Source organism: Rhodococcus sp. 05-2255-1e (genome assembly GCF_002259025.1).
Classification (GTDB): Bacteria; Actinomycetota; Actinomycetes; order Mycobacteriales; family Mycobacteriaceae; genus Rhodococcoides; species Rhodococcoides fascians.
Genome location: NZ_NOZE01000013.1, coordinates 403,290 through 633,566, shown reverse-complemented (window position 1 = coordinate 633,566; position 230,277 = coordinate 403,290). Strand labels below are relative to the sequence as shown.

The 230,277-nt window shown below is 64.0% G+C and carries 211 protein-coding genes, 2 pseudogenes and 1 riboswitch (1 of these 214 cut by a window edge); of the genes and pseudogenes, 136 read left to right on the top strand and 77 right to left on the bottom strand.

The genetic code is table 11. From position 1 onward, the window contains the following. Nucleotides 1-44: 44 nt before the first annotated feature. Nucleotides 45-1,688: a type VII secretion protein EccE gene (eccE, locus tag CH262_RS13110; protein ID WP_179274981.1), complete on the bottom strand. Its 1,644-nt coding sequence runs from the start codon at nt 1,686-1,688 to the stop codon at nt 45-47. Nucleotides 1,689-1,867: 179 nt separating this feature from the next. Here eccE and eccB point away from each other — a divergent pair, with 179 nt between their 5' ends. Continuing rightward, nucleotides 1,868-3,322 carry a type VII secretion protein EccB gene (gene eccB / locus CH262_RS13105; RefSeq protein ID WP_094717718.1) on the top strand — a complete coding sequence of 485 codons (1,455 nt, stop codon included), beginning with the start codon at nt 1,868-1,870 and terminating at the stop codon, nt 3,320-3,322. A 22-nt stretch (nt 3,323-3,344) separates the two neighbouring features. On the opposite strand, the gene mycP is transcribed toward eccB, so the two are convergent. The 3 genes from mycP to CH262_RS13090 form a co-directional block, all read right to left on the bottom strand. Continuing rightward, the gene (gene mycP, locus CH262_RS13100; protein WP_179274980.1) at nt 3,345-4,763 is read right to left on the bottom strand and encodes a type VII secretion-associated serine protease mycosin; all 1,419 of its coding nucleotides are present in this window, start codon (nt 4,761-4,763) and stop codon (nt 3,345-3,347) included. Further along, complete coding sequence (gene eccD / locus CH262_RS13095) at nt 4,724-6,280, bottom strand: type VII secretion integral membrane protein EccD (protein WP_094717717.1); 1,557 nt, start codon at nt 6,278-6,280, stop codon at nt 4,724-4,726. The genes mycP and eccD overlap by 40 nt, the downstream gene beginning before the upstream one ends. Before the next feature lie 127 nt (nt 6,281-6,407). Next, entirely contained in the window at nt 6,408-7,397 is a 990-nt protein-coding gene (locus CH262_RS13090) for an LLM class flavin-dependent oxidoreductase (protein ID WP_032388205.1), read from the bottom strand. Nucleotides 7,398-7,607: 210 nt separating this feature from the next. Here CH262_RS13090 and eccCa point away from each other — a divergent pair, with 210 nt between their 5' ends. The 8 genes from eccCa (at nt 7,608) to glmM (ending at nt 17,032) form a co-directional block, all read left to right on the top strand. After that, a complete protein-coding gene (gene eccCa / locus CH262_RS13085) occupies nt 7,608-11,594 on the top strand; it encodes a type VII secretion protein EccCa (protein WP_094717716.1) in 3,987 nt (1,328 codons plus the stop codon). A gap of 32 nt (nt 11,595-11,626) precedes the next feature. Next, nucleotides 11,627-13,105 carry a type VII secretion-associated protein gene (locus tag CH262_RS13080; RefSeq protein WP_179274979.1) on the top strand — a complete coding sequence of 493 codons (1,479 nt, stop codon included), beginning with the start codon at nt 11,627-11,629 and terminating at the stop codon, nt 13,103-13,105. A gap of 160 nt (nt 13,106-13,265) precedes the next feature. Next, nucleotides 13,266-13,631 carry a WXG100 family type VII secretion target gene (locus tag CH262_RS13075; protein ID WP_027496342.1) on the top strand — a complete coding sequence of 122 codons (366 nt, stop codon included), beginning with the start codon at nt 13,266-13,268 and terminating at the stop codon, nt 13,629-13,631. Between the two features lie 64 nt (nt 13,632-13,695). Beyond that, on the top strand, nt 13,696-13,977 hold the full coding sequence (locus CH262_RS13070; RefSeq protein ID WP_032365622.1) for a WXG100 family type VII secretion target: 282 nt from the start codon (nt 13,696-13,698) through the stop codon (nt 13,975-13,977). Nucleotides 13,978-14,088: 111 nt separating this feature from the next. After that, nucleotides 14,089-14,430, top strand: a complete 342-nt coding sequence (locus CH262_RS13065; protein ID WP_027496343.1) for a TraR/DksA family transcriptional regulator — start codon at nt 14,089-14,091, stop codon at nt 14,428-14,430. Between the two features lie 184 nt (nt 14,431-14,614). After that, nucleotides 14,615-15,058: a 50S ribosomal protein L13 gene (gene rplM / locus CH262_RS13060; protein WP_027496344.1), complete on the top strand. Its 444-nt coding sequence runs from the start codon at nt 14,615-14,617 to the stop codon at nt 15,056-15,058. After that, nucleotides 15,055-15,579, top strand: coding sequence for a 30S ribosomal protein S9 (gene rpsI, locus CH262_RS13055; RefSeq protein WP_027496345.1), 525 nt, complete (start codon nt 15,055-15,057; stop codon nt 15,577-15,579). Before rplM ends, rpsI begins: the two co-directional genes overlap by 4 nt. A gap of 106 nt (nt 15,580-15,685) precedes the next feature. After that, nucleotides 15,686-17,032 carry a phosphoglucosamine mutase gene (gene glmM, locus CH262_RS13050; protein WP_094717714.1) on the top strand — a complete coding sequence of 449 codons (1,347 nt, stop codon included), beginning with the start codon at nt 15,686-15,688 and terminating at the stop codon, nt 17,030-17,032. A gap of 21 nt (nt 17,033-17,053) precedes the next feature. Here glmM and CH262_RS13045 read toward each other — a convergent pair whose 3' ends face one another. Then, nucleotides 17,054-18,094, bottom strand: coding sequence for an LLM class F420-dependent oxidoreductase (locus CH262_RS13045; RefSeq protein ID WP_027496347.1), 1,041 nt, complete (start codon nt 18,092-18,094; stop codon nt 17,054-17,056). 150 nt (nt 18,095-18,244) lie between these two features. On the opposite strand from CH262_RS13045, the gene CH262_RS13040 reads away from it, so the two are divergent. Both CH262_RS13040 and CH262_RS27565 read left to right on the top strand, forming a co-directional pair. After that, on the top strand, nt 18,245-18,550 hold the full coding sequence (locus CH262_RS13040; protein ID WP_032388209.1) for a type VII secretion target: 306 nt from the start codon (nt 18,245-18,247) through the stop codon (nt 18,548-18,550). Continuing rightward, nucleotides 18,547-20,445: a hypothetical protein gene (locus CH262_RS27565; protein WP_094717713.1), complete on the top strand. Its 1,899-nt coding sequence runs from the start codon at nt 18,547-18,549 to the stop codon at nt 20,443-20,445. The genes CH262_RS13040 and CH262_RS27565 overlap by 4 nt, the downstream gene beginning before the upstream one ends. Nucleotides 20,446-20,727: 282 nt before the next feature. Here CH262_RS27565 and CH262_RS13030 read toward each other — a convergent pair whose 3' ends face one another. Next, nucleotides 20,728-21,588, bottom strand: a complete 861-nt coding sequence (locus tag CH262_RS13030) for a dienelactone hydrolase family protein (RefSeq protein ID WP_027496351.1) — start codon at nt 21,586-21,588, stop codon at nt 20,728-20,730. Between the two features lie 99 nt (nt 21,589-21,687). Between CH262_RS13030 and glmS the strand changes: the two genes are divergently transcribed. The 8 genes from glmS to tsaD all read left to right on the top strand — a co-directional run bounded on the left by glmS (nt 21,688) and on the right by tsaD (nt 30,170). Then, a complete protein-coding gene (gene glmS / locus CH262_RS13025) occupies nt 21,688-23,550 on the top strand; it encodes a glutamine--fructose-6-phosphate transaminase (isomerizing) (RefSeq protein WP_094650141.1) in 1,863 nt (620 codons plus the stop codon). 52 nt (nt 23,551-23,602) lie between these two features. After that, nucleotides 23,603-25,036 (top strand): NAD(P)H-hydrate dehydratase, encoded by a 1,434-nt coding sequence (locus tag CH262_RS13020; RefSeq protein WP_094717712.1) that lies wholly within the window; start codon nt 23,603-23,605, stop codon nt 25,034-25,036. Between the two features lie 76 nt (nt 25,037-25,112). Beyond that, a complete protein-coding gene (gene alr, locus CH262_RS13015; protein WP_179274978.1) occupies nt 25,113-26,315 on the top strand; it encodes an alanine racemase in 1,203 nt (400 codons plus the stop codon). 3 nt (nt 26,316-26,318) lie between these two features. Further along, complete coding sequence (locus tag CH262_RS13010; protein ID WP_027496355.1) at nt 26,319-27,332, top strand: alpha/beta fold hydrolase; 1,014 nt, start codon at nt 26,319-26,321, stop codon at nt 27,330-27,332. Then, the gene (gene tsaE, locus CH262_RS13005; protein WP_032383655.1) at nt 27,325-27,852 is read left to right on the top strand and encodes a tRNA (adenosine(37)-N6)-threonylcarbamoyltransferase complex ATPase subunit type 1 TsaE; all 528 of its coding nucleotides are present in this window, start codon (nt 27,325-27,327) and stop codon (nt 27,850-27,852) included. The genes CH262_RS13010 and tsaE overlap by 8 nt, the downstream gene beginning before the upstream one ends. 124 nt (nt 27,853-27,976) lie before the next feature. Further along, entirely contained in the window at nt 27,977-28,651 is a 675-nt protein-coding gene (tsaB, locus tag CH262_RS13000) for a tRNA (adenosine(37)-N6)-threonylcarbamoyltransferase complex dimerization subunit type 1 TsaB (protein ID WP_032365683.1), read from the top strand. Continuing rightward, nucleotides 28,648-29,136: a ribosomal protein S18-alanine N-acetyltransferase gene (rimI, locus tag CH262_RS12995; protein ID WP_027496358.1), complete on the top strand. Its 489-nt coding sequence runs from the start codon at nt 28,648-28,650 to the stop codon at nt 29,134-29,136. The genes tsaB and rimI overlap by 4 nt, the downstream gene beginning before the upstream one ends. Next, complete coding sequence (tsaD, locus tag CH262_RS12990; RefSeq protein WP_032387018.1) at nt 29,133-30,170, top strand: tRNA (adenosine(37)-N6)-threonylcarbamoyltransferase complex transferase subunit TsaD; 1,038 nt, start codon at nt 29,133-29,135, stop codon at nt 30,168-30,170. The genes rimI and tsaD overlap by 4 nt, the downstream gene beginning before the upstream one ends. Here the strand turns inward: tsaD and CH262_RS12985 are convergent. After that, nucleotides 30,155-31,840: an Hsp70 family protein gene (locus CH262_RS12985; protein WP_080732015.1), complete on the bottom strand. Its 1,686-nt coding sequence runs from the start codon at nt 31,838-31,840 to the stop codon at nt 30,155-30,157. The genes tsaD and CH262_RS12985 overlap by 16 nt on opposite strands. 521 nt (nt 31,841-32,361) lie before the next feature. Here CH262_RS12985 and groES point away from each other — a divergent pair. Further along, complete coding sequence (groES, locus tag CH262_RS12980; protein ID WP_008718149.1) at nt 32,362-32,661, top strand: co-chaperone GroES; 300 nt, start codon at nt 32,362-32,364, stop codon at nt 32,659-32,661. A gap of 98 nt (nt 32,662-32,759) precedes the next feature. Continuing rightward, nucleotides 32,760-34,373 (top strand): chaperonin GroEL, encoded by a 1,614-nt coding sequence (gene groL, locus CH262_RS12975; RefSeq protein ID WP_027496360.1) that lies wholly within the window; start codon nt 32,760-32,762, stop codon nt 34,371-34,373. Nucleotides 34,374-34,452: 79 nt separating this feature from the next. Here groL and CH262_RS12970 read toward each other — a convergent pair whose 3' ends face one another. Then, nucleotides 34,453-34,746 (bottom strand): WhiB family transcriptional regulator, encoded by a 294-nt coding sequence (locus tag CH262_RS12970; protein ID WP_027496361.1) that lies wholly within the window; start codon nt 34,744-34,746, stop codon nt 34,453-34,455. A 686-nt stretch (nt 34,747-35,432) separates the two neighbouring features. On the opposite strand from CH262_RS12970, the gene CH262_RS12960 reads away from it, so the two are divergent. From CH262_RS12960 to CH262_RS12950, 3 genes are all read left to right on the top strand, one after another. Continuing rightward, nucleotides 35,433-36,275, top strand: coding sequence for a hypothetical protein (locus CH262_RS12960; RefSeq protein WP_230591186.1), 843 nt, complete (start codon nt 35,433-35,435; stop codon nt 36,273-36,275). A 135-nt stretch (nt 36,276-36,410) separates the two neighbouring features. Continuing rightward, complete coding sequence (locus tag CH262_RS12955) at nt 36,411-36,989, top strand: sigma-70 family RNA polymerase sigma factor (protein WP_027496363.1); 579 nt, start codon at nt 36,411-36,413, stop codon at nt 36,987-36,989. Further along, nucleotides 36,982-37,998 carry an anti-sigma-D factor RsdA gene (locus CH262_RS12950; RefSeq protein WP_052057197.1) on the top strand — a complete coding sequence of 339 codons (1,017 nt, stop codon included), beginning with the start codon at nt 36,982-36,984 and terminating at the stop codon, nt 37,996-37,998. Before CH262_RS12955 ends, CH262_RS12950 begins: the two co-directional genes overlap by 8 nt. Before the next feature lie 89 nt (nt 37,999-38,087). On the opposite strand, the gene CH262_RS12945 is transcribed toward CH262_RS12950, so the two are convergent. Next, nucleotides 38,088-38,492, bottom strand: a complete 405-nt coding sequence (locus CH262_RS12945; protein WP_027496364.1) for a DUF5319 domain-containing protein — start codon at nt 38,490-38,492, stop codon at nt 38,088-38,090. Between the two features lie 300 nt (nt 38,493-38,792). Between CH262_RS12945 and guaB the strand changes: the two genes are divergently transcribed. The 4 genes from guaB (at nt 38,793) to guaA (ending at nt 45,093) form a co-directional block, all read left to right on the top strand. Beyond that, nucleotides 38,793-40,316 (top strand): IMP dehydrogenase, encoded by a 1,524-nt coding sequence (gene guaB / locus CH262_RS12935; RefSeq protein WP_032365609.1) that lies wholly within the window; start codon nt 38,793-38,795, stop codon nt 40,314-40,316. A 54-nt stretch (nt 40,317-40,370) separates the two neighbouring features. After that, a complete protein-coding gene (locus CH262_RS12930; protein WP_027496367.1) occupies nt 40,371-41,510 on the top strand; it encodes a GuaB3 family IMP dehydrogenase-related protein in 1,140 nt (379 codons plus the stop codon). A gap of 188 nt (nt 41,511-41,698) precedes the next feature. Continuing rightward, entirely contained in the window at nt 41,699-43,453 is a 1,755-nt protein-coding gene (locus CH262_RS12925; RefSeq protein WP_032365607.1) for an FAD-dependent oxidoreductase, read from the top strand. 50 nt (nt 43,454-43,503) lie between these two features. Further along, nucleotides 43,504-45,093 (top strand): glutamine-hydrolyzing GMP synthase, encoded by a 1,590-nt coding sequence (gene guaA / locus CH262_RS12920; protein ID WP_032365606.1) that lies wholly within the window; start codon nt 43,504-43,506, stop codon nt 45,091-45,093. Nucleotides 45,094-45,098: 5 nt separating this feature from the next. On the opposite strand, the gene CH262_RS12915 is transcribed toward guaA, so the two are convergent. Both CH262_RS12915 and CH262_RS12910 read right to left on the bottom strand, forming a co-directional pair. Further along, nucleotides 45,099-45,356, bottom strand: a complete 258-nt coding sequence (locus tag CH262_RS12915; protein ID WP_032387020.1) for a hypothetical protein — start codon at nt 45,354-45,356, stop codon at nt 45,099-45,101. Further along, nucleotides 45,353-46,744, bottom strand: a complete 1,392-nt coding sequence (locus tag CH262_RS12910) for a PspC domain-containing protein (protein WP_032387127.1) — start codon at nt 46,742-46,744, stop codon at nt 45,353-45,355. The genes CH262_RS12915 and CH262_RS12910 overlap by 4 nt, the downstream gene beginning before the upstream one ends. A 278-nt stretch (nt 46,745-47,022) precedes the next feature. Here CH262_RS12910 and CH262_RS12905 point away from each other — a divergent pair, with 278 nt between their 5' ends. The 6 genes from CH262_RS12905 (at nt 47,023) to CH262_RS12880 (ending at nt 52,583) form a co-directional block, all read left to right on the top strand. Further along, nucleotides 47,023-48,270, top strand: a complete 1,248-nt coding sequence (locus CH262_RS12905) for a sensor histidine kinase (protein WP_052057218.1) — start codon at nt 47,023-47,025, stop codon at nt 48,268-48,270. Then, nucleotides 48,267-48,914, top strand: a complete 648-nt coding sequence (locus tag CH262_RS12900; RefSeq protein WP_027496373.1) for a response regulator — start codon at nt 48,267-48,269, stop codon at nt 48,912-48,914. The genes CH262_RS12905 and CH262_RS12900 overlap by 4 nt, the downstream gene beginning before the upstream one ends. Before the next feature lie 53 nt (nt 48,915-48,967). Then, entirely contained in the window at nt 48,968-49,975 is a 1,008-nt protein-coding gene (locus CH262_RS12895; protein ID WP_032387021.1) for a MerR family transcriptional regulator, read from the top strand. A gap of 85 nt (nt 49,976-50,060) precedes the next feature. Beyond that, the gene (locus CH262_RS12890; RefSeq protein WP_052057198.1) at nt 50,061-50,762 is read left to right on the top strand and encodes a YqeB family protein; all 702 of its coding nucleotides are present in this window, start codon (nt 50,061-50,063) and stop codon (nt 50,760-50,762) included. Between the two features lie 10 nt (nt 50,763-50,772). Further along, nucleotides 50,773-51,906: a sensor histidine kinase gene (locus CH262_RS12885; RefSeq protein ID WP_032387022.1), complete on the top strand. Its 1,134-nt coding sequence runs from the start codon at nt 50,773-50,775 to the stop codon at nt 51,904-51,906. Continuing rightward, nucleotides 51,885-52,583: a response regulator transcription factor gene (locus CH262_RS12880; RefSeq protein ID WP_256988772.1), complete on the top strand. Its 699-nt coding sequence runs from the start codon at nt 51,885-51,887 to the stop codon at nt 52,581-52,583. Before CH262_RS12885 ends, CH262_RS12880 begins: the two co-directional genes overlap by 22 nt. Before the next feature lie 18 nt (nt 52,584-52,601). On the opposite strand, the gene CH262_RS12875 is transcribed toward CH262_RS12880, so the two are convergent. After that, complete coding sequence (locus CH262_RS12875) at nt 52,602-53,822, bottom strand: serine/threonine-protein kinase (protein ID WP_230591187.1); 1,221 nt, start codon at nt 53,820-53,822, stop codon at nt 52,602-52,604. 205 nt (nt 53,823-54,027) lie between these two features. Here CH262_RS12875 and CH262_RS12870 point away from each other — a divergent pair, with 205 nt between their 5' ends. From CH262_RS12870 to CH262_RS12855, 4 genes are read left to right on the top strand one after another with little or no spacing between them, the layout of a single operon-like run. Further along, nucleotides 54,028-54,891 (top strand): hypothetical protein, encoded by an 864-nt coding sequence (locus tag CH262_RS12870; protein WP_094717710.1) that lies wholly within the window; start codon nt 54,028-54,030, stop codon nt 54,889-54,891. Next, nucleotides 54,888-56,462 carry a DNA polymerase Y family protein gene (locus CH262_RS12865; protein ID WP_027496378.1) on the top strand — a complete coding sequence of 525 codons (1,575 nt, stop codon included), beginning with the start codon at nt 54,888-54,890 and terminating at the stop codon, nt 56,460-56,462. Before CH262_RS12870 ends, CH262_RS12865 begins: the two co-directional genes overlap by 4 nt. A gap of 20 nt (nt 56,463-56,482) precedes the next feature. Next, nucleotides 56,483-57,241, top strand: a complete 759-nt coding sequence (locus CH262_RS12860; protein ID WP_032393324.1) for an alpha/beta fold hydrolase — start codon at nt 56,483-56,485, stop codon at nt 57,239-57,241. A 9-nt stretch (nt 57,242-57,250) separates the two neighbouring features. Then, on the top strand, nt 57,251-57,760 hold the full coding sequence (locus CH262_RS12855) for a hypothetical protein (RefSeq protein WP_094717709.1): 510 nt from the start codon (nt 57,251-57,253) through the stop codon (nt 57,758-57,760). A 12-nt stretch (nt 57,761-57,772) separates the two neighbouring features. Here CH262_RS12855 and CH262_RS12850 read toward each other — a convergent pair whose 3' ends face one another. Together CH262_RS12850 and CH262_RS12845 are read right to left on the bottom strand one after the other, a co-directional pair. Next, nucleotides 57,773-58,372, bottom strand: a complete 600-nt coding sequence (locus CH262_RS12850; protein WP_256988771.1) for a methyltransferase family protein — start codon at nt 58,370-58,372, stop codon at nt 57,773-57,775. 120 nt (nt 58,373-58,492) lie between these two features. Further along, the gene (locus CH262_RS12845; protein ID WP_032371033.1) at nt 58,493-59,452 is read right to left on the bottom strand and encodes an ArsR/SmtB family transcription factor; all 960 of its coding nucleotides are present in this window, start codon (nt 59,450-59,452) and stop codon (nt 58,493-58,495) included. A gap of 55 nt (nt 59,453-59,507) precedes the next feature. Between CH262_RS12845 and CH262_RS12840 the strand changes: the two genes are divergently transcribed. Further along, nucleotides 59,508-60,272: a class I SAM-dependent methyltransferase gene (locus CH262_RS12840; protein ID WP_032371032.1), complete on the top strand. Its 765-nt coding sequence runs from the start codon at nt 59,508-59,510 to the stop codon at nt 60,270-60,272. Between the two features lie 8 nt (nt 60,273-60,280). Here CH262_RS12840 and CH262_RS12835 read toward each other — a convergent pair whose 3' ends face one another. Together CH262_RS12835 and CH262_RS12830 are read right to left on the bottom strand one after the other, a co-directional pair. After that, complete coding sequence (locus CH262_RS12835) at nt 60,281-62,281, bottom strand: SDR family oxidoreductase (RefSeq protein ID WP_094717707.1); 2,001 nt, start codon at nt 62,279-62,281, stop codon at nt 60,281-60,283. A 34-nt stretch (nt 62,282-62,315) separates the two neighbouring features. Continuing rightward, nucleotides 62,316-64,445, bottom strand: coding sequence for an MMPL family transporter (locus tag CH262_RS12830; protein WP_032387027.1), 2,130 nt, complete (start codon nt 64,443-64,445; stop codon nt 62,316-62,318). 127 nt (nt 64,446-64,572) lie between these two features. Here CH262_RS12830 and CH262_RS12825 point away from each other — a divergent pair, with 127 nt between their 5' ends. Together CH262_RS12825 and CH262_RS12820 are read left to right on the top strand one after the other, a co-directional pair. Further along, nucleotides 64,573-67,848, top strand: coding sequence for an error-prone DNA polymerase (locus CH262_RS12825; RefSeq protein ID WP_094717760.1), 3,276 nt, complete (start codon nt 64,573-64,575; stop codon nt 67,846-67,848). A gap of 56 nt (nt 67,849-67,904) precedes the next feature. Next, nucleotides 67,905-68,405: a metallophosphoesterase family protein gene (locus CH262_RS12820; protein WP_027496386.1), complete on the top strand. Its 501-nt coding sequence runs from the start codon at nt 67,905-67,907 to the stop codon at nt 68,403-68,405. A 19-nt stretch (nt 68,406-68,424) separates the two neighbouring features. On the opposite strand, the gene CH262_RS12815 is transcribed toward CH262_RS12820, so the two are convergent. Then, on the bottom strand, nt 68,425-69,150 hold the full coding sequence (locus tag CH262_RS12815; RefSeq protein WP_094717706.1) for an SDR family NAD(P)-dependent oxidoreductase: 726 nt from the start codon (nt 69,148-69,150) through the stop codon (nt 68,425-68,427). Nucleotides 69,151-69,215: 65 nt separating this feature from the next. Between CH262_RS12815 and CH262_RS12810 the strand changes: the two genes are divergently transcribed. Together CH262_RS12810 and CH262_RS12805 are read left to right on the top strand one after the other, a co-directional pair. After that, entirely contained in the window at nt 69,216-70,055 is an 840-nt protein-coding gene (locus CH262_RS12810; protein WP_094717759.1) for a helix-turn-helix transcriptional regulator, read from the top strand. Between the two features lie 111 nt (nt 70,056-70,166). Beyond that, a complete protein-coding gene (locus CH262_RS12805; protein ID WP_094717705.1) occupies nt 70,167-71,096 on the top strand; it encodes an SDR family oxidoreductase in 930 nt (309 codons plus the stop codon). A gap of 35 nt (nt 71,097-71,131) precedes the next feature. Here the strand turns inward: CH262_RS12805 and CH262_RS12800 are convergent, their stop codons facing one another. Next, nucleotides 71,132-72,085, bottom strand: coding sequence for a methyl-accepting chemotaxis protein (locus CH262_RS12800; RefSeq protein WP_032365671.1), 954 nt, complete (start codon nt 72,083-72,085; stop codon nt 71,132-71,134). Between the two features lie 76 nt (nt 72,086-72,161). After that, nucleotides 72,162-72,383: a hypothetical protein gene (locus CH262_RS27320; RefSeq protein ID WP_143547108.1), complete on the bottom strand. Its 222-nt coding sequence runs from the start codon at nt 72,381-72,383 to the stop codon at nt 72,162-72,164. Between the two features lie 88 nt (nt 72,384-72,471). Between CH262_RS27320 and CH262_RS12790 the strand changes: the two genes are divergently transcribed. After that, nucleotides 72,472-73,230, top strand: coding sequence for an SDR family oxidoreductase (locus CH262_RS12790; protein WP_094717703.1), 759 nt, complete (start codon nt 72,472-72,474; stop codon nt 73,228-73,230). A 26-nt stretch (nt 73,231-73,256) separates the two neighbouring features. Here CH262_RS12790 and CH262_RS12785 read toward each other — a convergent pair whose 3' ends face one another. Further along, a complete protein-coding gene (locus tag CH262_RS12785) occupies nt 73,257-73,811 on the bottom strand; it encodes a DUF6764 family protein (protein WP_174557274.1) in 555 nt (184 codons plus the stop codon). Between the two features lie 563 nt (nt 73,812-74,374). Continuing rightward, on the bottom strand, nt 74,375-74,839 hold the full coding sequence (locus tag CH262_RS12780) for a tRNA (cytidine(34)-2'-O)-methyltransferase (protein ID WP_179274977.1): 465 nt from the start codon (nt 74,837-74,839) through the stop codon (nt 74,375-74,377). A gap of 33 nt (nt 74,840-74,872) precedes the next feature. Between CH262_RS12780 and CH262_RS12775 the strand changes: the two genes are divergently transcribed. From CH262_RS12775 to CH262_RS12765, 3 genes are all read left to right on the top strand, one after another. Beyond that, on the top strand, nt 74,873-75,481 hold the full coding sequence (locus CH262_RS12775; RefSeq protein ID WP_094717701.1) for a pentapeptide repeat-containing protein: 609 nt from the start codon (nt 74,873-74,875) through the stop codon (nt 75,479-75,481). A 56-nt stretch (nt 75,482-75,537) separates the two neighbouring features. Next, entirely contained in the window at nt 75,538-76,395 is an 858-nt protein-coding gene (locus CH262_RS12770) for a bifunctional methylenetetrahydrofolate dehydrogenase/methenyltetrahydrofolate cyclohydrolase (protein WP_094717700.1), read from the top strand. Between the two features lie 82 nt (nt 76,396-76,477). Next, the gene (locus CH262_RS12765) at nt 76,478-76,723 is read left to right on the top strand and encodes a DUF3017 domain-containing protein (protein ID WP_048319895.1); all 246 of its coding nucleotides are present in this window, start codon (nt 76,478-76,480) and stop codon (nt 76,721-76,723) included. A 20-nt stretch (nt 76,724-76,743) separates the two neighbouring features. Here CH262_RS12765 and metX read toward each other — a convergent pair whose 3' ends face one another. Together metX and CH262_RS12755 are read right to left on the bottom strand one after the other, a co-directional pair. After that, nucleotides 76,744-77,877 carry a homoserine O-acetyltransferase MetX gene (gene metX / locus CH262_RS12760; RefSeq protein WP_094717758.1) on the bottom strand — a complete coding sequence of 378 codons (1,134 nt, stop codon included), beginning with the start codon at nt 77,875-77,877 and terminating at the stop codon, nt 76,744-76,746. 8 nt (nt 77,878-77,885) lie between these two features. Next, nucleotides 77,886-79,235, bottom strand: coding sequence for a bifunctional o-acetylhomoserine/o-acetylserine sulfhydrylase (locus tag CH262_RS12755; RefSeq protein ID WP_080729313.1), 1,350 nt, complete (start codon nt 79,233-79,235; stop codon nt 77,886-77,888). 154 nt (nt 79,236-79,389) lie between these two features. Then, a riboswitch (SAM riboswitch) is annotated at nt 79,390-79,512 on the bottom strand. Nucleotides 79,513-79,883: 371 nt separating this feature from the next. On the opposite strand from CH262_RS12755, the gene CH262_RS12750 reads away from it, so the two are divergent. Beyond that, complete coding sequence (locus tag CH262_RS12750; protein ID WP_032367243.1) at nt 79,884-81,023, top strand: MFS transporter; 1,140 nt, start codon at nt 79,884-79,886, stop codon at nt 81,021-81,023. A gap of 1 nt (nt 81,024) precedes the next feature. On the opposite strand, the gene CH262_RS12745 is transcribed toward CH262_RS12750, so the two are convergent. Continuing rightward, nucleotides 81,025-82,074 (bottom strand): ABC transporter substrate-binding protein, encoded by a 1,050-nt coding sequence (locus tag CH262_RS12745; protein WP_094717699.1) that lies wholly within the window; start codon nt 82,072-82,074, stop codon nt 81,025-81,027. A 135-nt stretch (nt 82,075-82,209) separates the two neighbouring features. Between CH262_RS12745 and CH262_RS12740 the strand changes: the two genes are divergently transcribed. The 9 genes from CH262_RS12740 to yhjD all read left to right on the top strand — a co-directional run bounded on the left by CH262_RS12740 (nt 82,210) and on the right by yhjD (nt 90,240). Continuing rightward, nucleotides 82,210-82,884, top strand: a complete 675-nt coding sequence (locus CH262_RS12740) for a response regulator transcription factor (RefSeq protein ID WP_027496404.1) — start codon at nt 82,210-82,212, stop codon at nt 82,882-82,884. Further along, the gene (locus CH262_RS12735) at nt 82,881-83,855 is read left to right on the top strand and encodes a HAMP domain-containing sensor histidine kinase (RefSeq protein WP_094717698.1); all 975 of its coding nucleotides are present in this window, start codon (nt 82,881-82,883) and stop codon (nt 83,853-83,855) included. Before CH262_RS12740 ends, CH262_RS12735 begins: the two co-directional genes overlap by 4 nt. Nucleotides 83,856-83,953: 98 nt before the next feature. After that, nucleotides 83,954-85,384, top strand: a complete 1,431-nt coding sequence (locus CH262_RS12730; RefSeq protein WP_094717697.1) for a DUF4153 domain-containing protein — start codon at nt 83,954-83,956, stop codon at nt 85,382-85,384. A 42-nt stretch (nt 85,385-85,426) separates the two neighbouring features. Then, nucleotides 85,427-85,711 (top strand): DUF6412 domain-containing protein, encoded by a 285-nt coding sequence (locus CH262_RS12725; protein ID WP_032366681.1) that lies wholly within the window; start codon nt 85,427-85,429, stop codon nt 85,709-85,711. Between the two features lie 61 nt (nt 85,712-85,772). After that, a complete protein-coding gene (locus tag CH262_RS12720; RefSeq protein ID WP_052053778.1) occupies nt 85,773-86,162 on the top strand; it encodes a DUF6412 domain-containing protein in 390 nt (129 codons plus the stop codon). A gap of 63 nt (nt 86,163-86,225) precedes the next feature. Beyond that, nucleotides 86,226-87,128 carry a membrane protein insertase YidC gene (gene yidC, locus CH262_RS12715; RefSeq protein WP_094694630.1) on the top strand — a complete coding sequence of 301 codons (903 nt, stop codon included), beginning with the start codon at nt 86,226-86,228 and terminating at the stop codon, nt 87,126-87,128. A gap of 52 nt (nt 87,129-87,180) precedes the next feature. Next, nucleotides 87,181-87,987, top strand: coding sequence for an exodeoxyribonuclease III (locus tag CH262_RS12710; protein WP_027496409.1), 807 nt, complete (start codon nt 87,181-87,183; stop codon nt 87,985-87,987). 106 nt (nt 87,988-88,093) lie between these two features. Further along, a complete protein-coding gene (gene trpS / locus CH262_RS12705) occupies nt 88,094-89,134 on the top strand; it encodes a tryptophan--tRNA ligase (RefSeq protein WP_094717696.1) in 1,041 nt (346 codons plus the stop codon). Nucleotides 89,135-89,220: 86 nt separating this feature from the next. Then, nucleotides 89,221-90,240 carry an inner membrane protein YhjD gene (gene yhjD / locus CH262_RS12700; RefSeq protein WP_179274976.1) on the top strand — a complete coding sequence of 340 codons (1,020 nt, stop codon included), beginning with the start codon at nt 89,221-89,223 and terminating at the stop codon, nt 90,238-90,240. A 43-nt stretch (nt 90,241-90,283) separates the two neighbouring features. Here the strand turns inward: yhjD and CH262_RS12695 are convergent, their stop codons facing one another. Next, nucleotides 90,284-91,600 (bottom strand): D-alanyl-D-alanine carboxypeptidase family protein, encoded by a 1,317-nt coding sequence (locus CH262_RS12695; protein ID WP_094717694.1) that lies wholly within the window; start codon nt 91,598-91,600, stop codon nt 90,284-90,286. A gap of 260 nt (nt 91,601-91,860) precedes the next feature. Here CH262_RS12695 and CH262_RS12690 point away from each other — a divergent pair, with 260 nt between their 5' ends. From CH262_RS12690 to CH262_RS12675, 4 genes are all read left to right on the top strand, one after another. After that, complete coding sequence (locus CH262_RS12690; protein WP_032367238.1) at nt 91,861-92,811, top strand: substrate-binding domain-containing protein; 951 nt, start codon at nt 91,861-91,863, stop codon at nt 92,809-92,811. Nucleotides 92,812-92,838: 27 nt separating this feature from the next. Then, complete coding sequence (locus CH262_RS12685; protein ID WP_032366677.1) at nt 92,839-93,897, top strand: ABC transporter permease; 1,059 nt, start codon at nt 92,839-92,841, stop codon at nt 93,895-93,897. 2 nt (nt 93,898-93,899) lie between these two features. Beyond that, nucleotides 93,900-94,703: an ATP-binding cassette domain-containing protein gene (locus CH262_RS12680; RefSeq protein WP_032371015.1), complete on the top strand. Its 804-nt coding sequence runs from the start codon at nt 93,900-93,902 to the stop codon at nt 94,701-94,703. Nucleotides 94,704-94,787: 84 nt separating this feature from the next. Next, nucleotides 94,788-95,993 (top strand): acyl-CoA dehydrogenase family protein, encoded by a 1,206-nt coding sequence (locus CH262_RS12675; RefSeq protein ID WP_094717693.1) that lies wholly within the window; start codon nt 94,788-94,790, stop codon nt 95,991-95,993. 61 nt (nt 95,994-96,054) lie between these two features. Here CH262_RS12675 and CH262_RS12670 read toward each other — a convergent pair whose 3' ends face one another. The 4 genes from CH262_RS12670 to sdhC are packed head-to-tail and all read right to left on the bottom strand — an operon-like array spanning nt 96,055 to nt 99,400. Then, complete coding sequence (locus CH262_RS12670) at nt 96,055-96,837, bottom strand: succinate dehydrogenase iron-sulfur subunit (protein WP_027496417.1); 783 nt, start codon at nt 96,835-96,837, stop codon at nt 96,055-96,057. A gap of 1 nt (nt 96,838) precedes the next feature. Then, complete coding sequence (gene sdhA / locus CH262_RS12665; RefSeq protein ID WP_027496418.1) at nt 96,839-98,590, bottom strand: succinate dehydrogenase flavoprotein subunit; 1,752 nt, start codon at nt 98,588-98,590, stop codon at nt 96,839-96,841. Nucleotides 98,591-98,606: 16 nt separating this feature from the next. Continuing rightward, complete coding sequence (locus CH262_RS12660) at nt 98,607-99,059, bottom strand: succinate dehydrogenase hydrophobic membrane anchor subunit (RefSeq protein WP_027496419.1); 453 nt, start codon at nt 99,057-99,059, stop codon at nt 98,607-98,609. Then, entirely contained in the window at nt 99,059-99,400 is a 342-nt protein-coding gene (gene sdhC / locus CH262_RS12655; protein ID WP_027496420.1) for a succinate dehydrogenase, cytochrome b556 subunit, read from the bottom strand. Before sdhC ends, CH262_RS12660 begins: the two co-directional genes overlap by 1 nt. A 334-nt stretch (nt 99,401-99,734) precedes the next feature. Here sdhC and CH262_RS12650 point away from each other — a divergent pair, with 334 nt between their 5' ends. Both CH262_RS12650 and CH262_RS12645 read left to right on the top strand, forming a co-directional pair. Further along, nucleotides 99,735-100,148 (top strand): cytidine deaminase, encoded by a 414-nt coding sequence (locus CH262_RS12650; RefSeq protein ID WP_027496421.1) that lies wholly within the window; start codon nt 99,735-99,737, stop codon nt 100,146-100,148. Further along, nucleotides 100,141-101,424: a thymidine phosphorylase gene (locus CH262_RS12645; protein ID WP_032387037.1), complete on the top strand. Its 1,284-nt coding sequence runs from the start codon at nt 100,141-100,143 to the stop codon at nt 101,422-101,424. The genes CH262_RS12650 and CH262_RS12645 overlap by 8 nt, the downstream gene beginning before the upstream one ends. Before the next feature lie 9 nt (nt 101,425-101,433). Here CH262_RS12645 and CH262_RS12640 read toward each other — a convergent pair whose 3' ends face one another. Both CH262_RS12640 and CH262_RS12635 read right to left on the bottom strand, forming a co-directional pair. Further along, a complete protein-coding gene (locus CH262_RS12640; RefSeq protein WP_094717692.1) occupies nt 101,434-102,801 on the bottom strand; it encodes an aspartate aminotransferase family protein in 1,368 nt (455 codons plus the stop codon). Next, a complete protein-coding gene (locus tag CH262_RS12635) occupies nt 102,798-103,262 on the bottom strand; it encodes an Lrp/AsnC family transcriptional regulator (protein WP_027496424.1) in 465 nt (154 codons plus the stop codon). The genes CH262_RS12640 and CH262_RS12635 overlap by 4 nt, the downstream gene beginning before the upstream one ends. Before the next feature lie 142 nt (nt 103,263-103,404). Between CH262_RS12635 and CH262_RS12630 the strand changes: the two genes are divergently transcribed. Together CH262_RS12630 and CH262_RS12625 are read left to right on the top strand one after the other, a co-directional pair. Then, nucleotides 103,405-104,907 carry a gamma-aminobutyraldehyde dehydrogenase gene (locus CH262_RS12630; protein ID WP_094717691.1) on the top strand — a complete coding sequence of 501 codons (1,503 nt, stop codon included), beginning with the start codon at nt 103,405-103,407 and terminating at the stop codon, nt 104,905-104,907. Beyond that, entirely contained in the window at nt 104,904-106,325 is a 1,422-nt protein-coding gene (locus CH262_RS12625; protein WP_032387040.1) for an NAD(P)/FAD-dependent oxidoreductase, read from the top strand. The genes CH262_RS12630 and CH262_RS12625 overlap by 4 nt, the downstream gene beginning before the upstream one ends. Before the next feature lie 65 nt (nt 106,326-106,390). On the opposite strand, the gene CH262_RS12620 is transcribed toward CH262_RS12625, so the two are convergent. Beyond that, nucleotides 106,391-107,245: a universal stress protein gene (locus CH262_RS12620; RefSeq protein WP_032387041.1), complete on the bottom strand. Its 855-nt coding sequence runs from the start codon at nt 107,243-107,245 to the stop codon at nt 106,391-106,393. A gap of 19 nt (nt 107,246-107,264) precedes the next feature. Next, on the bottom strand, nt 107,265-108,767 hold the full coding sequence (locus CH262_RS12615; RefSeq protein ID WP_032371009.1) for an APC family permease: 1,503 nt from the start codon (nt 108,765-108,767) through the stop codon (nt 107,265-107,267). Between the two features lie 244 nt (nt 108,768-109,011). On the opposite strand from CH262_RS12615, the gene CH262_RS12610 reads away from it, so the two are divergent. Next, on the top strand, nt 109,012-110,136 hold the full coding sequence (locus tag CH262_RS12610) for an adenosine deaminase (protein ID WP_045841980.1): 1,125 nt from the start codon (nt 109,012-109,014) through the stop codon (nt 110,134-110,136). A gap of 30 nt (nt 110,137-110,166) precedes the next feature. On the opposite strand, the gene CH262_RS12605 is transcribed toward CH262_RS12610, so the two are convergent. From CH262_RS12605 to CH262_RS12590, 5 genes are read right to left on the bottom strand one after another with little or no spacing between them, the layout of a single operon-like run. Further along, complete coding sequence (locus tag CH262_RS12605) at nt 110,167-111,447, bottom strand: hypothetical protein (protein ID WP_032371008.1); 1,281 nt, start codon at nt 111,445-111,447, stop codon at nt 110,167-110,169. Nucleotides 111,448-111,462: 15 nt separating this feature from the next. Beyond that, complete coding sequence (locus tag CH262_RS27560; protein WP_052057205.1) at nt 111,463-111,777, bottom strand: YbaB/EbfC family nucleoid-associated protein; 315 nt, start codon at nt 111,775-111,777, stop codon at nt 111,463-111,465. Further along, the gene (locus CH262_RS12600) at nt 111,774-112,112 is read right to left on the bottom strand and encodes a hypothetical protein (protein ID WP_032371007.1); all 339 of its coding nucleotides are present in this window, start codon (nt 112,110-112,112) and stop codon (nt 111,774-111,776) included. The genes CH262_RS27560 and CH262_RS12600 overlap by 4 nt, the downstream gene beginning before the upstream one ends. Nucleotides 112,113-112,154: 42 nt before the next feature. After that, the gene (locus CH262_RS12595) at nt 112,155-113,276 is read right to left on the bottom strand and encodes a C40 family peptidase (protein WP_032387042.1); all 1,122 of its coding nucleotides are present in this window, start codon (nt 113,274-113,276) and stop codon (nt 112,155-112,157) included. A gap of 6 nt (nt 113,277-113,282) precedes the next feature. Then, on the bottom strand, nt 113,283-113,615 hold the full coding sequence (locus tag CH262_RS12590) for a type VII secretion target (RefSeq protein ID WP_032370666.1): 333 nt from the start codon (nt 113,613-113,615) through the stop codon (nt 113,283-113,285). A 177-nt stretch (nt 113,616-113,792) separates the two neighbouring features. Here CH262_RS12590 and upp point away from each other — a divergent pair, with 177 nt between their 5' ends. Both upp and CH262_RS12580 read left to right on the top strand, forming a co-directional pair. After that, nucleotides 113,793-114,416 carry a uracil phosphoribosyltransferase gene (upp, locus tag CH262_RS12585; RefSeq protein WP_032370667.1) on the top strand — a complete coding sequence of 208 codons (624 nt, stop codon included), beginning with the start codon at nt 113,793-113,795 and terminating at the stop codon, nt 114,414-114,416. Between the two features lie 32 nt (nt 114,417-114,448). Next, nucleotides 114,449-115,339, top strand: coding sequence for a DUF2797 domain-containing protein (locus CH262_RS12580; protein ID WP_230591189.1), 891 nt, complete (start codon nt 114,449-114,451; stop codon nt 115,337-115,339). Between the two features lies 1 nt (nt 115,340). Here the strand turns inward: CH262_RS12580 and CH262_RS12575 are convergent, their stop codons facing one another. Both CH262_RS12575 and CH262_RS12570 read right to left on the bottom strand, forming a co-directional pair. Further along, on the bottom strand, nt 115,341-116,942 hold the full coding sequence (locus CH262_RS12575) for a phospho-sugar mutase (RefSeq protein ID WP_032387043.1): 1,602 nt from the start codon (nt 116,940-116,942) through the stop codon (nt 115,341-115,343). Further along, nucleotides 116,939-117,766, bottom strand: coding sequence for a purine-nucleoside phosphorylase (locus CH262_RS12570; RefSeq protein ID WP_048319886.1), 828 nt, complete (start codon nt 117,764-117,766; stop codon nt 116,939-116,941). Before CH262_RS12570 ends, CH262_RS12575 begins: the two co-directional genes overlap by 4 nt. 85 nt (nt 117,767-117,851) lie before the next feature. Here CH262_RS12570 and CH262_RS12565 point away from each other — a divergent pair, with 85 nt between their 5' ends. The 5 genes and pseudogenes from CH262_RS12565 to CH262_RS28425 form a co-directional block, all read left to right on the top strand. After that, a complete protein-coding gene (locus CH262_RS12565) occupies nt 117,852-118,556 on the top strand; it encodes an enoyl-CoA hydratase-related protein (protein WP_032366665.1) in 705 nt (234 codons plus the stop codon). A gap of 117 nt (nt 118,557-118,673) precedes the next feature. Continuing rightward, on the top strand, nt 118,674-119,837 hold the full coding sequence (locus tag CH262_RS12560) for a M20 family metallopeptidase (RefSeq protein WP_032387140.1): 1,164 nt from the start codon (nt 118,674-118,676) through the stop codon (nt 119,835-119,837). An 86-nt stretch (nt 119,838-119,923) separates the two neighbouring features. After that, nucleotides 119,924-121,087, top strand: coding sequence for a M20 family metallopeptidase (locus tag CH262_RS12555; RefSeq protein WP_032387141.1), 1,164 nt, complete (start codon nt 119,924-119,926; stop codon nt 121,085-121,087). Nucleotides 121,088-121,100: 13 nt separating this feature from the next. Then, nucleotides 121,101-121,565: a TrmO family methyltransferase domain-containing protein gene (locus CH262_RS12550; protein WP_032387044.1), complete on the top strand. Its 465-nt coding sequence runs from the start codon at nt 121,101-121,103 to the stop codon at nt 121,563-121,565. A gap of 1 nt (nt 121,566) precedes the next feature. Continuing rightward, nucleotides 121,567-121,668 (top strand): annotated as a pseudogene (locus CH262_RS28425) (hypothetical protein); the annotation flags it as partial. Here the strand turns inward: CH262_RS28425 and CH262_RS12545 are convergent. Beyond that, a pseudogene (locus tag CH262_RS12545) lies at nt 121,636-122,082 on the bottom strand (gamma-glutamylcyclotransferase); the annotation flags it as partial. The pseudogenes CH262_RS28425 and CH262_RS12545 sit on opposite strands and share 33 nt — an antisense overlap. 46 nt (nt 122,083-122,128) lie before the next feature. Between CH262_RS12545 and CH262_RS12540 the strand changes: the two are divergent. From CH262_RS12540 to CH262_RS12480, 18 genes are all read left to right on the top strand, one after another. Then, complete coding sequence (locus CH262_RS12540; protein ID WP_094717690.1) at nt 122,129-122,872, top strand: tyrosine-type recombinase/integrase; 744 nt, start codon at nt 122,129-122,131, stop codon at nt 122,870-122,872. A 413-nt stretch (nt 122,873-123,285) separates the two neighbouring features. Then, a complete protein-coding gene (locus CH262_RS28130; RefSeq protein ID WP_256988768.1) occupies nt 123,286-123,417 on the top strand; it encodes a hypothetical protein in 132 nt (43 codons plus the stop codon). 107 nt (nt 123,418-123,524) lie between these two features. Continuing rightward, nucleotides 123,525-123,845 carry a hypothetical protein gene (locus CH262_RS12535; RefSeq protein WP_094717689.1) on the top strand — a complete coding sequence of 107 codons (321 nt, stop codon included), beginning with the start codon at nt 123,525-123,527 and terminating at the stop codon, nt 123,843-123,845. Between the two features lie 5 nt (nt 123,846-123,850). Next, on the top strand, nt 123,851-125,095 hold the full coding sequence (locus CH262_RS27315; protein ID WP_143547107.1) for a hypothetical protein: 1,245 nt from the start codon (nt 123,851-123,853) through the stop codon (nt 125,093-125,095). 674 nt (nt 125,096-125,769) lie between these two features. Further along, complete coding sequence (locus CH262_RS12520; RefSeq protein ID WP_094717686.1) at nt 125,770-126,600, top strand: phage upper tail fiber protein; 831 nt, start codon at nt 125,770-125,772, stop codon at nt 126,598-126,600. Further along, the gene (locus tag CH262_RS27310) at nt 126,597-127,076 is read left to right on the top strand and encodes a hypothetical protein (protein WP_143547106.1); all 480 of its coding nucleotides are present in this window, start codon (nt 126,597-126,599) and stop codon (nt 127,074-127,076) included. Before CH262_RS12520 ends, CH262_RS27310 begins: the two co-directional genes overlap by 4 nt. After that, complete coding sequence (locus tag CH262_RS28420; protein ID WP_094717685.1) at nt 127,073-127,366, top strand: HNH endonuclease; 294 nt, start codon at nt 127,073-127,075, stop codon at nt 127,364-127,366. The genes CH262_RS27310 and CH262_RS28420 overlap by 4 nt, the downstream gene beginning before the upstream one ends. Before the next feature lie 560 nt (nt 127,367-127,926). Next, nucleotides 127,927-128,268, top strand: coding sequence for a hypothetical protein (locus tag CH262_RS12510; protein ID WP_094717684.1), 342 nt, complete (start codon nt 127,927-127,929; stop codon nt 128,266-128,268). Beyond that, the gene (locus tag CH262_RS12505; protein WP_094717683.1) at nt 128,269-129,744 is read left to right on the top strand and encodes a hypothetical protein; all 1,476 of its coding nucleotides are present in this window, start codon (nt 128,269-128,271) and stop codon (nt 129,742-129,744) included. 24 nt (nt 129,745-129,768) lie between these two features. Next, on the top strand, nt 129,769-130,941 hold the full coding sequence (locus tag CH262_RS12500) for a phage portal protein (RefSeq protein WP_094717682.1): 1,173 nt from the start codon (nt 129,769-129,771) through the stop codon (nt 130,939-130,941). Further along, on the top strand, nt 130,931-132,472 hold the full coding sequence (locus CH262_RS12495; RefSeq protein ID WP_094717681.1) for a phage major capsid protein: 1,542 nt from the start codon (nt 130,931-130,933) through the stop codon (nt 132,470-132,472). The genes CH262_RS12500 and CH262_RS12495 overlap by 11 nt, the downstream gene beginning before the upstream one ends. After that, on the top strand, nt 132,472-132,798 hold the full coding sequence (locus tag CH262_RS27305; RefSeq protein WP_143547105.1) for a hypothetical protein: 327 nt from the start codon (nt 132,472-132,474) through the stop codon (nt 132,796-132,798). The genes CH262_RS12495 and CH262_RS27305 overlap by 1 nt, the downstream gene beginning before the upstream one ends. Beyond that, entirely contained in the window at nt 132,799-133,191 is a 393-nt protein-coding gene (locus CH262_RS27300) for a hypothetical protein (RefSeq protein ID WP_143547104.1), read from the top strand. It abuts the gene before it with no gap. Continuing rightward, nucleotides 133,191-133,613, top strand: a complete 423-nt coding sequence (locus CH262_RS27295; protein WP_143547103.1) for a hypothetical protein — start codon at nt 133,191-133,193, stop codon at nt 133,611-133,613. The genes CH262_RS27300 and CH262_RS27295 overlap by 1 nt, the downstream gene beginning before the upstream one ends. After that, a complete protein-coding gene (locus CH262_RS27290) occupies nt 133,614-134,027 on the top strand; it encodes a hypothetical protein (protein ID WP_143547102.1) in 414 nt (137 codons plus the stop codon). A 21-nt stretch (nt 134,028-134,048) separates the two neighbouring features. Beyond that, a complete protein-coding gene (locus tag CH262_RS12490; protein ID WP_143547101.1) occupies nt 134,049-134,330 on the top strand; it encodes a hypothetical protein in 282 nt (93 codons plus the stop codon). Nucleotides 134,331-134,506: 176 nt separating this feature from the next. Then, on the top strand, nt 134,507-136,807 hold the full coding sequence (locus CH262_RS12485; RefSeq protein ID WP_179274975.1) for a hypothetical protein: 2,301 nt from the start codon (nt 134,507-134,509) through the stop codon (nt 136,805-136,807). Then, nucleotides 136,807-139,662: a hypothetical protein gene (locus tag CH262_RS12480; protein WP_143547099.1), complete on the top strand. Its 2,856-nt coding sequence runs from the start codon at nt 136,807-136,809 to the stop codon at nt 139,660-139,662. The genes CH262_RS12485 and CH262_RS12480 overlap by 1 nt, the downstream gene beginning before the upstream one ends. Before the next feature lie 46 nt (nt 139,663-139,708). On the opposite strand, the gene CH262_RS27285 is transcribed toward CH262_RS12480, so the two are convergent. Beyond that, on the bottom strand, nt 139,709-140,371 hold the full coding sequence (locus tag CH262_RS27285; RefSeq protein WP_143547098.1) for a hypothetical protein: 663 nt from the start codon (nt 140,369-140,371) through the stop codon (nt 139,709-139,711). A gap of 1,000 nt (nt 140,372-141,371) precedes the next feature. Here CH262_RS27285 and CH262_RS12475 point away from each other — a divergent pair. From CH262_RS12475 to CH262_RS12465, 3 genes are all read left to right on the top strand, one after another. Further along, on the top strand, nt 141,372-142,775 hold the full coding sequence (locus CH262_RS12475) for an NAD(P)H-quinone dehydrogenase (protein ID WP_027496441.1): 1,404 nt from the start codon (nt 141,372-141,374) through the stop codon (nt 142,773-142,775). 140 nt (nt 142,776-142,915) lie between these two features. Further along, nucleotides 142,916-144,148 (top strand): aminotransferase-like domain-containing protein, encoded by a 1,233-nt coding sequence (locus CH262_RS12470; protein WP_094642959.1) that lies wholly within the window; start codon nt 142,916-142,918, stop codon nt 144,146-144,148. 100 nt (nt 144,149-144,248) lie between these two features. Continuing rightward, complete coding sequence (locus CH262_RS12465) at nt 144,249-145,979, top strand: glycerol-3-phosphate dehydrogenase/oxidase (RefSeq protein ID WP_027496443.1); 1,731 nt, start codon at nt 144,249-144,251, stop codon at nt 145,977-145,979. Between the two features lie 153 nt (nt 145,980-146,132). On the opposite strand, the gene CH262_RS12460 is transcribed toward CH262_RS12465, so the two are convergent. From CH262_RS12460 to CH262_RS12445, 4 genes are all read right to left on the bottom strand, one after another. After that, nucleotides 146,133-147,389, bottom strand: a complete 1,257-nt coding sequence (locus CH262_RS12460) for an RNA polymerase sigma factor (protein ID WP_032387048.1) — start codon at nt 147,387-147,389, stop codon at nt 146,133-146,135. Continuing rightward, a complete protein-coding gene (locus CH262_RS12455; protein ID WP_032387049.1) occupies nt 147,386-147,736 on the bottom strand; it encodes a YciI family protein in 351 nt (116 codons plus the stop codon). Before CH262_RS12455 ends, CH262_RS12460 begins: the two co-directional genes overlap by 4 nt. Nucleotides 147,737-147,831: 95 nt before the next feature. After that, entirely contained in the window at nt 147,832-148,620 is a 789-nt protein-coding gene (locus CH262_RS12450; protein ID WP_094717677.1) for a DNA-formamidopyrimidine glycosylase family protein, read from the bottom strand. 51 nt (nt 148,621-148,671) lie between these two features. Further along, the gene (locus tag CH262_RS12445; RefSeq protein ID WP_032387050.1) at nt 148,672-153,216 is read right to left on the bottom strand and encodes an ATP-dependent helicase; all 4,545 of its coding nucleotides are present in this window, start codon (nt 153,214-153,216) and stop codon (nt 148,672-148,674) included. 95 nt (nt 153,217-153,311) lie between these two features. Here CH262_RS12445 and CH262_RS12440 point away from each other — a divergent pair, with 95 nt between their 5' ends. Beyond that, the gene (locus tag CH262_RS12440) at nt 153,312-153,563 is read left to right on the top strand and encodes a hypothetical protein (protein WP_027496446.1); all 252 of its coding nucleotides are present in this window, start codon (nt 153,312-153,314) and stop codon (nt 153,561-153,563) included. A 101-nt stretch (nt 153,564-153,664) separates the two neighbouring features. Further along, a complete protein-coding gene (locus CH262_RS12435; protein WP_032387051.1) occupies nt 153,665-154,192 on the top strand; it encodes a J-domain-containing protein in 528 nt (175 codons plus the stop codon). Here CH262_RS12435 and CH262_RS12430 read toward each other — a convergent pair. Next, nucleotides 154,176-155,741 (bottom strand): NAD-dependent epimerase/dehydratase family protein, encoded by a 1,566-nt coding sequence (locus CH262_RS12430; RefSeq protein WP_032387052.1) that lies wholly within the window; start codon nt 155,739-155,741, stop codon nt 154,176-154,178. The genes CH262_RS12435 and CH262_RS12430 overlap by 17 nt on opposite strands. Continuing rightward, on the bottom strand, nt 155,738-156,967 hold the full coding sequence (locus tag CH262_RS12425; protein WP_027496449.1) for an aminotransferase class I/II-fold pyridoxal phosphate-dependent enzyme: 1,230 nt from the start codon (nt 156,965-156,967) through the stop codon (nt 155,738-155,740). The genes CH262_RS12430 and CH262_RS12425 overlap by 4 nt, the downstream gene beginning before the upstream one ends. A gap of 377 nt (nt 156,968-157,344) precedes the next feature. Here CH262_RS12425 and CH262_RS12420 point away from each other — a divergent pair, with 377 nt between their 5' ends. Continuing rightward, nucleotides 157,345-158,463: an acyl-CoA dehydrogenase family protein gene (locus CH262_RS12420; RefSeq protein ID WP_032383952.1), complete on the top strand. Its 1,119-nt coding sequence runs from the start codon at nt 157,345-157,347 to the stop codon at nt 158,461-158,463. Between the two features lie 3 nt (nt 158,464-158,466). Here CH262_RS12420 and CH262_RS12415 read toward each other — a convergent pair whose 3' ends face one another. Next, entirely contained in the window at nt 158,467-159,072 is a 606-nt protein-coding gene (locus tag CH262_RS12415) for a hypothetical protein (protein WP_032383951.1), read from the bottom strand. Between the two features lie 54 nt (nt 159,073-159,126). Between CH262_RS12415 and CH262_RS12410 the strand changes: the two genes are divergently transcribed. The 3 genes from CH262_RS12410 (at nt 159,127) to CH262_RS12400 (ending at nt 161,522) form a co-directional block, all read left to right on the top strand. After that, entirely contained in the window at nt 159,127-160,311 is a 1,185-nt protein-coding gene (locus CH262_RS12410; RefSeq protein WP_027496452.1) for an NAD(P)H-binding protein, read from the top strand. Continuing rightward, nucleotides 160,311-161,021 (top strand): CPBP family intramembrane glutamic endopeptidase, encoded by a 711-nt coding sequence (locus CH262_RS12405; RefSeq protein ID WP_027496453.1) that lies wholly within the window; start codon nt 160,311-160,313, stop codon nt 161,019-161,021. Before CH262_RS12410 ends, CH262_RS12405 begins: the two co-directional genes overlap by 1 nt. 63 nt (nt 161,022-161,084) lie before the next feature. Further along, complete coding sequence (locus CH262_RS12400; protein ID WP_027496454.1) at nt 161,085-161,522, top strand: Lrp/AsnC family transcriptional regulator; 438 nt, start codon at nt 161,085-161,087, stop codon at nt 161,520-161,522. Here the strand turns inward: CH262_RS12400 and CH262_RS12395 are convergent. After that, complete coding sequence (locus tag CH262_RS12395) at nt 161,494-164,208, bottom strand: molybdopterin-dependent oxidoreductase (protein WP_094717676.1); 2,715 nt, start codon at nt 164,206-164,208, stop codon at nt 161,494-161,496. The genes CH262_RS12400 and CH262_RS12395 overlap by 29 nt on opposite strands. Continuing rightward, nucleotides 164,205-165,017 carry an FAD binding domain-containing protein gene (locus CH262_RS12390; protein WP_094717675.1) on the bottom strand — a complete coding sequence of 271 codons (813 nt, stop codon included), beginning with the start codon at nt 165,015-165,017 and terminating at the stop codon, nt 164,205-164,207. Before CH262_RS12390 ends, CH262_RS12395 begins: the two co-directional genes overlap by 4 nt. A 179-nt stretch (nt 165,018-165,196) precedes the next feature. On the opposite strand from CH262_RS12390, the gene CH262_RS12385 reads away from it, so the two are divergent. Further along, nucleotides 165,197-166,765 (top strand): PucR family transcriptional regulator, encoded by a 1,569-nt coding sequence (locus CH262_RS12385; protein ID WP_094717674.1) that lies wholly within the window; start codon nt 165,197-165,199, stop codon nt 166,763-166,765. A gap of 7 nt (nt 166,766-166,772) precedes the next feature. Beyond that, nucleotides 166,773-167,408 carry a DUF2461 domain-containing protein gene (locus tag CH262_RS12380; RefSeq protein WP_094717673.1) on the top strand — a complete coding sequence of 212 codons (636 nt, stop codon included), beginning with the start codon at nt 166,773-166,775 and terminating at the stop codon, nt 167,406-167,408. 10 nt (nt 167,409-167,418) lie between these two features. On the opposite strand, the gene pucL is transcribed toward CH262_RS12380, so the two are convergent. The 4 genes from pucL to uraD (CH262_RS12360) are packed head-to-tail and all read right to left on the bottom strand — an operon-like array spanning nt 167,419 to nt 171,082. Further along, entirely contained in the window at nt 167,419-168,339 is a 921-nt protein-coding gene (pucL, locus tag CH262_RS12375) for a factor-independent urate hydroxylase (RefSeq protein WP_027496459.1), read from the bottom strand. 1 nt (nt 168,340) lies between these two features. Further along, nucleotides 168,341-168,667, bottom strand: coding sequence for a hydroxyisourate hydrolase (gene uraH / locus CH262_RS12370; RefSeq protein ID WP_032372721.1), 327 nt, complete (start codon nt 168,665-168,667; stop codon nt 168,341-168,343). Then, nucleotides 168,664-169,167 carry a 2-oxo-4-hydroxy-4-carboxy-5-ureidoimidazoline decarboxylase gene (uraD, locus tag CH262_RS12365; protein WP_032387057.1) on the bottom strand — a complete coding sequence of 168 codons (504 nt, stop codon included), beginning with the start codon at nt 169,165-169,167 and terminating at the stop codon, nt 168,664-168,666. Before uraD (CH262_RS12365) ends, uraH begins: the two co-directional genes overlap by 4 nt. A gap of 10 nt (nt 169,168-169,177) precedes the next feature. Then, nucleotides 169,178-171,082, bottom strand: a complete 1,905-nt coding sequence (gene uraD, locus CH262_RS12360) for a 2-oxo-4-hydroxy-4-carboxy-5-ureidoimidazoline decarboxylase (protein ID WP_032366654.1) — start codon at nt 171,080-171,082, stop codon at nt 169,178-169,180. Nucleotides 171,083-171,259: 177 nt separating this feature from the next. Here uraD (CH262_RS12360) and CH262_RS12355 point away from each other — a divergent pair, with 177 nt between their 5' ends. Then, on the top strand, nt 171,260-171,793 hold the full coding sequence (locus CH262_RS12355) for a nucleotidyltransferase family protein (protein WP_032387142.1): 534 nt from the start codon (nt 171,260-171,262) through the stop codon (nt 171,791-171,793). On the opposite strand, the gene CH262_RS12350 is transcribed toward CH262_RS12355, so the two are convergent. Next, the gene (locus CH262_RS12350) at nt 171,794-172,297 is read right to left on the bottom strand and encodes an alpha/beta fold hydrolase (RefSeq protein WP_032387059.1); all 504 of its coding nucleotides are present in this window, start codon (nt 172,295-172,297) and stop codon (nt 171,794-171,796) included. It abuts the gene before it with no gap. Nucleotides 172,298-172,465: 168 nt separating this feature from the next. On the opposite strand from CH262_RS12350, the gene CH262_RS12345 reads away from it, so the two are divergent. The 4 genes from CH262_RS12345 (at nt 172,466) to CH262_RS12330 (ending at nt 175,014) form a co-directional block, all read left to right on the top strand. Beyond that, nucleotides 172,466-172,867 (top strand): VOC family protein, encoded by a 402-nt coding sequence (locus tag CH262_RS12345; RefSeq protein ID WP_032387060.1) that lies wholly within the window; start codon nt 172,466-172,468, stop codon nt 172,865-172,867. A 5-nt stretch (nt 172,868-172,872) separates the two neighbouring features. Beyond that, nucleotides 172,873-173,514 carry a class I SAM-dependent DNA methyltransferase gene (locus CH262_RS12340; RefSeq protein WP_027496465.1) on the top strand — a complete coding sequence of 214 codons (642 nt, stop codon included), beginning with the start codon at nt 172,873-172,875 and terminating at the stop codon, nt 173,512-173,514. A gap of 86 nt (nt 173,515-173,600) precedes the next feature. Further along, entirely contained in the window at nt 173,601-174,428 is an 828-nt protein-coding gene (locus CH262_RS12335) for a hypothetical protein (protein WP_094717672.1), read from the top strand. 16 nt (nt 174,429-174,444) lie between these two features. Continuing rightward, nucleotides 174,445-175,014, top strand: coding sequence for an AAA family ATPase (locus tag CH262_RS12330; RefSeq protein ID WP_373453782.1), 570 nt, complete (start codon nt 174,445-174,447; stop codon nt 175,012-175,014). 10 nt (nt 175,015-175,024) lie between these two features. Here the strand turns inward: CH262_RS12330 and CH262_RS12325 are convergent, their stop codons facing one another. The 9 genes from CH262_RS12325 to CH262_RS12285 form a co-directional block, all read right to left on the bottom strand. Continuing rightward, nucleotides 175,025-175,711, bottom strand: coding sequence for a haloacid dehalogenase type II (locus CH262_RS12325; protein ID WP_032387063.1), 687 nt, complete (start codon nt 175,709-175,711; stop codon nt 175,025-175,027). Continuing rightward, entirely contained in the window at nt 175,708-176,124 is a 417-nt protein-coding gene (locus CH262_RS12320; RefSeq protein ID WP_027496469.1) for a DUF1707 SHOCT-like domain-containing protein, read from the bottom strand. The genes CH262_RS12325 and CH262_RS12320 overlap by 4 nt, the downstream gene beginning before the upstream one ends. A gap of 83 nt (nt 176,125-176,207) precedes the next feature. Then, nucleotides 176,208-178,001: an acetyl/propionyl/methylcrotonyl-CoA carboxylase subunit alpha gene (locus CH262_RS12315; protein WP_094717671.1), complete on the bottom strand. Its 1,794-nt coding sequence runs from the start codon at nt 177,999-178,001 to the stop codon at nt 176,208-176,210. Between the two features lie 127 nt (nt 178,002-178,128). After that, complete coding sequence (locus tag CH262_RS12310; protein WP_094717670.1) at nt 178,129-179,598, bottom strand: condensation domain-containing protein; 1,470 nt, start codon at nt 179,596-179,598, stop codon at nt 178,129-178,131. Between the two features lie 134 nt (nt 179,599-179,732). Beyond that, nucleotides 179,733-180,146: a SufE family protein gene (locus CH262_RS12305; protein ID WP_027496472.1), complete on the bottom strand. Its 414-nt coding sequence runs from the start codon at nt 180,144-180,146 to the stop codon at nt 179,733-179,735. Beyond that, nucleotides 180,143-181,012 (bottom strand): sulfurtransferase, encoded by an 870-nt coding sequence (locus tag CH262_RS12300; RefSeq protein ID WP_373453783.1) that lies wholly within the window; start codon nt 181,010-181,012, stop codon nt 180,143-180,145. Before CH262_RS12300 ends, CH262_RS12305 begins: the two co-directional genes overlap by 4 nt. 157 nt (nt 181,013-181,169) lie before the next feature. Beyond that, on the bottom strand, nt 181,170-182,543 hold the full coding sequence (locus CH262_RS12295) for a condensation domain-containing protein (RefSeq protein ID WP_179274974.1): 1,374 nt from the start codon (nt 182,541-182,543) through the stop codon (nt 181,170-181,172). After that, nucleotides 182,521-183,975 carry a condensation domain-containing protein gene (locus CH262_RS12290; RefSeq protein WP_094717667.1) on the bottom strand — a complete coding sequence of 485 codons (1,455 nt, stop codon included), beginning with the start codon at nt 183,973-183,975 and terminating at the stop codon, nt 182,521-182,523. Before CH262_RS12290 ends, CH262_RS12295 begins: the two co-directional genes overlap by 23 nt. 118 nt (nt 183,976-184,093) lie before the next feature. Then, the gene (locus CH262_RS12285; protein ID WP_094717666.1) at nt 184,094-185,542 is read right to left on the bottom strand and encodes a condensation domain-containing protein; all 1,449 of its coding nucleotides are present in this window, start codon (nt 185,540-185,542) and stop codon (nt 184,094-184,096) included. A 550-nt stretch (nt 185,543-186,092) separates the two neighbouring features. Between CH262_RS12285 and CH262_RS12280 the strand changes: the two genes are divergently transcribed. Beyond that, entirely contained in the window at nt 186,093-187,439 is a 1,347-nt protein-coding gene (locus tag CH262_RS12280) for a hypothetical protein (protein WP_143547097.1), read from the top strand. A 5-nt stretch (nt 187,440-187,444) separates the two neighbouring features. Here CH262_RS12280 and CH262_RS12275 read toward each other — a convergent pair whose 3' ends face one another. Next, the gene (locus tag CH262_RS12275) at nt 187,445-188,722 is read right to left on the bottom strand and encodes a glycosyltransferase (RefSeq protein ID WP_094717665.1); all 1,278 of its coding nucleotides are present in this window, start codon (nt 188,720-188,722) and stop codon (nt 187,445-187,447) included. A gap of 142 nt (nt 188,723-188,864) precedes the next feature. Between CH262_RS12275 and CH262_RS12270 the strand changes: the two genes are divergently transcribed. Together CH262_RS12270 and CH262_RS12265 are read left to right on the top strand one after the other, a co-directional pair. Continuing rightward, complete coding sequence (locus CH262_RS12270; protein WP_032387159.1) at nt 188,865-190,238, top strand: hypothetical protein; 1,374 nt, start codon at nt 188,865-188,867, stop codon at nt 190,236-190,238. A gap of 115 nt (nt 190,239-190,353) precedes the next feature. Beyond that, nucleotides 190,354-190,797 carry a flavodoxin domain-containing protein gene (locus CH262_RS12265; protein WP_027496480.1) on the top strand — a complete coding sequence of 148 codons (444 nt, stop codon included), beginning with the start codon at nt 190,354-190,356 and terminating at the stop codon, nt 190,795-190,797. A gap of 15 nt (nt 190,798-190,812) precedes the next feature. On the opposite strand, the gene CH262_RS12260 is transcribed toward CH262_RS12265, so the two are convergent. Genes CH262_RS12260 through CH262_RS12250 form a run of 3 tightly spaced genes read right to left on the bottom strand, consistent with a single transcriptional unit; the run spans nt 190,813 to nt 193,447 of the window. Next, complete coding sequence (locus tag CH262_RS12260; protein WP_032387160.1) at nt 190,813-191,481, bottom strand: Maf family protein; 669 nt, start codon at nt 191,479-191,481, stop codon at nt 190,813-190,815. 11 nt (nt 191,482-191,492) lie between these two features. Then, on the bottom strand, nt 191,493-191,783 hold the full coding sequence (locus CH262_RS12255) for an acyl-CoA carboxylase epsilon subunit (protein WP_052057223.1): 291 nt from the start codon (nt 191,781-191,783) through the stop codon (nt 191,493-191,495). A gap of 23 nt (nt 191,784-191,806) precedes the next feature. Then, nucleotides 191,807-193,447 carry an acyl-CoA carboxylase subunit beta gene (locus CH262_RS12250; protein WP_048320237.1) on the bottom strand — a complete coding sequence of 547 codons (1,641 nt, stop codon included), beginning with the start codon at nt 193,445-193,447 and terminating at the stop codon, nt 191,807-191,809. A gap of 95 nt (nt 193,448-193,542) precedes the next feature. Here CH262_RS12250 and CH262_RS12245 point away from each other — a divergent pair, with 95 nt between their 5' ends. Genes CH262_RS12245 through CH262_RS12230 form a run of 4 tightly spaced genes read left to right on the top strand, consistent with a single transcriptional unit; the run spans nt 193,543 to nt 197,072 of the window. Beyond that, nucleotides 193,543-194,379 carry a biotin--[acetyl-CoA-carboxylase] ligase gene (locus CH262_RS12245; RefSeq protein WP_032372888.1) on the top strand — a complete coding sequence of 279 codons (837 nt, stop codon included), beginning with the start codon at nt 193,543-193,545 and terminating at the stop codon, nt 194,377-194,379. A gap of 47 nt (nt 194,380-194,426) precedes the next feature. Then, nucleotides 194,427-195,026 (top strand): PH domain-containing protein, encoded by a 600-nt coding sequence (locus CH262_RS12240; RefSeq protein ID WP_094717756.1) that lies wholly within the window; start codon nt 194,427-194,429, stop codon nt 195,024-195,026. 39 nt (nt 195,027-195,065) lie between these two features. Beyond that, complete coding sequence (locus tag CH262_RS12235; RefSeq protein ID WP_027496484.1) at nt 195,066-195,746, top strand: response regulator transcription factor; 681 nt, start codon at nt 195,066-195,068, stop codon at nt 195,744-195,746. A gap of 6 nt (nt 195,747-195,752) precedes the next feature. Then, entirely contained in the window at nt 195,753-197,072 is a 1,320-nt protein-coding gene (locus CH262_RS12230; protein ID WP_027496485.1) for a sensor histidine kinase, read from the top strand. A 12-nt stretch (nt 197,073-197,084) separates the two neighbouring features. On the opposite strand, the gene CH262_RS12225 is transcribed toward CH262_RS12230, so the two are convergent. Beyond that, nucleotides 197,085-197,639 (bottom strand): GtrA family protein, encoded by a 555-nt coding sequence (locus CH262_RS12225; protein ID WP_032366285.1) that lies wholly within the window; start codon nt 197,637-197,639, stop codon nt 197,085-197,087. A gap of 167 nt (nt 197,640-197,806) precedes the next feature. Between CH262_RS12225 and CH262_RS12220 the strand changes: the two genes are divergently transcribed. Genes CH262_RS12220 through CH262_RS12210 form a run of 3 tightly spaced genes read left to right on the top strand, consistent with a single transcriptional unit; the run spans nt 197,807 to nt 199,951 of the window. Further along, nucleotides 197,807-199,060, top strand: a complete 1,254-nt coding sequence (locus tag CH262_RS12220) for a 5-(carboxyamino)imidazole ribonucleotide synthase (RefSeq protein ID WP_027496486.1) — start codon at nt 197,807-197,809, stop codon at nt 199,058-199,060. Next, on the top strand, nt 199,053-199,565 hold the full coding sequence (purE, locus tag CH262_RS12215) for a 5-(carboxyamino)imidazole ribonucleotide mutase (RefSeq protein ID WP_094717664.1): 513 nt from the start codon (nt 199,053-199,055) through the stop codon (nt 199,563-199,565). Before CH262_RS12220 ends, purE begins: the two co-directional genes overlap by 8 nt. Continuing rightward, on the top strand, nt 199,562-199,951 hold the full coding sequence (locus CH262_RS12210) for a hypothetical protein (protein WP_032372702.1): 390 nt from the start codon (nt 199,562-199,564) through the stop codon (nt 199,949-199,951). Before purE ends, CH262_RS12210 begins: the two co-directional genes overlap by 4 nt. A 9-nt stretch (nt 199,952-199,960) precedes the next feature. On the opposite strand, the gene CH262_RS12205 is transcribed toward CH262_RS12210, so the two are convergent. Together CH262_RS12205 and CH262_RS12200 are read right to left on the bottom strand one after the other, a co-directional pair. Next, nucleotides 199,961-200,671, bottom strand: a complete 711-nt coding sequence (locus CH262_RS12205; protein WP_094717663.1) for a TIGR03089 family protein — start codon at nt 200,669-200,671, stop codon at nt 199,961-199,963. A 55-nt stretch (nt 200,672-200,726) separates the two neighbouring features. Continuing rightward, nucleotides 200,727-202,157, bottom strand: coding sequence for an LCP family protein (locus CH262_RS12200; RefSeq protein WP_048320270.1), 1,431 nt, complete (start codon nt 202,155-202,157; stop codon nt 200,727-200,729). A 479-nt stretch (nt 202,158-202,636) separates the two neighbouring features. On the opposite strand from CH262_RS12200, the gene rfbD reads away from it, so the two are divergent. Genes rfbD through CH262_RS12180 form a run of 3 tightly spaced genes read left to right on the top strand, consistent with a single transcriptional unit; the run spans nt 202,637 to nt 205,522 of the window. Then, nucleotides 202,637-203,488, top strand: a complete 852-nt coding sequence (rfbD, locus tag CH262_RS12190) for a dTDP-4-dehydrorhamnose reductase (RefSeq protein WP_094643096.1) — start codon at nt 202,637-202,639, stop codon at nt 203,486-203,488. Nucleotides 203,489-203,526: 38 nt separating this feature from the next. Then, nucleotides 203,527-204,438 (top strand): glycosyltransferase family 2 protein, encoded by a 912-nt coding sequence (locus CH262_RS12185; RefSeq protein ID WP_027496493.1) that lies wholly within the window; start codon nt 203,527-203,529, stop codon nt 204,436-204,438. Then, the gene (locus CH262_RS12180) at nt 204,428-205,522 is read left to right on the top strand and encodes a sugar phosphate nucleotidyltransferase (protein ID WP_027496494.1); all 1,095 of its coding nucleotides are present in this window, start codon (nt 204,428-204,430) and stop codon (nt 205,520-205,522) included. Before CH262_RS12185 ends, CH262_RS12180 begins: the two co-directional genes overlap by 11 nt. Before the next feature lie 40 nt (nt 205,523-205,562). Here CH262_RS12180 and CH262_RS12175 read toward each other — a convergent pair whose 3' ends face one another. From CH262_RS12175 to cofD, 3 genes are read right to left on the bottom strand one after another with little or no spacing between them, the layout of a single operon-like run. Then, nucleotides 205,563-206,111: an NUDIX hydrolase gene (locus CH262_RS12175; protein ID WP_094717662.1), complete on the bottom strand. Its 549-nt coding sequence runs from the start codon at nt 206,109-206,111 to the stop codon at nt 205,563-205,565. A 6-nt stretch (nt 206,112-206,117) separates the two neighbouring features. Continuing rightward, a complete protein-coding gene (locus CH262_RS12170) occupies nt 206,118-207,470 on the bottom strand; it encodes a coenzyme F420-0:L-glutamate ligase (protein WP_032408195.1) in 1,353 nt (450 codons plus the stop codon). 23 nt (nt 207,471-207,493) lie between these two features. Beyond that, nucleotides 207,494-208,483 (bottom strand): 2-phospho-L-lactate transferase, encoded by a 990-nt coding sequence (gene cofD, locus CH262_RS12165; RefSeq protein WP_094717661.1) that lies wholly within the window; start codon nt 208,481-208,483, stop codon nt 207,494-207,496. Nucleotides 208,484-209,261: 778 nt separating this feature from the next. Between cofD and CH262_RS12160 the strand changes: the two genes are divergently transcribed. Further along, nucleotides 209,262-209,495, top strand: a complete 234-nt coding sequence (locus CH262_RS12160; RefSeq protein ID WP_027496498.1) for a WhiB family transcriptional regulator — start codon at nt 209,262-209,264, stop codon at nt 209,493-209,495. Between the two features lie 43 nt (nt 209,496-209,538). Here CH262_RS12160 and CH262_RS12155 read toward each other — a convergent pair whose 3' ends face one another. Beyond that, on the bottom strand, nt 209,539-210,024 hold the full coding sequence (locus CH262_RS12155) for a metallopeptidase family protein (RefSeq protein WP_027496499.1): 486 nt from the start codon (nt 210,022-210,024) through the stop codon (nt 209,539-209,541). 72 nt (nt 210,025-210,096) lie between these two features. Here CH262_RS12155 and CH262_RS12150 point away from each other — a divergent pair, with 72 nt between their 5' ends. The 14 genes from CH262_RS12150 to secA all read left to right on the top strand — a co-directional run bounded on the left by CH262_RS12150 (nt 210,097) and on the right by secA (nt 228,875). Continuing rightward, on the top strand, nt 210,097-210,507 hold the full coding sequence (locus tag CH262_RS12150) for a DUF3499 domain-containing protein (RefSeq protein ID WP_174557261.1): 411 nt from the start codon (nt 210,097-210,099) through the stop codon (nt 210,505-210,507). A gap of 205 nt (nt 210,508-210,712) precedes the next feature. Further along, nucleotides 210,713-212,095 (top strand): phosphomannomutase/phosphoglucomutase, encoded by a 1,383-nt coding sequence (locus CH262_RS12145; protein ID WP_094717755.1) that lies wholly within the window; start codon nt 210,713-210,715, stop codon nt 212,093-212,095. A gap of 71 nt (nt 212,096-212,166) precedes the next feature. Continuing rightward, complete coding sequence (locus CH262_RS12140) at nt 212,167-213,309, top strand: tobH protein (protein WP_094717660.1); 1,143 nt, start codon at nt 212,167-212,169, stop codon at nt 213,307-213,309. Beyond that, the gene (gene manA, locus CH262_RS12135) at nt 213,309-214,544 is read left to right on the top strand and encodes a mannose-6-phosphate isomerase, class I (protein ID WP_094717659.1); all 1,236 of its coding nucleotides are present in this window, start codon (nt 213,309-213,311) and stop codon (nt 214,542-214,544) included. Before CH262_RS12140 ends, manA begins: the two co-directional genes overlap by 1 nt. A gap of 137 nt (nt 214,545-214,681) precedes the next feature. After that, nucleotides 214,682-216,193, top strand: coding sequence for an amino acid permease (locus CH262_RS12130; RefSeq protein WP_048320229.1), 1,512 nt, complete (start codon nt 214,682-214,684; stop codon nt 216,191-216,193). Nucleotides 216,194-216,492: 299 nt separating this feature from the next. Then, complete coding sequence (locus CH262_RS12125; RefSeq protein WP_080729302.1) at nt 216,493-217,596, top strand: alkane 1-monooxygenase; 1,104 nt, start codon at nt 216,493-216,495, stop codon at nt 217,594-217,596. Nucleotides 217,597-217,716: 120 nt separating this feature from the next. Further along, a complete protein-coding gene (gene ahcY / locus CH262_RS12120) occupies nt 217,717-219,201 on the top strand; it encodes an adenosylhomocysteinase (protein WP_027496506.1) in 1,485 nt (494 codons plus the stop codon). A 17-nt stretch (nt 219,202-219,218) separates the two neighbouring features. Beyond that, nucleotides 219,219-219,884 carry a dTMP kinase gene (locus CH262_RS12115; RefSeq protein ID WP_032383485.1) on the top strand — a complete coding sequence of 222 codons (666 nt, stop codon included), beginning with the start codon at nt 219,219-219,221 and terminating at the stop codon, nt 219,882-219,884. 4 nt (nt 219,885-219,888) lie between these two features. Continuing rightward, nucleotides 219,889-220,566, top strand: coding sequence for an MtrAB system response regulator MtrA (mtrA, locus tag CH262_RS12110; protein ID WP_027496508.1), 678 nt, complete (start codon nt 219,889-219,891; stop codon nt 220,564-220,566). Then, on the top strand, nt 220,563-222,245 hold the full coding sequence (gene mtrB / locus CH262_RS12105) for an MtrAB system histidine kinase MtrB (protein ID WP_032366296.1): 1,683 nt from the start codon (nt 220,563-220,565) through the stop codon (nt 222,243-222,245). Before mtrA ends, mtrB begins: the two co-directional genes overlap by 4 nt. Beyond that, nucleotides 222,242-224,023 carry an MtrAB system accessory lipoprotein LpqB gene (gene lpqB / locus CH262_RS12100; RefSeq protein ID WP_371827939.1) on the top strand — a complete coding sequence of 594 codons (1,782 nt, stop codon included), beginning with the start codon at nt 222,242-222,244 and terminating at the stop codon, nt 224,021-224,023. Before mtrB ends, lpqB begins: the two co-directional genes overlap by 4 nt. A 41-nt stretch (nt 224,024-224,064) precedes the next feature. Further along, complete coding sequence (locus tag CH262_RS12095; RefSeq protein WP_179274973.1) at nt 224,065-224,748, top strand: ComF family protein; 684 nt, start codon at nt 224,065-224,067, stop codon at nt 224,746-224,748. A 233-nt stretch (nt 224,749-224,981) separates the two neighbouring features. Then, complete coding sequence (gene hpf, locus CH262_RS12090; protein WP_027496511.1) at nt 224,982-225,650, top strand: ribosome hibernation-promoting factor, HPF/YfiA family; 669 nt, start codon at nt 224,982-224,984, stop codon at nt 225,648-225,650. A 321-nt stretch (nt 225,651-225,971) separates the two neighbouring features. Next, nucleotides 225,972-228,875, top strand: coding sequence for a preprotein translocase subunit SecA (secA, locus tag CH262_RS12085; protein WP_094717657.1), 2,904 nt, complete (start codon nt 225,972-225,974; stop codon nt 228,873-228,875). 45 nt (nt 228,876-228,920) lie between these two features. Here the strand turns inward: secA and CH262_RS12080 are convergent, their stop codons facing one another. Beyond that, nucleotides 228,921-229,517, bottom strand: a complete 597-nt coding sequence (locus CH262_RS12080) for an Rv3235 family protein (RefSeq protein ID WP_143547096.1) — start codon at nt 229,515-229,517, stop codon at nt 228,921-228,923. A 174-nt stretch (nt 229,518-229,691) separates the two neighbouring features. Here CH262_RS12080 and CH262_RS12075 point away from each other — a divergent pair, with 174 nt between their 5' ends. Then, on the top strand, nt 229,692-230,277 hold the 5' end (the start) of the coding sequence (locus CH262_RS12075; protein ID WP_027496513.1) for a WS/DGAT/MGAT family O-acyltransferase. Its footprint extends 860 nt past the window's final position; 586 of the gene's 1,446 nt are visible here — the first part of the coding sequence; its start codon is at nt 229,692-229,694; the stop codon falls past the right edge of the window.

Below are 230,277 nucleotides of genomic sequence, written 5' to 3'. Positions count from 1 at the left end.
GTGTCGAGCGCGCGGGCGCGCGTCCCGTACCCCGGCTGACACTGTCAGACTCGGACGGCGGGTCGAAGACTTCTCGGTCGACCGATGAACGCCGTTTCCTGCGGAATGGTGACCAGCGTCAGTTCGATGTCGATGGGACCCGAACGCACCCGAATACGGTCACCCGACGCACGCGGCTGAACGATCGACAGTGTCGCGGCGAATCTCTGTCGGGACGGCCCGGGTGCCGCCGGATCATGCGGCGGTTCGTGCTCGGTCAGCAAGATCACAGTGACGCCGGGGACAGATTGGTGATCGAGCGAGATGGAGCCGTCTGCGAAGTCGACCACGACGACGTCGTACGAGGGCCGCACCCGAGTGTGGTCGCTGTCGACCAGAAACCGCTCGGGCTCCCCGATGGCGTCGCGGAGGGCTCCCCAGGCGTGCGGTCTGTCCGTTCTGACGACAACTCGCGCTCCGATCGCCACGGCTCGGAACAGAAGTTGTTGGGCGAGGTAGAGCTCGCCCACGATGCTGACCCGCGGCAGGTTCGCCCCGAAGATCCGCACTGCCACACCGTTTCCGTTCGTATCCGATCCCAGTAGTTGGCCGCAACCACTCACCGGGAACGCCCAGGCCTGCAGTGCGGAGGTCGAGAGGGTTCCGACCGGCATCACTGCCGAGTGTGTTGCCACAGCCAGTGGCAATTGGGCGAGAATGCCGTCTCGTTGACGTCCGGCCATCGAGGTCAGTGAAGCAACATCGGGCCTCGAGATTGCCTCTCGCGCAGCGAATCTGCACGACGCACGAACGCGGACGCGGCTCGGCTCGTCGGTGGGGCGCATGTGAACGGACATGGTCGTACCCAGCGACGGTGTCGCCCACAAGGCCGAAAGATCGTCGACAGTGATTGTGCTGCAATCGATTCCGTAACCCGTACTCGCGACGCCGGGCAATGGAGCGTAGGACCACACCTGAGTCAGGTCGTCGGTGTCGACACCCCGGCTCAGGTGCAATGCCGCGGCTCGGAGTTCCGTGGCCGTCGACAGCCGTGTGGACAGTCCATGAGATTCCAAGGCGCGTGCAATGCGGAGGGCTGCAACGACCGCGGTTCGGGCCGCCCCCGTCCGGCCCGTGCCCCTCGCTGCCATCGCCCGGGCGTTGGCCCGTACGTCCAGAGTGACGGACACCCACACCGTCCGTTGCGCGACGGCGGGCAACGGGCCGATGAGGCCCTCGTACACGTCGGTGGCCACCGAACCGTCGGCGGTTCGAAACCCGAGCGCGACGATGTCGATTGCGGCAACCTCGACGTCGTGCTGCCGAAAGCACGACGTCAACGCCTCGATGGGCAGCGTGTGTCGTGTGTCGGCTCGCGTTCGCGCCAGCACCGTCGTGTCGTGTTCCGGTGCAATGATCTCCACGGTGCACGTGACGGTATCGCGCTGCCAGTGCACACCGACGGGCCGGCCGTCGGGGTCGACATCTTCTGTTGTCACCCCGACGGCAGGGACTCGGCCGGATCCGAAGCGTAGAGCGACGACCAGCCAGCCGGCGATCGACGTTCGCCGAAAGGCGACGAACGGTACGAGCGACACCGTCGCTGCGGCGGTGAGCGTCCACTCGACGGGCACGTCGGCCGCGAGTAGTGCGAGAGTTGTTGTTAAAGTAGCTATTTCGGCCGCGAGCAACCCTCGAACAGTTGGCACGGCGAACGACACGACCGACGTGCGCCGTCGTCTCCTCGAACGCGTCATCACATACCCTCCCCCCGAAGGTTGCAGCCCGATCGATCGTCGCCGACGCGGTCGCCGATGGGTGCGGACGAACTGTACTGTGTCGCGTGACCCGATGGGGGATCGGGTCGGCACAATCCTGGGGAGGAATCGTGGCATCTACTCCGACGACGAAATGGCAGGTCGGCGGATACCGCTTTCTCGTCCGACGAATGGAACATGCCCTCATCAGGCGCGACGCGCGGATGCTGCACGACCCGATGAAGTCGCAGTCGCGCGCGCTCATGGTGGGTGTCGTCGTCGCATGCGTGGGTCTGGCGGGCTGCGCTGCACTGGCGCTGTTTCGGCCTCAGGACAAGATCGGCGACGCGTCGATCGTGGTCGGTAAGGAGTCGGCCGCCATGTTCGTCAGCGTCGACGGCGTGTTCCATCCGGTGCTGAACCTTGCTTCGGCGCGTTTGATCGTGGGAAGGCCCGACAACCCTGTGACGGTGAAGGAGTCGGAACTGGCGTCGCGACCTCGCGGTGCGCTGGTCGGAATTCCCGGTGCCCCGTCGGCGCTGCCGCACGACCCGGACGGCGAGGCCGAGTCGTGGACCGTGTGCGACACCGTCGATCCGATCGCCGGCGTCACGTCCACGACAGTGATCGTGGGGGAGCCCCGCTACGGCGAGAACGCGGCTGCGCTCGGCCCATCCGAGGCATTCCTGTGGACTTCGGGCGGTGCGGCGTATCTCGTCCACGACGGCACCAAGTCGCCGGTCGATCTGGCGGACAGAGCTGTCGTTCGTGCGCTGGGCCTCGAGGATGCGACGCCGACGCCGGTCAGTGCCGGTCTGCTCAACGCGGTACCGCAGTCGCCTGCGGTGACGGCTCCGTTCATAGCGCGAGCGGGTGAGATCCCCGCCTACCCGTTCGACAACCGGCCTATCGGCTCCGTGGTCAAGGTTGCCGGCCGCGACGTTCGGTACTACGTCGTGCTCGAGGACGGCATCCAAGCCATCAGCGAAACCGCAGCCCTACTCGTCAAGTTCGCCGACTCGCAGGGCAGCCCCGACATCGCGGCCGTCAATCCCGACATCCTGGCCGACGCTCCCAAGACGATGTCCGGGCTCGACGTATCGACCTTTCCACCGACGACTCCCGACATCGTCGACTCGGGTCAGAGGCCCGTCGGGTGTCTGACCTGGTCACCACTCGATGTCGCCGACGGTGGTCCGACTGCGCAGCTGGTCGAATCCGCAGGACGGTCGTTGCCACTCGATACCACCGCTTCACCGGTGGAACTGGCTCAGGCGGACGGCGGCGGTGATGCGGTCGACCAGGTCCATCTGTCGCCGGGTAGCGGCGGATTCGTTCGAAGCACCGGTATCTCGACGGCCAGTACCCGTCAGGACAGCGTCTTCTTCGTCGCCGACACGGGAGTTCGCTACGGAGTCGAGGGTGCGGATGCAGCGTCGGCATTGGGCTTCGGACTTCCGGCTCCTGCACCGTGGCAGATTCTGCAGTTGCTGGGCAGCGGGCCGACTCTGGGGCGTGGTCAGGCGCTGACCATGCACGACGGGGTCGCGGCGGACCCGCAGGCAGCCGCGCTTCCGTCCAAGTAGTCCCGGTGAGTGGGCGAGCCGATCACAGTCGTCGGCGCAGGGGAATGGAGACTGCCGTTCCGAGGCCCAGAATCACCGCGACCACTACCGACCCGGCCACCGCCGCATCGCGGGGCCGATGATCGACGGCGAGCGGTGGGAGCGGCGCACCGATCGCGACCGCATCTGCGGGGACGGTTCGCTGCGTCGGTGTCACGACGTCGGTTACTGCAGCGAGTGGATCGACGACACCGTGGCCGACCGACGGATTCCATCCGTCGGCCGGCGCATGAGCTGTTCGCTCGATGCGGTCGATCACTTGGAGAGCGGACAGATCGGGCCTGTACGCCCGCACCAGTGCCGCTGTCGCAGCGACGAGCGGTGCGGCGAAACTGGTTCCGGTCATCGGTACTACGCCGTCGGTGCCCCGAATGCCGTTGGCCAGGCCGTTGCCCGCCGGCGACAGCGACGTCATGTTGGAGCCCGGAGCAGCCACGTCCACCCATGGTCCGGCCAGGCTGAACGACGACGGCGAACCGTCCGACTCGACCGAACCGACGGTCAACACGTCGTCGAACCAGGCAGGTGTCGCGATGGTCGCAAACCCTTCCCACGGGTCCGCCTCGGGCCGGACCGGGTCGGGCATGGGGTTCTGTGCCCTGCACGCGTCGCTCCCGAAGTTGCCCGCCGCGGCGACGACGACGACGTTTCTCTCGCGAACGGCGTACTGCACTGCTGCGCCGAGTGGGCCGTCGGCGACGCCTGCGCCGGCCGGTACGCACGCCACTTCGGAGATGTTGATGACCGATGCGCCTGCGTCGGCGGCCGTCCGGATTGCCATGGCCATCGTCCGTACGTTTCCGTACCCGGCAGCGTTCTCGGGTTCGGTCGACTTCTCCTGGTCGGTCCTGTTGTCCACGACTTGAAACACGTTGCTGGACTGACGGATCGACAGGATGCGGGCGTCCGGAGCGCCGCCGGCGAAACCGCTGCCCGAGGCCGTCTGCGCGGCGATGAGACCGGCCACCATCGTGCCGTGCGCGTCACAGTCGAACAATCCGTCGGCGGTGCCGACGTAGTCGCCCCCAGGAATCAGACCCGGCAGACGTGGGTGAGGCGTGACGCCCGTATCGATGACGGCAATCAGTTGACCGGCTCCGCGAGTGATCGGCCACACGGACGCGAAGTCGAGTGCCTGTTGCGCCGTCGGAATTTCCTGGGCGTCGATCGTTTCGGAGGGGACGGCGCACGCGTTCTTCTGCTCGGTCGGTTCCAAAGGCGCGGGAGGGCTGGGCGGTGGCAGTTGCACCGGATCGATGAGCGGGCGTTCGGCGTGCGCGAAGGACGGTCCCATCAGTGCTTCGTAGGTGAGGGTCAGGACGGTGAGCGCGGCAACGGTGTGCGCACGACGCCGGCGCGCGGTCACAGTCCGCGGACGACGCTGTACAGACCGCACACCCATACTGCGATCGGAATGACGAGGGCGATCGCGGCGTATTCCACCAGTTCGGCCGATCGCCGCATCACCGGCGAATAGTTGCGGGTCGGAACCAGGGCTCCGAACACGGATGCGACGACGGCGGCGGCCAACGCCGCGCCGAACAACTCGAGTGCACGGTCCGGAAATGTGATCACTGCCCCGACCGAGAGCGAGAACAGGACGACCGCACCACCACCGACGAGTGGGACGGCATGTGTCACAACGGCATACGTGCGTCCGCGCAGAAGTAGCACCAGCGCGCACAGTGCGGCGAGGGCGATGCCGGGCCACCCGGAACCGGTCGCGGTGTCGCTCGCCGCCGCAGCGAGTACTCCCATCACCACCACGATCGTGAACGCCGTGAGCAATCCCGTCAGGTAGCTCCGTGCGCGCGTGGCTGCCACCTGCAGATCTGCGAACGACATCGAATCGAGCTCCGCCTCCTGGGGGGTGTCCAGTGGGGCACCGGCGGTGGGAACCGGAGGCAACGGAAGCCGCGCCTGCATCATCGACAGTCGGGCCGACACGGCGATTCCGGTCAGACCTACCAGTGCTGCGACGGTACCGATGGCCGCCGGCGTCATCACGGTGAACAACGCGCAGACCGCCGCGGCGAACGCCGACACTGCCAGCACGATCGACCCGGTGAACACGGCGAGCCCGGCACCGCCGATTCGCAGAGACAACAGCGCGATCGAGCCTGCCATGGCCGAACCCAACATCACGTGAGCTGCCCCGAACTGGCCGGGCACGAACAGAGTTCCACCGGTGAACATCAGCGCCGACGCGCATCCCCCGAAAAGCACCGCGACGGCCACCTGCTCGTACAGCCGGCCGAGGATCATCCCCGCAACGGCGAACAGGACCGCGGCCGTGACCGCGGCGACTGCCTCGACCGGGCTGCTCGTGTTCTCGGCACCGGATCGAACCGGGTCACTCAGAACGATTCCGCAGGCGAGCAGCACCGTCGAGCCCGTGATGATCGAACCGACCGTGCGTGCAGTACGCGCGGTCCACTGAGCAACGTCGTCGGTGCCGGAACGGGCCACGGCATCCATGAGATCGTCGAACAACGGAGTCGGTGCCGGACGCTCGGCGACACCCAACACGAGCAGGTCGCCGTCACGTACGCCCAGTTCCGACAGTGTGGACGTCGACGGTAGCGGCGGGCGTCCGATACGGGACAGCGTCCAGGCCCCCGACAACCCGTCGGATCCGGAGTCCGCGGTCCGGCTCCCGACCGGACCCGGTCCTTCCGCAGGCTCCGCTCGTGACGCGATCATGTCGACGATCCCCGGAATCAACAGCGACACCGGAACGTCCACGGGCAGTGCCATATCAACCTGGGTCGACCTCGCCGACACCGTCAGCCGGCACACGTCCTGGGCGAAGACGGCACGCAGCCCCTGCGCACGTCGGGCCGGGTCCGATGCGATGGTCGGTTCGGCTGCGTCGGACGGTGTGTTCGTCGTTGCGGGACGGCTGTCGGCGCGTGTCATGGATATCCCCCCGGATGCGTGCAGTGCACTGTCGATGCCCGCCCCCCGGGCATCGTGCGTCCACACCCTACGACATCACGCCGACACTCGACCGCTCGTCGCCTCCGCCGAGACCTGCTCGCAGCAGTCAGGCAGGAACCAGCTCGCTCACCTGGGCCAGCAGCTCGAACGACCTGAGCCAGGATCGACGATCGGAGACGCCCGAGGCGACGATCAACTCGTCTGCTCCCGTGCGTTCGGCGAATCGGTCGAGGTACTCCCTGACCATGTCGGGCGTCCCGACGGCCGAGTACTTCGTCATCTTCGAGATCTGTTGCCCCGCGGGTGCTTCCAGCACCATGTCGGCTTCCTCGTCGGTGAAGGTGCGACCCCGTCCGAGCAGCAGGCTCACGCGGCTTCTCTTGGTGCGGAGGAACTGGGCCTGAGCCTCGGCGACGGTGTCCGCGGCGATCACGTTGACGCCCACGATGAGGTGAGGTTCGGACAGCTGCGCCGACGGACGGAAGTCGCGGCGATAGATCTCCACGGCCTGTTCGAGTGCGTCGGGTGCGAAATGCGACGCGAATGCATACGGCAGGCCGAGGGCTGCCGCGAGCTGTGCGCCGAAGAGCGACGATCCGAGGATGTACAGCGGCACCTCGGTGCCGGCACCCGGCGTGGCACTGACCCCGGGGACGAGGGACTGGTGAGACAAGTACCCCTGCAGCTCCTGGACGTCCTGGGGGAATCTGTCCGAGGACGCGGGGTCGCGGCGCATGGCGCGCATGGTCACCTGGTCGCTGCCGGGGGCGCGGCCCAGTCCGAGATCGATCCTGTCCGGGAACAACGTGGCCAACGTGCCGAATTGCTCGGCGATGGTGAGCGGCGCGTGGTTGGGAAGCATGATCCCGCCGGAGCCGAGTCGAATTCGCTTCGTGTGTGCGGCCACGTGCCCGATCAACACCGACGTCGCCGACGATGCGATCGTCTTCATGTTGTGATGTTCGGCGTACCAGATGCGCTGGTAACCCCAGTTCTCGGCATGCTGGGCGAGCGTCACGCTGGCGTCGAAACTGTCTCGGATTGTTTCGCCCTCGCCCACGTGTGCGAGATCGAGGATGGACAGGGGTACGGACACGGAAGCCGACCTTTCGTTCGTCGAACATGTGCGGCCTTGGAGCCGCATTCTTCGTTCAACCGAATGCGGTGCCGTTCTATTTCTGTATCCCGATGCTTCGACGCAACGGTGGACCCTCCGGTTGTGCATGCGTTAGCCTGTCGTCCACGCGGCCTCGGGGGGAGGTCGCCGCGAATGCAGTTGTGGGGGCGCGGCCGTGGGGGCTGATCGATGAGTACCGTGCGCTTCGTTCGCAGCGCGCGCCGGGAAGTACCTCGGTCACCGGGCGGCGAGGTCGTACTTCAACCGCCGCCTCCCGTGCCGCGCGCGGTACCCGGCAATCTCCTGATGAAGCTGATGCCGCTGGTGATGGTCGCCGCCATGGTCGGAATGGTTGCGCTCATGTTCACTTCCGGTGCGGCAGCGAACCCGATGATGTTGATGTTCCCAGCCATGATGCTGATGTCGATGGTGGGCATGTTGGCCGGCGGGGGCAAGTCCGGGGGAGCCCGTACCGCCGAGGCGAACGAGGACCGTAAGGACTACCTGCGGTATCTCGACCAGCTTCGACGAGACGTCGCCGACACCGAGCGAGATCAGCGCAGGGCACTCGAGTGGAGCCACCCGGATCCGGGCACTCTGTGGTCGACGGCCGGAACGCAGCGTATGTGGGAACGTCGGCCTCAGGACGCCGACTTCGCCCACGTGCGGGTCGGGCTCGGCGATCAGCGTTTGGCGACCCGACTCGTGCCTCCCGAGACCGGACCTGTGGAAGAGCTGGAACCGGTGTCCGCGGTGTCGCTGCGTCGATTCGTGCGAGCACACTCGGTGGTGGCCGAGTTGCCGATTGCCGTGTCGCTGAGGGGATTCGCCGCTCTGTCGATAGCCGGGGATCGCGATGCCGCTCGTGCGATGGTGCGCTCGATGGTCGCCTATCTCTGTACCTTTCACGGACCGGACCACCTCGCGGTTGCCGTCGTCTGCGGCCCCGACACCGTGGAGCAGTGGGAATGGACCAAGTGGCTGCCGCACACACAACACGACGTGTTGCGAGACGGTGCCGGTTCTGCGCGAATGATCTTCGGCAGTGTCCTCGAGCTCGAGAGCGCGCTGGGGGACGTCCTGTCGATGCGGAATCGCTTCGCACGTGGGGCGGTGAACAGTGGGGTCACGCAGTTGGTGATCGTGGTGGACGGCGGACTGGTTGCCAACCGTTCGACCGACCTCACCGACACCGGCCTCGATTCCGTCACCATCGTCGACCTGTCCGGGTTGTGCACGCGACTGGCGGCAAGTCGCGGGCTTCAGCTGGTGGTCGAGAACGGCTCGATCGGTGCGGTCAGCGGCACGGCAGTCGAGGTCTTCGCTGTGGCGGACGCGATGAGTACCACCGAGGCACACGCCGTTGCTCGACGCCTTTCTCCGTATCGCGCGCCGTCGTCGCCCTCCGCTGTCGATACCGTCACCGACGACGGGGCCGCAGTGTCGGGATGGAACAGCCTCGTCGGAATAGCCGACGTCGGTGCGCTCGATACGGATCGAGCGTGGACAGTGCGTCGCGGTCGAGACCGGTTGCGGGTACCCATCGGCGTCGCACCCGACGGCAGCGCGGTCGAGATCGATTTGAAGGAGTCTGCCGAGAACGGCATGGGTCCACACGGATTGTGCATCGGCGCAACGGGTTCGGGTAAATCGGAGTTTCTGCGTACCCTCGTTCTCGGGTTGGTGTCCACCCACGCCCCGCAGCAGTTGAACCTGGTACTGGTCGACTTCAAGGGCGGGGCGACCTTCGCAGGGCTCGAGGCCGCGCCGCACGTTGCGGCCGTGATCACCAACCTGTCCGAGGACCTGGCTCTGGTCGACCGGATGCGTGATGCCCTCGCCGGCGAGATGAACCGTCGGCAGGAGTTGCTGCGCTCGGCCGGAAACTTCGCCAATGTGTCCGACTACGAGAAGGCGCGCGCAGCGGGAGCTGCTCTGGCACCGTTGCCCGCTCTGTTCGTGGTGGTCGACGAGTTCTCGGAATTGCTCAGTCAGCAACCGGAATTCGCGGAATTGTTCGTGGCTATCGGGCGGCTCGGACGTTCGTTGCACATGCATCTGTTGTTGGCCAGTCAGCGTCTGGAAGAAGGCAAGCTGCGCGGACTCGACAGTCATCTGTCCTATCGAATCGGTCTGAAAACGTTCTCGGCCAACGAGTCACGTTCCGTTCTCGGTGTTCCCGACGCGTACCACCTGCCTGCCCAGCCCGGTGCCGGCTATCTCAAGTGCGATTCGGCCGAGATCGTCCGCTTCGCTGCGGCCTACGTGTCCGGACCGTACGTTCCGCCACGTTCGAGTGCGGGGGCACCCGCCGCGCAGGGCGTCGATATCCGTCCGAGGCCGTTCACCGCATATCCGGTCATGGTCGATCCCGTCGAGAACGACGTCCGTGTCGAGCCGGTGGTCGAACCGGATCCGGTCGAGAACGACGACACCGGCGCGACCGTTCTCGACGTCGTCGTCGGCCGAATCGCAGGCCGCGGTATGCCGGCCCACGAGGTATGGCTACCGCCGTTGGACAAGGCACCGACACTGACCCGCTTACTGCCTCGGTCGGTACTGAGCGGCGGCGTCGATGCGCTGAGCACACTTCGTGCTCCGATCGGCATCATCGACAGGCCGTTCGATCAGCGGCGGGATCTGCTCACCGTCGACCTGTCCGGTGCAGCCGGGCACGTCGCGATCGTGGGGGCTCCGCAGTCGGGGAAATCGACGGCCCTTCGGTCGCTGATCATGGCTCTGGCGATGACGCACACACCCGCTCAGGTTCAGTTCTACTGCTTGGACTTCGGGGGTGGAACGCTGGCCGGGTTGGCCGAACTACCGCACGTCGGATCGGTGGCCAACAGATTGGACGTCGACCGAGTGCGCCGGACCGTGGCCGAGGTCGCGGCTGTCGTTCGTCAGCGGGAGAAGACCTTTCGAGATCGCGGCATCGATTCCATGGTCGAGTTCCGGCGGCTGCGGGCGATGCAACCGGTCGATGCGAACGACCGGTTCGGCGACGTCTTCCTGGTGATCGACGGATGGCAGTCCATCAGATCCGACTTCGAGAGTCTCGAACAACGGATCGCGACGCTGACGACCCAGGGACTGGCATTCGGTCTGCACCTCGTTCTGACGGCCTCTCGCTGGGCAGAAGTGAGGCCCGCGACGAAGGATCTGATCGGGACCCGGCTCGAGCTGCGACTCGGAGATCCGTCGGACTCGGACATCGGCCGAACGAAAGCCGCCAGTGTGCCGCAGGGCCGACCGGGCCGGGGCATGACCAAGGACGGTCTGCACCTGCAGATCGCACTGCCCCGGGTGGACGACCGTCGATCGGTGGCCGACCTGTCCCGAGCTGTGGCAGAGTCCGTCACCGCGATCGCCGCAGCGTCCACGGGGCCGCCTGCCCCGCCGGTCCGCATGTTGCCGGAGATGCTCGAACGGTCGGAGGTGCTCGATCGACTCGGTGGCACCTGGCCTCGCGACCGCGGTACCGTTGCAGAACTGAGAGTTCCGATCGGCATCGACGAGGCCGAGCTGGCTCCGGTGACGGTCGACTTCGCCGAGAACCCACATTTCGTCGTCTTCGGCGACAGCGAATGCGGGAAGACGTCCCTGTTGCGGGGGATCTGTCGATCGTTGGTCGATGCGAACCCACCCGATCGGGTGAAACTGATCGTGGCGGACTACCGTCGAACTCTCTTGGGCACAGTCGATTCCGAGCATCTGGCCGGTTACGCGGCCGCGCAGGCGACGTTGACGGCGATGATCGTCGATCTCGCAGACAGAATGAGCAGGCGCATGCCGGGATCGGACGTGACCCAGCAGCAACTTCGCGAGCGGTCGTGGTGGGACGGGCCCGAGGTGTTCGTCGTCGTCGACGATTACGACCTGGTGGCCACGGCGTCCGGAAACCCGTTGTCTCCCTTGGTCGAGCATCTGCCACACGCCCGGGACATCGGACTGCACCTCATCGTGGCGCGTCGCTCGGGCGGGGCGGGGCGGGCACTGTTCGACCCGGTGATCGGGCGGCTACGCGACCTGGTGACTCCGGGATTGGTCATGAGCGGGAGCCGAGACGAGGGGAGCTTGATCGGCACCGTGCGTCCGAGCCCGATGCCGCCCGGACGTGGAGTGTTCGTCGATCGGTCCGGCCCCGCGCTCGTGCAGCTCGGACACTCGAGTTGACGAGGCCGCAGTGGCGTTACGCGGCTGTGCATTTGAGTCATTCGGAGATTTCTGTCGTCGCGTCCGGTGCGACGCTGCAGGGTCCACGCGAACACGTCGGATCCGCATACGCGGTATCGGAGGGTGGTCGTCTCGTCTTCGGGCGGGCGGGCGCGGACACCGAGGTCCCTCCGCTGCTGTGTCTCGACGATCGATCGATCCTCGTGGGCGGCGCAGTGTGGGATCGCGGCGAAGTCCTGCACGGGATCGTGTGGTCGGCGCTGCAGGGAGCCGGGATACACGACCGACTCGATCTGCTCGAGATCGCGTATCCCTCGACGTGGGGCGACGAGCGTCGAGAGCTCCTCCGAGCCGTGTTCGCCACGTCGGCGAGCGAGGTCGTCGTCGTGGAGACGGCGATCGCCGCGGTCGCGTCGGCGGGAGAACGCGCACCGGCTGCTGCGGTGGTGATCGAAGTGGGCACTCTCGACACGACGGTCGTTCTGGTGGACGAGGCAGGAACTCACGGCGGCGACATCGGTGCAGTACTTGCTGTCGGAGAACGAGACGACAGCTGGCGACGACGAGCCGACGACTACCTTCGATCGTCGGTGTCGCAATGTCCCGAGGACATTTTCATCGTGACGGAGTCGGGTTCGAGCTCGAGCCCCGCTGCGGAAGATCCGGCACGATGGCTGACCGGTCTCGACGTGGCCAGGTCTCTGTATCGACGTGCGGGAGCGGAGGTGGAGACTGCCCCGCCAGGTCGAGCCGCGGCAGGGCGCTCGGCGGCATGGCTCGACGAAGTGACCGTCGCGGTGCCACCTCCGCGAAGAAGCGGATTGCCGGTTCGAGTGTTCGGTGCGGTGGCCGCATCGGTCATCGTTGCCGGTGGTGTCGTTGCACTGACGTTCGTCCTTCGGTCTCCGGAAGAGGTGGCCGTCGCGACCTCGCCGCCGTTCGCGGTGCCTGCCACCCAGGCGGCATCGGCGACCGAAGCCACCTCCGCGACCGAAGCCGCCCCCACGACCGAAACGACCCCCACGACCGAAACGACCTCGGCGACAGCAGTATCGGCGACGAGCGAGTCACCGTCGGTGATCCCGTCGGCGACGTTCGTCTCGGGCCGGGCGTCGCTGCGACTACCGGCGACCTGGACCAGGATGGAGGACCCGGCCCGGATGGTGTTGATTCCGCCGACAGCACCCGAGCGTCGCATCGTCGTCACAGTGCAGGAACTAGTGCCCGGCGCGACGCTCGAACAGGTTGCGTCCGAGCTCGGTGCGGCAGTCGACGCGCGTGGACCCGACTCCCCGATCGGATCGCTGGAGCCTGCCCGTGATTTCGGAGGTCGGGTGGGGATCTCGTACGTCGAGCGGCCGGCCGATGCGTCCACTGTGTTGTGGCGTGTGCTCGTCGAATCGGCAGTGCAGGTGAGCATCGGTTGTCAGTTCGAGGGACCGGACTCGTCCGCGATCGACACCGAATGTGATCTGGCCACCCAGACTCTGGAGATCGTGCCGATGCGTTGAGGCCGCCGCGCAGATTTTCACCGTATGCCGGAACCGAACCGAGGGGTGGCTGCGTCCAAGGAGATGTAGGGGAGTGAGCGGGCCGCACGCGGTCCCTCGGTCGAGCGTCATGTGCGCCGCGGGCGTACGTGAATACGAAAATCGAAGCAGAGGAGTCGAAGTGGGATATCCAGGGGGACCGGAATCTACGGGTTCGTCGAACGGCGTCACCGTCACACCGCAGGAGCTCGTTGCTGCCGGGGCGACGATCGAGGGCCTGAGCGTGTCGATCGATGCGTCCAACTCGGCCGTGCGTTCCATCGTCGAGCAGACCGCCGAGGCGTGGGTGGGCAAGGCCGGCAAGTCGTTTCAGGATGTCATGTCGCAGTGGGACACCAGTGCCCAGAAGATGCGCAGCGCGCTCGAGCAGATCTCGGCGGACATCAAGACCAACGGCCACGGCTACTCCGATGCGGACGACGACAACGTGGCGGCTGTGAACCAGGTGGCGGGATCGCTCGGTTCGGGACTGACCACGTTCAACTGACGGCACGACCGGCCACCGAACGACCGACCACACGACCGAGCTCTATTTAGGAGACTGATTCGACATGAAGTACGACTTCGCTCAGATCGCGGCGTTGACCGAGGCGATGAACAAGCAGGCGAACGTGACCAAAGACCTTCTCGCCGACGTGGACGGCACTGCGAAGAGACTCTACGAATCGTGGGAGGGCGACGCGATGACGTCCTACTACGAACTCCAGCGTCAGTGGAACTCCGCATCCGACGAGCTCAATCTCATTCTGTCGAGCCTCGTCGCGGCCGCCCGCACCGGCGGCGAGGCCATGCACGGGGTGGAGATGGCGAACAAGGCGCGCATGGCGCGCTGACCGTCGACCACGAGCGTCGTATGCCCCGATCGGCACTTGTCGGTCGGGGCGTACGACTGTCGAGGGGCGCGGCACCTGGCGCGGGTTGTGGTGGCGGTGTGTACTGGACGGATGACGGATTTCGGGACGGCGATCGATGCCGAGCGTTCTCGCGCCGAACACCGCCTGCACTCCCTTCGCGACGAGCTCGCGTCGGTCATCGAAGGCAGCCGGTGGACCACCGACGACGACGAACACGACCCGGAGGGTTCCACCATCGCCTTCGAGCGTGCCAAGATCGCAGCCCTGATCTCCGACACCGAGTCCGAGATGCGCGAGCTCGACGCTGCGTCCACGCGGTGGGATCTCGGTACGTACGGCACGTGTGAGCGGTGCGGTGAGTCGATACCGGCCATCAGGCTCGAGGCATTACCGGCGGCCCGCCGCTGTGTGCGGTGCGTTCGCCTGTCTTGAGTCGGTCTTCTGCGTCGGAGGCGTTTTGACCTGGGCACCGGCTCCCGGTATCGTCTCCCGTTGGCGTGTATGGGCTCGCCGCATTTCTTCGATGCGCAGAGCTCTTGTCCTCGGGTCTCAACTGGCCGCCGAGGGCATCCACACGTCTTGGCCAGCAGCGACATCATGAAGACAGGAATTTTCTGTGTCTACTTACGCCCCGAAGGCCGGGGACACCACCCGGACGTGGCATGTGATCGACGCCACGGACGTCGTGCTCGGACGCCTCGCCGTCCAGGCCGCGACACTGCTCCGCGGTAAGCACAAGCCCACCTACGCACCCAACGTCGACGGTGGCGACTTCGTCGTCATCATCAACGCCGAGAAAGTTGCCATCAGTGGCAACAAGCTCGATGGCAAGTTTCACCACCACCACTCCGGCCATCCGGGCGGTCTGAAGTCGCGCTCGACGCGTCAGGTGCTCGAGAACAACCCCGACCGTCTCGTGGAGAAGGCCGTTGTCGGCATGATCCCGAAGAACAAGCTCGGAAATGCCATCGCGAGCAAGCTGAAGGTCTACGCGGGACCGAACCACCCGCATGCCGCTCAGCAGCCCGTTCCGTTCGAGATCAAGCAGGTGTCCCAGTGACGGCGCCGGAGGGAAATGACGTGACGTCGCAGGAGAACATCGAAGAGATCGCCGCCGACGAGTTCGTGGCAGTGGAAGATCCCGAGGTGGCCACGGAAATCGAAGCTGCCGCAGCTCCGGCCCCCATCGTGTTCGATCGCCCGATCCAGACCGTCGGCCGCCGCAAGGAAGCCGTCGCTCGTGTTCGGTTGTCCTCGGGCACCGGTGGATTCAAGCTCAACGGCCGCACCCTCGAGGATTACTTCCCGAACAAGGTGCACCAGCAGCTGATCAAGGCTCCTCTGGTGCTGGTCGACCGCGCAGAGTCCTTCGACATCGTGGCACTGCTGCACGGTGGCGGACCGTCGGGACAGGCAGGCGCGCTGCGTCTGGCCATCTCGCGTGCGCTGATCGAGCTCACCCCGGACGATCGCCCGGCTCTCAAGGCCGCCGGCTACCTCACGCGTGACGCGCGTGCGGTCGAGCGCAAGAAGTACGGCCTGAAGAAGGCCCGTAAGGCGTCGCAGTACTCCAAGCGCTGACGCGTCTTACCCGTTCCATCCTCGAGGGCAGGCTCCAGCAAGATCGGATGCCTGCCCTCGAGGCATTTTCCGACGATGTTCTCTCTGTTCGAAGGGGTCTTCATTCATGGCGCGATTGTTCGGCACCGACGGAGTGAGGGGACTCGCAGGCGGGGTCCTGACGGCAGAGCTCGCCATGACCATCGCCCGGGCTGCCGCCGCCGTGCTGGCACCGGATGACGACGGTGGTCGACGGACAGCGGTCGTCGGCCGTGACCCCAGAATCAGCGGTTCGATGCTCGGTGCCGCAGTGTCGGCCGGGCTCACTGCCTCGGGTGTCGACGTGATCGACGTGGGCGTGCTGCCGACCCCCGCGGTCGCCTACCTCACCGGCGAATACGGCGCGGCGCTGGGCGTGATGATCTCCGCCTCGCACAATGCGATGCCCGACAACGGAATCAAGATCTTCGCCGCAGGCGGGCACAAGCTCGACGACGACATGGAAGATCGCATCGAGGCGTTGCTCGGGGTGGACGGCCGCACCGAGAAGCCGGTCGATGTGACCGGCGCTGCCATCGGTCGCATCGACGTCGCTCCCGACGCTGCCGAGCTCTATGCCGGGCACCTCGTCGCACCGCTCTCGCACCGACTCGACGGTGTCACCGTCGTGGTGGATTGCTCGCACGGTGCAGCCTCGACGGTCGGACCGGAGATCTACCGCCGGGCCGGTGCGACGGTCGTGGCGATCAACGCCGAGCCCGACGGGCTGAACATCAACGACGGGTGTGGTTCGACGCACCTGGAAGGGCTGCAGAAGGCTGTCGTCGAGCACGGGGCCGACCTCGGGATCGCGCACGACGGCGACGCCGACCGCTGCCTCGCGGTCGATGCCTCCGGTGCGGTGGTGGACGGGGACGCGATCATGGCTGTGCTGGCCATCGCGATGAGTGAGAACGGCACGCTGACCGACAACACGTTGGTCGCCACCGTCATGAGCAACCTCGGGCTCCACATCGCGATGCGCGAAGCGGGAATCACGTTGCGTACCACCGCAGTCGGTGATCGATACGTCCTCGAGGAGTTGCGCCGCGGAGGGTACGCACTCGGTGGTGAGCAGAGCGGACACGTCGTACTCCCCGCGATCGGGACGACCGGCGACGGGATCGCGACCGCGCTGCGTGTGATGGAGCGGATGGCCCGGACCGGACGCACCCTGGCGGATCTGGCGTCGCCGATGCGCACGCTGCCCCAGGTGTTGATCAACGTACGTGTCTCGGACAAAGCTGCGGTGGCGTCGGCACCGTCGGTGTCGGACGCCGTGGCCGTCGCCGAGCTCGAGCTCGGCCAATCGGGGCGAGTTCTGTTGCGTCCCAGCGGGACCGAACAGCTCGTGCGAGTGATGGTGGAAGCGTCGGAACTCGACGTCGCGACCCGGCTCGCCGAGGAGTTGGCGGGCCGGGTCGCGGCGGTCTGATCGTCAGGCGGTGTCCGATCGTCAGGCGGTGAGTTCTCGCAACGCGGTGAGCTGCGCGACGCGTCCTGCGGTGTCCTCGGCCAACGGTGCGACGTTGAGTGTCGTCACGCCGGCTTCGGCGAAGGCTGCCACGCGCTCCTTGACGTAGCTCTCCGGTCCGATGAGATTCACCGAACGTGCGAGCTCGTCCGGAACCGCCGCCGCTGCTTCCTCTTTCTTGCCGGCGAGGTACAGATCCTGAATCTTCTCGGCCTCGGCTTCGTAGCCGTAGCGCTGAGCAAGGGAGTTGTAGAAGTTCTTACCCTTGGCCCCCATGCCGCCGATGTAGAGCGCCAGGTGCGGCTTGACCCAGGGGAGGTACTTGTCGGCGTCCTCGCCGATGGCCAGGGTGGGACTGGCGAACACCTCGAGTTCGCCGAGTGACGGATCGCGTTTGGCCTTGCCTGCGGCCAGCGATTCGCCCCACACGTCTGCTGCCTTCTCCGGGAAGTAGAAGATGGGCTGCCAGCCCTCTGCGATCTCTGCGGTGAGCTCGACGTTCTTCGGTCCGAGAGCGGCGATGACGACCGGAATGCGTTCGCGCACAGGGTGATTGATCAGCTTGAGTGGCTTGCCCAAGCCGGTTCCCTTGTCCGCCGGCAACGGGATCTGGTAGTGCTTGCCCTGATACTGCACTTTCTCTCGACGCCACACCTGGCGGCAGATCTCGATGACCTCACGGGTTCTGGCGATGGGTGCGTCGTACTTGACGCCGTGGAAACCCTCGACGACCTGTGGCCCGGATGCGCCGAGTCCGAGAACGAAGCGCCCGTCGGAAACGTAGTCGAGGCCGGCGGCCGTCATGGCCGTCAGCGACGGCGTTCTCGTGTAGATCTGGAAGATGCCCGACGCGATCTTGATCGTGCTCGTCTTGGCCGCAAGGAACCCGAGTTGACTGACGGCGTCGAAAGAATAGGCCTCGGGCACGAAGATGATGTCGAGGCCCGCCTTCTCGAGTTCGGCTACCTCGGCAACGGTCTCGGTGAAACCACCGCTGTAGTTCAGCATCGTTCCGATGTGCATGGGACTCCTCGTTCTCGAGTAGCTGGTGGAGCTGCTCGGTTGTCTGTTACCGACGTTTCGTATCGGGACGTTACCGCTCGCCGGGGAACCGATGGGAGTCGGCGCACGTCATAGAGGGAAAGGGGCACTTCGAGCGGGAACGGGCGGGCGATGAGCGACGGATTCTGGGTGGACGCGGTCCGCGTGCGCGAGGTGGCGAACTCGATGACGGCGTCGGCGGAGGCCCTGGGCACGGCAGCCGATTCGATCGCATCACCGGGATTCGGTACCGCCGCCGCAGGACGGAACTACGGCGACCTGGGCGCGGCCTATCTCGACGCCCACTCCGGGCTCGGGCGAGCCGTCGGGGTGTGGCGATCGTCGGTCGACGACATCGCGGATGCCCTCGTCGCCGCGATGAGCGCGTACGACATACAGGACGACGCCGGTGCCCACGCGATCGACTCGTTGCGGTGACTGTTTCTTCCACCTCGCCCGCCGAGGCAGCATCGGTCGACGAGATTCTCGACGCCAATGCCGTCGGGCTGCTGTACTTCGAGCGTTTCCTGCCGTTGGCCGAGCGCGTGCCCGGCAGCGTAGTCCCGCGCTACGACGAGGTGTGTGCACGGTACGACGAGCAGCGCGGCCTCAACCTGGATGCTTTGACGTCCGACGCAGATGCGGTCGGGGCGATGGCTGCGGCGCTGAGCGAAGAATTGGACGAGCAGGCGCAGCTCCTGATCGTTCTTCGACTGCGGTGGCACGGTGACGCCGGTGAGACGGCCCAGCGATATGTGGCCACCGAGCAGGAGAGAGCAGGAGTGCTTCTCGACTCGGTCGAGGATGCGCTGCAGACGATGTACGCGGCTGTGGACGTACTGCGTGAGGCTGTGACCGACAAGGCCGAGCTCGTCGGAAGCCTCGATACCGACACCGTAGAAGGACACGATCCCGACCGAATCGATGCGCTTCTGCTGGCCTCGGGCGTCGAGTGCGTTCCGGTCGACCGGGCAACCGTGTTCGCCCGCCTGGCACCGGCGTTTCCGGAATGGGCCGAGCAATTCGCGCGAGGAGACGTATCGGACGAGTTCGCAGCCGAGGTCGCCGACCGGTCTCGAGAATGGATCGAGGGCGAGTTCGTGCCACATGTGCAACGCACGTGTGCCGCAATGTCGTCTGCCTGCACGGCCACGGACACGGCCGTTCGAGAGTGCTTGGCCCTGGTGGTGAAGGTCATCGAGGAAGTCGTCCACCCCGTGTTCGACGAGCTCGACGAGCGCAGCTGGGTGCCGCTGGTTGTTTCCGAGCACTCGAGCGAGCGGTCGTCGCCCGAGAACTCCCCAGCGGCGGTCACGGCCGGAGCCGGGGGAGAGGCAGCCGTCACCGGACCCACATCGACAGCCCAACCTCCGTCCGAGGTGCCGGCCTCGGCTCCGCCGGCGCAACCGGCACCTGCTCCGGATGCACGTGCCACCGGTCCCACGGCGTGGGGCGAAACCGAGAACGACAATGGTCGTGAAGACAGTCGGGTCGATGCAGTCGCCGGCATTGTCGACGGCATTGTGGACGACATCGTGGACCGGGTTGTCGAGGCGCTCGGTGACACGACCGGCGACGGGAGTGTCAGCGACGAGACCGATGCCGACCCCACCGCAGAATCCGGCCCCACCGCAGAACCCAACCCCGCCTCAGAACCCGACCCCACCGCAGAACCCAATCCGACTGCAACGCTCGATGATCCGCCCGCTTCGATCCCGTCGCCGGAATTCGGTGATGCATCGAAGGTCGTCGGCGAGCGCGGCCATCTCGAGGCCGAACTCGACGGCCATCGTGCCCGTATCGCGCTCGAACACGATGGGGCCGTATCGCTTCGACTCGAGACACCGGGCCTCGGGGTGCGCACGTTCGAGTTGCGCGTCGGTCCCTTCGGATTGCCGGAGATCGTCGAAGTTCCCGGGACCGTCGATCCGAGCGGTGTCGGGGTGTCGAACCGGTCTTCGGCGACCGTGGAACCGCCGGAGCCCGCCGCGGGGGATCGAACCACACCCGATGCAGAACCCGAGATCGAACCGGCACCTCCTTCTGCCGAGTCCGGCGCTCCCGAGCCGAACACAGCGACCTCACCGCCGGTGGATGTCGCACCGGCCGACGAGCCGCAGGTGGGTAGTGAACCGACGGACTTGCAGCCCGCATCGACCGCGGACACCCTGGAGGTATGCGTTCCTGAAGCTTCGGGCGAGGAGCGCTCCGTCCGGCAGGGCTCGAACGAGACTCATGAGGTACCTGCAGCTCCCGTGGCCCCTCCGGTCACCGAACCTCAGCCCAGCTCGGCGGGGTCCGGCGCGGGCTTGAGCGAGGCGGGTGCACTGTGAATCCGGACCCCGCGTGGCGTCGTGAATTGCACCGTATTCGCGACGCGCATCGGTCGGCGATGGCGGATGCCGCCGAACGGCTACGAAATCCAAGAGAACCGGTGAGAACCCATGTGGGACAGGGGGTTTCGAACCCATTGAGCGGAAGCGACACTCGGTCGGCGGCGGGCTCGGTCTTGCGCCCGGCTCACCTGGATCGGCGGCACGGCGCACCACACGTCGAACCGGACCCCGACGAGCAACCCCGATCGTGGCTGGTGTGACGACGCCGAGCCCGGTGGGTCAGCCGCGACCCAGCAATGCCTTGATCGACGCGGTCGCCTTCGGCTTGGGCTGCTCGGTCAGCGGCGCGTGAGGATCGACAGCACGGGTGCCGGCGATGTCGCCGTTCGTTCCGGCCAATTCCTCGTAGTCGGAGTCACCGGTCAGGTGGTAGAGCAGAAATGCGGTCAGTACAGCGCGGGTGCGTTGCTGGGTCTTGCGGTCGGAGCTGTTGACTCCCAGTGCGCGGAGCATTCGCCGGCCTTCGACGAATCCGTCTGCCGTCGAGCCGTCGATCCGTCGGAGGACGGATGGTCCGTGCCAGGCCTGGGCGAGAGCCAGTGAATTGTCGTTGAGCGAATCTGCGTTCGAGCTGTCGCCGACGACCAGTCCGGGCACGTCGAGGCCTGCGGCGGCGTCCTCGGACGACGGTGCCGTCGGTGCCGGAAACAGGGCGGCGACCGCTTTGACATCCGGTCGTCGGGAGGCAGCGAGTACGGCGGTCCCGGCGCCCATCGCGTGACCGACTGTGGCCAAATTCTCGGGATGCACGCTGATGTTGCCCGAACCCAGGCGAACGCCGGTCATGATGTCGAGCACAGTGCCCAGGTCGGTGGCGAGTCCGCGGTGCGAGGGCACGAGGCCACGCTCGGTGTCGGGTGCTGCCACGACGAACCCCCACGACGCCAGGTGCTTCAGGGTGTCGGTGTAACTGCCGGGGCGCAGCATCCAACCGTGCGCGAACGCCACACCGGGCAGGCCGAAGCCTTCGGCCGGGGTGTAGACGACGCCAGGTTGCCCGGCCAGGGCCAGGTTCCCTCTGAGTACCTTGTGCGGGCCACGCTTGGAGAGAGCAGATGCCAGCTTCTTCGGTTTCGCCACGAGAGATGACGCTACCGAATGTGCTCGGGTATGGGGACGCCGGACACGGCGACCTGAGCGAATGGGTCGTGCGCGTCGTGCCGAGTACCCTGATGCACCATGTGCGGAATCGTTGGATATGTCGGCCACCGCCCAGCTTTGGGTGTGGTGGTCGAGGCGCTTCGGCGTATGGAATATCGGGGCTACGACTCCGCAGGAATCGCGATACTGGACGGCGCGGGCTCTACCGCGGTGGAGCGCAAGGCCGGGCGGCTGGCAAACCTCGAGGCCGAATTGGACGACATCGGCACCGATACGTTCGTCGGGACCACCGGCATGGGACACACGCGGTGGGCGACGCACGGGCGTCCGACCGACCGCAACGCTCACCCACATCGCGACGCGTCCGGAACGGTGGCGGTGGTGCACAACGGCATCATCGAGAACTTCGGTCCGCTGCGTGCCGAACTCGAAACGGCGGGTGTGGAGTTCCTGTCCGACACCGATACCGAGGTCGCTGTCCACCTCGTCGCTCGGGCATACGCGGACGGGCCTACCGCGGGCGATTTCGTCGCCAGTGCGAAGGCGGTGCTGCGTCGCCTCGAAGGTGCGTTCACGCTGGTCTTCACTCATTCCGATCACGCGGACACGATCGTCGCGGCTCGTCGTTCCACGCCTCTGGTGCTCGGAGTCGGCGACGGCGAGATGTTCCTCGGGTCCGATGTCGCAGCATTCATCGAGCACACGCGCGACGCCGTCGAACTCGGGCAGGACCAGGTCGTCGTCATCACGGCCGATGGCTACGACATCAGCGATTTCGACGGCAACGAGGCGCAGGGGCGTCCGTTCCGGATCGATTGGGACCTCGCGGCCGCCGAGAAGGGCGGCCACGACTACTTCATGCTGAAGGAAATCCAGGAGCAGCCCGCCGCCGTGGCCGACACGTTGCTCGGCCACTTCGACAATGGCCGGATCGTGCTCGACGAGCAGCGTCTCTCCGATCAGGAACTGCGTGACGTCGACAAGGTGTTCGTCGTCGCCTGTGGCAGTGCCTACCACTCCGGTCTGCTCGCCAAGTACGCCATCGAGCACTGGACGCGGCTGCCGGTGGAAGTGGAACTGGCCAGCGAGTTCCGCTATCGCGACCCGGTACTGGATCGGTCGACCCTGGTCGTTGCGATCTCGCAGTCCGGCGAGACCGCCGACACCCTCGAAGCAGTGCGGCATGCCAAGGACCAGAAGGCGCGCGTTCTTGCGGTGTGCAACACCAACGGCTCGCAGATTCCCCGCGAGGCCGACGCAGTTCTGTACACGCGTGCAGGTCCGGAGATCGGCGTCGCGTCGACCAAGGCGTTTCTCGCCCAGGTGACCGCGAACTATCTCGTCGGCTTGGCTCTGGCGCAGGCGCGCGGTACCAAGTACCCGGACGAGGTGGCGCGCGAGTTCGCCGAGCTCGAAGCGATGCCGGAGTTGGTGCAGCGGGTGCTCGAGACGGTCGAGCCGGTGCGTGCGCTCGCGCGCGAGCTGTCGACGTCGTCGACGATCCTGTTTCTCGGTCGACACGTCGGTTACCCCGTCGCTCTCGAAGGCGCGCTCAAGCTCAAGGAGCTCGCCTACATGCACGCGGAGGGATTCGCCGCCGGTGAGCTCAAGCACGGTCCGATCGCGCTGATCGAGGACGGCGTTCCGGTCATCATCGTCATGCCGTCGCCGAAGGGCCGTGCGGTGCTGCACTCGAAGATGCTCAGCAACATCCGCGAGATCCAGGCCCGCGGCGCTCGGACGGTCGTCATCGCGGAGGAGGGCGACGAAGCGGTCCGGCCTTTCGCGGACAGCCTCATCGAGATCCCGGCGGCGTCGACACTGCTGCAGCCGTTGCTCTCGACGATTCCGCTGCAGGTCTTTGCAGCCGAGGTCGCTCAGGCACGCGGCTACGACGTGGACAAGCCGCGAAATCTGGCCAAGTCTGTCACGGTCGAGTAGTAGGACCGGCGGGGCTCGACACACACGACGGCACGAGTGGGAGGACCTCGGCATGCGCGGCTACTACACACCCGAGCAGATCAGGAACGCCGAGGCTCCGCTGCTGCAATCGTTGCCCGACGGCACGTTGATGCGCCGCGCTGCGTACGGCTTGGCCTCGGTGGTGGCGCGCGAGCTCTTCTCGCGAACCGGCGGCGTCGCGGGGCGACGAGTACTGATACTGGTCGGATCGGGAGACAACGGCGGAGACGGTCTGTGGGCAGGTGCGTTCCTGCGCAGGCGTGGCGTCGCGGTGTCCGCGCTGCTGCTCGATCCGGACCGTGCGCACACCGAAGGTCTTGCGGCCCTGCGAGCCTCGGGGGGACGGGTCGTCACGGAGCCGGACGATCCGGACCTCGTCATCGACGCCATCGTCGGGATATCAGGGAAGGGTCCGCTACGTCCCCACGCTGCCGGGATGGTCGACCGGATCACCGCGCCCATCGTCTCCGTGGACATCCCCAGTGGCGTCGATGCAGAAACCGGTGAGGTGTCGGGACCGGCGGTGACCGCCGATGTCACCGTCACGTTCGGCGCTCGCAAACCGGTGCACGTGTTGGCCGTACCTCGTTGTGGCCGAATCGACGTGATCGACATCGGGCTGACCCTGCCGTCGCCCGAGATCGAGTCCTTCGAACCGGCCGACGTAGGCCGAATCTGGCCGATTCCCACCGCGTCGGACGACAAGTACTCGCAGGGAGTCGTCGGCGTGTTGGCCGGCAGCGCCACGTATCCCGGGGCCGCGTTGCTGTGTGTCGGCGCAGCCGTCGCCGCCACGTCCGGGATGGTTCGGTACGTGGGAAGTGCCGGCGCAGAAGTGGTCTCGCACCACCCGGAGGTCGTCGTCGCACCGGATCTGGATGCAGCGGGGAGGGTGCAGTCGTGGGTCGTCGGCCCCGGCTTCGGCACGGACGAATCCTCGGCGGACATCGTGCGTCGAGTTCTCGAATCGAATCTGCCGGTGGTCGTCGACGCCGATGCATTGACGATCCTCGCGGACAACGAGCAGTGGGCCGTCGATCGCACTGCACCGACGCTGTTGACCCCGCACGCCGGGGAGTTCGCCCGCCTGACCGGATCGGAACCCGGTCCCGACCGCGTAGCGGCCGTACGAGGCCTCGCCGCTCGGTGGGGCGTCACCGTGCTGCTCAAGGGCCGCGCGACGGTCGTCGCCGACTCGGACGGCACCGCGTTCGTCAGTGACGCGGGCGGATCCGCCGCGTCCACCGCCGGATCCGGGGACGTGCTGTCCGGCGTCCTCGGTGCCCTGCTCGCAACCGGAATGGCACCGTCGACCGCGGCCGCGTGCGGGGCCAAGGTGCACGCACTGGCCGCAGCCCATGCCGCGCACGGAGCCGATGGCGAATTCGCCGCCCCGATCTCGGCGACACCGTTGTCGAACAGCCTGCGAGAAGCCATCCGGACGGTCCGCTCGGTCGCTGTCTGAGCTGCACCGGGCTCGCCGGCCGACCTGACGGTGTGTCATGAGTTGTGCCACCTGATCCGTGGTGTGTGCGGCAGGGATGGCACTATCGAATGTTGTGACTATCGGTAACGGCGACGTGGAGACCGATCCGCGGACGGATTCGGGTGCTCTGGCAACCGTCGATCTCGATGCCGTGGCCCACAATGTCCGGGTTCTGCAGAAATTCGCAGGCAACGCCGCCGTGATGGCCGTCCTGAAATCCGACGCCTACAACCATGGGGCAGGCCCCGTGGCACACGCTGCCGTCGCGGCCGGCGTGCACGAATTCGGGGTCACGACCATCGGCGAGGCCCTCGAATTGCGCGCAGCCGGAATCACCGTGCCGGTGCTGGCGTGGCTGCACCGGGCCGATTCGGACTTCGGTGCTGCGATCGCCGAGGAAATCGGAGTCGGGGTGTCCACGGCCGGCCAGCTCAATTCGGTGATCGCCGCAGCCAGGCAGACCGGTCTCACCGCCGACCTCTCGCTCAAGATCGATACCGGCCTCAATCGCAACGGCGTTGCGCGGGCGGACCTCGATGTCGTCCTGGACGCCACCGCGTCGGCGGTCGCCGAGGGGTCCGTGCGATTGACGGGGATGTTCTCGCATCTCGCCTGTGCCGACGAACCGAATCACCCGGCCAACGACGCCCAGGCAGAGCGGCTCCGCGACGCTGTTGCCCGCGCCGGCCGGCGCGGTATCTCGCCGGCCGTCGTGCATCTGTCCAACTCGGCGGCAACGCTGACCAGGCCGGACCTCGGTTTCGACATGGTGCGTCCGGGTATTGCGCTGTACGGCCTGTCGCCGGTGCCCGATATGGGAGATTTCGGCTTGCGTCCGGTCATGACATTGTCCGCGCAGGTGGCCCACATCAAGAAGGTGAACCGAGGTGAATCGGTGTCGTACGGATACACCTGGACAGCTCCGACCGACACGGTGGTCGCACTGGTGGCGCTGGGTTACGCCGACGGGGTCGTGCGCCGACTCAGCGGTCGTTTCGAGGTGACCATCGACGGCCGTCGTTACCCGTCGGTGGGGCGCGTGTGCATGGACCAATTCGTCGTGGATCTCGGCGGCGACAGCTCGGGTGTCGCCATCGGCGACGAGGCGATACTGTTCGGGCCGGGGGACAGTGGAGAGCCGCACGCTCAGGATTGGGCGGATGCGCTCGACACCATCGGCTACGAGGTCGTCACCGGCGTTCGTGGACGTGTTCGACGTCGTTTCGTCGGCACGCGCTCAGGGGAGGCGACGAAGTAGGCCATGCTGGGATTGCTGGAGAGTCTTGCGATAGTGGTGCGGGAGACGGCGTTTCGATCCAACAAGGATCCGCTGGCGACCGAGAATCTCGACCTGATGGACGCCGATCGAGGCAGTATCGTCACGGCGGACGACGGTGTTCCGCTGGCGGTCCGTGAGGTGGGGCCGGCGGATGCACAACTGACCGTCGTGTTCGTGCACGGATACTGCCTGCGCATGTCGTCGTGGCATTTTCAACGACGTGCGCTCGAACAGCAGTGGGGTTCGAGCGTGCGCATGGTGTTCTACGACCAGCGCGGCCACGGCCGCTCCGGGGTGCCCAGTGCAAGCAGTTGCACCATCGGTCAGCTCGGCCTCGACCTCGACGCGGTCATCCGTTCGGTCGTGCCCAAGGGGCGCATCGTTCTGGTCGGGCACTCGATGGGCGGCATGTCGATTCTTTCCATGGCGCGACAGCGGTCGTCCGTCGTCCGGCAGCGAGTGATCGGTGCCGTGCTGATCTCCACTACGGCTGCCGGCCTCGCACAGACGGGAGTCGGCCGCAGCCTGCAGAATCCGGCAGTCGATGCTTTTCGACTGGCTGTACGCACGTCACCCGGCCTGGTGCAATTCGGGCGAGGAGCGGTGCGCGCCATCATTTCACCGGTGCTGCGCGCGGCCTCGTACGGAACGCGGGTGTCTCCTCGGCTGGTGGCATTCTCGCAGTCGATGATCGACGACACCTCCGTTGTCACTATCGTGAATTTTCTCGAGACGCTCGAACTGCACGACGAGTCGGCGGCTCTGGCGGAATTCGAGAACATTCCGGTGTCGGTGGTGTGCGGCGACGAAGACTGGATCATTCCCTTCGCGAGTTCGGAAGCACTCACCGACGCCCTGCCGAAATCGGAGATGGTGCGGGTGCGTCAAGGTGGGCACCTGGTGCAGTTGGAGTTCCCCGAACAGGTCAACGGTGCGATCCTTCGCCTGGTGGCGCGAGCATCGGAGCCCAAGAAGAAGCGGTGGGGCGTTGTCTGATTCCGAGAGTCCACCGAACTCGCGGCTCGACCTGCCCGTCGAGGCCGAACTGGCGACGGCGACGGACACTGCCGAGTTCGGTGCTCGGCTCGCGGACATTCTGGTCGCCGGCGATCTCGTCGTACTCGACGGTCCGCTCGGTGCGGGGAAGACCGCGATGACCAAGGGGATCGCGGCGGGTCTCGGGGTGCACGGTCGCGTCACCTCACCGACGTTCGTCATCGCCCGCGAGCATCGACCAGGCTTGCGCCCCAACGGTTTACCGCCTGTCGCTCTCGTGCACGTCGACGCCTACCGTCTGGGTATGACGGGACAGTCCGCGTTCGACGAGCTGGACGCGTTGGACCTCGATACCGATCTCGAGCACGCCGTCGTCGTCGTCGAGTGGGGCGAGGGCGTGGTGGAGACCCTGACGGATCAGCATGTCTCCGTGCGCTTGTCACGCGATCCGGAATCGGACGTCCGAAGGGTGAGTGCTCGACGGGTGAATGGCGATGCGCTCGGCCGCCCACCCGAGTGAGCACCGAAGCCCGGCGCGCCCGTAACGGCACTCGACGAAGCGTGCGATGCGGGTATCCCGGGTTCGTGGTGCCGCGGCGACGGGAGTGCTGGGTGCGGCCACCGGGCGGGTAGCCTTGATCCTCGTGCTCGTACTTGCCGTGGACACCTCGACCCCTGCCGTCACCGCAGGTGTGGTGCGGTTGTCCGACTCCGCTGCCGACGGGGCCGATGTCACCACCGTCGCCACCCGCATCAAGGTCGACGCGCGATCGCACGCCGAGGTTCTGACTCCCCACATCCTCGAGTGCCTGGCCGAGGCCGGCATCGTGGCTGCCGATCTGGCGGCCGTCGTCGTGGGAGTGGGCCCCGGTCCGTACACCGGCCTGCGGGTGGGGATGGCGACCGCGGCCGCATTCGGTGATGCGCTCGGACTGCCGGTCCACGGTGTCTGCAGTCTCGACGCGATCGCGGCTGACGTCGACGAATCCGGATCGCTGTTGGTGGTCACGGACGCACGTCGTCGTGAAATCTATTGGGCACGTTACGAAGCCGGGGTTCGGGTAGCGGGCCCCGACGTGATCGCTCCGGCCGAACTGGAGCACGGAGGTGTCGACGCTGTTGCCGGTTCCGCGCCGCATGCCGCACTGTTCGGGTTGCCGGTGCGTGACGTGCAGGCCCCGTCGCCGGCAGGGTTGGTTCGGGTCGCTGCCACCGACATCGGCAGCGGGGTGCCACCGGGACCGCTCGTTCCGCTCTATCTGCGGCGCCCGGACGCGAAGACACTCGCCGAACGGGCTGCGGAGAAGGCCGCTCGATGACGGTGACGATCGAACCGATGACGGTGCACGACTGCGCACGATGCGCGTATCTCGAGACGGTGCTCTTCGAGGGTGACGACCCGTGGTCGGCAGACGCGTTCGTCGCGGAACTGGCTGCGCCGCACAATCATTACGTCACGGCGAAGGAGGCCGGCGAGATCGTCGGTTATGCGGGAATCTCTCTGCTGGGGCAACCGAGCCGCGGCGCATTCGTCGCCGGTGAGGCCGAGGTGCACACCATCGGTGTCGATCCCGCGCACCATCGCCGGGGGATCGGCGGACGACTGTTGAGCGAATTGTTGCGCGTCGCCGACGATCACGGTGGGCCGGTGTTTCTCGAGGTGCGCACCGACAACGACCCGGCCATCGAGTTGTACCGACGTGAAGGGTTCGAGATCGTGGGTACCAGGGCGAAGTACTACCAGCCCAGCGGAGCCGATGCGTTCACCATGCGTCGGCCGGAGAAGACGGAGGCTGCCCGATGATCGTCATGGGTATCGAAAGCTCCTGCGACGAAACAGGAGTCGGCATCGTTCGCTGGCGCGACTCGGGTGTGTGCGAGTTGCTGGCCGACGAGGTGGCATCCAGTGTCGACGAGCACGCCCGGTACGGCGGGGTGGTGCCCGAGGTGGCGTCGAGGGCCCACCTCGAGGCCATGGTTCCGACGATGCGCCGCGCTCTCGCCGCCGCCGACATCGATCGTCCCGACGCGGTCGCAGTGACCATCGGACCGGGACTGGCCGGTGCTTTGCTGGTCGGTGTTGCCGCTGCCAAGGCCTACGCAGCGGCGTGGGACGTTCCCTTCTACGCCGTCAATCATCTGGGCGGCCACGTCGCGGTCGACACCCTCGAACACGGTCCGATGCCGTCGTGCGTGGCACTTCTGGTTTCCGGTGGCCATACTCATCTGTTGCACGTCGACGATCTGTCCAAGCCCATCGCGGAACTGGGTACCACCGTCGACGACGCGGCCGGTGAGGCGTTCGACAAGGTGGCCCGCCTGCTCGGTCTGGGCTACCCGGGCGGTCCGGCGCTCGACGATGCCGCGCGCGAAGGCGATCCGACTGCGATTGCTTTTCCCCGCGGAATGACCGGCCCACGGGACGCCCGCTACGACTTCTCGTTCTCGGGGGTCAAGACGGCCGTCGCCCGCTTCGTCGAGGCACGTCACCGGGCCGGAGATCCGATTCCGGTCGCCGACATCGCGGCGTCGTTCCAGGAGTCCGTCGCGGACGTGTTGACGATGAAGGCGGTTCGGGCGGCGACAGACGTGAACGTCGATACCGTCGTTCTCGGTGGAGGTGCAACGGCCAACTCGCGGATCCGCTCGTTGATCGAATCACGGTGCGCCGACAACGGTTTGACGCTGAGAATTCCGAAGCCGCGGCTGTGTACCGACAACGGTGTCATGATTGCCGCCCTCGGTGCTCACCTGGTTGCCGGGGGCGCGGCACCGTCGGCTCTGACAGCGGTGACGGACCCCGGCCTGTCGGTCGCGACCAGTCAGGTTCCCGGCTGAGCGTCCTGAGGGGGCTCGGAGGTTCGCGGCGCTGCCGTGTCCGGTGACGTCCGGGGTTCGACGCTCTGACCGGATACAGCAGGTGGTGGTGACCAGACCGTCGGCGGAGCGGTCAATTCCGGAGTGGGATCCGAGCCACGGACGACCGTCGTGGGAACGGTGATCGATCCGGTCGGGACTTCCGAGCTTTCCGGAACCGACCCTGCCGAGGGCCGAGGTGTCGGTCCTGGGCTGAGCTCGATCGGGCCGGACGGCGTGGTGGGTTCGGAAGTCTCACCCGGGGCCGGGGTCGGCTCGACGGGCGAGCTGGTGGTCGGCGCGGGCGTCGTCGTGGGCTCGGGCGAGACCGGCGTCGACGGCTCGACGGTGACGCTGGTGCCCGCGTCGGGCGACGACGACTCCGGTGCCGGATCCATGGGCCAGTCGATCCGCGGGAGGTCGGGAGCCGGTCGCAGCGTCGGCGTGGTGGTCGGTGCCGAGGACGCGGGGAGTCGGGACGTCGGACGCGAGGAATCGGCTGTGGTCGCCGCGGGGCCGATCGGGTCAGCCGTGTAACGGGTCGAAGTCGGCGTATCGCTCGGCGAGTAGCCCTCGGCTGCGGGTCGTCCTGCGTCCCCGGCTGCGACGGGTTCGGTGGCGCTACCGGCAGGGGACACGCTGGGGTCGTCTGCCGGGGTCATCGTCTGCAGCCCGTAGGCGAGGACCAGCCCGCCTGCGACGACGGCCGCCGCGATCGCACCCGAGTAGCGACCCATCCGGCCCGCAGTCCGGCGTGCGGCCGAGACAAGGGGGTAATCGTTGTCGGTCACCGATGCGGCGACGACGGCCGCGCCCACGGCGAGCACGGCATCCGGCTCGGGGAGGCGAACGATGCGTGCATGGAACGTGTCGGTCAGAGACGTGGCCAGCAGCGGGATGTGGGCACCGCCGCCGATCAGCACGATGGCCTCGGGTTCATGGGTGCTTTCGTCGAACACGCTGCGCACGAACTGCGCTGCCTCGTCGAAGAGGGGCGACGCAGCGGTCTCGAATGCAGCGCGGCTCACGGTCAGCGGTACACCGCTGTATCGCTCGATGCGTGCTTCGTTCTCGTGTGAGAGCAGTTCTTTGATCGCCCGGTACCGCGCCGATCCGATTCCGCGGTCGTCGCGAATGTCGTCTCGCAGATTGTCGAGCGTCATGTTCTGAACGAGGTCCTTGACCAGTGCGTCGAGAACCACGCCGCCGATGGCCTCGGATCGGCCGTAGGACAGAACGACACCGTCGGTCCGGCGGGCCACGGTCACCGACAGTCCACTGGCTCCCAGGTCCACCAGGGCGATGGTGTCGTACCCGTCGACCAGACCGGTGGTGGCCAGATGTGCCGACGCGGCGGCGGCTTCCGGAACGAGCCGAACGTCTCGCGTGGTGTGTGCAAGTGCAGCGCGGATGCGCGCCGCATGTTCTTCGGTTCGGAAGGTGACGGCGATGGAATCGGGCTGCCGGTCGCCGGGAACGAGGGACGCCATCAGCTCGACCGCGGACGTCACGAGATCACCGACATCGATCTTCGCCTGGCGATCCGCCGAGACGGTGCGGTACTCGACTGCATGGCTGCCGTCGGATTCGACGGTGACCAGGGCTGCGCACACGCCCTCGGATCCGGTCGATACACCGACTCCTACCCGCATGGTGTACCTCCGCCCCGTTGTCCGTGTGTGGGAACCGTTCGGTTCCGCCGATGTCGTGCAGTGCCTCTCGTCTGTCGAGTCGTGGCACGGCTGTCGATCGTTATCGTTCGGACAGCTCCGTTATCGTAACGTTACCGATCCCGTTGCGCGACCGTAATAATCTGCTCGGTCGGTTACTTCGCAGGCTCGGGTGCGGCCTCACCTGCACCTTCGGCAGTGTCGCGGCGTCGAGAAAAAAGTGTGGAAATCCCCGTGTCGCGTGCCGAGGCGACCGGTGCGGGTCGGGTGGAAGTGCGATCCGGCCGAGTCGGTCGCCCTAACGCAAGCCTGGCGAACCCAGCCCTTGAGTGCTGGCACTCTCGTGTATAGAGTGCTAGTTGGCACCGAGCGAAGTCCCGGCACCCGCGACGACGGGACCGAGTTTCGTGCCGAGTTTGTCAGGACCGCACGAGAAGTACTTACACACAGCTGTCCGGGGATCCGACCCCGGACGCGTACCCCATAACTTTGGAGGGCTCAACGTGGCGAGCGTGAAAATCAAGCCGCTCGAGGACAAGATCCTCGTCCAGGCCAACGAGGCCGAGACGACGACCGCCTCCGGTCTGGTCATCCCCGACACAGCCAAGGAGAAGCCCCAGGAGGGCACCGTCGTCGCCGTTGGCGAAGGCCGTGTCACCGAGAAGGGCAACCGAATCCCGGTCGACGTCAAAGAAGGTGACACCGTCATCTACAGCAAGTACGGCGGCACCGAGATCAAGTACGCCGGCGAGGAGTACCTGATTCTGTCGGCACGCGACGTGCTGGCAGTCATCGCCAAGTAGGCCACAACGCATCCCGCCCCGGAATCCGATTTCAGTGTCGGTCCCGGGGCGGAGTGCGTTCGATCGAGTTTCTTTACTCGAAGGAGTAACACCGAAACATGGCAAAGCAAATCCAATTCAACGAGGAAGCACGCCGCTCTCTCGAGCGCGGCGTCGACAAGCTCGCCGACGCAGTCAAGGTCACTCTCGGACCGCGTGGTCGCCACGTCGTCCTCTCCAAGGCCTTCGGTGGCCCCACGGTCACCAACGACGGTGTGTCGATCGCTCGTGAAATCGACCTGGAAGATCCGTTCGAGAACCTCGGCGCCCAGTTGGTCAAGAGCGTCGCCACCAAGACGAACGACGTCGCAGGCGACGGCACCACCACGGCGACCGTTCTCGCACAGGCTCTCGTCCGCGGCGGACTGAAGAACATCGCCGCCGGAGCCAACCCCATCGCGCTGGGCACCGGCATCTCCAAGGCAGCCGACAAGGTTGCCGAGGCACTGCTCGCCGCCGCCACCCCGGTCGAGGGCAAGCAGGCCATCGCTCAGGTTGCGACCGTGTCCTCGCGGGACCCCGAGATCGGCGAGCTCGTCGGTGAGGCGCTCACCCGCGTCGGTGCAGACGGCGTCGTCACCGTCGAGGAGTCCTCGACGCTGCTCACCGAGCTGTCGGTCACCGAGGGCGTCCAGTTCGACAAGGGCTACCTCTCGCCGTACTTCGTCACCGACGTCGACACGCAGGAAGCTGTGCTCGAGGATGCCTACGTCCTGCTGTACCGCGAGAAGATCACCTCGCTTCCCGACTTCCTTCCGCTGTTGGAGAAGGTTGCCGAGAGCGGCAAGCCGTTGCTGATCATCGCCGAGGACACCGAGGGTGAGGTTCTGTCGACTCTGGTCGTGAACTCCATCCGCAAGACGATCAAGGCCGTTGCCGTCAAGGCTCCGTTCTTCGGCGACCGTCGCAAGGCGTTCCTCGACGACCTCGCAGTCGTCACCGCGGGCCAGGTCATCACTGCAGATGTCGGCCTGAGCCTGAAGGAAGCCGGCCTCGAGCTGCTCGGCCGCGCGCGTCGCGTCGTCGTCACCAAGGACGAGACGACCATCGTCGACGGTGCCGGCTCGCAGGACGACATCGATGCCCGCGTCGGCCAGCTCCGTCGCGAGATCGAGAACACCGACTCCGAGTGGGATCGTGAAAAGCTCGAAGAGCGGCTCGCGAAGCTCTCCGGAGGCATCGCCGTCATCAAGGTCGGTGCCGCAACCGAGACTGAGCTCAAGGAACGCAAGTTCCGCGTCGACGATGCAGTTGCAGCGGCCAAGGCTGCAGTGGAAGAAGGCATCGTTCCCGGCGGTGGCTCCGCTCTGACTCAGGCCGCGTTGTCGCTTGCCGACGATCTCGGCCTCACCGGTGACGAAGCCACCGGCGTCGCAGTGGTGCGCACTGCACTGAACGCACCGCTGTTCTGGATCGCCACCAACGCCGGCATCGACGGTTCCGTCGTCGTCAGCAAGGTGGCCGAGTTGCCGAAGGGCCACGGTTTCAACGCTGCGACTCTGACGTACGGCGACCTGCTGGCCGACGGTGTGGTGGATCCGGTGAAGGTGACCCGATCTGCCGTGGTGAACGCCGCATCCGTCGCGCGCATGATCCTGACGACGGAGAGCTCCATCGTCGAGAAGCCCGAAGAAGAGTCCGAGGCCGCAACCGGCCACGGACACGCTCACTGATTTTCGGGTAGTACGACGAAGCCCCCAACCCGAACGGGTTGGGGGCTTCGTCGTGTGTGCAGCTGTGAATGTCGTGTGCTCAGACCGCGATGCGGCGGCGGTTGTGCCGGGCGTGCAATTCGCGCTCCGTCTCGGACATCCCTCCCCAGATGCCGTACGGCTCGCTGACGTTGAGTGCGTGGGTGCGGCACTGAGCGAGTACCGGACAGCTGCGGCACATCTCTTTGGCGCGCATCTCTCGCTGTGCTCGCGCCCGACCCCGCTCGCCGTCGGGGTGGAAGAACATGGACGAGTCGACGCCACGGCACAGGCCGTGCATCTGCCAATCCCAAATATCGGCGTTCGGCCCAGGGAGGTGATTCGGCTGCGGCATGGAAACTCCTAGGGTGGTGTGGCTTCGACGGATTCGTGATCCGAACAGCGACAACGTTATGTGGGTCGACGAAATCGAGTCAATAGAGCTCGATCGTGGGCAAATGCATAGCGGGAGGGCGAAGAATTAACACGCTCGATATTTACTTCGAACCGCTCGCATGTGTGCGCTTCCGGTTGAGAAATCGGCCGAGTCGGGAGACGATGCTCATGGCACGACGCGGCGCAGGATCGACGGTGACGTGTCGGCGCGAGCCGGTGTCGCTCCGCATCCCACCGCGCGTTTCTCGAAGACCTGCAGCTCGAAGGTGTTGTCGCAGAGCGTCGAGCAGTGGCGGGCCGGGTTCGGCCTCGCTGCACGAGCGGCCGAGCGGATCGAGCGAGGAGTCGGTCGTTGCTGCCGAACGATTCCGATCGGCGGTGTCGAATGTGCCCGACGCATTCTTCTCCGACTCCGATAAACGACCCGCCGTTTAACCCATTCGCCACACAGCGTTCAGACAACTGTTTCCGAAACAACACCTATTCACATTGTTAATTCTGTGAAAACTGCAGCGGCGTCCTGAAAGGTCGTCGTGAATGCGACAGCCGTCCGGCGCGACATTCGCATTCGTGCGTTGCGTGTCCGTCGTTCTCGGTCGGCCGACTCGCGTGCCTGCAGTCCGTCCGTGGCCATACCCTGACGTCGTGCACAGTGTTTCGAAGTCCTCGCGCGTCACCGGAGAGCCCGATTGCATCGGGCTCGAGCTGAAAAAGGCGGCGTTCGGAGCAGACCCCGGTCGAACCGACCTTCCGGCGGCCACCGATGCGCGGCAGAGTTGGTACCGCGGCGTCGCGTTGGCCGGCCAGGGTCGGTACAACGCTGCCCGGGTCGAGCTTCGGCGGTTCCGGCCGACGTCGCCGGCGCTCGAGTCCCTGTACGAGTCGACCAGGGCGTCATGGCTACGCCAGATCGGTCGGCACCGGCTCGCCCGCGGGTTCGACGGGAGGGCGGTGTTCCTGATCGGGCTCACCGGCGAGGCGAGAACCACCGACGCGGTGGAGGCGCGCAGTGATGCACTGGTCGGATTGGCGGCGGATGCACTGGGGACCGGCCGATTCGGGTTCGCGGACGCGTTTCTGGCGCGCAACGCAGAGCTGCTCTCGGTGCGTGGCGGGTCGGATCTGTGGCGTCCGGCGCTGCGCGCGCACTGGGTGGCAGCCGAGCTGGCAATGATGCGTGGGGACGGCTCGGGAGCGCTCCGACACGCCGAGTCTGCTCGCGCACTTGCCGACGACACCGATTCGTTACGGCATCGCATCAAAACCGATCTGGTGATGGCCGCTGCCCTGAGCTGCGCCGGTGCGACCGAGCGCGCACGTGCAGGAGCCGTCGACGTGGCCTGCGCTGCGGCGATGCACGGTTTACTGCCCTTGCACTGGGCCGCGACGATGCTGTGCGAAGGAACCGGGGGAGCGGATTCGGACATGGTGTCGGCACGCGAGCTGGGAGCCGCACTCCAACGACTGGGCGGATCCGCGGTCGGTTGACCTGGACCGGAGCCGGGCACGGACCGAGCGGTTCGATTGCAGGCCGTCGGTGTCGCTATCCTTGGTTCGTTCCACCACCACGTGGAAGCGCTCCCAGGCGGGTGCGTACCTGTAACGCGGGGAAATTTGTCGACGATGAACAGTGCGGGTGAGGAGTTGGACTCTTTCGTCGTTGCCGCAGCGCAAGGCGATCGACTGGCTCTGTCCCGGGTCTTGGAATTCATCCGACCACTCGTCGTCCGGTATTGCCGGGCTCGAGTCGGTTCGGCTGAGCGTGGTCAGCTTTCGGCCGACGACGTGGCGCAGGAGGTCTGTTTGGCAGTCATGACCGCCTTGCCGCGTTACCAGGATCAAGGTCGTCCGTTCATGGCATTCGTGTACGGCATCGCGGCGCACAAGGTCGCAGATGCTCATCGCAGTGCCTCGCGTAACAAATCGGACCCGGCCGCCGAAGTACCAGATGTCGTGTCGACAGAACACGGTCCGGAGCAGCGAGCTCTGGAATCCGAGTCGAGTCGTCAGATGACTGCACTACTGGACACCTTGCCCGCCAAGCACCGAGAGATTCTGGTGCTCCGACTCATCGTCGGATTGTCGGCCGAGGAGACGGCAGCTGCGGTCGGCAGCACTGCAGGCGCTATCCGCGTGGCTCAGCACCGAGCTATCGCAAAACTGAAGAACGAAGTTGTGAGAGCAGGTGAAATGTATGGCTAGGGACAATGGTCACGGTGGCCCCGGTGAGACCCCGCGTCGCGGAATCTCGCGTATCGGAGAGCACGTGACACCCACTGGACCGAAGCAGAACGATCCCTATGCCGACATCGGCGCAGACGGTGGTCCCGTGGACCTCGTCGCCGTTCGTCGTGACGATGCCTTCATCGACGCGATCAGTGGTGACGGACCGATCGCAACCGATGATGCGGACGATTACCAACTCGCGCTCCTGCTCGCCAATTGGCGAGCGGACGTGATCACACCGTCCATGCCGGCCGGTCCTTCTCTCGACACCGTTGTGGCGGCCGTCGAGCGCGAGAAGGTGGCAGCCGACATGGCGCGATCCAGCGCGGCGAACCGCGGGGGCCGGATGCGTCTGTTGCGTCCGCTCGCCGGTGCCGCCGCCGCGATCGCCGTCGTGTTGGGCGGTCTGGTGGTCATCTCGTACAACTCGACGCCCGAGGATCCGCTGTGGAGCGTCAAGTCGGTCGTGTTCTCGGAGCAGGCCGATTCGACTGTCGCGCAGATAGATACGACATCGAAGCTGCAGGAGGCGGAGAACCTTCTGTCGTCCGGCGATGCCGACGCTGCCCGCGCTCTTCTCGACGGCGCATCGAACCGCAGTTCCGCGGTCATCGACGATGCTCAGCGAGCCGAACTCGACCAGTGGCTGGCCCGTTTGCTGCAGGAGTTGCAGGCCATGACGGTGCCGCCCGTAGTACCTCCGATGGGTGCGGCCCCGGCAGCCCCGTTGTCGGTGCCCAGCCAAGCAACTCTGGTTCCGACGGCTCCGGTGGAGACGGTTGCACCGGAATCCACCGCGGTTCCGAGCACGCCGAATCCGGAAACGACGACACCGGTCAGCCCGCCCGTCACCACGAGTACGAGTCCGACGACCACCGACGTCACACCGACGGTGCTCGACAACCCGAATCAGCCGACGGCCACTGCCAGTGGCAGTTCGTCCGAGAACGGCGACCGCATGTCGGTTCCGTCCGGCGGAAGCTGAGCGACAGGCACTGTTCGACGACGCAGACCGTAAACAACGAAGAAGCCCGACACGATGATCGTGTCGGGCTTCTTCGTTTGTCTGGGGACTCAGCTCTCGAAACCGTCTCCGTGCAGAGCGTCGTTCATGGATGCATCGGCGAAACCACGGCAGTAGTCCCACGTGACGTACGCGTCGGGCACCGGGTCGTAGGCCGGCTCGTGCGGGCGCACGGTGCCGTCGACGAGCAGCTGCAGCAGATTCGCACGCAGCATGTCCCAGTCGTGGTAGTGGTCCTGCTGGCAGTCCTCGCAGCACACGACGAGTCCACGGATACCGCGGTGGCCGAGGAGTGCCTCGTAGACAGCGAGGTCCGCCAAGTCTTCTTCTACGGCCAACCGTTCTTGGGGATCGAGAGGCTGGCCGGGCTCGATTGCATCGAGGGCGGCCGACGGGTCGGCGGGGTCTCCGGCGAACGGATCCGGGGGTAGACCGGGAGGCAGTTGATCGCGCACGCCTCCACGGTACGCAGAACTGGTGGGTCTGCGCCAGCCGTTCGAGTGCGACATGCCGGACGATCCGTACCGCCGGACCCCGTCGGGTCTTCGATTCGGTGCCTCCGAGCGTCCGCAGCGGGAGGCGTGCGCACTGATTGTGCCGCAGGCCGATACCATGGTTCCCGGCGCTGAACAGATGAGTGCAAGTGCCGAAACTCCATCCGTTCTCCAACACCGCACCGCGGTGCGCCTGCGAGCTCTCACCGGCCGCATGCCGCGCCCACGATGCAACCAGGCTCTAGGGAGGGCCAGATTCGTATGAGTAGTCCCGGAGCCCACGTCCGCACAGGCGGCGACGATCCCAACAAGGTCGCGATGCTCGGCCTCACGTTCGACGACGTCCTGCTGCTGCCGGCCGCTTCGGATCTGATCCCCAGCGCCGTGGACACGTCCAGTCAGATCACCCGCGAGATCAGGCTGCGAGTCCCGCTGGTCAGTTCTGCGATGGATACCGTCACCGAGGCGCGGATGGCCATTGCGATGGCACGTGCAGGCGGCATGGGTGTGCTGCACCGCAATCTCTCGCTGCACGATCAGGCGTCTCAGGTCGAGACCGTCAAGCGTTCGGAGGCCGGGATGGTCACCGACCCGGTCACCTGCAAGCCCACCGACTCGCTTGCCGAGGTCGACGCGATGTGTGCGCGCTTCCGTATCTCGGGGCTCCCGGTCACCGACGAGACCGGTGCGCTGGTCGGCATCATCACCAACCGCGACATGCGGTTCGAGGTGGATCAGAACCGTCGCGTCGCCGACGTCATGACGAAGGCACCGTTGATCACCGCGCAGGAGGGGGTCACCGCAGAAGCGGCCCTCGGCCTGCTGCGTCGCCACAAGATCGAGAAGCTACCGATCGTCGACGGCAAAGGCGCACTCACCGGCCTGATCACGGTGAAGGACTTCGTCAAGACCGAGCAGCACCCGGACGCCACCAAGGACCGTGACGGTCGTCTGCTGGTCGGAGCAGCAGTGGGCGTCGGGCAGGATGCCTGGGCCAGGTCGATGGCACTGACCGATGCCGGCGTCGACGTCATCATCGTCGACACCGCGCACGGCCACAATTCTCAGGTGCTCGAGATGGTCAGCAAGCTCAAGGCAGAGGTGGGCGAGCGCGTTCAGGTCGTCGGCGGAAACGTCGCCACCCGGGCGGGCGCACTCGCCCTCGTCGAGGCCGGTGCCGATGCGGTGAAGGTGGGCGTCGGACCCGGATCTATCTGCACCACCCGCGTGGTCGCCGGCGTCGGCGCTCCGCAGATCACCGCCATCCTCGAAGCCGTGGCCGCGTGCAAGCCGCACGGTGTGCCGGTCATCGCCGACGGCGGTATGCAGTTCTCCGGTGACATCGCCAAGGCACTCGCTGCAGGCGCGTCGACCGCGATGCTCGGATCGTTGCTGGCCGGCACCGCCGAGTCTCCGGGGGAGCTGATCCTGGTCGGTGGCAAGCAGTTCAAGAGCTACCGCGGCATGGGCTCGCTCGGTGCGATGCAGGGACGCGGGGGAGCGAAGTCGTTCTCGAAGGACCGCTACTTCCAGGACGACGTGCTGGCCGAGGACAAGCTGGTTCCCGAGGGGATCGAGGGACGCGTCCCGTACCGGGGTCCGTTGAACCAGGTCATCCACCAGCTCACCGGTGGGTTGCGCGCTGCCATGGGGTACACCGGGTCGACGTCCATCGAGCACCTGCAGCAGGCTCAGTTCGTGCAGATCACCGCGGCCGGTCTCAAGGAGAGCCACCCGCACGACATCACGATGACCGCTGAGGCTCCGAACTACACCACCCGATAGTCGTGTCGGCCCGTGTGGCCGATCGATTCGCTCTCGAAGTAGAAAGGTGCGCGCGTGCGCGACCTCGTTGAAATCGGCATGGGCAGAGAAGCCCGCCGCACCTACCAGCTGGACGACGTCGATATCGTGCCGTCTCGGCGCACCCGGTCGTCCAAGGAGGTGTCGACTGCCTGGCAGCTCGATGCCTACCGGTTCGACATCCCGGTGCTCGCCCATCCGACCGATGCGTTGGTCTCGCCTGCGTTCGCCATCGAGCTCGGTAAGCAAGGCGGGCTCGGGGTGATCAACGGCGAAGGGCTGTGGGCGCGGCACGCCGACGTGCAGGCCAAGCTCGACCAGTTGATCCACATCGCCGAGACCGATCTCGATCCCGACGCGCCGATAGCATTCCTGCAGGAACTGCACGCTGCGCCGTTGCAGCCCGATCTGTTGGCCGCCGCAGTGGGCCAGGTGCGTGATGCAGGCGTCACTGTCGCTGTACGAGTGAGCCCGCAGAACGCCCGCGCTCTGACGCCTGCGCTGATCGCATCGGGTCTGGATCTGCTGGTCATCCAGGGCACGATCATCTCCGCCGAGCACGTTGCGCACGGCGACGACGAGCCGCTCAACCTCAAGACGTTCATCGCAGAGCTCGACGTCCCCGTCATCGCCGGCGGCGTCAGCGATCACCGGACCGCGTTGCACCTGATGCGCACGGGTGCGGCCGGCGTCATCGTGGGCTACGGCTCCGTCGAAGGCGGCACCACCACCGGTGAAGTTCTCGGCATCGGTGTTCCGATGGCCACTGCGATCGCCGACGCGGCGGCCGCACGTCGGGACTACCTGGACGAAACCGGTGGACGCTACGTGCACGTCATCGCCGACGGTGACATCACCACGTCCGGCGCACTGGCGAAAGCCATCGCCTGCGGCGCAGATGCTGCGGTGCTCGGTGCGCCGTTGGCCGTGGCCGCCGAGGCTCCCGGTGGCGGCTGGTACTGGCCGTCCGCCGCGGCGCATCCGTCGATGCCGCGTGGCGCGTTGCTGCCGATGTCCGCGGGGGAGCGTCCGAGCCTCGATCAGGTGCTGCACGGACCGTCGCGTGAGTCGTACGGCTCGATCAATCTGGTGGGTGGGCTGCGTCGCTCGATGGCGAAGTCGGGCTACTCCGATCTGAAGGAATTTCAGAAGGTGGGCCTGAACGTTCGGGCCTGACAGAACCCCCATACGACAGGGCGCGCACTCGATCTCCGGGTGCGCGCCCTGTGTCGTTCGTCGGGCATGTCCCGGTAAGCCGACCCTCGGTTGGTGATACCTTCCGTAACAGCTAGAATCGCTTGTGGCGGTAGTCACACAGCGATGTGCATACTGTTCGACAGGTAACGGACGTAGCGGAGGTCACCATGGGTTCAGCTGGACGCGCAACGGATTACGACGTTCTCATCGTCGGTTCGGGCTTCGGTGGAAGCGTCACCGCGCTTCGGCTGGTGGAGAAGGGATACCGCGTCGGAATCCTGGAAGCCGGGCAGCGATTCGAGGACAAGGACTTCGCCAAGAACAGCTGGGATCTCAAGCGCTTCCTGTGGGCACCCAAGCTGGGTCTCTACGGCATCCAGCGGGTGCATCTGCTGCGCGACTGCCTGATCCTCGCCGGTGCAGGGGTCGGCGGCGGATCGCTGAACTACGCGAACACGCTGTACAAGCCGCAGGCACCGTTCTTCGAGGACAAGCAGTGGGCGCACATCACCGACTGGAGCAGTGAGCTCTCCCCGTTCTACGACCAGGCCACCCGCATGTTGGGTGTCGTGCGTAACCCGCACATGACCCCCGCCGACGAGGTGATGAAGTCGGTGGCCGAGGACATGGGCGTTGCCGACACGTTCATTCAGACCCCGGTGGGCGTGTTCTTCGGAGACGAACCCGGTAAGACCGTCCCGGACCCGTACTTCGGTGGTGCCGGCCCCGAGCGCACCGGATGCATCGAATGCGGCGAGTGCATGACCGGGTGCCGCCACGGTGCCAAGAACACGCTGCTGAAGAACTACCTCGGGCTGGCCGAACGAGCCGGAGCCGAGATCGTGCCGATGACCACGGTCACCGGCCTGAATCCTCGGTCCGACGGCACCTGGGACGTCGACACCGAGCGCACCGGAGCGCGTCTGCGCAAGGGTCGCAAGACGTACAGCGCTGCCAATGTCGTGCTGGCAGCCGGCACGTGGGGCACGCAGAACCTCCTGCACAAGATGAAGGACACGGGCACGTTGCCGCGGTTGTCGGACACTCTCGGTGAGCTGACCCGCACCAACTCGGAGTCGATCGTCGGAGCCGCGAAGTTGGCGGTCGATCCGAACATGGATCTCACCCGCGGCGTCGCCATCACGTCCTCGTTCCACCCCAGCCCCAACACCCACATCGAACCGTGCCGCTACGGCAAGGGCTCCAACGCGATGGGCATGCTGCAGACTTTGATGACCGACGGCGGGGGAAAGATTCCGCGTTGGCTCAAGTTCGTCTTCGCGCTGATCGCGCATCCGATCCAGTTCGTCCGCGTCGTCAACGTCCGGCACTGGAGCGAGCGGACCATCATCGCACTGGTGATGCAGAACCTCGACAACTCGATCACCACGTTCACCAAGCGGGGCCCCTTCGGCCGCAAGATCTCGAGCAGGCAGGGACACGGTCAGCCCAACCCGACGTGGATTCCCGAGGGCAACGACGCCACTCGGCGCATCGCAAAAAAGATCGGCGGCGTCGCAGGTGGGACGTGGGGCGAGCTGTTCAACATCCCGCTCACCGCACACTTCCTCGGTGGGTGCGCTATCGCCGAGGACGCCCAGCACGGCGTCATCGACCCGTACCACCGCGTCCACGGCTACCCGACTCTCAGCGTGGTCGACGGTGCGGCAGTCTCGGCCAACCTCGGAGTCAACCCGTCGCTGACCATCAGCGCGCAGGCCGAGCGGTCGGCGGCTCTGTGGCCGAACAAGGGCGAGTCGGACCTGCGTCCGGCGCAGGGCCAGCCCTACCAGCGCCTCGATCCGATCGCTCCGAACTCGCCCGTCGTGCCCGTCGACGCACCCGGCGGCCTGCGGCTGCCGATCGTGCAGATCAGGTCCGGTTCGGCGGCCATGCCCGTCGAACATTCGGGTGTCGCGTGAGCGATTCGGGTGCTGCGAGTACATCGAAGCCGTCCCACTAGACTGACCAGGTGACCGACTCCTCTGCACACGATCCCGCACACGCACGGCCGGTTCTGGTCGTCGATTTCGGAGCCCAGTACGCACAGCTGATCGCCCGCCGGGTGCGCGAGGCCAGCGTGTACTCCGAGGTCATCTCGCACACCGCGACCGCCGAGGAGATCGCCGCCAAGGATCCCGTTGCTCTGGTGCTGTCCGGTGGGCCGTCCAGCGTCTACGCCGAGGGTGCACCCGAACTCGACTCCGCTCTGCTCGAACTGGGCGTCCCGGTCTTCGGTATCTGCTACGGCTTCCAGGCCATGGCGCAGGCGCTCGGCGGAACCGTCGAGCACACCGGAACACGTGAGTACGGGCGTACTCAGCTCAGCGTCGACGGCGGCCGCCTGCACGACGGTCTGCCTTCCACCCAGCCGGTCTGGATGAGTCACGGTGACGCGGTCACCGCTGCTCCCGACGGCTTCACCGTCACCGCGACCAGTGCCGGGGCTCCGGTTGCTGCGTTCGAGAACGAAGAGAAGCGGATGGCGGGTGTGCAATACCACCCCGAGGTACTCCACTCACCACACGGACAGCAGGTCCTGAGCCGATTCCTGCACGAGACCGCTGGAATCAAGCCGGACTGGACCGCCGCCAACATTGCCGACGCGCTGGTCGACGCCGTCCAGGAACAGGTCGGTCCGACGGGCAAGGCGATCTGCGGCCTGTCCGGTGGTGTCGATTCCGCGGTGGCCGCGGCCCTGGTGCAGCGTGCGATCGGTGATCGGCTCACCTGTGTCTTCGTCGACCACGGCTTGCTACGCGCAGGCGAACGCGAGCAGGTGCAGCAGGACTTCGTAGCCGCGACCGGTGCCAAGCTCGTCACCGTCGATGCCGTCGACACCTTCCTCGGGGCGCTCGAAGGCGTGTCGGACCCCGAGGAGAAGCGCAAGATCATCGGCCGCGAGTTCATTCGCAGTTTCGAGGGTGCCGTTGCCGAGGTGCTGGGCGAGAACGCCGAGCACGGTGATTCCGTCGAGTTCCTGGTGCAGGGCACCCTGTACCCGGACGTCGTGGAGTCCGGTGGCGGTTCGGGTACCGCAAACATCAAGAGCCATCACAACGTCGGCGGTCTGCCTGACGATCTGCAGTTCGCGTTGGTCGAGCCGTTGCGTGCGCTGTTCAAGGACGAGGTGCGCGCCGTCGGACGCGAGCTGGGCCTGCCCGAGGACATCGTCGGCAGACAGCCGTTCCCGGGACCGGGACTGGCCATTCGCATCGTCGGCGAGATCACCGCAGACCGACTGGCCACGTTGCGTCACGCGGATTCGATTGTTCGAGAAGAGCTTACGGTCGCAGGCCTGGATCAGCAGATCTGGCAGTGCCCGGTGGTGCTGTTGGCCGACGTGCGCAGCGTCGGCGTGCAGGGAGACGGTCGGACCTACGGCCACCCCATCGTGTTGCGTCCGGTGTCGAGCGAGGATGCGATGACCGCGGACTGGACCCGGTTGCCGTACGACGTGCTGGAAACGATTTCGACTCGGGTGACCAACGAGGTTCCGGAGGTCAACCGAGTCGTACTCGACGTCACGAGCAAGCCGCCGGGCACCATCGAGTGGGAGTAGCGGGTTCAGTGCTTTCTGCTGGGACCCAGCAGTAAGGCCGCACCCACCACTACCGCGGCGATGACGAACACCCAGCGGAACTGAACCTCGGCCAGGGCGGTGACGGCGTCCTGGCCGATCAGCGCGGCGATCGCCACGATCAGCGCGGCGAGTCCGGCGAGGAACAACGGAGCCGACGGGCCCTGCCTGCTCGAACTCTGTGCCGCGGTGTCCGAAGAACTGTCTCCGTGGCCGTATTCGGTGTGAACCCCGTTGTCGCTCATTGCTGCACCACTTTCAGTTCTCCGAATGTCGCATCGCCTTCGATCGTCAAGACCGGCGCGTCGGGTCGTGCGTCCTTTCCGGCGCGGACGCCGGGACCACCGCACTCGGCCGAACCGAATTCGGCGTTGCATTTCGTCTCGATGCTCATCGTGCTCGGTACGGTTACCACGGCACTGCCGAACGTCACATCGATCGCCACAGTCTTGTTCTCGGTGAGCGTCAGGCCGGTGAGGTCGAGGTCCAGTTCACCGAAGCCGACGTCGTAGGCGGGGGCAAGTGCGGCGGCGGTGGTCGGGGCAACCCGTTGCGCGCCCGACACACTGTCGTCCAGATTCACCGGCCCGACCACCGATGCCAGGATGACGAACCCGGCCAGCGGCGCGCCGACGACCAACAGGCCGTAGCCCTTTCGGAGAAATGCGCCCAGGATCAGACCCACTGCGATGATCGACAACGCGACGGCACCGACGCGGCCCGGAGTGATCCAGTCGGAGCCTGTCAGTGCTCCGAGCCCGGTGGTGACGGCAGCGCCGAGCAATGCTAGGCCGAGAAAGCTTGCCGTCCAACGCGATCGACGCTTACGTTCGATCGCTGCCGGTGGGAAGGTGCCGGCCGGTTCGGGGAGGTCCCACGCAAACGGTGCCACTCCCAACGGGTCCCACGACGGAGGTGTCACGGCCTGGGGTGTGGTCGGAACGGCAGTGGCAGAGGTACTTTCGGCACGTGTGCTCTTGGTGAGGTCGACGGTCGGTGCAGTACCGGATTCCGATACCGGCTGTGTTGTCTGCGGTGTCGGCTCGTAGCTCTTGGGTAGCGTCGTGTACGGGGTGTACTGCTCGTACTGGAACTGCGGCGGCCGGTATTGCGCGGCGGACCACTGCTCCGCGGAGGTGGTGGTCGAGCCGAACGGGGTCGGTGCGTACTGCTGCCGGGTGAATTCCGCTGTTCGCAGGTACGGCGGCGGCTCGGGGCAGCGCTGGTGAAGCAACCACAGTCCGCCGAGCATCGCCGCGAGAGAGATCACGCCGGATCCGCCGAGTCCCACACCGGCCGGACCGAGTGTCGACAGTGCGATCACCAACGCGACCGCCACGACGACGGTCTTCGTCGTCGAATCGGAGCTGTGCCCGCGGCCCACCATGGATTCGACCCCCGAGGCGGAGTCGCCGGCGCGGCTGAGGACCAGCCACGCCGCCAGGTACAGCACGATTCCGGTGCCGCCGAAGAGGGTGGACACGACGAATGCGACCCGGATCAGTACGGGGTCGACGTCGTATCGGTAGCCGATACCGGCTGCTACACCCGCCACGTGTCCGCGTTGCGGCAAGCGGTGCGGACGGGTGCGCCACATCTGCTGTAGCTGATCCGAGACGGTCACGTTGTTCATGATGACCATCGTGTCGGCTCGAACCTCGGAACACATCAGGGATTCCCCTGATCTCGTACCCCGGACTTGCACCCGGGTCTGTTGCAAGGGCGAAAGATCAGGGCGAACCCTGATGCGGTACCGCCCTCGGCCGTGCCAGGATCGTGGGCGTGCACCCTGTCGACAATCCAGCCGTTGACGCCGCCGTCGGCGCGTCCGCCGCGCCCGGTGCTGCGCCGTCGACCCGTCCGCTCCCGCCGCACCCTGTCGTTGCGTCGGGTTCGGCTTCTCGTGCAGCGTTGGAACGGTCGGCCCCCGCACCGTATCGGCGCCGCGGCGGCGGTCGTATCGTCGGCGGCGTCGCGGGCGGACTCGCCGATCATCTGGGTGTCGACGTGTTCAAGATCCGGGTGGCGTTCGCGTTGCTCGCGGCGTCCGCCGGTGCAGGGATCGTTGCGTACGGCCTGATTTGGATGTTCACCCCGGTCGGTGACGACACGGTACGTCCGAGCGCTACCGAGCGGCAACGAGCATTGGGACTGGCCGCCATCGGCCTCGGACTCGCCGTCGGGCTGGCCTGGTTGCTCAGTGGTACTGCGGCATCGGTTGTCGTGCCGGTCGTCGTGGTCGTCGTCGGTGCTGCACTGGTGTGGCGCGAATTCGATGCCGAGGGGCCGCGGACGGCGCTGGGGCTGCCCAAGCAACCGACCGTGCTCAGCTGGGCTCGTGTCGTCGGCGGCGCGACGTTGATCGTCCTGGGCCTGGCCGTGGTGGTGTTGGCCCGCGTCGATCTCGCGTCGCTTCGGTCGTCCCTGTTGGCCGTGGTGGTCACCCTCGTCGGTGTCGGTCTGTTGACGGTGCCGATCTGGTTGCGGACCTGGCGTGCGCTCGGGGCCGAGCGATCGGCGCGTATCCGAAACGACGAACGTGAAGAGATTGCGTCGCATCTGCACGATTCGGTGCTGCAGACGTTGGCGCTCATTCAGAAGCAGGCGGATCGGCCGCAGGAGGTCATGCGGCTGGCGCGTGGGCAGGAGCGAGAACTGCGCAAGTGGTTGTTCGACGGCGGCGACACAGACAATTCGAGCTTGGCCGATGCGCTCAAGACCATCTCCGGCGAGGTCGAGGATCAACACGGCGTGACGGTCCGTCCCATCACGGTCGGGGACGTGCATCTGTTGCCGGACGACGTCGAATCGGGGCTGTCGCGAGAGAGCTTCACCGCGCTGCTGGGGGCCACTCGTGAAGCTCTGGTCAACGCGGCCAAGCATTCCGGTGAGACCAACATCGATCTGTTCGCCGAAACCGAACCCGAGCAGGTCAGTGTGTTCGTCCGCGATCGCGGTACGGGCTTCGACGAGTCCGCGGTGCCCGAGGACCGACAGGGACTGGCCAAGTCCATCCGTGGACGAATCGAACGCCGCGGCGGTTCCGTACAGGTGCGGTCCACAGTCGGTAAGGGAACCGAAGTACGAATCTTCATGCCACGCAACGGCGGGGCAGTGACCACCGAATCCGAATCCAACCATCAGGAGCAGCCGACGTGACCGACCCTTTCCGCGTTTTTCTGGTCGACGACCACGCGGTGTTTCGCTCGGGAGTACGCGCCGAACTGGGCCGTGAGGCGGACATCGACGTCGTCGGGGAAGCAGGCGGGGTCGCCGAGGCGGTGTCGGGGATCGATTCCACCAAGCCCGACGTGGTGCTCCTGGACGTGCACATGCCCGACGGTGGTGGAGTGGCCGTGCTCAACCGAATCGCCGAGGGCCCGGTGTGCTTGGCGCTCAGCGTGTCCGACGCAGCGGAGGACGTCATCGCCGTCATCCGGGCCGGCGCGAGGGGGTATGTCACCAAGACCATCTCCGGCTCGGAACTGGCCGATTCCGTCCGACGCGTAGCCGGGGGAGACGCGGTGTTCAGCCCGCGTCTGGCCGGCTTCGTCCTCGACTCGTTCACCGGCCGCAGCGCAGCTCCCGAGCCGCCGTTGGATCCGGAATTGGATTCTTTGACGCCCCGTGAACTCGAAGTGCTGAGGTTGCTGGCGCGCGGCTACACGTATCGCGAGATCGCCGAGGATCTGTTCATCTCGGTCAAAACCGTCGAAACGCACGCGTCCAATGTTCTTCGGAAGACCCAACAATCGAACAGGAATGCACTGACGCGGTGGGCGCACAAGCGTCGAATCGATTAGGCCGTCTGCGTTGGGCTTGACCTTCGACCGACGCGAAGCTTCAGAATTTCGGCATGACTGATTCGGACGAAGAATTCCTGACCATCGGTGTGTTCGCGCGCGAGAGCGGGCTGACCCCCAGCGCCCTGCGGTTCTACGACGACTGCGGGTTGCTGGCCCCGGCGTCCATCGATGCACAATCGGGCTATCGCTACTACACCCGCGCACAATCGAAGCGGGCGAACATCATTCGCCAGCTGCGCGAGATCGGGTTGCCACTCGACAAGGTTGCCGCTGCCCTCGACGGCGATGGAACTAACGCCATCGAAATCGTGGATCGACACGTCGAAGCTCTGGCTGCACAGGCGCGGGCGGCAGCCGAGGCAGCAGTGTCGATTCGCCGGTTGTTCGACGAAAAATACTGCACGGCAACGGTATCAGCCGAGGATTTGGCCTCGGCGATGGCGCAGGTTTCGTCGGCGGCCGGGGTGAGCCAAGAATTTCCGGTACTGCAGGGCGTACTGATCGAGGTGGACGGAAGCAGTGTCACCCTCACCGCGACGGATCGGTATCGATTGTCCACGCGCAGTCTCGTCGCGCAGTGCTCGCCCGGCCTACCGTGGTCGCGAATCGTAGCCGTCGGATCTCTCGAGGCCGTCCCCGCGTCGGGCGCCCTCGTGCTGACGCGAACCGAGGAGTCGATGGTGATCGACTCCGACGGTTCTCGGGTGCCGGTGAACACGGTCGACGGTGAATTCCCCGACTGGCGCACGATGATGGACGGTCTGGCTCCGACCGTGACGAGGGTTGTGCTGCAACGAGATTTCGTTCCCGTCGACGGCAGTACCCTGCGTATCGAGGCCGGGCCCGACGGTTTCTCGGTCGATGGTGTTCCGGTTCCTGCACGGGTGACCGGTTCACAGAGCGTTGTGTTCTTCGATGCGGCCGTTCTGCAGGCCGCCGTTGCATCGGCCGTCGGACCGGATCTGATGCTCGATATCGCTGCACCGGATCAACCGATGCTGGTGCGTTCCGCGGTCGACGGCGCTCTGACGACGTTGGTGATGCCGGTTCTCGGCTGATCGAGTACTTCCTGTCGTCGACTGTCGGCGAAGTGTCGACTTTCGATGACTGGGTACCAGCTCTCGCACTCGATACCGTGAGCATATGGACGACAAGAGGCTCGGGGAGACGCGGCCGGCAGTGCTGTGGTTCTCCCGCGGTGATCGGTTCTTCCTGATCGCAAGTGCCTTGATTATCGGTGGGTTGATGGGATTCGCGGTGCCCTATGTTGCGGAGTGGGGAGCATCGCTCGCGTGGATACCGTTCCAAGGCCCGCTGGAGCTGATCGCTTCCTGGACGCAGTGGTGGGTGCGATACGTGTGCATTGGCGTGGGAGCCCTGCTGGGGCTGGCGCTGGTGGCCGCCGCGTTCTACGACACAGCGCGGGTGGCGGTGTCGGAGGCGCAGGTACGCATCACCGAGAAGGGAGAAACCGTCACGGTGTCCAGATCGCAGGTCGGGACGGTGTTCGTCGACGGCAAGGAATTGGTACTGCTCGACGACGCCTCGCGCCAGCTGGCGCGAGTGCCGACCGAGGAGAAACGCGATGCGATCGAAGCGGCGTTTGCCGAGCGGGGGTACTCGGTTGTTTCCGGTGATCCCTATGACGACCTGTATCACCTGTGGGTGCCAGAAACACCAGTTCTGGGACCGGAGGTGAATGCGGTGTTGAAGGCTCGGGACATGGCGTTGAAGAAGAAGGCCGGCTCCGACGCTCGCGAATTACGTTCGGAACTGGACCGACTCGGCGTAGTGGTTCGTGACAAGAAGACCCGCCAGTACTGGCGTCCCCTGGTTCGATCATGACGGTACGAGCATGACCCTGCTTCGGAGGCATCGGGAACGTGCATGGGACGTCGCGGCCGTCGTGTTCGCGCTGTTTTTGGTGCTGCCGGTGGCTGTAGGCACCGAGGGAATGACCACCACCCGAACGGTCGTGTCGATTGTCGTGGGTGTGCTCGGTTCGGTGTTGGTGTGGTGGCGGCGCCGGTGGCCGATCGAGATCGCTGTGGCACTGGCGGTGAGCGCAGTTCTCACCGACGCAGTGGGTGGAGCGGAGCTGGTTGCCGTGTACACCGTCGCGTCGAGAAAGTCGTGGCGGGTCACCGCTTCGGTGGTGGTTCTGCACGTGCTGGGATCGATGATCTGGACGACGCTGTGGGTCGAGCAGTCTGTTCTCTACATCGCAACAACCAGCTTGGCCTTTCTGAGCATCCCGGCGGCGTGGGGCATCGTCGTCAAGTCTCGGCGCGAAGTGATCGCTTCGTTACGGGAGCGGGCCGCGCGGGCCGAGTCGGAGTCGAACCTGCTGGCCGAGACCGTTCGCGGACTCGAACGAGAGCGGATCGCGCGTGAGATGCACGACGCACTGGCACATCGGATTTCGCTGGTCAGTCTCCATGCCGGTGCACTGGAGGTCCGGCCGGACGTGGGTGCGCGCGAGGTCGAAGCGCTGGCGAGCACCATCAGGTCCAATGCACACGGCGCCCTCGAGGATCTACGCGAGATACTGGGGGTATTGCGCTCGGGCGAAGTCAGCTCTGCACGCCCACAATCGGGTGTGGCCGATATCGCCGACTTGATCGAGGACTCGGAAAAGGCGGGTACACAGGTGACGTTCGTCGAGGAGTTGCCCGCGGACTTCTCCCTACCTGCCTCTGCTTCTCGCACCATCCACCGCGTGATTCAAGAAGGTCTGACCAACGCCAGAAAACATGCGCCAGGGCTGCCAGTGTTCTGCGGAATTGCACCGGTGGGCAATGAAATTCGAGTATGGCTCGAAAACGGCATCAGTGCAGGAAGGCCCGCAACAGTGCCGGGTTCTCGATCGGGAATGATCGGTATCACCGAACGGGTCGAGCTGGCCGGCGGGCGAATCGAGTACGGAATCGCGCGAAGCGCCAGTGGAGTGGTCTACCGTCTGGAGGCGTGGTTGCCGTGCCCGAACTGACCGAATGTCGCGAAGCAGACAGTGTCCTCGAGGTGTTGTTGGTCGACGACGATGCGTTGGTTCGGGCGGGATTGTCGATGATCCTGAATTCGGATCCTGGTATCAGAGTGGTCGGTGAGGCGTCCGATGGACGCGTCGGCATCGACGCAGTGCATGCGTTGTCGCCGGACGTGGTTCTGATGGATGTTCGGATGCCGGTGGTGGACGGTCTTGCGGCCACTGAAATGCTTCGCGCAGAAGGCGATACGACGGCAATCGTGGTACTGACAACGTTCGACACCGACGAGTATCTGCTGCGGGCGTTGCGGGCGGGAGCCAACGGGTTCCTGCTCAAGGACACGCCACCACGGGACATCATCGATGCGGTGCATCGCGTCGGAACCGGGGAGTCGATGCTGTCGCCGACGGCCCTCGGCCGCTTGGTTGCCCATTGGCGCGAGCAGGACGCTCGATCTGATGATTCCGCAACGGTGCGTGCGCGGAAGATGCTCGATTCTCTGACCGACCGCGAACGGGAGGTGGCGGTCTCCGTCGGATCGGGAAAGTCCAACGCAGAAATCAGCTCGGAACTGTACATGAGTGTGGCAACCGCGAAGACCTACGTCTCTCGAATACTGGCGAAACTGAAGTGCAGCAACAGGGTTCAGATCGCGATCATCGTGTACGAGGCGCGCTGACGGGAACGGCTGCAGCGGTCAGAACAAAAGGGCGATCGCCAGGACCAGAAGAATCACGACCACGACGAGTCCGGCGAGGATGGCCGTCGCCGGGATGGACGTCCGGTCGCCGATAACGTCCTCGATGCGCATGATTGCGTCCTGGACCGGGTTCTTTTTCTTCTTCGGCAGGTCGAACGGCGGCGGTGAGTACGAGGAGGGAGTCGGATTCGTTCGGCTCTCACCCGGTTGCACGGCGGGCAGACCGGCGATGGTGCGTCCGAATTCTCGGGACGGTCGACGAGATTCCGAGACGGGAGTCGATCGTCTCGCCCAGGCGGGTACGACGCCGTCCGCTGAGGTCAGAGGTACTCCGCGCAACTGAGAGATGGTGCCGCGCTTGCTTATTGCGGCAAGAATGATCTCGTCACGGGCCTGCGCCATGGTGGGACGTCGAGCCGGATCGGGCTCGAGCATGTGCAGTAGTGGGCCGGTGAGGTCTCCGCTGCGAGTGGGAGAGATGATCTGCCCCTTGGCAACTCGGTGCAGGAGCGCAATCGAATCGTGATCGATGCCGAAGGGCGGCGCACCTTCCATTGCGGTGTACAACGTGGCGCCGAGGGAGAACACATCGCTGGCCGCAGTGGGGTCCTGGCCGCGCGCGACCTCGGGGGCGAAGTATGCGGGGGTGCCGGTGATGACGCTGTCGTCGGCTTCCTCCACGTCGCCCTTGGCTCGCGAGATGCCGAAATCGCTGATCTTGACGATGCCCAGATCCTTGCCGCGGTCGGCGATCAGAATGTTGCCCGGCTTGATGTCGCGATGCACGATTCCGGCGTCGTGTGCTTCGGTCAGGGCGTCGGCGATCTGCGCACCGATCTGAGCGACCTCGAACGGTGGTAGTGAGTCGGTGACGCCGAGCGCCTGCGCGAGGCTGCGTGAGGACAGGTATTCCATGATCAACCACGGCTCGCCGTCGACGAGAGCGACGTCGTGCATCGCGATGGCGTGGGGGCTCGACAGGCGGGCCGCGATCCGTCCTTCGCGCATGGCCCGGTTGCGCACGTCCACTGCCTGTTCCGGGGTCAATCGGGTGGTGGAGGTGACCTGTTTGACGGCCACCTGCCGGTGCAGAAGGGTGTCGGTGGCGAGCCAGACCGCGCCCATGCCGCCACCGCCGAGCTTGCCGGCGAGACGGTATCTGCCGGCGAGGAGGTAGTCGGGCCCGACTCCCCGTCGAACACGCTGCTGATCGGTCACGTCCACAGGTTAGTGGACGATGCCGCGGTGTGCCCGCAGCAGCGGTACTACCGCCTCTACCAGGGGCTACGGCATCGCCTTGACGAGTTGCCGTCCGAACGGCTTTACTGAGTGCAGATCGAAATTGTGTTCGAATACGTCACTTCCCGCGTCCGTCGAACACCGGTGTTTCGGCTCGATTTTTCATGCAGTGAAGGGGAGTGACATGTCTGTTTCCGAGGCTGCAGCACAGGCTTCCGTACCGCCGGATGCGCTCGACGGGTTGTCGCTTCCCGAGCGGGTGGCGCTGCTGCGCAGCCGGATGGCTGCCGTACCGTCTCGCGGTGAAACGGCCTCGGTGCGCATCGAGAATTCTGCTCCCGTTCGTCCCCGCCCTACCGACCCCGATTCCGACCCCGAATCCGACGCCGTCGACGGCTCGGAGCAGGTGTCGGTACCGACCCGTAGGCGACCTGTTCTTCCGGTGCCGTCGGCGCTGATGGAGGTTCTTCCGCACGGTGGTCTGGTGCGCGGAACGGTGGCCTCGGTGTCCGGTGCCGGTTCGTTGTTGATCGGGTTGGTGGCCGCGGTGACCGGTGCCGGTGGCCATGTCGCAGTCATAGGCCAGCCCCGCTTCGGGCTGCTGGCTGCGGTGGAGATGGGCGCGCAACTGAGCAAGTTGGCTCTGATTCCCGATCCCGGCCCCGACCCGGTGGAAGTGGCGGCGATCCTGCTCGACGGCGTCGATCTCGTCGTCCTCGGCCTCGGTGGCATGTCGGTACCACCGACTCGGGCCAGAGCAGTGGTCGCGCGCGCCCGCAGTAAAGGGTCGACGTTGGTGGTGACCGACGGGCACTGGGACGGAGCCGAGCTACGACTCGACGCGTCGGTGCACGGTTACGACGGCCTCGGCACAGGCCGTGAGCTGGGGCGTGGCCGGCTGCGTGGGGTTCGATTGTCGGTGTGCGCGCGGGGCAAAGCGATGCGTCCTCGTACGGTTCGATTCGACTTGCGTGCGGAGAACGGCCGCATCGAATGGCATGCCGAACAGCAGGAGTCGAATCCGTTGTCGATCGCGGTCTCGACATGAGTACCGGCCAGTCCAACCGTGTTCTGGCGCTGTGGTGTCCCGACTGGCCTGCCGTCGCCGCAGCAGCTCAGGCCGATCTACCGGCGACGCACCCGGTGGTCGTCACGTCGGCCAACCGGGTCGTCGCCTGCTCGGCCACGGCACGGGCGTCGGGCATCAAGCGTGGCCTACGTCGCCGGGAGGCGCAGGCGCGGTGCCCCGACGTGCATGTGGCCGTTGCCGATACCGATCGTGATGCACGCCTGTTCGAGCCCGTGGTCTCGGCTGTCGCGGCCATCGCCCCCGGCGTCGAAGTGCTGCGGCCGGGCCTGTTGGTTCTTGCAGCGCGTGGTGTCGGACGGTACTTCGGTACCGAGCATCGCGCCGCGGAGCGGTTGATCGACGAAGCGTCGGCTGCCGGTGTCGAATGTCAGATCGGGATTGCCGACGAGTTGTCCACCGCAGTCGTCGCCGCGCGGTACGCACAGGTGGTGCCGCGCGGTGGTGGTGCCGGGTTTCTTTCGCCGTTACCGATCGCCGAACTCTCGGCGGAGCCCAGTATGGCCGCGGCCGATCGTGGTGAACTGGTGGATCTGTTGCACCGCTTGGGTTTACGCAGAATCGGGGACTTCGCTGCCCTGTCTCCGTCGGATGTGGCATCGCGATTCGGTACCGATGCCGTGCTGGCGCATCGCAGTGCCCGCGGTGAGCCCGAAAGGCCGCCGTCTGCCCGTGCTCTGCCTCCCGACCTGGATGTGGAGTATCTGTGCGATCCGCCGATCGACCGGGTGGATGCAGCCGCGTTCGCCGGGCGCGCATTGGCCGAGCAGCTGCACACCAAGCTTGCCGCGGCTGCTGTTGCGTGCACTCGGTTGCTGGTGCACGCCAGTACCGGCAACGGTGAGAATCTGTCGCGAATCTGGCGGTGCGCCGAGCCGTTGACGCCGGAGGGCACGGCCGATCGCGTGCGGTGGCAACTCGACGGCTGGATCACCGGACGCAGCGAGAACAAGCCGACGTCGGCGATCACCGTCCTGCGCCTCGAGCCGATCGAAGTGGTGGCAGCGGGGGAGTTGCAGCTGGGCTTGTGGGGCAGTGTCGGTGACGAGGACGACAGGGCGCGTCGGGCGTTGGTACGCGTTCAGGGTCTGCTCGGTGGCGAATCGGTGCTCGGGGGTGTTCTCAGCGGTGGACGCGGGCCGGCCGAGCGGATCACGTTGCGTCCACTGGGAGACGAGCTGGTGCCGCTGTCCGATCCATCGGCCCCGTGGCCGGGCCGACTACCCGAGCCGGCACCGGCGGCGGTGATCGAGACACGCCCGGCAGTGACGCTGATGAATCGAGCGGGTTCGGGAATCGGCGTCACCGACCGCGGTGTGTTCGATGCGCCGCCCAAGAGATTGCGGTGGGGGACCAAGGAATGGGAGTTGACGGGCCTGGCCGGGCCGTGGCCCGTCGACGAACGGTGGTGGGACAGCGGGCAAGGATCGACGGGGCCGACGGCGCGGGCACAGGTGGTGCTCGACGACGAGAGGGCGTTGCTGCTGGTGTTCGACGACGGTCTGTGGCGGGTGGAAGGAATCTACGAGTAGGAACCGCTACCGTCGGGGAAATGCAGATGATGTCCGAGACGGTCGACCTCGATGGCGTCGACATCGCGTATCGCTCGTTCGCGCCGCTGGAACACACGAGTGCGGCACCGGTGATGCTGGTGCACGGCATGGGCGGAGACAGCGGAACCTGGGATCGCTTCGCTCGGGCTCTGACCGCGCACGGTCGCCGGGTGATCACCGTAGATCTGCGCGGGCACGGCAAGAGTGCCCACACGCCCACGTACGAGTTCGACATGTTCGGCGGTGATCTCCTCGCCCTGATCGATCACCTCGGGCTCACCGAAGTCGATCTCGTCGGGCATTCACTCGGTGGATACGCGGTCTCGCTCGTGGCGCAGCGTCGTCCGTCTCTCGTTCGCCGTCTGGTTCTCGAAGAACTTCCGATACCGATCAGGCCGGGGGACGCCCCGCCGACCCTGACCGGTCGGATGCCGTCGGTCACCGAACTCTGGCATGCGGCGACCAGCGTTGTTCTGCATCCCCGTGCGGTACTCGCGTTCGATCGATCGATGACCGCCACTGCTCTCGAGCAGTTCCGTCGGCCGAACCCGCGGTGGTGGGAGTCGTTGGCCGACATCACTGCTCCGACGTTGGTACTTCGTGGAGGTCCGGGCGGCATGGTCGATCCGGTTCGGCTCGACGCGATGGTAGCGAGCATTCCGAACTGTCGAGTGGAGGCATTCAGGACCGGACACAGCATCCACCGCGATGGCTACTCAGCCTTCGAAGCGGTAGTTCGTCCATTTCTGACACAGTAATCTGCTCTCATGTCGCTGACTGTGCTGGATCGGAAGCTACTGGGATGGTCGGCGTTGTTCGTCGTCTCCCAGGCCAATATCGCCCGGTTGCTCGGGCCCGCGGCACCGAAAGTGCTTGCCGTGCAGACGGCCTGGTCCGAACAGCGGTACCGGCAGATTCTGGCGAGCATGGACGAGACGGAGATCGCCCGCTTTCGCAGTCATTATCTGCCCGACTTCGTCCACCCGGCCATCTATGCCATCGCACTGCGTGCGGGTGCGAGGAGCTTGGCTGCGAAGACTCCGCTGAGCCCTGCAGTAACGACGGCATTGGCCGTCGCTCCCGTGGCCTCCGCTGCCGGTGACTACATCGAAAACATCGTCGGGCTGATACTGGTGGACAACCGAGAACAGATCTCCGACACCGTTGTCCGAGCCACCACCGTGGTCAGCACCGCCAAATGGGTGCTGGCCATCGGCTCATTGACATACCTGAGTCAGGGATTTCTGCGAGTGTGGGCAAGAGCTCTGTTGCGCTGAGGAAAAACCAGGCTAGAAAACGAAGGGCACCAATCGTTTCGAGCGTGCCATGTAGTCGGCGTACGCGTCTCCCAATCCCTCGAGCATGGCCTTCTCCTCCGATGGGATTCTGCGTACGTATCCTCCGGCCAGAAATGCCACCATGGCGGGAGAAAGACAGTTCCCGTACGCAATACAGAAACCGAGCGCACAGATCAGTGCGCCGGTATACGACGGGTGGCGAATGAACCGATACGGGCCCGTCCGAACCACGAGTTGATCAGGGTGTGTGTGGACCACGAAGGTGAAGGACTCTCCGAGTGTGCGAGCTGCCGAGACCCGAAGTGTCTGCCCGAGGGCTGCCGTGGCCAATCCTGTCAGGAAGACCGCTCGTCGGTGGCGGGTGCATACAGTGGCAGGCGAGATCACGCTCAGGAGAAGGCCTCCGCCATACGAGAGCACAAGGCCGCGGCCGACGGCGCGACCGGAACCATTGTCTCGATTCGAAGAGCCGGCCCGCGGCTTCCGCATTCCCATCTTGTATTCCGACCACACGAAGCCGGTGAATGCTGCCGCCAGAACAGCAGCGGCCGCACGATCGGTCACGAACAACGGCAGCTTCTCGGCGATCACGCGTGACAGCTTCGCAGACGTGGACCCGTAAAGGAACATCACCCAGACCGCCCACTCCATGATCGAGTGATGCGATGTCAGCGCGGTGAATCACCGGCTGACAGCGTGACGGTGGGCGGTCTATCGACTCCGCCCGAGCAACTCGTCCCCCAGCGAAGTGCGTACGTACAGCACCGATCGTCCATGTCTGACGCGTCGCACCACCGCTGCTTCGCGCAGAACGCGAAGATGCTGGCTCGCTGCGCTGGGTGAGACGGCCAGTGCCGCAGCGAGTTCCCCGGTGGTGGTGGGCGCATCGAGCAGCGTGAGAATCGTTGCACGTTGGGTGCCGAGAAGATTGGTCAGCGCCCGGTTCGGAGCTGTCCGCCCCATGTCCCACACTGCGCCTCGCCCGCGGGCCGGATACACCAGGGAGGGAGCTCGCGTCGGGCTCGTCTGCGTGATCGCGCCGTGCACGAACACCGACGGAATGAGAGGAAGTCCACGTCCATCGACGTCGACCCACACCTGGTCCTCTAGCCTGTCGACCCACAGCACGCCATCGTCCCATCGGACACGAGAATCGAGATGCTCGAACATCTTTCGTGCCCCGAAGTGCGAAAGCTGTTGCGCGCGGTAGTCCAGATCGCCATCCAATACTGCTCGGATCCTGGACCAGTCGGGTTCGAGGCACGTTGCCCAGTAGTACGAGAGCGCATGGACTGCACGGGTGCGCACCGCTCGGGCCGGACCGACGAGGACCGCAGGAATCTCAGCGGAGAAGGCGGCCGCGATATCGCGTCGCATCTCCGTTGCCGGTGTTGCCCCGACAACAGCGATCTCGTCGTCGAAAGCCGGCGACTGGGTGGGCGGTCGGGGTGCGAGGAAATCCGGGATCCTCCCATCGGGAGAGACCAGCGCCGTCAGCATCTCGGTGTCACACTGCTGCCACGCCGTTCGGACGCGTCGTCGCCAGGGCTCGTGCAGTGGGTGCCGGTTCGGAGCGGTCCATGTGCGCAGGCTCAGGACCGTCTCGAACAGAGGCGAGACGGTCAGTGACGTGTCCGCCAAGTCGGCGGCCCGAAGATGCAGAGCCAACATGTAGCCCCACACTAAATGGTGGACGCCCTCGGTGTGGATCGCTGTACTCGTTCACATGCCTATCGACTTTCGTGATCCGCGCAACAACAACACCTACTCGAACCGTGAGGCCGACTCATCTTGGAGCGACGCCGTCGTCCGTATCGTCGATCCGGTCGGATCGCACGTGGTCGATCTCGGGTGCGGCGGCGGAACCTATGCGCGGGCATGGCGTTCTATGGGGGCGAGTGTGACGGCGATCGATTCGAGTCCGCCGATACTCGAATCGGCCCGACGCTCGTCGCCCGAAGACATCGAATTCGTCTGCGCTGGTGCCGAGCACACCGGCTTGCCCAACGGACAAGCCGACATCGTGTTCGCTCGCGCCCTCGTTCACCATCTGTCCGACGCCTACACAGTGGCGCTCGAGTCTGCTCGGCTTCTACGACCGGGTGGGACGGTGATCATCCAGGACCGCACGGCCGAGGACGCCGGGCTGTCCGGCTCCGCAACCAACCCGCGCGGCTATTTTTTCGACGCCTTTCCACGGCTGATGGACATCGAACTTCGACGACGGCATGGCGTCGACGATGTCCGTGGCGCGTTGTCCCGAGCTGGATTCGTCGATGTCGCTACGCAGCAACTCTGGGAAACCCGTCGCCGCTACTCCGGCCAGGACGAATACCTCGACGAAATCGCGGGCAGAACAGGCCGCTCGATCCTGCACGAACTCTCCGACGTCGAACTTACGGAGTTGGTCGAGTATCTACGTGCTCGCCTGGCCGAAGGTGAGTTGATCGAACGCGATCGCTGGACCCTGTGGACTGCCGTGGCCCCCTGACGTGCACGTCACCAACTGGTGCCGGGTACCAACCTGCCGATGCGGCGGACGACCTTGCCGATACGCGCGCTGGGGGTCGACGGGTCGTACGGCCGAACCCGATAGGGCACTTTCCCGTCTTCGACGGGTACCGGCGTTTCGCCCTTGGCGGCGGCCGACTCGGCGAATTTTCGGTAGTGCTGATGCATCGTGCGATCTTTGCCCTTGGGGCTGAAGATGGCCCCGAACTGTCCGAGTGTTCCCAGCGGGGTGTCGATTCGCTTCGGCTTGTCGCTCAACGCGCGGATGACGATCGCGGCTGCCTTCTCCGGTGAGAAGACGGTGCCGACGTTCTTGTCGCCCGTCGGGGTGATCATCGGGGTGTCCACCAGCGGCATGTGAATGGTCGTGTAGGTGATTCCGTCCGAGAGCGTCTCTGCTGCAGCAACATCGGTGAAACCGTCGAGTGCTGCCTTGCTCGCCACGTACGCCGAGAACCGAGGAGGGTGCCCCAGTACTGCAGCGCTGGAGATGTTGACCACATGCCCGAAGCTGCGTTCGCGCATGTGCGGCAGTAGCGCCAACACCACACGAATCGCTCCGAAGTAGTTGACGGCCATGGTGCGTTCGTAGTCGTGCAGTCGGTCGGTGGAACGGTAGAGCGCGCGGCGAATGGATCGGCCCGCGCTGTTGACGAGCATGTCCACATGCCCGTGGTCGTGCAGTATCGCTTTCACTGTTCGTTCGACCGACTCGCTGTCGGTGACATCGCACGAATACCCATGAGCGACATGGCCGTCGGCGCGAATCTGCTGGACGACCTCGTCCAACTGATCTTGGCCGCGCGCGAGCACGATGACCACCGCTCCTTTTCGTGCAGCGGCCTCGGCGCTGGCCCTGCCGATACCGGAGGACCCGCCGGTGATGACGATGTGACGGCCGAACAGCGGACCGCGTGGATCGTCTCGGCGGTTGCGTTTGGGGTCGAGATTCTCCATCCAGTATTGCCACAGGCGGTCGGCGTACGTCCGCAGTGGCGGCGGTGCGATGGAGCTGCCCTGCAATGCTTTCTGTGTCGTTGCGGACTCGAAGACGGTCGGCAGAGTCAGATGATCGAGCATCACCGGCGGCACGCCCAGATCGCGAAGCGCAGCGTTGCGTTGTTTCCGAACCGCTGCGGATGTGGGTGACACCACGGGGGCAACCAGCTTCCCTGGGATGTCGACGATTCTGGCGCGGGATCCGGCAGCCGAAGAGAATGCGGAGTACACCTCGGCCATCGACTGAGGTTCCGGATTCACCAGGTGAAAAACGCTGCCGGACGGGGTGTCTCGGTGAACCAGTTCCACAATGGCGTCCGCGACGTAGTCGACCGGAACCAGGTTGGTGTGTCCGATCTTGGGTACCGTGATCGGCAGGACCGCCGGCAGTTTCGCCAGCTCGGCGAACAGTGGAAAGAAGTAGTACGGGCCATCGATCTTGTCTGTCGCGCCGGTCTCGGAGTGCCCGACCACGGCAGCAGGGCGGTACACCCGCCAGTCTGCGGAGCTGCCGCGAACCAGTTTCTCGGACTCGAACTTGGTGCGGTGATACGCCGTCGGAAAGTTCTGCCCCTTGTCGAAATCGTTCTCGGAGAACGTCCCTCGGTAGTCACCTGCCACTGCGATCGACGAGATGTGGTGCAGACGAGCGCCGGTCCTTTTCGCCAGTTCGACCACCGACGCCGTTCCGGCGACATTGGTCGGGGTTTGCTCGTCTCCCGCCGTGAGGTCGTAGACGGCACCGAGATGCAGAATGTGATCGACGTCGGCCGGAACGTCTTTCAGGCCGAGCCCGGGTTCGACGAGATCGCCGATCAGTGGGCGGATTCTGTCGCCGCCGTCCAGCTCGTCGGCCAGCTTCTCGAGTCGAGCGACCGATTGCGGTCGAACGAGTACATGGACGATGGCGTCCGCATCACGTCCGAGAAGTCGGGGCAGCACGTTCTTACCCAGAAACCCGGTACCGCCGGTCACGATGTAGCTCGCCATGCGAGGCGACCTTACTCCTCGGTAAGTTTGACGGCTAGTGCCCCATACCGGCCTTCTCGTGCACTTTCTTCATCCACGCCGGGGCCCACCAGTTGGCTTCGCCCATGAGCTTGACCAAGGAGGGCACCAGCAGCATGCGGATGATGGTGGCGTCGATGATCAGCGCCAGAATCACGCCGAAGCCGAGGAACTTCATGATCGACAGGCCCGAGATCGTGAACGCTCCGGTGACGACGATCAGGATCAGGGCCGCGGCAGTGACGATGCGTCCGGTGCGCTGGGCTCCGAAAATGACGGCCTCCTCGGTGGAAGCACCTGCCGAGCGCGCTTCGACCATCCGAGACATCAAGAACACTTCGTAGTCGGTCGACAGGCCGAAGATGACTGCGAGGATGAGTACGACGAAGGTCGACTCGAGCGGACCGGGCGTCACTCCCAGCAGGCTTGCACCGTGACCTTCCTGGAACACCCAGGTCAGTGCTCCGAAGGTCGCTGCCAGGCTCAGCCCGGCCATGAGAACTGCTTTGATCGGCAGCACTATCGAGCCGAAGGCCAGGAAGAGCAGGACCAACGTCGAGATCACCATGATCGCGATCATCACCGGCAGCCATTTCGCTATCGCGGCATTACCGTCGTCGACGTTCGCGCGTCCGCCGCCGACGAGGATTTCGGTGCCGTCCGGTGGAGTGATCGCGCGGAGGGCAGTCACCGCATTCGATTGGGACCGAGCCTCGGTCGTTCCGTCGCTGGGTTCGCTGTAGGACGCCTGGAATGCCACCAGATCGTCCTTGGATCCGAGGAATTCGGCTCGGGCCACGCCGGGGGTGGCGTTCATCGCTGCGGTCAGTTCCGCAACGGGCGGGCCCTGAGGCTTGACGCCGTCGAGACCCCGCAGCACCACGGTGGCACCGTCGCCGGTGGACTCGAAGTCGGTGGCGAGGGTTTCGAAGGCTGCCCGTGCCGGATCGTTCTTCGGTAGTGCGGTGTAGTCGACCTCCCCCAGGGAGACCTTCAGAATCGGGGTGGCGACAATCAACAAGCCGGCGACGATGACGGCGGCGACGATTCCTGGATTCTTCATCACTCGGGTGACGACACCACCCCAGAACTTGTGTGCGCGTGCGTCGCTGCGGTCCGAGGCGGTACGCGACCAGGTCCAGGAGTTGATGCGAGTGCCGAGAAGGGCGAGCAGGGCGGGCACCGCGGTCAGGGACAGCAGGGCGGCGCTGGCCACCGCGGCCATGGCACCGAAACCGAGGGATCGAATCACCGCCTGCGGGAAGACCAGCATGCCCGCGAACGCGCAGATCAGCAGCAGTCCGGAGAAGACGACGGTGCGGCCCGCAGTGGACACGGTACGTACGGTCGCCTCCATCGACGACGACCCGGTGCGGAGTTCCTCGCGGAATCGACTGACGATGAACAGTCCGTAATCAATGGCCAAGCCGAGGCCGAGCAACGACGCAACGTTGATCGAGAACGAGCTCACCTCGGTGAATTCGGTCAGCACCCGCAGGATTGCCAGCGAGCTGAGCACACTGAGAATTCCGACGAACACCGGTACCGCTGCGGCGATCACGCCACCGAAGATGAAGACGAGAAGCAGAAGTGTGATGGGGACGGCGATGATCTCCGAGCGCACGAGGTCTCGCTCGAGGGTTTGGCTGAGCGAGACTCCCACGACCGATGCGCCGGCGAATTGCGACTCGATGCCGGGGACGACGAGTTGTGGAGGTAGCTCACCGAACGTGTTGAACGTAACTCCCGATTTCGCACCCAGGGAGATGGTCACCAGCGCCTTGGTTCGGTCTTTCGAGACCAGGAATTCCTTGGTCACCGGGTCCGCGGTCCAGTAGGAGTTCACGTTTCCGAGGGTGTAGCGGCTGCGGAATTCGTCGAGTGTCGACTGCACCTGTGGTCCGATGTCGTCGATCGTGCGTCCGTCGGGTGCGGTGTAGATCGCGACGATGTCGGGGGTCGGTTGGCCGATGCCTTGGACCAGCCGCGCGACCTGTGACGATTCGCTGCCTGCGTCGGCGTATCCGCCCTCGCTCAGTTTCGAGAAGACGCCCAGTCCCAGCACGCCGCCGACGGCTACGACCGCGACGACGACGGCGAGCACCCATCGCTTGTGCGATACGACGAACGATGCCCAACGCGTCACAACTGTGCTCCGGCTCTGTGGAAGGGGTGAGTAGCGATTCGACTGTAGTTGATCGTGTCGGACCCTCGTGTTCTCATTAGAACAAGTGTTCGACGATCTGCGTGACGGTGTGAAGGAGGTGGACTCGATGGGATGGAACGACGGGCCGCCCACCTGGTCGGAAATGGAGCGAGTCCTCTCCGGGCGCCCCAAGCCGGTCGTCGAAGGCGATGGGGGCGACAGCCCGGCGTGGTCGCGCAAACGCGACGCCTACCAGGGTCGCCGGCTCGATTCGGTGGGGCCGTCGACACCGTACGCAGAACTGCATGCGCATTCTGCGTTCAGCTTTCTCGACGGAGCATCGCAGCCGGAGGAAATGGTCGAGGAAGCGGTGCGTCTGGGACTCGAATCCATTGCGATCACCGACCACGACGGCTTCTACGGCGTCGTACGTTTCGCCGAGGCAGCACGAGCCCTCGGCATCGGAACAGTGTTCGGTGCCGAGCTGTCACTCGACACCCACCGGTCCAGGGCCGGAGCGACCGATCCCGACGGTACGCATCTTCTGGTGCTCGCTCGTGGACAGGAAGGGTATCGGCGGCTGTCGCGTCGGATCGCGGCCGCGCATCTGGCCGGCGGAGTCAAGGGTGAGCCGCGGTACGACGTGGACGAACTCACCGAATCGGCGGGAGGGCACTGGCAGATCCTGACCGGTTGTCGCAAAGGGCATGTTCGCCAAGCACTCTCGCGGGGTGGGCCGGAGGCGGCCGATCTCGCGCTGCGTGATCTGGTCGATCGGTTCGGGGCCGAGCGCGTCACCGTCGAGCTCACCAGGCACGGTACTGCCGACGACGATGAGCGCAACGACGCTCTCGCGGCGCTGGCTCGCCGGTACGGTCTGCCGATGATCGCCACCACGGCGGCGCACTACGCCAGTCCACGTAGCCGAAGGTTGGCCATGGCGATGGCTGCGGTACGTGCCCGGAGCAGTCTGGACGAGGCGGCAGGGTGGCTGGCACCGACGGGTGGTGCACATCTGCGGTCGGGGGCGGAGATGGCGGAGCTGTTCGAGCACTATCCCGGTGCAGTGCGCGGTGCCGTCGAACTGGGTCGAGAATGCACGTTCGATCTGAAACTGATTGCGCCTCGTCTCCCACCGTTCGAGGTGCCCGACGGTTACACCGAGATCAGTTACCTGCGGGGGCTCACGTTCGAGGGTGCTGCCCGGCGGTACGGCCCGCAGTCGGCGAACCCGGCTGCATATTCGCAGTTGGAGTACGAGCTCGACATCATCGAGCGGCTCGAATTTCCTGGCTACTTCCTGGTGGTGCACGACATCGTTCATTTCTGCAAGACCCACGACATTCTGTGCCAGGGGCGAGGTTCGGCGGCGAACTCGGCCGTCTGCTACGCCATCGGAATCACGAACGTCGATCCGGTTGCCAACAAGTTGCTGTTCGAGCGGTTTCTCGCACCCGAACGCGACGGACCACCCGACATCGACATCGACATCGAGTCGGATCGGCGGGAAGAGGCCATTCAGCATGTGTACGCCAAGTACGGCCGTACCCATGCCGCTCAGGTCGCCAACGTCATCACCTATCGCGGGAAGTCCTCGGTACGAGACATGGCTCGCGCTCTCGGGTTCTCCCAGGGGCAACAGGACGCGTGGAGCAAGCAGATCACCCGGTGGTCCGGAATCGGCGATCAGGACGGCGACGGGATCCCCGATTCCGTTCTCGACCTCGCGCGTCAGATCGAGGGCTTTCCGCGTCACCTCGGCATCCATTCGGGAGGAATGGTGATCTGCGACCGACCGATCGCCGACGTGTGCCCGGTGGAATGGGCGACGATGGAGAATCGCAGTGTGCTGCAATGGGACAAAGACGATTGTGCCGCAGTGGGTTTGGTCAAGTTCGACATGCTCGGGCTCGGGATGCTCTCGGCTCTGCATTACATGATCGACCTGGTCGCCGAACACAAGGGCATCGAGATCGACCTCGCCTCGATCGACCTGTCCGAACATGCGGTGTACGAGATGCTGCAACGGGCCGATTCGGTCGGTGTGTTCCAGGTCGAGTCGCGGGCCCAGATGGCCACTCTTCCGCGGCTCAAGCCGCGTAATTTCTACGATCTCGTCGTCGAGGTCGCCTTGATTCGTCCCGGTCCCATCCAAGGTGGCTCGGTGCACCCGTACGTCAAGCGGCGCAACGGACTCGAACCGGTCACCTTCGATCATCCGTCGCTGAAGCAAGCTCTCGATCGAACTCTCGGCGTGCCGCTGTTCCAGGAACAGCTGATGCAGATGGCCATCGACGTCGCGGGCTTCAGCGCCGCCGATGCCGATCAGCTGCGTCGCGCCATGGGATCGAAACGGTCTCCGGAGAAGATGGAATTGCTTCGTGGACGGTTCTACGACGGAATGCGTGATCTGCACGGCATCACCGGTGCAGCCGCGGATCGAATCTACGAAAAGCTCTCGGCGTTCGCCAACTTCGGCTTTCCCGAGAGCCATTCGCAGAGCTTCGCCTCGTTGGTCTTCTACTCGTCGTGGTTCAAGCTGCACCATCCGGCGGCGTTCTGTGCTGGTCTCCTTCGTGCTCAGCCGATGGGCTTCTACTCACCTCAGTCTCTGGTGGCCGATGCCAGACGGCACGGCGTGGTCGTGCACGGTGCCGACGTCAACGCCAGCCTCGGCCATGCAAATCTCGAGGCAGACGGTCTCGAGATCCGCATGGGTTTGGCGGACGTGAAGTTCATCGGGACGACACTTGCCCAGAAGATCGTCGATGCGCGAGACGCACACGGGCCGTACACCTCGTTTCTGGATCTGACGGGACGCGTCGAACTGTCGGTGGCGCAAGCGGAAGCACTGGCCACGGCCGGCGCGCTGGGGTGTTTCGGCATCACTCGTCGAGAGGCGTTGTGGGCTGCCGGAGCGGCCGCGGGGGAGCGGCCCGGTCTGCTCCCCGGCGTCGGCGCATCGACGAAAGCGCCTGCGCTGCCGGGTATGACGGACCTCGATCTGGCGTCGGCCGATGTCTGGGCAACGGGAGTGTCACCCAATTCCTACCCCACTCAGTTCTTCCGGGATCGGCTGGATTCCCTCGGCGTGGTGCCCGCGAATCGGCTGCTGAAGATCCCCGATGGCGACCGGGTCCTCGTCGGCGGTGCAGTGACGCATCGTCAACGTCCGGCGACCGCGGGAGGCGTCACGTTCATCAACCTCGAAGACGAAACCGGCATGGTCAACGTCGTGTGCTCGGTGGGGTTGTGGGCGAAGTACCGCAAACTCGCAATCACCGCTCCGGCGTTGCTCATTCGAGGCAAAGTGCAGAATGCCGAGGGGGCGGTGACCGTGGTGGCAGACCATCTGCAATTGATGGATCTGCGAGTTGCGTCCCGATCCAGAGACTTTCGCTGACGGACTCCCGCCCTGCCCGCGCGTCATCGAGCAGGACGCCGGTGCAGAATCGAGGCGTGAAGCTACTGATCATCGCGGACACTCACCTGCCCACCCGAGCGAAAGTGCTGCCCGATCAGGTGTGGGCCGCCGTCGACGACGCCGATGTGGTGATCCATGCCGGCGATTGGGTGAATCTCGCGACGTTCGAGGCACTCTCGCAGCGATCTCGTTCGCTGGTCGCCTGCTGGGGAAACAACGACGGCGACGAGCTGCGTGCGGTCATGCCCGAACGTGCCGACGTGGTACTCGGCGGCGTGCGCTTCACCGTCGTCCACGAGACCGGAGCCGCGACAGGACGCGAGCGCCGGATGGCGACCGAATACCCCGATACCGACGTCCTCGTGTTCGGACACAGTCACATTCCGTGGGATACGACGGCCGACAACGGTCTACGGCTGCTCAACCCCGGATCGCCGACGGACCGGCGTCGGCAGCCGTTCTGTACCTACCTCACCGCCGTTGCCGATGGCGGCGAGCTGACAGACGTCGAGCTGCATCGACTTCCGCCTCGCTGATCGGCATGCCGGGTGTCCGTCACATTCCGCCTGCGACTCTGACGACCGTTCCGGTGGCGTAGCGCGAATCCTCGGACAACAGCCACGACACCGCGCCGGCGATCTCGTCGGGTACTCCAGGGCGGCCGAGGGGGATGCTCGACGCCATTTTCCGTGGTCGCTCACGGTCTTTGTGAAACTCGGTCTCGATGACTCCCGGCGCGACGGCGTTGACACGAATGTTCTGCGCGGCAAGCTCTTTGGACAGGCCGACCGTCAAGGTGTCGACGGCGGCCTTGGCTGCGGCGTAGTGCACGTACATACCGGGACTTCCGATGGTGGCTGCCGCGGAGGAGATGTTGACGATGGCACCGCCGTGGTCGGCCATCGCGTGTATGGCGTACTTGCAGCAGATCAGGACGCCGAGCAGGTTGACGTCCAAGTCTGCCCTGATCGTCTCGATGTCGTTGCTCGCCAGGGTCCCTATTGCACGCGCCGATCCGGCGTTGTTCACCAATCCGGTGACAGTGCCGATCTCGGCAGCAGCAGCGAACAGATCGATCACCGACCGCTCGTCAGTGGTGTCGGCACGTATCGCGACGACCGTTCGGTCGGCGCTCGACAGTTCGTTCACCACTGCGTCGGCGGTCGCAGAATCCGAGCGGTAGGCGATCACGACGTCGTGCCCATCGGCCACGAGACGCCGAGATACTGCGGCTCCGATTCCGCGGCTGCCGCCGGTCACGATCGTCAAAGGGGCATTCATCGTTCGACAATAGCGAGTACCGAAGGAGCACAATGGCGGGCAACGCACGACAGAGGAGGGTTCTGTTGATCGACAGACCGGAATTGGCCGCTTTTCTCAAGCAGCGCCGAGAGGCGCTACAGCCCGAGGATGTCGGACTTCCGCGTGGACAACGGCGTCGAACGCGGGGTCTGCGCCGGGAAGAAGTAGCCGGCCTGTGCCACATGTCGACCGATTACTACGCGCGCCTCGAGCGCGGAACAGGCCCCGCTCCATCGGAGCAGATGATCGCGTCGATAGCGCAGGGTCTGCACCTTTCGTTGGACGAGCGCGACCACGTCTTCCGCTTGGCCGGCCAGAGTCCACCGGTACGCGGTGCGGCAAGCGAGCACGTCAGCCCTGGCCTGTTGCGCATCATGGATCGCCTGCACGACACGCCGGCCGAGATTATCTCCGAGATCGGAGAGACCCTTCGACAGACGCCTCTGGCAGCAGCCTTGACCGGAGACGCAACGCACCGGACCGGGCCGGATAGAAGTCTCGGATATCGCTGGTTCACCGATCCTGCTGTCCAGCAGTCGTATCCGCTCGAAGATCGCGCTTTGCTGTCGAGGGCATACGCCTCGGGTTTACGGGAAGTCGCGACCCTGCGCGGCCCGGACTCGCAGGCGGCTCGACTGGCCGCTCGACTCCAAGCGTCCAGCGAGGAATTCCGAGTGTTGTGGGAGCGGCGCGAAGTGGGTGTTCGTCCCCCCGAGTTCAAGACCTTCATCCATCCGGCGGTCGGCCAGATCGAGCTGCATTGTCAGACGCTGCTCGACCCCGAGCAATCGCATCGACTGCTGGTGTACACAGCCGTGCCGGGCAGAGAGAGCTATGCAAGATTGGAACTGCTCTCGGTTGTCGGTACTGACGTACTGACCTGACGAGGTCTGCTCATCAGTGGATCGGCAAGTCCTGGATCAGAGCGGCGTGTGGCACGACCATGGATGTCAGCGCATCCAAATCGCTCGATCACTACAGCCGAGGAGCTCACAATGGCCCGCATCGCAGATACATCGATCAGGAATCTCACTGGAAAGCGTGCCGTCGTCACCGGAGCGAGTGACGGTCTCGGCGCGGTGATTGCGACTTCTCTCGCTCGTTCGGGAGCCGAGGTCGTCATGCCCGTGCGCTCAGCCGCCAAGGGAGAGCGGGTAGTCGAATCGATTCGGTCATCCGTGCCGAACGCGAAGGTCAGCACTCGGCTCCTCGATCTGTCGTCACTGACCTCCGTTGGCGCATCGGTCGACGAGTTCTTGTCGGAAGGCCGACCGATCGACGTTCTCGTCAACAACGCCGGTGTCATGCAACCGCCGCAGCGGCAGGTCACCCAGGACGGGTTCGAGCTGCAATTCGGTACGAACCACCTCGGTCACTTCGCCTTCACCCTCGGCCTGCTCCCACTGCTCCGAGAAGGCGCAGGACGGGTCACTCACCAGACCAGCATCGCGGCACGCGTGGGGGCCATCAACTGGGACGACTTGGATTGGGAGCAGTCCTACGACGTCATGAAGGCCTACAGCCAATCCAAGATCGCTGTGGTGCTGTTCGCCCGTGAGCTCGAGGCGCGCAGTAGGGCCGGCGGGTGGGGAATCACCAGCAACATGGCGCATCCCGGAATCTCCCCGACGAATCTGCTTGCGGCTCAACCGGGCCTGGGACGACCCAAGGATTCGGCCGGCCGCGGGCTGATCAGCGTTCTGGCTCGCGTCGGGATTGCGGGGAGCGTGGACAGCGCCGCGCAGCCGGCTGTGGTGGCAGCAGCGGGAACACTGTCGCGAGGCGACCAGTTCGTAGGACCCAGACGCCTGATCGGTGGTCCCCCGGCCGAGGTCTCCATATGGAAGCCGTTGCGCAGCATGGACGATGCGCGACGTCTGTGGGACGCATCCGAGGTTCTCACCGGTGTACGACTCGGATCCTGAGTCGCGGGCCCTGCTCGGTGCCCACTGCTGGGTTCTCACTGCTGGGTCGGTGCGGGCTCTCGGGCATGGTCGACCAAGTCGTGCACCAGTCCGATGATGACGTCCATCTGTTCGATGACTTCCACGCGCAGTCGGTCCTGTTGCTCGTCGGGCATGACCGGGGCATTCGGGCCGTCGAGGGACATCAACAGATCGATGTTGGTGCGCAGAGCGGTCAACGGTTCCATCAGTTCGGCACCTGCGTCGACTATCAACTGTCCCTGTCGTGCCCGCGACCGCGAGAGCGCAGCCAGCATCTCGTTGAAACTGTTGGCGAGAGACGCCAGTTCGTCGTCTCCGTTGACGTCGATGGGCTCGAAGGCACCCGTCCTGGCCACTCGTTCCGTTCCGGCGCGTAACCGTCTGACCGGACGAAGCCCGGTGCGAGCGACGGCTGCGCCGGCCACACCAGCGAGGGCGACGAGGAACGCCCCGACGAGGATCAGGGCAAGCGTGAGTTTTCCGAGCAGTGGTGACGTACCGCTCAGGGCTTCGGCCACCATGATCGTCTCACCGGAATCGGTGCGCTCGGCGGATATGTAGTAGCCGCGAACCTCCCGCAGTGACCGATCGGTGCGGCCCTCGGTGACCGCCTTCTCCGGATCGTCGAGCCCACCATCGGAGTTGGTGAAGGGGTAGGTGCCGTTGGACGAGGACACCAAGGTGCCATCGGTGGTCATCAACGCAACTTTGACCGCGGTTCCTTCGGTGTCCTCGATCCCGAACCCGAAGAGATCGGCAGGCACTCCCGACGCGGCGCTGGCGATCAGTGCATCGCTGTTTCGGCCGACACGGTCGATGATCTGCGAGCGAAGCGACTGCTCTGCGACGAGGTAGATCGCCAGAGCGCTGACCGCAACGGCGAGCGCGGCCAGGCTCATCGTCAACACTCGAATCCGTCCGTGCAACGACAGCGCCCTCGGGCGGGTGTGCGCACGTGAATACCTCATGGATCGAGTATGCCGGTCGGCAGCGACCAGAATTCGCGAGGCTGCCATGAGGAGGCACCGAAGAGCTCACCGATACTCAGAAGGGCGGCTCCTCGTCTTCTTCGTTGGTCGGTTCTGGCTCGGGGGTCGGGTTGTGGGGTGGGTCGGGGTAGGCGATGATGCCGGATCGTCTGGGTTGGGTGGGGATGTGTGGTCGTAGGTCGTTGCCGATGATGGGTACTGTGGTTCCGTTGGCGGGCAGGGTGATTCGGGTGGTCTTCGAGGTGGAGGTCCATAGGATGGCGCCGCCGGGGAGCATGACGGCGGTCCAGTAGCCTGCGGTTTTGACGCTGTGGTGGTTTTCGCAGAGGCATTGGAGGCGAAGCAGTACGAGGAGTGGAGAACGAATGACCGGGCGGGCGGATGGAAAGACGGTGCTGATCACCGGCGCATCTCGGGGAATCGGAGCAGAAACTGCATTGCAGTTGGGTGCTCTCGGTGCTGCGGTCGCGGTGAACTACCGCGAGAAGAAGCGTCGAGCCGAGGCCGTGGTGCGCGCGATCGAGGAGGGCGGCGGCACAGCACTTCCTGTGGGTGCCGACGTCACCGACGCTGACGCGATCGACGCTATGCTGAACGTTGTCGTTGCCGAGTTCGGCGCAATCGACGTTCTGGTTCTCAATGCCTCGGGTGGCCTGGAGTTCGGTGCAGAACCCGACTACGCGATGAGTATCAATCGCGACGCGCAGGTGGCGCTGGCTCGCGCGAGTATCGACCGTATGGAGCCGGGCTCGCGGATCGTCTTCCTCACCAGCCACCAGGCGCATTTTCACGGCAAGAAACCGGTCCCCGTCGAATACGAACCCGTTGCTGCGAGCAAACGGGCGGGGGAGGATGCACTACGTGGGATGATTCCTGAATTGGATTCTCGGGGAATCGAATTGGTCGTGGTGTCCGGGGACATGATCGAGGGCACGATCGTGGTCACCCTGCTCGAACGCCGTAACCCGGACTCAGTCGCTGCGCGAACCGCGCAGGGTGCGCTCCCGACCATTGCGGAGTTCGCGTCGGCTGTGACTGAGGCTGCAATCGGACCCATCGAGAAGTCCGCCCGGACTGTCTACGTAGGTGGAGCCGACTACCTCGACGGGTCCGTGTCGGGGTAGTCGGCTCCGCTCGATCGGATGAAGAATCAGCTACCGAGAACGCAGAACTGACCGCTCGTGAGGTTCAGTGCCAACGACAGCGGCCCGACGCAGTCGACGCCGCGTGCCTCGGATGTGGCACCGGATCCCCATCCTGCGACCGCGAGGGTCGTCTGGCCGGCATCTGCCCACGAGTGCGCGATTCCGCCGCCGAGTGCGAGCGCGTATGCCGTGCCCGCGTTCTTGCTCGCTCCGAGCGCGACACCGTAACCGTTGGCGTAGGTGTTGGTTGCGCCCGGCCCGTCGTTGACACTGACGGCAGTTCCGCTGTCAGCGGCACCGGCGGTGGCGGTTCCGGGTCCGTTCGAGGTGGCTCCGCAGCTCGCTGTGTCACTCACCTGGATGTCGTTGGCCGAGGGCGGCGACACGCACGTGACCGGTGCCGCCGACGCGGTGGCGGTGCCGGCGAAGGCGGCCGCCGTCAGGCCCGATCCGATGGCGAAAATAGCTGCGGTGCGGGCAATTCGACTACCGAACCGACTGAACGTTCGCGCGGAGGAGGAGTTGGAAGAAACCGTACGGGGCAGGGAAACAGAGAACAACAGAAAGCTCCTTCACGAGCGAAACGGGTCGGTGCGGCACACGGTACCCCGCTCCGGGGGTCCGTGACAGCAAGCAGACACAGATTGTGTAACGGTGCCGATGGCATCGGGAGATGAATCGTCGTAGAAGTCCGATTTCTCGGACCCTGCGGTAACGGTCGAGCCGGTTCGTACCGCCTTTGTACTGCCCGGTTCTACGTACGGAGTCCGGTCGATTCCGTTCCGTCAGTTCGTAATTGGGGCTTGCCTGTCGGCCCGGTGCCGGTCTCCGAAGCGGGTGGCGATGCTCCGAGTCGGCATGCCCGGGCGACCGCCGAACGAAAGGAAATTGTTATCGGAGGGCTGGCGAGCCGTCGGACGCGGCTCGATAGTTGGGTCTCACAGCGCAGGCGCCGTTCCGACCAGATCGATTTGTCGACGCTCACAATCGATTTGACGTGCAAGGACGCAGACATGCCCACCGGGCCGAACGGTCCTTTCGATGCGGGCCCCACGGCGACAGAGTCCGTCGTGCCCCGGGCACCACGGAATCGTTCAGTCGAGCGCACTCGAACGCAAATCGTTCAGACGCTGCCCTGATAGTCGTGTTGGCGCCAGGCCTCGTACATCGTCACTGCTGCGGCGTTCGCCAGGTTGAGTGATCGTCGTCCGGGGATCATCGGGATGCGCAGCTGATCGGTCACATGGGGGTCGTTCAAGACGTCGTCGGGGAGTCCGGTGGGTTCCGGTCCGAACAGTAGGACGTCACCGGGTTGGTAGGCGACGTCGGCGTAGGAGCGTGTTGCGTGCGCGGTGAAGGCGAAGACCCGTTTCGGGGCCAGTGCGGACCACGCCGACGGCAGGTCCTGGTGCACGGTGACCGACGCGAGGTCGTGGTAGTCCAATCCCGCGCGTTTGAGCTTGGGTTCGGACATGTCGAACCCGAGGGGGCCCACGAGATGCAGTTCGCATCCGGTGCCGGCGACGAGGCGAATCGCATTGCCGGTGTTCTGCGGAATCCGGGGCTCGAAGAACATGAGTCGAAACACCCGGATCACTCTGCCACCACGAGCCCGGGGAGGATGGGGCAGGTGGACGACGAACAGACCATCGGCGAAGATTTCTCGGATTCTCGACTCGACGGGCGGGAGTGGTCGGGCAGGCAGTTCGTCCGGTGCACCTTCCGTGACGCGGACATGAGCAATGTGCGAACCGACTCGGTCGTCTTCACCGAATGCGACTTCACCGGTACCGACCTCACGGATTCGGTGCACACCAACTCGGCCTTTCGATCGTGCACGTTCACTCGAACCAATCTGCAGCACAGCGTCTTCCGTCACTCGACGTTGATGGGATCGGTGTTCGTGGACACCCGCATGCGGCCGGCCACCTACGACGAAGTCGATTTCACGTTGGCCTCGCTGGGTAATGCCGACCTGCGCGGCGTCGATCTGACCGGATGTCGGATGCGGGAAGCGAACCTGACCTCGACCGATCTTCGCAGAGCGGTGTTGCGGTCCGTCGATCTCGCGGGAGCACGAACCGTCGGTGCCAAAATGGAGGAGTCGGACCTGCGCGGAGCCGTCGTGGATGCGTCCCTGTGGGTCGGCGCAGGGGTGCGCGGGGCCAAGATCGAACTGATGCAAGCAGTGGCCTTCGCGGCTGCGCAGGGTCTGATCGTCGAGAGCTGACCGCGGTGATCGGCCCGGCGCGCCGCCGGGCGGACAGAACCTGAAACAATGGCCCGGTGACTGCAACGATCCTCGATGGCAAAGCGACTCGTGACGAGATTTTCGTCGACCTCACCGCCCGTGTGGCACGGCTGCGGGAGCAGGGCATCACTCCCGGCCTGGCGACGGTGCTCGTCGGAGATGATCCGGGTTCTGCCGCGTACGTGCGGGGCAAGCACAACGACTGCGCGAAGGTGGGCATCACTTCCATCCGACGCGATCTTCCCGCGAATATCACCCAGTCCGATCTCGAAGCGGTCATCGACGAGCTCAACGCCAACCCCGACTGCACGGGGTACATCGTGCAGCTTCCGTTGCCCAAGCATCTGGACGAGAACGCCGCGCTCGAGCGCATCGATCCCGACAAGGATGCCGACGGTCTGCACCCGATCAACCTCGGCCGCTTGGTGCTGGGCAAGGACGCCGCATTGCCGTGCACCCCGCGGGGCATCGTCCACTTGCTGCGTCGCTACGACGTCGCACTCGACGGGGCGCGCGCTGTGGTCATCGGCCGCGGTGTGACGGTGGGCCGGCCGATCGGACTGCTGCTGACCCGCCGTTCGGAGAACGCGACTGTCACGTTGTGCCACACCGGAACTCGTGATCTTGCCGCAGAGGTCTCCCGCGCCGACATCGTCATCGCGGCCGCCGGGGTTCCCGGTTTGATCACCGCAGACATGGTCAAGCCCGGGGCGGCTGTGCTCGACGTCGGGGTCACCCGCACCGAGGACGGATTGCGCGGAGACGTCGCGGACGACGTCGCCGAGGTGGCCGGTTTCCTGTCGCCCAACCCCGGTGGAGTCGGGCCGTTGACGCGCGCGTTTCTGCTGTCCAATGTCGTGGAGCGAGCCGAACGCGCTGCGGCCCAGAGTTGAGCGAGCCGAGGTGAACGACGTACAGGATGCGCGAGGCGATCACGTGCCGGGTTTCCGAGCGGCGCTCGCTCGAAATCTACCGATGGTCGTGGTGTCGGTCATCGTGCTCGCTGCGCTGGTCCTGGTTCTCGCCGACCGTTGGCGGCGCGGCTCGTTCATCTTCGGGTGTGCAGCGGTGGTGGCAGCGTTGCTGCGACTGTGCCTGCCCGAGTCACGCGTCGGCACCCTGAAGGTGCGCAGCAGGGGATTCGACGTATTGGCGCTGGGAGGCGTCGGCGGTGCCATCGTCTTTCTGTCGCTGTCGATCGATCCCCTGGGGACGGACTGACGTAGACCGATCGACTCGGGTCAGCGCCGTCCGAGGCGGGCGAGCTCCATCGTCTCGGCCAGCAGCTTCGCCACCGAATCGGCCTCGGTGAGAAATCCGTCGTGGCCGTCTCGCGACTGGATCACTTCGAGCCCCCGGCACTGTGGGAGCTCACGCGCGATTTCTTTCTGCAGTCGAAGCGGGTAGAGGCGATCGGAATCGACGCCCCCGACGATGGTCGGAACCGGCACGGACGCAAGGGCTTCGGCAACGCCGCCGCGTCCTCGGCCCACGTCGTGGCGGTTCATCGCTTCGCTCAGAAGAACGTACGTCGCCGCGTCGAATCGATTGACCAGTTTGGCGGCCTGATGCTCGAGGTAGCTCTGCGCGGAGTACCTGCCGCCGGCCCACGGATCCTCGTCGTTCTGCGGAGAGTTTCCGAACCGAATGTCGAGTTCGCTCTCGGTTCGGTACGTAAGATGCGCGATGCGTCGAGCGATCCCGAGTCCGGCGGTCGGGGCGGTGCCGGTGTCGTGGTAGTTGCCGCCGAGCCAACCCGGATCGGCCTTGATCGCAGCGATCTGGGTGGTTTGTGTCCCGATCTGGTCCGCTGTCGCGCGGGCACCGACGGCGAGCACCAGCGCGGCACCCACTCGATCCGGATGTCCCACAATCCATTCGAGGGTGCGCATGCCACCCATCGACCCGCCCACGACGGCGGCGAACCGATCGATGCCCAGAACATCGGCCACCGCCACCTCTGTCGCCACCTGATCGCGAATCGAAATTTCCGGGAAGCGAGAACCGTACGGGGTGCCGTCGGGGGAGATGCTGCTCGGCCCGGTGGTGCCTCCGCATCCGCCGAGCACGTTGGTGGCCACGACACACCATTCGTCGGTGTCGATGGGGCTGCCCGGGCCGACCATCCCGTTCCACCAACCGGGCAGTACGTGGTCGGCATCCGGCGGTCCCGAAACGTGGGAATCGCCGGTCAACGCATGTTCGACGAGCACTACGTTGCTGCGATCGGCCGCCATCTCGCCCCAACGCTGCACCGCCACGGTCACGTGCGGAATGTGGGAACCGTTCTCGAGATCGAGACCACCGATGTCGATGGTTCCCAACCGCCCGTCCGGAGACGGAAGGACCGCCTCCGGACGAACGCCTGTGTTCAAGCTGTGGCTCAAGACGCCGCCGCGCGGAAGCCGACCTCGAGATCGGCGATGATGTCGTCGATTCCTTCTATACCGACGGCCAGACGCACGAGGCCGGGAGTGACGCCGGAGGCCAACTGCTCTTCCGGGGTCAACTGCGAATGCGTGGTGGACGCGGGATGGATGACGAGAGAACGCACGTCTCCGATGTTAGCCACATGACTGTGCAGAGTGAGAGCGTTGACGAACTTCTTGCCCGCGTCCACTCCTCCCTTCAGCTCGAACGCGATGATCGCGCCCTGCCCCTTCGGGAGCAGCTGCTGCCCGCGCTCGTACCAGGGCGACGATTCGAGTCCGGCGTAGTTGATCGAGACGACGTCGTCGCGACCGGCCAAGAAGGTGGCCACCTTCTGCGCGTTCGCCACGTGCCGCTCGATTCGAAGACTCAACGTCTCGAGGCCCTGGCTGATCAGGAACGCATTGAAGGGTGACACCGCAGCCCCGATGTCGCGCAACAACTGCACCCGCGCCTTCAGCGCGAAGGCCGGAGCGCCGAGATCGGCGAAGACGACACCGTGGTAACTCGGATCCGGGGTGGTGAAGTTGGGGTGACGGCCCTGCGTCCAGTCGAACGTTCCGCCGTCGACGATGACGCCCGCGATCGCCGTGCCGTGACCGCCGAGGTACTTCGTCGCCGAGTGCACCACGATGTCGGCACCGTGCTTCAGCGGCTGCAGCAGGTACGGCGTCGCAACGGTGTTGTCGACGATCAGCGGAATGCCGTTCTCGTGGGCGATCGCCGAAATGCCGGGGATATCGAGAACGTCGTTCTTCGGGTTGGAGATCGTCTCACCGTAGAACGCTTTGGTCGACGGTGTGATGGCCGCGCGCCACTGCTCGAGATCGTCCGGATCGTCGACGAACGAGACGGTGATCCCCAGCTTGGGAAGCGTGTAATGGAACAGGTTGTACGTGCCGCCGTAGAGCCGCGGGCTCGAGACGATGTGATCGCCCGCCTCGGCGAGATTGAGAATGGCGAACGTTTCTGCCGCCTGGCCCGACGCGAGCAGAAGCGCTGCGACGCCCCCTTCGAGAGCGGCGATGCGCTGCTCGACGACGTCCTGCGTGGGGTTGATGATGCGGGTGTAGATGTTGCCCGGTTCCGCCAGGCCGAACAGTGCGGCCGCGTGATCGGTGTTGTCGAACGTGTACGAGGTGGTCTGGTAGATGGGCAACGCACGAGCCCTGGTGGTGCCGTCCGGTGTCTGACCCGAATGGATCTGCTTGGTCTCGAAGCTCCAGTCGGCTGCGGGATCGGTGAACGGATCCTCGGTGGGTGCTCCGGTGGCGTCGACGACGTCGGGGGTCGAATCGGTCATGGCTGGTGATACTCCGTTTTCTCAGACGTGTTTTCTGTCGAATGAAGCTCGAGAACTCGAGCGTTACGGGGCGTATCGGTACAGCAACACATGAGAACCTCCTGACATGCCTCGGCCCGTGGGGACCGAAGATCAGTGGGTCCGCTTCGGAGCGGACCCGCGCTTGTCGATACGACACGGATGTGTTGCATCGGCCTGGTCGTTCACCCGGGGCACCCCACCGCGGTTGGAGGGTTGCCGGCCAGCAAGCCGGGGCTCGATGCTGGCACTCATGACCTGGCTGGAATCTTAGCGGGTACGGGTGTCTCGGGGGAACGAGGGCGCTCACGACCCTCGAGCAGATGCTCTGGTGAGGACAATCACCGCCCGACGACTCGAAAACCGGTCGCCTCGGGGAAGACAATGAACACGACGAACGTTGTGCCGTCCGGTCGGGCTGTACTGAATCGATCCACCAGGTCGTCGATTTACCAGGTCGTCGATCCACCAGCCCCTGGCCCGCTCTGTAATCCGATTGCTTACGAAGGTTGTTCTGCTGTGACTGTCACCGATTCCGCTCTCGCCAGAAACGTCAGCGCCGTGCGCGGCAAGGTGTCGAGTGGGTTGAGTGTCGGCCATCGACCGCACTCGACCCGCCGCAGGCTCGCCATGCTGGCCCTGTCCATCGGCGGCTTCGGCATCGGCACCACCGAATTCGCGTCGATGGGCCTGCTTCCGGACATCGCGACGACGATGGGAATCTCGGAGCCGTCGGCCGGCCACATGATCTCCGCCTACGCGCTCGGCGTCGTCGTCGGTGCGCCGACCATCGCTGCTCTTGCGGCGCGTGTTCCTCGGCGCATGTTGTTGCTGGCGCTGATGGTGGCGTTCACTCTCGGCAATCTCGGGACGGTCTTCGCGCCGAGTTTCAACGAGTTGGTTGCTTCCCGGTTCGTGGCCGGTCTGCCGCACGGCGCGTATTTCGGCGTTGCCGCACTGGTGGCAGCGCACCTCGCCGAACCGGGCAAACGAGCGAAGGCCGTCGCGATGGTGATGATGGGTCTATCGGTGGCGAACGTCGTCGGTGTACCGGTGGCGACCTGGATCGGCCAGGCCCTCGGGTGGCGAAGCGCATTCGCGCTCGTCGCCGTGATCGGGTTGCTCACCGTCAGTGCGCTGGTCCTGTGGATGCCGCGACTCGACGCCATGCCGACCACCAGCCCGATCACCGAGCTCGGTGCCCTCCGCCGTGGCCAGGTGTGGATGACCCTGTTCGTCGGCATCGTCGGATTCGGCGGCATGTTCGCGGTGTACACCTACATCGCGTCGACCCTGACCGACGTCGCAGGCCTTGCCCGTGCACTGGTTCCGGTGGCCTTGATGATCTACGGCCTCGGCATGGTTGCCGGCAATTACGCAGGCGGTTGGTTGGCCGACAAGTACAAGCTCAAGGGCACCTTCATCGGGCTGGCCGCGACCGCAGTGTCCCTGGCCGTCTTCGTCGTCGCGGCTCACAACCCGGTGACCGCGCTGCTTCTCGTGTTCCTGATCGGTGCGTCCGGCTCGTCCGTCGTCCCCGGACTTCAGACCCGTCTGATGGATGTGGCGGAGGACGCGCAGACTCTCGCCGCGTCACTCAACCACGCGGCGTTCAACCTGGCCAATGCCATCGGAGCCGCGGTGGGCGGTGCGGTGATCGCCGCCGGTCTCGGCTACACGGCACCGGCCGCCGTCGGCTCGGGTCTCGCTGTTGCCGGCCTGGGCGTTCTGTCCGTCGCCATGTGGATGGAGAAGCGCTCCGCGGCATGAGTCAGGACGTGATGGTGGTGGCGGTTCCGCCGAGCGCCTCGGAGAGTGCCGGAGCCACCTTGTCGATCACGTACGGCAGGCTCAGCACACTCGTGAAGTAGATCGCCCCCGCCGTCACCCCATCGGTGAAGACGAGGTTGCCGTCCTTCACCGGCTGCAGAGCGTTGTACACCGGTTCCTTCTCCAACTGGCCGCGATCGCCCGGGTTCTCCGTTCCCCAGATCAGCACATCTGCAGTGTCGAGGACCGACAGGTTCTCCAGCGGGATGCTCGCCTGCGCACTGCCGTCGGCCGGCACGAACGCGTCGATGTCGTCGGGGATCACAAAACCGAGCTTCGTCAGGAAGTCGGTGCTCAAACCGTCCTGGTACGCGATGGCCTTGCCCTCGTAGAACGCGTTCTGCAGGAAGATCGCCTTCTTCCCTGCGAACTCGGGGTGAGCCGCCGCGGCATCGGCGAACTTCTGATTCACACCGTCGATGAGTCCGTCCACTTCGGCTTTCTTGCCCAACGCCCGGCCGATCTTCTCCGCCTGTACGTCCCAGGGCTCGAAGTAGGCGGTCGACGCGTCGGACTGGGCGAGCGTGGGTGCGATGTTGCTCAGAGTCCGGTAGCTGTCCGCGGTGAGACCGGCGTTGGTGGCGATGATCAGATCGGGCTCGAGGGCGGCGATCTTCTCGGTCTCGAAGCCGTCGCCGTTGTTGGTGAGCACCTCGGGCTGGGCATCTCCCAGCGCGTCCCGGGCCCAGGGCCAGGTCGCGTACGGCTGGTCGCCGTACCACTCCGTCACTCCGACGGGGATCACGCCGAGGGCCAACACCGTGTCCTGTTCGGTGTATCCCGCCACCACGACGCGCGTGGGCTCGTCTGGAACGACGGTCTCGCCGAACGCATGCTCCACCGAGACGGGAAAGACGCCCGAGCTGGCGGTCGTGGGGGAGTCGGCACCGTCGGATGCGCCGTCGGAGTTCGAGCAGGCGCTCAGCAGTCCTGCCGTGGTCAACGCGATCGCGCACACCGCCAAAGTTCTCCGAAGTGGTCGCGTACGCATCGAGTGGGCCTTTCGTCAGGGCGGGTATCGAAAGGAAGGGTAGCCCACCCTTAGTCCGACTTTCAGGTCAACCTTCACCGAACCTCCACATTTCCCGACGAAGTCCTCCATGTGCGACCTCTAGGGTCAATTCTCATGAGCCGCACAGTTCTCGTAGTCGACGACGAACCCACGATCTCCGACGCTGTTGCCGCTCGACTGCGAGGCGAAGGGTACGAGGTGGTCACTGCCGCCGACGGCCCCTCCGCGGTGGAGGTGTGCGGCCGGATCGACCCCGACGTGGTGGTGCTGGATCTGATGCTTCCCGGTTTCGACGGACTCGAAGTGTGCCGACGCATCCAGGCATCCCGACCGGTACCGGTGCTGATGTTGACGGCCAAGTCCGACGAGACCGACATGCTCGTCGGGCTGGGCGTCGGTGCGGACGACTATCTGGGCAAGCCGTTCAGCATGCGTGAACTGGTCGCGCGTGTGCACGCTCTCATCAGGCGCGCCGAGCGCGTCGTCACTCCCGAGCAGTACACCACTCGAATCGGCGACGTGCACATCGATCACCGGGAGCGACGCGTCTCCACCGACGCGGGCGACATCCACGTCACCAGAACCGAATTCGACATCCTGGCGTATCTGGCCGCTCGACCTCGCACGGCGGTGTCCAGGGAGACCCTGCTGTCGGAACTGTGGGGTTGGGACGATTCGGCCAGCAGTCGTACCGTCGACAGTCATGTGAAAGCGTTGCGGCGCAAGCTCGGTGGCGACCTGATTCGTACCGTCCACGGCGTCGGATACGCCGTGGAGGCACCGCGATGAGGCCGATGCTGCCGCGTCCGCTCGATCCCTTGCGGTCGTTCAAACTCAAGGTCTCGCTCGTGGTGGGCATCGTGCTGGTGCTGGCGAGCGTCGTCTTCTGGATCGGGGCCGGCTGGCAGTTTCGCTACACACTTCTCGCCGCATTGATCGTGTCTTTGGCCGCAACACAATTCGTCGCGCACGGCATGACGTCGCCCCTGCGAGAGATGACCTCGGCAGCCAAAGCGATGGCGCGAGGCGACTATTCGACCCGGGTGCGTGCCACGTCCCGCGACGAGGTGGGCGAGCTCGCCATCGCGTTCAACACCATGGCGAGCGACTTGGAAGCCGCCGAGAAGTACCGCCGCGAGCTGATCGGAAACGTCTCCCACGAGTTGAAGACTCCCATCGCTGCCTTGCGGGCAGTGCTCGAGAACATGGTCGACGGGGTGACCGAACCCGACCCGGCCACGTTGTCTGTCGCCCTGGGCCAGACCGAGAGACTGGGAAACCTGGTGACCGAACTGCTCGATCTGTCGAGGGTCGAGGGCGGAGTGCTGAGCATCGCCCCGACGGAATTCCCGGTGCGCCCCTTCCTCGAGGAGGCGACCGGCGTCCACCGAGAACGAGTATCGATCGTCGTCTCACCCGGTGCCGGGACGGTCGTCGCCGATCGCGCTCGAATGACGCAGGTGATCACCAATCTCGTCGACAACGCCGTACGGCATTCGCCGCAGTCGGGCACGGTGAGTATCCGGGCGCATCGAGCCGGGGACCGGTTCGCGTTCGATGTTCGCGACGAGGGTCCCGGCATCGCACCGGCCGACCGTCACGCGGTGTTCGACCGGTTCACACGCGGCGGATCCACCGACGGCGGAACAGGTCTCGGACTCGGAATCGCGCGGTGGGCCACCGAACTGCACGGCGGGACCATCGACGTTCTCGACAGTGAATCGGGCTGCCACATCCGAGTGGCCATCCCCGGGCGCTGACGACCCACCTTCTCTCACACACCCACTCACCTCGACTGCTCGTCCCTGGACCGCAGCCGCGGTTCGGCATGCCTCGAACACAGAAATGGATCACAATCATGACCACGATCGGAATACCCATGCACCCCAGAACGCGGCCTCGTCGATCGCTGTGGAGCCCTCGAACCTGGCCGGTGCTGCGACACTCTCGGGCACCCCGCGCGGCACTTCTCGGAGCGCTCGCTGCCGGGCTCGTCAGTGCAGTGGTATTGGGCTACAACAACTTCGGCGTACCCATCACCGCCGCGAGCATCATGGCCGTCGTCGTAGCGGTTCGGCGCGCGTCGTTGTCGCCGTGGGAGTGGGTGGGTGTGGCGGGGGTCCTCGCCTTGTCCAGCGTCGCGGCGCTACGAGAGGCGGAGTGGATCGTCGCTCTGTCCGTTGCCCTTGCGGTCGTCGTCGGGTCGGTCGTTCTCTCGCGGGCCTGGACTTGGACGGGCATCGCTCTCGGCGCCGTGCTGCCGCTGCTGCTGCCCTTGCGGGTCGTGCGGTGGACGCGACGAGGGGCGGGAACCATCGATCTCGACGGGCCCAAGCCGATCCGAATCGGCGTGGTCGCCGCCGTCACCGTCGCGCTCTGTGTGGTGTTCGCCGCGCTGTTCGGGGCGGCGGATCGACGTTTCGCGGATGCTCTGGGCTCGGTCACTCCGCAGTTCGATCTCGGATCGATTTTCGGCCGAGTGATCGTATTCGTACTGACGGCTGCAGGTGCGCTTGCCGCCGCATACGTGGCCGTGCATCCGCCGCGCTTCGACCGCCTGCCGGTAACACCGCGTCGCACACTTCGGTTGTGGGAGTGGGCAATACCGCTCGGCGCTGTCGTCGGCCTGTTCGGGGTGTTCGTCGCCTTTCAGATTCCGAGCTTGTTCGGCGGCCAGGGACACGTTCTGAGCACCGAAGGTTTGACCAACGCCGAGTACGCACGGCAGGGATTCTGGCAGTTGCTGACGGTGACGGTATTGACCTTGCTCGTCATCGCGGTCACCGTGACCAAGGCCGAACGAACGGACCTACGCGACCGACTTGCATTGCGGGTTCTGCTCGGCGCGCTGTGCGCACTGTCGGTGGTGATCGTGGCGTCGGCGTTGCATCGAATGTCGTTGTACGAGGAGCAGTACGGCTACACCACCCTGCGGCTGTTCGTCACCGCCGTCGAATGGTGGTTGGGTTCGGTGTTCGTATTGCTGCTCGTCGCGGGCGTACGTATGTCGGGTCGCTGGCTTCCGCGAGCAGTCGGTGTGGGAGCAGTGCTGACCGTTCTCGCCCTCGCGGCCGTGAACCCGGACGCATACATCGCGCGGCAGAACGTCGAACGGTTCGAGGAGACGGGGCGGATCGACGTGTTCTACCTCGGCGGGTTGTCGGCGGACGCAGATTCCGAACTCGATCGCCTGCCCGAACGTGTGCGTAAGTGTGTTCAGGCCCGAGGCCCGGTCTCCTGGGGAGACAGCTGGTACCAGTGCACAGACCCGACGGTATCTGTACCCTGAGCAACGACTCGACGACCGGTGACGTAAGGACGGAGGTGCACGATGGGCTATCAGAACCTCGTCGTCACGTCGGTGCTGTTCTTCACGCTGCTGCTGACTACTCCGGCCGGACCGGCGGATCTCGCGCTGATCATCGTCGCTGCTCTGGCGGCGGCGGTGTTCTACGCGCATCGTGCCGGGGCGCTGAGCCTTCTGTACCGTCCGTCGAACGTCGGACCGAATGCGGAGGAGCGCCACCTTCGTGGCTCGTTCCGACGTCAACATCGCCCCGACGCACCCGGTCGCCCGCAGCCGCGAGCACCCGGTCTCCTGGTGGGAGCGCTGTAGTTCGACAGCTCTCCCACACCTCACGTGCCCCTGGTCCACGAGGTTCATCGGGAGAATCACTATGTTGTCCATCGACAACGCCACCCGCCGTCTCGATTCGACGGCTGCATTCGACGTAATTTCCAGGCGTGCGGTGTCGCCGTGGCGAGCCGCAGTGGTCACCCTCGTCGGAGTGACGGCAGTTCTGCTGGTCGTCTTCGCCGTCGTCGATGCCCAGCCCGCGGCCCAGATAGCGATGTTCGGTGCGCTGGTGGCTGCGGCACTGCTGGTGACGGGTGCATCGGCCGACATCCTCGTCGTGGTGCCGCCCGCGTCCACAACCGCCGGATCCGACGGCGGCAGACTCCGTGGGGCCTACCGCAGACAAGAGCAACCCGACGCGCCAGGTCGCCCTATGCCGAGAGCACCCGGATCGGTTCACGGACCGGATCGGTGGCTCCAGTTCCGCTGAGTCACTGCGAGATCCGGTCGAGACGTCATCCGACCGATTTCTCTCTCAGTGAGGCACTCCATCATGCTCGATTTCGTCTATTACCCCGTCTCCGCGGTGCTGTGGTTCTGGCACCGGGTCTTCGGTTTCGTGCTCGGCCCCGACAACGGCGTCGCCTGGGCCTTGGCCGTCGTATTTTTGGTCTTCACGCTACGAACGCTGTTGATCAAGCCGTTCGTGGGTCAGATTCGTTCACAGCTCGCCATGAAGAAACTCCAACCCAGGCTCGAGGAGGTACGGAAGAAGTACTCCGGTGACCGGGCTCGACAGGCCACGGAAATCCGCACAGTGCAAAAGGAACACGGTGTGAACCCACTGATGGGTTGCCTCCCGCTGATCGCGCAAGCACCGGTGTTCATCGGTCTGCTGCACGTGTTGCGCTCGTTCAACCGGACGGGAACCGGGTTCGGGCATCTGGGTATGTCGGCGCAGGAGAATGCGAGTACAGCCAACTACGTGTTCGGTGCGGGCGATGTGCAGTCGTTTCTCGACGCGCGGCTGTTCGGCGCACCGATCTCCGCTGCCGTCAGTAGCTCTCGAGATGTTCTCGAAGCGTTCGGTCCGTTCGGTGGGGTGCCGTCGGTGTGGAGCATCGCGGTCGTCGCGGTGCCGTTGATGATCGTTGCCGCGGTGGCTACCCACCTGAACTCCCGGGCATCGATCGCGCGTCAGGATGCGGCCGCCGCGGCGAACCCGCAGACCGCGATCATGAACAGGCTCGCGCTGTGGGTCTTCCCGGCCGGGGTGCTGATCGGTGGCCCGGTGTTGCCCGTTGCGGTGCTGCTCTATTGGGTGAGCAACAACATCTGGACCTACGCCCAGCAGCACATCGTCTACCGACGGATCGACCGGGAGCCGGTCGCGGTGCCGTCGATGACTTCGGCGGTGACGGCTCCGAAGCCAGGAGCCAAACCGAAGAGAAGGTGAGCCTGCGGAGGCCACCTGCCGGTTGTCGGTGGCCTCCGCTACGGTCGTCGGCGTGCCGATCACTATTTCCACTGTCAACGTCAACGGGATCCGCGCGGCTGTTCGCAAGGGCATGCTTCCGTGGCTCGAGGCCACCGATGCCGACGTCATCTGTCTTCAGGAGACGCGGGCCAACGACGGCGAGCTGACCACAGCACTGGCCCCGGCCCTCGATGCGGGATGGCATCTGGCGTCGGCGGAACCGTCGGCGAAGGGACGCAACGGTGTGGCCCTGTTGTCGAGGGCCGCGCCGGAGGCGATCAGAACCGGCATCGGAGTCGCTGAATTCGCCGACGCGGGTCGCTACATCGAAGGAGACTACGGTGACGTCACCGTGGCGAGCCTGTACCTGCCGTCGGGCGAGGTGGGGACCGACCGACAGGACGAGAAGGAACGCTTCATGGCTGCGTTCGCGAAGTATCTCGCCAAGACCGCCAAGGCAACGACGTCCGCCGAGCGCGACGTCGTGGTCTGCGGCGACTGGAATATCGCCCATACCGAAGCAGATCTGAAGTCGTGGAAGACCAACCGCAAGAAGTCGGGATTCCTGCCCGAAGAACGTGAGTGGGTATCGCGATTGCTCGCCGAGAAGTCACCGTGGACCGACGTCGTGCGTGAGCTGCACCCCGGCGTCGAGGGGCCGTACAGCTGGTGGTCTTACCGCGGTAAGGCGTTCGACAACGACGCCGGGTGGCGCATCGACTACCAACTCGCCACCAGTGATCTGGCCGAGCGTGCGAAAGAAGCTGTCACCGAAAGAGCGGAGGCGTACGACCAGCGGTGGTCCGATCACGCACCGGTGACGGTGCGCTACCGCTAGGAGCGGAGCCTGCGGAGTGACCGGGGTGGCGGGAGCGGAGCCTGCGGAGTGACTGGTGTGGCAAGGCAACGGGTACGGGTCGGGGACGGCGTGAAAAGATTGCCGCATGTCTTCTCCTGACTCGATCGACACGTCGCAGGGTCCGCGTCGTCGGGTGCTCTCGGGCATCCAACCGACGGCGGATTCGTTCCATCTCGGTAACTACCTGGGTGCGGTGCGGAACTGGGTGGAGTTGCAGGAGGAGTTCGATGCGTTCTACTTCGTTCCCGATCTCCATGCGATCACGGTTCCGCAGGACCCGAAGGAATTGCGCCGGCGCACCCGGATAGCGGCCGCACAACTGTTGGCGGTGGGTATCGATCCCGAGAAGTCGACGTTGTTCGTGCAGAGCCAGGTTCCCGAGCATGCGCAGTTGGCGTGGGTTCTCAACTGCATCACCGGGTTCGGCGAAGCCGGCCGGATGACGCAGTTCAAGGACAAGTCCGCCAAGCAGGGTCGCGATCACACCAGCGTCGGGTTGTTCACCTATCCCATTCTGCAGGCCGCGGACATCCTGCTGTACCGGCCGAATCTCGTTCCGGTGGGCGAGGATCAGCGTCAGCATCTGGAGTTGACTCGCGATCTGGCGCAGAGGTTCAACTCGCGGTTCAAGAAGACCTTCGTGGTTCCCGATGCACACATCATCAAGGGCACGGCCAAGATCTTCGACCTGCAGGATCCGACGGCGAAGATGAGCAAGTCGTCGTCGAATCCGGCGGGCATCGTCAACATCCTGGACGATCCGAAGGTGTCCGCGAAGAAGATTCGTTCGGCAGTGACGGACAACGAACGCGATATCGTCTTCGATCCGGAGAACAAGGCAGGCGTCAGCAATCTTCTGGTCATTCAGTCCGCTCTGTCCGGGAGGAGCATCGATGATCTGGTCGCCGGTTACGCAGGCAAGGGCTACGGCGATCTCAAGTCCGACACTGCCGACGTGCTGACCGAGTTCGTGGTTCCGCTGCGCGAACGAATGGACGGATTCATGTCCGACGTAGCCGAATTGGATCGCCTCCTCGCTGTCGGTGCGGATCGAGCCAGGGAGGTCGCGAGCAGAACGCTGGCTCAGGTGTACGACAGGGTGGGGTTCCTTCCTCCCGGCGCATAGCCCTGTCAGTACACGATATTCGCGCTACACGACATTTCGAGGACACGGCCCGAACAGCCGCCGACGACAGCGAAAAGGTGAGTGCCATGCCCGATTTCAAGGCCATGCTCGACGATCGGCGTGCTCGGTGGCCGTGGCTGGATCACACTGTTGTTGCCGCGCAGCGGTATCAGGGGCAGAAGGGCGATTACTACGCCGCGGGAATGACGTATTTCAGTGTGCTGGCGTTGTTTCCGCTGCTGATGGTTGCATTCGCCGTTGCCGGGTTCGTACTGGTGAATCAGCCCGAATGGCTTGCCGAGATTCAGTCGCAGATCGCGGAGAATGTCCCGGGCAGCTTCGGTGAGACGATCAGCTCGCTGATCGATACCGCGATCGAGTCCCGTACCGGTGTCGGTGTCATCGGTCTGTTCGGCGCGCTGTACGCGGGGCTCGGTTGGGTGGCCAATCTGCGTGAAGCCCTGACCGCGATGTGGGAAAGCCAGCACGAGTCGGGCGGATTCCTTGCGACCAAGGCCAAGGACCTCGCGGCTCTGCTCGGCCTGGGAGCAGCACTGGTGCTATCTCTCGGGCTGTCCGCGTTGGCCGGGGGCGGCGTCATGCGTGGCATTCTCGAATGGTTGAACCTCGATTCCGTTCCCGGCGTCGGAGTGGCGCTGCGGGTCTTCTCGATACTGCTCGCGCTTGCCGGAACCTGGGCGCTGTTCACCTGGGTGATCTCACGTCTGCCCCGCGAACCGGTGTCGTGGCGCAGTGCGGCCAAAGGTGCGCTGTTGGCCGCAGTCGGTTTCGAGATCTTCAAGCAACTCGGCGCGATCTACCTCGCGTCCGTCACGAGCGGGCCCGCCGGAGTCGTGTTCGGTCCCATCATCGGTCTGTTGGTGTTCGTGTTCACGACGTCGCGGTTGGTGCTGTTCTCGACTGCGTTCGCAGCCACCACTCGGGAGAGCATTGCTGACGCCCATGTGCCGGCGCCGGACCCCGCGGTGATCAACACCCGGGTCGAGGTGAGCGACGGCCCGGGTGTCAAGGGTGGTCTGGCCTTGGTGGGCGCGGGCGCTCTGGCCGCTCTGGGTATCGCTGGACTTCGCAATCGGCGACGCTGATCCGAGGCAACCTACTTGCGAATGTGAGAGGCGGCGGGGGAGTTCAGGGGCGGCGAGACAGTGTGCGTGCGCCCCACAGCAAACCGGCCACGACCAGTGCACCGATGACCCAGATTGCGATGCGCACGACCGTGTCGCCCTGCGCCTGCAGATCGGATTGTCGGGTACCCGATTCGGCACTCGACGCCGACGCAGGGGGTTGAGCAAGGGTCGGCACCGCGCTGGTGGCACGTGTACTCGTTACCGGCGACGTGGAATCCGGTTCGACCAGATCGCCGACGCTGCTGCTCGTATCCAGGGCGAACCCGTAGTCGAGCAGCCGAGCCGCCTGTTCCCACGGCCGGATCGGTAGTACGTCACCCTTCATGAGCGTCACGACCAGACGGCGACCGTTGCGTTCGGCACCCGCCACGAAGGTCTGCCGGGCATCGTCGGTGTAGCCGGTCTTGCCGCCGAGAGCGCCCGGATAGTTGTAGAGCAGCTGGTTGTCGTTGGACAGCGTGAAACCGGGGCGGTCTTGGTCGTCGGGGATCGTGGGATCCTTCGGATAGCCTGGAAACTGCACGTTCTCGGTCGAAATCAGTTGCGCGAAGGTCGAATTGCGCATGGCCTCCCGGTAGAACAGTGCCAGGTCGTAGGCCGAGCTCGCCATGCCGGGCCCGTCCAGGCCGGAGGGGGTCGCGGTCCGTGTGTCGAGCGCGCCCAACTCTGCTGCCTTGGCATTCATCTTCTCGACGGTCGCGGCGTCACCTCCCAGCTGAGCCGACAAGGCATGCGCGGCATCGTTTCCCGACGCCATGACCAGGCCCTGCAACAGTTGCAGATTGCTGTAGACACCGTTTTTCCCGATGCCGACGGCGCTGCCTTCTGCGTCGGCGTCCTCGGCCGTCGCGGTGATCTGTTTGCCGAGGTCCAGCTCGTCCAGAGCGACGAGGGCGAGCAGTATTTTGATCGTGCTCGCCGGTCGGTGCCGACCGTGTGGATCCTTGGCGGCTACCACCGATCCGGAATCGAGGTCTGCCACCACGAACCCGGTTGCCGAGATGTCCGCGGGCAGTGGGGGCGCGCCGTCCGGCACGATCGCGCCGCACTCGGCCAGTCGGGATCCGCCCACCGGGCCCGCCGGGATCGGAACCGGTTGTGGCGCAGTGCTACCCGGAGCCGGAACTTCCGAGGAATCGATCGCCGGGGGCGGCGAGGCCGCGAACGGGCACGCGTCGGTGTTCGGCGTCGTGAACGGTGGCGTCGTCGATACGACGGGTGGCTCGACTGCCGGCTGCGCCGATGCCGGGCCGCCGCCGACGCCGGCGAGAGCGAGAGCTGTCGCCCACACGGCTACGAACTTTCGAGTCCTTTTCATCGCGAATTACCATAGGCGCTGCAGAGGTCACCGAGGCCGCGACCCACCGGGGAGCGGGCCGGTTCGAAGGCCCTGCCAAACTACGTCCATCGTCTGTGATCGGCATTACGTTGTACAGACAGTGATCCGCCGAGCTGTACTACCGACAGCTCGGTCGCCCGAGAGGAACCCGGATGACATTTCGACAGGCGGCCCGTACCGGCTCGCTCCGCTCGGTTCGACGCCGCGCCGGTGGGGCGGGTGTCGCACTCGGGTTGGTGATGGTGCTGACGCTGACGGCCTGTTCGAGCACCGGTGGGGCTCCACGATCTACCGACAACGGCAGCAATGCGGGAGTGGCGAACACGCCTGCGGCGACGGTAGCGATGATCACGCACGAGGTACCGGGCGACACGTTCTGGGATCTCATCCGAAAGGGAGCCGAGGCCGCAGCCGCCAAGGACAACATCGAGCTCCGCTACTCGGCCGATCCGGAGGCACCCAATCAAGCCAATCTCGTTCAGAGCGCGATCGACTCGAAGGTGGACGGCATCGCTCTGACACTGGCCAAGCCCGAGGCCATGGCTCCGGCTGTCGAGGCGGCAACCGCAGCGGGCATCCCGGTCGTCGCCTTCAATTCCGGCTACGACGCATGGAGCGCAATGGGGGTGCAGCAGTACTTCGGTCAGGACGAAACCATCGCGGGTAGGGCTGCCGGGGCGCGGCTCACCGAAGACGGTGCGCGAAAGACCTTGTGCATCATCCAGGAGCAGGGTGCAGTAGCGCTCGAAGCGCGCTGCGCAGGAGTTCGACAGGGCTTCACCGGGGGCAGCACCGAAATTCTGAACGTCAACAGCAAGGACATGCCGTCGGTCGAGGCGACGATCACCGCGAAGCTCCAGCAGGACCCGAGCATCGATCACGTGGTAGCGCTCGCAGCCCCGATCGCACTGACCGCGGTGCAATCGAAGACCAATGCCGGTAGCGACGCCACCGTCGTCACGTTCGACACCAACGCGGCCCTCGTCGACGCGATCGAGTCAGGCGACGTCGCCTGGGCCATCGATCAGCAGCCCTATCTGCAGGGTTATCTCGCCATCGACTCCCTGTGGCTGTACCTCAACAACGGCAACACCATCGGCGGCGGCACCCCGGTGCTCACCGGCCCGGCCTTCGTCGACTCGACCAACATCGAGGCCATCGCCGAGTACGCCCGCAACGGAACTCGCTGAGCGTCGTCCGGACGCGGAAGGAACATCATGCCAACACAGGCCGACCCGGCTTCGGGAACGCACGCCGTGATCCTGGACGAGCGGGTGAAGAAACAGAAACCGTTGCAGCGCTTGCTGATCCGCCCAGAGATGGGTGCCCTGTTCGGTGCGATCGCCATCTTCGTCTTCTTCTGCATCGTCGCGCCGCCGTTTCGGTCTCCCGAAGCACTGGCGACCGTGCTGTACGCGTCGTCGACGATCGGAATCATGGCGATCGGTGTCGCGCTGCTGATGATCGGCGGCGAGTTCGACCTGTCCACCGGGGTCGCGGTCACGTTCTCCTCGATCATGGCCTCGATGCTCGCCTACAACCTGCATCTCAACGTGTGGACCGGAGCTGTGCTGGCGCTGGGCCTGGCATCGGCGGTCGGCTTCGTCAACGGGTATCTGGTGACGAAGACGAGAATTCCGTCGTTCCTGATCACGCTGGCGTCGTTCCTGATGCTCACCGGCATCAATCTGGCCGTCACCAAACTCGTCACCGGACAGGTTGCGACCCCGTCGATCTCGGACATGCAGGGCTTCGATTCGGCGAAGGCAGTGTTCTCCTCGTCGTTCTCGCTGTTCGGGGTCTCCATCCGCATCACCGTCGTGTGGTGGGTCGTGTTCACACTCGTGGCCACGTGGGTGCTGATGAGAACTCGCATCGGTAACTGGATCTTCGCCGTCGGCGGCGATCAGGAATCGGCCAGGGCCGTCGGTGTTCCGGTGACCAAGGTCAAGATCGGTCTGTTCGTGTTCGTGGGGTTCTGCGCGTGGTTCGTCGGGATGCACCTGCTGTTCGCGTTCGACACCGTGCAGTCCGGCCAAGGCGTCGGCAACGAATTCCTCTACATCATCGCGGCAGTCATCGGAGGGTGTCTGCTCACGGGTGGGTACGGCACCGCCGTCGGAGCCTTCATCGGTGCGTTCATCTTCGGAATGACCAACCAGGGCATCGTGTACGCCGGGTGGAATCCCGACTGGTTCAAGTTCTTTCTCGGCGCGATGCTTCTCTTCGCCGTGATCGCCAACAACTCCTTCCGTAACTACGCGGCGAAAAGGTGAGCATGACTACCTCCTCGGACCAGCCCGTCCAGTCGCCGTCGGCGCCGCTCATCGAGCTGAAGAACGTCGGTAAGAATTACGGCAACATCGTGGCGCTGCACGGAATCGACCTACGCGTCGGTGCCGGTGAGGTCACCGGAGTTCTCGGTGACAACGGCGCAGGCAAGTCCACGTTGATCAAGATCATGGCGGGCCTGCACAAGCAGTCCGAGGGGGAGCTGTTCGTCGACGGGACACCGAGGACGTTCGACTCGCCGAGGGATGCCCTCGACCTGGGTATCGCGACGGTCTACCAGGATCTTGCCGTGGTTGCGCTGATGCCGGTGTGGCGCAACTTCTTTCTCGGCCAGGAGCTCACGAAGGGCAGATTCTTCAAGACTCTGGACACGAACGCCATGCGCGCGACGACCATCGAGGAGCTGCGCAAGATGGGCATCGATCTGCCCGACGTCGATGCCCCCATCGGGGCGCTGTCCGGCGGTCAGCGGCAATGCGTGGCAATTGCGCGCGCGATCTTCTTCGGAGCCCGTGTGCTGATTCTCGACGAGCCGACCGCGGCGCTGGGAGTCAAACAATCCGGGATGGTGCTGCGCTACATCTCCGCCGCCAAGGAACAGGGACTGGGCGTCGTGTTCATCACCCACAATCCTCACCACGCGTACCTGGTGGGCGATCATTTCGTCCTGCTCGACCGCGGCCGCCAGAAATTGGACTGCACCTACGACGACATCTCGCTCGACGAGCTCACGACCGAAATGGCCGGGGGCCAGGAGCTCGCAACCCTCACCCACGAACTCGGTCGCTGAGACCCGCGATGGGTGAGACAGGGGCACGGCGGGTAGAAGAGCAGTAGTGGTGCCCGAGCGCGGCACCGGACGAAGGAGTCGACCATGAGCAAGCACGAGCCCCTCGGGCCACTGTCGCCGGACTTCCTCGAATCGGATTTCTACGGGTATCAGGGCTTGCTCGACGAGGCCGAAGTCGACGTGGTGCTGCGTACCCGCCGGTTCCTCCAGGAGCAGGTTGCGCCGCGAGCCAACGAGTTCTGGGAGAAGGCCGTCTCACCGGTACACCTGATGCCGGCCATCGCCGAACTCGAAATCGCGGGTCTGGGATACGCCTTTGACGACCGCAAGGCCTCTCGCAAGCTGCTCACCGGCTGGCTCGAGATGGAATTCGCACGGGTCGACCCATCGACGGGAACGATGTTCAGCGTGCACAGTTCGCTGGCCATGAGCAGTATCTCCATCCTCGGCTCCGAGGAACAACGGCAGCGCTGGTTGCCCAGCATGCGGCGGATGGAGACGATCGGGGCGTTCGGACTCTCCGAACCGCACGGCGGATCGGACGTCGCCGGCGGGCTGGAGACCACGGCTCGCCTCGATGGAGACCATTGGATTCTCAACGGAAGCAAGCGATGGATCGGTAATGCGACCTTCGCGGACCTGACGATCGTCTTCGCCAAGGACGAGGCGGACGGCGAGGTCAAGGGCTTCGTGGTCGAGAAGGAATTCGAGGGGTTCCGGGCAGAGAAGATCGAGGGGAAGTACTCGCTTCGCGCAGTGGAGAACGCCGACGTCCATCTCGAGAACTGCCGCGTCCCGGTCGCCAACAAGCTGGCCGAGGCCAACTCGTTCGCCGACACCGCCAAGGTGCTTCGGCTGACCCGCGGGGGAGTGGCGTTCCAAGCCGTCGGCGTCATGATGGGCGCGTACGAGCGAGCCGTCGCCTACGCGCGCGAACGGGAGCAGTTCGGGGCCCCGATCGCCTCGTTCCAGCTCATCGCCGATCTCATCGCGCGGATGACGGCGAACATCACCGCGTCTCTGGGGATGGCCGTTCGCGTCGCACAACTGCAGGGCAACGGAGTTCATCACGACGAGCATGCGGCGCTCGCGAAGACGTTCTGCACGACGCGTCTGCGCGAGGTGGTCGGATGGGCCCGAGAGATCATGGGCGGCAACGGAATTCTCATCGAGCACGAGGTCATCAGGTTCTTCTCCGATGCCGAGGCGTTGTACTCGTACGAGGGCACCGCTCAGATCAACAACCTCATCGTCGGCCGCGGCGTGACGGGCTACAGCGCGTTCGTGTGACGGACAGACGAAAGCGCCCCTTCGCGTGTGCGAAGGGGCGCTTTCGTCGTAGCCGTGGTGACTAGCGAGCGAACAGCAGTGCGCGCTTGACTTCCTGGATGGCCTTGGTCACCTGGATGCCACGAGGGCATGCGTCGGTGCAGTTGAACGTGGTGCGGCAGCGCCACACACCCTCGACGTCGTTGAGGATGTCCAGACGCTCGGTGGCACCCTCGTCACGGCTGTCGAAGATGAACCGGTGCGCGTTGACGATGGCCGCCGGACCGAAGTAGCTTCCGTCGCTCCAGAACACCGGGCACGAGGTGGTGCAGCACGCACACAGGATGCACTTGGTGGTGTCGTCGAAACGGGCGCGGTCCGCAGCCGACTGAATGCGCTCGCGGGTCGGCTCGTTGCCCGTCGTCATGAGGAACGGCTTCACGGCGCGGAACGCGTCGAAGAAGGGCTCCATGTTGACGATGAGATCCTTCTCCACCGGCAAGCCACGGATGGGCTCGATGGTGATGTTGAGGGTCTTCGACGAATCCTTCGGCAGCATGTCGCGCATCAGCACCTTGCAGGCGAGACGGTTGACGCCGTTGATGCGCATCGCGTCACTGCCACAGACGCCGTGGGCGCACGAGCGACGGAACGTCAGAGTTCCGTCGAGGTAGCCCTTGACGTAGTGCAGCAGGTTCAGCAGTCGGTCGGTGGGCAGCGTGGGGACCTGGAAGGTGTCCCAGTACTGGCCGTCGCCGCTCTCGGGGTTGAAACGAGCGATCTTGAGCGTGACCATGACCGCGCCGTCGGGCACGGGAGGCAGATCGTTCTGTTCGGACTTCTTGTCCAGTGTGGGTGCGCTCATGTCAGTACTTCCGCTCCATCGGCTCGTAGCGGGTCTGGATTACCGGCTTGTAGTCCAGGCGGATCTCGGTGAGCAAACCTTCGCCCTCCTTGTAGGCCATGGTGTGCTTCATGTACTCGGCGTCGTTGCGATCGGGGAAGTCCTCGCGAGCGTGTCCGCCGCGCGATTCCTTGCGATTGAGCGCTCCGACGACGGTCACCTCGGCCATCTCGAGCAGGAAGCCGAGTTCGATGGCTTCGAGCAGGTCGCTGTTGTAGCGCTTGCCCTTGTCCGCGACGGTGATGTGGTTGTAGCGCTCCTTGAGGGCACGCACATCCTTCAGCGCCGTCTCGAGGCGTTCCTGCGTGCGGAAGACCGACGCGTTGTTGTCCATCGACTGCTGCATCTCGGAACGGATGTCGGCCACCCGCTCGTGACCGTGGTCGGACAGGATCAGCTCGAGCCAGTCCTGCACCATCTTCGCCGGCTCCTCGGGGAGCGGCGTGAAGTCCACCGAGTTGGCGTACTCGGCTGCGGCGATGCCCGCACGACGACCGAAGACGTTGATGTCGAGCAGCGAGTTGGTTCCCAGACGGTTTGCGCCGTGCACCGACACACAGGCGCACTCACCTGCCGCATACAGGCCGGGGACGATGTCCTCGTTGTTGCGCAGCACCTCACCGCGAATCTTGGTGGGGATACCGCCCATGACGTAGTGACAGGTCGGGTAGACCGGCACCGGCTCCTTGACGGGGTCGACACCGAGGTAGGTGCGCGAGAACTCCATGATGTCGGGGAGCTTCTCGTCGAGAACTTCCTCGGGAATGTGGGTGACGTCGATGTAGACGTAATCCTTGTTGGGACCACCGCCGCGTCCCTCGAGAACCTCGAGCACCATCGACCGCGCCACGATGTCGCGCGGAGCGAGGTCCTTGATGGTCGGGGCGTACCGCTCCATGAAGCGTTCACCCGACTCGTTGCGCAGAATGCCGCCTTCGCCGCGGACGGCCTCGGAGATGAGGATGCCCAGGCCTGCGAGGCCGGTCGGATGGAACTGGTGGAACTCCATGTCCTCCAAGGGAAGTCCCTTTCGGAACACGATGCTCATGCCGTCGCCGGTCAGAGTGTGCGCGTTGGAGGTCGTCTTGTAGATACGTCCCGAGCCGCCGGTCGCGAAGATGATCGACTTGGCGTGGAAGATGTGCAGTTCGCCGGTGGCGAGTTCGTAGGCGATGATGCCGGTGGCAACCGGCCCGTCGTCCGTCTCGGTCAGGCAGAGATCGAGCGCGTAGAACTCGTTGTAGAACTCGACGTCGTGCTTGACGCAGTTCTGGTAGAGCGTCTGCAGAATCATGTGACCGGTGCGGTCGGCTGCGTAGCACGCGCGACGAACGGGTGCCTTGCCGTGGTCACGGGTGTGGCCGCCGAAGCGTCGCTGATCGATCTTTCCTTCGGGTGTCCGGTTGAACGGAAGACCCATCTTCTCGAGGTCGAGGACGGCGTCGATGGCCTCCTTGGCCATGATCTCCACCGCGTCCTGGTCGGCGAGGTAGTCGCCGCCCTTGACGGTGTCGAACGTGTGCCACTCCCAGTTGTCTTCCTCCACGTTGGCCAGGGCGGCACACATGCCGCCCTGAGCTGCTCCGGTGTGGGAGCGGGTGGGGTAGAGCTTGGTCAATACGGCTGTCCGAGCACGGGGTCCGGCTTCGATCGCAGCACGCATTCCGGCACCGCCTGCGCCGACGATCAGTACGTCGTAACGATGTTCCTGCATGTAAGCGTCAGTGTCCTTAGCTCGCCGAGATGTTGGGATCGAAGGTGAAGATGACGTAGGTGCCGACGCCCATGATGAGGATCATCGACAGCACCAGCAAGGTCGTCAGCCAGAATCGCGTCGAGTCCTTGCGGGAGTAGTCGGCGATGATGGTGCGCAGACCGTTGCCGCCGTGCAGCTGTGCCAGCCACAGCATCGTCAGATCCCAGAACTGCCAGAACGGGCTGGCCCAACGGCCGGCGACGAAGGCGAAGTTGATGCGGTGCACGCCGTCGTCGAGCATCAGCATGATGAACATGTGGCCCAGGACCAGCACGACGAGTGCCAGGCCGGAGAACCGCATGAACAGCCACGCGTAGAGCTCGAAGTTGCCCTTGCTCTGACGCCGCGGCGAACGCGGGTTGGCCAGGCTGGCCGGACGGTCGTAGTTCGTGCCGAGGACCTTCGCCTCGGGACCCTGCGTCGACATCAGTGACCACCCGCCGTGAACATGTTGTAGAAGATTCGTCCCGCGCCCGGGATCATGACGACGAGCCAGACGACTGCGATGACCCAGAGCATCAGCTTCTGGTACTGCGGTCCCTTGGCCCAGAAGTCGATCAGCATGACTCGGATGCCGTTCAACGCGTGGTACAGCACTGCCGCGACGAGGCCGAGTTCCATGAGTCCGACGAGCGGGGTCTTGTAGGTTTCGATGATGGCGTCGTACGTCTCGGGATTGACCCGAACCATCGCCGTGTCGAGAACGTGGACGAACAAGAAGAAGAACGTCAACACGCCTGTGATGCGGTGCAGAACCCAGGACCACATTCCCGGGTCCCCGCGGTACAGAGACCGCTTGCGCTCCTTGACCGGAGCGGCTTCCGTCGTGCTACTCATCGAGTGCAATGCCTCCAACGTCGTTGGTGGACGCGTCGAGCCCGGTGGCCGGGCTTAACCTGGCTCGATTTGTCGCGATTCGGCCCTAGTGCTGGTTGTACTAGCCGCTTGATAGAAACTGTAAACCCATTCGAAACACGGAACTAATTCGACTCGAGGTTCGTATGGTGCCGAAATCCCGTGTTAGGTTTGCCTTCCCAATTCATTCGGGCGGTTTCGGGTAGATCTCTGCATCAATTCAGACAGCGTGATTGGATGGGTGACCATGAACGAAATCGACTGGAATGCGTTGCGCGACAATGCCCATGGGGCCATGAGGCACGCATACGCCCCGTACTCCAATTTTCCGGTGGGCGCGGCAGCTCTGGTGGACGACAATCGCATTGTCACCGGGTGCAATGTGGAAAATGTCTCATACGGTTTGGGCCTGTGCGCCGAGTGCGGGTTGGTGTCGAACCTGCACTCGACCGGCGGGGGCAGGCTCGTTGCCTTTTCCTGTTGCGATTCCCGACGCGAGATCCTCATGCCGTGCGGGCGGTGCAGGCAGTTGCTGTACGAGTTCGGCGGCGCGGATCTGCTCGTCGATACCGCCACCGGGCCGCGTCGGCTGGCAGAGTTGCTCCCGGACGCTTTCGGCCCCGACAACCTCGACGAAGGACGCGTGAACAACCATGCCTGACGCCGTATCGATCATCAGCGCCAAACGCGACGGACGCGTTCTCGACGACGAGCAGATCGAGTGGGTGATCGCCGAGTTCACCCGCGGAAGCGTCGCGCCGGAACAGATGTCGGCGTTGGCGATGGCAATTCTGCTGCGCGGATTGTCGCGCCGGGAGTTGAGCACATGGACGAACGCCATGATCGCGTCGGGCACGCGAATGGACTTCTCCGCGTTGCCGCTCCCTACCGTGGACAAGCATTCGACCGGTGGCGTCGGAGACAAGATCACGCTGCCGCTCGCACCCTTGGTCGCTGCGTGCGGAGCGGCGGTGCCGCAACTGTCGGGCCGCGGGCTGGGACATACCGGGGGCACCTTGGACAAGCTCGAGTCCATCCCCGGATGGCGAGCTGATCTCAGCGGCGACGAGATGCACCGGATTCTTGCCGACCCGGCCGTGGGCGCGGTGGTCTGCGCGGCAGGCGCAGATCTGGCTCCGGCCGACAAGAAGCTCTACGCCCTGCGCGACGTCACCGGAACCGTCGAGTCGATTCCGTTGATCGCCAGTTCGATCATGAGCAAGAAGATCGCGGAGGGCACGGGCGCGTTGGTGCTCGACGTGAAGGTCGGGGCGGGCGCGTTCATGAAGAACGTCGACGATGCACGCGAACTGGCAACGGCGATGGTCGAACTCGGAACGGATGCGGGCGTACGGACCCTGGCGGTGCTGACGGCGATGGACACACCGCTCGGCCTCACCGCGGGCAACGCGCTCGAAGTGCAGGAGTCGGTGGAGGTTCTGGCCGGCGGCGGGCCGGCGGACATCGTGGAGCTGACGATCACGCTGGCACGCACCATGCTCGCCGCGGCCGGGATCGAGGGCATCGATCCGGCCGACAAGCTTGCCGACGGGTCCGCCATGGACCGGTGGCGCACGATGATCGCGGCGCAGGGCGGCGACCCCGACGCCGCGCTGCCTGTCGCCCGTGAGAGCCAGGAATTCACTGCGACGCAGGACGGCGTCGTCACCGGCTTGGATGCGATGGGCGTCGGCCTCGCGGCGTGGCGGCTCGGCGCGGGCCGGGAGCGGCAGGGCGAGCCGGTACAGAGCGCAGCCGGGGTGCGTCTGCACGCCAAGCCGGGCGATCGGGTGCGGGCCGGGGATCGGCTCGCAACCCTGTACACCGACACCCCGGAGAAGTTCGACTACGCGCAGCAGGCCCTCGAGGCCAGTTGGGAGATCGGCACCACCGCCGCGCAGCCGACCCCCCTCGTCATCGACCGGATCGGGCAGTAGCACCGGCGATCAGATCAGGTTGCCCGCCTCGGTCAGCACGCTGCGCAGAATCTGTTCCATCTCGTCGAACTCCTTCTGCCCGCAGATCAGTGGCGGAGCCAGCTGTACCACCGGGTCGCCGCGATCGTCGGCCCGGCAGTACAGCCCGGCGTCGAACAAGGCGGTGGACAGGAACCCGCGGAGGATGCGTTCTGCTTCGGCGTCGCTGAACGTTTCCTTCGTGGCCTTGTCCTTCACCAACTCGATGCCGTAGAAGTACCCCTCGCCGCGCACATCGCCGACGATGGGCAGATCGTGCAGTTTTTCGAGCGTCGCGCGGAACGCGGGTGCGTTGTCCGCAACGTGGGCGTTGAGCCCCTCGCGTTCGAAGATGTCGAGATTGGCCATCGCGACGGCTGCGGAGACGGGGTGCCCGCCGAAGGTGTAGCCGTGGGCGAAGCTCGACGTGCCGTCGTCGAACGGCTCGAAGAGCTTGTCGGAGGCGATCATCGCGCCGATGGGGGAGTAGCCCGAGGTCATTCCCTTGGCGCAGGTGATGATGTCGGGCACGTAGCCGAAGTCGTTGCAGGCGAACATCGATCCGATGCGCCCGAACGCGCAGATGACCTCGTCCGAGACCAACAGGACGTCGTAGCGATCGCAGATCTCGCGGACCCGCTCGAAGTATCCGGGTGGAGGAGGGAAGCAGCCACCCGCATTCTGGACCGGTTCGAGGAACACCGCGGCCACCGAGTCGGGGCCCTCGAATTCGATGGCCTCGGCGATGCGGTCGGCCGCCCAGATTCCGAACGCCTTGGGATCGGTGTCCATGGGGGCCGCAGCCCGATAGATATTGGTGTTCGGCACCCGAAATGCGCCCGGGGTCAACGGTTCGAACGGTTCCTTGAGTGCCGGGATACCGGTGATGGCCAGAGCGCCCTGCGGGGTGCCGTGGTACGCGATGGCACGCGAGATCACCTTGTGCTTACCTGGTTTGCCGACCTTCTTGAAATACTGCTTGGCCAGCTTCCATGCGCTCTCGACTGCTTCGCCACCGCCGGTGGTGAAGAAAACTCGATTGAGGTCCCCAGGGGCGTATCCGGCGAGCCGTTCGGCGAGTTCGATGGCAGGCTCGGTGGCATACGACCACAGTGGGAAGAACGCCAATTCCTTGGCCTGCTTCGCTGCGGCCTCGGCCAGTTCGTCGCGGCCGTGCCCCACCTGCACCACGAACAGGCCCGACAGTCCGTCGATGTAGCTCTTGCCGTTCGAGTCCCAGATGATCGAACCCTCACCGCGGGTGATGATCGGGGGAGTGACCCCGCCGCCGTGACGGGTGAAGTGGCCCCACAGATGCTTGGCCGCGGAGGCGTCGAGTTCGGATGTGGATCGCGTCATCGTGTTCCCCAATTGTATTGCTGCTTGACGAGTTTCAGATAGACCAGGGTTTCGGTACTGGTGACCGCGTCGAGGCTGCGGATCTGCTTGTTGAGAATCCGTAGTAGTTGTTCGTCGTCCTCGCACACCACTTCGACAACGATGTCGAAGGAGCCTGCCGTGAGGACCACGTAGTCGATCGCGTCGATCGCCGAGAGTTGCTCGGCCAGTGCATGACTGTCCCCGGTGCACTTGATGCCGATCATGGCCTGCCGCTTGAATCCGACCTGTACCGGATCGGTGACGGCGACGATCTGCATGACGCCGGAGTCCGTCAGGCGTTGAACACGTTGCCGCACGGCAGCTTCCGACAACCCGACGGCTTTGCCGATCGCGGCGTAGGAGCGTCGCCCGTCCTCCTGAAGTTGTTCGATGATCGCCTTGGAGACGTCGTCGAGTGCGATGGGTGACTGATCCGGCATCGGTCGATCTTGTCACCGACACCGCCGCCGACACAAGCGATAGGCGATGAAATTCGCAATAAATATCTGTGTCGACGACAGAATCGGTTGTTGCGGGATCGGAAACCGGGCGAATCCGTGGATCGGTCGGTATCGTGCAGTCATGGCGAACATTCCTGGTTGTTGGATCGACGGACGCGCAGTGGACGGCAGCGGCGACCGCTGCGGCGTCGAGAACCCGGCGACCGGAACCGTGGTGTCCGAGTTCGGTCTCGCCACGGCAGAGGACGTCGAAGCGGCTCTCGTTCGAGCGCGCTCGGCGCTACCGCAGTGGGCCACCGCAACGCCGGCCCAGCGCGGCGCGGTGCTTGCCGACTTGGCGCGATCGGTGGCGGCCGACGTCGAATTCGCCACCGAAGAGGTGGCCCAGACCGGTAAAACCGTGCGTCTGGCAACGGAGTTCGACGTTCCGGGCAGTGTCGACAACATCGAGTTCTTCGCCGGAGCTGCCCGACATCTGGACGGCAAGGCAGCGGCCGAGTACTCGGGCGAACACACCTCGGCCATCCGACGCGACCCGGTCGGCGTGGTCGGATCGATCACGCCGTGGAACTATCCGCTGCAGATGGCCGTCTGGAAGGCGATCCCGGCGTTGGCGGCCGGGTGTTCCATCGTGCTCAAGCCCAGTGAACTCACGCCTCTGACCACGCTGCGTCTGGCGCGTCTCGCCTCGGAGGCCGGCCTGCCCGACGGGGTGTTCAACGTGGTCACCGGAACCGGAGCGGAGGCCGGAGTCGCGTTGTCCTCGCATGCGGGCCTGGACCTGATGACTTTCACCGGTTCCACTCCCGTCGGGAGACAGGTGATGTCGCAGGCAGCCGTGCACGGCACCCGGGTGCAGCTCGAACTCGGCGGCAAAGCCCCCTTCGTGGTGTTCGACGATGCCGACCTCGAAGCTGCGATTCACGGTGCCGTCGCCGGTTCGTTGATCAACGGCGGACAGGACTGCACGGCAGCCACCCGCGCCATCGTCGCGGACTCGCTGTACGACGATTTCGTCGCCGGAGTAGCCGAGGTGATGGAACGCGTCGTCATGGGAGATCCGACGGATCCGGCGACCGACATGGGATCGCTGATCTCGATCGCGCATCGGGATCGGGTTGCGGCCATGGTGGATCGGGCTCGCGATATCGGAGCGAGGATCGTCACCGGAGGCCGTGTCCCGGACGGTAGGGGTGCTTTCTACCCGCCGACGTTGATCGCCGATGTGGGTGAGCAGGACGAGATCTACCGCGACGAGGTGTTCGGACCGGTGCTCACGGTGTCGCGGCACTACGGCGACGACGATGCGATTCGGCGGGCCAACGACACCGCGTTCGGACTGGCGGCCTCGGCGTGGACCCGCGACGTGTACCGCGCGGGCCGAGCGTCGCGGGAGATCGCGGCCGGTTGTGTGTGGATCAACGACCACATCCCGATCATCAGCGAGATGCCGCACGGCGGTTTCGGAGCGTCGGGCTTCGGCAAGGACATGTCGAGCTACTCGCTCGACGAGTACCTCACCGTCAAACACGTGATGACCGACATCACCGGTGTGGCCCGAAAGTCCTGGCATCGCACCGTTTTCGCTAGCGCAGGACCCGAGGATCAGGAGCTACGACGATGAGCGCATCCTGGGCTACCGAACCCACCGATCGCGGCGTGGCGATGGTTCTCGGAGCAGCGCCGCAGCCCTTCTGGCTCGACCGACCGGAACGACCGACGCCCAGGCCGCGGCACTCCGGTTCGACGTCTGCGGATCTGGTGATCGTCGGCGGCGGGTTCACCGGATTGTGGGCGGCTCTGCAGGCGGCAGAGGAGAACCCCGACAGATCAATCGTGTTGCTCGAAGGCGACCGCATTGCCGAGGGCGCCACCGGACGCAACGGCGGCTTCTGCGCGGCCAGCCTGACGCACGGACTGGGCAACGGACTCGACCGGTATGCCGACGAACTACCCGAGTTGCTGCGAATGGGAACCGAGACGCTCGACGCGATCTGCGCGACTGCGAAGAAGTACGGAATCGACGCCGACATCGAACGCACGGGCGAGCTCGACATCGCCAATTTCGACTGGCAGGTCGACGACCTCCGTGAGCTCGGCGACGAGGGGAGACGACTGTCGCAACCGATGGAATACCTCGACGCCGCTGCAGTGAGAGCCAAAATCACCTCACCGATGGCGCGCGGTGCCCTGTTCGACCCCGACGTCGCGATGATCGATCCTGCCAAATTGGCCTGGGGCCTGGCCGACGCGGCGGAGTCGCTCGGCGTACGCATCCACGAGAACACTCGGGCCTTGTCGATCGACAAGTCCGGCAACGGTATTCGGGTGAAGACGGGCTACGGCACCATCGAGGCAGTCAAGGTTCTGCTGGCCACCTCGGCATCGAAATCGTTGCGCCGCAAGCTCCGTCACTGGATAGTCCCGGTGTGGGACTACGTGATCATGACCGAACCACTGACGCCGGCGCAGCTCGCCGCAATCGGCTGGTCCGGCCGCGAAGGATTGGCCGACTCCGGCAACCGATTCCACTATTTCCGGTTGACGGCGGACGATCGCATCCTGTTCGGTGGGTGGGACGCGCACTACTTCTACGGTAGCGACACCGACCCACGCCGAACCCAACATCCAGAAGAGTTCGCGTTGCTCGCCGAACATCTGCTGCAGATGTTCCCAGCCCTCGAGGGAATCCGTGCGACCCACGCGTGGGGCGGATCGATCGACACGTGCTCGCGGTTCAGTGCCTTCTGGGATCTGGGTATGAACGGGCGAGTGGCGTCGGTGGCCGGGTTCACCGGCCTCGGCGTCGGCGCGTCGCACTTCGGGGCCCGCACCGCGCTCGACCTACTCGACGGCAAGGACACCGAACGAACGCGCCTGAAGATGGTGCGTACCAAGCCGTTGCCGTTTCCACCCGAGCCCCTCAAGTCGATCGGGATCAACATCACTCGTGCGCAATTCGCTCGTGCAGACCGCAACGAGGGACGGCGGGGATTGTGGCTGAAGGGAATGGACGCGTTGGGTCTGGGCTTCGACAGCTGAGGTGCCTGCGGCAGTGGTGCGGTTGAGTGCCACCCATGGCACTTAACCGCACCACTGCCTTGGCACTACTCGTGCGGAACGACGACCACCGGCACCGGGGCAGCACGCAGAATCTTGGCGGCACTCGAGCCCAGGAACACTCGCTTGGGGGTCGCCAGCCGACTCGAGCCGAGCAACAACACATCGCCCGGCTTCCACTCGAGGTTGCCCACGGCCTCGTCCAGTGTCGACCCGTCGGCCACCACGGATTCGAGGCCCTCGATGCCGGGGAGAGTGCGGGCCGCGAGTTCCAGATTCTCCTGTGCGGCAGCGACTTGCCGTCGACGCGTGTCCAGTGAAGTCTCGTCGCGCGGGGTTCCGGTCGATTCCAGAGAGACCAGCGAGACCAATCGAAGAGGCACGTGCGCAGCGCTGGCGAGAGTGAAAGCGAACGGCAACGGGTTCGGGGCGGATGACCGGGTTGGGACGGCGACGGTGAGATCGGTGATCGGTGCGCTGGAGAGCCGGTAACCCCGAGGGGCAAGTGCCAACGGAACTTCCGAGGCGTGCAGAAGCTGACCGGCGACCGAGCCGATCGAATGTCGGTTCAGCAGGCCGTCACTGGCACCGCCGACAACGATCATGTCGGCATCGGAGTTCACGGCGAAGTCGATCAGGGCGCGGGCGAACGACTCGTGGCTGAGCACGTGCGTGGTCACCTCGATACCCGACGGGACCTGGGCGGCCGCGTCGTCCACCCAGCCCTTCGCCTTGGCCTCGAGGATCTTTCGATACGGTCCGCTGCCTTCCATGACAGGTTCGTCGACGGCCATGACCAGCACGATGTCGATGGACGCGTCGAGGGCGCGGGCGAGGGCGGTGGCCAGGGCTACGCCGTCGTCGCCGCTGGGGGTGGCGAGGTAGCCGACGGTGATCTTCATGAGTTTCGGTCCTTCTCTTCTAGTAAGTGTCCGGAACCTTGACTTCGGTGGACGCGGTGAGTGTCTTGCCCTGGAAGAAATCCTTGTTACCCACGAAGCAGAGCAGCATCAGTGGGATTCCGAGTACCAGCATGCCGACACCGAGGACGAACACTCCGCCGATCGGACCGTAGACGGTGTAACCGTAGTCGGGCTTGATCATGTCGACTGCGCTCTGTACGAACGCCCACGTCATGGACAGCCCGCCGAGAAGTGGAAAGATGCCGCGCATGAACAGGTTTCGGGCGGACGAGAACAGTGTCCGACGGAAGTACCAGGTGCACGCGTAGGCGGTGATGCCGTAGTAGAACGCGACCGCGAGCCCGAGCGATGCCACCGAATCCTGCAGCGCGTTGGCGCTGACGAAGGTGAGCACAAGGTAGAACATCAGGGCTGCGGCACCCATGACGAGCGTGCCGAAGCCGGGCGTCATGTACTTGGGGTGCACACTGGCGAACCGCTTGGGGATTGCCTCGTACACAGCCATCGACAGTGTTCCGCGGGCCGTGGGCAGGATGGTCGTCTGTGTAGAGGACAGCGCCGAGATGGACACCGTCAACAGCAGCAGCGACGCGACGATCGAGCCGGCGACCGGATCGCCGAGAATGGTGAGCACATCGTCGACGTTGTCCGGGTTGTTCAGACCGATACCCGTGTCTCCGAACCCGGCGAACGACTGCACGGCGTATCCGACGAGCACGTAGGTCGCGACGAGAATCAGCGTGGTGATCACTGCGGCTCGTCCCGGCGTCTTCTCCGAGTCCTTCGTTTCCTCGCCGACGGCAAGGCAGGCATCCCATCCCCAGTAGATGAAGATGCACAGGATGATGGCCTGGGCCGCGTCGGACATCGTCACCCCGGTGGGCACCAACCAGCTCCATTGCGGCGTGATGGCCTGCGGACCGGCCGTACCCGTCCCCACCTTGACCAGTGCCGTCACCGACACTCCGATGAGTACGCCGAACTGGACGACCAGCAACACGTTCTGCATGCGTTCGCTGATGAGGATGCCGCGAAAACTCACGTAGGTCATCGCGACGATGAAGAACGAACCGAGGGCGACCTTGGCCGCGGTGGACTCCGCCAAGTCCGACAGGCCGAGGAACTCGAACAGGTAGATGGCTGCGATCTCGGCAACATTGGCCAGCACGATGATCGCCGAGACGGCCAGCCCCCACCCGGCCATCCAACCGACCCAGGGCCCGAAGGCCTTGGTGCCCCAGGTGAACGACGTACCGCAGTCCGGTGTGTCGCGCCCGAGCTCGCGGTAGGCGAAGGCGGTGAGCAGCATCGGAACGAAGGCGATGAGAAACATCGACGGTGCTTTGTCGCCGACGGCCAGAACGACGTAGCCGAGGGTGGCGGCGAGACTGTAGGCCGGGGCCACCGCCGACAGTCCGATGACGATGTTGCCGACCAACCCGAGCGCGCCGGTGTTGAGTCCCTTGCCCGGAATGGTGTTGGGCGGTTCCGCAATCGACATAGGTCTCTCCGAGGTTCGAGTCGACCGAGGCGTCGGAAGGGGACCCGACAGAATCGGTCGCGTGTGATGGATGAACACTACGATTTCCGTCGCCGATTCGCTGTGTATCGACGGAATAGTTTTCATCGGAGTAACAATGCAACGAAATAGGTCGCGGAAGTGGCGGACGTCGGGGGAATCCGCGGACTCGCCGAGTGGCGATGACAGGCGCGCGTCCGCGCACGACGCGCGCTACCGTCGACACATGAGCACCGCGGAGAACACTCAGTCCTCGATCGGTGGCAGTGCGCCACTCGATCTCGCGTCCATCAGGTCGGCTCCGAAGGCGTTGCTCCACGATCATCTCGACGGCGGACTCCGACCGCAGACCGTGCTCGAACTGGCCGACGAATGCGGATACGACGGGTTACCCGCGACCGACGGTGCCGCTCTGGGGGAGTGGTTCCGCGACGCAGCGGACAGTGGATCGCTCGAGCGCTACCTCGAGACCTTCGCGCACACCGTGGCCGTCATGCAAACCCCCGAGGGGTTGTTCAGGGTGGCGCGCGAATGCGCCGAGGATCTGGCCGACGACGGCGTCGTGTACGCCGAGGTGCGCTTCGCGCCGGAACAGCACCTCGAACGCGGGCTGACCCTCGACGAGGTCGTCACCCACACCCTCGCCGGTTTCGAGGCGGGCATCTCCGCAGCCAAGGTGCGGGGCAAGAACATCACCATAGGCACCCTGCTGACGGCCATGCGGCACGCCGCACGTTCACGAGAGATCGCGGAACTGACGGTGCGTTTCCGTGACCGCGGAGTGGTGGGCTTCGACATCGCCGGGGCCGAGGCGGGCTTCCCTCCCAGCCGCCATCTCGATGCCTTCGAATACATGCGAGCCAGCAACGCGCACTTCACCATTCACGCGGGCGAGGCCTTCGGTCTGCCGTCCATCCAGGAAGCGGTGGCGTTCTGCGGAACCGACCGGCTCGGACACGGCGTGCGCATCACCGACGACATCACCACGAACTCCGACGGCACGCCGTCACTCGGTCTGTTGGCCGCGTACGTCCGCGACACCAGGATGCCCCTGGAGTTGTGCCCCAGTTCCAACGTGCAGACCGGTGCCGTCGAATCGTTGGCGACGCACCCCTTCGATCTGCTCGCACGACTGCGGTTTCGCGTCACCGTGAACACCGACAACCGATTGATGAGCGACACCTCGATGAGCCGAGAGATGGTCAAACTGGTGGATACGTTCGGCTACGGGTGGAGTGACCTCGAGCGATTCACCATCAATGCGATGAAGTCCGCATTCCTGCCGTTCGACGAGCGATTGGCGTTGATCGACGACGTCATCAAGCCCGGCTACGCGGTGCTGATCGGCTGACGAGCGAGCGCGCGGCCGGGCGAGAACGCCCTACTTCTTGCGGAGACGGCTCTCGAACTCTCGCTCGAGGGCGCGCCAGGCCTCGGCCTCGACGTCGAACGGTGCGCTCGGGGCCAGCCGATCGGGACTGGGCTCGAGGGTGTACGAGACGTACCAGCCCAACGGTGTGGACGTGGCGAGGGCCTCGTCCACCGAGCTGTCGCCGGCGAAATCGGCTGCATCGGTGAACAATTCGACGGCAAGATCGAGCTGATCGACGTCCACCGCGGTGGGCCCGTCGGCAAGGTCGTCGGCGAGTCCGGGCAAGACGTAGACGTTGTCGTCGGTGATCGTGATGTCCAGTGAGCCGTCGATCGCGGCGGTCTGAACATCGGAGTAGGTGCTGACCTGCGCCAGATCGTGATCGTGATCGTCGGCGAGATAGCGAGCCAGCGACCGCTCGGACCCGAACACGCTGATGGCGCCACCGCGGCCGAGGAAGACGGGCTTGTCGCCGAGGTAGCACCGCAGGGTGTACAGCGTGTCGTCGGACGTGATGATGCGAATGGGATCGATACCGACGGTGGTCCAGAACGTCTCCTCCGCCGCGGCAGCGGCGATGGGATCTCGGTCGGCGTCGTCCTCGTCGCTCTCTGCGTCGTCGTCGGACTCTTCGTCCTCGGTGTCGTCGTCGATGTCGTCCGTTGCGTCGTCTGCATCGACGGCGTTCTCCGCAGCCGCGGTGATCTCCGCGTCGGCGACGGCAACGGCGGCGCTGTCGACGTCGGGGGAGGTCACGATGGAATCGACTGCGTCGAGGACTTCGTCCCAATGCTTCGCCACTGCTGCGCCGATGCGGTCCCACAGCTCGGCACCTTCACGGCCGAGAAAGTTCTCGACGCCACCGGCCACCGCTCCGACGAACGGATTTGTTCCGAAAAAGCTTGTGACAGGCCGTAGTTCGCAGACATCACCGATGGACGAGACAATGTCGAAGGTGGCCTGCAGTTCGGCGAGAACGTCGGCTTCGGGGTCTGCAGCCACCAACTCGGGCACTGCGACGAGGTCGAACCGATGCAGCTCGTCGGGCTCGAGTTCGTAGGCCGCGAGAGCGGACACCACCGGCCACGACGGGTGGTCGACGAGGTCGTTGTCGTCGTCGGATCGGACGAATGCGGCGAGCTCGGCAACCGTGGCGAATCCGTAGAGATCTTCCTCGTGTCCGAGGAATGCCTCCCATTCGTCGTCGCCTTCTCGCCACTCCGGTGCCCACAGTGTCGAGAAGTCACCGGCGGTCAGACCGAGTTCGATCGGGATGATGTCTCCAGCCATGGCGCGAAGCCTATCTCAGGAGTCTGTGAACGAAGCCTGCAGACTTTGCAGGATGGTCTCGCGCTGGTCCAACGCTGCGGACGCCGCCTCGGCGGCTGTGAGAACGATGGTCGACGCGAGTTCGCGGGCAGTCACCGATCCGAGATCTTCCGCGAGATCGAGCCCGACCATGGCCCCGGTACCGTCCGCGACGACGGTCACGAGCCCGTTGCGCGAGGCCACTCGAATCCTGATGTGGTCGACGCGCTCCTGTGTCTCACGCAATCCGTCGAGCCGGTGTCGGGCTTTGTCGATCACGGTGTCGAGATCGGTGGGGTGAGAATGGGTCATACCGGTCGCAACCAACTCGTGGGTGCCGGTTCCTGGGCCAGATCGTCGTTCGCGTCGGCGGCCACTCGGGCGTGGGTCGGCAGACCCAGGCGATCGAGGATGTCGGCGGGAACCCCGTCCTCGGCCAACCGGATTCGGCGCTGTGCCCGAGCGGCTGTGGTCGCCCGCGTGCATCGATCCAGGATCGTCGACGCCAATGCTGTTCCTCCGTAGCGTAATTCGCGTGGGTCGACAGCGATTGCGATCGGCACTCCATGCTCGGTGGCGCGAACGGATACCGAGCCGGATCGAGTTGCCGATACCGCGCTGACGACGGTGGTGTTCGCGTCCGTCATCGACTTCCTCTCATTCGGTCTGCCTCTCGTTCGGTCCGACCGTTACTGGGTCGGGCGGTAGAAGCCCTTGAATGCCATGTCGCTGTTGGTCGTTCTGATCGGTCCTACCTGCACCGGGTCTCCCGCCTCGACGAGCTGGCCGTTGCCGATGACCATCGCTACGTGGCCGTCCCACACCGCGAGATCGCCGGGCTGCACGTCACCGGCCGCCACCGATGTGCCGATGTCCTGTTCCTGCGCCAGCCGGGGGATGTCGACGCCCTGCTGTGCGTACGCCCATTGCGTCAACCCACTGCAGTCCAGTCCGGTGCCCGGCGTCGTACCGCCCCAGGCGTAGGGGACGCCCTGCTGCGTCAGCGCGCTGCGAACGGCACCTGCGGCTTCGGCGTTGGGGGCAGTGACGGTGCTCCCGTCGGGCAATCGCACCTCTACTCCTCGGCCGGCGTCCCCGGCGCGGGGTGAATCCATCGCCGAATTGCCCAAGAAATGCTGTGCTCCACCGGCTCCGGGGGCCTCCGGCGTGCCGCCGGCCGGTGAGAGCGACTGCGCGAACGTCTTCGCCAGCTTCTCGCCGGCCTCGATCACCTGAGCCGTTGCAGGTGAGGTCATCAGGTTCGAGGGCGAGCCCGGCACCGCTGCCGGGCCGGAGTCGATGGGTGCGGGGACCGCGGGTGGGGAGGCCATCTCGCCGGCTGTCGCAGCGTGCACGGCCAGTTCGGCGCGCACGCGCGCAACCACCGCCAGGGCGCGCTCGAGGTGCTCGATCGCGGCCGAGATCAGCATCGTCTGCCCCATCGGGGTGGCAATGATCGGTCCTGCGGAGAGGGCGATGCCCACGAACGACTGCACTACTGCCTGTAGTTCGACGAAACCCTGCTCGGTATCCCGACATGCCCGATCGACGACGGCGGCGATGTCGTCCGCGTGATCGGCAAGGGCCAGGGCACTCGCATGAGCGTTCTCGGCGTACCGAAGTGCTGCGTCCGCGGCCTCGCCGTTCCAGTTCGAAGCAAGTTCGGTGATCGCGATCCGGCCGATTCCTTGGGCGGCCTCGATCGCAGCCGACGACAGTCGCAACACGTCGGCCGGGCCTCCGGAGGGAACGGTACCGCCGCCGAAGGCACCGAGCAGCTCGACGATGGGGCGAGAGAGTAGATCGATCATCGCCGCTTACCGAGCGTCCGACGCGCGACCGGCAGAGTGGGCCGTGACGGCCGCCCCGGTTGCGTCGTCGGTGCGGGCATAAGACACCGCAGCATCGGTGGCCGCAGAACCGAGGCTCGCCACAGCTCCCGCCAGGCGAACGACCGCATCGGTATGCGCCAGATGGGTTCCGGTCACGGTGGCCAGAAATTCCTGCCCGATCAGGCCGAACACCGGTGCCAACACTGCGGGCCCGCAGGCAGCGGCGGCAGCACCGGCCGCCGCGATCTGCTCGGCCATGGTCGACGCCGCCGCACCGTAGGCGAGCACCCCCTCGGTCTCGACGACGAGTTCGTCCATGAGTCCCCCTGAAATCGCGTGCGTTCGCGCAGTCGCCGAATGCGACGCCCAACTGGTTCGACGCGAGTGCGGGCACATCGGTTCCCACGACTTGCCGTTCGCCGTGCGTCTCGGCGATCTCCTCCGGTGGGGCTCATCGTGTGGGGCCTCATGGTGCTGGGCCTTATCCTGTGAGACATGGATACACACGTGGTCGACCACCCACTGGCCGCCGCCCTGCTCACCACCATGCGGGACGAGCGGAGCGACAACGCCACGTTCCGAACTGCGCTCCGCCAGCTCACCCACATGCTGGTGTACGAGGCCACCAGGGACGCCGACATCGACACGTTCGAGGTACGTACTCCCGTCGCAGTCACCCAGGGCACCCGGTTGGCTCGTCCGCCGCTGCTCGTGCCCGTACTGCGTGCCGGTCTCGGCATGGTGGAGAAGGCGAGCGGTCTGATTCCACAGTCTCGCGTCGGGTTCGTCGGGATGGCCAGGGACGAGCAGACGCATCAGCCGGTGCCCTACATGGAGTCCCTGCCCGACGACCTGTCCCAGACTCCGGTCTACGTGCTCGACCCCATGCTGGCGACCGGCGGATCGATGGTGCACACGATCGAGCTGCTCGTCGGACGCGGCGCAACCGATGTCACTGCCATCTGCGTCGTGGCCGCCCCCGAAGGCGTCGCAGCGCTCGAAGCATCGGGACTCCCGGTGCGACTCGTTGCCGCGAGCATCGACGACGGACTCAACGAGAATGCCTTCATCGTCCCGGGCCTCGGCGACGCGGGCGACCGTCAGTTCGGACCCCGCTGATTCGCTCCGGTGCAACCCTGCTCGCGCTCGGGGTGTCCTGGCCCTCCGCCGGTCCTGACACCCCGCGGTTGCGACTGCTCGACATCGAGACCGAGCAGGTCGAGTTCCAGGAGCTGGTGGGTAACACACTGAGCTACCGCGCTCTCGGCGGTGCAGCAGACCGATACTGCACGGGCCGAACGGCATTCACTGCGGACGGGCCGCCGCGGTACGTTCCGTGCCCGGGCCGAGAGCCGGCCGTCGGGTCGAGCCAGTGCGCACGGTGCTCGGAAAAGGACGTGTTTCGTTTCGTTCATACCGTGCACCGCAGCGGATTCGTCTCCCGCGATTTGGAAAAGCATGTCATGGCACCGCATTGGCTCTACCTGGCGGCGTTTGCCAACGGCACTTTCAAGATCGGGACGGCCGCGCAGACTCGCAAATGGGGTCGGCTGGCCGAGCAGGGGGCTATCTGTGCGCAGTACGTCGCATACGCGGACGACGGCAAGGCCGTGCGTGTCGCCGAGGACCTGGTGACCGAAAGGCTCGGACTACGGCAGGCCGTACGGTCGGCGACGAAGGCAGCATCGCTGTGCGTGCCACTCGATCTCGACCGGTTGGAGGCAGGCACTGCCGCGCGTGCGGAGCTGGTCCGTCAGCTGTTGACCGACGCCGCGATCGGCGGATGTCGGCCGATCGCGGAGCGGTGGACTCCGCCTGCGGGGCGGGAAACATTGAGCGAAAACGATACTCGGGTTGCCTACCCCGCCGATGTCGCAACCGGCTCTCATGGACTGCAGATCAGGACATGCGTCGGGCAGGCGGTGATCGCCTCGGTCGACGAGCAGACCTACGTCGCGGATCTGGCGGCATTGAAGGGTCGGCGCATCGAACTCGGGGCTTTCACGTCCGATCTGCCTGCGGTGCAGTCGGCATTGTTCTGAGTTACAGCTCTTTTGCGAACGCGGAGAGCTGGGCCAGGAGTTCGTCCGCCGTCGCTCTCGCCCTTGCCAGATCCTGCCGGTCCGAGACGGGCTCGACGATCTCGAGGTACGCCTTGAGCTTGGGTTCGGTCCCGGACGGCCGCACGATGACCCGGAGCCCGGATCCCGCGATTTCGACTGCGTCGGTGCGCAACTCGTCGTCCCGGTCGGCGTAGTCCATGACGGTCACCGTGCGTCCGGCCAGCTCGGTCGGCGGCGTGCTGCGTAGTCGGCGCATCATGTCCCCGATGTCGGTGAGATCCTGCACTCGGCGCGACACCTGCGCGCCGCTGTGGACTCCGAATTCGACGGCGAGGTCGTCGAGTACATCGAGTAGCGTGCGTCCGTCCTGCTTCAGCGCTGCCGCGAGGTCCGCCAGCACGACGGCGGCAGAGATCCCGTCCTTGTCTCGCACCACATTCGGATCTACGCAGTGACCGATCGCTTCTTCGTAGGCGTACACGAGGCCGTCTCCGGCGCGCACGAGCCATTTGAAACCGGTCAGTGTGCGGGCATAGCGCGCGCCGCGGGCCGGTGCCAGTGCCGAGAGCAGCTGCGAGGACACGATGGTATTGGCCACCAGTGAGCCGGGCGGCGCGTCACGCAGCAGGTAGTCGGCCAGCAGAGCGCCGGTTTCGTCCCCGGTCAGCATCCGCCAACCGTGAGCGTCTCGGACTCCGACTGCGCAGCGATCGGCATCGGGGTCGAGTGCCACGGCGAGGTCGGCGTCGGTCTCGGCCGCCAGCGCGAGAACCGCGTCCGCAGCACCCGGCTCTTCCGGGTTGGGGAAGGTCACCGTCGGGAAGGACGGATCGGGCTCGAACTGCTCCTCGACCACCCGGATGTCGCGGAACCCAGCGCCGCGCAGTGCCGCCACGGCGAGTTCTCCGCCGACGCCGTGCAGTGCGGTCAGGGCGATACGAACATCGCGTGATCTCGAACGGGGCAGTCTCACAACCGAATCGAGGTAGCGCGACGCGATGTCCGAGCCGCTGGGCTCGACGGCTGTGCGAGGCACGTCGACTGCATCTGCACTGGCGTCGATGAGCGCCTCGATCTGGGCATCGCTCGGCGGAACCAACTGCGACCCGCCCCGCAGATACACCTTGTACCCGTTGTCGGCGGCCGGGTTGTGCGATGCGGTGATCTGCACCCCCAGCTCGGCATCGAGCGCCCGTACGGCGAAGGCGACAACGGGCGTGGGGAGTGGTCGAGGGAGAAGGACCACCGAAAATCCCTGCGCGGCCAACGTTTCCGCCGCTGCGAAGGCGAACTGTTCCGAACCGGTGCGCGCGTCACGGCCCACCACGACGGTGGATCCGCCGAGGCCCTGCCCGAGCAGCCACGCTGCGATACCGGCGGTTGCTCGCACGACCACGGCGACGTTCATGCCGTTCGGGCCGGCGCGCACCGGCCCTCGGAGACCGGCGGTGCCGAAGGTCAACGGACCGCTGAATCGGTCCGCGAGTTCGGAATCGGAGAGGCCGTCGAGTTCGTCGCGGCTCGCCGGATCGGGATCTCCCGCGATCCAGCGTTGCACGCGCTCGGTGAGATCCTCGATCACAGTCGGGTGACCAACTCGTGCAGCAGAGCGCCCATCCGAGCTGCCGAATCCTTGCCCGCAGCGAGCACTTCGGAGTGATCGAGGTGTTCTCCGGTCATGCCGGCAGCGAGGTTGGTGACCAACGAAATTCCCAGCACGCGAGCACCCTTTGCACGGGCGGCGATCGTCTCGTGCACCGTCGACATGCCCACCAGATCTGCACCGAACGTGCGCAGCATCTTGATTTCGGCAGGCGTCTCGTAGTGAGGGCCCGGCAGTCCCGCGTAGACGCCGTCCTCGAGAGACGGATCGATCTCGGCCGCGAGAGCGCGGAGTTCGGGTGAGTAGGCACCGACGAGATCGACGAATTCGGCGCCGACGAGCGGCGAACGGGCGGTCAGGTTGAGGTGATCGGAAATCAGAACGGGTTGGCCGACGCTCATGCCTTCACGGATGCCGCCGGCGGCGTTGGTGAGGACGACGGTCGTCGCGCCTGCCGCGATCGCGGTGCGCACCGGGTGCACGACGCGTCGGAGGTCGTGACCCTCGTATGCGTGCGTACGGCCCTGGAGTAACAGAGTGTGGGTTCCGCCCACGTCCACCGAGGTGATCGTGCCGGAGTGGCCCGACGCGGACGGCGGCGCGAAGCCGGGGAGATCGGCCATGCGCACGGTGGCGGTGGGGGAGCCGAAGACATCTGCGGCCGCCTGCCAGCCGGAGCCGAGGACGATGGCGACGGTATGGGTGTCGATGCCGGTCGCTGCAGCGAGAGCATCGGCGGCGGTGCGCGCCGCCGCATCGGGATCGGTCACGGGATCGGTTGCTCGTGCGTCGGAAGTTGCCACGATGAACAACAGTATGAGATCGCTGCGATGGATGTGGAACCGAGACGGTGCGACCGGGAAGTTACCGCCGAGTAGTATCCGCTGCATGCCTTATCTCGAACGCGACGGTGATGTCCACATCTTGTTCCTCGGTGCCCAGGAGGGCGCGGGCAATCCAGAGAACAGGTTCCACCCCGACTGGATAGATGCCGTCCATGCACTGCTCGACGAGGTCGAGGCATCGACCGGTCCGGCCGCGCTGGTCACCACCTCGGCAGGCAAGTTCTACAGCAACGGACTCGATACCGATTGGCTGTTCGCGAACCTGGACCGGATCACCTGGTACCTCGACCGCGTGCACACGCTCTACACGCGGCTGCTGGCGTTCCCGATGCCCACGGTCGCAGCGGTGCAGGGCCATGCGTTCGGTGCCGGCGCGATGTTCGCAACATCGCAGGATTTCCGCATCCAGCGCGCAGACCGAGGCTTCTACTGCCTGCCGGAGGTCAACCTCAACATGCCGTTCACCGTCGGCATGTCTGCCCTGATCAATTCCAGGCTGCCCAAGCAGACCGCCGTCGAGGCGATGCTGACCGGCCGTCGTTACGGCGGGGCCGATGCGGTGGCCGCAGGAATCGTCGAGGCCACCGCGTCCGAGGAATCGGTGGTCTCCGACGCCGTTGCCAAGGCGGCGGCGCTGACCAGCACCCGGGGAGCGAACCTGGCCGGCATCAAGAGTCGGATGCACGTGGACCTGCTCGCTGCGCTGACGACGCCGACGGACGACAGCAACTTCAGCTTCGGCAACTAGCCTCGTCCGGCACTGTTCGGGCTCGGAGTCGGCACAGCCGTTCCGACACGCCGCCGCGCTAGTGACACACTGTCTCTCGTGATCGACGAACCGAACAGTGCCGCCGTGGGCGAGGAGATCGGCCGCGCGCTCGCTCACGCAACCGACGAACTGGTTGCGCTGTCGCACTCGATTCACGCAGAACCGGAACTGGCGTTCGAGGAATATCGCAGCGTTGCGAAGGTCCTCGACACGCTTCGCGCCCACCATTTCGAGATCGAATCCGGGGTCGCCGGCATCGACACCGCATTCACCGCGTCGGTGGGTAGCGGCGAGCTCGTGATCGGAATCTGCGCGGAGTACGACGCGTTGCCCGAGATCGGTCATGCCTGCGGCCACAACATCATCGCCGCGTCTGCGGTGGGTGCCGCCCTGGCGCTCGCGCCGGTGGCCGATGCGCTCGGCATCACGGTCCGAGTGCTCGGCACCCCTGCCGAGGAAACCGGCGGCGGCAAGGTCCTGATGCTCGAGCGCGGCGTCTTCGACGACATCGGTGCCGCACTGATGGTGCATCCGGGCCCGTTCGACATCGTGGGCGCGACGTCGCTGGCATTGGCCGACGTTGCCGTCAAATTCACCGGCCGCGCTGCCCATGCCTCGGCCGCCCCCGAGTGGGGAATCAACGCGGGCGATGCCGTCACCGTCGCACAGGTGGCGCTCGGGCTCATTCGGCAGCACCTCTCGCCCGGCCAGCAACTGCACGGCATCGTCAGCGACGGCGGCGTCGCGCCGAACATCGTGCCCGGACATGCCGAGCTGCTCTACTATCTTCGCGCGAACAGCACCGAGTCACTCGAGGCGCTGACGAAGAAGACGTTCGCCTGTTTCGAGGCGGGTGCCATTGCCACCGGATGCACACACGAAATCCGCACGGTGTCGCCGACGTACGCGGCCCTGACCCCGGATTCGTGGCTGGTGGCGGCATTTCGTCAGGAGATCGAATCATTGGGACGGTCGCCCTTGGCACCGGATTTGGAAGGATTTCGCCCGTTGGGCAGCACTGACATGGGAAACGTGACGAATGTTCTACCCGGAATCCACCCCGTCGTCGGCCTCGATGCCAGAGGGGCGGTGACGCATCAACCGGAGTTCGCCGCAGCGTGTGTCACCGAGTCCGCCGATCGTGCACTGCTCGACGGTGCTCTCGCCCTCGCCGGAACGGCCGCTCGTGCCGCAGCCGATCCACAGACCCGGGCGCGTCTGCTCGACGGTGTGAACGCTCGATCGGCGGTGCAGCGATGAGCGCAGGCGAAGAGGCAGAAGTTCGGATGAGCGCAGGCGAAGAGGCAGAAGTTCGGATGAGCTCAGGCGAAGAGGCAGAAGTTCGGATGAGTTCACGCGAAGCCGCGATCGATCGGTGGATTCAGGCTCACACAGAAGATCTGTCCCTGTGGCGTCGGCACATTCACGCCCATCCGGAACTGGCCCGTCGTGAATTCGCTACGACGGCGTTCGTCATGGAGCAGCTCTCGGCGGCAGGCCTGTCACCCAAACCTCTGCCCGGCGGTACGGGCTTGATCTGCGATATCGGTCCCGACGGCCCGCGCGTCGCGCTGCGCGCGGACATGGACGCGTTGCCGCTGCAGGAGATCACCGGTGCGCCGTACACGTCGACGGTTCCAGGCGTGTCCCACGCGTGCGGGCACGATGCGCACACCACGGTGCTGCTGGCGACCGGACTCGCGCTGGCGTCGCTGCCGGACCTGCACTATGGCGTTCGGCTGATCTTTCAACCTGCCGAGGAGGTCATGCCGGGCGGTGCACTCGACGCCGTTGCCGCGGGTGCGCTCGACGGGGTGTCGAAGATTTTCGCGTTGCACTGCGATCCGCGGCTCGAGGTGGGGCAAGTGGGAGTGCGTGTCGGGGCCATCACCTCCGCCGCCGACACCGTCGAGTTGCGTCTGGACTCGCCTGGCGGGCACACGTCGAGGCCGCATCTGACGACCGATCTGGTCTACGCATTGGGGACCGTCATCACCGGGCTGCCCGGCATGTTGAGCAGGCGAATCGATCCGCGAACCAGCACAGTGATGGTCTGGGGCGCGGTCGTGGCGGGGCAGGCCCCCAATGCCATTCCGCAGACCGGCATGCTCACCGGAACCGTACGGACCGGCGACCACGAAACGTGGGCGCTGCTCGAGCCGCTCGTTCGCGAGATCGTCACCGGTCTGCTGGCACCGACCGGGGTGCGCTTCGAGCTGCACTACCGTCGCGGCGTACCGCCTGTGGTGAACGACCCGGCGTCCACGGCCACCTTCGAGAAGGCAATCGGCCGAGTCGGTCCGACAGCATTGGCCGACACGGCTCAGTCCGGTGGTGGCGAGGACTTCTCGTGGTACCTGGAGAACGTGCCGGGAGCGATGGCCCGACTGGGCGTGTGGTCGGGGACCGGTCCGCAACTCGACATCCATCAGCCGACATTCGACCTCGACGAGCGAGCCTTGGCCGTGGGTGTAAAAGTGATGACCGGAATCGCATTGGACCCGAACTAGCGGAGGGGTAACCGTGGATTTCGCGGTCTCACCGATCGGGGTCGTTCGCTCCGATCGCGCAGAGGTGGTGGACGACAACTGGGGTGAAGTCGTGTCCGTGATCGAACTGGACGAGACCGTGCTGGACGCCGATGCGACTCTCGGGCTCGAGGAGTTCTCTCACCTCGAGGTCGTCTATCGGTTCCACCTGTGCGATCCGGACTCGACGACACTCGGCTCGCGCCACCCCCGCGGTGATACGACGCTCCCTCGGGTTGGCGTCTTGGCGCAACGCGTCAAGGACCGGCCGAATCACCTCGGAGTGTCGCGGTGCGAGATCGTCGAGGTCCAAGGTCTGCGCATCCGGGTCCGCGGTCTCGACGCGATCGACGGGTCACCGATATTCGACGTCAAGCCGTTCCTTCGGTCCATGGTTCCGACACGTGAAGAAGTGACCGAGCCGGCCTGGGTGGCGTCGGTGATGAAGAACTACTTCTGATCTGTCCTTCTGGCTACGAGGCTGTACCGGGTCCTACGTTGCGGCTGTTCCTGGTGCGCAGGTCGCGCACGTATTCGGCTGGGGCACCGGCAATTTCGGCTGCCTCGGCCATGACCCCGAGGTAGCGTGCCGACGGTAGGCCACCCTCGTAGGCGTCGAGAACGTAGAGCCACGCCAGGACCGGCTCGCCTCCGGTCTCGATGCGCAGCCGGATCTTGCGGTGGATGCCGAGCTCCGAGCCCTCCCACCGATCCAGGCTCTCCTCGTCCTCGTCGGAGACGTCGTAGAGCACCACGAAGACCTGTGAGTCCGGGTCCTCGACGATCGTGGCGAGCGCGCCCTCCCAGCCGATGTCGCCACCGCCGAAGGTCAAGCGCCACCCGTGCAGCCACCCGGTTCCCGACAGCGGTGAGTGGGGGCAACGCTGCAACATCTGCTCCGGATGCATGTTCGATCCGTAGGCGGCATAAATTGGCACGTCGGCCAGCCTAACGTAAACACGCTGGTCAGGTGGCATACGGGTCGTGAGCAGGGAACTTACGGATGCATCGAAAGGTGAACCCGTGGCACGCAAGCTCGAAGCACTGCTCAAGTCAGCTCAGAGGAAACGAGACCTACGAGATTCGACCGTGGAGAGCTATAGACGGTTCCTGACACGTATCGGGGTTGTAGACGACTCTCTGAGCCTCGAAGAGCTTGAAGCCAGGCTCTTGGACATATCGAACGTCAACACCCGCAGATCGACTGTCACAGCCATACGGGCGGTACTCGGAGTTAAGTTGAAAATTCAACCAGGGATACCGAGACGCTACGACCTCCCGAGCGAAGATGTTCTGCGTTTCGCTCTGATGCAGTGCAAGTACGAACTTCGGGCCTTGCTCATGATGTACGGGGGTCTGCGATTGGGCGAAGCGTGTGCGATCACCTCGAAGCAACTGAACGGGGACCGGCTGGTGGTGGACCGTCAAGTCTTGGAGTTCTGGCAGGACGGGAAGCATGTTGTACGCATCGCATCGGTGAAAACCTTCGATGGAGTCGTGATAGTCCCTCAATGGCTGGCTGAGCGGGTCAAAGGTCTCGATACGACCGATACACCTGGCAGCGTACGAGCAGCGATGCATCATTGGGGCAAAAGGCATGGGATACAACTGAATCCACACATGCTGCGTCATTGGCACGCTACGACTCTCCTGAACCGTGGAGTCAATGTGGTGGCTGTATCGAAGCAGCTCAGACATTCGGACCCATCTATTACTCTGCGTGCCTACATACAGACAGGAGAAAATGATATAAGAAACGCGTTCTGAGAATATTTCTCCGAAGCCCCCGGCGATATGTCGGGGGTTTCGATTTGTCGCGATGAATTGTCGAATGATTAGAAGATTACCCAAAGTAATCTTTAATAGATTCCAGAAATCTTTGACGCATTGTCGAATAGAATCATAGAGGCTGAGTTAAACGCAGAGCCACGAACGGAGCCTTACCTAGGGTGCAGCATAGGCCAAAGCGTCAATAAGCTCTCAGCCCCGAATCGCCTGTTGGGGCATCACGTGACAAAACGAACCAGGTCATCTGGCATGGGCCGAAAACGTTATTAAGTCATCAAACTTTCTTGCTCAGACGGGAACAATGCGGGAACTCCAACCGTTGACGAGATAGTGGGTGCAAAAGCACCTGCATAACCCCTAATCCGCAATGGCGGGAACGAAAAGAGGCAGCAATGGATGAGGAAAAGCAGTCTAAGCCGAAGAATGCCCCGACGCGCCTGCGTGAGTGGTGGGCCAGCCTGTCGGAAGAGGAGCGAGCTGCGCTTGCGAGCGATAGCAAGATCGTCGATCCGTTCAAGAAATAGTCGCACATATTTGCTATACTGAGCATAAGAGATTCACCAACCGAAGCCAGGCGGAAGGAAACAACTCACACAGATTTCTTTTGATAGAGAATCCCGAGAACCCCTTGATGTCCTGGCTGGAAGTCAAGGGGTTCTCTTCTATCAAAAAGAAAGAAGTGATTATTTTGAAGAATTGGTTACAAACGAAAACCCACCTATTGGTGGACACGCAGGACTTGATCCTGTTGCAGCATTGCATCAAGCTAAGCGAAGAATCAGAATGGTTCCGAATCGACAGCTCAGATGTAGCAAAACTATTGGGTGTAGGGCCAAAGCGTATCGCAAATCGTAAGAAGCGTCTGGTTCGTGATGGTGTATTGGAACGTGAGATGCGCTTCGATGAAAAGCAGCATTATTTCTGGTTCCGATTGGCAGGCGTCGAAGAGTGAACAAAATGAAGTACGTTCAGGCTGTCTTCAACCGTCTAAAGAAGCAGGACGCAAATCTGTACGAATCTCATCCAATGCAAACATACCGTGATGCACTGTTGGACAGTCTCGATCTATTCGAGAAAAATCTGCCGGGGGAAGTGAGAGATTTACTTTCCTCTGAAATATCCGACTCTGATGCTTGGATTGATGAGGCCATAGAGCATGTAGCAAACAGGGTCATTGGTTCCGCACTCCACTACTCTGGAAAGTTACCCTTGTGGTTTACAGATTCATATACGGAGTGGTTGGACGATGGGGAGAAGTATTCCCCCTCACTCTCTGTTCCTATTGTTTCTACAGTTGACCTTGAAGAACCAGCAGGTCCAAACACACTCACTACTAGTAACCCCAAAAATGACCAAAACGGCACACTTTTTCTTGAAAAAGATCAAGAAATTTTTGAGGATGAAGAAACGGTAGGGGTGAAGCACAGACGCCAACATACCATTGGTCTGAGTCATGAATACGTGCCTAGTGAGGATTGGATGCAGCCGGGGGTTCAGGAGCATCAAAATCATGTACGTCAAATAATGAGGGAGCTCGAAAAAGGATATAACCGCCAAGCACCCCAAAGACCGGTTATGTACTGGAAAACTAGTGAGTCGTTTACAACCGTCGTAGGGATCGATCATCCTTCAAGCTTTGTTGAAGATGATGTGATCAAGAAGCTAAGAGAGGTAATTCAGGGTCGCAGGGGATTGTATGGAACGTTGCTCGATGACTTCATGGCCGATTCCATGATTCATTACGCAGAGCAGAAGCAGGCTCATCCTGATTATTCGACCTCTCAGCTTGTGAATGCAATAATCAGTAAGATAAACAACGAGTTCAGAGACTCGAATACTAAGAAGAATAGGCAGGTTGATATGGAGTTCGTAGATGAAACAGACTTTCCTGAGACATACACAATTGAAGAGCAGATAGAAATAGATACGTGGATTCAGTCTCAGTCTCATGTGTGGAAAAAAGTAATCAAGGAGTTTTCGGAGTGGAACGAATCTGCGCCAGAGGGTGAGCCGGTACCTAAGAAGCTACGTCAGCGTCTTAAGCGTCTGTCTAAGCCAGAGGTTCACAGCCATACGCAGAAGCTCAACGCGCCTAGGTCTGGTTCTGTGAGGGGACTCAGAGACAGCAGCGAAGATTACGATTTTGAGGTTATAGTTTCTCAGCGAGAACCGAAGATCAGAAAATACATGAGCAAAGTTTGATATACTTAGGTTTCTAACATTTCGATTGTTGTTTAGCTCCATCGCCCCGCTCAGGTCAACTTAACTTGAGCGGGGCACCTTCATAAAATGGTACAATTGTATCGAGTTAGTTCGTTTATATTCATATTGGTTCAACTCGATTACGGTATTGCCACCTATGTAATCAAATCTAGGCCCCTCTCCGCGTTTATTGGTTTAGCCCGGAGAGGGGCCCTTTCTATGTTCAGAGCAAAAGAAATATTCGTACAATAATGGTAAAATTGAAGAGTAATGAAGAAATGCGCTAGATGTAATGAAACTAAGAATTTAGATCAGTTCGGAAAGAACTCAGCACTCGCCGATGGTAAGTGCGCATATTGCCGTGAGTGTGCTCGCCAGATCGGTAGAGCGACATATGAACGTTTGGCAGATAGGCGTCGTAAAGCACAGCGTGACCGCTATGCCAACAACGAAGAGTATAGAAAGCAATGCAACGAGCGTCGCTATGTCAACTATTGGTCGAATAGAGACGCGATCTTGGAGAAGCAGCGCCGCAAACGCGCCGGGGATAAGAAATGACTTACTCCCTGATCAAGAAATATTCTTGCAAAGAACACCAAGAATGCACATGCAGCAACAAAAGATTATGGCTCATGCAGTACACATTAAATAATGAAGGAGAGAATGAAGACTAAATGACATTGAAAGACGACATCAACAATTTGCCGGTGCAGCCGGAAGAGGGGCAGGCGGGACACAGAAATAATCACAAGGTTGTGCACGCAGCTTTGAAAGATCATGAACTAAGGCTCACAGCAGAAGAAGCACGAACATATACTTGGACAGATGTAGCAAATAAGCCGACAACATTTGCGCCAGCAGCTCACAATCATGCGATAAGTGATGTGACAAATTTGCAGGCCACATTGGATTCAAAAGCAGCGGCATCTCATGGTCACAGCATTGCAAATATCACCAATCTCCAAACAACGCTCGATTCCAAAGCGGGATTAGTTGGGGGAGTGATTCCAACTTCTCTATTGCCACGAGTCAATATCGGTGAGACATATACAGCAGCGAACTCTACAGCTCGTTTGGCTTTGGATGCGCAGCCAGGCGATGTTGCGATTCAATCGGATAACGAAACTCTATGGATGCTCAAGAAGTCACCAGCATCAGCAGCATCTAGTTGGATGGATTTGACCGCAATCGGTGCATCAGCGGGAGTAATCAGTGTCAACGGTCAGACCGGCACGGTTGTACTCGCAGCAGCAGATGTATCGGCAGCACCAACGTCACGCACCATCGCGGCAGGTACCGGACTCAGCGGGGGTGGAGACTTAACCGCTAACAGAACAGTCTCTCTCAACAGCACTTCTCAGGCATCGTTAGTTAAGGCAGATTCAGCAGTTCAGGGATTTGTGAACGGTACTTCGACCGGGACGAAGATCGAACGTATGACAGCAGCACAGTATGCAGCTCTTGCAACAAAAGATTCCAACACGATCTATGTGGTGACAGCGTGATCTATGTAGGCGAGACAACTGCATCGAAGTTCTACATTGGTTCGACAGCGGTCAGCAATATCTATGTCGGTAGTGAAGCTGTGTGGTCATCGTTCGTGGCAATGGGTATCAACAAAAACGGTGGGCAGAGCATCTCATCAGGAACGTGGACTTTGGTAACGAACTGGGTTGCAAGGTCTGGTTATCCCGATACCGTCATTACATCGAACGGTTTGGAGATTCCAGCGGGTGCAACGGTCACATTGACAGGGCAGACTCAGCACGGTGGCAGCAGCACCGGTAATGCATGTCGCATCATTGCAGATGGAACAGTATTGGCAACATCTGTTTCATCGAGTACTTCGACTCCATCGGTATCTGTGACATATACGCCTACCGTGACATCTCTTGTTCAGTTGCAGGTATTCGCTAATGGTCTTACCGCAACGAGGGCTATCAGCTCAGGTGCTAATACATACCTGGTGGCGCAGCCATGAGCGATAAGCGTATCCACTCGGGTAAGTGGACAAAGTTTGCACAGCAAGTACTGAAAGAAGATGGTTACGTTTGTGCTGTAGAAGGATGCGATACCAGGGCCTCACATGTTGATCACATCTTGCCTAGGTCGAAGTTCCCAGAGCTAATGTATGACCGCAGTAATCTGCAAAGTCTCTGTCAGTTCCACAACACATCAAAAGGTGCGAAGATGCCGGGGGATCAAAGAAATACTTGGTTCAATCCTGACTGGTTCCCCTCTGAGTATATAAAAGAAAGGATGAAGCAATGACAATGAAAGAGATAGAAGATATCGAACAATTATGCAACAGAACATTGAGCGATGAAGAGAAGAAGATGCTTATGAAGATTGGTGAGTGATCCGTTTGAGGACTTGGCGGGGGAGATAGAAAGCCATGAACATAGAGCCAAAGAGATAGCAAGACTGATAGAAGAGTTAGAAGATAGATTGAATACATTGAGAGAAGGAATGCAGCATGAATGAGATAGATAGCGTGATGAAGCATGAAGTGTTGAGAGACATTGCGTTGAGAAGCAGCGTATGGATGGTCATGCATAGCAATGAATGAGGCAACAGGCGTCATGCATGACAGTGCATATTCATCCATTCCTGCATGGGGTGCGTTTCTTTGAGGAGACATAGCGACCCCAAGAGCGGAGCGTCTTACTTTTGACGGGCTGTCAAGGGCTTTCATCAAAAATGGGAGACGAATCCATGCATGGACACCGAAAACCATGCATGGACCAGTGCATATTATGCAGGCAGTGTGCATGTAGATATGCGCAGCGCACAGACATCAGCGTACAAACGAAAGGAAATGAATTGAGATAATGCCGAGAAAAGAAGTAGATAATGACAAATTGGAGAAATTAGCGGTTCGCAGCTATGAATCCAGCATAGATAAGTACATTACGAAGAACGAGAGCTTCATCGATGATGATGTTGAGCCTTTTGTGGTTCAGCTGTACACGTTGGCGAAGACGCTTGATGAGAAGACGCAGCGTAACGCTCAGACATCGGGCACATTGACGCAGGAGTTCCGTATGAGCTTCAAGGAGCTTCACGGGATGGTTGCAAAGGAGAAGGATCGCCAGGCGGCAGCAGCTTTGGCGGCAGAGCTTGAATCGCAGGTTGATCCCGACGAGCAGGCCCTAGGGGAGTACCTGCGCTAGATGCTGTATCCGAACGAGTACACCCAACCCCTTAGCGAGAACTTCACCACCAGACTTACGCAGTCGGACATCGATCTGGTCAACAAATTTTACATGCTCCCAGGTCAGGAGCTTGACCCTTGGCAAATCTGGCTCATGCGCTCTGTGTTGGAGACATACCCCGACGACCATGAAGACCCGCATCTAGCTGGGAAGCTCAGGTATCGCGAAGGTGTGCTCATCGAGATACCGCGCCAGGTGGGTAAAACCACCGTCTTGGGTGCGCTCATGTTCCTTGGGTACCTCAAGTCCGCGAACGGTCGCAACGTTACGTACATGGGGTGCGTAGCCTCATCGGTCCAGCAGGCTCAGATCCTTCACGAGCGCGTTACGTTGCCGTTCCGTCAGGTTCCAGCACTGTCCAAACGTCATGGCATCAACAGGCAGCAACGCAAATTGACGCCTAAGGATGGTCGAGTGCTTGCGGAGCTAAAAGCCTATGCCACAACGCAACCGAAGACTTTGCAGTCGATTCCGTTCAACGCAGAGGGCAATATTGCCGTTGTCATCGATGAAGTTCACCTACTCGATGAGTCCGTTTACACCAACATGAAGATGGGCCTCACGGCTCAACCGGACAGCATCCTTGTCGGCATCACATCGGCTGGTGACGAGACTTCGACGCTTCTGCACACCTTGGAGCTTCACGGCACAGAGGCTATGGCCGGTCTGCACGAACGATTCGGGTACTTCAAGTACTTTGCTCCCGAAACGCTGGACTACCCGCTCAGAAGCCGTGAGATGGTCGAGCAGGCCAATCCAGCAGTCGAGTGCGGGCGTATCCCGTTCCAACGAATCTTGGACGAGAACGGCGCTCTGCCCGATCATGCGTGGAGTCGTTACGTCCTGGGCCGTCATGGTCAGTCGGACAACCTGTTCCTACCTGCGAGCATGTGGAACAAAACGGCTGGTCAGGGAGTGCCGGCGGGGGCTAGGAGAGGAACTGTCTTCTCTATCGACCGTACAGAGAACTGGGAGTTCGCAACCATCGTCGCCGCCAACAGGGTGGACGGGAAGGTTTACACAGAGGTTGTCGCTCAGATCAAGAATCCGAACACCGATCTGCTCATCGGTATCTGCCGCCAGCTCTACAAGAGTCACAGGGGCATCTTCGTCATGGATGCGATCATGCTCAGGGAGCTAAGAGTCAGTCTCAGAGAGCGCTACTCATTGCCTGTGGAGTTCTACACGATGCCTCAGCTAGCTCAGGCGACATCGGTGACGTTCTCGATGTTCTCCACCAATCGCCTGAGTCATAAAGACGATGATGTGATGCGAAAGCAAAGACCTATTGCCCTGACTGTCTCATCTGGTGATGGTTTCAGAATCAGTCCGAAAGATTCTTCTGGTGACATTGATTCTATTAAGGCAATGGTTATGGCTGTGCACTGGGCGGATAGCAGAAATAGAGCAAAACTTCAAACAATTAGTGCCTAATAATGCTACAATAGAGATAACGTTATGGGTACATTTAGAAGGTTATTCGGGTTAGAAGTAGTAACCCCAATGCAGGTTAGAGAAGAACAATTACCAGAGGGCTATGACCCTCTATCTGGTGTCACTCCACCCAGTCATTCAAGTATTTATCTACCGAAGGCAAACGAACTTCTTCAGATTGATATAGTCTTTCGAGCAGTCCAATACCTATCGACTCTTGTCTCAGAGCTTGAGGTCGAAACATTTTTGGATGATCGCAAGGTTGAGAACTCTAGTCTCATCAACAGGCCCGATCCATTTCAGTCTCGCAAGGCATTCATTCAAGAAACTGTCTCATCGATGGTTCTTCATGGCGAAGCGTTTTGGCGTGTGACTCGCAACGGTCGCAATGAGGCTACAGCTTTGGAGGTTTTGGACCCAGAGGAAGTTGCAGTCGAGAAGCGTAACGGCAGAGTTCGTTATTACATCGGTCAGACAGAGATTCCTAGGGACTCGATCCGTCACCTTAAGTTCTTACCGATTGTGGGCAAGCTCAGAGGTATCGGTGCCATTCAGGCAGCGCCACAGGTGTTCAGATTTGCTTTGATGCTTCAAAAGTATTCAGAACAGTGGTTCTCAGCTTCGACTCCACGCGGGGTATTGAAGACGAACGATCAGATCAACATAGATGATATGCAGGATGCAGCAGCAGGCTTCATCAAGTTCGTCAAGGAGAATCAGCAGCTAGCGGTATTGCCGTCAGGTCTAACTTACGAGTCGATCAATCTCGATCCCGCTTCAACTCGATACATCGAAGTATTGCGCGAGGTGAACCTGTCTATGTGCCGTCTACTGGGTGTTCCAGCAGAGGCTATGGAAGCACAGACGCAGTCTTCGACCACCTACCAGAACTTGCAGGACTCAAATGCACGATTCTTGCAGGGAACGCTCTTGAACTACATCTTGGAGATTGAAAGTCATCTCAGTGACCTTTTGCCGGGTCGCAGAACAGCAAGCTTGCGTGAGACAGACCTAATGCGTCTCGATCCTCTAGCGCAGCGTCAGGCAGAAGCAATCGATATCAGCAACAAAGTCGTGACACCTAATGAAGTTAGAGAGTCACGAGGATTAGAACCATTGGCCGTTGAGCCGGTGGAGCAGGACGATATTTCAGATAAGGACTCTGCTACGGCAGACAACACAGAAAATGGAAATTAGAGAAAGTGAAATCCTAGAGGTTCGTGCAGATGCTAGAGAGGTTGTTGGGCTTGCAGTGCCTTACGGCCAGGTAGCAGAGGTTCGCGCCGGGGGATACAAAGAGCGCTTCGAGATTGGATCAATCGAAGATAACTCAGAGGGTCCAGTATATTACCGCCACGATTATAAGCATCAAGGTTTGGCTATTGGCTATATCAAAGAAGCTAGCAGCTCTGAGCAAGGTCTCAAGGTAGTTGCGCGAATCCATAAAGGCCCTAAAGGTGATCAGGTACTCAACCAGGTTGCATCAGGCCAAATCAAAGGTTTCTCCGTTGGTTTCTCTCCTATTGAGCAGAGGGACGAAGACGGAGTTGTAGTAAGAACAAAGGTTTCGCTTCTAGAGGTTTCTCTAGCGGAACTACCGATTTACGGTGCGACTCTCTTAGAAGTTCGCGAAAATAACAAACAGAAAGAAGATGATGAACAAATCATGTCAGAAGAATTTGACAAGCTTTCTAGCGAGAATGCAGAACTCAGAGAGTCTGTAGCAGAGCTAGATCGTAAAGTAAGCGTTTTAGATAACAAAGAAACAATTGAGGTTCGTTCAGACGAAACTCTGGCCGATGCTGTAGTTGCAGCATACAACGGCAAAGATGCATCACGCGATGCATTACAGGTTCGTGCCTATACAGGTGGATCGACAGCGGATAACGCGTTGCGTCCAATCTGGGTAGACAAAGAACTCAATTTCATCGAGAAGCGTCGTCCCCTAAGTGCAGTATTCGGACACGATTCAATTCCCGGTGATTCAGGAACAACAATCGAGTACGCGAAGGTTGCGACTCGTACAGGCTCAGTTGCGAAGCAGACCGCCGAAGGTGAACCACTTACCTACAACAAGGTAACAATCACAACCGACTCAGCACCGATCGAAACTTTCGGTGGATACGCAGAGCTTTCAGTTCAGGCACTACGTTTCGGTAAAGCTCCATTGCTCAACACAACTCTTAAGCATTTGAGCGTTGAGTACGCAAAGGCAACAGAAGCGAAGGTTGCATCGACTCTTACAGGTATCGCAAACGCGAACTTGAACGTTGTTGCTCGTGGAGCTGTGACAGGCGCAAGTGCGGCATCAGGTTGGATCGGTGCTGTAGAGGACTCATTGGTTGCGATCGATGACAACTCTCGTGGCCTAGCAGGTTCGCACATCATCGTGTCCCGCGATGTTCACAAGGCACTTTTGACAACTGTTGATACAACAGGACGTCCATTGTTCGTGGTGAACGGCGACGGCTCTAACACATACGGTTCTGTAACCGCAGGTGCAGCAGGAAGCGCAGCTATTGCAGGTCTACCTGTTGTTTCAGGTCCGAACCTTGCAGCAGGCAGCTTCTACGTTGTAAGCAACGAGGCAATTTTGGTGTGGGAGTCTTCAATCTTTGAATTGAGCGACGCAAACATTGTGAACCTTACAGAACTACGCAGCCTTTACGGATACCTAGCAGCAGGTGTCTATGACGGCAAGGGAATCGCAAAGGTTACTTGGTCCTGATGATTACAGTTGTTGAGCTACGCGCATTCGTCGGAAATCCTAAAGACATTGGTGACACAGCTGTTACCGATGAAACTTTGGATCGAATCTTGGCTACAGCAGTAAGTCTTATCGATACTTGGTTGGGGACTCGCAAAGTCAAGGTTCCAGCCGATGTTTATGACACTGTTCTTCTGGGTGTAGCTCAACAGCTGTATTACCGAGATACCAAGGACACTTCATCGGCAGGCCAGTATGGGCCTAGTGGTGACTTCGTTACGACAATCGTTCGTGATCCTATGCATTACGCGTATCCAATCCTGCGTAAATATGTGGGGTGGTTCTGAGTGTCAGCTTTGAAAGACTACAAGCAGAGCGTTATCGATGAACTCAGAGCGTTGAACTATACAGTTTACGCGGGGGCGATGATGAAGCAAAACTATCCCTACATTCAGGTATATCCGCAAGGAAGCTACATCACTGGTGGTTCAGGTTCTGTAAGCACTAGAGAAAACACAGTTCGCGTCAGCATGAACATCACGATTGTCGCGGGATTAGAAGATAAAGATTCGTCCTGGGAAGCAATGGACGAAATGATCAGCAAATGTTGGTCAGTAGTAAGAAACTTGGACGGGGTCGAAGTGGAGACTTTTCCTCTCGAAGACCGTAACGGTGGACGACTTTTAGTAGCAAACATTGGGTTTTCCAATGAAATAAATATTTATGAAGGAGATTTATAATGGCGATTGCCAACGGGAAATTGAAGTCGATCTTTGCGCTCAAGGTTGCAGGGACCGACTACGTATCAGATGTAGTTTCATTCGAGATGACTTCTGATGATGCAGACAACGATTCAACTACGTTTGCGGAATACAATGCAGGTTCTAACCGTAAGTGGACCTTGCAGGTAACAGCGGTATTCGACGGTGGTTCAGTAGGCTCATTGCACGATTACCTATGGGTGAATGCAGGAGCATCAGCATCATTCGATATTGCACCGCTTTCAGGCGCTACAAGCACATCGAAGCCACGTTACACAGGAACGTTACGTATTCCGTTCCGTCCTGATGTATCCGTAGAAGCTGGTGAAGATGCAACTTTCGATTACGAGTTCGAGGTTGTTGGAACACCTAACAAGGTAACAAGCGGTACGGGTCTGTAAATGATTGAGATTTCGGTATCGGTCGAAGGCAGAGACAAACTTATTGCGAAGCTCTTGAAGTTCAAGGCTTCTTTGAGACAGTTCAATTCTGCCTTCGACCGTATCGGAACGTTGATGTTCGACAATGCGATGGACGAAGCACCGGAGTTCACGGGAGCTTTGAAGGGCTCTCACCAGCTCAAAAGCACAGCCATGCAAGCCACGGTCAAAGCCGGGGGATCGAACAAGAGAAGTCATGGCGGTGGCATCTATGTCGCCAAACAACATGATGGCGGTTTCGCCAGAGGCTCATATGGACCTCACCGAGTAGGACCTAATCCCTGGCTCGATAGAGCGCTAGTTCAAAGCACACCACGAGCCATAGCAATTATCGAAGAAGAAATAGCAGTAAAAATTGCAGAAGCAGGACTATAGAAAACATGAAAGGTAACAGTAATGAGTAAAAATGCAGAGATGAAGCTTTGGGAAGTCAACATGATCGAGAAGCTATCAGGAGAAAAAATCGCAGACGCAGATCAGTCATACGAATTTCAGGCAGCGTTTGCCTACGTTCTAGATTTGCGTAAGGACAAAGAAAAAGCAAAAGGTATGTCGTTCGCAGCACACAGGAAAGCATTCGAGGACTACTTTTTCGAGCTGGAAACAGATCATCTAGCGGAAGTATTCGCAGAGCACGGTTTCGCGGGTGAAGAGTCGGAAGACGAAAAAAAAGACTAGAGATTGACGCCGAATACATCAAGATGAAGCTCTTGTTCGCGCGTCAGTACAACATGGATTACGACCGTGTTGACGATTTGACGCTCCAAGAAATCAACATCGGTATAGAGATGCTCTTGGAGACACAGAAAGAAAATACATTGAAGGAGAAATAACACGCAGTAATGGCAAATCAGGTGAAAATTCAGATCGAGGCGAAAGCTAACCTCGCAGCTATCGACGAGGCGATAGCGAAACTCAAAGCTTTGAAAGACAAGAGAGTCAAAGTCGACATCGATGTCGATAATGCTTCGTTGCGCAAATTGGACAAGATCAGAGACAGACGAATCAAGGTCGATCTTGATGTCAATGATTCCCGTGTCACAGCTTTACGTGATCGCAGAGTCAAAGTCACTGTCGATGTCGATTCGTCAGCTTTGAGTGCGCTTCAAACCAGACTTGCCAGTCTCCGCAATCAAACCGTCAACGTGCGTGTCCGTGCCACAGATGACCGCATCAACGAACGTGCCCGCAACCTCATCCGCAACCGCACAGCCAACATCAACGTTGCCGTACAAGGTCTGGCAGCAGCAGAGGCAGCGATTTCAGCGGTAGCACGTAACCGCACAGCTCGTATCCGTTTGGACGTGGACGCAGGCGCAGCAGCAGCGTTGACACAGATTTTGAACGCTTTGACCGGGGCCGGTGGAGCAGCAGGCAACGCCAACCGTATTGCCGGTGGCATGTCGTCTATGGGTGGCAGCGCAGCCCGTATGGGTCCAGCCCTATTGGCCCTTACGCCGTTTCTGGGTGTTCTCGCATCCGGTGCCATCGGAGCAGGTGTCTACGGCGTAGCGGGTGCATTGGGAGCAGTGACCGCAGCAGCAGGAGCGATGTCGGCCGGTGTGACAGCAGGTCTGGCAGCTATCCCCATCGCAGCAGCAGCGACGAGTCAAGAGGTCAAAGACCACTTCTCGTTCATGAAGGACGATGTCGTCAACACGATGAAAGAGATTGCGGTACCGGTTCAACAGCCGCTCATCAATCTCGCAACATCATTGGGTGCAGCTTTTCATCAGATGCGTCCCAATTTGGAAGCTATTACGCAGGGCACAGCCAACCTGGTTGATCATCTGTCAGGCAAGCTACCCGCCATTGCCGAGAAACTGGGACCGGCTTTGCAGAAAGCTTTCGAGGCTGGTGTTCCTCACGTCAAGAATTTGATCGACAGTTTGCCGAGACTTACAGAGTCATTCGGAAACTTCATGCAAAAGCTAGGTTCACCTGAGGTCGTAGAAGGTGCCAAGCGTGTCTTTGAGTCGATGCCGGGATGGATCGAGGGAGCCGGTAGGGGAGTTGAAAAGCTAGCAGCAGGTTTCAACAATGTCATGGGTTTCTTGGATTCAGGAAAAATGGATGGATTCGGTAAAGGCATCAGTTCGTTCATGGACAAGCTCGGTAACACTGACTGGTCCGGTGTAACAGATGGTTTGGCGCAGGCCGGTAATGCTTTCGGTGACTTCATGGCCAACATCGATACGCAGAACATGGCAGACAACATTGCAGGGTTTGCCGACGGTATGGCATCTCTGACCAATGCAGCCACAGAAATTGTGTCAGGTTTTCAGACAGCCGATGCCGCTGTACGTACCTTCTCCGACAACTTGAACAACAGCATCGAGCAGCGTTGGGGAGAGGGCGGTCTGGGTAAGAAAATCTTCGGTGACGGTTGGGACCCGAACAGATGGCTCAACGATCATGCCGGTTGGCTAGGAGACTTCGAGGAGAACATCCCCGAGGTCGAAATACCTGTGAAGGTGAAGCCACCAGAGAAGAATTTCGAGGACCCTGGTTTTCCTCCTATCGAGGTTCCGATGCAGCTCAAGCCGTCTACGGACACACCAGCGTTGCCACCTATCCCCATCGTGGGTGAGCTACAGCCGGTACAGCCTCCTACAGGCATGATCTTGCCGTTGATCGGTGAGTTCCAGGGACCACCCGATGTTCCGACACCGGCACCGGTTCCACTGACAGGCGTCATGCCGGACTTCGTTGCACCGACTGTTCCACCGGTTGAACTCACAGCAGCACCGATGGAGCCACCACCCCCACCACCACCTGTTCCGGTGGACATCGTGGTTGCGGATGGACAGGTAACCGTTCCACCCCCTCCACCTGTGCCGGTGACCTTCGATGTCACACAGCCCACCTTGAATCTGTCGGTGCCACCGGTTCCGATCACCTTCGATGTCGCGTTACCGCAGATCACCATTCCACCTGTGACAGCCAATGCAACGGTGACCGTGACAAGCAACGTTGCGGAGGTTTCTGCACAGATCAACGCATTGAGTGCCGGGACAGCAAGTTTCCACACAGTCAGCAGCAATGTTGCATCTGTTGCAGCTCAAATTCAGAGCCTCAACGGTCAGAACACATCATCAACACACACAGTCAATTTTGTTAGAACCGGGGATACCGGAGAAGGAGCACCTAGATAATGGTCAAACCAACACGAATCATCAATGGATTCAACAGCGTCAAAGTTCAGATCGAATCATGGAGAGAAGATGTGGCGGTACCGGATGGTATTGCTATCAGCAACGGAATGTATGACAAAGATTTGTCCTACGATCTACCGGCAACAGCCATAACGCCGATGGGTATGAACAAGAACAATGCTCAGACCTTGGCGAACAAGACGTGGACAGATATTACGTCCTGGGTGGTGCGTTCCGGTTTTGCAGGCACCGTGATCGCGAATGACGGTTTGGTGGTTGCTCAGCCGATGAGAGCGAACATCTCGGTTGTTCTGTCCTATGCGAGACCATCAGGTACATATGTGGCTCAATCCACTTCTACTCGCATCCTGATCAATGGTGTCATTGCAAAGGAATCGGCTATCGAAGGAACAGGAACATCGAAAGTTGGTTTGACCATCGATGTGAAAGCCGGTGATGTCATCAAGGTTCAAGGTTGGACCAATTTCGCTCGATACACTGTCGGCCTTGGATTCATCAACACAACGCTTCTGTCTGCAACGTTGAATGCTGGTACAGGCACATACGTTTCGTTCAGCAAAGCTAAGCTCGGTGCAGTTGACTTTCAAAATGATCTTGTTTTCGAGCAGGAATCGAAGTTCATCGAAAAAGACAACGGTGTGTTCGTGATGCCCAACGGTAAGAAGAAGGCGTTACCTCTCAATCGTATTACTGCATCATGGTCCGGTTCCATCAGCAACAACGTCAGATTGACCAAATCATCCGGCAATGTGACCGATGTCGATATCACGTCAACTCCATCGGGTTCCAACTCCATCACCAACTATTCGGCGGTGAGTTTGGGTCCAGTGCTGGCTCAGTCCAAGATTCCATATCCGGTGTCTGAGGGCATGTTGGTGAACTTCGGTGGAACTCTCATGGTGAGACGTAGCGGTACAGCAGAACGTACAGAAGAAGATGCTGCAACAGGTATGAAAGTCAGGTTTGCTCTCTGGGGTAAAGGCAAAGATTCAACCGAATACGGTGACATCGATGTGGACTTGGAGTTGATATGGTTCGAGGCCGAGTTGCAAGCATCTGGTTCGCTCAGCAAAACCACTCAAGTTTATACAATTCCTGCGATGGCAGATGCGGTGGTTCCACCGAATATCAGCCAGGTGTACTTCACGGCAGCGTTGAAGCAAACAGCGGTTGACGATTATGCGTCAGCTACATTCGAGAACGCTGAACGAGCGGGATCGAACGCAGCATATTTCGGAACATCGTTCAGTGATCCTCTGTACATCAAGTTGGAGTTGCCATCAGCGGAGCAGAACACTTACAGGCATCCTCTCTCTTCGACAGGTGTTGCTTTGAAGAATCGCAAATACTTTGACAATATGCAGCGTCCCAAAGCGTTGACGTTCTTCGGCAACAATTCAGCTGTTTCTCTGGACATCTACAAGTCAAGCAATAGGACCAGAGGCTCATTGATCGGCACTTTCGCAGCATCGGCGGGGGAGCGCAAGACAGTTGTCATCGAATCCGATACAGGCCAGATCGAACTTGTATCATCCGATCCTTACTGGGTGGAGTCATGCAAACCGATCAGCTACGACACTCTCGATGAGACCCAGACAACGTTGGAGCGTATCGAATGGACAGATATCTCCGAACCGTTGAACAGCATTGTCGCGGGGAGAGATGAATATGCCATCAGCAAAATGCAGCTATCTTTCGTATCCGACAGCTTGGCTAATTCCAATCTTCTGATGCCCGGCAAAAGGGTACGTATGCTCATCAACCATTACGGAAACAGTCCGATTCCAACATCGATGTACGGTGACACTTATTCTCCCAGCTATGCAGCTTCGGCATACAATGTTGCGTTCACCGGAATGATTCGTGACTACCGAGTGAAATACGATTACAGGAACAGACCGTTCATCGAAGTGACAGTCGAAGATGCGCATAGATCGTTGGCAGATACAGACGGTAAATACATGTACGACTTGCCCGAGGAATATGCGCCTATGCTCAACGGCCTGGGTCACAGCGTCACAATCGATGGTATCGATGTTTCGGGATCGTGGAGAAACAAGACGGACAGCAGCAAGAATCAGCCGTCAGCTTTTGTGGACGGTATGAAGGTCGATGAAGCGCTTGCATCGATGCGTAACAGCCGCAAAGGCTTCGTCTATGTCGACAGATTCAATGTGATTTGTTACAAGTCGACGCTTGATACGCAACCCAAGTTGACTCTTGCCGACAGCTTCGCTCGTGGTGACATCAGTTACAGCAAATTGGACAAAGGTACCGATACAGAAGCGGTCATCAATCAGGTCAAGCCGAGTGAGTATCGTGTTGACCTCGATGAGCTAAAGAAGCGAACTGTGGACAGTGATCTACCGGCACAGATCGAACCTATTCAAACGTTGAACGAAACATCTCAATGGTGGTACGACCAGCAGTCGATTCGTTCCTATGGTGCTAGGGAAGCAACTTTTCCGGTTGTGCGCGGGACAGGAAAGATAGAAGACATCAGAAATGGTGAACTGGGTCCAGGTTTTCATGATTGGGCAGATGCCATTATGGACGATTATGTTCTGGCGAAGAACAAGGTATCGAGAGTGATGATCATTCCTGACAACTTCTACGATCTGAAAAGACTATCCGAGCTAGACATCTTCGATGCTGTCAAGATCATTTGGAAGAACGAGCAGCATGTGTGTTTCATTCGTAAGATGGAGTGGACCATAGCCGATAATCATGTTCGTTTGGAATTGTTCTTCTCGCGTGAACGTTCCGGTGTGGCATGGACACCGTTGATTGTTCCTGGTGAGTCTTACGCAGATATCTATTTTGATATTTACTAACGATCAGAATTTGCAATGATCACCAAGAGGGCTTTCTCTATTGGTTTTAGTCGACAGAACTTTTTCGCAACTTCTCCAACAGTTTAGAAGTGTAGTGAATTGCTTTTGATCGAATTTTACCGGGTTGGGAAGTAGTCACGTATGCATGGTCCGGGTCTATCTCAATTCCTGTCAGTCCAATCTCTTCTTGCAGTGAACGAATTAGTTGACGGTGGAAGAATTTTAGCTCTTTTGTGTTTGGTTGAGCCTGCTTCCTAAGATCGTCAAGAACTTCAGTGTCTAGCTGTCTAATTGCATCTTTTATATACAATGCGACGTTCTTTGCGTGTGTTCTGTTCAGTTTAAAAACGTGGTCGGCATAGTGCTTCACTTTTGGCGCTATGCATATTGATATCTGTTCAATCGATCTTTCGGTTCGCCTGCGGCTCTTCACCAACTCAGCCATAGGGTCAGTAAGAGACTCTTTATTGACTGATTTGTAGTTGAGAATGGACGTGATCAGGTCGAGTTGAGTATTTGACGATTCGAGAAGTTCCGAAACCGCCCGGGTAAGTGTGTCCCTACGCCAGTTCTCTCGGTCCCTTGATTTGCTGGTGCGGTGGATGACGTACCAACCGATGAGCGCGACGAGCACAGCAGAACCAATGGTCCACCAGGGCGTCGCAGATTGCACAATGATTTCTTGAACCGGCTCTTGAGCTAGAAGCATGTCCGAATCTTAGGTGCATCGGGTGCCCGGCTTACACATTCCCATATGGTTGGTACACCCGATGCAGGGCTAACGGTACGGCAGGCGTTTTGGCGCATCGGGACTACAGGTTGTCCTACGTACGACACGCGGGAAGCTGAGAGTTTCCTGTGAAAAGGTCGTCCAGCGTAATGCCGGATTGTTACGGATAGTGCCTCAGAGTGAGGAAAAAGTGTCGGCCGCCACCGCAGGGCGGGACCACGGTCCTGCGACAGAGCAAAGAACTGTCGGTGTTAACGCTTAGGCTGGCAGTACACCAGGCGAAACCCCACGCCAATGAAGATCGCCCGGTGTAGCCATCGCAGCCCAACGAAAGGACTCACATGGGCCAGCTTACCGACCCACCATCAGAAGATCACAGGCCACCGACAAGAAACCGCGTTACGGAGACGGTCAATCTCCTGGCGGCAGTCGGTCTGGCAGCTCAGGTACCGAACGTGACCACCGGTGTTCTCATCGCAGCCATCGGTCTGTGCGGGGTCATCGCCAGAGAGAAGTAGGTGCGGTTGGTGGTGCCCTGTGCCAGGACTTGATGGGGCACCATCGACAACTTTGCTCAACATCAACCGCAAGGACCGTTGTCGTGGTCAACGTTGACTAGATCATCTACAAGGCCATGATGGGCCTACATAGAGTACGAGAAGTCCATCCTGCATCGCCGGGGTCAAATGAAAATAAAGTTCATTCACCCTGAGCCTGTTAGTCTTTCGTACTGAATCTATCCATAGACGTAAGTTCTGCCGGATGCATGTTCGATCCGTAGGCGGCATAAATTGGCACGTCGGCCAGCCTAAACCGTATCGCTGCCCGTTGACGCCCCGTGGTGGTGTTTCGGTGCGTCGTCGCAGGTACGCCGAGCGACGGGTGGAGTGAAGCTAGCCTTACCGACGCGCGGAACCGGACACTGCAATACCGTTGACGTGACACAGTACAAAGATTTCAGCACGCGAGAAGAGGATCAATGACCCGGATTGTGATCATCGGTGGTGGTCCGGCAGGGTACGAAGCAGCATTGGTGGCGGCGCAGCACGGCGGACAGGTGACGCTCGTCGATTCCGACGGCATCGGTGGTGCCTGCGTTCTGTGGGACTGCGTGCCGTCGAAGACGTTCATCGCCTCGACCGGCATTCGCACCGAGATGCGTCGCGCGAGCGACCTCGGAATCTCACTCGACCCATCACAGGCAGCCGTCGCGCTGCCCCAGATTCATTCGCGAGTGAAGAGCCTCGCGCAGGCGCAGTCCACCGACATCGCGCACCGGGTCACCTCGGTGGGCGTCGAAATACTGGCCGGTCGCGCCGAGATGATCGACACGCACGTCGGATTGGCCTCGCACCAGATCAAGGCGGTGTTGGCCGACGGCGAGGAGCGGATTCTCGACGCCGATGTCGTCCTCGTCGCCACCGGAGCGCGCCCCCGCGTCGTCAAGGGTGCCGAGCCGGACGGCGAACGCATTCTCAACTGGCGTCAGTTGTACGACCTCGAAGCACTGCCCGAACACCTCGTCGTCGTGGGATCCGGTGTGACCGGTGCCGAGTTCGTCTCGGCCTACACCGAGATGGGCGTCAAGGTCACCGCGGTATCGAGCCGCGATCGCGTCCTCCCGCACGAGGACGAGGACGCTGCCCTTGTGCTCGAAGACGCGTTCAACGAACGTGGCGTCACCCTCGTCAAGCACGCCCGCGCAGACTCGGTCGTCCGCACCGACGACGGTATCGTCGTCACGCTGTCCGACGGGCGCACCGTCGAGGGCAGCCACGCGCTGATGACCGTCGGATCGGTCCCGAACACGTCGGGACTCGGTTTGGAGAAGGTCGGGATCGAGCTCGACAAGGGTGGATACCTGCGTGTCGACCGCGTGTCTCGTACCGCGGTCGCGGGCATCTACGCGGCGGGTGACTGCACGGGTCTGCTGCCGTTGGCGTCGGTGGCCGCGATGCAGGGACGCATCGCGATGTACCACGCCCTGGGCCAGGCCGTCAGTCCCATCAAGCTCAAGACCGTGGCGTCGGCGGTGTTCACGCGGCCCGAGATCGCATCGGTCGGCGTCGCACAGTCCGCGATCGATGCAGGCGACGTACCGGCACGCACGGTGATGTTGCCGTTGACGACCAACCCGCGAGCGAAGATGAGTGGTCTCAAGCGTGGTTTCGTCAAAATATTCTGTCGCCCCGCCACCGGTGTGGTCATCGGTGGTGTGGTGGTTGCTCCGAGCGCATCGGAGTTGATTCTTCCGATCGCGATGGCCGTGCAGAACAATCTGTCGGTGAACGACCTGGCCAACACGTTCTCGGTCTATCCGTCGCTGTCGGGTTCGGTCATCGAGGCCGCGCGCCAGCTGATGGCGCACGACGATCTGGACTGATCTCGCAATGTGAGAAACGCGTTTCATATTTCGGACGCACATGACATAGTCGAGAGAGCGGACACACCCGTCCGCTCTCTCTTCGACTCTGCGGATCCGCGGGCCGTTCTTCCCGTCCCTGCTGCCCTGGAGTCTCTTTCATGTCTTCGATTCATCCGTTTGCCGGCTTGGCCCGACGCACCGCAACACTCGACAGCTCGGCCATCCGCGACCTTCTGGCCCTGACCGCTCGCGACGAGATCATCAGCCTGGCCGGCGGTTTACCGGCCACAGATCTCATACCGGTCGACCGCATCGCTGCCGCAGCGGACGCAGTGCTGCGACACTCCGACGCAGTGCAGTACTGCGAGACCTCCGGCCACCGAGCCCTGCGCCGCGTCATTGCAGCCAGGGAAACCCTCGCACGCGAAGGGGGTACCGTTCCGGTGGAATCCGTCGTCGTGACGCACGGATCGCAGCAGGCCTTGACACTGCTCGCGCAGGCGCTGATCGACCCGGGTGCCGTCGTGGTGGTCGACGAACCGGCGTATACCGGAGCGCTGCAGGTGTTTTCGATTGCCGAGGCGCAGATCGAATCCATCCCCATCACCGATGGCGGGATGGATGTCGACGAGCTCGAAGCGCGGCTGCTCGCCGGCCTGCGGCCCGCGGTGGTCCATACGGTCGCCAACTTTCACAACCCCCGCGGCGTGACGATGACCGAGGCTCGCCGTCGCCGACTCGCGGCCCTGGCCGACCGGTACGGATTCTGGATCATCGAGGACGATCCGTACGGCGAGATCTGGTTCGACACAATTGAATCCGGACCGTCCCCGTTGCCGATCGCGTGTCACAGCGATCGTGTCGTCAGGTTGTCGAGCGCGTCGAAGATCCTGGCGCCGACTCTGCGCGTGGGATGGTTCGTTGCCCCGCCCCGAGTGTGCGCGGCGGTGGAACTGCTCAAACAGGGTGCCGATCTGTGCGGTTCCTCGCTGACACAGCTGATGGCAGCGGACATGCTGGGCGACACCGGGTGGCTGGCGGACCACCTGACCGATCTTCGGCGTGAGTACGGTTGTCGCGCAGACGCATTGATGAGCGCTCTGTCCGGGGAATTCGGTTCGGCGCTGGACGTCTCGCGACCCACAGGTGGAATGTTCGCATGGGCGACCTTTCGCGACGGGACCGATACCACCGAGCTGCTCGCTGCGGCGCTCGCGCACGGCGTCGCGTTCGTGCCGGGTAGCGCGTTCGTGCGCGCTGCAACGTCCACGTCGGCCGAGTACTTCCGCCACTCGCTGAGGTTGAGCTTCGCCGGCTCCACACCGGAGGTGCTGAACGAGGCAGTGCGGCGGCTGAGCGCGGCACATGCGTCGATGACACGGCGAAGCTGAACCGCAGACCAGGCTGCGCTGGTTCTGCGCTTGGCCGACCTGGGGCGGTAGCCTGACGTGGGAGACATCGCGAGGAATTTTCGAGGACAGGGAGCGCCCAGTGAGCAACCGATCGAACACGAAGTTCCTCGGACCCACCCAACGGGTGGAGGCGTGGGACCAGCTCGGACGCGAACAATTCGACGTCGTGGTCGTCGGCGGTGGCGTCGTGGGTTCGGGTGCCGCGCTCGACGCGGCAACACGAGGCCTGAAGGTGGCGCTTGTGGAGGCGCGTGACTACGCGTCGGGCACGTCCTCTCGCTCGTCCAAGATGTTCCACGGTGGCCTTCGCTACCTCGAACAACTCGAGTTCGGACTCGTCCGTGAGGCGCTGCACGAACGTGAACTCTCGCTCTCCACACTCGCGCCGCATCTGGTCAAACCGCTGAAATTCCTGTTCCCCCTCACCCATCGGGGGTGGGAGCGCCCGTACATCGCGGCGGGTATCTTTCTGTACGACCGGATGGGCGGTGCCAAATCGGTTCCGCAACAGAAGCATCTGACCCGTTCGGGTGCCCTGCGGATGTCGCCCGGCCTCAAACGGAAATCGCTGATCGGCGGAATTCGGTACTACGACACCGTCGTCGACGACGCGCGGCACACGATGACCGTCGCCAGAACGGCAGCCCACTACGGCGCAGTGGTGCGTACATCCACTCAGGTCGTGGGGTTCCTCCGTGAAGCCGACCGTGTTTCCGGTGTGCGAGTGCGAGATTCGGAGACCGGGGCCACCACCGAGGTGCGTGCGCACGTGGTGATCAACGCCACGGGCGTGTGGACCGACGAAATACAGTCGCTGTCGAACATGCGTGGTCGCTTCCGAGTACGGGCCTCGAAGGGTGTGCACATCGTGGTGCCGCGCGATCGCATCGTCAGCGAAGCCGCGATCATTCTGCGCACCGAGAAGTCCGTGCTGTTCATCATTCCGTGGGGCGCGCACTGGATCATCGGCACCACCGATACCGACTGGAACCTCGATCTCGCGCACCCTGCCGCGACCAAAGCCGATATCGACTACATTCTCGGCGAAGTCAACGGGGTGCTCGTCACGCCGCTCACGCACGACGACATCGACGGCGTCTACGCGGGATTGCGGCCGCTACTGGCGGGTGAAAGCGACGAGACGTCCAAGCTGTCCCGTGAGCACGCGGTGGCGCGGGTGGCACCGGGACTCATTGCCATCGCAGGTGGCAAGTACACGACCTACCGGGTGATGGCCGAGGACGCAGTGGATCTCGCGGCCGAGGACATCCCGGCGCGGGTGGCGTCGTCGATCACCGAGAAGGTGCCGCTCGTCGGCGCGGACGGTTACTTCGCGCTGGTCAATCAGGCCCCGCACCTGGGCGAAGTACACGGGCTGCATCCGCACCGAGTGACTCATCTGCTGGACCGATACGGCTCGCTGATCGACGAGGTGCTGGCCATGGCGGACGGCAAACCCGAACTGCTGCAACCGTTGACCGACGCGCCCGCTTATCTGCAGGTCGAGGTGGTCTATGCCGCTGCGGCCGAGGGCGCACTGCACCTCGAGGACGTGCTGTCGCGGCGCACCCGGATTTCCATCGAGTACTCGCATCGTGGGATGAACTGCGCGGGTCAGGTCGCCGCACTCATTGCCCCGATCCTGGGTTGGGACGAGGCCACGGTCGACCGTGAGGTCGACACGTACCGGGCTCGGGTCGAGGCCGAGATCGCGTCGCAGCGTCAGCCGGACGACGAATCTGCCGACGCTCTGCGCGTCGTCGCCCCCGAAGCGCGTCAGGAAATTCTCGAACCCGTCCGGACCCTCTGAGTCACGGAACCCGAACCAGCGTCCGCGGTGCGCGAGCAGCCGTCGCGCCGGAGACAGCCATGACCAGCAGGGTGAGTATCGCAAGTGTCAACATACGATCCATGGTGATCGGCGAAGCTGTGAGCAGGCTTGGTCTCACCTGACAGTGAGCCGTCAGATTTTGCCCGGGCGGTGCTGGTCGGGACCGACCGGCGATTCGAGCTGCGCGCGTAAAAACGCCCTTTCCGCCGGCGACGGGTCGAGAGACAGAGCGGTTGTTCGTGCACTTCTGGCCTCCTCCGCTCGGCCGAGTCGGTCCAGCATCACAGCTCGACAGGCATGCCACAGATAATGCCCGCCCAGCGAGGCGATGGCATCGAGTGCTTCGAGTCCGGCGGCAGGACCTCGACTTTCCCCGACGGCCACCGCTCGGTTGAGTGCCACGATCGGAGTGTTCTCCACCCCGGACAGCACGTCGTACAGCTCGACGATCCGAGACCAGTCGGTGTCGGCGTAGGTTGCCGCGCCGGAGTGACATGCCGCGATGGCTGCTTGAACGGTGTACCGGTTCGGTCGGGTGTCGCTGCGACGTAGTGCACTGCCCACCCACTGCATGCCCTCCTCGATCGCCTCCCGATTCCAGCGAGATCGGTCCTGGTCTTCGAGCCTGACCAGGCCGCCCTCCTCGTCGATCCTCGTAGCCCGGCGCGAGTCCGTGAACAGCATCAGTGCCAGTAGTCCTCGAAGGGATGGCTCGTCCGGCATGAGCTCGATCATGAGGCGAGCCAGGCGAATTGCCTCGTCACACAGCTGGGGCCGCATCAGCGTCTCGCCCCCGAGATGCCCGGCGGTGAACAGTAAATACACGGTGGTGGCCACCGCGTCGAGTCGTTGCGGCAACTCCGCCGAGTCCGGTACTCGGTACGCGATGTTGGCGGCGGCGATCTTCTTCTTCGCGCGTGTGAGCCGTTTGGCCATCGTGGCTTCCGGCACGAGCATCAGGCGGGCGACGTCGACCGTGGCGAGCCCGCAGAGGGTGCGCAGGCTCAACGCCACCTGTGCCTCGACGGAGAGCGCCGGGTGGCAGCAGGTGAACACCAGCCGCAGCATGTCGTCGCTGATCGAGTCCTCGTCTTCCTCACGCCAATCTTGGTTCAGCAGTGCAAGATTCGCTGCCTCTCGCTCCTTCACGCTGCGGCCGGCCTCGCGTCTGACGATGTCGAGAGCCTTGTTGCGCGCGACGGTCGTGAGCCACGCTCGTGGGTTGTCGGGGACGCCCGATCGAGGCCAGTGGTCGAGTGCGGCTACCACGGCCTCGGAGACCGCATCCTCGGCTACGGCAAGACTGCCGGTGATGCGGACGAGGGTCGCCAACACTCGGCGACCCTCGTCACGGATCGTGGCCGACAGCTGCTCGGCCGGTGTGCTCACTGAGCCATCGGGATGACCGGCCGGACTTCGATTGCTCCGTTCCACGCCGCGGGAATCTGCGCCGCCATCGCGATCGCCGCGTCGAGGTCCGGTGCCTCGAGGAGGAAGAACCCAGCGAGTACCTCTTTTGCTTCGGCGAACGGACCGTCCGTCGTCAGGACGTCACCGCCTTTGCCGCCCGACACACGCACCGTGGTGGCGGTGGACGTGGGGTGCAGGACCGCGCCGCCGGTGATCGCCGGTCCGGCCGAGGCGCTGAATGCACCGTATTCGGCCATCTCGTCGGCCACGTCGGGCGAGGTCCAGTCGGCATCGTGGGTGTAGACGATGGCTGCGTATGCGGTCATGGTGAGCTCCTGACGATTCGTCGTGGTCTGCGCCGTTCGCCGACCTACATACGAAGGACGAACGGGGTTCGCCGAAAAGGACACCACGAACAGGACTATCTCGCCACACCTCGAGGTTGGCAGTGCGGGCAGTAGTAGATCTGCCGTTCTTCGAGTGGGTTGTCGCCGATCAGTCCGAACTCGATGGTGGTACCGCACCGCCTGCACGGCTTGTTCTCACGGCCGTACACCCAGAAATGACGGCCCGCGCGACGATCCCCGGTGGTGACGCGCTGATTGCGATTCTTGTTGGCGGTGATGGTGCGGAAGGACAGGTCGATCATCTTCTTCAGGTCTCCGGAGTCCTCGACCGGCGTGCGGGGATCGACACCGCGAAGGAAGCAGATCTCGTTGCGGTAGACATTGCCGAGTCCGGCTATGTTGCGCTGATCGAGCAGGGCCAGGCCGATCGGTCGGCCGGGGTCCGACTCCAGATTGGTCAGGGCGACACCTGGGTCCCAGTCGGGTCCGAGTAGATCCGGTCCGAGATAGCCGACAGCGTCGTCCTCGTTCTCGAGGATCTCCAGCACGCCCAGCTCGAATCCGATGGCCTGCGCCTTCTCGGTGTTCAGAATGATCCGAGCTTGGAAGGCCGGACGACGCCAGCGAGCCCCCAGTGCGTAAACGTGCCAGGTGCCTTCCATCTTCAGGTGCGAGTGGATCGAGTAGCCGCCCACTCTGATCAGCAGGTGTTTGCCCCTCGACGCGACGGACTCGACCGTTTCGCCGGTGAAGTCGACTGTGGCGTAACGGGGTACACGAATGTCGCAGGCAGTGAGCTGCTGGCCCTTGAGCGCTGCCCGCAAAGTGTTGGCGGCGCGCCAGACGGTATCGCCCTCGGGCATCTACGTCCTCTCTCGTTCTTCGGTTCTCTTCTTCGTCAGTGGTGCGGTGCCTCAGCGCCGCAGGCGTAGTCCGCGGGGAGTCGCCGAGAAACCGGCCGCGGTCAACGTCTTGGAGAAGTCCGTGCCGTGGATGTCGTGACCGTTGATCCGTTCGACCAGTAACTTGTCCACCCCGCCGCGCTTGACCGTGGTCGCCAATGCCGTTGCTGCAGAAGCGATGTCCTCGGTGTTGTCGCCGAAGGTCAGCACCGACTTCCCGCCACGTTCGACGAACATCGTCAACTCACCGCGAACGAGGACGACCAGCGCTCCCGCCTTGCGGCCGGGCCGATGCTTCGTCGTGTCGTCCGGCTCATCGCTGCCGCCGGCCTTCGGCCAGGGCAGTGCACCGCCGTACGGGTTCGCCGGATCGCACGAGGCGAGCACCACGGCAGTGGCGTTCTTCTTCGGTTCGTCGTAACTACGCAACCGGTCGACGACGTCGGAGGTGGAGAACTGAGCGCCGCCGAGCGAATCGACGAAGTATCCGCGTCGGCAGCGACCGGAATCCTCGAAACCCGTGAGCACCTTGTACATCGTGGCGAACCCGCCGGGGACCCCTTCGTTCATGACCGAACCACGCGTCACCACGCCGTAGCGTTCCAGGAGTACGTCTGCGGTCGCGTGAGCGCGGACGGTGAGGTCCGGTTCGAGTTCGGGCAACCGTGACCACCGACCGCCGGCCGTCGGTGGGCCGGTGCGGGTGGGCAGGGACGGCCGCTCGAACTGACGGTAGGAACGCAGGCGCGGGGTTCGACGCGGTGATCGATGACTCGGAGCCGAGCGGGTGGCCGTCGAGTTCAACAAAGCTCGCAGTGGCGCGAACGTGTCGTTGCTCAGTCGTCCGGCCCACACCAGCTCCCAGAGCGCAGCCTGCAGAGCCGTGTCGTCGGTGCTGCCGACGGTGTCCGACAGCTGCCGGAAGAAGTACGCACCGCCGCCCGCGACGGCGTCCTGAATGCGAATCTGCAACTCCGACAGGTCGGATTCGGCGGCAGGCACCAGGGTCAGTGGCGCGGTATCGGCCATGTGCAGGCTCACCCAGCCGTCCTTCGACGAAATCGCACCGTGTCCCGCCCACAACACCTCACCGGTGGAGGTCAACTCGTCGAGCATGGCGGGGCTGTAGTCGCTCACCCGGGAGGCCAGCACGAGAGATTCCCACGCCGACGCCGGAACGGGCACGCCCGCAAGCTGTTCGATGACCGTTGCCACACCGTCGATGCCGCTCAACCGGCGACTGTCCACGTGCTGCCACGCCGGCAGGAAGCGGCCGAGCGTGGCGGTGGACACGGGTTCGACTTCCTGCCGTGCCGCCGCCAGAGATCGCCGCCGCAATCGCCGAAGAACCTCGGCGTCGCACCATTCGCTGCCCGTTGCACCGGGACGGAATTCGCCCTCGACGACGCGTTTGTCGACGGCCAGTCGGCGCAGGACGTCACGCACCACGGCGGTACCGACGCCGAACCGCGCGGCTGCGTCGTCGAGGGTGAACGGTCCGTGGGTTCGGGCGTACCGGCTGATCAGGTCGACGAGTGGGTCGTCGACGGGCTCGATGAACGCGGCGGGAGTGCCGATCGGTAGCGGAACACCGAGTGCATCGCGCAAGCGAGCCGCGTCCTCGATGGCCGTCCACCAGTTCTGGCCGGCGAACGAAACTTCCATTGCCCGCTTTGCATCGGCCAACTCGGCGAGCCACTGCGGGAATTCGTCGCCGTTGGTGCGCTGTCCGACTTCCGTGGCGGTCAGCGGACCGAGCAGCCGCAGCAGATCCGCAACGCCTTCGATGTCCTTGGCGTGTCGTTCCTCGGGCAGTCGCTGCAATTCGAGTTCGGTGGTGGTGATGACGCTGTCGTCCAGCAACTCTCGCAGCTCGACGCGTCCGAGCAACTCGGCCAGCAGCGCCGAATCGAGAGACAGTGCGGCGGCCCGGCGTTCGGCGAGCGGGCTGTCGCCCTCGTACATGAAAGCGCCGACGTAGTTGAACAGCAACGAATTCGCGAACGGTGACGGTGACGGCGTCTCGACGTCGACGATCCTGATCTGGCGTCGCCCGATGCGGGCCAGGATGTCTTCGAGGGCGGGGAGGTCGTAGACGTCCTGCAGGCACTCGCGCACGGTTTCGAGCAGGATCGGGAACGTGGGGTATTTACGAGCGACGTCGAGCAGCTGTGCCGAACGCTGCCGTTGTTGCCACAGCGGTGCCCGCTTGCCGGGGTTGCGGCGGGGCAGAAGCAGTGCGCGAGCGGCACATTCGCGAAATCTCGACGCGAACAATGCCGATCCACCGACCTGCTCGGTGACGATGTCGGCAATCTCGTCACGCTCGAACACGAACAGTTCCGCGCCGGGCGGCTGGTCGTCGGTATCGGGAAGCCGGACGATGATGCCGTCGTCGGATGCGGTGGGGGCGGCGTCGATGCCGTATCGCTCGATCAGCCTCGCGCCGACCGCGAGGGCCCACGGCGCGTGTACCTGCTGACCGTAGGTGGAGTGCAGCACCAATCGCCAGTCGCCGAGTTCGTCGCGAAAGCGCTCGACGATCATCGTCTTGTCGGTGGGGAGCTGGCCGGTGGCCTCGAGTTGTTCGTCGAGCAAAGCGATCAGGTTGTTGACCGCGTTGGCGTCGAGACCGTCGGTGCTCAGCCGCTCGGCCAGGTTGCTGCGGTCGGTGGTGCTCCGCAGAAACTCGCCCAGGGCCCGGCCCAATTCCGCCGGTCGACCGAGGCCGTCGCCGTGCCAGAACGGCAGCCTGCCCGGTTGGCCGTATGCGGGACTGACCAACACCCGGTCGTGCGTGATCTCTTCGATGCGCCAGCTGGTGGCACCGAGCGCGAACACGTCGCCCACTCGCGATTCGTAGACCATCTCCTCGTCGAGTTCGCCTACCCGTGACTGCTTTTCGCCCACCATGTAGACGGTGAACAGGCCGCGGTCGGGGATGGTACCGCCGGACGTGACGGCCAGTCGCTGCGACCCGGGACGGCCGGTGAGAGTGTTGGCGTCGCGGTCCCACACGAGCCGTGGCCGTAGTTCGGCGAACTCGTCCGACGGGTAACGGCCCGAGAGCAGGTCGAGTGTCGACTCGTAGGCAGATCTGGGCAGAGTGGCGAAACTGCCGGTGCGACGGACTGATTCGAACCAATCCTCGGCGTCGATGGGTTCGAGTGCGCACGCTGCGACGGTTTGCTGGGCGAGGACGTCGAGGGGATTGGCCGGGACGAAGAGGGCCTCGATCTTGCCCGACGTCATGCGTTCGACGGTGACCGCGCAATGGATGAGATCGGTGCGGTGCTTGGGGAACAGCACGCCCTTGGAGATCTCGCCCACCTGGTGGCCGGCGCGACCGACGCGCTGCAGGCCACTGGCCACCGACGGCGGTGCCTCGACCTGGACCACCAGATCGACTGCGCCCATGTCGATTCCGAGCTCCAGGCTGCTGGTGGCCACAACGCAGCGCAGACGACCGGTCTTCAGATCGTCTTCGATCAGCGCGCGCTGATCCTTGCTGACACTCCCGTGGTGGGCCCGTGCCAGCAGAGGATCGGCGCCGTGGTTGACGTCGGATGCGGTGCCTACCTGAGATGGTGGTTTGTGCTCGGTATCGACTCCGCCGCCGATACGTTCGGCGTACACCTCGTTGAGCCGCGCGGTCAGGCGTTCCGCGAGCCGGCGGGAGTTGGCGAAGACGATGCACGATTTGTGCTCGAGGATGAGATCGACCATCTTCTCCTCGACGTGCGGCCAGATCGATCCCTGAGCCGGGGGAGCGGCGGAGGTGTCCGCATTCGGGTCGGTGACGCCGAGTTCGGTCATGTCCTCCACGGGCACCTGAACCGTCAGGTCGAAGGTCTTCGGTGCGGGTGGGGCGACGATCTCGATGGGAGCGGCACCGGCGAGGAATCGGCCCACTTCCTCGTGGGGGCGCACCGTCGCGGACAGGCCGATGCGTTGCGCGGGCTTGTCCAGCATCGCGTCGAGCCGCTCGAGGGACACTGCGAGGTGCGCGCCACGTTTGGTGCCTGCGACGGCGTGTACCTCGTCGACGATCACCGTGTCGACCTCGGCCAGGATGTCCCGCGCCGCGGAGGTGAGCATGAGGAAGAGGGACTCGGGAGTGGTGATGAGGATGTCGGGCGGAGTCTTGATCATGGTCCGGCGATCGGCAGCGCTGGTGTCGCCCGAGCGGACTCCGACGGAGATCTCCGGCGGGTTCAGACCGAGACGCTTGGCCGTCTGGGTGATGCCGACCAACGGAGCTCGCAGGTTGCGCTCGACGTCCACTGCGAGTGCTTTGAGCGGCGATATGTAGAGCACCTTGGTCTTGCGGGTGCTGTCCGCACCCAGTTGGGCCAGCTCGTCGAGGGCCCACAGGAATGCCGACAGCGTTTTGCCCGAGCCGGTCGGCGCGACCACCAGGGTGTGCGATCCGCTGGAAATGGACGACCACGCACCGAGTTGCGCCGACGTGGGGGCCGGAAATGCGCCGTTGAACCACTCGCGAGTCGGCCGCGACAGCTTCTCCATGATGTCGGTGCCGATACTGTGCGTGGCCATCCCACCATCATGCCCCGAGGCACCGACAGGTAACCCCGGAGCGCGAAGCTCGTGCGCTGCGGTGTCGTTTCGCCCGATTCGGGTACCCGGTGGCCATGACCGACGACCAAGAGATCATGCAGAAGATTTCCGCGAAACTCGACGCACTGCTCGGCAGCAAGACGAACGGCCTGCAGAACGAGGTGCCGCCGGGTGCAAGCATCCAATCGGACGAGGACGACGCCGAGCACGGTCCACTCGGCCGGGACTACCACCTGGCGAGCAAGTACGCCCAGGCGCTGGCCATCAACGAGCCTCAGGTGATCGACCGTGACGAGTTCGACCGCTTGGTCGCCGAATACGGCTGAGCCGACGCATTCGAGTGAGCCCCGACCCCTGCATGGGATCGGGGCTCACTCGTCTCGGGCGCACCTGGCGAACACCCGGGGCCGGTTCTACAGTCGATGGAGTGACCGAACGCAAGAAGCCAGGAGTCACGTTCGAGTCCTGGGTCGACAAACAGATCCGCGAGGCGCAGGACGCCGGCGCATTCGAGGGACTCGACGGCACCGGCAAACCCATCCCGATGGGCGATCCCGACGACGAACTGTGGTGGGTTCGCGGCTATCTGAGGCGAGAGAATCTGCCCGTCGATGCGCTCTTGCCCACGGCGTTGGCGTTGCGCAAAGAGATCGAGCGGCTGCCCTCGACGTTGATCGGTCTCCGGCGCGAGGAGTCCGTACGAGACGTGTTGGACGAGCTCAACGCTCGCATCGTCGACTGGATTCGCTTTCCCACCCCGCCGATCGTGCCGCTCGGCCCCGTGGATGTCGAGACGTGGGTGTCCCGGTGGCGTACCAATCGAGCCGAGGTCGACCGCCTGGAAAGACAGCACGACGCGGAGTCGGCTGTGACGTCGGGTCGATCCTCGGCGGCGAACCACGACGGTGCATCGTGGTTCGCGCGCGTTCGCAGCAGGTTCAGCTGGTGGCGCTGAGTCCGATCGTCCTGGCGCAGTAGGCCATAGCGTCCGCCGCAGTGGACACGAACGGAAGCGCAGCTGTGCCGTCCACGCGAACTCGAGGAGGCAACAGCCCGTCGGGGCACCTCGGTTCCTCCAGTGTCGTCCACCCGGTTGCGCGCCTGCGCAGGCCGCCGACCACGGTGTCGGTCGCGTGCCGGACTCCGCTGCGGAGCGCAACCGGGGCGGTGTCGAGGTGCGTGCGAGCGAAGCGCAATGCGGCGTCGACCGCGTCGACGGTCTGGGTGGCCGATGATCGACCGCGCAGCCCGGTGCTCAGGCCGTGGCCGGGGAGGTCGAGTACCACCACGTCGACGCCTGCCCGTGCGATCTCGGCGGCCAGGGGTGTCAGGTAGCGGGCATGCAGACCGGAATCGGCAACCAACACCACCGACTGGTCGGTGGCCGTCGCCGATCGGTGTACTTCGATGTGCACTCGACCGCCGGCGATATCGAGCTGCCGGTGCACGATATCGAGGCCGGCGACATCTGCGCGGGCGAGCGCGACCGCGTCGGAGGCCGGCCGCAACGCTGCCTCGCAGGCGAGGTCGCGTTCGAGGGCGTCCTGACTCCTCAGCAGCGACTTGCCCTGCAGCAGAATCATCACGGCGGCAGCCTCGTGGGAGGTGAGGGTGGGTGCCCAACCGGTGGCAGCACCGAGCGCGGTCGAATCGACGATGGGCTCTCCGGGCGTGACCCACTGCCCGGAGAACGGCGTGAGGCCGAGGGCGAAGGCGATGTTCGCGATACGCGTCGCCGCTTTCTGTGGAACGTCGAACATCAACTGGCCCTGCATCGCAGCGAGTTCGCGCACGCCGACCCAGTCCACCGGACCCAGGTTGTACGGACCGACGAGGTCGGTCTTGGCCGCGCGGTGGAAGGCGTCGGCCATGTCGTCCTGGAACAAGAATTGATACGAGGCCCGATCCGCTTCCGGGAACGCGCCGATCGGCCCGGTGAACTGGTCGATCCCGTCGTTGGCGAAGTCGGGTCCGACGATGTACGTGCACCGCAACATGGAGATGGCCATCTCACCGGGGTGCCTACGGAGCCACCACTCCGCATAGTGTTCTACCTCGGCCTTGTCGTAGAAGTAGTAGCGATTGGGATCGCCTGCGGGATAACTGTTCTCGGTGAGCGGCTCCGGAGCTATGTCGGCACCGTACGCGTTGATGCTGGACGCGATCACCACTCTCCCCACGCCTGCTCGATATGCGGAATCGATGACGTTGCGTGACCCGCGCAGGTTGATGTCGTGGGTCTCGGTCTTGTCTTTGAGCTCCTCGACCACGAACGCCAAGTGCAGCACGACGTCGCACTCGGCGAACGTCTCCTCGAGGTCGGGAGAGCGAATGTCCGAGCGGATCGCGGTGAACTTCGGGTGCGTGATTCGGGCTGGGCGACGGGCTATCCCGACGACCGCGTCCACCTCGGGATCCTCGAACAGCCTCGGGAGAATCGCGGCCGCGAAGTCACTGGTGGCTCCGGTGACCGCGATACGCACGCCGCGGTGGCGCTCACTCATGAGGGCAGCTCCGCTACGGCCTCGATGATCTGCTCCGTGGCGGTCGACAGGTGTTCTTCGGTGTGCGTTGCCATCACGCACAGGCGAAGAATGGCACCGGATTTCGGCACGGCGGGATGCAAGGCAGCGCTGGTGAAGATGCCACGGTCGTAGAGGTTCTTCCACAGGCTCATGGCCACGAGGTCGTCGCCGATGTGGAGTGAGACGATGGGGGCGGCCGTATCGCCGTGGGGTGTGGACGAGCGGCCTGCCACGTCGAGGCCGGCCGATTGCAGTCCGCCGCGCAGGATCTCGGCGTTGTCGAGTACGCGTCGAGCCCGATCCTTGCCCTCGTCGCTTCGGATCAGGCGGACGGAAGCCAATGCGGCACCCACCGCAGCAGGCACACCGGAGGTCGTGAACAGGAAGGCGCGGGCCTTGACCCGGAGGGTGTCGATCAAGTCGCTCGAGCCGGTCACGAACCCGCCGGTGGAACTGGGGCTCTTCGACAGTGACGCCATCGTGACGTCGACGTCCTTGGTGATGCCGAACAGCTCTGCCGCTCCGGTGAGTTCGGGGCCGTAGACGCCGAGGCTGTGGGCTTCGTCGACCATCAGCGCTGCGTGATAACGGATACACAGCTCGGAGACGACGTCGAGCGGTGCCAGGTCGCCCTCCATGGAGTACAGACCGTCGACGATGACCAGCACGGCTCCGTCGTCGACGACGGGTTGCTGGAGTTTGGCTTCGAGATCGGCCATGTCGTTGTGCTTGAACTTGACCACCGACGCGCCCGAGAGAGTGCTGCCGTCGCGGATCGATGCGTGGGCCGCCGAATCGACGATCACCGTGTCACCGGGGCCGACGATCGCACTGATCGTTCCGAGGTTCGTCTGGTAGCCCGTGGTGAAGACGAGTGCGTCGTCCGTTCCGTGCCACTGGGCGATCTCGTGCTCGAGTTCGAGGTGGAGGTCCAGAGTGCCGTTGAGCAAACGACTTCCGGTGACTGCGCTGCCGAATGTGTCGAGCGCGTGCTGGGCACCCTCGACAACCTTGGGATGGTCGGCAATGCCGAGGTAATTGTTGGATCCGAGCATGATTTTGTCCCGGCCCTCGACGCGAACGACCGGGGCAACGGCCGATTCCATCTTGCGGAAGTACGGGACCACATCGGCGTCTCGAACAGCGCGCAGCAAATCCACGCGCTCGTCTCCGCCGAGTCGTTTCATCAATCTGTTGACAACCATCGTGTACCAGAACTCCTCACAGAGTCGATTGTGAATTGTCGCGAATTCATGAGTTCATTCGGAGCGGGCGGCGCGGGCGATTGGTATTCGGCAGAAGAATATTCAGCGTTTCAAAAGATGCTCTTGCGACGGAAATAGGTTGGTAAATACGCCCCGAAAAATAACTTCGGTTTCTTTCGATCGACAAACTTTACGAGACCTTTAGTTTATCGCCGCAGGTGGCGGGGTATTGTCGGGGTCCAGCGCGAATTCACCTGCTTTACCGCTGTCCATGTTGATATTCGACTGATTTGTCCAGGTCGACTAATGGTACAAAATGGACGACGCCGCAATCAATCAGTGACACACAATCGATTAGTGACACAAGGAGATGAACAGTGACTGGATTAATGGTGCGCGAAAGAGAAACGCTCGAGAAGTACATGCCGGGTTTGCTGCACTATCTGGACACAACCCCACTGGACCGACTGGAGTCCCGCGATTCGGACGCGATAGACAAGTTTCGGGAATTCGGCGGTACCGGCTTGGTGGTCCCGGGCGAACTGGGTGGTCTCGGTGCTCCGGCCATCGACGCGGTTCGGGCGCAGAGGGCCATCGGGTCTCGCTCACCCTCTCTGGGCGCGGGAACCACGATGCACCATCTCTCACTCGCGTCCCTGACCGAATTCGCTCGTGGTGCCACCGACGACGACCGAGCATTGATCAAGGGATTGGTCGACCAGAAGGCGATCGTCGCTTCCGGGTTCTCCGAGGGCGTCACCGGCGGGAGTGTGTTCATTCCGACGATGACCGCCGTGAAGAAGGGCGACAACTACATCGTCAACGGAAGCAAGAAGCCGTGCAGTCTGGCACGTTCGATGGACTTGCTGACCTGCAGCGTCGAGATCGACTCCGGTGACCGCGCCGTCGCGCTGATTCCGGCCGGCCTTCCGGGTATGAGTGTGAAGCCGTTCTGGACCACCGACATTCTGGCCGGCGCGCAGAGCGAGGAAGTGTTGCTCGAAGACGTCGAAGTACCGGCAAGCCTCGTCCTACCCAACAAGGACGACGATCCCGATGGCGTGCACGAGATGACCGGCTACCTCTGGTTCGGGATGCTGATCTCCGCCAACTACATCGGCGCAGCGACCTCTCTGCTCGAGCGGATGATCGAGCAGGACAAGGGTGACTACGAAGGCTACGTTCGAGCGGCGGCCGAACTCGAGGTGTCCATGGCGGCAATCGAGAACGTGGCCCGTGCCTTCGACGAAGGTGAACGCGGACAGGACATCTCGGTGCAATTGCTGTTCAACCGCATCGCGATTCGTGACGCACTGGTGCGCAGCAGTTCGGCTGCCATCGAATCGCTGGGCGGGATCGGTTTCATCAAGTCACCCGAAATCGCTTACGTCGCAGCAGCATTGCACGCGTTCGCATTTCATCCCCCATCACGGCGGTCCATTTCGGAGACCCTGGCCCGTTTCCACGCAGGTGAAGATTTCGCGTTCGTCAAATAGCGACTACCGCTGTTCGTCTTCCATCTCGTCGTTCAACTTGTCCTCGCCCCGGTTGCGGAAGAACTTGAATCCGGGGATGCCGATGACGGCGCGCCTGACGTCCTTCGTCACTCCGAGAAGCTCGTGGATCTCGGGGGAGACCGTATCGAGGGTCGCGAGGATGGGGAGTAGAGCTTCCATGTGGTCGAGGAGTCCGGGAAGCTGATCGACCATGGCGATCGCTGCGTCGACCTCGGCGTCGGACAGGTTGTCGACGAAGCGTCGCGCCATCGGCTCGGACTTCTTGGCGATGGGATCGAACATCTCGATGAGCTCCAACGCCGTATGCGAGGCGGCCGATGCCGACGCGACCACGGTGTCCGCGGCACCGGTCGTCCGTTGTACATGAGCAACCACGGCATCGGCCGAATCGATCACATGGTCGATTCGTGTCATCAATGTCTCTATACGGCTCAGCAGTGCTTCGATTCTGCCGGGCAGGGTAAGCGCGAAATCGGCCGTGGTGAACATCCAGCTCACACCGGCCCGCGCCACTGCGGCTCCTCGCCGAAGCACCGTTTCGGTACCGAGAGGGTCGGGGAGGACCACACCTGCCAACACGAGAGCCATAGGAGCGACAATGCCATACCGACGCAACGCCCCGACTGCCGTTAGCCTCGACGCATGAGAGTCCTCGTCACCGGTGCCAGCGGGTACATCGGGTCTCGGCTGGTGGCGGCCCTGTTGGCAGACGACACGGACGTCGTCGTCGGGTCTCGGACTCCGAAGAACCTGCGCACTTTCGACTTCTACGATTCCGTGACCGCGGTGTCGCTCGACGTCACGGACGAACAATCCTGTGCCGCGGCCTTCGCCGAGTCGGGCGACATCGATGTCGCCTACTACCTCGTCCATGCGATCGGCGAAGCCGACTACCGTGCCCAGGACCGGACGTCCGCCGAGCAGTTCGCCGCGGCCGCCGCGCGAGCGGGAGTGCGTCGCATCGTGTACCTGGGCGGCTTCGTCCCCGACGACGCCCACCTGTCGGAGCACCTGGCCAGTCGCGCCGACGTCGGTGAGGCGCTGACGGTGGACGGAATCGACCTGGTGTGGTTGCGAGCGGCGATCGTCATGGGCGCCGGCTCCACGTCGTACGAGATGCTCCGCTATCTGGCGGACCGCCTGCCGGTGCTGCCGTTGCCGAGCTGGCTCGCCGAGCCCGTTCAACCGATAGCAGTCGACGACGTACTGCACTACCTGGTGGCGTCGGCCGATACCGACACCGTCCCAGCAGGTTCCTACGACATCGGCGGCCCGGACGTGGTCCCGTACCGCGACCTGGTGTTCGCCTACGTCGAAGCCGCCGGGCTGCAGCGCATCGGGATACCGGTACCGCTCGTTCCGACGTCACTCGCCGGCAAGGTGATCGGAAAGATCATTCCTGTGCCCGCCGGGCTCGCCGAGGATCTGGTCGGTTCACTGCACAACACGATGACCACGTCGGAGAGCCGGATTCGGGATCTCGTCCCCGATCCGCCCCGTGGTCTGACCACCATCGCAGACGCCATGGCCCGTAGCGTGCGAGGAACCGTGGGCGAGCCGCCCGGGGTCTGTGCACTGAAGGACCCGCTGCGACTGGCGAACACCGACGCAGCATGGAGCGGCGGAGATGCGCTCGGCGTCCGGCGGCACGGCGTGGCAGCGTCCTCGGACCGCACCTGGGGTCTGGTCGAGGCTCTGGGCGGCCGTCGACTGCTGGCATCGAAGCCCGTGGCAGCAGCAGTGCGTACCAACCTCGATGTGGCTGCGAGTGTGAACCGACGCGCGAAGTCGGTCGTGCGCCGACTGACCGATACCGAGGAGGCATGATGGCAACGTGGTCGACGACCGCGCTGAACGTGATGAAGTCCGCTCTGGTCGATCCTGTCGAGCGAGACCACCGGGAGTCCGACGCGGCGTTCAGGAAACGGCGCATCATCGTGCTGATCACACTGGTGATCGGGGCGACGGTGCTGTATTTCTCGCTCAAGGTGGAACCGGGTGACCCGTCGTTCTACGCATTGACGCTCGTGTTGGCCGCAGTGTGGATCGTCGGTGGATGTCTGTCGGGGCCGCTGCACCTCGGACGGATCAAGGTGGGCGGGTCCATCCGGCGGCCGATCGTCACCCCCATCCTCATCGGTCTCGCCGTCGGTGGCGTGTTCATGCTCGGCGGCCTCGTCGTCCGTCAGATTCCGCCGCTCGCCGATTTCACCGAGAACGTGCTCGCACACGCCCGAGTGGGGTCGCTGGTACTGATCGTGTTCATCGCGTTGCTCAACGGTGTCGCCGAGGAGATCTTCTTCCGAGGAGCCTTGTACTCCGCCATCGGAGTCAAACATCCGGTGATCATCTCGACGGTCGTCTACACCATCGCCACCCTCGCGTCCGGCAACCCGATGCTCGGCTTCGCCGCCGTGCTGCTCGGTTACGTCATGGGGCTGCAACGTCGCGCGTCGGGCGGAATTCTGGCACCGATCCTGACGCATGTCAGCTGGTCGGCGGTCATGGTTCTGGCCCTGCCCCCGCTGTTCGTGTGAGCAGACGGTCATGTCTCGTGCGGGCAGAGGGGCATCGGCGGGGATCTGAGCTAGATTGCGCACGTGAGTGAAAACCTCGATCGCGTCGACCGCCTGATCGTCGACGAATTGATCTCGGACGGCCGCGCGACGTTGGCAACGTTGGCCGAGAAGGCGTCTCTGTCCGTGTCGGCTGTCCAGTCGCGAGTTCGACGCCTGGAGTCGCGACGAGTCATTCGCGGCTACACGGCGCAGGTCGATCCCGAAGCTCTGGGGCGTCCGTTGTCGGCGTTCGTCGCGATCACTCCGATCGATCCGGCTCGGCCGGACGACGCCCCCGCACGACTGAAGCATCTGACCGCCATCGAGTCGTGTCACTCGGTTGCAGGCGAAGAGAGCTACGTCCTGATGGTGCGCGTCGAGTCGCCGCGCGCCCTCGAACATCTACTTCAGGAAATTCGCGCTACGGCGCACGTGCAGACGCGCAGCACGATCATTCTGCAGACGTTCTACGATCGTTGACCGCTCGCCAGACGCGGTCCGAGGACATGGGCAAGTGGTGCAAGCGCACTCCCACCGCGTCACGGATCGCGTTGGCCAGTGCGGGGGCGACGGGGTTGTACGGTGACTCGCTCATCGACTTCGCGCCGAACGGGCCCAATCGGTCGTAGGTGTCCGCGAACAGCACCTGGGTTCGTGGAATGTCCGCGAACTGGGGAACGTGGTAGCTACGAATGGAGTCGGTGGTGATTCGCCCCGCACCGTCGGTGCGCATCTCCTCGTACAGTGCGCTGCCGATGGCCTGCGCGACACCGCCTTCGACCTGACCCCGGCACTGCTGCGGGTTCATCACGGTGCCTGCGTCGGCGCTCTGCACCGACTGGAGGATCGCGACCGTACCGGTCGCTTCGTCGACCGCCACCCGAAATGCCTGCACGTTGAACGCCAGTGATCGCGGGAGTCCGCCGCTGTTGCCGTTCGCCGTCAACGTGCCGCCCGCCGATGCCAGTACGTCGTCCAACGGGACGAAGCGATCTCCGCACCGCACCCCCTCGGGCCCCAACGCGCAGTCCGAAGGGCGGTGCCCGGTCGCGGTGACAGCGACCTCGACGATGCGGGCCGACAACCCGCGCACCGCCGCGTAGAGCGCCTTGCCTGCCACGACGGTCCCCGCCGAGCCGAACGCACCGGTGTCGTAGGCGACCGACTCGGTATCGGACTGCACGACGCGGATACGGTCGACCGACGTACACAGCTCGCTGGCCGCGATCTGGGTGTGGACGGTGGTGGTCCCGTTTCCGAACTCCGCTGTTCCTACGCGTATCTCGTAGCCGCCCTCGGGCAGCAGCGACGCGGTGGCCTCGGCGCGGTGGCCACGGGGCGGAATGGTGGCGATCATGGCCACCGCCATTCCCTCACCGATCTTCCAGCCGGACGGCGCAGGCTCGCCGTTGCCTTGCCTGATGGCCTTCTCGGCGAGGTCGATGCACTGATCGAGACCGTAGCTGCCGAATTGCAGGTCGTCGCCTTCGAGGTGCGCGGCGACGATCTCGTCGCCGGGAACGATGACGTTGCGGCGGCGGAACTCGAACGGGTCGATATCGAGCTCTCGGGCGAGATCGTCGATGGCCGATTCGATCGCGAACATGACCTGTCCCAGTCCGTAGCCGCGGAAGGCACCCGATGGAATGTTGTTGGTGTACACGGTCTTCGCGTCGACCCGCTTGTTGGCGCACCGGTAGATCGCAACCGATTCGCCGCACCCGTGAAACATCACTCCGGCACTGTGATTGCCGTACGCCCCGGCGTCGGTCAGCACGTCGATCGACAGTGCGGTCAACACGCCGTCGGCGCTCGCGGCGGCGGTGACGTCGACGCGAAACGGGTGTCGGCACGGTGCGACCGTGAACTCGTCCGTGCGGGTGAACTCGAACTGCACCGGCCGACCGGTCCGCAGAACGGCCAGGGCGACGACGTCCTCGGTCAGTAGTTCCTGTTTGCCGCCGAACCCGCCACCCACCCGTGCGGTGAACACGCGGACACGATCCCGGGGGAGGCCGAAGATCTCGCATATCTCGTCGCGCACCAGGTAGGGAACCTGGGTGCTGGTGCGCAGATGAAGCCGGCCGTCGGCGTCCAGCCAACCGATGGTGCCGTGAGTTTCCAGGTGCACGTGCTGAATTCGCTGAGTAGTCCATCGTCCGGTGGCCACCGCTGCGGCATCACGTACCGCGGCGTCGACGTCACCGGTGCTGCCGTGCAGTTCGGCCACCAGGTTTCGGGACGGGTCGGCGATCCGAGCCGCTGCGTCCTTGTCGCCGTGGATCTTCGGTGCGTCCGGGGCGAGTGCCGACTCGGGGTCGAACACGGCGGGTAGCACCTCGTACTCGACGATGAGGGCGCGGCAGCCCGCCTGTGCGGCGGCGATCGACTCCGCGACCACGATCGCCACACGTTGGCCGATGAACCGGACGACGGTGTCGAGTACCCGGGTGTCGTCGGGGTCGTCGACGCGGCTGTCGTGTCTGGCTGTGGAAAATGCCACCGCCGGGCTGTCTTTCGAGGTGAGCACCAGCTGCACGCCCGGCACCTGTTCCGCGGCCGTGGTATCGATGGAGACGATCCGCGCGTGGGCATGCGGACTGCCGAGAACGCTGGCGTGCAGCAGCCCGGGCGGGGAGTGATCGAGCGTGTACGGCTCGGTTCCGGTGACTATCCGTGTGCTTGCGGGGGCTTCGAGCGAACGCCCGCATGCCGGACCGTCGGCCACCTTCTCGGTGTTGACCACCCCGCTCACGGCATCGGAAATGGCGCGATACCCGGTGCAGCGACACAGGTTTCCCTTCAGTCTTGCCGGCAGCTCGTCCCTGTCGTCCGCGGTCAGGGTCGACGCGGTCACGACCATCCCGGCCGTACAGAACCCGCATTGGAATCCGGCGGCCTCGACGAACCGGCGCTGCATCGGGTGCAGATCCTCCGGGGTGCCGAGCCCGGCCACGGTGGTGACGGACCTGTCGGCCGCGCGGTAGGCGGGAAATATGCACGAGTGCACCGGTTCTCCGTCGACGAGGACCGTGCACGCGCCGCAGTCACCGGCGTCGCAGCCCTTCTTGACCTCGAAACGGTCGTGTTCGCGGAGCAAAGTGCGCAGACATTGACCCGGTCGCGCGGCGACCTCGGTCGGTACGCCGTTGATGTCGACGATCATGACAGCTCCTCGCGAACGGACTGCGCCGCAGCGCAACTGATGTGTCGACGCCAATCCGGCGCACCATGGGGATCGTCGTACCAGTGCTGCGGGCCGATAGTGTCGGCAAGGGCGTCGTCGAGCTCGTGCGCCGTCGGTACAGCCGAAAACCGAAGTACGAACGGACGAACGGTCGACGCGGTGACGGTCAACACGAATGTGCCGTCGGGGTCGACGCGGCCGATCACCACCGCCGCCGATCGGCCGAGAGGTGAGAGCGACATCGTGCGCATCGCCGTTCTCGACTCGAGGGCGTGCCGCGGAACGTCGATGCTGCGCAGCACATCCCCGGGTCGGAGCACCGTGGTCTGGGGGCCGACGACCAGCTGGTCGATAGGCAGACGGTAGTCGTGCTCGGGGCCGTGTGCCGACCACACCTCTGCGACGCCGTCCAGGGTGGCAGTCAACGAGATCATGGCTCCGGCAGGCAGGGCGAGCGCTACGTTTCCGCCGACTGTGGCCGTCTTCCAGATCTTGAACGAGGCCAGCAGGGCGGCTGCACACCGAGGGAACAAGGTGGTTGCGGGGAAGGCGGACTCGAATCGAGCCAGAGTCTCGATCGTGCACGTCGCTGCGATCCCGAGTCCGTTCTCGTCGACGATCAACGGCTCCCATCCCAGGGCCGTGATGTCGATCAGGGTGGTCAGGTGGTCCTGTTTCTCCGAGAACAGCCACGTGCCGCCCGCAACTACCGCGGCGTCCGCGCTGCCCGGCGGCAGATCCGCACGCGAGCGGGGAAGCAGAACACGATCGACAGTGCCGAGATCCATGGCTTCGTTCACCTCATTCTCGCCGGCCCGGATTCACCGCCCGGTGCGCCTTCTCGAACTGTAGTGACTTTCTGTTACCGATCTCGGTGCTCACGCGATACGCCCGAAACTCGGCGGAAACAACCCGCGCTTATCTTTGCCTCCGGCACGGCCGAACACACGAGGCGGGAGGTTCAGCGATGTACGTCGGAGACCTACTCGATGCCTCGCACCTGGGCATCCGATTGCTCACCTCCGATCGCGACGCCCTCGGACGTACCCTGCGGTGGACGTTCACCACCGACCTACCCGACCCGTCCCGATACATCGCGGGCGGCGAGTTGGTCATCACCGGACTCGTATGGCGGCGCACGCCCGACGACAGCGAAGTGTTCGTTCGATCGGTGGCCGAATCCGGTGCGACGGCATTGGCCGCGGGGGAGGGGTTGCTCGGACACATTCCGCTCGATCTCGTCGACGCATGCGAGCGACACGGTCTGCCGCTCCTCGCTGTTCCCGACACCGTGTCGTTCGGTGAGGTCACCGAATTTCTCGTCGGCCGGGTCACCGGTGATCGAATTGCCTCGCTGAACAATTCGCTCGTGCGCCAACGCCAGTTGCTCACCGCGTTCGCCGACGGCAGAGCCCTCGACGAACTGGCACTGCACATCTCCAGAGAAACGGGAATGGCGTGTCTGATCTACACCGCCACCGGGCGTCGGTTGGTCACCGAGGCATCTGCTTTGTCCGACGCAGATGTCGACACCTTGACGCACGCGGCACTCTCGTCCGAAACGCTTCCTACGACAACCGTTCTCGCTGATGGATCGACCTACAGTGTCTTCGGCGTCGGGCCATCGCTCGTACAGCGCACCACGCGATGGTTCCTGGCCGTGGCCGGAGACATGGATTCGTTCTCTCCCGACGTCTCCGAGGCGTTCGGGCAACTCGCAGCCATCGCCGCGCTCGATCGTGCCCGGCGTGAAGAAGGACGGCTGGTGCGGCGTGAGATCGCAGATCAGGCGGTGGCGTTGATCGAACACGACAGCACCGGATTCGAGGCACTGGCGAGGCTGCGCCAGGCAGGAGTCGACTCCGACAGGCCGCTCGTCGTCGTCAGAGTTGCCCACAGCGGTCGCGTCGACCTGCGAGAGATGCTCCGATCCGTCGTCGGTGACACCCTGACCTCCTTCGGCGGTGGGTGTGTCGGATGCAGCGCGCACGGCGACATCGTCGCTGTCGTCAATACCGACGACACACTGTTCGCGCAGACCATCCGCATTCGGCTGTCCCGGTTGCGCTCCGGGATCGGACCCAGCCGAATACATGTGGGCGTGAGCGCCGTGGCCACCGGGCTGACCATCGACGGCGCACTGAGGTCGGCTCGTCACGCTCTCGAACTCAGCAGGCAGGGATCCGCGGCGGTGACGGTCACCGCAGGCACCAAGCCGACCTCGGCAGTGTCGATGATGTCGGCGCTTCCCGACGACGTACGAAAATCGTTCGTCGAGCATGTCCTCGCGCCGCTGCTCGAGCACGACCGACGCACCGACGCCGACCTGACCGACACGCTGCGGGAGTTTCTGGCCAACGGAGGGTCCTGGCATCGAACCGCAGAGTCGATGCACGTCCATCTGAACACCGTCCGATATCGCATCAAACGCGTGGAGGAACTGCTCGGGCGAGATCTCGGCTCCACTGCGGACAGACTGGATGTCTACCTCGCCCTGCAATCCATGCCTCGGGCGTCGGCCCACGGCGCTGCATAATGGGGAAATGACTGCAGGCTTCACCGGAATCCCCTTCACCGCCCTGGACTTCTACGAAGACCTCGAAGCCGACAACAGCAAACTCTGGTGGAACGAACACAAGGACGTCTACGACAGTGCCGTCAAGGCACCGATGACCGCGTTGCTGGCGTACCTGGAACCCGAATTCGGGAGCGCCAAACTGTTTCGGCCGTACCGGGACGTTCGATTCTCGAAAGACAAGACCCCGTACAAGAGTCACCAGGGCGGGTTCGTCGCACGGGGCGACAGCCTCGGCTACTACGTCCAGATCGATCCCGCCGGATTGTTCGTCGCAGGCGGCTTCTACAACAGCTCCCCGGACTCGATCGCGCGTTTCCGCAAGACCGTCGACGACGACGTACGCGGAGCCGAACTCGAGACGCTGCTGGCCACGCTGACGAAATCCGGGTTCGAGATCGGTGGTGACGTGCTCAAGACCAAGCCGCGGGGCTACGAGGTCGATCATCCGCGCATCGATCTGCTGCGGCACAAGACGTTGACTGCCGGCAAACATTTCGGCTCACCCGCGTGGCTCGAAAGCCCCAAGGCAGCAACGAAAGTACGCGACGCCTGGCGTGCTCTGAGCCCACTGGTGGAATGGTCCGCGGCACTGCACACGTGAGCGCAATGCGTTACCCGACGACGGAGTATGTGCGCCAAGCACTTCCGGCGTCCGGAGCGTCCTCTCGTTCGACCGTTGCCTGAATCAGACCGTAGGGCCGATCGTCGGCGTTGAACACCTCCAGGTTGTTCTCGATGCCGAACTTGCCCAAGTCGTAGACGAAGTGGTGCTTGTTGGGGGCCGACATCGAGATCTCGGCAATGAACGGATACTTCTCCAGTACCGCCTCGCCCATGGCGTACAGGGTCTGCTGAAGAGCCAGCGACTGCAGGTTGGCGAATCGCTCGATCATCGCGGCCTTGACGCCCGCGTACACCGCATCCCACTCGACATCGGTTGTGGTGTAGCGCCACTGCGCTGTCAGCGACGTCGCCATCACTCGGTCGGTCGTGGGCTCGAGAATCGTCAGATCGTCCTCGAGGAAGCCGTGGAACTCCGAACCCGTCGACTTGAGAATCACCATCTCCTTGAAACCGCTGACGACCCAGGTTCGCTGCGCCTCGCCCTTACCCTCGACCGTGACGGCCGAGGTGCGAATCTCCTCGCCCTTGCGGGTCCACGTGTGGTCGTGCTCGACGCCGTCGACGACCGCACGCGCCCAGGCGTACTCCTCGAGTTCGATACGGGCACCGTCGACGGGCTCGACGTCGTCGACGTAGTGACGGGCGAGGTCGAGCCCATAGCTCTCCAGGTGAAGCAGACCCTTGGTCTTGGCATACGCGTACGCGGTCTGCTTCTGGGTGTCGGTGGGCAGAACGGCGGACTGATCGCCGGCCAGGTGTGCGGCAGAGAAATCGCCACGCAGCGCACTCGATACGTTGATGTCGTGAATCTCGTGCCGCGGAGAATCTCGATAGATCCGCACCACCCGGTTCTCGGCTTTGCCGTACTGATTGGCTCCCAGAACGATCTTTCCGGTCAGGTCGGTCATGTCAGCTCCCGCGGTAGGTCGAATATGCGAAGGGGGACAACAACAACGGCACGTGATAGTGGGCGTCGGGGTCGATGACGGTGAAGGAGACGGACACCTCGGGGTAGAAGCTCGGGGTCGAGGTCGCCTCGAAATACGATTCCGTGTCGAACGAGAGCCGGTACACGCCCGGTTCGACAGGTCCGGGAATCACCTCACCGATGCGGCCGTCTCCGTCGGTGGTGGCCGTCGATATCTCGCCCTGTTCGGAATGGAACAGCCGCACACGCATGCCGACCGCCGGTGTACCGGCCGTGGCGTCGAGCACGTGCGTGGACAGCCCGGTCACTGCTTCGGTCCCAGCACGCGGCCGAGGCGAATTCGGTTGATCTTGGCCAGTTCCACGCGGAGCACCCGTCTTTCGGTTTCGGCATCGTTGTCGAGCCTCTCCTCGAGGATAGCGAGCAACTCCTCGGCCGACCTGCCGGTCGCGCACACCAGATACACGTGCCCGAACTTGTCTTCGTACGCGCGGTTTCCCGCCGCCAGCTTCTCGCGTACTTCGGTGCCCGCAGTGGTCACTGCGGCCTGCTCACGCTTCGACGACGGGTTGTCCGCAGTGCCCCCGATCCGGGGATGGCCGTCGAGTGCATGATCTATCTCGGCCTCCGGCAGCTCGGCAAGTACCCGATCTGCTCTGTCCAACAAAGAGTCTCGGCTGGCGAACGGTCTACCCTGGGCGACTCGACGGGCCCAGATCGAGGACGCGCAGCACTCGAACAGTGCATGCATCGCCTGTCGATCGGAGAGCTTGTTGAACCCGTCGAGTCCTATCCATTCGTGCAGCACATCTCGCTCGCTATCTGAAGTCGTTGATCCGGCCGAACCGCGCGGCCGCGATGGGGTTGGCGTCCGCAACCAGATCGTCGAACCGATAGTTCGCGATCTTGGCGATTTCGATCATCGCGAAAGATCGCTCCGCCGACGGCGCATTCTCCACCCGCGACCATCCGTTGGCCAGAACTCGATCGTAGCGTTCGGTCTCTCGGGCGCAGATCACCAACGGGAATCCGAAGTGTCGCCGATACTCGGCGGCGAGCTGAACGATGTTCTCGTGTTCGTCCTCCTCGAGGTTGGACAATCCGACGTGATCGGCAGCGTTGAGGGTGCCCGTCGCATCCTCGCTACCGAGGTCGGGGTAGCTGTTGATCAGCTCGATCTGTTCCTCGGTGGTACCGGCCAACAAGGCTTCCTGGAATGCCTCACGCAGACCGTGGGCGTCGGCGAACGGGCGCTGCTGATACGCACGCTCGACGACCCACGGGGTGCCCTGCACCAGACCGCCGAACGTGGCGGCGAACTCCTCGGCCGACATCTCGTTGACCCGGTCGAGGGTGATACCTGCACCCGGACCGCCGGCCACGGCCTGACCACGATTCCCGATGTGGAAGAACAGGACGTTGAGGACGATGGCAGAGACGGCGCCCAGGACGATTCCGCTGCCGAACAGCATCTCGAGCCAATCCGGCACGCCCTGCGAAACGGTGGGTTGGATGGTGACGAGCATCGCCAGTCCGAGACTGGTGGCGACGATGATCAAGTTGCGATGGTCGGTGAAGTCCACCTTCGACAGAGTCTGGATTCCGACGACGGCGACCGTCGCGAACAGGGCCAGTGCGGCACCGCCCAGTACCGGTGGCGGGATGGAGGCGACGACGGCCGCCGTCTTCGGCAGCAGACCGAGCAGAATCATGATGCCGCCCGCGCTGGCGACCACCCACCGACTACGCACACCGGTCAGTCGGACCAGGCCGACGTTCTCCGAGAATGCCGTGTACGGGAACGAGTTGAACGTGCCGCCGATGACGGTGGCGACTCCATCGGCCCGCAGCGTGGCAGCGATGTCGTCCTTCTTGATGCGCTTGCCGACGATCTCACCCGTCGCATAGACACTGCCGGTGGTTTCGACCGCGATGATGAGCATGACGACGATCATCGAAATGATGGCGACGACACTGAATTTGGGCACACCGAACAGGAAGGGCTGGGTGAATCCGACCCACGATGCTTCCGCGGTGCCGTCGAAGTTCATGTCCCCCAACACGAATGCGACGGCACTGCCGATGACCAGACCGAGCAAGACGGCGATGGTGGCCATGAAGCCCTTGAAGAACCGTTGGATCAGCACGATGATCAGCAGCGTGCCGATCGCGTACGCCATCCATCGACCGTTGGTCGGATCCTGTTCGTGTGTCGCAGGATTGGTCACCGCATCGTTGACCGCTACCGGCAGCAACGCGACGCCGATGATCGTGATGACGGTTCCGGTCACCACTGGTGGGAAGAAGCGCAGCAGCCTACTGAAGTACGGTGCCATGAAGAACGTGACCAGACCGGCGACGATGACGGCACCGTAGACGTACAGCAACCCCTCGGTGCCGCCGCCGTTGGCCATTGCGATCGCGATCACCGGCGACACACCGGCAAACGTGACGCCCTGCAGAAGTGGGAGCCGGACACCGATCTTCCAGAACCCGACCGACTGAATGATCGACGCGATACCGCAGGTGAACAGGTCCGCGTTGATGAGATGGATCAGCTGTTCGTTGGTCAGCCCGATTGCACTGCCGATGATGATCGGGACGAGAACGGCACCGGCGTAGAACGCGACCACGTGTTGAAACCCGTACGCGGCCAATTTGGGAACAGGAAGCACTTCGTCGACGGGATGGACGCGCTTGCGTGTGATGGGCTTGACGGACATCGGTGGGCACCTCGCGGACGCAACAGGGTGGATTCCTGCGACGCTGCAGGAGAAGTGCACCAAGAATCGGTCATTGCGACCGCTGCCGCCAGTCGAGCGAGCACAAAGTTTCCGCCGCGCTCGAGGCGCGTGTTGTGCGATCATCCAAGACTCGGCAGGACGACAGAAGGAGTGACGATGTCCGACGCTGTCGTGGGAGTGGTCCTGGCCGCAGGTGCCGGAACGCGATACGGATCGCCCAAAGTGCTCGCTCACGACGGGTTGTGGCTTCGCACGGCCGTGCAGGCACTGACCGATGGTGGTTGCGACCAGGTGATCGTTGTGCTGGGCGCGGCCGACGTCACCGTGCCCGATGGCGCGACCGCAGTACACGCTCCCCATTGGGAGCAGGGAATGAGCGCATCCTTCACCGCCGGCTTGGCGGCCGCATCGGACGCGGAGTACGTGGTGGTTCACGTGGTCGACACACCCGACGTCGGACCGGAGGTCGTCCACGCCGTTCTCGACGCCGCACCGCGGACGGGTCTGGCGAGGGCAGTGTTCGACGGCCGCCCAGGTCATCCGGTCGTTCTGGCGCGTCGACACCTCGAGGCAGCTGCGGCATCGGCGTCGGGAGACTCGGGGGCGCGGGACTTCCTGCGGGGGAGGGACGACGTGATCGCCGTCGAATGTTCGCAGTGGGCAACGGGAATCGACCACGACTACCGGTAGCTACCGAATGTCGGCAACGATCGTCTCGGTCACGCGGACGAACTGGTGACCACCGCTGGGATAGGCGATCACGGTCGCGGACGGTAGGGCGGCCGAGTTCAGCGCCAGATGCGACACAGGGACGACCTCGTCGTCTCGGCAGTGCAGCAACGTCAGGTCGGTCCGCGGTTCGCCGGTGAGCGCGTACTGCGCCACGCCCCAGCCCTGCGGACTCCAGTCCGGCATGGCCAGCAGCGTGGCTCGCTCCGGATGGGCGCGCATCGTTTCGGCCAGGACCCGAACCACGATCGTGGCTCCGAAAGAATGCGCGACAACGCGGTCCGCAGGTCCTGCGTCGTCGAGCAGCTTCCGAACCGGCACAGCCCAGGCCTCGTAACCCATACTGCTGTCGGACAGTTCCGGCATGACGAGGTCCAGGCGCAGCGCCTCAGCCAACCCCTGCGCCAGCTCGGTGTCGTCGACGTAGCCGCCGGCACCGTGAACGAACAGAAGTCGGCCGACCATGCTGGGATCCTCTCCTCGACAACGCTGTCGTAGAAGGAGACCGAATCGCGGCCGTGAATTCACCGGTTGACTCGGATTCGGGGACCGTGCGAGCATCGACGGCAGCGTCGCGTGTCGATGACGGACTGCGTCAGGCATGGAGGCGTCGTACTGCCCAGGAGGCAGCGCATGTCCGTTTCGTTCGATCACACCATCATTGCTGCGAAGAACAGTTCTGCGTCGGCGGCGTTCTTTCGCGAACTGTTCGACCTGCCGGAGGCACCCTCGTGGGGCCCGTTCGTCAACGTACAACTCACCGACGGGACGTTGATTCAGTTCGCCGAACCACCGATGGATGACATTCAATTCCAGCACTACGCATTCAGAGTCACCGACGACCTCTTCGACGCCGCCTACACACGGCTCGTCGGTATGGGCGTCGAACACTGGGCCGATCCACGGATGACTCGGCCCGGGGTAATCAACACCGATCATGGCGGTCGAGGGGTGTACTTTCGCGACCCCACCGGCCACTTCTTCGAGATGCTGACGCGCTCGTACCTGGCCGAACCGTGCGAGTCTGTACCGTGACGTTTGTGGCCGAACAGCAGCACGTTTCGATGACGAGGGCGGCATACGACACCGTCGCCGAAAGCTATGCGGACCTGGTTCGCGACGAGCTGGACGGCAAGCATCTGGAACAGGCGTTGCTGGCCACATTCGCCGAGCGTGTCGACGCTGGGGACGTAGTCGACGTGGGATGCGGCTCGGGACGCATCGCGGGCCATCTACGTCGCCTGGGCCTGAGAATGACCGGAATCGATCTGTCGCCCAGCATGATCGACGTTGCGCGTCGTGAATTTCCAGACGTCCGTTTCGTCGTGGGCGCGATGCAGTCGCTCGACATGGGCGACTGCACCGTCTCGGGAATTGTCGCCTGGTATTCGATCATCCACACCCCGCCGGCCCAGCTGCCGCAGGTGTTCGCCGAACTGCATCGGGTGCTGCGTCCGGATGGACTGCTGCTGTTGGCATTTCAATCCGGGGACGAGCGGGTGCGACTGGAACATGTGTACGGACACTCGGTCTCGTACGACGCGTATCGACTGGACCCCGACGCCATTGCACAGATGGTGGTCGACGCCGACTTCGAACTGGACATCCGTGTGCACCGGGCTCCGGTGGGATACGAATCGACGCCGCAAGCATTTCTGATGGCGCGCAGGCGAACATCGTGACATCTCGAGACCGATAGCGCAGGAACGCGACAGGCATTGCCGCTGATGTCCTACTGGCTACCGCACCGATCGGTAGGATCTGCCCGATGTGTGCACCCCGTCCACGCGTCCTGTTCAAGACCGACTTGGCGTATCTGTCGAGGGGCCGACGCTACTGCGACGAAGACATCTTCTTGTCTTCGCAGCTTCGCGAGTGGGTCGACATCGCGCTGTGTCACCCGCTCGATGCGCTGGCACTGATGGACGGATTCGATGCTGTCGTCGTCCGGAACTCCGGGCCTGTGCTGGGATACCAGGAAGCGTTCGACGCGTTTGCTCGCCATGCGCGCGAGAACGGCACGAAGGTTTTCACCCAACTGACCGGCAAAGGCGACCAGAGAGGCAAGCAGTACCTGGTCGATCTTTTCGCAGATGGTTTTCCGGTCATACCTACCGTCGACGATCCGCGGGGCGTCTCGCGCTTGCCCGAGGTGAATACCTATGTGGTGAAACCGAAATGGGGTGCCGACTCGATCGGCATGCGTCAGATCGGACGCGCCGAACTGTCGGAAGTCGAGCCGGGCACATTGATTCAGCCGCGGATCGATTTTGTCTACGAAGTGTCGTTCTACTTCATCGGCCGCACAGTGCAATACGCCCTGTACGCTCCGGACCCCGGCCGACGTTGGGAGTTGGAGCCGTACTCGAGTACTGCTCAGGACGAAGAGTTCGCGCAACGTTTCGTCGACTGGAACGACATCGACCACGGAATCACGCGAGTGGACGCATGCCGCACCGTCGACGGAACGCTGCTGTTGGTCGAGCTCGAAGACCTGAACCCGTACCTCTCACTCGACCGGCTGCCCGAAACGGCGCGTCGACACTTCGTGAGCAACATGGCGGACGCGATCGTAGCGCTCTGTGCTCAACCGTAGCGGGCGAAAAAAAGTCGTGATTCTCGGACCGAACGACGCGGTATCGCGTCGCCCCTCGCGAATCGTGGTGGCAGGAACATCCGGTTCCGGTAAGACCACGTTGTCGGCTCGTCTCGGATCGATTCTGGGAATCGAACACATCGAGATCGACAGCCTCTATCACGGGCCTGACTGGACGCCCCGTGTCACGTTCGAGCAGGACGTGAAGGAGTTCATCGCCCGCCCGGCCTGGGTCACCGAGTGGCAGTACAGCGTGGTGCGCGATCGTCTCGTCGATCGCGCGGATCTGATGTTGTGGCTCGATTTGCCTCGTCGAACGGTGATGCGGCAGATCGTGATTCGAACGGTGCGTCGACGGCTGGGTCGAACAGTGCTGTGGAACGGCAACTTCGAGCCACCGCTGCATCGCATATTATTCGATCGCGAGCACGTCGTCCGGTGGGCCTGGAACACGCATCGGATGACGGCCGCGCGCGTTCAGCGACTGAACATGCGCCGACCGGACCTGACGATCGTGCGATTCCGATCGCACGCAGAAGTGAACAGGTGGCTGGCCGATCGACTGCTTCCGGCGGCGAGGATCTGAACCGCGTCTGTCAGCAGTTGAGTCGGTCGGCAAGGGACTCGATCGAGTCTGCGCTGTAGGTCCACTCGGCTTCGGGAGCAAGGTCGAACGTCTGCGTAGGGCCGTGTTCCAGCGGGCGAGCGACGAATGCGGTGGCGAAGCCACACTCGGCTGCGGCGGCGAGGTCGCTGTTGTGGGCGGCAACCATCATGCACTCGTCGGGACGGAGCCCGAGGATGTCCGCGGTACGCAGGTAGGCGTCGGGCATGGGCTTGTACGCCTGCACCGGTTCTGCGCCGAGGATGGCGTCCCAGGGAAGGCCGGCATTCTTGGCCATGTCCAGCAGCAGAGAGATGTTGCCGTTCGAGAGCGGTGCTACGACGAACTCGGTGCGCAGCCGCGTGAGCCCGGGAACGGAATCGGGCCACGGCTCCAGTCGATGCCACGCGAAATTGAGTGCGGTCGTCGCGTCCGCATCCAGGTCGATCTCGAACTCGGAGAGCACCGTTCGCAGGGACTCCAGGTGCAGTACGTCCAACCGAGTGAAAGGTCGCCCACCGGACCGCACCTGTTCCATGGCCGGTTGATAGAGGCTCCGCCACCGATCGGCAAACCGATAGCTGTCGACTCCCGGACCGCAGATTTCGGAGACCTCGCGGGCGATGCTCGTGCGCCAATCGACGACGGTGCCGAAGACGTCGAACAGCAGCGCTTTCAACGCTTCTTCTTCTTTTTCTTCTTGTCCGCCGGATGTCCTACCGCAGACAGGATGGCTCCGGCCAGGGGAATGAGAAGGAAGAAAAGCCACTTCTGGTCGAAATCGGTGAGAAAGAACAGAGCAAGTGATCCGAAGATGACGATCGGCATCACCACTGCAGCCCAATCGATTCCGCGGTCCTTCACGGCCGGTGCGTCGGTGCCGGATCGAGCGACCGACGCAGTGCCGGACGCGGCAGGGAGGTCGACGAATACCGATTCGAGCTGTCCACGCGTCGTCGCGGATGCGATTGTGGCACTGCGCTCGTCGAATTCGGGAACCGTCAGGCGGCCCTCGCTGAAGTGCTGACCCAGCACATCGAGGGCCTTCTCCCGATCAGCGGTACCGATACGTATTTCCGGAAGCTCGGACATTGCTACAGGGTAGCGCTATCCGCGCCGCCGTTCGATGCCGAAAGTCGCCCGGGGGTCGATCCGTTCGGCATCGAACGTCGGTGTCACTTGATTTCTGCGAGGACGGTGCCTTGGGTGATGGCGTCGCCTGCGGTGACGGACAGGCCGGTGATGGTGCCTGCTTTGTGGGCGGTGACGGGGTTTTCCATTTTCATCGCTTCCAGGACGGCGACGAGGTCCCCGGCGGCGACTTCCTGGCCTTCGTCGACGGCGACTTTGACCACGGTGCCCTGCATCGGTGCGGTGACAGAGTCACCGGAGGCTGCGCCTGCTCCGGCACCACCACGGGTGCGGGCCTTGGGCTTACGCCGCACCGCACCGGCATTCCCGCCGCTACCACCGCCGAGGGTGAGCTCGCCCGGGAGGGAGACCTCGACGCGTCGGCCCCCGACCTCGACGATGACGGACTGCCGCGGCAGGGCCTCGTCGTCGTCGATCGGTTGCCCGGCGGTGAACGGGGGAACCTGGTTGTCCCATTCGGTTTCGATCCACCGGGTGTGCACGGAGAAGGAGTCGCCGTCGCCGATGAACGCGGGATCGGAGACCACCGCAGCGTGGAACGGGATCACCGTCGCCAGGCCGTCGACGGTGAATTCGGCCAACGCCCGACGCGAGCGGGCGAGGGCTTCCTCGCGGGTGGCTCCGGTGACGATGAGTTTGGCGAGCATCGAATCGAACTGGCCGCCGATCACCGAGCCGGATTCGACACCGGAATCGACGCGGACACCCGGGCCGGAGGGGGCGGTGAAGGTGGTGACCGGTCCGGGGGCGGGCAGGAACCCACGCCCGGCGTCTTCACCGTTGATCCGGAACTCGAACGAATGCCCCCGCGGTTCGGGATCTTCGGTGATGGTCAGTTCTTCGCCGTTGGCGATGCGGAACTGCTGCAGCACCAGGTCGATGCCGGAGGTTTCCTCGGTGACGGGATGCTCGACCTGCAGGCGGGTGTTGACCTCCAGGAAGCTCACCAGGCCGTCTTGGCCGACGAGGTATTCCACGGTCCCGGCGCCGTAGTAGCCGGCTTCGAGGCAGATCGCTTTGGCGCTCGAGTGGATTTCTTTGCGTTGGGCGTCGGTGAGGAACGGGGCGGGTGCTTCTTCGACGAGTTTCTGGAAGCGGCGTTGCAGGGAGCAGTCGCGGGTGCCGGCGACGATGACGTTGCCGTGTTGGTCGGCGATGACCTGGGCTTCGACGTGGCGTGGTTTGTCGAGGTAGCGTTCGACGAAGCATTCCCCGCGCCCGAATGCGGCGACGGCTTCGCGGGTGGCGGAGTCGAACAGTTCGGGGATTTCCTCGCGGGTGCGCGCGACTTTCATGCCGCGTCCGCCGCCACCGAACGCGGCTTTGATGGCGATCGGGAGGCCGTGTTCGTCGACGAACGCAAGGATTTCGTCGGCGTCTTTGACCGGTTCGGAGGTGCCGGGGACCGAGGGTGCTTTGGCGCGGGCGGCGATGTGGCGGGCGGTGACTTTGTCGCCGAGGTCGCGGATGGACTGCGGGGACGGTCCGATCCAGATCAGACCTGCATCGATGACGGCTTGGGCGAAGTCGGCGTTCTCGGAGAGGAATCCGTAGCCGGGGTGGATGGCGTCGGCTCCGGATTTGGCGGCGGCGTCCAAGATTTTGTCGATGACCAGGTACGACTCCGCGGAGGTTTGTCCGCCGAGTGCGAATGCTTCGTCGGCCAGGCGGACGAACGGTGCATCGGCGTCGGGTTCGGCGTACACAGCGACACTGGCCAGCCCGGCATCAGCGGCCGCCCGGATCACCCGAACCGCGATCTCACCACGATTGGCAACAAGAACCTTGGTGATCTGAGCACTGGCATGGCTGGGCACTGAGCCTCCTACAGATGTGTTTTTCGCATCCATCGTCACGAACGTCACGTCGGAGTCTAAGCACCGACTCGGTCGTCGCTGCAATCGGTCCAGGCCGCTGCGGCGCGTCCAGGGCGACAGGATGGGACTACTGGCTGGTAGCGATCCGCCCGGTATCGGAGTGCCCGGGATCGGGATGCTGGAACGTTGCGGCAGAGAAGGAGGCGGTACCGGTGTCGGCCACCTCGGTCAGCAGGGCGCGAAAGGTGCCTATGTATTCGTGTACCCGGGCAGTTGCGAGCTCGGTGTTGGGATAGCGAGCCGCGATGTTGATTCCCTGAGGTGTGCGGTTGATCCAGATGTACACGTCGTGTTGGTACTGCTTGCTGCGCAGCGCACGCGCGTTCCAATCGGGCCAGTGCTCTGCTGCCGGCGCGAACCGCACATCCATGAACGAGACGACGAAACGTGGCCTGGCCGAGTAGCCGAGGGTGGTGAACACCCGATCGAGCGGAACCCGCGCAATCGGCTTGGTCTTCTTCACCTCGGCCGATGCTGCGGCCACGACCGAGCCGAACGACTCCGCGCCGGCGATGTCGAACGAGATGGGACACAGTCCGACGAACCACCCCAGTGCCGACGCCCACTGCGGCTCGTCCCGGGTGTGTACCGGGGTGACAGTCCGAAATTGGGTGCCCCCGCCCAGCTCGGCGCCGGTGATGGCCAGGACCCCCAGTAATCCGGCGAACAGACTGTTCCCGGTCTTTCGGCACGCGACCGAGAACGAATCGGCTTGCTCGGGGTCGAGCACCCAAGCAGAGAGCCCACCCTGAGGTACGTCGTCCGGGCTGGGATCACCGATGTCGAGCGGGAAGTCGGGCAGCTGGCCTTCCCCGTCGATCAGCAGATCGCGCCAGATCGCGACGGCCTCGTGCGAATGTTCCAACTCGGCGTTTCGCTCGCGTTCGGAGGACCCGAAGTCGAGATAGCTGCCGGCCTCGAACAGGGCGGCCGGTGCCCCGCCCAGCTCCTCGCCGTACAGGGCCGCGATCTCGTGGGCGACCAGGACAGTGGACAAGCCGTCGATGATCGAGTGATCTGCTGCGAAGAAGACGGTGATCGGCCGCGTCTCGTCCAGTGGTTCGAGAGTGACGAACGCGTAGGCGGGCCAGATCAGGGGCGAGGTGAACTCGTCGAAGAGATACTGCAGATGCTCGAAGACTTCACTCGATTGCGCACACCGTTCCTGCTCGACCTGCCAGATGTCGACGGCTCCCTGCGCAGCGGTCACCCGGGTCATCTCACCGGTGGCCTCGTCGATCGATGCGCTCGACCGCATGGCTTCGTGTCTGTCGATCCAGTTCAGCACCGCCCGCCGGAAGGCGTGCTTGTCCAGGGGACCGGCAATCTCGAACGCCGCGCCGAGCCACGACTCGCGTCCGCGGCGTGGGCTGCTCAGGCTGGTACGCAGGTGCGCCTCGTGGACGTAGGACGTCGGGCGAGGGTCGGGCTGCCACCCGGCGGCTTCAGGAGTGTGGGCGTGTGGGCCGACACTGGGAATCCATTCGGTGAGCGTGCCCGCGGGAACCGCGTAGTCCGCCAACTCGGTGAACTCCATATCGGCAGCAACCAGCCTTCGTCAGACGCATTCGGTGGATTGTTCGGACAGCGGGCGACGATGCCCACTACCGAAGTCTACCGACGGCGGCGTGTATCGATCAAGACGAAGGCCGGGCGCTGCCGACCACGAGGTCAGCGCAGGTGCCTCTTGATACGTGCAAGCATCGCCGACATCCCTCGGAGACGCAGGGGGCTCACCGCATCGCTCAATCCGAGAGCCGAGTAGAAATCGTCCGGAACGTCGAGGATTTCCTGCGCGCTGAGACCGTCGAGCCCCTGCGCCAGGATCGAGGCGAACCCGCGAGTCGTCGGAGCCTCCGGCGGCGCGCTGAAGTACAGCTCGATCCGGGCGGGATCGGATGCATCGACCGACAGGAACAACGGCGACTGACATTCGGGGACCGGCTCCATCGCATCCTGGGCCAGGTGATCCGGCAACGGGGGTAGTTCCCGGCTGAATTCGAGCAGGAGCTGCAGTTTGTCCTGGCCCTCGACTGCGGCGAAATCCTCGACGATCTCGGCCAACGATTCTGGAAGTGAACTCATCGAGTGGCCGGTGCCGATCCGGGCTCCTCGCCCCTGGCGATCGGAACGCGCACAGCATTGCCCCACTCGGTCCACGAGCCGTCGTAGTTGCGGACGGACTCGTACCCGAGCAGATGCGTCAGCACGAACCAGGTATGGCTCGACCGCTCGCCGATGCGGCAGTACGCGATGACCTCGTCGGTTGCCGAGGTCTCGGAGTAGATCTCGTCCAGTTCTGCGCGTGAGCGGAATCGACCGTCCGGTGCTGCTGCCTTGGCCCACGGGATGCTCACGGCGGTGGGGATGTGGCCGCCGCGCAGCGCACCTTCCTCCGGGTAGTCGGGCATGTGGGTGCGTTCGCCGGTGTACTCCGCGGGGGAGCGTACGTCGATCAGAGGCACGGAGCCGAGAACTCCGAGCACGTCCGAGGCGAATGCGCGGATCGGTGCATCGTTCCGCTCGACGACGGGGTAGTCGGTCGCCGGAAACTCGGGGACATCGAGTGTGGTGTCGCGATTCTCGGACAACCAGGCATCACGTCCGCCGTCGAGCAGCCGCACGTCCTGGTGTCCGAACAGCGTGAACACCCACAGTGCGTAGGCGGCCCACCAATTGCTCTTGTCGCCGTACACGACGATTGTGTCGTCACGCGAAATACCCTTGCGGCTCATCAGTTTCGAGAACTGTTCGCCGTCGATGTAGTCGCGCGTGACCGGGTCGTTCAGGTCGAGGTGCCAGTCGATCTTGACCGCGCCGGGAATGTGGCCGACGTCGTAGAGCAACACGTCCTCGTCGGATTCGACGACGCGGAGCCCGGGCGTACCGAGATGAGCGGACAGCCATTCGGTGGATACGAGACGATCCGGATGCGCGTAGTCGGCGAACATTGCGTTGGAATCGGTTGGTACAGGCACGTATCGGCTCCTACGGAAGATATTCGGCTGGCGGCCCGCTCGGGGGTGAACGGTCTCCGTCGACAATCCTATGCCGTACCGCCACCGAGTGGCGGGAGCCGCAGGCACAGAGCGCTGCGTCGGTACTGTCTCAGCGTGTCAGGGCCGTTGTGGTGGCCTGGTCGGTCGCCTCGGCCAGCAGCGCGACCAGCGCGCCGCTGAACGCAGTCATGACCGAGTGCGCGAGGACGGTGTCGGGAAAACGTGCCCGCAGCGCCAGACCCGACTCTGTCCGCGACACCCAGAACTGCGCGTCATCGGACACCGTCGCGTTGCTGACGTGGTGTGCGTTGGATTCTTCGAGTCGGCGGTGGCCCTCGATTCTGGTGTAGTCGATGTACGACACCATGAACACGTCGTTTCGCGAGAGGGTGAACGTGTCTCCGAGGGATGCCAACACCTGGGGGATGGGCACTGTGCTCAGCGGTAGCGCAGCACGAAACTCCCGTTGGGCCGCGGCGATCGTGTCGACGAGCACGTCGCCGACGTCCACGGTCATCGGGGCGTTGGTGGTGAACCAGCCCAGCGCCCGCCGAAACCGATCCTCGTGACGGGTGTGCAACGGGAACAGGAACGGTATCTGCCGCGGTCCGCCGATGGTGGCGCAGGCCTGACCGATCGCAGCCACGACCCCGGCGAACATCCCGCCGCCCGACCGAGTACACAGGCGCTCGAACTCGGCAGTGCGGTCGGCATCGAGGATCGGCGCGACAAGGGTTGCCTGCGTGGCAGTCTCACCGTCCGCCAGTCCCAGGTCGAACGGAAAACTCGGCGTCGTACCACCGCACCGGACAAGGAATTCCGACCACCGCACCATGCGCTCGTCATGGCGATCCACTGCCGGCTCGGTTGCTTCGATACGGCAGTAGTCGACGAATCCTCCCACCGGACTCAGCTCGATGTTCGGATTCGACGGGCAGCGCCGGTACGCGTCGTACCAGGCGCGAACCTCGTCCACGGTCACTGCGATCGACAGCGCGTCGACGTTCGAGTGGTCGAATGCGCAGACCACCGTCGAGACGTCGGGCCGGTCGATCGCGACGCACGTGTACGACGGGAACCGTCGTGCGTCGCAACGTAACTCGAGTATTCGGCGGAGATGCTCACGTAGCTCGGTCGGGCAACCGAATTCGGTCCGGTTCGACACCGCGATCTCGACCGAACCGGGGCGATGGAGCATCCTGTCCAGGCCGTCGGTCGCCTGGACGAACGAGCTGCGCAGAGTGTCGTGTCGGTCGATCAGTCGAGCGAACGCCCACGCGAGAGCGTCGACATCGATGCGGCCGGGCACATCGAACGTGCCCGCGATCCATACTCGCCGAGCCTCGCCCAGATCGCCCAGATGAAACCGTTGATTGAACGACGGTGGAATCGGGGATCGTTGTGCATCCCCGGTGACGTCGGCGGTGAATTCGACGACGACACCGGCCGCGGGATGGTACTCAGTGATCGAGGTGACCCGCACCGACCCGCTCCTGAACCGAACCGGGCGTAAGGACGTAATCGCCTGTGCGCGCGATCTTTTCCAGTACCGATGCCAGGTGTGCGTGGTACCGCTCGACCGATTCGGCAGCGACGGCCGTGTCGGGGGTCTGCGCCACCAGATACAGATGCTCACCGTCGCGGTTGATCCACATCGACGCGTTGGAGGTCGCGCCCTCGCCGGTGAAATGCTTGGCACGAGTGTCCGCATCTCGCCCGACGCCGGGGAACCAGCGAAAGTCGATGTACGAGAGCATGTTCGGGCTCACGGCGAGTTCGCTTCCGAGCGTGCCGTCTGCGGCGAGAGCGCCGAGTACCGCATGGACCGGTGCTTCGGCGATCTGCTTGGCCCGCTCGAAACCCTCGTGCGCCGGGCCCGCGACGTCGGAGAAGCGCTCGTGACCGGCGATGTCGAACGCGACCGGCGCGAAGTTGACGAACCAACCCTGGGATTGTCCGTAGTCACCGTGGTGGCGAGTGCTCAGCACCGTGATTCCGAAGTACTCCGCGTTCCCCGCGAGCTCGAAGTCGGTGATGCCGACGGCGGCGAAGATTCCACTGCTCATCCGTGCTCCGGCGGCCTTGCACGCGGCATCGAAGGCTGCCGTGAGTTCTCGGTCCAACAGGTGGCGTTCGACGATTCGGACCGGGGCGCGTTCGCCGGGTGCAAGCCCCAGATCGAGGGGGAACCGAGGCATACGGCCCTCGTGCCAGGTGAAGATGTCGCGCCACGCGGCGATCTCGGGGGAGTCTGCACCGAACGTCGCGGCCCGGGCGCGCTCGTCGGCGGCGTACTCGAGGTGACTTCCCGCCGAAGCCGGTTGCGGAACATCCGCCCCGATTTCGATCGCGTACAGATCGGCCAGTTCGCTGATGACCAGAGCCTGTGAACCACCATCGGTGAACGCGTGATCGGCACCGTAGTACAGCGTGAAGCTGCCCGGCCTCGATACCACTCCGACGACGAACCCCGGCCAGATGTCGGCGGTGGCCTCGGTCGAGAAGCGCTGCCGCACATAGTGTTGGAACTGCTCGTCGTCGGATGTCTCACCTGCGTCGACGGTATCGAAACGAGCAACTTCCTGGCCGCCGAGGTGTCGAACCACGTCGGTGCCGTCCACCTCGAACCAGCACCGCAGACCCTCGTGCCGCAGTACGTACGCAGTCAGCGCACGGCTCATCGCCTCGGTGTCGATGTCGCCGTCGATCTCGGTGGCCACCCCGGTGTACGCCGTGTGTACGTCACCACGTGCGCGCGCTGCCCACGCTGCCTTCAGGTGGTCTTCCTGAAGAAACGACGGTGGAGTCGAATCGATCGGTGCCGCAGCGGCGCTCGCCTGTGCCGCCGCGGTGGGATGCCACTCGAGCAGTCGGCCGGGCGCGGGGTTCCAGCGGCCCATTGCGGTGATGATCATGTTCGCTTCACTCTTCCGGTCGGGGCGCAGTGGACGGAACGTACCGGCTGCCTACGCCGCCGTCTCCGTCCACTCCGCATCCACTTCTCCTGCGTGCACGCCTATTCTGCGTCCATGCTCATTCTGCGGCGACGACGACCGACGGCGGGGCCGCCGCGAGCACCGTATCGCTACCGCCGTCGGAGTCGATGACCGCCGTCAGAACCGCGACGAACTCGGTGATGAACCGATGGACGTTGGTCGACGCGACATCCGAACTGGGGAAGCGGGCCGAGATGTTGAGCCCTTCGAGTGTGCGATTGACCCAGAAGTAGACCTCGTCGTCGGCGTGGCAGTTGCTCCTGAGCGCCCGCCCCTTGCGCCCCTGCCACTGGGCGGCGTCGGGCAGGAACCGCAGGTCGATGTACGAGACCACGAACCGGGGGATTTCGGTGGAGTCGAGGATCTTGGCGATCTTCGAGTACGGCATACGGGCCAGGCCCTTGTTCGCAGCGCCCGCGGTGGCCGCGGCCTCGAGTGCCTCGACGAAGGTGCAGGCGTTGTCGAGCTGGATCTCCATCGGAAGAATGCCGACGTACCACCCCACCGACGCGGCCCACTTCTGCTCGTCGCGGGTGTGCATCGGCATCACCGTGCGCAGAGACCGACTGCCGGACAGGCGAGCATTCGTCAATGCGAGCGCCGCAAGAATTCCGGCCTGCATGTTGTATCCGGCAGCGCGGCACGCCGCATTGAAGCCGTCCGACTGTTCGGAGGTCAGAAGCCACGACGAGATGCTGCTCTGGGGCGCAGGGCCGGTGTCGGCGCGGGGCCGGTCGCCCGCCAACGGAAGCGGGAAAGCCGGGAAGCGGCCGTCCTCGACAGCGAGGAAGTCCTGCCACGTTCGCACGGCACCGTGATCCGCGGTCAGGGTGTCGCCGAGTGCCCGTTCGGACTGACTGAAGTCGACGTAACTACCCACCTCGGGCAATTCCGGGTCGATGCCGTCGAGGGCCTGCGCGTACAGCCGGTCGATCTCGTTGATCGCATAGATCTGGCTGTATGCGTCCATGACCGAATGATCGGCCGCGAAGGCGAGCAGGAACGATTCCTCGGGTCCACCGGCGAGAGTGCGGGACGCGTCGTCGGGTTCGATGGTGGCGAGAACGAAATGCGGCCATGCCGTCGGAGACACGGTGTCGCCGAACCACGACTGCAGATGGCCGAACACCTGAGTTTCCGATCGCGACTCCGCGTGTGGGCGATCTGTCACCTGCACGGCGTCGACCGGTGCGGTGAAGCGCTGCCACGAACCGGACTGCTCGTCACGACGAACCTTGGTTCGGAACGCCTCGTGCCGACCCATGTACGCGGCGATGGTGCGGCGTACGGCCTCGACGTCGTAGCGACGATGGATCTCGAATACCGTGCCGATCCAGGAGCCCGGCGCGCTGCGCTCGCAATGGTCCTCGTGCGTGAACGACAGCCCGCGGGGATCGAGAGCCCACTGGGCGTCGTCGACGCGGGGAGTCCACTCGGTCAAGCGTCCGGCGGGAAGTGGATAGTCGGCGAGTTCGGTGTATTCCATGGTGTCCTCTTCCGTTCCGGGCTCGGCCAGCGGTATTCGGCAGTAGTGGTGTCTATCGGCATTCGATTACGGTCGAGTGGTGGATGTAACGGCGGAAGTCGTCGGTCCGGCTCGCTTTTATCGGGTGCACTCGCAATGCTTTCGACATTGAAAGAACAACTATTCGACGGACCGTGAAGTCGCCGTCCGGTCGACGTGAGTACGGCACTCACAATAGGGCGAAAGCGAAACTATTTCGCGACGCGTAAAAGTAATTCTTGTCACTGTCGAGGGGGTTGACCGACGGGTGGAACGTCGGTCGGAAAACTGATTCTCGCACACGTCGGCACTGTGATTCCAGCGTAACCGCACGTCAGGGCCCGATGATTCGAGAGAGCCGATCCGGGTGACGGGTTCGGAACCCAGACCTCGGGCCGGACCGGCACCCCGAGACCGGAGTCACATTCGCGCGTCCGCTCGGTGGAATGGCACTTATTGCAAACATTGAATGAATCGACCGACGAGAAACAGCACCACCTTCCCGTTTCTTTCGATGTAGTAGGTTCGGCGCGTGACTCGAATTGGATTTGCCGATCACCTTTTCTTGCGAATGCACCACGGCATCGGATTTCCCGTCTACAACCAGTTCCTGTGGTGGTTCGACGACGTCGTGCAGCGAGAAGACCTGGAAAGACTGCGTGACAACCTGTCAGACGGTCTGCTTGCGCGCAGGGTGGTCGCATCGGTAATTCCGACGGCCCGAGATCGGTGGGTGCCGTCGGCCGCCTCTCATTCACTGGATTTTCATCCAGAATTCATAGACCCGTCGATGGTGCGGCAATGGGCTGACGGCCGGATCGATCCCGATATCGACCCCGAGACCGGATTGGGTTGGCAACTCGCGGCGGCGAGACTGAGCGACGGCGGCATGGTGCTGTCGTTGGTCGCCTCGCACATGGTCGCCGACGGTGGTGCCTTGATCGCTGCATTCCGTGCCGCGAACTCCGACTCCGTCGCGTCCCGTGTCGCCTCCGCCTCGGGCGGCCTCGCGGCCCTCGCTTCCGACTTCGGTGACGCCGTCGAGCAAATTCGGTCCGCGGGTGGATGGCTGGTGAACGCGGCGGTGCAGGCTCTGCCTCTGTCCGGACGCTCCGAGCCTGCCGGTGCCACCCAATCGAGGCCGAAACCACACTGGGCAGCTCCCGAGCGAGCGGCTGCGGCGGACTGGACATCCCCGCACGTGGTTGCCGAGGTGGACGCCGATGCATGGCGATCGACTGCGGAACGCTGGGGAGGAACATCCAATTCGCTGTTCGTGGCGGTCCTGACTGCTGCGTCCGGACACGCCGGCCGTGCTTCGGTGGGAGACACGGTGCAGTGGTCCCTGCCCGTCAGTGATCGCGGCGACGCATCCGACACACGGTCCAACGCCACCAAGATCGTCAAGATCGACGTGCCGATCGCCGACCCGACCGATCTGGACCTCCGCCCGATCCGCGCCGCCAGTAAATCGGCGTTCACGGCTTTCGCCGCTGCTCAGGCCGCCGGTGCCGCTCCGGGCGGCCTGTCCCAGGCACTCGTTCAAATGCTGCCCGACGCGGTGGTCGCACGAGTGCCGCAGCCCCGCGACGGTGCCGAAGGGCTGGCGTCGAACCTCGGTGCTCTTCCCGACGACTTCACGACGGTGGCGGGGATCGCCGCCCGGGCGGTGTCCGGTCGAGCGACGTTCGCCGGAGCCGACGCCGACTTCGCTCGTTCGCTCGACGGCGGTCTGACCGCATGGTCGAGCGAGACCGGCACCAGTGTGACCGTGACCGTCCACGCCATGGACCCCGACCGATGTCCGGACGAGCATGTACTGCGTGAACACCTGACCGAGGCGCTTCGGAGATGGGGACTCTCGGCACGCTTCTGGTGAGTGGGTCAGCGGTCGCGCGCTGCTGCTTCGGTGATGTCGGCGGCAGCGGCCGTCGCCGTTCGAGCAGGCGTCATCGTATCGGCAAGCGCTCGCGCGGCCAGCCGGGCGTCTTCGGTCATGAGGTCGGAAATGCCCTGCTGTAGAACGGATTCGGTCAACGTCGAGAACTTCGTGCTCGACCCGGCTCCTACGCGCCGCAGCGCCGATCCCCAGAACGGTTGGTCGGCGCTGAACCAACACACCAGGGTCGGCAGCCCGGCTCGTGCCGAGGCTGCAGTCGTCCCTGCGCCGCCGTGATGAACCGCGGCCAGACAGCGCGGAAAGACCGTCGCGTGATCGACCGATTTCACGACGAAGACGTTCGGGTTCGATCGATGGACGGCTGAATCGGACTCCAGCAGATCGCTCCAGCCCGCGCAGACCAGGGCGCGCACGCCCAATCGATCGGTGACGTTGTCGATCATGCGCATCAGTGCAGCCGGTTCGAGCACCGGCATGCTGCCGAAGCCGAAATACACTGGCGCAGTTCCTGCGTCGAGCCATCGGCGCAACGTGGGATCCGTCTCGGTGACTCCGTCGACCAGGCCGATGAAGCCGACGAACGGGCGTAGCGGGCCCCACTGTCGGGCAAGTCCGGGGAACAGCGCCGATTCGTAGGCCTGAATTTCGATACCGCCGTAGCGCGCCGACCTCACGGGCGTCGACTCCGTGGTGGGAGGCAAACCCAGTGATGCCCTCTGCGCGTTGTCGCGCTTCTTCATCGACTTCCAGCGCAGTGCCTCGAGGGCCGCCCACATCGACCGATTGACGACGGCAGGTAGGTTCACGCCCGGTGTGATCGACACCGCATCGTTGCGCCTGAGGGGGCAGTAGTGCAGGGACACAAACGCTGTGCCGTGCGCTTCGGCCACGTTCAGAGCCATCTCCTGACCGAGCGAGCCGGTGACGATTCCGTCGCACCCTGCCGCCATTCGGTTCAGCTCGGACGTCATGTCGTCCCAGCCGTGATGAGCCAGCTCGGACAGCGCAGCAAAGCGGGTCCGCGGGTTTCGAGACTTGATACGCACTCTGACCAGATCGGACTCCAACAGCTGCTGCGTGTCGGGCCCGAACGGCTGAACCTCGATGCGTTCGGAGGATGCCGTGGCAGCCGACACGACATCGGTGAGATTGGGTGGGGCGCCGAACAGCACGTCGTGCCCGCGCTCTCCGAGTTCGAGCCCGAGAGCGATACCGGGGGTCACGTCGCCTCGGCTTCCGTTGAACGGCATCACGAACTTCACAGGCGCACTCGCAGACGTGTCGGCGTGGGGAAGAGCCCCAACCTATCAGCACCGTCCGAACCGAGCCGATACGAAAACATATGGCGGGAAGCACATTTGCGGTCGTTCCACCTACGTGGGCGGGCAGGGATAGTCTCTCGTGGTGGAGAGATTGACGTACGACGACGACCTGTTCCTGCGCATGGAGTGCGTACTCGGAGTGCCGGTGGTCAATCAGATCGTGTGGCGGTTCGACTCGGCCGTCCCGCTCGACGCACTCGAATCCATGTGGCAGTTGCTTGCTACCGGCCCGTTGGATCGCCTTGTACGACGCTCGGCGGTGCCCGGTGCCCGCGATGGCTGGATCACGGCCCGCACGCCCGCCGCCCCGGTCGTCATCGGACACGCGATCGCCCGGGACGGCATCGATCTGTGGATCGAGAACGAGGCAGCGGTGACGCTGGACCCCATCGACGGACCTGCGTGGCGTTTGTCGGCGACCTCGGTCGACGGCGGCGGCACGGTGGTCTCTCTCGTCGGATCGCACGTGGTCGGTGACGGCGGTGCCCTGACCTCTGCGGCGGCAGCAGCTCTCGCCGGTCGGGCGACTCCGGACGACTTCGTTCGCGGCGGGCTCGACCACGTCCCCCCGCGGTTGTCGGTACGTGCCGACATCGCGGACGGCGTCGGACAGATCGGTGCGGCATTGTCCGGGTTGGCGCGAGCGCTCGGACGTACGGCAGTGGACGCGGTACGTTCGCGAACCTCGTCCGACGAGGTAGCAACGTGCTCCACGGCACCCGGCCCGACTCCGAGCCGTGCCCTGGCCGTCACCGCGGCACGAGAAGCCAAGTGGGTACCGAGCACGGTGGTCGTCGACTGCGCATCGGGGGACTGGGCCGCGGCCGCAGCGAGCAGGGGCGGGAGCTCGAACAGTCTCCTTGTCGCGGTCGTGCTCGGCATTCTCACCGCGAGTGGACGCGTCGGTCCGCAGGACCGGGTACGGGTGGCCCTTCCTGTCAGCACCCGAACACCCGGCGACAGTCGCGCCAACGCGACGTCGGGGGTGTCCATTCACGTCGACGGGGGACAGGGCTACCGCGACGATCTGACGGCCATCCGCGCATCGAGCAAGCAGGCGTTCACCGACCAGGCCGACAGTACGGTGACATCGGTGTTCGAGCTGCTCAAACCACTGATGCAGGTGTTGCCCGACGTCGTCGTCGCCAAGCTGGCGGCATCGGGCTCGGCACCTCTGTGTCTGTGCTCGAACCTCGGCGATCGCGGCGCGCGACTGCGCACCATCGGAGGCGTCGACGCCGCGGCAGTGGCGATGCGGTCGATCACCCAGAACACCGATGTGGCGTTGCTCCGTCGCACCGCCGGCGGGGTCAGTGCCTGGTGGAACGACTCGGGTGACCACGCGACGCTGTGCGTCACCGGTCTCGACCCGGACGCGTTCCCCAGCAAGGAGCACCTGCGTGGGCTGGTCGAGGCCGAGTACACGAACTGGGGCCTGACTCCCGAATTCTGGTGACCTCGAGACAAATCACAACATCGGACGTACGCGGATTTTCGGCGGGATCCCCGGTACGGCTATGCTTTTGCGACTGTTCGAGTGTTCGAGCGCATGTGAGAAAGGGGAGCGATCCATGGCAGTGGTCGTGTTGTTCGGGTCCGAGACCGGTACGGCCGAGGAGGTCGCCGACAAGATCGCGGACGTGCTCGGTGATCACGACGCCGAGGTGCGAGACATGCTCGAGTACGAGGTCTCCGACATCGACACGGACGACTTCCACGTCGTCATCTGCTCCACCTACGGCGACGGAGAGCTCCCCACCGGCGCGGAGCCGTTCTACGAGGCACTCGTCGAGGATGCCCCCGACCTCGCAGGACTGCAGTTCGCAGTCTTCGGTCTGGGAGACAAGGTATACGAGGACACCTTCAACCGCGGCGGCGAGATCATCGCCGAAAAGCTCACCGAGCTCGGTGCGAAGCAGGTCGGTACCCACGCTCGGCACGACAGCTCGTCGAACATCAAGCCCAAGGCAATGGCCGAGGACTGGGCTCGCGAGCTGATCGATCTGTTGCCCTGAGGTAGGTCTCGCCGGTCAGATCCCGATCGGGTCGTCCGGCGAGCCGTCCCAGAGGGCGGCAAGCGACGTACCCACCCGCTCGAGAAGAGTACGAACCAGCGGCAGGCCGATGCCGATCACCGACGAGGGATCACCCTCGATGCTGTCGACGAACCAGCCGCCGAGACCGTCGAGCGTGAATGCTCCCGCTACCTGCAGCGGTTCGCCGGACGCCAGATACGCGTCGAGATCGACTGCAGACGGGGTTGCGAAACGAATCGTCGTCGAGCTGTGCGCTGCAGCCTGCGCCACCACGACTCCGGAGGTCACTCGCAGAACGGCATGACCGGTCAACAGCGCCCCGGTCGACCCGGCCATGGTCCGCCAACGCTCACGGGCCACCTCGACGGTGTGCGGTTTACCGTGCAGCTCACCGGCAATCGACAGCATCGAATCACACCCGACGATCACCAGATCCGCCGAAGAATCCGAGAACGTCTCGGCGACTGCGGCGGCCTTGGCCCGCGCGAGTTCGGTGACCACGGTGGCGGCGGACACGGACGGCCCCAGTTCGGCCGTCACCGCGTCCTCGTCGACTCCCGACACCCGGACGATCGGCTCCACGCCGGCACTACGAAGAACTCCGAGGCGAGCAGGTGACGCCGACGCCAGAACGAGTCGTACCGAATCGGCCCGGGTCGTCACGGGCGGCACCGTCACCGCGAGTATCGGCCCGACGCGGCGTACGAATACGCCGACTGCGCCGCGAAGCCGCGATGCATCGACGACGGTGCACCCCACAATTCCCGAGGCCGAGAATCCGCGCTCGATGCCGAATCGTTCTGCGCCGCAGTCAACACCGCCACCAGAGCCGCCACGTCCTCGTCGTTTGGATTGCCCTTGACGACCCGGATTGCCGCGGACATGCCTGAATCGGCAACGGTCTGACCGTCGTTCACGACGTCAGGACTCGCTTCGTTCACTGCGTCATGATTCGCTTCGCTCACTGCGTCATGATTCGCTTCGCCGCTCATAGTGGGATGTTTCCGTGTTTCTTCGGGGGCAGGGTCACTTGTTTGCGTTCGAGCAGCCGCAACGCGGTCACGATCTGCCCGCGGGTGTGACTGGGCGGGATGACCGCATCGAGATACCCGCGCTCGGCAGCGACGTACGGGTTGACCAACGTATCCTCGTACTGCTGCTGCAACGTCAGCCGCAACGCATCGACGTCCTCACCGTTCTTCGCGGCCTCGAGCAACTGCTTGCGGTAGACGAACCCGACCGCACCCGAGGCCCCCATCACCGCGATCTGCGCCGTCGGCCACGCAAGGTTCACATCGGCACCCATGTGCTTGGAGCCCATCACGTCGTACGCCCCGCCATAGGCTTTACGGGTGATGACGGTGATCTTCCCGACCGTCGCCTCCCCGTAGGCATACAACAACTTCGCCCCCCGCCGGATGATGCCGTTGTATTCCTGCCCCGTCCCGGGCAGGAACCCCGGCACATCGACCAGGGTGATGATCGGAACGTTGAAACAATCACACGTGCGGACGAACCGGGCTGCTTTCTCCGAGGCATCGATATCGAGGGTGCCGGCGAACTGGGTGGGCTGATTGGCCACGATCCCCACCGACCGGCCGTCGATCCGCCCGAACCCGACGATGATGTTGCGAGCCCGCCCCTCCTGCACTTCCAGGAATTCGTCGTCGTCGAGGATCCGGCGGATCACCTCGTGCATGTCGTACGGAGTGTTCGGCGAATCCGGAATCAGAGTGTCGAGCTCGAGATCCTCCGCCGTCAACGAATCCTCGATCGCCCCGACGATCGGATCCGACGCCACCGTCCGCGGCGCGTCGGCCCGATTGTTCGACGGCAAATACGACAGGAGGTCGCGGACGTAGTCGAGGGCGTCCTGCTCCCCGGACGCGACGTAATGCGCGACACCGGACTTCTCCATGTGGGTGTGCGCGCCACCGAGTTCTTCCATCGTCACGTTCTCCCCGGTGACGGTCTTGATGACATCGGGGCCGGTGACGAACATCTGACTGGTGCCATCGACCATGACCACGAAATCGGTCAACGCCGGGGAGTAGACGTGCCCGCCGGCGGCGGGGCCCATGATCACCGAGATCTGCGGGATCACCCCGGAGGCGCGGACGTTGCGGTGGAAGATCTCCCCGTACAACCCGAGGGAGACCACCCCTTCCTGGATGCGGGCCCCGGCGCCTTCGTTGATGCCCACCAACGGCCTTCCGGTCTTGATCGCCAGGTCCATCACCTTGACGATCTTCTCGCCGTAGATCTCCCCCAAACTGCCGCCGAAGACGGTCGCGTCCTGGGAGAACACGCACACATCGCGGCCGTCGACCGTGCCGTAGCCGGTGACGACACCGTCACCGAAGGGGCGATTGTCACCCAACCCGAAATTCTGTGATCGGTGCCGCGCCAACGCGTCGAGTTCGACGAACGAGCCCTCGTCGAGCAGGGCGGTGATCCGCTCGCGCGCGGTCAACTTGCCCTTCGCGTGGACCCGCTCCACCGCCGCCTCACCCGACGGCATCTCCGCAGCCCCCAGACGTTTACGAAGATCGGCCAATTTACCCGCAGTGGTATGGATATCGGGTGCATCTGCCGACCCGGGTGCAGTGGAATCCTGGACGCTGGTCATGGGGCAACACTTTAACTGCGAGTGTGATCTGCGCCCCGACCGAGGGTGGTTCACGAGCCGACGTCGGTTCGCGCCGAACCCATATGCTGGTGGTCATGTGGACCAATCTGGATCGCCCACCGCTCGACGTCCGCGCACTCCGTCGAGCCTTGGTGGACGGACCGCAGGCCTCGTGGTCTCGGGTGGACGTGGTGACCGAGACCGGTTCGACCAATGCCGACCTCGTCGCTGCGGCGGCAGATCGGGCGGACCGGACGGCCTTGATCGCCGAACATCAGGGGAGTGGGCGGGGCAGGCATTCGCGTCCGTTCTCCGGTGCTCCGCGATCGCAGATATTGCTGTCGATGCTGCTGAAGTTCCCGGGGATCGACCCGGCGGTGCTGGGTTGGCTGCCGCTGATGACCGGCGTGGCTCTGGTCGATGCGCTGCGTACCGTGGCCGAGGTCGATGCGCGGTTGAAGTGGCCGAACGATGTCCTGATCGGCGGTAGGAAGGTCTCGGGCATTCTGGCCGAAGTAGCCGCCCACGGACCGAGTCCGACGGTGGTCATCGGCCTGGGAGTGAACGTCTCGATGACAGAGGCCGAGCTCCCGGTGCCCACGGCGACGTCACTCGCGCTCGAACAGGCCGCGGTGCTCGATCGAGACACCCTGGTGCGTGCGATTCTGCGCGGGGTGGCCGCCGAGGTGGATTCGTGGCGGGATGCGCACTGGGATACCGAGGCGCTGGCGCACCGATACAGAGATCGGTGCGGCACCATCGGACAGCGAGTGCGTGTCGACCTCCCCGGTGGCGAACACGAAGTGGGAACCGCTGTCGATGTGGACGAACACGGCCGGATCGTGATCGAGGTCGAACGTGCAGGCTCCGCATCGCCCTCGGTGCTGGCGGTGGCCGCCGGCGACGTCACTCATCTGCGACCTGTCTCGTGAGACCATCTTCACCCGGGCAGATCCGGCGCGAATAGTCAGGAGTGCACGTGGGTTACCCACAGGATGCGTTGGCCGACGAGGAAGAGCTGCTGCTTTACCGTCACCCGCACTGGAAGATGTTGATTCTGCCGTCGATCACGTTCGTGCTCGCCACGGGTCTCGCCGGCGTCGCCCTCGGTGTCGCAGGTGCCCGACTCGAATCCACGGCCGCCGATGTGGCCACGATCGCCGCGCTGGTGGTGTGGGCAGCGATCGTCGGGTGGCGATGCCTGGTTCCGCTCGTGAGCTGGAAGTGCACTCACTTCATCGTCACCGATCGTCGGGTCCTCGTTCGGCAGGGCGTGCTCACGCATTCCGGAATCGACATCCCCATGAGCCGCATCAGCAACGTGCAATTTCGACACGGGCTGCTGGACAGGATGCTCGGTACCGGCACCCTGATCATCGCGTCGGCGTCGGACGACCCACTCGAGTTCGACGACATTCCGCAGGTGCAACGCGTCCATTCGTTGCTCTACCAGCAAGTATTCGACTCCATGGACTTTCGTCGCGAGTCCGTTCACGATCGGGACCGAGCATTCGAGCCGATGGCCGACGATGCACCGGCCGAGTCCAAGCCCGGTTGGCGCGCGGGGAAACGCAGGTAACACAGGCTGTTCTCACATTCGAACCGTAGGGTTGCCGACGTGACCGATGTTCTGCTTGCCGAAGACGACGAAGCTATCGCCGCACCTCTCTCTCGCGCCCTCGGGCGTGAGGGTTACACCGTGACCGTCGAACAGACCGGGCCGGCCACGCTACAGCGTGCGCTCGACGGCAAGTTCGACTTGCTGATCCTGGACCTGGGGCTGCCCGGAATGGACGGCCTCGAAGTGTGCCGTCAGGTCCGCGCCAACCGGTCCGAGGTGGCCGTGTTGATGCTCACCGCGCGCACGGACGAGGTCGACTTCGTCGTCGGCCTCGACGCCGGTGCCGACGACTATGTGGGCAAGCCGTTCCGGCTCGCCGAGCTGATGGCTCGGGTTCGAGCGCTCCTGCGTCGACGCGGTGCCGGCGAGGACGTTCCGATCGAGGTCGGTGCCATTCGCCTCGAACCGGCCGCCCGACGGGTGCTCGTCGGAGGTACCGAGATCTCGCTGGCCAACAAGGAATACGAGTTGCTCAAGGTGCTGCTCGATCACGCCGGTCAGGTGGTCTCGCGGGAGGTGATCCTGCGCGAGGTGTGGGGCGACGCGGAGTTGCGCGGATCCAAGACACTCGACATGCACATGTCCTGGTTGCGCCGCAAGATCGGCGACGAAGGACCGGTGGCGGAGCGTCGCATCGCGACCGTTCGCGGTGTCGGATTCCGCATCAACAGCGACTAGTCGTCGATGCGGCGTCGAATCCTGGTCTCCATCCTCGCTGTCGTCATCATGACGGCCCTGCTGCTCGGGTTGCCGCTGATGTACACGGCCTGGCTGTGGGTCGAGGACTTCACTCGAAACGATCTGCAGGCACGCCTCGACCGAATGGCCGCGGAGATCATCTCGCAGGAGGGGTCGGCCGGACTGATCGAGGGTCAACTCGACATCGGTTCGCTGCGTCTGGCGATTCCGCAGGGTGGCCGCCTCGTCGTCATCTATCCGACGCCGGAGGACGCCGCGTCCCGCGCCGATATCGGGCAGGCATCCGTCCCCCGGCCACTAGTCGAATCGTTGTCGATGGGGACCTCGGGATCACTGCGGCTCGAAGTACCGTCCGACGACATGCGTTCACTGCAGCGGCAGGCGCTCGGAGCGGTGACTCTGGTGGTCCTGGCGTCCGCGCTGGCAGGAACCGTGGTGGCCGTGCTGACGGCCAAGCGACTGGCCGATCCGTTGCAGGACGTCGCGCGGCGGGCCGCCCGACTGGCCGAGGGCGACTTTCGGCCGGATCCGCGTCGGCACGGCATTGCCGAGCTGGACCGGGTGTCGGAGGTTCTCGACTCGGCCACCGTCGAGATCGCCGGGCGGCTGCAGCGCGAACACACGTTGGTTGCCGACGTCTCGCATCAACTTCGTAGCCGCCTGACCGCCGTTCGGCTGCGATTGGACGAGATCTCCACCCATCCGGACCCCGCGGTGGTCGACGAGGCGAACGAGGCGATGGATCAGGTCGATCGGTTGACCCTGGCCATCGACGAACTCGTCCGCTCCTCCCGCAGCGACGGCGCCGCCGATGCGCACGAGGTATCGGTCATCGAGGAACTGACCGGCACGGTGGTCGAATGGCAGCGAAATTTCGACGATGCAGGTCGGAGTCTGGTGCTCAAGGGCGACGCCGACCTCCAGGCGTCGGTGACCGGCTCGCGTCTACGCGAGGCCGTGTCGGTACTCGTCGACAACTCTCTGGTGCACGGCGACGGTGCCTGCACGGTTGCAGTGCGCGCCGTGTCCGCCGCCGAGGGGACCGACCGGCGGCGAGAGAAACTGGTCTGTGTCGAGGTGTCCGACGAAGGTCCAGGGGTGAGCAACGAACTGGCACCCCACATCTTCGACCGCGGATTCTCCGGAGCCGGTTCGACCGGAGTCGGTCTCGCGCTGGCCCGGGCCCTGATCGAGGCCGACGGCGGACGGTTGGAACTACAGCGCAGACGACCGGCACTGTTCTCGGTGTTCCTGCCCGCTCGGCGCGAATCGTCGCCCGCGCTCTCGCGGCGCGAACCACGCTGACCGAACTGGGGGTCAGTCGAGCGCGTTCGATGCGTCGGTCGGATCCCCGTTGCGCTCGGCGTCCACTTCCAGGATGGTGCGCGCGTTGTCCTCGGGAAAAGCGAAGCGACGCAGCGCCCAGAAGCGGAACGCCATCTGGAGCAGGTTGCCGATGATGTAGTTCAGTACGAAGTCGATGACGACCACCATCGTCAGCGACTCGTTGGTGTCGCGGATGTCGAAGATGTTGTTCGCGATCCACAGCGGACCGGCGGCGATGAGCACTCCGATGCCGCTGATGGCGAAGAAGAGAAGCGCTTCGTGGTGGCGTTCGCGCCCGCCGCGGTGCTTGAAGGCCCACTCACGGTTGAGGAAATAGCTGAGCAGGGTGGCGAGCACGCCCGAGATGATCTTCGCGATCACCGGCTTCTGCTCGAGCACCGTCAGGCTCAGCGAGTAGAAGATGACGAGGTCGAACACCATCGTCGTACCGCCCACGATGGCGAACTTGATCAACTCGCTGTGCCGGATCGCAAGGTCCCTGATGGGCTTGGGTAAGCGCTGAAGCACGCTGTCGATCGTCGGCACAACGGTGAAGTCTACGAAACGAACGCCCGATCCGGCGAACCGACGCTCTGTTCATCAGCGTTTCCACAGTCTCGACGACAGTGTTTGCACGGTCTTCGCGACAACGACGACCGCCGTGCGACTGCCGGTTCGGCCCGAACCGGCAGGACATGACACCATGGTGAGCCGTGACAGGTACCGAACCGCGCCCCACCGCTGCGCGCCCGTCGTCGACCGGAATGCCCGTCGTGACGATGATCGGCGGAGGTCAGCTGGCCCGCATGACCCATCAGTCGGCCATCGAACTCGGCCAAACGCTGCGCGTGCTCGCCGCGGGCGCAGACGAGCCGGCGGCTCAGGTGAGCCCGGACGTCGTGTTCGGGCTGCACGACGACCTCGATGCGCTGCGCACGGCCGCGACCGGATCCAACGCCCTGACCTTCGACCACGAGCACGTGCCGACGGAGCACCTCGAGACCCTGGTCGCCGAGGGCGTCAACGTCCAGCCGCCACCGAGCGCGCTGATCTTCGCGCAGGACAAACTGCGCATGCGTCGCAAGCTCGAAGAGCTGGGCGCACCCGGACCGGCGTACGCGGAGGTGTCGTGGGCGCAGGACGCCATTGCGTTCGGTGACGAACACGGGTGGCCGGTCGTCCTCAAGGCGGTCCGCGGCGGCTACGACGGCCGCGGTGTCTGGATGCCCGCCGACGCCGAGGAAGCCGAAGAGATCGTCACTGCCCAGCTCGACCTCGGTGTGCCGCTCATGGTCGAGGAGAAGGTCGCCATGCGCCGCGAGTTGTCGGCGATGGTCGCGCGATCGCCGTTCGGTCAGGGTGCTGCGTGGCCCGTCGTACAGACCGTGCAACGACACGGACAATGCGCGGTGGTTCTGGCCCCGGCTCCCGACCTGGACGAGGACGTCGCCACGTACGCCGGTCGGCTGGCGCTCGATATCGCGGGCGCCCTCGGCGTCGTCGGAGACCTCGCGGTCGAGCTGTTCGAGACCACCTCGGGCAAGCTTCTGGTGAACGAGCTGGCCATGCGGCCGCACAACTCCGGTCACTGGACCATGGACGGCTGCCGCACCTCGCAGTTCGAGCAGCATCTGCGTGCAGTGCTCGACTACCCGCTGGGTGACACCGATCCACTGGCACCGTTGACGGTGATGGCGAACATCCTGGGTGCACCCGAAGCGCCGGAGATGACGATGGACGAACGCCTGCATCACCTGTTCGCCCGCATGCCCGACGCCAAGGTGCACCTGTATGGCAAAACCGAGCGGAAAGACCGCAAGATCGGCCACGTGAACATTCTGGGCGCGAGGTCCGGATCGCTCGGCGACCCGGCCTACGTGGCGGCCGTACGTGAACGAGCCGAACGTGCAGCGCACTGGATGTCGCACGCCGAATGGACCGACGGATGGGACCCGCATCATGACTGACGAATCCGGTACCGCCGTCGTAGGCCTGATCATGGGCAGCGATTCCGACTGGCCGACGATGGAGGCCGCTGCAGAAGCGCTGGCGGAGTTCGGTATTCGTTTCGAGGTCGGCGTGGTCTCGGCGCATCGCACCCCTCAGCGGATGCTCGACTACGCCCGCGAGGCCGCCGGTCGCGGAATCAAAGTGATCATCGCCGGTGCCGGGGGAGCGGCGCACCTGCCGGGCATGGTGGCGTCGGCGACGCCACTGCCGGTCATCGGCGTTCCGGTACCGCTGAAGTACCTCGACGGTATGGATTCGCTGCTCTCGATAGTGCAGATGCCCGCCGGCGTTCCCGTGGCCACGGTGTCCATCGGCGGTGCCCGCAATGCGGGGTTGCTCGCCGTCCGGATTCTGGGAGCGTCCGATCCTGTTCTGCAGCAACGGATGTCGGCCTTCCAGTCCTCTCTCGAGGCCATGGTTCTGGACAAGGACGCGGCACTGCGAACCACGCTGCTGGGATGAGTGCCGCGGCGTCGCGGCGCGAGCAGATTCGACGAGCCGGCCGCGGCAAGTGGCAGTCGGTGTCGGTGACCCGGCTGGCACTGCGCTACGCGCAGCTGTGGGGCGGAACGGCGCGTTTCGACGACGAGTTCTCGATCTTCGTGTGTTCCGGCCTGCGCGGCGGATTCGGCCGCGGCGGAACCACATTCGGTGGGGCCTACCTGACGGCGAACAACACCGCCCGTCGGGTGCTGCGGCACGAGGCGATTCACGCCGACCAGTGGGCGAGGTTCGGGCTGACCTTTCCGTTCCGCTACCTCGTCGAGGAAGCGCGTCACCGCGGCAGCGCCAACCGGTTCGAGATCGAAGCGGGACTCGCGGACGGCGGCTACCGCCCGACCGGATGAGGCGACAAGTCAGTCGAGGGTCGTCGTGACCTTCTCGGTGTCGATGCGTCGTTCCTTCTTGCTCTCGTCGGAGTTGGCCACCTGTACCAACGACGCTCCGGCCGCGAGCACCGAGAGCAGTCCGTCGATCAACTCGTCGGCGGTGGTCCAGGATGCACTGGACAACACTCGATCCGCGGCCGAGAGAGAACGGGCCTCGGCGCGTTCTCTCGCTGCGGCGAGGACGTCGTCCACCGAGCGGCCGTCCAATGCCGCGGCCCCGGATCCGGTTGCCCTGAATTGGTCACCGTGTACGCGAACCGAGGTGGCGTAGTCGGTCATCCCGAGGGGCAGATCGGGGACTGCCTTACCGAAGGCATCGAGCGAGAGCGCCAGAACTTCGTCGACGTCGGGTGCGTCGTCGAGGCGGTCGCCGTGCACCAGCGCGAGATCCGCGGAGTCGTCTGCACCGAGCACCACCTCGCCGCCGGTCCACCAGATTCCCAGAAGTACGGCAGCGGTCTGCCAGTGCGCCGGCAACAGCACGCACACGCGCGCGCCCTGATCGAGTGCGAACTCGTCACGGAGCAAGTTGGCAGTCTTGGCCGCCCAATTCGCCAGTGTCACGGCGGACACCTCGACCCGCTCGCCGGTGGCATCGTCGTAGTACGTGATGCGGGGACCGGCCGGGTCTGCCGCCAGAATCGGCTCGAGCAGGGTTTGAGTCAGGTTCGAAGCCACACCACGACCCTAGTCGACGCCGACCCGCCCCGATTTCCACGCTGCGTTCGTACTGTCAGTTCACGCACATGGGGCCGGTGGAACCCGCGTCGATCGGTGCCGCAGGTTCCTCGGGGACTGCTGTACCCGCTTCGGGTGCCACGGTTTCGGCCGTCGCGGCCTGACCCGAGCCGGGGCCGGCGTAGTCGTCGGCGAGCACGACCCGTACGGCATCGGCCGGCATGGTGTCGTCGGCGGTGATCTGCAGGCCACCGAGTGCGGCCGACACGGCGCGAGCGGCGTCGCTGTCCACGTCGGCGGTCTGGATGCGGCTCGTGGAGATGGACGAGCCCTCGTAGTTGCCGATGGTGCCACCGACGTACCCCAGCGCCGTCAACGATCCGGCCACACCGTTGGCCAGACCTTCGATACCGCTGTCGTTCGCGACGTCCACCGTCACCGTCGACGGATCGACGGCCGGGGCATCCGAATTCTCGGCGTTGGTCTCGGCGGAGTTCCCGTCCTCGAGTAGTCCGGCGACGTATTTCTTCACTGCTGCCGGGTCGACCTGCACGATGGATTCGCCGTAGTCGGTCGTCGCATTGATGTCGACCGCGGGAATGGTCTCGAACTTGACCTTGCCACCGGCGAGATCCTGCAGGCGAGTGGCGAACTGCAGGATGTCCCAGTCCGAATCGAGGGTGACCGACCGCTGCACCGCGGTACTGAGCTGACCGAGCTTGCTCGGATTGCTCAACGTCTTGGCGCTGAGCACACTGCGTACGAGGGAGGCCATGAAGACTTGCTGGCGCACGATCCGGTCCAGGTCACCGCGGGGCAGATCGTGTCGTTGCCGGACGAAACTCAGCGCCTGCGAACCGGACAGGTTCTGCTCACCGGCGGCGAAGTTCGCACCCGACAGCGGCTCCTGCACCGGATTGTTCAGGCATACCGCTACTCCGCCGACGGCGTCGGTCAGCAGAACGAAACCGAGCAGGCCGACCTCTGCGTAGTGATCGACCGTGATACCGGTCAGGTTGGCGACGGAATCGATCAGCGCTTCGCGTCCGGCCTCGGTGGCCTGCGGTTCGGCGTCGGCATCGGAGACTCCCTGCTCGACCAGTTCGAGCCGTTTGTTCTCCTTGGTCGCTCCGTACGCGGCGTTGATCTTGGACATTCCGATCCCGGGCACCTCGACGTACGAGTCGCGCGGGATGGAGATGGCAGTGGCCGACGAGCCGTCGTTCGGGACACGGATCAACACGATCGTGTCCGTGTTCGACGCAACTTCCTCGCCTGCGTTGAGCGAGGCCAGTTCTTCCGGTGAGAGCGCGTTGCCGTGGGCGTCGGTGCGGCTGTCGGTGCCGACCATCAGGATGTCGACGGCACCGTCTGCTGCGCCGCCCAGACCGAGGCCACCCGCGGTGGCGATGTTCGACCGCAGACTGTCCACACTGCGCCACGCGAAGCCGGTCACCAACAGGACGAGTACCGACAACACGGCCACCGCAACGTGCGTCGCCGGCCAGCGACCACCTGCGCCCGGTCGGCGGGGTGCCTCGCCTGCGTCCGCTCGTCGGTCGTCGCCTCGGGGCCCACGCTGCGGTCGTCGTGTGCGGCCGGCCGTGGTTCGTCGTTCGTCGCCGGCCGCGCCGCCTCGGCGATGCACGCCCGGTTCACCGTCTGCGGAGGGACGTACAGGTCGATCCTGGGAGTCGCGCCCGCGGGATGCACGAGGGTCGGTGTCACGGTCGCGTCGCTCGCCGCGCAGGCCGTCGCCGTCGGCTCGCCGCGAGGTGCGCCGGTGTGGTGGGGGTGTGCGCTCACCTCCGTGCGTGCCTGAATCTCGTGGCACCTTCGACCCTTTCCTCGTTTCCGGCAGGCATGGACACCCACCGACAGACGTTCACTCCCCCCGAGTCGAAGGTTACTGGCGATCGGCCGCGCTCTCGCCGAACCGAGCGCGGCGTGCCACACTTGGCAACCGTGAATGCGATCGTGGTGACCGGTGCACACGGCCAGTTGGGCCGACGGGTGGTCTCGCTCGCCGCCGAGCGTGATTCCGATGTCGAGGTGCACGGCTATTCGTCCGCCGACCTGGACATCACCGACCCCGACGCCGTCGACGCCGTGGTGACTGCGGGTGCGACCGTCGTCAACTGCGCCGCATACACCGCCGTCGATGCCGCCGAAACCGACGAGTCCAGGGCCATGGCCGTCAATGCCGACGGTCCTCGAAATCTCGCGCGGGCGTGCGGGCGTGTCGGTGCCCGACTGATTCACATTTCTACCGACTATGTGTTCGACGGCACAGCGACCGAGCCGTACGACGTCGACGCGGCGACCGCGCCGAAGTCCGTGTACGGACGCACCAAGTTGGCCGGGGAAACGGCGGTACGTGAGGAACTTCCCGAGGCCGTCATCGTGCGCACCGCATGGGTCTACGACAACACCGGCAAGAACTTCGTCACCACGATGCGAAGACTCGAAGGCGAGCGGGAGACCGTCTCGGTGGTCGACGACCAGATCGGATCGCCCACCTTCGCTCTCGACCTGGCCGCCGGTCTGCTCGAGATCGAAGCCGACGCGACGGTGACCGGCCGGACCGTTCACTTCACCAACGCCGGGCAGGCGAGCTGGTACGACCTCGCCCGGGCAGTGTTCTCGGGCATCGGTGCCGACCCCGACCGGGTGCGGCCGTGTTCGAGCGCGGAGTACGTCGTCCCGGCACCTCGGCCCGCATACTCGGTGCTGTCACCGAGTGCGTGGTCCGCAGCCGGGCTCGGTGCGCCCCGCCCCTGGTCCGAGGCTCTGACGGCGGCTCTTGCTCGGTCGTGATGCGGGATCGATGCTCGCCTCGGGCTAGTCTTGCCCGCGTGAGTTCCGACCTGGCCGTGGTGACGGTGACCTATTCCCCCGGCGAATACCTCGAGCAATTTCTGACGTCTCTTCGCGAGGCCACGACTCGGCCCGTGCGAGTCATCATGGCCGACAACGGGTCGGTCGACGGCACTCCGGAAGCCGCCGAGGCGGCGTTCGCGGAAGCAGAATTGCTGCGTACCGGCGCCAACATCGGCTACGGCGCTGCCGTCAATCGGGCGATCGCCGCGGTCGACCCCGAGGTCGAATTCGTCGTGGTGGCCAATCCGGATGTCAGGTGGCACCCCGGGTCCCTGGACGGATTGCTCGACGCCGCGGCGCGATGGCCGCGCGCAGGTTCGCTGGGCCCACTCATTCGTGAGCCGGACGGGTCGCGATATCCGTCCGCGCGATCGGTGCCCGATCTGACGTCCGGGGCCGGCCACGCAATTCTGGGCAAGCTCTGGCCGACCAATCCGTGGACTCGGCGATACCGCCAGGAGAACGAGACGGTGTCCGAGCGGCCGGTGGGATGGCTGTCGGGATCATGCCTGTTGCTTCGCCGCGCGGCGTTCGACTCCATCGACGGGTTCGATTCGCGCTACTTCATGTACATGGAGGACGTGGACCTCGGCGACCGGCTCGGCAGGGCGGGTTGGCAGAACGTCTACGTACCCGAGGTCGAGGTCACGCACTCGAAAGGCCATGCGGCAGGACGGCATCCGGAAGTGATGCTGCCCGCACACCACACCAGCGCCTACCGATTCCAGGCCGACAGACACGACCGGGTGTGGCAGGCTCCACTACGATGGGCGCTGCGCGCGGGTCTCGGTCTTCGCTCGAAGGTCGTTGTGACTTCGGCGCTTCGGGCCCGAGCTCGTGAAGAACGACCGTCGGACGAGAGAACAGAGGCTGGACATGTCGGATAGTTCCCCATCGGTCGCCGCACGTACGGATGCAGTGATCTTGGTCGGCGGCAAGGGAACTCGACTGCGCCCGTTGACTCTCTCGGCACCCAAGCCGATGCTCCCGACTGCAGGACTCCCGTTTCTCACCCACCTGCTGGCCAGGATCAAGGCTGCGGGCATCGAACACGTGGTTCTCGGAACGTCGTTCAAAGCCGAAGTGTTCGAGCAACATTTCGGCGACGGGTCGGCGCTGGGCATCGAACTCGAGTACGTGTTCGAGACCGAGCCCATGGGCACCGGCGGCGGAATCAGAAACGTGCTGCCGCGACTGCGGGCAGACAACGTCATGGTGTTCAACGGTGACGTATTGGGTGGTACCGATCTGACGGCGGTGCTCGACACGCACCGCACGACCGACGCGGACGTGACGTTGCATCTCGTTCGGGTCGGCGATCCCCGCGCGTTCGGATGTGTACCGACCGACGAGAACGGCCGAGTCACTGCATTCTTGGAGAAGACCCAGGATCCGCCGACCGATCAGATCAACGCCGGTTGCTACGTGTTCAAGCGCGAGATCATCGAGTCCATCGCAGCCGACCGGCCGGTGTCGGTGGAGCGAGAGGTGTTCCCCGCCTTACTCGCCGAGAACAAGAAGGTCTATGGGCACGTCGACAGTGCGTACTGGCGCGACATGGGTACGCCCGAGGATTTCGTCAAGGGATCGGCCGACCTCGTTCGCGGGATTGCGCCGTCGCCCGCACTGCACGGAGATCGCGGTGAGTCCCTGGTTCACCCCGGAGCGGGTGTCGCGCCGGGCGCACTGCTGATCGGTGGAACCGTCGTCGGACGTGGTGCCGAGATCGGCGCAGGCGCTCGTCTCGACGGCGCGGTGGTGTTCGACGGTGCGATCGTCGAAGCAGGGGCCGTGGTCGAACGGTCCATCCTGGGATTCGGAGCCCGCATCGGACCGCGCGCACTCGTGCGTGACGCCGTCATCGGTGACGGTGCCGATATCGGAGCTCGGTGCGAGTTGCTGCGTGGGGCACGGGTATGGCCCGGAGTGAAGCTGCCCGACGGGGGAGTGCGCTTCTCCACCGACGTCTGATCGTCGTCCCGAGGGGCTGAGCGGGGCCGACCCGGGCGAATCAGCGATGCGCGGCGAGCGCGACGAGATGGTCGATGGTCTCGCGCTCGGCCGAGTCGGGTAGTTCGTCCACCGGCCACCAGCGCAGGTCCGTCGATTCCTCGCTGCGCACGGCGCGCGCGCCGTCCTGGGCGCGCACCAGGAACCGCAGGTCCAGGTGCCGGGTCGGCTTACCCAGCGAGCACGTGATCGGGTGAGTGTGCGCCGAGAGCAACTCGGGATCGATCGACAGATCGGCAATTCCGGATTCTTCGGTCGCCTCGCGCAGCGCTGCGGCGACGACCGAATCGTCCTCGGGTTCGCAGTGACCGCCCAGCTGAATCCACCGGCCCACCCGGGGATGCAGGGTCAACAGAACGTGTCGTCCCGACGCGTCGAGTACCAGCGACGACGCCGTGATGTGGCCGGCCTCGTTCGCGCGGAGACACGCGTCGGGATTGCTGTGCAGAAAGGCGATCACGGTGTGCCGAAGGGATTCGTCCCTGGAGTCGGTCGGTGCCCAACGATCGAGTGTCTCGGCCGCGGACTGCCACAGTGAGGAAGCGGACATCGTCGGTCAGAGCTCCACCAGCGAAGACCCGGGCGCGGCCGGATCTCGTACCGTCAGCGGTTCGCTGGGGTGTCCGATTGCGATGGCCCCCAATGCTTTCCAGTCCGCACGCAAGCCGAGCTCGGCGCGGACGGTATCGGCGGCGAAGATCGTCGAACCGATCCAGCAGCTACCGAGATCGCGAACGGCCAAGGCGACGAGCAAACCCTGAACGGCGGCACCGACCGCCACGGTGAACATGGTGTCCTCCGCTGCGCGACGCCTCTCGTCGGGATAGGTGTGCGCCCCGTCCGGCACACAGAACGGAATCACGATTTCCGGCGCATCGAACAGAATGTCTCCACGGCTCAGCCTCGCGGCGATGCGGTCCTCGGTCAGCCCGTCGCCGGCCAGATCGGCTCGCCACTGCTCGCGCATGGTCTCGAGCAGTCGTCGACGCACCGCGGGCGTTCTGATCCAGACGAATCTGACGGGGTGGGTGTGATGCGGGGCGGGGGCGGTGAGGGCGTCCGCGACAGCGTCACGAATCGAGTCCGGGTCGACTGCATCCGGGGAGAACGATCGAACCGACCGCCGGCGGAGCAGGGCCTCACGTCGACCACGTTCGAGTGCCTCGGCGGTTCCCAGCCAGAACAGATCGTCTTCGCCGCCGCGCAGCAGGGTGGCGGCGGTGGAGCCGTCGTCGACCGGTGACAGGCCGCGGACGACGGCTATCGGAACGCCACCCAGCTTGCCCTTCACGAGATCGCCTGCCGCAGCGAGCTCGTCGGCGATGGCGACTTCGGTGACGATCAGTTCGTTGCCCTGGCCGTCTTCTGCCCCGGCGTATCGATGGACGACCGCCAGGCCGGCAGACCCGATCGCGGCATCGGTCTGACCGATCCGCCAGGCCCGGCCCATCGTGTCGGTGATCACGACAGCCACGGTGACTCCGGCCGACTCGTGCAGTGCTCGCCGAAGAGCCGCCGCGCTGGCGTCGGGATTCTCCGGGAGCAGCGCCAGTTCGCTGCCGTCGACGTTGGACCCGTCGATACCCGACGCGGCTTGCACGATGCCGAGGCGGTTCTCGGTGATGAGTGTCCGGCCTTTTCGGGCGACGACGCGAACGGCCTCCTGATCGACGAGGACCCGGCGGGCTGCGTCCCGCTCCTCGGGGTCCTGCGGTGCGGGCACCAGACGTCCCTCGACCTTGGAGACGATCTTGCTGGTGACCACGAGGACGTCTCCGTCGCGCAGCCAGGGCGCTCGGTCGACGATCGCTGCGGCGAGATCGTCGCCCGGACGAAACTCGGGAAGTCCCGTGACCGGCAGGATTTCGATCGATCCGCCCGGTGCGTGGTCACCGGGAGCCTCCGGCATCGACGCCACCTCGCGTGGGGCGGTCACAGTTCGAGTCCGGCTGCGCGCAGGGCGGTGCGGGCCATCACCGCTGTGGTCTCCGGGTCGGTCATCAGCAACGGAATCGACTGCACGTCGACTCCGTCGACCACCGCCGAGTCGGTGCTGTGCACCAGCCAGGCGTCGAGAATGCCGGTGCCGCTTCGGCTTCCGTAGAGGCGGCCGACGGCCTCGGCCGTCGTCTCGACGCCGATGACCGAGAGGCACTCGTCTGCCATGCCGCGCAACGGTTTACCGTCCACCACCGGGGACAGGCCGACGACCTTGGCGGCGGTGGTGCGGAGTGCGCCGCGGATGCCGGGTACGGCAAGAATTGCGCCGACACTGACCACCGGGTTGGACGGGGCCAGGATCACCGCGTCGGCCTCGGCGATCGCTTCGGCGACTCCCGGTGCGGCAGTGGCCTGTTCGGCACCGATATTAGCGAAACTGTGCGTGGGAATCTGCGCGCGGTAGCGAACCCACCACTCCTGGAAGTGGATTGCACGTTGCTGCTCGCCGCTGGGGTCGTCGGGGTCGGTGACCACGACGTGTGTTTCCGAGCGGTCGTCGGTGACCGGCAGCAATCGGACCCCGGGCTGCCATCGGTTGCACAGTGCCTCGGTGACGGCCGACAGCGGAAATCCGGTGCGCAGCATGCGACTGCGGATCAAGTGCGTGGCGATGTCCCTGTCGCCGAGGCCGAACCAGTCGGGATCTGCTCCGTAGGCGGCCAACTCGTCGCGGGCGTTCCATGTCTCCGCGACCCGGCCCCAGCCTCGCTCGGTGTCGATTCCGTTTCCGAGGGTGTACATGCACGTGTCGAGATCCGGGCAGATGCGAAGGCCGTGCATCCAGACGTCGTCGCCGACGTTGACCACCGCCGTGATCTCGTTCTCGGGTTCGTCGCCGAGAAGGGAGTCGCCGAACAGGGATTTGAGCCCCTGGAGGAACCGTGCGCCACCGACGCCACCGACCAGAACAGTAACTTTCACAACATGCGAGCCTAGTGCGGTTGCCGCCCGCCCGGGTGAGCGCCCACCCGGACCGTCCGCGGGGCCGGGATCCGAGCCCGAGAACCGCCGCGACACGCACGGGACGCGCCCTGATTCGGGGAGACAGCCGATTTCGGGCATGGGATGGTATTGGATTTGTGCGATCGGCTTGACCGCGACACACCTGTACGTGTCTAATCACAGGTATGTCATTCAGCGTTCGCGGCACGAGTTCGACTGCAGCGAACCTGGTTTCGAACACTCGTTCCCTTCCTGTTCGTCCCTGAGTGGACGTGGAGTAGAGGTCGAGAGTTGGACGGGTGGAGAGTCGGCTCGGACGTACCAGCTCGATCGAATACCGGCGCGGGGCAAGGTATTCGAGATTACGAGGACCGAAAGTATCTGCGCTACCACAGGTGAGGAGGCGGAAGCGATGTATGACCAGCACGTGACACGTGATCAGCGGGGCGGACCCACTGCACACCTCAGCGCTGTCGACGACGCGCCGCAAACCGAGTCCGATTCCGGCGTGGATTCGAGCGTCTCCGTCGACGCCGGTTCTGCGTACGTGACCCCGTCGAACGATGCAGTCGACGGCGAACTCTCGAGTGACGCCGTGCAAATCGATCAGGACATCGACAGCCCCGATGTCGACAGCCCGGATGTCGACGACGTCGATAACGACGACTCGGACAACGACGCTGATTCGATGCCGTTCGTGGCCGAATCGGTTCCACCCGCCAAGCCGTTCCTCAGTCTCGTGGCGGGTTTCGACGAGATGTTCGAGGAGATCGAGGATCAGTGGCAGGAGCGCGCCCTGTGCGCTCAGACCGATCCCGAAGCCTTCTTTCCCGAAAAGGGCGGCTCCACCCGCGAAGCGAAGCGAATCTGTCTCGGCTGCGAGGTCAAGGACGAATGCCTCGAATACGCTCTCGCCAACGACGAGCGATTCGGAATCTGGGGCGGACTGTCCGAGCGTGAGCGTCGTCGGCTCAAGCGCGGGATCGGCTGAGCCGAACGCGCTCAGGAGGATCCACCCACGAGCCGACGCTGCATCACGGCTCGGCGCTGGCGGGGTCCACCTCGTCTGGATCGATCCCCAAATATGTCGCTACCTGCTCGACCAGGACCTCGAACAGTAGGTCCTCCAAATCTTCCGGATGCTTGGCGCGCCGCTCGAGCGGACGCCGGAACAGCACCACACGGGCGCGTGTCGTCTCTCCGCGCTTGTCGATCCCTGCGGGGACCAGTCGTGACAGGGGTACCGGTCCTTCTGCGACCACCTCGGGCGGCCAGGTGACCGATTCCGGGTCCAGCGCCCTGATCTTGGGCACGTCGTCGACGGCGATGTCGAGCTTCGAGAGCTTGTCGTGCCACCGGTGGTCGATGCGCGCGAACGCGTCGAGTACCAGCCGGTCGAACTTCTCTGCACGTGATCGCCGGGCAGGTAGGTCCTCGGGCAGCACCGGTCCGCGGATGCCGCGGCCGTGCCGCGCAACGGACCGCGACGTGATCCTGCGCGCGGAAGAGAACTGAGGCATGGGGGCAGGTTATCGCGGCTGTCCGGTGTGTCGGTCGTTCGGTCGGTTGCACGTACCGGATACTCTGCACTCGTGAGATCACTGCGTGGCTGCTGCAGGCCTGGTTGCAACCGTTCTGCCGTTGCGACGCTCACATATGTCTACTCCGACTCCACTGCGGTCGTCGGTCCGCTGGCCACCGTGGACGAGCCGCACTCCTGGGACCTGTGCGAGGTCCATGCCTCGACGACCACGGCACCCAAGGGCTGGGAGCTCGTGCGGTACGAGGGTGGTTACTCGACATCGACCCCCGACGAGGACGATCTGACCGCGCTGGCCGAGGCCGTACGCGAAGCCGGTCGGGGAGACCGGACGCGCTCCGAGGATCGAGACAGCGGTGACCGGTCGCCGGCTCGCCACCAGGACACCGAGCGACGGGCCACGCCTGCCGTCCGAACCGGCCGACGCGGACACCTCAGAGTTCTACCCGATCCCACGTCCTAGACCCCCTGCGCAGAACGCCGCGGCGGGGCTATGCGCTGCGTCCGCCCGAATGAACGACGGGTCGACTGGCCCGCCCACCGGGCGTCTGGCAAGGTTTGCACCAGTACCGAAACGGACAAGCCGGTCTGCCGAGCTTCGGTGTTGACCGCCCCGTACCCAACGCTGGATGTCCGACGCCGGACGACCGACAATCAGGAGAATCTTCGTGGCCCGAACCGCAGAGTCCGTCAACGCCGTCATCAAGGCCTACGACGTCCGTGGCGTCGTAGGTGAGCAGATCGACGAGGCGTTCGTCCGAGGCGTCGGTGCATCGTTCGCCCGGTTGGTACGCGACGAGGAGGGCGCAGCGCGGACCGTCGTCGTCGGACACGACATGCGCGACTCCTCGCCGGGCCTGTCCCGCGCTTTCGCGGACGGCGTCACCGCGCAGGGACTCGACGTCGTGCACATCGGTCTCGCCTCGACCGATCAGCTCTACTTCGCGTCGGGCCTGCTCGAATGCCCCGGTGCCATGTTCACCGCAAGCCACAATCCGGCGAAGTACAACGGAATCAAGCTGTGCCGCGCCGGTGCCAAGCCGGTGGGACAGGACACCGGGCTGGCCACGATCAAGTCGGAACTGATCGACGGCGTGCCGGACTTCGACGGCCCGGCCGGTACGGCAACGTCGCGAGACGTGTTGACCGACTACGCCGGGTTCGTCCGCGATCTGGTCGATCTTTCCGGCATCGGATCCATGAAGATCGCCGTCGACGCGGGTAACGGCATGGGCGGGCACACGGTCCCCGCGGTGTTCGCTCCGCTCCCGGTGACGATCGAACCGTTGTTCTTCGAACTCGACGGCAGCTTCCCCAATCACGAGGCCAACCCACTGGACCCGGCGAACCTGGTGGATCTGCAGCGCTTCGTCGTCGAGACCGGTGCCGACATCGGGCTCGCGTTCGACGGAGACGCCGACCGGTGCTTCGTCGTCGACGAGAAGGGCGATCCGGTCTCGCCGTCGGCCGTGACCTGCTTGGTGGCAGAACGCGAGCTGGCCAAGGAACCCGGTGCGTCGATCATTCACAATCTCATCACCTCGCGTGCGGTGCCGGAGCTCGTCACCGCGCTCGGCGGCAAGCCTGTCCGCACCCGAGTGGGGCACTCGTTCATCAAGCAGCAGATGGCCGATACCGGTGCGATCTTCGGCGGAGAACATTCCGCGCACTACTACTTCCGTGATTTCTGGGGTGCCGATTCCGGCATGCTCGCCGCGCTGCACGTTCTCGCTGCCCTCGGCGCACAGGATCGACCGCTCTCGGAGATGATGGCCTCGTACGAGACGTACAGCGCGTCGGGTGAGATCAACTCGACGGTCGACGACGCAGCCGAACGCACCCAGGCCGTGCTCGACGCGTTCGCCGATCGGACCACCGGAATCGACCGTCTCGACGGCGTGACCGTCGACCTCGAGGGTGGTGCATGGTTCAACTTGCGTGCGTCCAACACCGAGCCCCTGTTGAGACTCAATGTCGAGGCGCGCACCCGCGCCGAGGTCGACGCGTTGTCGACCGAGATATTGAGCATCGTTCGCTCCGGACTGGAATAGTGGTTACCTAGAGTTCACAAGTGGGTATGCAGGCATTTCGAGTCGGTGACGTAAGGGAAGGTGCCGAGGTCATGAGGGCAGTGACGTCTCTGGTCGATCTCGACGACGCCGGCGCGATCGTGGCCGCCGATCGGGAGGGCGCGCTCCGCAGCGCCGCGCTCGCGGGTGCTCAAGTACGCGCCGTCGCCACTGCGGTCGATGAGTCGGTGCTGGCGCGCCTGGCCGACCTGCGACCTCGCAGCGTGGTGATCGTGACCGGCGACGGCCGCAGCAGCCGTGCCGCGTCTCTGCTTGTCGCTGCTCTCGGAAACCATTTGGGCGTTCCCCTGGTTCGTAGTACCGGAACTCCGCCGTGGATCGGGCCACTGGATGTCGTCGTGGTGGCCGGCGACGATGCAGGCGATCCGCGCTTGGCCGAATCGGTCGACGCGGCAGCACGGCGCGGCGCGGAGGTCGTCGTCGTGGCACCGGAAGAGGGTCCCTTGCGTGCCGTGCGCGGTGCCAGGGTCATGTGGTTGCCGCCGCGCATAGCGGTGCGTGACCACAATGCGCTGATGCGCTACCTTGCGGCGTTCGTGGCCGTCCTCGGCGCGGTTGCCGGTGGTTCGTGGAAGGCGCTGCTGCCCAACCTTTCTCGGCTCGCAGATCTGCTCGATGCCGAGGCTGTGCGCAACAGCCCGTCCAACGAGGTGTTCCACAACCCGGCCAAAGCGCTTGCCAGTGGGTTCAGCGGCAAACGTGTGGTGCTCAGCGGTGCCGGGCCGGCTGCCGTCGAGGTGGCGCGGCACGGTAGCGAGGTATTGCTGCGGGTGGCCGGTCAGATCGTGGCTGCGGGTGAGCTCGGCGATGTCATCGCTGCGTCCATCCGTGCGTCCATGGTCGAGTCCTCGGGGCCGGTCAGCACCTTCGACTCGATCTTCCACGACGAGGAGCTCGACGGACCGGCTCCCGAACAGCCGATGCGGGTATTCGTCCTGGCGTCCGAATCCGATCGCGCGCTGACCGAACGACGCATTGCCGGTGTTCCGAATTCCGAACTGGTACTGACCGAGTCCGGTGAGGCGGCGTCGGGCGGGGAGTTCGTGAGTTCGGGTTTCGAGGCCCGCGCGGCGTCACCCGATCCGGTTACACTCTCGATGCTCGACACGATGTCGGTGTTGGCAACGCGGTTGGACACCACTGCCGCGTACTTGTCGTTGATGGGCGGTAGCTAGTGCAACTCCTGCGAGGCGCAGTCCGGTCCTACGCTTGGGGTTCGCGCACTGCTCTGGCTCGTATCCAGGGTAGGCCGGTACCGTCCGATCATCCCGAGGCGGAGATCTGGCTGGGTGCACACCCGGCCGATTCTGCGCACGTGGTTCACGAGGGTGGCAGCACGCCGTTGCTCACCCTCATCGACGGGGATCCGGAAACACAGTTGGGCGGCTCTGCAGAGGACTTCTCGTCGCGGCTGCCGTATTTGCTGAAATTGCTTGCCGCAGAAGAACCTCTGTCGTTGCAGGCACATCCGAGCAGCGCGCAGGCGCGTGAGGGTTTCGCGCGGGAGAATGCCGCAGGTGTCGCGATCGATTCCCCGGTGCGCAATTACCGGGACGCCAATCACAAGCCCGAGCTGATCGTGGCACTCACCGAATTCGAAGCACTGGCAGGGTTTCGGCAACCGGCCGAGACGGTGGAGTTTCTCGATGCGTTGGCCGTGCCTTCCCTCGCGGGGTATCGCACGTTGCTCGCCGCTCAGCCCGACGCGTCGGGCCTCCGGACGGTGTTCACCTCGTGGATCACGTTGCCCGGGCAGTCCCTGGACGACCTGTTGCCTGCGGTCGCCCAGGGCTGCATCGTTTATCTGTCGGGGCCTGCCCGCGCCGACGGCGGTCGATTCGCCGCCGAGGCACGGACGTTGCTCGAGCTGGGAGAGTCGTATCCCGGTGATGCTGGAGTACTGGCGGCCTTACTGCTCAATCGGGTCACCCTGACTCCCGGCCAGGGCCTGTACCTGGATGCGGGCAATCTCCATGCGTACCTGCGCGGAACCGGTGTGGAGATCATGGCCAACTCCGACAACGTTCTGCGTGGAGGGTTGACGCCCAAGCACGTCGACGTGCCGGAGTTGTTGCGCGTGCTGGACTTCGAGCCCGCCGACATCTCTCCGATCACGCCGGGTGAGAACGATCGGCCCACCTACCGATACCCGACGCCGGCCCCTGAATTCGTCCTCAGCCGGACGGCGGTCGGTCCGGGGGAGACCGTCGAGATTCCTGGAACCGGTCCGCGAATTCTGTTGTGCACCAGCGGTTCGGTGCTGGCAACGACCGGTGACACACACGCGGGGCTCACCGTGCCCCAAGGTAGTTCGGCGTGGATTCCCGCTGCCGACCGATCCGTCACCGTCACCGCGGACTCCGACGGTGCCGAAGTGTTCGTGGCGGCGGTCGGATCATTGCAGTCGTAAGGCGCGGCAAGTCGAGTGGCCGAAGTGTCCGACACGGGTGCCCGCTACCAATAGGGTGATGTCAGAGTGAATTCTGGGACGGGTGGGTCCGATCGGATCGGCCGTCTGCAGAAGCGACGTGGCGATACGGAGGTCCGATGACCAAGGCAGACCGGCCCAGGAAGCCCCCGCGCACGACGGGGTGGTTCCGGACCAAGTCGATCGAACAATCGATCAAGGACACCGACGAACCGGACACCAAGTTGCGCAAGGAGCTCGGTTCGTGGGATCTGACCGTGTTCGGTGTCGCGGTGGCGGTCGGAGCCGGCATTTTCACGCTGACGGCGAGGACTGCCGGAAACGTTGCCGGACCGGCTGTTTCGGTGGCGTTCGTGTTGGCGGCCATTGCCTGCGGGCTCGCGGCCCTGTGTTACGCCGAGTTCGCCTCCACGGTTCCGGTCGCCGGTAGTGCTTACACGTTCTCCTACGCCGCATTCGGTGAGTTCATCGCCTGGATCATCGGCTGGGATCTGATCCTCGAATTCGGACTCGCCGCGGCGGTGGTGGCGAAGGCCTGGTCGCTCTATCTGGGAGACCTGCTCGGCACGTCGGCCCCGGTACTGCAGATCGGTTCGCTGAATTTCGACTGGGGCGCACTGCTCATCGTGGTGGTGTTGACGGTTCTCATCGCCTCGGGAACCAAGTTGTCCTCGCGCGTGTCGTTGGTGATCACAGCCATCAAGGTGATCGTGGTGCTGTTCGTCGTCGTGCTCGGTGCGTTCTACATCAAGGTCGCCAACTACGATCCGTACATTCCGCCGTCCGAGCCCGCGTCCACGGGTGAGGGGCTTCATCAGTCCTTGTTCTCATTCGTCACCGGTGCGGGCGGTAGCACCTTCGGTTGGTACGGACTGCTGGCGGCGGCGTCGCTGGTGTTCTTCGCGTTCATCGGCTTCGACGTGGTCGCGACAACGGCCGAGGAGACGAAGGAGCCGCAGAAGGCATTGCCGCGCGGCATCCTCGGATCCTTGGCCATCGTGACCGTGCTCTACGTGGCGGTGACCTTGGTGCTGACCGGGATGGTCAAGTACACGGATCTGGCCGGCGACAGTGCCACGCTGGCAACGGCGTTCGAGCTGAACGGGCTGACGTGGGCCAAGAACATCATTTCGTTCGGCGCACTGGCCGGTCTGACGACGGTGGTCATGGTTCTCATGCTGGGGCAGACCCGCGTCCTGTTCGCCATGTCGCGAGACGGCCTGGTGCCGCGCGGTCTGGCCCACACCGGAAAGAAGGGCACGCCGGTTCGGACGACGATCCTGGTCGGTGTGGTGGTCGGACTGCTCGCCGCGTTCGTCCCTCTCGGCACGCTCGAGGAGATGGTCAACATCGGAACGCTGTTCGCCTTCGTTCTGGTGTCGGCCGGTGTCCTCGTCCTCCGCAGGACGCGTCCCGATCTCGAGCGCGGGTTCCGCGTGCCCTGGGTTCCGCTGGTTCCGATCCTGGCAGTGGCCGCGTGCCTGTGGCTGATGCTCAACCTGTCGGTCGAGACGTGGTTGCGGTTCCTGGTGTGGATGGCAGCGGGTGTCGTCATCTACGTGCTGTACGGCCGCCGTCATTCGGTGATGGGTCTGCGCGAGGCGAAGAAAGTCGAGTCGCGACCCGAGTGAGACGCGGCCGAGTCGTCTTGCGAGGCCGGCCCCGACCGTCGATCGTGCGGGCGGGGCCGGTTTTCTCGGATCCGACGTGTCCGGGGTATCCGTCACACCCCTCGGTCCGAACGCCCGGCATGTTATACCCTCGAAAACAAACTGATAGGACCGCAAACATTCGGTGAGAGGGTGTGGCAACTGTGAGCGTGGACGGCCGAATCACCTCATCGGACGATTCGGGTGTCGCTTTCGGGGAGCGGAATTCGGCCGGGGCTGCACCTGCGGTTCGGCGGTGGGACAACAAGCGCTACCTGTGGATGCTGGGTCTGCTGGCACCGGCATCGGCACTGTTGCCGTCCCAATTGGTGTACTGGACCGGCATGCCGGTGTTCTGGTGGAGCGGCGTCCTGGTGTTCTTCGTGATCATTCCGATCATCGATCTGCTCGCGGGCGAGGACGGTCACAACCCGGACGCGTCTGCGGCCGACAAGCTGCAGAACGACCGTTATTACCGCTGGTGCACCTACCTGTTCCTGCCCATCCAATTCATCGGTCTGATCGTCGCCTGCTGGATGTGGGCGTACGGAGGCCTGAGCGTGGTGGACAAGATCGGGCTCGCGGTGACGGTGGGCCTGGTCGCGGGAACCGGAATCAACGCCGCCCACGAGCTGGGCCACCGCGTCGAGCAGCACGAACGCTGGTTGGCGAAGGTGGCCTTGTCGCAAACCCTGTACGGACACTTCTTCGTCGAGCACAACCGCGGTCACCACGTGCGGGTGGCCACTCCGGAGGATCCGGCCAGTGCCCGGCTGGGAGAGAGCGTGTGGACGTTCGTGCCGCGCAGCGCTGTTCTCGGGCTGGCCTCGGCCTGGAAGCTCGAGGCTCGGCGGCTGCGCCGCAAAGGCCACTCCGTGTTTCACCCGTCGAACGCCCTGTTGCACACGTGGCTGCTCAGCGCCGTTCTCTTCGTCACGCTGATGGTTGTCTTCGGCTGGGCGATCGCGCCGTATCTGCTGATACAAGCCGTCGTGGGATTCGTGCTCCTGGAGATGGTGAACTACGTAGAGCACTACGCACTGCTGCGCGAGACGAACGAGCGAGGCAGATACGTGCGGTGCGCACCGCGGCACAGTTGGAACAGCGACCGGCTGTGCACCAACATCTTTCTCTACCACCTGCAGCGACACAGCGATCATCACGCCAATCCGGGGAAGCGATACCAGACTCTGCTCTCGTGCGACGAGGCTCCGCAGTTGCCCGCCGGGTACGCGACGATGGTTCTACTGGCAGCGGTGCCGCCGCTGTGGCGTCGGGTGATGGACCCGCGGGTGCTCGACCACTACGACGGCGATCTCGTCCGGGCCAACATTCTGCCCCGAAAGCGCGATCGGATTCTGGCGCGAGCCCAGCAACACGGGTGACCGCGGGACCACTCGACGAGCCGTCTGAAGGGCATCGGACCGATTCGCCGGGCAGACGGTCGCCGCTCGCCGCGACCCGATAGCCTGGACGAAGACATTCAAGTCAACAGGAGAGGCAAGATGACGACCTCAGTTACGTCAGGATCGGCACTCACCGTGGAACACCGCGGTGGAATCGACTTCAAGGTCGCAGACCTGTCACTCGCAGAATTCGGCCGCAAGGAAATACGGCTGGCAGAGCACGAGATGCCCGGCCTGATCGCGCTTCGTCGCGAGTACGCCGACGTTCAGCCGCTCAAGGGCGCGCGAGTATCCGGATCGCTGCACATGACCGTGCAGACCGCCGTGTTGATCGAGACGCTGGTGGCACTCGGTGCCGAGGTGCGTTGGGCCTCGTGCAACATCTTCTCCACCCAGGATCACGCAGCCGCGGCCGTCGTCGTCGGCCCGTACGGCACCGTCGAAGAGCCCAAGGGCGTTCCGGTGTTCGCCTGGAAGGGTGAGACCCTCGAGGAGTACTGGTGGGCCGCCGAGCAGATGCTCACCTGGCCCGAGCAGCCTGCCAACATGATCCTCGACGACGGCGGGGACGCCACGATGCTGGTGCTGCGCGGCGCTCAGTTCGAGAAGGCAGGCGTCGTTCCGCCGACCGACGACGACCAGGATTCCGACGAGTACAAGGTGTTCCTCGGCCTGCTGCGTCGCTCCCTCGAGGCGTCGACGACCAAGTGGACCGAGATTGCCGCATCCGTGCAGGGTGTCACCGAGGAGACCACGACCGGTGTGCTGCGGTTGTACCAGTTCGCTGCTGCCGGCGAGCTGTCGTTCCCGGCCATCAACGTCAACGACTCGGTCACCAAGAGCAAGTTCGACAACAAGTACGGCACTCGCCATTCGCTGATCGACGGCATCAACCGTGGCACCGACGTTCTCATCGGCGGCAAGGCCGTGCTGGTCTGTGGCTACGGAGATGTGGGCAAGGGCTGCGCCGAGGCACTCAAGGGCCAGGGCGCTCGCGTGACGGTCACCGAAGCAGATCCCATCAACGCCCTGCAGGCACTGATGGACGGCTTCGACGTGCGCACGGTCGACGAGTTCATCGAGCAGGCCGACATCGTGATCACCTCGACGGGCAACCTCAAGATCATCACGTTCGAGCACATGCGCAAGATGAAGCACCAGGCGATCCTGGGCAACATCGGCCACTTCGACAACGAGATCGACATGGCCGGCCTCGAGAAGGCGGCCGACGTCACGCGGATCAACATCAAGCCGCAGGTCGACGAGTTCCAGTTCAAGGACGGGCACTCGATCATCGTGCTGTCCGAGGGCCGTTTGCTGAACCTCGGCAACGCCACCGGTCACCCGTCGTTCGTCATGAGCAACAGCTTCTCCAACCAGGTCATCGCGCAGATCGAACTGTGGACCAAGCCGAGTGAGTACGACAACGAGGTCTACCGGTTGCCCAAGCACCTCGACGAGAAGGTTGCTCGCATCCACGTCGAAGCGCTGGGCGGCTCGATCACCAAGCTCACCAAGGAGCAGGCCGAGTACATCGGCGTCGACGTCGAGGGCCCGTACAAGCCCGAGCACTACCGCTACTGACCGAGAGAGTTCGGTCGTTGGGAAAGCTCTTCGTCATCGAGGGAGTCGACGGAGCGGGCAAGAACACGCTCGCCCGTCGGCTCGTCTCGGCGTGGGAACGCGACGGCCTGGCCGTCGTCCGGGTCGGGTTTCCCCGGTACGGCAGGTCGGTTCATGCCGATCTGGCGGCCGAGGCGCTGCAGGGGGAACACGGAGACACCGCGGGCAGCGTGCACGCCATGGCGCTGCTGTTCGCACTCGACCGCAAGGATGCGGCCGACGAGATCCGAAACTTGTTGTTCCGCAACGATATCGTGTTGCTGGACCGGTACGTGGCGTCCAACGCCGCCTACACCGCGGCGCGGTTGGAGCAGTCCGTCGACGGAGCGGCCGTCGAGTGGATCCGGTCACTCGAATTCGAGCGGTTCGGTGTGCCCGTTCCGGACGTGCAGGTGCTGCTGGACGTACCGGTGGCTCTCGCTGCGGAGCGCGCCGCCGCGCGTGAGAGTGCGGACGCCGCGCGCACCCGGGATGCCTACGAACGCGACGGCTCGCTGCAGACCCGAACCTCGGCCGTCTACGGCCGTCTCGCAGAAACGAACTGGGCGTCGCCCTGGCGAGTCGTGCGCGCCGACGTCGACCCCGATCGACTCGCCGCCGACATGTTCAATCAGCCATCCGCCGAGCCGAAAGTGACACGATAGAGCCATGAAGCCTCGGATTCTGGTTGTGGACGACGATTCGGCTCTGGCGGAGATGCTCACCATCGTGTTGCGCGGTGAGGGATTCGAGCCGTTCGTCGTCGGAGACGGCACCCAAGCGCTGGCGGCCGTCCGCGAGAATCGACCCGATCTGGTGTTGCTCGACCTGATGCTTCCCGGAATGAACGGCATCGACGTCTGTCGCGTGCTGCGAGCCGACTCGGGCGTCCCGATCGTCATGCTGACGGCCAAGACCGACACCGTCGATGTGGTGCTCGGTCTCGAATCCGGGGCCGACGACTACATCATGAAGCCCTTCAAGCCGAAGGAGCTGGTGGCACGCGTCCGGGCACGACTGCGTCGAACCGAGGACGAGCCGGCCGAGCTGTTGTCGATCGCCGACATCGTCATCGACGTCCCCGCCCACAAGGTCAGCCGCGGCGACGAGCTGGTCTCGCTCACTCCGCTCGAATTCGATCTGCTGGTCGCCTTGGCTCGCAAGCCGCGTCAGGTGTTCACCCGTGAGGTTCTGCTCGAACAGGTATGGGGCTACCGGCACGCCGCCGACACCCGCCTGGTCAACGTCCACGTTCAGCGTCTGCGCGCCAAGGTCGAGAAGGATCCGGAGAACCCGGAGGTGGTGTTGACCGTGAGGGGGGTCGGGTACAAGGCCGGACCGCCGTGATCGGTTTTTCCCACTCTCGGCGACGAATCAACGGCAAGTTCTCCCCGCTCCTGCGTTGGTTCAGGTCGCTGAGCACATCGCTGGGTCATGCCTGGCGAAGGTCACTGCAACTGCGCGTGGTCGTCTCGACCCTGACGTTGTCGCTTGTGGTGATCCTGATTCTCGGCGTCGTTCTGACCAGCCAGATCACCGATCGGTTGCTCGAAGCGAAGCTGTCTGCAGCCACCGAGGAACTCGACCGCTCGCGCACCACGGTGGAGGGCAACCTCGCCGGTGCCGATGATTCGAGCGGCCTGTCCACCCGTCTCGAACGGGCGAGAGCAGCGTTGACGAACCAGGACCTCGACGCTGCGTCGACCACCGGGTCTGCAGGGTCCTTCGACCCTGTTCTGATCGTCGAGGGCGACGCGACCCGCGCGGAAGCGTCGGTCGGTCCGGTCGACCAGATACCGGCCAGCTTGCGCGACTTCGTCAAGAAGGGCCTGATCAGCTCGCAGTACGCCACCGTGACCGACAGTGACGGCGGATATTCCGGGTCGGCGCTCATCATGGGGTCGCCCACCGGTTCCGACATATCGGCGCTGCAGCTGTATCTCATCTTCCCGCTCGCCAGCGAAGACCGAACGCTCTCCCTGGTCCGCGGCACGCTGTTCATCGGGGCCGTGGTGCTGCTGGTACTCCTCGCGGCGATCGCGATGCTCGTCGCGCGGCAGGTGGTGCTGCCCATTCGATCCGCGTCCCGCATCGCAGTACGTTTCGCCGACGGCAGGCTCAAGGAGCGGATGCCGGTTCGCGGTGAGGACGACATGGCGAGGCTGGCGATGTCGTTCAACGAGATGGCCGAAAGTCTGTCCAAACAGATCACCCAGCTCGAGGAATTCGGAAACCTGCAGCGCCGGTTCACCTCCGACGTCAGCCACGAACTGAGGACTCCGCTCACCACCGTGCGGATGGCCGCGGATCTCATTCACGACGCCAGTGACGATCTCGAACCTGCCCTCAAGCGTTCCTCCGAGCTGTTGGTCAACGAGCTGGACCGCTTCGAGACGTTGCTCGGTGATCTGCTCGAGATCAGTCGCCACGACGCCGGTGTCGCCGAACTGGCCGCCGAGCAGCTCGACCTCCGGATGTGTGCACGCGCCGCGGTCTCCACGGTGCGTCACCTCGCCCGCGAAACCGGCACCGAGGTGATCGTCGACATGCCCGAGACGGCGGTCATCGCCGAGGTGGACCCGCGGCGCGTCGAACGTATCCTGCGCAACCTACTGGCCAACGCCCTCGATCACGGGGAAGGCAAGCCGGTGCTGCTGCGCCTGAGATCGGATGCCGACGCGGCAGCCTTCGTGGTGCGCGACCAAGGAATCGGTCTGCGCCCCGGCGAGGAGAAGTTGGTCTTCAATCGGTTCTGGCGCTCGGACCCCTCCCGCGTCCGGCGCTCCGGCGGTACCGGCCTCGGGTTGGCGATCAGTGTCGAGGACGCCCGGCTGCACGACGGTAAGCTCGAGGCGTGGGGTGCAGTCGGCGAAGGCGCATGTTTCCGGCTCACGGTGCCACTGGTCCGTGGTCACAAAGTGATCGGCTCACCTCTGCCGTTGAAGCCGAGCACCAAGAAATACGCTCAGGGACAACCGATCCCGGCTATCGGCGCGCAGCGGGCCGCGTCGGAGTCGTCGACGTGATTCGCTCGTCTCGTCGGCTGTCTCGCTCGGTTGCAGTCTGCGCCCTGATCGCCGCCCTCGTCTCCGGTTGTGCCAGCCTGCCCGAGTCCTCGAGCCCCCAGGCCATCGGCACGTTGACCGACGGTGCCGCGCCCACCAGCGCCCCGGCTCCCGAACCCGGACGTGAGCCCGACCGGCTGCTCGACGACTTCTTCGAGGCCAGCGCAGTGTCGGCCAACCGCCACCAGGCCGCCCGACAGTTCCTGACCGAGGACGCGTCGAACACGTGGGACGACGGCGCTCGTACCGTCGTCGCAGATCGGATCGACACCCTGTCGGGGCCCCGAACTGCAGACTCTGCGCAATTCACGATTCGGTCGACGACAGCGGGAATCCTGGCTCCCGGCGGGGAATATCAGGCCGGATCGGACACGTTCGACATCGCGATCGACATGACGCGCGTCGACGGCCAATGGCGCATCTCGAAGCTGCCACCGGGTGTGGTCATCGATCGCTCGGCGTTCATGGACACCTATCAGCAGCGATCCATCTACTTCGTCGATCCGCTCGGTGGGGTGTTGGTGCCGGATGTTCGGTGGACGAGCGGATCGCAGGATCAGCTCGCAAACCAGCTCGTGCAGCTGTTGATCGATGGACCCAAGTCCGCGCTGTCCGCAGCGGTGAGCAACGAATTGTCCGACGACGTCAGTATCCGGGGGCCCATCACCAAGGCCGACGGACAGACCACACAGGTCGGAGTCGGTCTCGGCGGCATCAGAATCGACTTCGGTGGTTTGCAGAACAAGGGCGACCGCGACCGAGAATTGCTTGCCGCACAGGTGATCTGGACTCTGGCCTCGGCAGAGGTGGCCGGGCCCTACGTGCTGCTCGCCGACGGACAACCCATCGACACGACCAAGCCGGACGGGTGGACGACGGCCGGGGTCGACTCCTTCGATCCACAGAGCTCCACCAACGAATCGGTCGGTCTGCACGCACTGGCCTCCGGTCGACTGCTTCGCGTCGAGGAGTCCGCGACCACACCCGCCCCCGGGTACTTCGGGCAGGCACGGAATCTGCGCTCGGTGGCCTTGTCGAACGACGGAACACTCGTGGCCGGCGTCGCGGATACCGGTAGACCCGCTCCGGCACCGTCGAGCACATTGATGGTCGGTAGCTACGACGGTGGCGCGTTCCCGGTGGCCGAGGGGCAGTCGATCACGCGTCCGACATGGGGAGCCGATGACAACGCCGCCTGGGCGGTCATCGACGGCACCAACGTCATTCGCGCGGCCCGTGACCCCTCGACCGGTCAGGTATCGGTCATACCGGTCGATGCCCGCGCGGTCACCACCCTGGGAACTCGCATCACCGAACTCCGGCTGGCCCGCGACGGCGTTCGGGCCGCACTCATCGTCGACGGCGTGGTGTACGTGGCCACCGTGGTACGCGATCCGTCGGGCGTCTATTCGCTGACGGCCCCGCGCGCGGTTGCGATCGGACTCGGCAGTGACGCCACCAGCCTGGACTGGAGCACCGGCGAGGCCATCGTCATCGCACGGGTTGCCACCGATACACCGGTGGTCCAGGTGACGGTCGACGGCTCGAGGATGGACGCCCTGCCGTCGCGCAATCTCACCAATCCTGTTCTGGCGGTCGATGCGTCGCCGGAAACCGAGTACGTTGCCGACGCTCGCGCCGTGTTCGCACTCAACAATGCCGATCCGGTCGGCGACAGGTACTGGCGCGAGGTCACCGGCCTGGCCGGGGTGAAGGCCGTCCCGATCCTGCCCGGCTGACGTCCGGCGGGTGTCGGTGGCTACCGGCACACTTCACGATCATGAGAACGCTTCTCGACCTCGTCCTGCCCCTCGAATGTGCCGGGTGTGGGGTGCCGGGGGAGCAGTGGTGTCGCCGTTGTGAACAGGCGCTGTCGGTGCCGCCTGTCCGGGTGCGTCCGCGGGTCGATCCGGGGGTGCCCTGCTGGGCGCTGGGCACGTACACCGGTCCTCGGCGCAACGGGGTGATCGCACTGAAGGAACGGGGCCGTCGGGCCGTGTCCGCGCCGTTCGGGCGGGCGCTGGCCGGTGCGGTGCACCAACTGCGTGCTGCGGGCGAGATCGATCCACCGGAGCTGAGTCACCTCGTTCTGGTGTGCGCTCCGTCCCGGGCGCGCGCAGCGCGAGTCCGAGGGGGCGATCCGGTGCTGCGGTGTGCGAGGAACGCAGCGACCGAGTTGGCACCGGAGCGAGTATCGGTTCCCCAGCTGCTGAAGATGGCCGGGGGAGTGCGGGATTCGGTCGGGCTCTCGGCAGGTCAGCGTCAACACAACGTGGCGGGCCGGATCGAGTTGATCGGACAGTCGCGCCCGGCTATCGGCCGGCCGCGGCCGCGAACCGACGAACTGACCGTTCTTCTCGTCGACGACGTGGTGACCACCGGGGCGACCCTGGCCGAATGTGCAAGAGTGCTAAACGATTTCGGGATCTCGTTGGCCGGTGCGGTCGTGGTGGCCAGCGCGTGAACGCGAGTCGACGGGTCACGCCGACAACCAATTCGGGGTGAACGGTGGCACACGCGTCGATGACCGACTAACGTCGCGGACACGCTCCATCACGACGGAGCGGACCGGTAGAACGACCCGTAGAAACACGGACGTGAGGTGATGCCCCGGACTCGAGATGCCGGACGGTTCCCCATTCGGCATGCACACCTGCCACGTCCAACAGTGGGCGTGGCCGATATCGGGAGGTACACGTGACGACCCCTTCACAAGCCTCGGTTTTCTTCGACGAGAAGCCTTCGGAAGAACCCGCCAAGAGCAATGCCGACGTTGTGGTCAAGGGCCGCAACGTCGAGATACCGGACCATTTTCGGATATACGTGTCCGAGAAACTGGCTCGCCTCGAGCGCTTCGACCCCTCCATCTACTTGTTCGATGTCGAACTGCAGCACGAACGAAATCGCCGTCAGGCCAAAGCATGTCAACGCGTGGAGATCACCGCGAAGGGCAAAGGCCCGGTCGTTCGTGCCGAAGCGTGCGCGGACAGTTTCTATGCCGCACTCGAAGCAGTGACCTCGAAACTCGAAAGCAGACTCAGGCGCACCAAGGATCGGCGCAAGGTCCACTACGGCGAGAAGAGACCCGTATCCGTCGCCGAGGCCACCGCTGAACTCGCCGAAGACGACACACTTGCGCTCGATCCCGAGACCAAGCTGGATTCGTTCGAGGACGATCAGACCGGCCCCGGGCACATCGTTCGCACGAAGGTTCACTCGGCGGCACCGATGAGCGTCGACGATGCGCTGTACGAGATGGAACTGGTCGGCCACGACTTCTTCCTGTTTCACGACAGCGCCACCGACCGGCCTTCCGTGGTGTACCGACGGCATGCCTTCGACTACGGCCTGATCAGGCTCACCTGACCGAGCGTGACGGCGAACGGGTCGTTCGCCGTCCGTGAAATATCCGACCACTGCAGGCTCGACGCCGGAAGACACGATCCCCACGTCGAGCCTGCAGTGCTGTGTCGGGGTTGTCCGAATGCCGGCGTCGTGTCGTTCGGGCACCGACAGTGGGACTGCCGTACCCACAGCGAGACCGCCTACCATGGACGCGTTCGGGTTACTGCCGCGCGGACGTCACGGTGACGAACCCGTGCGCTCGTGCAGGTAGCAGTAACGCGTCGAGTAACAGATTTGTTCGTGTCAGTACCCGTGAACCGAGGATCGAGGACGAGAAAACCCGTGCCGTCGCTGTCGTTTTCCAAGCTGCTCCGTGTTGGTGAAGGTCGCATGGTCAAGCGGCTCAAGAACATCGCTGACCACGTCTCGACCCTGTCTTCGGACGTCGAGAGTCTCTCCGACGACGAACTGCGGGGTAAGACCGCCGAGTTCAAGGAGAGGTACTCGTCCGGGGAGACCTTGGATCAGTTGCTGCCCGAGGCATTCGCGGTCGCCCGTGAGGCATCGTGGCGGGTGCTGTCCCAGCGGCACTTCGACGTGCAGGTGATGGGCGGAGCTGCCCTGCACTTCGGCAACATCGCCGAGATGAAGACCGGCGAGGGCAAGACCCTGACGTGTGTTCTGCCTGCCTATCTCAACGCCATCTCCGGCGACGGTGTGCACGTGGTGACGGTCAACGACTACCTCGCCAAGCGAGACTCGGAGTGGATGGGCCGTGTGCACCGCTTCCTGGGTCTGTCGGTGGACGTGATCCTGTCCGGGATGACGCCGGTCGAACGCCGTGCAGCGTATGCCGCCGACATCACCTACGGCACCAACAACGAGTTCGGGTTCGACTACCTACGCGACAACATGACGCACTCGCTCGACGATCTGGTGCAGCGCGGACACAACTTCGCCGTGGTCGACGAGGTCGACTCGATCCTCATCGACGAGGCGCGAACCCCACTGATCATCTCGGGCCCCGCCGACGCGTCGAGCAAGTGGTACGGCGAGTTCGCCCGGATCGCCCCCATGCTGAAGGTCGACACCCACTACGAGGTCGACATTCGCAAGCGCACCATCGGTGTGCACGAGGCCGGCGTCGAGCTGGTCGAGGATCAGCTCGGTATCGACAACCTGTACGAGGCGGCCAACTCGCCTCTGGTGAACTACCTGAACAACGCCATCAAGGCCAAAGAGCTCTACACCAAGGACAAGGACTACATCGTCCGCGACGGCGAGGTCATCATCGTCGACGAGTTCACCGGTCGCATCCTGGTGGGACGCCGCTACAACGAGGGCATGCACCAGGCGATCGAGGCCAAGGAGAAGGTGGAGATCAAGGCCGAGAACCAGACCCTCGCCACGATCACGCTGCAGAACTACTTCCGCCTGTACGACAAGCTCTCCGGCATGACCGGCACGGCCGAGACCGAGGCCGCCGAGCTGCATCAGATCTACGGATTGGGCGTCATTCCGATCCCGACGAACCGCCCGATGGTCCGCGTCGACAACGGCGACCTGATCTACAAGACGGAAGAAGCCAAGTTCGACGCGGTGGTCGACGATGTCGTCGAGCGGCACGAGAAGGGCCAGCCGGTTCTCATCGGCACCACGAGCGTGGAACGGTCGGAGTATCTGTCCAAGCAGTTCACCAAGCGCGGCGTCGCGCACAACGTGCTCAATGCGAAGTTCCACGAGCAGGAAGCGACGATCATCGCCGAGGCCGGGCGACAGGGCGCGGTGACCGTCGCGACCAACATGGCCGGCCGTGGCACCGACGTCGTGCTCGGCGGCAACCCGGACATCCTCGCCGACCTGAAGCTGCGTAAGCAGGGCTTGGACCCGGTGGAGACGCCCGAGGAGTACGAGGCCTCCTGGGAGCCTGCTCTGGAAGAGGTCAAGGCACAGGTCAAGGCCGACGCGGACACCGTGCGCGAGGCCGGTGGCCTGTACGTTCTCGGAACCGAGCGCCACGACTCACGTCGTATCGACAACCAGCTCAGAGGGCGCTCCGGTCGTCAGGGTGATCCGGGCGAATCGCGGTTCTACCTCTCGCTCGGCGACGAGTTGATGCGTCGATTCAACGGCGGCGCACTCGAATCGATCATGACTCGGCTCAACTTGCCCGACGACGTCCCGATCGAAGCCAAGATGGTGTCCAAGGCCATCAAGAGTGCCCAGACACAGGTCGAGCAGCAGAACTTCGAGATCCGCAAGAACGTCCTCAAGTACGACGAGGTGATGAACCAGCAGCGCACCGTCATCTACGAGGAGCGCAGGCGCATCCTCGAAGGTGCCGACATGGAGGGCCAGGTCGAGGGCATGATCACCGACGTGATCACCGCCTACGTCGATGGTGCGACGAGCGAGGGCTACGTCGAGGACTGGGATCTGGAGCAGTTGTGGACGGCGCTGAAGACTTTGTATCCGGTCGGTATCGACCACAAGGTTCTCTCGGGCGAGAACGAGGACGGCGAAAAGGGTGACCTGAGCCGCGACGAGCTGCGCGAGGCGCTCCTCGAGGACGCCCGCTCGGCCTACGCCGCTCACGAGGCCGAGATCGACGGCATCGCAGGCGAGAACGGAATGCGAGAGCTCGAACGTCGGGTGCTGCTGTCCGTCCTCGATCGCAAGTGGCGCGAGCATCTCTACGAGATGGACTACCTCAAGGAGGGCATCGGACTGCGTGCGATGGCCCAGCGAGATCCACTGGTCGAGTACCAGCGGGAGGGCTACGACATGTTCCAGGGCATGCTCGACGGCCTCAAAGAGGAGTCGGTGGGCTTCCTGTTCAACCTCCAGGTCGAAGCAACCCCTGCTCCGGCAGGTCCGGCCGCGTCCGCCGGTCTCGCGGTTGCCCCCGGGTTGGCCTCACCCGTCGGATCCGGTCGCCCGGCACCTGCGGCAACGTCGGCATCTGCGGCCACGGGCGATCGGCCTGCGGCCAAGGCGGCCCCGGCCCCTGCCGCTCCAGCTCAGGCAGCTCCCACAGCTCTGCGTGCCAAAGGACTCGACGAGCGGGACGAACAGAGATTGACGTTCTCCGGCCCGGCCGAGGGCGGCGGTACGGCTGTGCAGCGATCGGATGCTGCAGCGAGCGCGGAGTCGGCGGCCGAGGGAACCCGACGCGAGCGTCGCGAAGCAGCGCGAGCGCAGAACAAAGCACCGAAGAAGTCGGCGCGCTCCAAGCGCAAGAAGTAGTCGGCCGGGTCGATCCGGCGCGACCTCGCCGGGCGACTCGTGTTCTCAACCCACTCGCAACGAGGTGACCGTCCATCCTGGCCGCCGCGGGTCGACCGCTTGCTCGATTCGGCCCGCGAAGGCGAAGGTGCGTGGGCCGCGGGTGTACGAGCCGAATATCTCGGCCGACGTGTCCGATCTATAAGCGACGTGCACGCGACGCACCGCGGCGAATCCGAGTCGCCGTCCCGGTGGGGGCGTGCGGACGATGGTGCGAATCAGGTCGATCACGGGCGCAGTGAACAACGAGGACAGTTGCTCGGCACTGCGCCTGCGGTCGATCACCTCGATGAGCAACCGCATGGCGCGTTCGGCGCTCGCCCGCGCATCGGCGGGCACGACTTGCACGATCGGTCGATGGGGTGCCTCGGTCCGGCGGCGGGGGCGAGTGCTGCGTACCGATGCCGGATGGCGTTCCGGTGGCCTGTGCGAGCTCTCACCCCGGCCCCAGGTGTGCACCGCGCCTGCCGAGAGTGGCGGCTCGAACTGGGTCGGCCGCGACAGAAAGCAATGGTGCTCGGCGCGCAGCCGAGAGTCCGCCGGCGACGGTATCGGGCTGTCGTCCCCGGTGTCCGGCGGATCGTTGGATTCGATGACGCTCACACCGACATTGACGGTCGCGATCGAATTTCGGTTCCCGAGATCGACGACACGTCGGTGCCCACCCGGCACTGGGACTCACGTCGCCAACCCACGTACTCTGAGTTCGAGCACACCGCGCAACAGGCGGTATCGATCGGGGCGCACCACGTGCGAGGACGGGGACCGAGACACGCGATGGCGACCAGACTGACGGCGCAGGATGCGTCGTTCTACTTTCTCGAGGCCGGCAGCAGTCCCATGCACCTCGGCTCGCTCGCCGTCTTTCGGACCCCGCGGAGCGGTTTCAGTTACGACCGACTGCTGTCGTTGGTCGAACAGCGACTGATGCTGGTTCCGCGCTACCGGCAGAAGGTCCGCGAAGTCGCGTTCGGTTTGGCGCGGCCGGTCTGGGTGGACGACGCGGATTTCGACATCACCTATCACATCCGTCGTTCGGCACTACCCAAGCCGGGGACGGACGATCAGTTGCACGACCTGATCGCGCGACTGACCTCACGGCCGCTCGATCGCACCCGACCGTTGTGGGAGATGTACCTGGTCGAGGGACTCGCGAAGAATCGTTTCGCCATCTTCACCAAGTCTCATTCGGCCCTCGTCGACGGCGAGAATGCGCTCGACATCGGTCAGGTCATTCTGGATGCGAGCAAGAACCCCGCGCCGATGGCCGAGGAGCTGTGGATGCCTGCCCGTGAGCCCAAGGACTCGGTGTTGGTGCTCGACGCGCTCACCGAACTGGTGGTGCGTCCGGGCGAGAGCATCG

Excerpts from the sequence above, each read along its gene's own strand:
- CH262_RS12690 (WP_032367238.1), top strand. The coding sequence starts at position 91,861 with ATGGTGCTGACGCTGACGGCCTGTTCGAGCACCGGTGGGGCTCCACGA.
- CH262_RS12805 (WP_094717705.1), top strand. The coding sequence starts at position 70,167 with ATGGCCCGCATCGCAGATACATCGATCAGGAATCTCACTGGAAAGCGT.
- CH262_RS12390 (WP_094717675.1), bottom strand. The coding sequence starts at position 165,017 with ATGGATCTCGGCACTGTCGATCGTGTTCTGCTTCCCCGCTCGCGTGCG.
- CH262_RS27315 (WP_143547107.1), top strand. The coding sequence starts at position 123,851 with ATGAAGTACGTTCAGGCTGTCTTCAACCGTCTAAAGAAGCAGGACGCA.
- guaB (WP_032365609.1), top strand. The coding sequence starts at position 38,793 with ATGAGTAGTCCCGGAGCCCACGTCCGCACAGGCGGCGACGATCCCAAC.
- CH262_RS12210 (WP_032372702.1), top strand. The coding sequence starts at position 199,562 with ATGAGTGCCGCGGCGTCGCGGCGCGAGCAGATTCGACGAGCCGGCCGC.
- eccCa (WP_094717716.1), top strand. The coding sequence starts at position 7,608 with ATGAGTACCGTGCGCTTCGTTCGCAGCGCGCGCCGGGAAGTACCTCGG.
- CH262_RS12865 (WP_027496378.1), top strand. The coding sequence starts at position 54,888 with ATGAGTACCGGCCAGTCCAACCGTGTTCTGGCGCTGTGGTGTCCCGAC.
- glmM (WP_094717714.1), top strand. The coding sequence starts at position 15,686 with ATGGCGCGATTGTTCGGCACCGACGGAGTGAGGGGACTCGCAGGCGGG.
- CH262_RS13020 (WP_094717712.1), top strand. The coding sequence starts at position 23,603 with ATGCGCGGCTACTACACACCCGAGCAGATCAGGAACGCCGAGGCTCCG.
- CH262_RS12835 (WP_094717707.1), bottom strand. The coding sequence starts at position 62,281 with ATGGCGAGCTACATCGTGACCGGCGGTACCGGGTTTCTGGGTAAGAAC.
- trpS (WP_094717696.1), top strand. The coding sequence starts at position 88,094 with ATGTCTTCTCCTGACTCGATCGACACGTCGCAGGGTCCGCGTCGTCGG.
- CH262_RS12885 (WP_032387022.1), top strand. The coding sequence starts at position 50,773 with ATGACCCTGCTTCGGAGGCATCGGGAACGTGCATGGGACGTCGCGGCC.
- CH262_RS28130 (WP_256988768.1), top strand. The coding sequence starts at position 123,286 with ATGGATGAGGAAAAGCAGTCTAAGCCGAAGAATGCCCCGACGCGCCTG.
- CH262_RS12650 (WP_027496421.1), top strand. The coding sequence starts at position 99,735 with ATGAACGAAATCGACTGGAATGCGTTGCGCGACAATGCCCATGGGGCC.
- CH262_RS13010 (WP_027496355.1), top strand. The coding sequence starts at position 26,319 with ATGCTGGGATTGCTGGAGAGTCTTGCGATAGTGGTGCGGGAGACGGCG.
- CH262_RS27320 (WP_143547108.1), bottom strand. The coding sequence starts at position 72,383 with ATGCTCCCCGGCGGCGCCATCCTATGGACCTCCACCTCGAAGACCACC.
- CH262_RS12680 (WP_032371015.1), top strand. The coding sequence starts at position 93,900 with ATGACTACCTCCTCGGACCAGCCCGTCCAGTCGCCGTCGGCGCCGCTC.
- CH262_RS12285 (WP_094717666.1), bottom strand. The coding sequence starts at position 185,542 with ATGGAATACACCGAACTCGCCGACTATCCACTTCCCGCCGGACGCTTG.
- CH262_RS12265 (WP_027496480.1), top strand. The coding sequence starts at position 190,354 with ATGGCAGTGGTCGTGTTGTTCGGGTCCGAGACCGGTACGGCCGAGGAG.
- CH262_RS12305 (WP_027496472.1), bottom strand. The coding sequence starts at position 180,146 with ATGAGTTCACTTCCAGAATCGTTGGCCGAGATCGTCGAGGATTTCGCC.
- CH262_RS12740 (WP_027496404.1), top strand. The coding sequence starts at position 82,210 with ATGAGCCGCACAGTTCTCGTAGTCGACGACGAACCCACGATCTCCGAC.
- CH262_RS12745 (WP_094717699.1), bottom strand. The coding sequence starts at position 82,074 with ATGCGTACGCGACCACTTCGGAGAACTTTGGCGGTGTGCGCGATCGCG.
- CH262_RS12130 (WP_048320229.1), top strand. The coding sequence starts at position 214,682 with ATGACCAAGGCAGACCGGCCCAGGAAGCCCCCGCGCACGACGGGGTGG.
- CH262_RS12430 (WP_032387052.1), bottom strand. The coding sequence starts at position 155,741 with ATGAGTGAGCGCCACCGCGGCGTGCGTATCGCGGTCACCGGAGCCACC.
- CH262_RS12895 (WP_032387021.1), top strand. The coding sequence starts at position 48,968 with ATGACTGATTCGGACGAAGAATTCCTGACCATCGGTGTGTTCGCGCGC.
- yhjD (WP_179274976.1), top strand. The coding sequence starts at position 89,221 with ATGCCCGATTTCAAGGCCATGCTCGACGATCGGCGTGCTCGGTGGCCG.
- CH262_RS12790 (WP_094717703.1), top strand. The coding sequence starts at position 72,472 with ATGACCGGGCGGGCGGATGGAAAGACGGTGCTGATCACCGGCGCATCT.
- CH262_RS12490 (WP_143547101.1), top strand. The coding sequence starts at position 134,049 with ATGAGTAAAAATGCAGAGATGAAGCTTTGGGAAGTCAACATGATCGAG.
- CH262_RS12480 (WP_143547099.1), top strand. The coding sequence starts at position 136,807 with ATGGTCAAACCAACACGAATCATCAATGGATTCAACAGCGTCAAAGTT.
- CH262_RS12635 (WP_027496424.1), bottom strand. The coding sequence starts at position 103,262 with ATGCCGGATCAGTCACCCATCGCACTCGACGACGTCTCCAAGGCGATC.
- CH262_RS12890 (WP_052057198.1), top strand. The coding sequence starts at position 50,061 with ATGGACGACAAGAGGCTCGGGGAGACGCGGCCGGCAGTGCTGTGGTTC.
- CH262_RS12925 (WP_032365607.1), top strand. The coding sequence starts at position 41,699 with ATGGGTTCAGCTGGACGCGCAACGGATTACGACGTTCTCATCGTCGGT.
- mtrA (WP_027496508.1), top strand. The coding sequence starts at position 219,889 with ATGAAGCCTCGGATTCTGGTTGTGGACGACGATTCGGCTCTGGCGGAG.
- CH262_RS12505 (WP_094717683.1), top strand. The coding sequence starts at position 128,269 with ATGCTGTATCCGAACGAGTACACCCAACCCCTTAGCGAGAACTTCACC.
- CH262_RS12555 (WP_032387141.1), top strand. The coding sequence starts at position 119,924 with ATGAGTTCACGCGAAGCCGCGATCGATCGGTGGATTCAGGCTCACACA.
- uraD (WP_032366654.1), bottom strand. The coding sequence starts at position 171,082 with ATGTCCGTCAAGCCCATCACACGCAAGCGCGTCCATCCCGTCGACGAA.
- CH262_RS12695 (WP_094717694.1), bottom strand. The coding sequence starts at position 91,600 with ATGAAAAGGACTCGAAAGTTCGTAGCCGTGTGGGCGACAGCTCTCGCT.
- CH262_RS12380 (WP_094717673.1), top strand. The coding sequence starts at position 166,773 with ATGACTGCAGGCTTCACCGGAATCCCCTTCACCGCCCTGGACTTCTAC.
- sdhC (WP_027496420.1), bottom strand. The coding sequence starts at position 99,400 with ATGTGGTCCTGGGTTCTGCACCGCATCACAGGCGTGTTGACGTTCTTC.
- CH262_RS12615 (WP_032371009.1), bottom strand. The coding sequence starts at position 108,767 with ATGTCGATTGCGGAACCGCCCAACACCATTCCGGGCAAGGGACTCAAC.
- CH262_RS12495 (WP_094717681.1), top strand. The coding sequence starts at position 130,931 with ATGGAAATTAGAGAAAGTGAAATCCTAGAGGTTCGTGCAGATGCTAGA.
- CH262_RS12685 (WP_032366677.1), top strand. The coding sequence starts at position 92,839 with ATGCCAACACAGGCCGACCCGGCTTCGGGAACGCACGCCGTGATCCTG.
- CH262_RS13070 (WP_032365622.1), top strand. The coding sequence starts at position 13,696 with ATGAAGTACGACTTCGCTCAGATCGCGGCGTTGACCGAGGCGATGAAC.
- CH262_RS12725 (WP_032366681.1), top strand. The coding sequence starts at position 85,427 with ATGGGCTATCAGAACCTCGTCGTCACGTCGGTGCTGTTCTTCACGCTG.
- CH262_RS12845 (WP_032371033.1), bottom strand. The coding sequence starts at position 59,452 with ATGTTGGCTCTGCATCTTCGGGCCGCCGACTTGGCGGACACGTCACTG.
- CH262_RS27305 (WP_143547105.1), top strand. The coding sequence starts at position 132,472 with ATGATTACAGTTGTTGAGCTACGCGCATTCGTCGGAAATCCTAAAGAC.
- mycP (WP_179274980.1), bottom strand. The coding sequence starts at position 4,763 with ATGGGTGTGCGGTCTGTACAGCGTCGTCCGCGGACTGTGACCGCGCGC.
- CH262_RS27295 (WP_143547103.1), top strand. The coding sequence starts at position 133,191 with ATGGCGATTGCCAACGGGAAATTGAAGTCGATCTTTGCGCTCAAGGTT.
- CH262_RS12600 (WP_032371007.1), bottom strand. The coding sequence starts at position 112,112 with ATGACGGACGCGAACACCACCGTCGTCAGCGCGGTATCGGCAACTCGA.
- CH262_RS12910 (WP_032387127.1), bottom strand. The coding sequence starts at position 46,744 with ATGAACAACGTGACCGTCTCGGATCAGCTACAGCAGATGTGGCGCACC.
- CH262_RS27285 (WP_143547098.1), bottom strand. The coding sequence starts at position 140,371 with ATGCTTCTAGCTCAAGAGCCGGTTCAAGAAATCATTGTGCAATCTGCG.
- yidC (WP_094694630.1), top strand. The coding sequence starts at position 86,226 with ATGCTCGATTTCGTCTATTACCCCGTCTCCGCGGTGCTGTGGTTCTGG.
- CH262_RS12230 (WP_027496485.1), top strand. The coding sequence starts at position 195,753 with ATGCGGCGTCGAATCCTGGTCTCCATCCTCGCTGTCGTCATCATGACG.
- CH262_RS12300 (WP_373453783.1), bottom strand. The coding sequence starts at position 181,012 with ATGTTCGCCGACTACGCGCATCCGGATCGTCTCGTATCCACCGAATGG.
- CH262_RS13045 (WP_027496347.1), bottom strand. The coding sequence starts at position 18,094 with ATGCACATCGGAACGATGCTGAACTACAGCGGTGGTTTCACCGAGACC.
- CH262_RS12565 (WP_032366665.1), top strand. The coding sequence starts at position 117,852 with ATGCCTTATCTCGAACGCGACGGTGATGTCCACATCTTGTTCCTCGGT.
- CH262_RS12590 (WP_032370666.1), bottom strand. The coding sequence starts at position 113,615 with ATGGACGAACTCGTCGTCGAGACCGAGGGGGTGCTCGCCTACGGTGCG.
- CH262_RS12640 (WP_094717692.1), bottom strand. The coding sequence starts at position 102,801 with ATGACGCGATCCACATCCGAACTCGACGCCTCCGCGGCCAAGCATCTG.
- CH262_RS12605 (WP_032371008.1), bottom strand. The coding sequence starts at position 111,447 with ATGGCTGGAGACATCATCCCGATCGAACTCGGTCTGACCGCCGGTGAC.
- CH262_RS12765 (WP_048319895.1), top strand. The coding sequence starts at position 76,478 with ATGGTCGTGGTGTCGGTCATCGTGCTCGCTGCGCTGGTCCTGGTTCTC.
- CH262_RS12815 (WP_094717706.1), bottom strand. The coding sequence starts at position 69,150 with ATGAATGCCCCTTTGACGATCGTGACCGGCGGCAGCCGCGGAATCGGA.
- CH262_RS12310 (WP_094717670.1), bottom strand. The coding sequence starts at position 179,598 with ATGGAGTTCACCGAGTTGGCGGACTACGCGGTTCCCGCGGGCACGCTC.
- CH262_RS12160 (WP_027496498.1), top strand. The coding sequence starts at position 209,262 with ATGTTCGAGGAGATCGAGGATCAGTGGCAGGAGCGCGCCCTGTGCGCT.
- CH262_RS12675 (WP_094717693.1), top strand. The coding sequence starts at position 94,788 with ATGAGCAAGCACGAGCCCCTCGGGCCACTGTCGCCGGACTTCCTCGAA.
- CH262_RS12620 (WP_032387041.1), bottom strand. The coding sequence starts at position 107,245 with ATGAAGATCACCGTCGGCTACCTCGCCACCCCCAGCGGCGACGACGGC.
- CH262_RS12955 (WP_027496363.1), top strand. The coding sequence starts at position 36,411 with ATGAACAGTGCGGGTGAGGAGTTGGACTCTTTCGTCGTTGCCGCAGCG.
- eccD (WP_094717717.1), bottom strand. The coding sequence starts at position 6,280 with ATGACACGCGCCGACAGCCGTCCCGCAACGACGAACACACCGTCCGAC.
- CH262_RS12470 (WP_094642959.1), top strand. The coding sequence starts at position 142,916 with ATGTCTTCGATTCATCCGTTTGCCGGCTTGGCCCGACGCACCGCAACA.
- CH262_RS12625 (WP_032387040.1), top strand. The coding sequence starts at position 104,904 with ATGAGCGCATCCTGGGCTACCGAACCCACCGATCGCGGCGTGGCGATG.
- CH262_RS28420 (WP_094717685.1), top strand. The coding sequence starts at position 127,073 with ATGAGCGATAAGCGTATCCACTCGGGTAAGTGGACAAAGTTTGCACAG.
- CH262_RS12140 (WP_094717660.1), top strand. The coding sequence starts at position 212,167 with ATGAGGGCAGTGACGTCTCTGGTCGATCTCGACGACGCCGGCGCGATC.
- CH262_RS12410 (WP_027496452.1), top strand. The coding sequence starts at position 159,127 with ATGAGAGTCCTCGTCACCGGTGCCAGCGGGTACATCGGGTCTCGGCTG.
- CH262_RS12475 (WP_027496441.1), top strand. The coding sequence starts at position 141,372 with ATGACCCGGATTGTGATCATCGGTGGTGGTCCGGCAGGGTACGAAGCA.
- CH262_RS13040 (WP_032388209.1), top strand. The coding sequence starts at position 18,245 with ATGAGCGACGGATTCTGGGTGGACGCGGTCCGCGTGCGCGAGGTGGCG.
- CH262_RS12245 (WP_032372888.1), top strand. The coding sequence starts at position 193,543 with ATGTGGACCAATCTGGATCGCCCACCGCTCGACGTCCGCGCACTCCGT.
- CH262_RS12645 (WP_032387037.1), top strand. The coding sequence starts at position 100,141 with ATGCCTGACGCCGTATCGATCATCAGCGCCAAACGCGACGGACGCGTT.
- CH262_RS12440 (WP_027496446.1), top strand. The coding sequence starts at position 153,312 with ATGACCGACGACCAAGAGATCATGCAGAAGATTTCCGCGAAACTCGAC.
- CH262_RS12825 (WP_094717760.1), top strand. The coding sequence starts at position 64,573 with ATGGGATGGAACGACGGGCCGCCCACCTGGTCGGAAATGGAGCGAGTC.
- CH262_RS12395 (WP_094717676.1), bottom strand. The coding sequence starts at position 164,208 with ATGATCGTCGACATCAACGGCGTACCGACCGAGGTCGCCGCGCGACCG.
- glmS (WP_094650141.1), top strand. The coding sequence starts at position 21,688 with ATGTGCGGAATCGTTGGATATGTCGGCCACCGCCCAGCTTTGGGTGTG.
- CH262_RS12425 (WP_027496449.1), bottom strand. The coding sequence starts at position 156,967 with ATGGTTGTCAACAGATTGATGAAACGACTCGGCGGAGACGAGCGCGTG.
- CH262_RS12735 (WP_094717698.1), top strand. The coding sequence starts at position 82,881 with ATGAGGCCGATGCTGCCGCGTCCGCTCGATCCCTTGCGGTCGTTCAAA.
- CH262_RS12180 (WP_027496494.1), top strand. The coding sequence starts at position 204,428 with ATGTCGGATAGTTCCCCATCGGTCGCCGCACGTACGGATGCAGTGATC.
- CH262_RS12630 (WP_094717691.1), top strand. The coding sequence starts at position 103,405 with ATGGCGAACATTCCTGGTTGTTGGATCGACGGACGCGCAGTGGACGGC.
- CH262_RS12320 (WP_027496469.1), bottom strand. The coding sequence starts at position 176,124 with ATGTCCGAGCTTCCGGAAATACGTATCGGTACCGCTGATCGGGAGAAG.
- CH262_RS13065 (WP_027496343.1), top strand. The coding sequence starts at position 14,089 with ATGACGGATTTCGGGACGGCGATCGATGCCGAGCGTTCTCGCGCCGAA.
- CH262_RS12720 (WP_052053778.1), top strand. The coding sequence starts at position 85,773 with ATGTTGTCCATCGACAACGCCACCCGCCGTCTCGATTCGACGGCTGCA.
- CH262_RS12670 (WP_027496417.1), bottom strand. The coding sequence starts at position 96,837 with ATGAGCGCACCCACACTGGACAAGAAGTCCGAACAGAACGATCTGCCT.
- CH262_RS12755 (WP_080729313.1), bottom strand. The coding sequence starts at position 79,235 with ATGACCGATTCGACCCCCGACGTCGTCGACGCCACCGGAGCACCCACC.
- CH262_RS12750 (WP_032367243.1), top strand. The coding sequence starts at position 79,884 with ATGCTGGCCCTGTCCATCGGCGGCTTCGGCATCGGCACCACCGAATTC.
- CH262_RS12610 (WP_045841980.1), top strand. The coding sequence starts at position 109,012 with ATGAGCACCGCGGAGAACACTCAGTCCTCGATCGGTGGCAGTGCGCCA.
- rimI (WP_027496358.1), top strand. The coding sequence starts at position 28,648 with ATGACGGTGACGATCGAACCGATGACGGTGCACGACTGCGCACGATGC.
- purE (WP_094717664.1), top strand. The coding sequence starts at position 199,053 with ATGACTGACGAATCCGGTACCGCCGTCGTAGGCCTGATCATGGGCAGC.
- upp (WP_032370667.1), top strand. The coding sequence starts at position 113,793 with ATGGATACACACGTGGTCGACCACCCACTGGCCGCCGCCCTGCTCACC.
- CH262_RS12170 (WP_032408195.1), bottom strand. The coding sequence starts at position 207,470 with ATGCCGGAGGCTCCCGGTGACCACGCACCGGGCGGATCGATCGAAATC.
- CH262_RS12290 (WP_094717667.1), bottom strand. The coding sequence starts at position 183,975 with ATGATCATCACCGCAATGGGCCGCTGGAACCCCGCGCCCGGCCGACTG.
- CH262_RS12125 (WP_080729302.1), top strand. The coding sequence starts at position 216,493 with ATGCTGGGTCTGCTGGCACCGGCATCGGCACTGTTGCCGTCCCAATTG.
- CH262_RS12155 (WP_027496499.1), bottom strand. The coding sequence starts at position 210,024 with ATGCCTCAGTTCTCTTCCGCGCGCAGGATCACGTCGCGGTCCGTTGCG.
- CH262_RS12335 (WP_094717672.1), top strand. The coding sequence starts at position 173,601 with ATGTGTGCACCCCGTCCACGCGTCCTGTTCAAGACCGACTTGGCGTAT.
- CH262_RS12450 (WP_094717677.1), bottom strand. The coding sequence starts at position 148,620 with ATGCCCGAGGGCGATACCGTCTGGCGCGCCGCCAACACTTTGCGGGCA.
- CH262_RS27560 (WP_052057205.1), bottom strand. The coding sequence starts at position 111,777 with ATGACCCATTCTCACCCCACCGATCTCGACACCGTGATCGACAAAGCC.
- CH262_RS12445 (WP_032387050.1), bottom strand. The coding sequence starts at position 153,216 with ATGGCCACGCACAGTATCGGCACCGACATCATGGAGAAGCTGTCGCGG.
- alr (WP_179274978.1), top strand. The coding sequence starts at position 25,113 with ATGGCACTATCGAATGTTGTGACTATCGGTAACGGCGACGTGGAGACC.
- CH262_RS12415 (WP_032383951.1), bottom strand. The coding sequence starts at position 159,072 with ATGGCTCTCGTGTTGGCAGGTGTGGTCCTCCCCGACCCTCTCGGTACC.
- CH262_RS12730 (WP_094717697.1), top strand. The coding sequence starts at position 83,954 with ATGACCACGATCGGAATACCCATGCACCCCAGAACGCGGCCTCGTCGA.
- CH262_RS12800 (WP_032365671.1), bottom strand. The coding sequence starts at position 72,085 with ATGAGGTATTCACGTGCGCACACCCGCCCGAGGGCGCTGTCGTTGCAC.
- tsaD (WP_032387018.1), top strand. The coding sequence starts at position 29,133 with ATGATCGTCATGGGTATCGAAAGCTCCTGCGACGAAACAGGAGTCGGC.
- CH262_RS12860 (WP_032393324.1), top strand. The coding sequence starts at position 56,483 with ATGCAGATGATGTCCGAGACGGTCGACCTCGATGGCGTCGACATCGCG.
- CH262_RS12355 (WP_032387142.1), top strand. The coding sequence starts at position 171,260 with ATGTCCGACGCTGTCGTGGGAGTGGTCCTGGCCGCAGGTGCCGGAACG.
- pucL (WP_027496459.1), bottom strand. The coding sequence starts at position 168,339 with ATGACCGACCTGACCGGAAAGATCGTTCTGGGAGCCAATCAGTACGGC.
- CH262_RS12520 (WP_094717686.1), top strand. The coding sequence starts at position 125,770 with ATGACATTGAAAGACGACATCAACAATTTGCCGGTGCAGCCGGAAGAG.
- CH262_RS12855 (WP_094717709.1), top strand. The coding sequence starts at position 57,251 with ATGTCGCTGACTGTGCTGGATCGGAAGCTACTGGGATGGTCGGCGTTG.
- CH262_RS12775 (WP_094717701.1), top strand. The coding sequence starts at position 74,873 with ATGGGGCAGGTGGACGACGAACAGACCATCGGCGAAGATTTCTCGGAT.
- CH262_RS12985 (WP_080732015.1), bottom strand. The coding sequence starts at position 31,840 with ATGCGGGTAGGAGTCGGTGTATCGACCGGATCCGAGGGCGTGTGCGCA.
- sdhA (WP_027496418.1), bottom strand. The coding sequence starts at position 98,590 with ATGCAGGAACATCGTTACGACGTACTGATCGTCGGCGCAGGCGGTGCC.
- CH262_RS12840 (WP_032371032.1), top strand. The coding sequence starts at position 59,508 with ATGCCTATCGACTTTCGTGATCCGCGCAACAACAACACCTACTCGAAC.
- CH262_RS12970 (WP_027496361.1), bottom strand. The coding sequence starts at position 34,746 with ATGCCGCAGCCGAATCACCTCCCTGGGCCGAACGCCGATATTTGGGAT.
- CH262_RS12870 (WP_094717710.1), top strand. The coding sequence starts at position 54,028 with ATGTCTGTTTCCGAGGCTGCAGCACAGGCTTCCGTACCGCCGGATGCG.
- CH262_RS12500 (WP_094717682.1), top strand. The coding sequence starts at position 129,769 with ATGGGTACATTTAGAAGGTTATTCGGGTTAGAAGTAGTAACCCCAATG.
- CH262_RS12535 (WP_094717689.1), top strand. The coding sequence starts at position 123,525 with ATGTCCTGGCTGGAAGTCAAGGGGTTCTCTTCTATCAAAAAGAAAGAA.
- CH262_RS12095 (WP_179274973.1), top strand. The coding sequence starts at position 224,065 with ATGAGAACGCTTCTCGACCTCGTCCTGCCCCTCGAATGTGCCGGGTGT.
- ahcY (WP_027496506.1), top strand. The coding sequence starts at position 217,717 with ATGACGACCTCAGTTACGTCAGGATCGGCACTCACCGTGGAACACCGC.
- CH262_RS12950 (WP_052057197.1), top strand. The coding sequence starts at position 36,982 with ATGGCTAGGGACAATGGTCACGGTGGCCCCGGTGAGACCCCGCGTCGC.
- CH262_RS12510 (WP_094717684.1), top strand. The coding sequence starts at position 127,927 with ATGCCGAGAAAAGAAGTAGATAATGACAAATTGGAGAAATTAGCGGTT.
- CH262_RS12385 (WP_094717674.1), top strand. The coding sequence starts at position 165,197 with ATGTACGTCGGAGACCTACTCGATGCCTCGCACCTGGGCATCCGATTG.
- CH262_RS12250 (WP_048320237.1), bottom strand. The coding sequence starts at position 193,447 with ATGACCAGCGTCCAGGATTCCACTGCACCCGGGTCGGCAGATGCACCC.
- CH262_RS12405 (WP_027496453.1), top strand. The coding sequence starts at position 160,311 with ATGGCAACGTGGTCGACGACCGCGCTGAACGTGATGAAGTCCGCTCTG.
- CH262_RS12595 (WP_032387042.1), bottom strand. The coding sequence starts at position 113,276 with ATGATCGATCTACTCTCTCGCCCCATCGTCGAGCTGCTCGGTGCCTTC.
- CH262_RS27290 (WP_143547102.1), top strand. The coding sequence starts at position 133,614 with ATGATTGAGATTTCGGTATCGGTCGAAGGCAGAGACAAACTTATTGCG.
- CH262_RS12455 (WP_032387049.1), bottom strand. The coding sequence starts at position 147,736 with ATGACCGCATACGCAGCCATCGTCTACACCCACGATGCCGACTGGACC.
- CH262_RS12175 (WP_094717662.1), bottom strand. The coding sequence starts at position 206,111 with ATGTCCGCTTCCTCACTGTGGCAGTCCGCGGCCGAGACACTCGATCGT.
- CH262_RS12345 (WP_032387060.1), top strand. The coding sequence starts at position 172,466 with ATGTCCGTTTCGTTCGATCACACCATCATTGCTGCGAAGAACAGTTCT.
- CH262_RS12350 (WP_032387059.1), bottom strand. The coding sequence starts at position 172,297 with ATGGTCGGCCGACTTCTGTTCGTTCACGGTGCCGGCGGCTACGTCGAC.
- CH262_RS12660 (WP_027496419.1), bottom strand. The coding sequence starts at position 99,059 with ATGTCGACGCAGGGTCCCGAGGCGAAGGTCCTCGGCACGAACTACGAC.
- groL (WP_027496360.1), top strand. The coding sequence starts at position 32,760 with ATGGCAAAGCAAATCCAATTCAACGAGGAAGCACGCCGCTCTCTCGAG.
- CH262_RS12915 (WP_032387020.1), bottom strand. The coding sequence starts at position 45,356 with ATGAGCGACAACGGGGTTCACACCGAATACGGCCACGGAGACAGTTCT.